Raw genomic sequence first — 230,686 nt, forward strand, 5'->3', positions numbered from 1 at the left:
ACGATGAGGTAGATAGGTCACGGGTGGAAGCATGGCGACATGTGGAGCTGAGTGATACTAATCGGTCGAGGCCTTGTTCTAGCAGATGCATTGTTGATGACTTCAGTTTTGAGGGCGTGAGCCCGATCGTCTGGTGACGATAGCCAAGTGGTCACACCCGTTCCCATGCCGAACACGGAAGTTAAGCACTTGAACGCCGAAAGTAGTTGGGGGCTTCCCCCTGTGAGGATAGGACGTTGCCAGGCACTTGACCGATCTGCAGATTGCAGGTCGGTTTTTTGTGTGTAGCCCCGAAAGAAATAGAAAAACTGACAAGTGAACGTCAATCCGTCATCAAGTCAGTTTTAAGACAAGCATCTAGATTAAAAAGAAGGTGTTGTGTCAAGAAGGCGAGACTTGATTTGACGTAATAGTGCTGCAGCACGCGCTTCAAGAGGTGCTGGTAATTGATTTAAGGAGAAATATTGTAAGTCGAGACTCTCTCCATCTGTCATTTGTAATGTACCGGATACGTCTTTTGCTTGAAAGAGATGAATCACACTGTAGGTTTGGTCACCATTTGGATAACGGAAGAAGTAATCAGGACCAGAAAAGACGTCTAGCAGTTGAACGCTTTGTGCTTGAAGTCCGGTTTCTTCCTGCAACTCACGCATCGCGACTTCTTCAAGTGTCTCACCCGGTTCCATTGAACCACCGGGGAGCCCCCAACTGTGCGTATCCGAACGATATTGAAATAGCAGTTCAAATTGTGAATTCATGACGAGTACGGTCGCGCCTACACTGATCAACGGTCGATTTCCTACGATTTTTCGTAAATCTAATAAGTATCCCATCTGTTCACTCCTTTCGTATCAGTATAGAAGAATATTCATTATGACAGTTAGTAAAAAGAAATGAGGCAAAAAGACTTGCCAATTTAAAAGACACATGTTATATTAATATCTGTCGAAACGTTATATCATCGCGGGGTGGAGCAGTCTGGTAGCTCGTTGGGCTCATAACCCAAAGGTCGTCGGTTCAAATCCGGCCCCCGCAACCAATTTTTAAATAATCAAATCCGAAACGTTTATCGTCGCGGGGTGGAGCAGTCTGGTAGCTCGTTGGGCTCATAACCCAAAGGTCGTCGGTTCAAATCCGGCCCCCGCAACCAATTTTAAACTTAACTTCAACTTTACTACGAAACGTTCAGCGTTTCGTATTTTTTTTTGCCTTTTTCGTCCGGTACAATAGAGAAGGACGATCAGTGCGTATTAAAGGAGGAGACATCGTATGATAGAACTGGAAATGAACAGCTTGGAAGAAACGACTGCCTTGGCTCTTGAACTCGGACGACGTGCTGAAGCAGGGATGGTCATTACGCTTGACGGAGATTTAGGTGCTGGGAAAACGACTTTTACGCAAAGCTTTGCGAAAGGATTAGGTGTGACGCGTCATGTCAACAGCCCTACCTTTACGATCATGAAAGTCTATACGGGACGTCTCCCTCTCTATCATATGGATGTCTATCGCCTGGAAGGTTCCGGTGATGATATCGGACTTGAAGAATATTTGAATGGTGAAGGCGTCGCCGTCGTCGAGTGGTCTGAATTGATTGCGGACAGCCTTCCACCGGAACGGTTGGCAATCACGATCACGCGAACGGGTGACGATAGCCGCCGTTTTGAGCTGACGCCGATCGGAGAACGATACATTACATTATGTGAGGGATTGAAATCATGAAAATCGTAGCTATTGATACATCGACGAAACAATTATCGGTCGCTCTTTCAAACGGAAAACAGATCGTAGCAGAAGCTTCTTACGTCACGTCTTTGAATCATGCGACAAAACTCATGCCGTTACTTGAGCGCTTGATGGCGGAAGCGAAGTGGGCACCATCCCAACTGACACGCGTCGTCGTTGCTGACGGTCCTGGTTCTTATACGGGATTACGGATTGGTGCGACAACAGCGAAGACGCTTGCCTATACACTCGGTATCGAACTGGTTGCGGTCTCGACACTTGAACTGATGGCAGCTTCGACAGGTCATACGGGACGTGTTGCAGCGATTCAAGATGCACGACGTGGATCAGGTTTTGTCGGAGTATACGACGCTGGGCAACGAATCGGTGAAGAACAACATGTCGAAATCGCCTCTTTTGTGAAGACGTTAGCGCCAGATACGCTCGTCACAGGAGACGTCGATACATTTGAAGAACTTCTTCAACCATTTGAAAAGGCGGCTCCTGCGTTTCGGACGCCGCGTGCCGGAGTGCTCGCCTTACTCGGTGCAACACGCGATTCAGTCGAAGCGCATGCGTTTGAGCCACGTTACCTGCGTCTGGCTGAAGCAGAAGCGAAATGGATCGAGGCACAGCGTCATGAGTAAGGGGATTCGTCGCATGACCGTAAACGATGCTGCAGGTGTTCACGCCGTCGAACTCGAATCGTTTGCGACACCGTGGACACTGGATGCCTTCGAAGCAGAAATGACACAAAATCCGAATGCCTATTATGTCGTTGCCGATCAAGATGGTATCGTCGGGTTTGCTGGTCTGTGGCATATTGCGGATGAAGGACATATTACAAATATTGCCGTCAAGCAGTCGCACCGCGGACAAGGACTTGGGGAAGACTTGCTAACGGCGTTGATCGCGGTCGGTCGTGCACTCGATTTACGAGCGATGACACTTGAAGTACGTGTCTCGAACACACCGGCACGAACCTTATATGAAAAACTCGGATTTCACTATGTTGGTATCCGAAAACGATATTATCAGGACAACAATGAAGATGCTGCCATCTATTGGCTGGAGCTGGAGGGAGAAGACTTATGACACAACCATTGATTCTAGCAATCGAATCGAGCTGCGACGAAACGGCGGCTGCCGTCGTTCGTGGAGGAACCAACGTCTTATCGAATGTCGTCTCGTCTCAAATTGAAAGTCATAAACGATTCGGTGGAGTCGTGCCTGAAGTGGCATCACGACATCATGTCGAACGGATCACATACGTCATCGATGATGCATTGACGGAAGCAAACGTCACGATCGACGATATCGATGCGATCGCTGTCACGGAAGGTCCCGGACTGGTCGGGGCATTACTCGTTGGTGTCAGTGCGGCAAAGACACTTGCTTTTGCGCATAATAAGCCTTTGATCGGTGTTCATCATATCGCAGGTCATATCTACGCGAATCGTCTCGTGCAAGAGCTTGAGTTCCCGCTCGTCTGTTTGATTGCATCAGGTGGGCATACGGAACTGATTTACATGCCAGAAGACGGTGTATATGAAGTCATCGGTGAAACACGTGATGATGCCGCGGGAGAAGCATATGATAAAGTCGCTCGAACATTGAAGTTACCGTATCCAGGTGGTCCACGAATCGACCAGTTGGCACAAACCGGGCAGGATACGTTCCATTTTCCACGCGTCTGGCTCGAGAAGGACTCGTATGACTTTAGCTTCAGCGGTTTAAAGTCAGCGGTCATCAATGCCGTGCATAACGCTGAGCAACGGGGAGAAGTGATCATCCCGGAAGATTTAGCTGCGAGTTTCCAAGCGAGCGTTGTCGAAGTACTCGTGACGAAGGCGATCCGTGCCGTGAAGGATAAAGGGGGACGTCAACTGCTGCTTGCTGGTGGCGTCGCCGCTAATAAAGGATTACGTAACGGTCTCGAAGCAGCGTGTGCGAAGGAAGGAATCGATCTCGTCATTCCGCCGATGCACTTGTGTGGAGACAATGCGGCGATGATCGGAGCGGCTGCGATTCATCCATATCGCGCGTTACGCTATTCGACACTTGCCATGAATGCAGAACCTGGGCTAGATTTAAAGTAAGGAATCCGAACAACTTGGGGGAAATGGAATGAAAAAAGTCATCATCGCATTGTTAGCGGTACTGGTCATCGTCGCGATCGGACTTCAGGTCCGAGAAATCGTCAACGCATACCAAGTCGCCTATAAGGAAGAACTCGTACCCGATAAGAAAGCGGTCGAGACGAACACGAAACAACGTCCACTTTACGAAATCGGACGAGCAGAAGGGGAAAAAACCCGGATTCAAAAGTTGTACGCTTTTGATCAGACAATCAATGGGAAGCTCAGTAACGTCGTCATCGTCGATCGGAAGTACGGTTTAACGAACAAGGCGAGTGATGATTATTTCATGATTGCTCCCGGAACACCAGTGACGAATCAAGAGAAGAAGTCATTCGAACCGATGATTCAAAAGATGGATGCGGAACAAGTCCAAGCAGAAGTGATCTCGAAGCACGAGGTGACAGCTGTTGAAAACAATAAAAAACGAACTGTGACGTTATTTAAGGTCTTTTATAAAGATACGGATCAAAACGAATACCTCTTCTTCATCGAAAAAGAGGGCGGGCTGAAACTCGATCTATTCAAGAAGGGCTACTCACGTCTTTCCAATTACTAATCCATTAAAACAGCGGATTCCTAAAAAGGAGTCCGCTGTTGTTCGTTCATTGCCATTCAGTGATACCGGTCAAGTCATCATAGATGCGATCCGGATCAAGATTTAATTCTTCGACCGGAAGTCCGTTTCGATTGATCCATGCCGTTTTGAAGCCGAAACTCTTTGCCCCGGTGATGTCCCAACCGTTCGAGGACATGAAGAGGATCTCCTCGCGTTTTAAACCGAGTGTGTTCAACGCATGCATATAAGAAGCAGGTGCTGGTTTATAGTGTTTGATGTCATCAACACTGACGAGATGTTCGAACCGATCGGCTAAACCTGACTGTTCGATCAACGGATCGAGCATATCATGGGAACCATTCGAGAAGACGACCAAACGCTTATGCGCCATCGTCTCGAGAACAGAGCTAACTTCTGGGTACACATCAAGTGTCAGGTACGTCTCCATTAAAGTCGTGATTTGTTCCTCGGTCACATGGAGCTTCAGTTCGAGTAACGTATAACGGAGGGCATCTTGTGTCACTTGGCTGAACGGCACATATTGTCCGTTTAATTGTCGAAGGAAAGAGTACTCCAGTTGTTTCTCTCGCCAGCGTTTACTGATCGCTTCTCCGTGTCCCGGATACAGCTCCTCTGCTTGCTCTTTGACGGAATGGACATCGAATAATGTACCGTAGACGTCAAAGACGAGTGCTTGAATCGTCATAAAAACATTCATCTCACTTTCATAGAGTCTGTTTTAAGAATTCCCTTACATGACGGATTCAAACGATACTTATGAATGGACCTGCTGCAAAAAGCGATGAAACGTCTGTGCGAACGCGCGACAAGCGGCTTGTTTCTCCGGTGTGTTCGGATCAAACTCAATCTTCAAGCCATTCGTGACGATGGTCGCCCCAGCTTCTTTTAATGCGTCTTCAATCAAATCAACGGCTGCGCAGTACTTCGGATAATCAAGATCCCCCGAACCAAAAGCAGCAGCCGGCATCCCGTCTAAAAATTGTTCCCGTAGCTCCTCGACGAAATCTTCTGCTTCATACGGTAAATCACCGTCTCCCCATGTATATGAGCCGAGTAGTAGACCATCAAAACGTGATAGATCCTCCCCGACGAATTGATCCAGTTCTGTGATCGTCACGTTGACATCGTGTTGCTCGAGCTCACGTTGAATGATCGAGACGATATCTTCCGTATTACCGGACATGCTGACGAATCCAATTGCAATCTGCATGCATGTTCCTCCTTTCGCTGTACTTCCTTACTTTAATTGATAATGATTATCAATGTCAAAAGATCATATGAAAAAACACCTTCCGAAGAAGATGCTTTTTCATACATTAGTCTTGTAGTTCGGCCCATTCTTCAATGGAACGAATGACCGGTTCGAGTTGACGCCCTTTGTCGGTCAAACTGTATTGAATCTTAATCGGACGATCGGGAATGACAGTCCGGATGACGATGCCTTCCGCTTCGAGCTCCTTCATACGTTCCGTGAGCATGCGACCTGATAATTCGGGGATGGCATCTTGAATCTCATTGAAACGACATGTCTTCGTCAACAAGTGACGTAAAATCAGACCTGTCCATTTCTTACCTAAGATTTCAAAGGCATGTTCGACTTTGGGACAAAGAGCCGTTTGGATTGCGACTTCTTCCATCAGCACTCATCCTTTCTATAGTTGTAGTATACCCGCTTCTGCTAAAAAAATCGAATCATTTTACTTAATGTAACAAAAAGAACTAAAACAAATCTATTTACTTTTAGTAAGTGATAAGATATAGTCTGTTTATCGAGTTACTTAAAGTAACTTAAAAACATTAGGTAAAAGGAGAAGAGAGAAATGATGGATACAGGACTTTTAATCATTCGTTTAATCATCGGTTTAACATTTGCTGCACACGGTACACAAAAATTATTTGGTTGGTTTGGTGGACACGGCATCGCTGGAACAGGCGGTTGGTTCGAATCAATCGGCATGAAGCCAGGGAAGGCACTCGCGATTACAGCGGGTCTTGCTGAATTAATCGGTGGATTATTGTTTGCAAGCGGGGTATTCCTCTGGATCGCTGCAATCCTCATCATCGGTTCGATGCTTGTCGCGATCGTTAAAGTACACGGTGCGAATGGTTACTGGGTGACGCAGAACGGGTACGAATACAACATGGCATTGATCGTTATCGCCCTTGGAGTGGCGATGATCGGTGCTGGAGACTATTCACTCGCTGCACTCATCGGGTGAGGAAAAAGGTGGGTCATTCATGAAGTTCGAGGCATCAACGCTTAGCGCAAAAGACAATTATAAATTACTGATCGGAAGCATCATTCCGCGTCCGATTGCCTTCGTGACGACGCTAGGGGAAGACGGGACGGTCAACGCCGCCCCCTTTTCCTTCTTTACGGTCGCATCAAGTAGTCCGCCACAACTGGTGATTGCCGTACAACGGACGGATCAGGGACAAAAGGATACGGCACGTAATATCCTAGCAAAACAAAGCTATGTCATCCATATCGTCAGCGAAGAAATCGTCGACGCTGTCAATGAGACGGCTGCGCCACTCGCTTACGGTGAAAGTGAACTCGAACGGACGGATTTAACGCTCGTCGATAGCGACGCAATCGACGTGCCCGGAATCGCGGAAGCGAAAATCCGGTTCGAGATGCGCTTAACGCAACATGTCGAGCTAGAAGGTGCCGATCTTTTGATCGGGGAAGTACTGCGCTATCACGTCGCGGATGAACTCGTCGAGTCGTTCCGGATCGATGCGGCAGGATTGAAGGCTATCGCTCGCTTAGCGGGAAATGATTATGCGACGATCGGGAAAACGTTTACGATTGCTCGACCGACAAAATGATAGAAGTGTGAATGCTTGATTCAGTGTACGATCCATGTTGACGACGAACGTTTCGATTTAAATAAAAAGGAGTGGAGAGACCGGTCTAGCTACCGGAATCTCCACTCCTTTTTTCATATCGCGTATCTAGTTCATCGATCGGACTTCAAGGTTGTGGATCGATTTCGTTTGAAGAACCTTCGAGTCCGTGACGTTTACTATACTGATAACCATCGAGCAAATAAAAAATGATTGCCAGCGCCCAAACCCCGACACAACTGATCAAAAAGGCAGTCAAGGGAGTGACGCTACCATAATAGGATATGATCAATGGATCATTGAGTTCGACGAACAGTTGTGTCGTTAGAAGCGTACAACATAGTCCAGAGAGTAGACTGACGAGAAGACCGCTCCATGTCTGGATGACAAGTCCGATCATGCAAGAAATCAGAAGGAACAAAGGAAGAGCAGCATTAAAGGCATCCGGGCGGATGAAGGCGGACACGTAGTCCGCATACATCGGAACGAAATAAAGAATACCGGATAACAGTCCTTGAATCAGGTTGATGAAAAAGCTTTTCGTTCGCATCAGTGTTGGTTCTCCCATCGTTCCATCAATTCAAGTAGATCGACATCGATCTGGTCTCGTTCCGCAGATAACGCTGTCGCTTTTGGAATATCATTAAAAACTTCCGGTTCGCAAAGCAACTGTTCGATTTCCGCTGAACGCTGTTCGAGCCGTTCAATATCTTGTTCGAGTTGTTCGATTTGCTGACGGCGTTTTTTTTCTTCTTTCTGTGCTTCTTTGTCGATCGTCTTCGATGCCGTGACTTTTGCCGCTTTTGCCTCTTCGGCTTCAAGGCGAGCGATTTCTTCTTGTTCAGCCTTCTTCTCTGTGTAGTACGAATAATCGCCGAGGTATTCTGTCACACCAGCTTCACTCATCTCGATGACGCGTGTCGCGATCCGATCGATGAAGTACCGGTCATGGGAAACGAAGAGTAGCGTACCTTCATAGTCGACGAGAGCGTTCTCAAGGACCATCTTCGAATCCAGATCCAAGTGGTTCGTTGGCTCGTCAAGGATGAGGACGTTCGTCTTCCGGAGTTTCAGTTTTGCGAGCGCGAGACGTCCGCGTTCGCCACCGGACAATTCATGGACAATCTTGAAGACATCGTCGCCGCTGAACAGGAATTGTCCGAGCACAGAACGGACTTCTTGTTCGCGCATCAGTGGCCATTCGTTCCAAATCTCATCGATGACACGATTCCGGTCATTGAGTTCTGCTTGCTCTTGATCGTAATACCCGATCGAGACGCCGGTGCCAAAACGGAAATCACCGAAGAGAGGACGTAAACGACCGACGAGGACTTTTAAGAGCGTCGACTTCCCGATTCCGTTCGGTCCGACGAGTGCCAGTGATTCGCCGCGTTGCAAGCGAAACGTGATGTCTTTTGAGACAGCTTCTTCGTAACCGATTGCCAATTGATTGACTTGAAGAACGTCATTCCCGCTCTGTTTTTCGATTGGGAAGGAGAGGACCGTACTGCGTTCATCTCCATCTGGTCGGTCGAGCCGGTCCACCTTCTCGAGCCGTTTTCGAACGCTTTGAGCACGCTTTGTCGTTGTCGCCCGAGCGATGTTTCGTTGAATGAAATCCTGCATCTTCGCGATTTCTTCTTGCTGCTGTTCGAACTGTTTCATTTCTTGATCGTACAATGCCGCTTTTTGCTCGAGGTACTTCGTATAGTTCCCCGTGAACTTACGACAGACATTACGAGAGAGCTCATAGACGACATTGACGACTTGATCGAGGAAGTACCGATCGTGCGAGACGATCAGAACGGCACCACGATAACCACCGAGGTAACTTTCAAGCCAAGCGAGCGTATCGATATCCAGATGGTTCGTCGGTTCATCGAGAATGAGAAGCTCTGGTGCTTGCAGGAGCATCTTCGCTAAGGCGAGCCGTGTCCGTTGACCTCCGGACAATGTCTGGATCCGGCGTGAGTAATCGTCTGGATAAAAGCGCATGCCGTGCAGGACGGAGCGAATATTCGCTTCGAACTGATAACCACCTGCTTCTGAGAAGTCATGTTGTGCTTGATCGTACGTCTTCAGAAGTCGATCGTAAGCGACCGGGTCGTTCAAGATGTGCTCCATGCCCATCTCGATTTCCATCCGGCGCAGTGTCCGTTCTTGTTCTTGCAGATGTTCAAAGACGGTCAGCATCTCGTTCCAGATCGTCTCATTCGATTCGAGACCACTGTCTTGCGCGAGATAGCCGATTTTGACATCTTTACCTTTCATGATATCGCCCGAGTCATGACTGAGTTCACCAGCGATGATTTTGAGCAAGGTTGATTTACCGGCACCATTTCGACCGACGAGCGCAATTCGGTCGCGCTCTTGTACTTCCAATTTGATATTTTCTAAAATCGGCTCGACGCCGAATGATTTCGAGAGTTGGTTGACTTGTAAGAGTATCATTTCCATCCATCCTTCCACCCTTTAGTCTATCACGAACAAAAGCGCGAGGTCCTGCGGAATATATTATTTGTGACTCTATGTGAAGTGGTTTACAATCAAGGAGAGTAGAAAGCTTTTTGCAAAGATTTGGGTGCCACGATGGATGTGGCCGAAGGGGGAACTGCAGGATGAATGGATCAGACACAAAAATTCCACAAGCGACAGCAAAACGGTTGCCGCTATATTATCGCTTCATCCAAAGTTTATACAATTCAGGCAAGCTCCGCGTCTCTTCTGCTGAGTTAAGCGAGGCGGTGAAGGTTGATTCAGCAACGATTCGTCGCGATTTTTCCTACTTTGGGGCACTAGGGAAGAAGGGGTATGGATATAACGTTCAACATCTCTTAACGTTTTTCCGCAAAACCTTGAATCAAGATGAGGTGACGAATGTTGCCTTAATCGGGGTCGGTCATCTCGGAACAGCGTTTGCAAATTATAACTTTTTAAAGAATAATAGTACTCGGATAGTCGTTGCGTTTGATGCGGACGAAGAGAAGGTCGGAACAACGACGCATGACGTTCCAATCTATCATGTTTCGGACATGAAAGAACAAATCGAAGCGAATCAGGTCGATGTCGCCATCTTGACGGTTCCATCCCAGTTCGCACAGTCAGTAGCGGATGAGTTAGTCGAGTATGGTGTGACAGGCATTCTGAACTTTACGCCTGCACGGTTGAACGTGCCAGCGAGCGTTCGGGTTCATCACATCGATTTATCGATCGAGTTGCAGTCGTTAGTTTATTTCATGAAGCATTATTCGCAATCAGCTGAAGGAGTGAAATTATAATGGAAAACCTTATCCCGCTCACGTTAGGTATCGGACCTGCGAGTATCGGATTAATTGCTGTCGTCGCGTTGATCATCTTCGGACCGAAGAAGTTGCCGGAATTCGGTCGTGCTGCCGGTCAAACATTGAAAGAGTTCAAGAATGCCACGAACGGCATCATGGACGACGATAAAAAGGACGAACCGAAAGAGAAGTGATTGAATCATGACGGTTGATCAAGAACAAAGCATGACGTCGCACCTAGACGAACTGCGTAAGCGGATTGTCTGGTCGCTCCTCATCGTCGTCGTCCTGTTCGCTGTCGCATTTCCGCTCGTTCGACCGCTCGTCCGTTTTCTGCAAGCGGACTTAAAAGAGCTCGGTATCGGATTAAATGCCTTCAACGTCGCCGATCCTTTAATGTTGTATTTGAATCTTGCGTTCATCATCGCGCTGATTTTAGCGTCACCGTTCTGGATGTATCAACTGTGGGCATTTGTCCGACCAGGGCTTTATGAAAAGGAACAAAAAGCAACACTGACGTATATTCCAGTCATCTTCTTTCTATTTTTGGCTGGTGTAGCCTTCTCGTATTTCTGGTTGCTTCCCTTCTTGCTCGAAGTCTCAACGGATCTCGGGAAAGAATTGGGGATCGAGCAAGTCATCGGGGTCGAAAACTACTTCAGTTTCTTGATCCGGTTGACGATGCCGTTTGGTCTTCTCTTCCAATTGCCGGTCGTGACGATGTTCCTGACACGTCTTGGTCTTGTGACGCCATATTTCATGCGAAAGAATCGAAAATATGCGTATTTCGCGCTGTTCGTCGTTGCGGCATTGATCGCACCGCCGGACGTGACGTCACACTTGATGATCTCAGTGCCGTTGTTCGTTCTCTATGAAATCAGTATCTTGATTTCCGCGCGGACGTATAAAAAGGTCTTGATCCTCGAGCAACAGGCAGAGCTTGAACGACAGGCGGATTTGATGCGTGAATTGAATAAATGAATCGTGAATTCCTTCCAGCCATTTCGGGAGGAATTCTTTTTTATGAAAGCGTTATGTTTATATTGATAAAGCAGTTAGCGATGCGTATACTGAAGATAATTCATGGGGGCTTAGCTCAGCTGGGAGAGCGTTTGGCTGGCAGCCAAAAGGTCGTCGGTTCGATCCCGATAGTCTCCACCAAGTTCATACGTTCAACTCCTCGAGTGCTCGAGGAGTTTTTTTATGTTCCCAGTTAAATTCCTTCCAAATATAAAATGTCACCAAAAAGAAAAAAATTAAAAAAATAGACAAATATAAATTGTTTATTTCCATTAACTTCATTAAACTAAAAATACAGAATTTTCGTTAAACTGTTTTATTAGTATTACTACTATGGTTTTACAGAAAAGGGGAAACGAACGCATGAAGAAGAAGATTGCACTTATGGCAGCCGTCTTAATGACGTCTTCCAATCTAGTCAGTGCGCAAGGTGCACTGTCCTCGCAAGACAAAGCGACGGGTCAAAAACCGCAGGCGCTCTCACTGAAGAAATCGGGACAAGAAAAGAACTACAAACAATCGGATAAAGTCCGAGTCGTCATCGAGATGGAACAAAAACCGGCGATTCAAATCGCCCAATCTCAAAACAAGCGGTATAGCACATTGAGCAATGCCGAAAAGGAATCGATCAAGGATCGACTCGTCAGCGTCCAAAAATCAGTCAAGTCAGCTATCGCTAAAAAGGCGATTCCTGTTACATATAAAGAAAGCTTCACAACCGTCATCAATGGATTCAGTGGTGAAGTGAAGTTCGGTGACATCGAAGATATCAAACAACTCGAAGGAGTCAAAAGTGTACATATCGCGCACGAATATGCGCGCCCAACCGTCGATAAAGGTGCCAAGCCAGACATGCTGTACAGCAAGGACATGGTCAATGCGAAGGAAACGTGGCAGGACTATGGCTTTAAAGGGGAAGGAACCGTCGTCGCGGTCATCGATACGGGGATTGATCCATCGCACAAAGACATGGTCTTGAGTCCAGAGACAAAGGTGGATTTAACCTCTTCGAAGGTCGAGAGTGCGAAAGAAACAAAAGGTTTAAAAGGAAAGTATTTCACGGAAAAAGTACCGTACGGCTATAACTATGCCGATCACGACAGCGAAATCCGTGACTTAGGTGCGGGGGCATCGATGCACGGGATGCACGTCGCAGGTACGGTCGGAGCAAACGGCGATGAAGCAAACGGTGGTATCAAAGGGGTCGCGCCGGAAACACAGCTCCTCGCGATGAAAGTCTTCGGAAACGATCCAGGAATGCCATCGACATTCAGCGATATCTACATTAAAGCGATCGATGATGCGATTGCACTCGGAGCCGATGTCATCAACATGAGTCTCGGTTCGACGGCATCGTTCGTCAATTCAGATGCTCCAGAACAACGCGCAATCGTCAACGCGATGAACAACGGTATCTTGTGTGCGATCTCTGCTGGTAACTCGGCGTTTGCAGGTCATGGTGCGGGTAATCCATATACAGCAAACCCGGATATCGGTGTCGTTGGTGCACCAGGATTGACGAGCCAGGCGCTCCAAGTCGCGTCACTCGAAAATACGAAATTGACGCTTGAAGGCATGGCGCTGACGATCGACGGTCAGGATGCCGGTTATTTGGCATACCAAAAACAAGATTCGCCGAATCCGATTGCCGTCTTCGATAAAGAGAAGAAGGATGTCGTGTATGTCGGTGACGGTCAAGCTTCGAACTATGAAGGTAAAGACGTCAAAGGGAAAGTCGTCTTCGTCGTGCGTAACGGTGGTTTCAACTACGGTATGATCCAAGCAGAAGCTGAGAAGCAAGGGGCAGCAGGTGTCATCGTCCGCGGTCGAGTCGATCACGGGGATTACGTCAGCATGGCGCTCAACAATCCGACGATTCCACTCGTCACGCTTAGCATCGCGGACGGGAATGATCTCGAAGCAAAAGCAAAAGAAGGCAAGGCAATCGCAGTGACATTTGACGGAAAAGCGGTCTCAACCGATAACCCGGTCGCAGGACAAATGTCTGACTTCACGTCATGGGGTGTCACGCCAAGCCTTGACTTCAAGCCAGAAATCACGGCACCAGGTGGGAAAATCTATTCGACGCTTAATGATAACGAGTATGGCGTCATGAGCGGTACATCGATGGCAGCACCACACGTCGCTGGTGGAACAGCACTCGTCATGCAACGGATTGCGAAGGACTTCAAAGTCACTGGTGCAACACGCGTTAAACTCGCCAAAAACATCTTGATGAATACATCGCGTCCGCAACTCGATCAAGGAAAATACAACGCAGAACTGAAAACAGGCAACTTCTACTCCCCACGTCGTGAGGGAGCTGGACTGATGGATCTTCGTGCTGCGATGAAGACACCAGTCGTCATCACAGAGACAAAGTCAGGTGAAGGCAAGGCATCCTTGAAGGAAGTCGGCGAGAAGTTCACATTCACGCTTGATTTAAAAAACTACAGCAATGAAAAAGTGACGTATAAGCTAGCGGGAACGGTTCAATCAGATCTCGGTGCACAAGGATCGAACTTCCTTGAAGCAAATGGAATCTTCAAAAAAGGAACGATTGGTACGGTAGATGCCAACATAGGCACATACCCGATCTCATTTGCAGTCGGCTCGAAGAAAGCGAGTTCAGTCTCGATTAATCCGAAGAGCTCAACGAAAGTCAGCGTGTCAGTCGATTTGAAGAACACGACTGACTGGGCGAACGAGCTTCCGCTTGAACAAGTCTTTAAAAACGGCTACTTCGTCGAAGGATTCGTCCGTCTGGTCGATACGAAGAGCAAAAATCCAGAACTGACAGTTCCTTATGTTGGATTCAAAGGAAAATGGGATCAAGCTCCGATTTTAGATGCACCATTGTACGATAAAAACAACACGTTCTACGGATTGACAGGTCTAGCGACTGAAGTGAAGGACGATTTCGAATTCCTTGGTACGAATGCCGCTGGAAAAGTTGTCGCGAACAAAGTCTCGTTCTCACCGAACAACGACGGTAGCGCAGATGAAGCTTTCCCGATCATCTCATTCCTTCGAAATGCGAAAAAAGTCGAGTATTCGATTCTTGACCGGAATAAAACAACACTTCAGAAGCTTGATATGCAAACGGACGTCGTCAAGAACTACTATGATAGCGGTTCAGAGAACGGCTACACACCAGTCACAAGCGCTGCTTGGGACGGAACGATCAACGGGAAACCGGTCAAAGATGGTCTTTACTACTACAAAGTCAAATCGGTGATCGATTATCCGAACGCAAAATGGCAGACGAATCTCTTCCCAGTCTATGTCGATACGAAAAAGCCAGCAGCGACTGTGAAATGGAATGCTGCGAAATCAACACTTTCATGGACAGCAGGCGACCAAGGAACAGGAGTTGCGTCATACAATATCCTCGTCAATGGCAAGAGTGTCTTAAAGCAACCACTTGCCGCAACAGAAAAAGCGTACACGTTGACGGATCTGCCGGAGCGCGCGAAGATTGCCTTCGTCGTCAAAGACTATGCTGGAAACAGTGTGAAAAAAGACGTCAACACGACAGGCGTTGATAAAGCCGTACCAAATGTTCAAATCGATACACCGGTCGCTCTTGGTCTTGCAACATCAAAAGTCATCAACATCGCGGGTCATGTCTCTGATGAGTCAGGTATCAAATCGTTCAAGATCAACGGAAAAACTGTTAAACTGCGTTTCGATGCAGCCCAACAAAACTATGCGTTCAGCCATGACGTGACGTACACGACGGATGGCGTCAAGTCATTCAAGGTCGAAGCGTACGATGGAAAAGGGAATCGTGTGGCGTTCAACCGTCAAGTCATCATCGACACAGAATTACCAACGATTCGTGTCACAGCACCAAAAACCGTCTCAAGTAAAACAAAAACAGCTGAGATGAAGATCGTACTTCGCGATAACTACAGCGAATTACGCTTCGACTTCAATGGTAGCGCGGAATACCGCCGGACGTTCAAAGAACCGTACGTCATGAAAGCCTTCAAAAAGACGATCACGAAAAAAGTGACGCTCAAAAAAGGAAAAAACACGTACAACTTGAAACTGAAGGATCTGGGTGGACACGTCGTTACGAAAACAGTCGTCATCACGAAAAAATAAGGTAACATTGAACAAGCCAGGCGGACATCCGTCTGGCTTTTCGTTGTGTATCGAAGCGCCATGAAGGGTTTATGAGACGAGTGGAGCGGGAAATTTAAGAGCAGAAACAATTAGAGGGGGAACAACCATGAATCCGTTTACGACATTAATCGCCTTCATCGTGGGGTGTCTCGTCTTATATCTCGGTATCCGTGACAAAAACGGCTGGCTGATCGGTGTCGCATTGATACCGCTCGCGATCGTTGCCTATAGTGTCATCTATCTGATCATCCAGGTTAGTGCATAGTCTCTAATGAAAGATGTCTTGTCCGAAGCGACAAGACATCTTTTTTTCAAAAAATCATACTAGATATGAAACCGATGCAGTAAAATGTAAGTATATGACAGTATAGAGAGGTGGGAGATCATGGAACACGTACATACACAAACGAAAGCATTAGCGACGTTATACGAAGAGATGCACCAAAAGACACAGACCGGCATGTGGGTCATGCTTGCGGCATTCTTAGCGCTCAGTAACACACTCGAGAAACCAATCTACGCGATGATCGTCCCGTTATTGTATTTTGGCTACGACATGTTCGTACAACGCAAGCGGTTCGCGCTTGTTGCGGAATATACATCAGAGACTTCTGCAAGACGGCTTTATCACGTGCATGTGTTGATAGGGATCTTACAATACGGAGCACTCGCTGGTCTGATCGTTTGGGCAGTCGATCGCCCGAATACATCTTTCTTGATCGGTCTCGTCATCGTCGTCATCCCGTTCTACTGGATCTGCCGAAAAACGTTAGAGTTCGTCTCACGAAAGATCGATCCAACATATGTGACGGAAAAAGAAATTCATCAAGCTCGCTAAAGGAGAAGGTACTATGCAAACGGCTCGTGAAGAACGCCTACAAAAACTTGCCCTCGCGTATCGGGATGTCGAATGGCTCGGCACACGCTGGTATTGGAACGTGTTTCTATTCATAACAGTCGGTGTTTTGATTGAGTGGACGGATCTCCCGATTTTGATTTTGACGATTCCAGCCGTTTTTCTCGGATCCGATTTTCGCTACCAACTAAAAAAACGAAAAATTTTAGACGGCTATCTCTCAAACGCACAGGTTCGTCGGCAATTTTTACTTCGTACCGGCAGTCACGTCCTGCTGTATGCCGTATTGACGATCGTCATCATTCAGACGATCGATAGACCATTTTGGCAGATGTTTGTTGCGATATTTGCGATTTTAACACCACTCTATTTCATCAGTGAATGGATCATCCGACGTGATGGAAAGCGTGATCCAGATTATATCAGTGACGTTGAAGTTGCCCGCTTCGTCAGACAGAAAGGAACATCACAATGGAACACCTATTCGAGCGACAAGCACGTCTGAACCTATTGGTACGTCCTGTGCGTTCCGTCGCCTATTTCTTTTTGGTCCCTGGATTGATTTTTGCGGTACCTGCTTGGTTTATGCCGACAATTACATCCGTCTTTCTTCAGATCATGCTCTTTTGTCTTTGCGCGACAGCAGTCTCTCGAGAAATTGTCCGTCTACGGCTCATGAAGTCATATTTAACACCAACTATGTATCAACAAACCGTTCAAAAGGTCGCTCGTCTGACAATCATCGGGTATGTCGTGGCATGGCTGATCGCCGTCGTCATGCTGTCGATTCCAAGTGCTCCTGGTTATTTATTCGTCGTCTTCCTCTTTTGGATTGGTGGGTTTAGTCTTGGTATCACTCGACTGAATCGGTTAGCCAAACAAATCGATCCAGCCTACGTCTCGATGGGGGAAATCGAACGTGCGTGGTGGAAACGGTAAAGCAAAAAATCCGCATCAATCAGCGAAAGTGAACTGCTCCCTGTCAAGTAGACAGGACAAATAATAAAAATCCTTTAAACGGCTTGCGCTCTGTATTCTAATGGAGCCAAGCCGTTTAATCGTTGTTGATCTCGTTCATCTCTTCGATGATTTTCATGTTCTCCGTCTCACGAGTCTGTGGTATACCAATCCGGCGTAACCACTTGTAGTAGGCAGCGCGCGAGACTCCAGCGAGGTGACACAGGGCGATGATCGGGTAACCAAATTGCTCTACCGATGATTGAATGGCTTCATATTTATCTTGAAGACGAATTTGACTTAACGTGACCTCCTCTCGATCTCCTCTAACTTTTTTAAGAAATCGTTCTCCATGCGTAGACGCTCATTTTCTTTCTCGAGTCGTTTCAGATCCAACGCCAAACGGTCTGTATCCGTCAATTCTTCTACTGGCTTCTGACGTCCGCGACGGTCCATCAGTGCGTCGATTCCGTCCTTCTCGAACTTTCTTACCCAGCTATAAATTTGTTGGTACGAGACCCGATGGGTCTTCATGATGCTTTGATAGTCTTTTCTGTTCTGTATACAGTCCATGACTGCCTGGACACGCTCTTCGAATGTAGTGGTTCTACCTTTAGTCATAGTGGATCGCTCCTTCAATGGTTTCCCTTGAGTACTATGACTAGTATACCCCTCTATCCACTTCGCAAGTAGGCTTCTATCCGAGATATCAAACCGTGCCGTAGCGCTAATAAGCGATTCCTTTTGGTCGAGTACTGCACGTATAGCCTTCATCTTCAGTTCTTCCGGATAACGCGTCCACTCTGTTCGATTACGAAGTGCCATGGAGCCGCCCGTACGATATTTTGTCCTTCATCTATTTAAGGTGGTGACTGAAAGCTCGAAGAGCGAGGCAATCGATTTGATCGAGTCGATTCGGTCTTCACACATCTTAATAATTCGTAGTTTTTCATCTGACGAAAACTTAGATTTAGTCATAGAAAAAGCTCCCTTCAAAAAGTAGACAGTTTTTGTTATTTCAACTGTCTACTTTTTGGGGAGCATATCAGATTTTTGATTATTTCTTCAACAAGAGATAGATAAAATAAGGTGCTCCGATCAAGGCGACGACGATCCCAGCTGGCACGCCGTCCGGTCCCGCAATGTTGCGTCCGATCGTATCAGCGAACGCAAGCAACCATCCGCCGAGCAAGAGGGCAATCGGCAAGAAGAACTGATGCCGTGGTCCAACGAGCGCGCGGGCGATATGTGGCGCCATCAGACCGATGAAGGAAATCCCACCCGTGACGGAGACGGCAGCAGCGGCGAGTGCGACGGCTGTCAACAAGAGTTGGATCCGTTCTTTTTCAAGCGCGATGCCAACACCGATTGCGACCGGTTCATTCAAGGCAAGGAGATTGAGTTTATTCGCCTTATAGAACGTCAGCGGAATCAAGACGAGTAACCACGGTAAGAGTGAGTAGACGAAGATCCAGTCCGTCCCCCAGATGTTACCAGCGAGCCACTTAGCGATGAAGTCGACCTTTTCACGACGCGTCGACGAAATCAGGATGACCATGATTCCGGAGAGCGCCATCGAGAAGCCAACACCAGTCAAAATCAAGCGAATCGGTTGCAGTCCTTGCACACGGTCGTATGAGAATAGATAAATCGCCGTCGCGGTCACGAGCGCACCGAGGAAGGCGGCAATCGGTAACAAGTAAATGAACGATCCGACATCGACCGGGAAATACAGGAAAAACAAGGCGACGGCGACACCAGCTCCGGTATTGATGCCGATGATACCAGGATCAGCGAGTTCATTGCGCGTGATCCCTTGGAGGATCGAACCGGATAAAGCGAGTGCCATTCCTGCCATGACGGTGATGAGCAGTCGTGGTAAGCGGAGCGAATAGAGGACGAACTCCTCTTTGAATGAGCCGTTTCCAAGTAACGTCGGCAACAAACGATCATAGGATAGGGAAGCAGGTCCGAGACCGATGCTGACGACGAGTGTTGCGATCAATAGTGCCAGTAACGTCCAAAACGTCAGTTGCTGGCGGCGACGTAAACGAGATTCCATCATGAGAAAGCACGCCCTCCTTTCCGAACGATCAAGAGGAAGAATGGTAGCCCGAGCATTGAGACGATCGCGATGACCGGCGTCTCATACGGTGCGTATAGTGTCCGACCGATCGTATCGGCAAGTAACATGAACGTCGCACCAAAGATCGCGGTCATCGGCAGAATGAACCGATAGTCCGTTCCGACGATCGCGCGGACGATATGTGGAATCATCAGCCCGATGAACGCCATGTTACCGACGAGTGCAACAGCAGCACCTGCAAGCAGAATGACGACGACATAAAGTACTGCTTTGATCCGCTGGATGTTTTGCCCGAGTCCGAGCGCGACTTCTTCCGATAGACTGAGAATCGTCAATTGTCGGGAGAAGATGAAGGCAATCACAATCCCGATCGCGATGACCGGAGTGATGACTTGCAGTTGTCCCCATGTCGACCCGACGAGTCCACCGGACGTCCATTGTGAGACATCTTGAGCGATCTTGAAGTAGATGCCGATGCCTTCCGCAATCGCATACAGAAAGGCTGAGATCGCGGAACCGGCAAGGACAATCCGGAGTGGCGAAAAACCACCTTTTTTCGAAGCACCGATTCCAAAGACAAGTGCTGCCCCAAGTGCTGCACCGACGAAACACGCAATCATGATACCGAAGTACTCAATTTTCGGAAACAGGACGATGACGAGTGCAAGTGCTGCGTTCGCACCCGCCGTCAGACCGAGCAGACCAGGATCGGCGAGGGGATTGCGTGTCATCGCCTGCATGATGGCACCAGAGACACCGAGTGCTGCTCCGACGAGGATTGCTGCTAATTCCCGTGGCAGGCGGATTTCCTGGACAATTTTTGCTTTTTCATTCAACGGTCCGAACGTCAAGGCGTTCCAGACTTCGCGGATCGTCGTATCGGCAGCGCCGAACGTCATCGCGATCCAGAACATCCCGAAAAAGAGGACAAGACCGAGTGTGATTTTTATGCCGAACGGAATTCGACCAGCTGACATGAATGTCGCCTCCATTTCTGATTCAGGGAGTGAGCCGCAAAAAAAGGAAGGGATCCCGCAGGTTCCCTCCCTTATTTATTATGCACCAAGGAAACTTTTCTTGAAGAACTCGAGTTGACGTTCGAGTGTGAGAGGATCATTGAAGTAGAATTCCTTCGAATCGACTTCGAAGACATGATCGTTTTTGACGGCTGGAATGTTTTTAAACGTATCCGTTTTCGTGAATGAGTTGTCCGCTTCTGCGCTCTTGCTGAAGACGAGGTAGTCGCCTGCATATTCAGGGAGGACTTCTGGTGACAACGCATAGTAACCATCTTTTAATGCCATCTTCGTGACTTTATCCGGCATTTTTAATTTCATTTCTTGATAGAGAATCTCTGTTCCACGACCCCAGTTGTTGCCGAAGACGTAGAGTTGTTTATCGAAACTTTCGATGACAGAAACAGTAGCATCTTCACCGATTTTTGCTTTGATGTCTTTACCGGCAGCAGCGGCACGTGTTTTGAAGTCTTTGACCCAATCGCGCGCTTCCTGTTCTTTGTTGAGCAATTTACCGATTTCGATATGTTGCGTCAAGTAGTCGACTTTTCCGTATGTGTACGTGACCGTCGGAGCGATTTTTTTGATTTTGTCGAGGTTTTTCGTTGTCGAGTAGCCGATGATCAAGTCAGGATCGAGTTCGATGATTTTTTCAACGTTCTCTTCCGAAACTTCCGTGACATCCTTTAGTTTATCGAACTTCGGATTCGCTTTTGACCACGAATCAACACCAACGACAGGAACGCCGAGTGCCATGACGTTGCCGGCAAAACCAGCGAGGACCACGACTCGTTTTGGATGAGCTGGAACTTTAATGTTTCCATTTTCTGATTTATATGTGATCGTTTCGTTTTTCGAACCAGATGCTGCGTCGTCTTTTTTCTCTGTATTGCCACACGCTGCGATGACGAGCGTGAGAATGAGTAGAACCGGTACAAGTAGTTTCTTCATGATTTAATCTCCCTTGATTAAGTTGTAGGTGATACACATCGGCTTGTTCGTCCGCGGATCGCGTCCGATTTCAGCATCGATATGAAATACTTCTTGTAAGACATCTTTTGCGATGACTTCCTCACACGTTCCGGCTTTGACGACTTCGCCGTTTTTCATGGCGATGATATAGTCGGCGAAGCGTGCCGCTTGATTTAAGTCATGCAGGACCATGACAATCGTCCGTCCTTCGGTCCGGTTGAGATATTCGAGCAGTTCGAGCACCTCGAGTTGGTGGGCGAGATCAAGATAAGTCGTCGGTTCATCGAGAAAGATGATATCCGTCTCTTGAGCGAGTGCCATCGCAATCCAGACCCGTTGACGTTGACCACCGGACAGCGCATCGACTGGACGATGTTTGAACGCCATCGTATCCGTTGCTTCGAGTGCCCAATCGATGATTTCATAATCGTGTTTCGTCAAGCGTCCGAATCCTTTTTGATAAGGAAAACGACCGTATGAGACGAGCTCTGCGACCGTTAGACCACTTGCACTTTCCGGAGTTTGTGGCAGGATAGCCATCTTCCGAGCAAGCAGCTTCGTGCTTTCCTTCGCGATATCAAGACCGTCGAGCAACGCCCGCCCCGATTGATGGGGAATGATCCGTGTCATCGCTTTCAGCAAAGTTGATTTGCCGCATCCGTTCGCGCCAATGATCGTTGTGATTTGGCGATCGGGAATTTGGACGGACAAGTCTTTGACGATGGGACGATCACCGTAGCCGATATTGATTTCTTCTGTTGCTAGACGTACCATACGCGACGACTCCTTCGTTGTTCTCTCCATTTTTCAATGATAATGATTATCACTATCGTCTCATTAACCATACCAGTCTCATAAAAACGCTGTCAACATTTTTTCTTGTGTTCAAGAGATGTTCACGTTATCATGAGAGAGTGAGAATGATAATCAATAACAATCAAGGATGAGGAGTGAGTGAGATGAGGGAACAGGAGTTGTTCGACGTAACGATCATCGGTGGAGGACCAGCAGGGTTATATTCGACGTTCTATAGTGGTCTTCGAGGTATGAAGACGAAATTGATCGAGTATCAAGCAGAACTCGGAGGAAAACTGCACGTCTATCCGGAAAAGATGATCTGGGACGTCGGTGGACAGCCGCCGATCACTGGTGAAAAACTCATGGCTCAACTCGTCGAACAAGGACTGACATTTCAACCGACTGTTCAATTGAATGAAAAGATCATCTCGATCGCAAAAGACGTCTTCGGTAACTTCGTCTTAGAAGCGGAATCGGGGCAGATTCATTATTCGAAGACGGTCATCGTCGCGGTAGGCGGCGGCATCCTCAATCCACAAAAATTAAAAGTCGAAGGTGCGGAACGCTTTGAAGTGTCGAACTTGAACTATACGGTCAAATCGATTGAACGCTTTAAAGGAAAGACCGTCATCGTCTCAGGTGGTGGAAACTCTGCGATCGACTGGGCGAACGAGCTCGAACCGGTCGCAAAAAAAGTCTACGTCACGTATCGCCGGGATTGTTTCTCGGGGCACGAGGCGCAAGTCGACCAGCTCGTCAAAAGTTCTGCTGTCTGTCTCCTTAATACGACGATTCACAAGCTGATCGCAAGTCCTGATCATCAACGGATCGCATCGGTCGAATTGATCGACTGTCAAACAGAGGAAATCGTTGAGATTCCAATTGATGAAGTCATCATCAATCACGGCTACGAGCAGGACGCGGCACTGCTTGACGCCTGTGATCTCGATATCGCACGGGTCGATGACTTCTATATCGCGGGGAACGCGGCGAGCGAGTCGAGTGTACCGGGACTATATGCTGCCGGAGATATTCTTTCACACGACGGGAAGGTCCATTTGATCTCAGGTGCCTTTCAAGATGCGGCGAATGCCGTCAACCGGGCAAAACGCTTCATTGAGCCGGAAGCGCCAAAAGTGGCGATGGTCTCGTCACATAACGAAGTCTTTAAAAAACGCAATCGTGCGTTGATTGAGGAACGCGTCAATCAACAATCTTGAATAATGTTTAAACGTCCAAAATGCTTGGAAACAAGCGGATTTTGGACGTTTTTTTGTATGAATTTCATTTTTGTGCTATAACAGAACGATTTGACAACGTACTGTATTTAGGACAAAATTCTACTTATGTTCCACTACATGTAGGATACAAGTAAGACGGATGTAATAAGGAGGAAGGGTATGACAACTACGAAACGTAAGCCAATTGGCCTTGCCTGGCAAATTTTAATCGGCTTGATTCTCGGGATCACAGTCGGTGGTGTATTTTATGGGAATCCCCATGTCGCGGAGTGGCTTAAGCCAATCGGTGACATCTTTATCCGGATGATGAAAATGATCGTCGTTCCGATCGTCTTTACGACGATCGTTCTCGGTGTCTCATCAGTCGGTAGTCCGAAAAGTCTCGGACGTCTCGGCGTCAAGACACTCGGTTACTTCACGATCGTAACGATGATCGCGATTTTCACGGGGCTGTTCGCAGCCAATCTCGTTGAACCGGGTGCTGGTATTAACATGTCGACACTTGATAAAACGGACATCTCGACGTATGTCGAAACGGAAGAGACGACACAAGATGCAGGACTCGTCGACAAAATCGTCAACATCGTCCCGACGAACATCTTGGACGCGATGGTCCGCGGTGATATGCTTGCCATCATTTTCTTCTCGGTCTTATTCGGACTCGGTGTCGGTTTTGCAGGAGAGAAGGGCCAACCGGTCGTTCGTTTCTTTGAAGGCGTCGCAGCAGCGATGTTCAATCTCGTTAACATCGTCATGAAATTCGCGCCGATCGGTGTCTTCGCCTTGATCGGTGTCACGGTCTCGACGTTCGGGATTGAATCGCTCGGTTCATTGTTTAAACTGATTGCGACGTTATACGTCACAGCGCTTCTCTTCATGGTGATCGTCTTCGGTGCGATCATGAAATGGGTCGGGATTCGCGTTTCTGATTTCACGCGTATCTTCAAAGACGAGTTATTGCTGACGTATTCGACGGCATCGTCTGAAACGGTACTGCCACGGATCATGGAAAAACTCGAGAAGATGGGTGTTCCGAAATCAATTGTTAGCTTCGTCGTACCGACGGGTTATTCGTTTAACCTTGATGGATCTGCGCTGTATCAAGCGCTCGCAGCCTTGTTCATCGCACAAATGTACGGGATTGATCTCTCGATCGGAACACAGTTGACGCTTGTCTTCGTCTTAATGCTGACATCAAAAGGGATGGCTGCCGTTCCTGGCGTCTCATTCGTCGTGTTGCTCGCAACACTCGGTACGGTCGGTATCCCGGCAGAAGGACTTGCCTTCATCGCGGGGATTGACCGAATCATGGATATGATGCGCTCGGTCGTCAACGTCACAGGAAACACGCTCGCTTCACTCGTCATCGCGAAGTGGGAAGGTGTCCTTGACGAAGACCAACTCGAGACGTTCATGTCGACAGAAAATAAGAAAGACGACATCCGCAGTGCGTGATTGTCGTAAGTATGGGGAAGGACTGAATCGTCAGTCCTTCTTTTTTTCGTCCAAGAAAATAGATTAAAGTCGATTATTTTTAAAGAAAATACCTTATTTTCGATTATAGTTAAAATTTCGTTGAATATTATTAATTTTAAAGTTAATATTATTGATATAATCATAAGGGAGAGGCGATGAGATGGAATCAGTAGGAATCGTCATTGGTATTGTCGCAGTCTGTATCGTACAATTTTATTTAGCGAGGCGCGGAAGACTCTTTAGTCTTATCATTCCAGTGATCATCATTGGTCTCGGAATTTACGTCTATTTCGGAACAGGTCCACACTCATCGGATCGAGAATCGGTGATTCGGATAGGAACGTTTGCCTGTTTATCACTCATAATTTCAATGGGTGAGGTGGGTGTCGACTCGCGCCGTAAGCAACTGAAGCGTGAAAAAGATCGAATGGAGATTCAAGATTTGTAAGAGAAGTGAGGGAACACGATGGAACGACAAGACGTGCCCGCTTGGGTACTGGCACTCGAACAGGAGCATCTCGAGTTCATCCGAAAGTTCGTCTTGAGCTCCGGTTCGTTGAAGGATATGGCAGCTGCCTATCAAGTATCCTATCCGACTGTCCGGGCGAAGTTGAACCAGTTGATTGAGCGGATTGATTCGGTGCAACAGGAAGATGTCGAATTCATCAATATGATCAAGAACCTGGTCTTAGATGAACGGTTGAGTCTTGATGTGGCGAAAACGATCATCGATTCTTACCGCAAGGGTCAAGCGAAAGAATAAGCCAAAAAACGAGATTCCCGCCGGACGGAAATCTCGTTTTTTTTATTGTTTATCGTTCTTTTTATCCTGTTCCTTCTTGATCATCTTCTTTGCTGCTGAGCGGAAGCGGAAGATCAGGTAAAGACGATAGAAGTCGATTGCAGCGAACAAGGTCAGGAGGATCGTCCAGAAGTTGAAGACCGTTCCTGCCTCGACTGAGTTGTTGTAGGCAAGAAACATGAAAAGAACACCAAAGATGGCATAGAACAATGCCATGAAGTTCGAGCTTTGACGCATGAAAACACGACCTTTCGTAAATTAAGACATCGCGTAGATGGCAAGTACGACGATTCCGTTGTTAAAGACATGAATGGCGATCGGAGCAAGAATCCGGCGCGTCTTGACGAAGACGAGCGAGAAGACGAAACTCATCGCGACATAGATTAAAAATTTGTTGTCTTGGTGAATCAGTCCGAACAAGGCACCCGTCAAGATGAAGCTGAAGAAGAAACCGAGCTTCGAGGAGAGATTGCCGAACAGGATATGCCGGAACAAGAACTCTTCCATGATCGGTCCGAGCAGGACGACCATGACTTGCAGGAGTGGGATGACTTGGATCGCTTGGATGATCTGATCCGTATTTTGCGATTTCGCGACATTCTCGATCCCGCCTGCCATCCAGGCATCGATCAAGTTGACGCTGATCAAGAGCGCATACAGGAGCACGATCCCGATTCCGATCCATTTCAACGTATCCATCGGATCGGTTTGACGTCCCTCTGCCTTCCACTTCTGCCAATCGGGACGCAGGCAGTAGTAGGAGACGATGACGGCGACCGTGAAGCCAATCGCAAGCCACCAACCGGCGACGTCAGCAATGACGTTTTTCGGAAGGAAATACTGGAACGAACCCGGAACCAATTGGACGATCAGATAGATGATGATCGGGATGACGTGACGCTTTTGCCACTTCTCCGCCATCAGGAAAGGCAGACTGATTGGATTTTTCATCGTACAGGACACAACTCCTTTGTAATGAAGGTACTGTCCCGATTGTAACAAACAAACGGTCTTGGCGCACGATTGACGATGATTCAAAGGTGTCGATTTCGGGAAAACGGATAAAGGTTCAGGCTTGAATTCAGGAGAGAAAGCGTATAAGATAAAAATATGTTAGCACTCAACTAAAGTGAGTGCTAAAAAACAGTCATTTTCAAGGAGGATGTTTCGCATGTTAAAACCACTTGGTGATCGCATCGTGATCGAAGTCGTTAAAAAAGAAGAAACAACACTCGGAGGAATCGTTCTTCCTGGGTCAGCGAAAGAAAAACCACAAGAGGGTAAAGTCGTCGCTGTCGGTACAGGCCGTGTGACAGAGCAAGGTGTACGTGTACCACTTGAAGTGAGTGTCGGAGATCACGTCATCTATGCACAATATGCCGGTTCGGAAGTCAAAGTCGACGGCAATGAATACTTAATTTTACGCGAAAGCGATATTTTGGCAGTAGCCGAGTAATCTGTTCAATCATTTATAAGGGGGATTTCAGTCATGGCAAAAGACATTTTATTCAGTGAAGAAGCACGTCGGGCAATGCTCCGCGGGGTCGACGCATTAGCGGATGCAGTCAAAGTGACGATCGGACCAAAAGGACGTAACGTCGTTCTCGAGCGTAAGTTCGGTTCACCACTCATCACGAATGATGGTGTGACGATCGCAAAAGAAATCGAACTCGAAGATCACTTCGAGAACATGGGTGCAAAACTCGTCGCAGAAGTTGCCTCGAAAACGAATGAGATCGCAGGGGATGGTACGACAACAGCGACAGTCCTCGCACAAGCGATGATTCGGGAAGGTCTTAAAAACGTCACAGCGGGCGCAAACCCGATGGTCATCCGTAAAGGAATCGAAAAAGCAGTCCGTCGTGCCGTCGAAGAATTGCACACGATCGCTAAACCAATCGAAGGTAAAGAAGCAATCGCCCAAGTCGCAGCGATCTCAGCAGCAGACGAAGAAGTCGGTCAATTAATCGCAGAAGCAATGGAACGTGTCGGTCAAGATGGTGTCATCACGATCGAAGAATCACGCGGCTTCACGACAGAACTCGACGTCGTCGAAGGGATGCAGTTCGACCGTGGTTACGCGTCACCATACATGATCACGGATTCAGACAAGATGGAAGCGGTTCTTGAGAACCCATACATCCTCGTCACGGACAAAAAGATCTCGAACATCCAAGAGATTCTTCCAGTCCTCGAGCAAGTCGTTCAACAAAACAAACCCCTCCTCATCATTGCAGAAGACGTCGAAGGTGAAGCACTCGCGACACTCGTCGTCAACAAACTCCGTGGTACGTTCAACGCGGTAGCAGTCAAAGCACCAGGCTTCGGTGACCGCCGGAAAGCAATGCTTGAGGACATCTCGATCGTCACAGGCGCAGAATTGATCACAGAAGATCTCGGTCTTGATCTCAAGGAAACACAAATCACGCAACTCGGTCGTGCGTCGAAAGTCGTCGTCTCAAAAGACAACACGACGATCGTCGAAGGGCACGGACACGGCGATTCAATCGAAGCACGTGTCGGGACAATCCGTGCACAAATCGAAGAAACGACAAGCGACTTCGATCGTGAGAAATTACAAGAGCGTCTGGCGAAACTCGCAGGCGGCGTAGCCGTCGTTAAAGTCGGGGCAGCAACGGAGACAGAACTCAAAGAACGTAAGCTCCGGATCGAAGATGCACTCAACGCGACACGTGCAGCGGTTGAAGAAGGTATCGTAGCAGGTGGGGGAACAGCCCTCATTCACGTCACGAAAGCCGTTGAATCGATTCTGTCGGTCTCAACAGGCGACGAAGCAACAGGAGTAAACATTGTTCTTCGCGCACTCGAAGCACCACTTCGCCAAATCGCGGAAAACGCGGGTCAAGAAGGCTCAGTCATCGTCGAGCGTCTCAAGCATGAAGCGCCAGGAATGGGCTACAATGCGGCAACAGACGAGTATGTCGACATGATCGAGACAGGAATCGTCGACCCAGCGAAAGTGACGCGTTCAGCACTTCAAAACGCAGCATCCGTTTCAGCGATGTTCTTGACGACGGAAGCCGTCATTGCTGATAAACCAGAACCAGCCGGATCTGCTCCTGCAATGCCTGATATGGGCGGCATGGGTGGAATGGGCGGAATGATGTAATTCATGCTTCTAAAACCCATTAAAATAGGGGTTTCTGGACCTTAATATACTCTGAAAATACCTGAAGGGTAACAAAAGGGTAACATTTTCTTGAATAAGGGTCTGAATTAGAGGTTTTCCATGAGTTCTTTGAACTTTTGGGAAGCCTCTTTTTTCATTTCTTTTGCTTTCGTTTCCCAGTTTTAGGGTCTTTGCCTATATCTACAATGTAAGCCCAACTTGCTCCACATTTACATTTAGTACCCGTATATTTACAACGTGGCCGATATATATGACTCATATGTTATTCTCTCCTTACTTTTCTTCTAAACGTATTCTGTAGACCGCCTGCCTACAGGCATCATTACAATGCTCTCTTCGGCCAGATCGTACAAATGGTAACCGGCAGTCCTTATTTTTACAAATATAGACATTCTTAGAGTTGTTAATTGTTTGCCATAGGTCCCATAGGTCATAGTAAATTGCAGCAAGCAAATATCTAGAATATCTTTTTTCTTTAATCATGAATCTACTTAGGAATCTCAAGACGCCGTGTTTATGAGCTAATGCAATTAAGTGAAGAAGCAGGGGGAATAAGATGTTTTAAAATCGGAGCATCAAAGCGAGTAGATAAAGAAGACTTTGTTAAATGGATTGAAAGGAAGAAAGATGAATAGTGGTTATAAACTTGGTTAAAAGGAGATACTAGATTGATTAAATTTATTTCATCAAATGGGAAAGCTGCTCTAGCGTATGCAAGTAAATTGAATTGGTCAGTCTTTCCGCTTCATACACTAAACAAAAATCATTGTTTCTGTCAAAATCCTAATTGTCAAAGTCCTGGTAAGCACCCTCGTACAAAAAATGGATTAAAAGCAGCAACAACTAATCTCAATATTGGTTAAGACAGTATGTAGAAGGTGTAGCCGAATCCACTCAAACCCCTCCGCATCCAACTCTTCTAAATTGAATGCTTTTTTAAGTAACTTAGGAAAACAAAATAATTTAGAAAGTTACGTTCTTCCGTTTTTCCTATCGAATTGCACAAAATGTTACCTATTGTCTAATAATATGACGGGGGGATGGATGGGGCAAATAACATTAGAGGCAATAATAAAAGTGGTGGAAGAGGCAGAGGAAGAATGCGAAATAAAAATAGGAATTAAAGACTATTCCAATCGAGAGGAATAGTCTTTTTTTAAAATAAATTTATTTTATTATTATTTTCCTTGTATAATTTTTCGTAGGTAGTGTTATTTAAGAATTTAACTAATCATCAATTAAAATGAAGTATAAATATATGATATTAGATGTGCTAAAATAGGAATAAAGATTGGAAATTTGGAGGAATTTAAAAATGGCTGTTAAAGCAGATATAGATTTTCAAAAAGACTTATTCGATGCGGCAACTAGAATGCGAGGGAGTATTACTCCATCGGATTACAAGCATTACGTATTACCTTTAATCTTTTTGCGTTATGTATCATTACGTTTTGATAAAAGAAGAGCGCAAGTTGAAGAAATGGTTAATGACACTGAAAGTATTTGGTATTCCGATGATCATGAAGTAAGAGAAAATATCCTAAATGATCCTGACCAATATAAATCTGAAAATGTATTTATGATTCCAGAAGAAGCACGTTGGGCTTATATCGTTGAGAAAGCCAATGATAGCAATATAAAAGGTATATTAGACAATGCTATGAAATTGATTGAACAAGAAAACCCGGAACTTGAGGGGATTTTGCCGCGTATCTTCCAAGGTTCTAATTTACCTGCAGAAAATGTGGCAGGATTAATTGAAATTTTTTCTCGAGATATTTTTAGTGCTCGTCATGAAGATAGTGTGGACGTTTTAGGACGTACGTATGAATACTTTATCGGAAACTTCGCTTCAAGTGAAGGAAACAGAGGAGGGGAATTCTTCACACCTTCTTCGATTGTTAAACTTTTAGTTGCTATGATGGAGCCGATTGAGGGGACAGTGTTTGACCCTGCTTGTGGTTCCGGTGGTATGTTTATTCAATCAGAAGCGTATTCGAAAAGAGGAAATTCATTATCCTTTTATGGTCAAGAAAATGTTGAAACAACTTTGCGATTAGGAAAAATGAATGTCTTATTGCATGGGATGAATGCAGAAATTCGTCTTGGTAATTCCTTATTAAACGATCAGTATCCAGACTTAAAGGCTGACTATGTAATTGCTAATCCTCCTTTTAACGTTGATTCATGGGGAGCAGAAAGAATATCAAAGGATGACCCTCGTTTAATTGGCCCTGTTACAAACGCTAATGCTAATTATATGTGGATGCAACACTTCCTTTATCACTTAAAAGATGGAGGAACAGCAGGATATGTAATGGCTAATGGTGCCATGACTACGAATACAACTGGTGAAAAAGAAGTCCGTCAAAAGTTAGTTGATGATCATTATATTGATTGTATTGTCCAATTACCTGAAAAACTATTCTTTACCACAGGAATTCCATGCTGCTTATTTTTCTTAAGTAAAAGTAGAAAAGGAACAACCAAATTTAGGAAACGTGAAAATGAAATACTCTTCATCGATGCTAGAAAAAGAGGTTCTTTGGTGAGTAGAAGTCAAAAAGCATTTTCACAGGAAGAAATTAATCAAATCGCTAACATTTATCATGAATACAGAAGGCTAGACGGTAACCCAATAGAAGAAGTAGGATTCGCAAAAGTGGTTTCTACTGAAGAGGTGAAAAATAAAAACTATAAGTTAACACCGGGTATTTATGTAGGAACTGCACAATTAGATGAAGAAGATATAAGTTATGAAGAAAAGATGGAGGAAATTACCAGTAAACTTAGAGATCAGTTTGCAGAGAGCATCCGTCTTCAAGAAAGGATATTACGAGACTTGGAGGACTTGATATGAGTAGATGGATAGAAGGTACAATATCTGAGTTAATTCAAATCAATCCTACAGTTAGTTTAAAAAAAGGAAAGTCTTATCCTTTTGTAAGTATGGATGTTATTGAACCATTCTATAAACCTGTAGAAGCACATGAGTCAAGAGAGTTCACATCTGGTGGTGCTCGATTTCAAAATCAAGATACTCTTTTTGCAAGAATTACACCTTGTTTAGAAAATGGCAAAACAGCACAAGTAAAGAACTTAGATGGAAACATTGGATTTGGTTCAACTGAATTTATTGTTTTAAGAGGAAAAGAGGGCATTTCAGATAGTGATTTTATCTACTATTTATTTATAGAAAATAACATGCGAGAGAAAGCCAAACAATTAATGGTTGGTACTTCTGGTAGACAAAGAGTAGATAAGCAACAATTTGAAGAGATAAAAATTAAAATACCGGAATTATCTACTCAAAGGAAAATTGCTCAAATACTCGGAGATATTGATAAGAAAATAGAAATAAATCGTAAAATAAATGAAACGCTTGAAAAAATTGCTATAGCCCATTATAGGCATTGGTTTGTTGAATTAGGTCCATTTCGAAGAGAAACATTTGTAGAGTCTGAATCTGGTTCAATTCCTAATGGTTGGAGTATTAAGAGAGTTGATGAACTTGGTAGTGTAATTACAGGGAAAACACCTTCTACAAAAAAAACTGAATATTATCATGGTGAAACACCCTTCATCAAGATCCCGGACATGCACAATAATACATTTATTGTTAAAACTGAAACAACGTTATCAGATGAAGGTGTGAGTATTCAGAAAAACAAACTGTTACCTCCACTATCTGTTTGTGTCAGTTGTATAGCAACTCCCGGTTTGGTTGTACTAACAAATGAGTATTCTCAGACTAATCAACAAATTAATAGCATCATCTGTAACGAAGAAATAAGTCCTTACTTCACTTACTTATTTATGACTGAGTACTCAGAAAGTATTATCACATTGGGAAGTGGAGGAACAGCAACACTAAATCTAAATAAAGGTGATTTTTCAGCAATAAAGTTACTTGTTCCGGATAATAAAACGATGAAAGAATTCCACGAAGTTGTTAAAGATATTTTTGACAATATAAGAATTAATTCTATTATGAATTATCAACTTGCAAATGTTCGTGATTATATTCTTCCTCGACTTTTATCGGGTGAAATTGAAGTTTCCAAAGCAGCAGAAAGAGTAAGGGAGGTTTTTTCTAATGAGCAGCCGGAGCCGTCTGTATGAATCTGATTTTGAGGAGACTACGATAGAGAGGTTAAAACAACTTGGATATGATTATTTACCTGCTTATGAATGGACTTCCCGTCCTTCGTTAGCAGATGTTGTTATAGAGGCACGCTTGGAGAAATATCTTTATGAGACTTATCCTACTTTTCCAAAAGAATATATGCCTGCCTTAATGTCTCAGATTATTAATATAGACGGTGTTACTGTTGAACAGCGTAATGAACGATTTCATGAAGTATTAACAAAAGGGTTAGACTTCAAAATTGAACACGAAAATGAGGAAGATCGGTATTATCATATTTCTCCGATAAACTGGGAACAGCCGCTACAAAATGATTTCGTGGTAATGAATCAGTTGGCTATTGAAGGGAGAATGTCTAGACGTCCTGATATTATTGTTTACATTAACGGATTGCCATTAATTCTTTTTGAACTAAAAAGTCCATATATAGAAAATACCAGTGTTCAAGACGCTTATACTCAAGTAAGGAATTACACTTACGACATAGCACAATTGTTCACGTATAATGCTTTTTCGATTATATCGGATGGAACGACAACGTTACATGGCATGCCATTTGCACCAATCGAATTTTTTGCTGCTTGGAAGTCAATTGACGGTGTTAGGATAGATAATAATATAGCAAATACAATGAAAACACTTATAGAGGGTTTATTTCCAAAAGACCGTTTACTGAACTATATCCGCCAATTTATTGTATTTATGGACAATGGAAAAACAAAAACAAAAATTGGGGCGAAGTACCACCAGTTTTTTGGTGTTAACTTTGCAATACAAGAATCGATTCGGGCGACAAGACCAAACGGAGATAGAAAAATCGGTGTCATTTGGCATACACAGGGATCAGGAAAGTCTATATCCATGTTATTCTTTGCTGGTATCTTAATCCGTCATAGTGATTTAAAAAACCCAACTGTAGTGATACAAGTCGATCGCGCTGATTTAGATAATCAATTACATGATACTTTTGTAGAAGGAAAGTCACTTGTTGGACATGTAAAACAAGCGGACTCCGCTTCTGATTTAAGAGAACTCTTAAAAAATGAATCTGGTCAGATTGTTTTTACAACGATTGAAAAATTCAGATTAAAAGAGGCAGAAGGGGTTCACCCTGTTCTTTCAGAACGAGAAAATATAATAGTAATTGCTGATGAAGCACATAGAACACAATATAATGACGCTGGATATGCAGGACATATAAAAACAGCCTTACCGAATGCGAGTCATATCGGATTTACTGGAACTCCTGTAGATTTTGCAGGTAGAAGTACTAATGAAGTGTTTGGTAATACTATTCATACTTATGACATGCTACAAGCAGTTGAGGATAATGCAACTGTCCCTATATTTTATGAGTCTCGTTTAATCCGGTTGGGTATTACAAATGAAGAAATAGATAATCAAATTGAAGAATTAGATACAGAGGCAAGTACTAACGAATTCGAGAAACATCGTCGTGCATGGGCTGCTCTTGCAAAATTAGCAGGAACAAAAGAACGAGTTGAAGAATTAGCCAAAACAATTGTTAACCATTTTGCCGAAAAACAAAACGTAACCCCTGAAGCAAAAGGAATGATTGTTTGTATGAGCCGTGAAAATTGTGTGGCTTTATATAAAGAAATGAGAAAACTGCCGGATTGTCCACCAGTTGAAATTATTATGACTGGTGATGTTTCAAAAGACCCAGAAGAATGGCGTCAAAAGCAATTGGAAAGTGATTATGCTCATATTAAATCAAAAGAAGAGCAAGAGGCTGTAAAGGCTAAGTTAAGAGACCCTAAAGACCTGCTCAAACTAGTTATTGTACGTGACATGTGGCTTACAGGTTTTGACGCAAAACCATTAACATACCTGTATGTCGATAAACCTATGAAAGGGCATAACCTTATGCAAGCCATTGCAAGGGTAAACCGAATATTTCCGGGTAAACAAGGTGGCACCATTATTGATTTTATTGGAATTGCTACTCAGTTAAGGGAAGCAACTAAAAAGTATACTGACAGCGGTGGTAAAGGAGAATTAACTTTTGATATTGAGCAAGCAGAAGCCTTATTTTGGAGTTTTTTACATGAAGTTAAGGCTTTAGTTCCAAATGAACTTTCACCTAGCAATCTTTCACTTAATGAATGGCGAGCATTACCTAAGGTTGAAAGAGAAGATTTTATTGCTGAATTAGTTAATCATTTCCTAGGCACAAATGAGCAATCATTCTTAGAGGCTCAAGCAAGACTTTCCCAGTCACATAAACTTGTTTCTCATCTTACTTCTGTAACTGCAATTTCAGGGGAAGTATTGTTATATGACATTGTCAAAACTCAATTGCGTAAACTATCTAACCCTATTGGGGGAGATGGTCAAACTAATCAAGAATATGAAAAAAAATTAGCGCAAATTGTAAATGAAAGTGTCAGTTCCTATGATGCTTTAGATTTATTTGAAATTGCAGGAATTGAAAAACCAAACTTGTCTGTCCTTGACGATGCATTTTTAGCAGGATTGGTTGAAAAACCTCATGTTGATCTACGCTTAAAATTGTTGAAACAACTTTTAGAAGATGAAATAAAGATTAAGTTTAAGAAGAAAAATCCAAAAAGTAAGCAAATGAGCGAAATGTTAAAGAAAACGATTGAAGAATATCATAATCGAGTTATTTCGGCAGCAGACGTTATTCGCTTTATGGTAGAAATGAGAAACAACTTAGACGAAGAGACAAAAAGAAGAATGGATTTAGGACTTACTGAAGAAGAAGTGGCGTTTTATGAAATTATCGCAAATATGGAAAACGCCACATTCGAAAATCAGTTTATGGCAGATTTAGTCCATCAAGTTGTTAAAAATATGAAAAGAGAGTTTCAAGTTGATTGGACCAATCCGCATCGCCAAGATATCTTATCAAAAGTTAATCTCGCAGTAAAGGCAACTTTAATGAAAAATAAAATTAAGCCAGAACAATTAAAGTTCTTAACCAATGCTTTTATAGAAGAAGCCAAAGAACAATTTAAAGATTGGCCGATTGATGCTTAGTAAAAAATTCAAAACTAATAAAAAGATAGATATTTCAAAGAGAGTAGGATAAAATCCTGTTCTCATTTTTTTATTTTTCAAAGCGGAATATACGTTCGTTTTTAAGTTTATAAGTATAACTTAATCATAAGATAATGGAAGAGATACTCTTGAAAAAGCAGCATTTCATATTTAAAGGAACGGAATCTAAATTTGTAGAATTTCATAACTTATAAAGATGTATATATCAAGCGTACAATTGATGAAATTGGAGTAACAAAAGGGTAACGCAACCCTGTGTTACTCCATTAACTTGAGTTGAAGATGTTGCATTAAAGGTCATAAAAAAAACGCATAATAACGCGGGTTAGTTAGCATGTGTTAACTTACGTTAAACATGTTACAAATTAGTGGAAATATGGGCGGTATGATGTAAGATATTTCATCTTTAAGTACTGAATACTAATAAATAGGGTTCGGTACTTTTTTATAATTCATACTTTCGAAATGAATTGAATAATTATTTTTATATTTGTAATATTATACTTAATGTTTAAACGATACATAGAATTAACTAGAAGTGAATGAGGGGAGATTTAACATTTGATCGTCGACTTACGTTAGAGATTAAAGAGAGATAGGGGTTATCAAATGAATGAAATTTTAAAAGGTATAATAACGTCCGGGACGCTCATTATCGCTATTGGAGCACAAAATGCATTCGTTTTAAAACAAGGTTTATTAAAAAATAATATTTTCTGGGTAGCCTTGGTGTGTTTCTTATGTGATGTGATACTGATGTGCACGGGTGTATTAGGGGTCGGTACTGTTATTAAAAATAATACGTTTGCGAATGTTGGTCTTGCGATTGTCGGAGGACTATTTCTGCTATTATATGGATTCAAATCTTTTCGAAGTGCGTTTTCATCGTCAAGTGCAATCGATATTTCAACCGATGTTAAAATCATTCCCATTCACAAAACAATTTTAGTTACATTAGCAATTACACTTTTAAATCCACATGTATACCTAGATACGGTCGTCATCATCGGTGGTATAGCTGGGACTTTGACATTTGATCAAAAAGTCAATTTCTTGATCGGAGCTTTGATCGCCTCTTTTGTCTGGTTTTTTGGTTTAGGATACGGGGCGAGATGGTTAATGCCTGTATTTAAAAAACCGATGGCTTGGAAAGTATTAGATTTTGGAATCGGTTGTTTGATGTTTTGGCTCTCGTATCAATTGATTCAGTTTGCACTAGAAGCAATTTAAAAAGACTTGAAAATTAATAATGAAACACAAATAGACCAACAAGCTTGACTCCTCACGAGACGTGAAAAAAGTCAGGCTTGTTGGCTTTTTAGAAAACTAGACACGATGCGATTAATTCAGTTCATTCTCCTCAATAATTTTATCCGATAGCTTTAATTGTTCGCTCACCTCTTTCACCTGATTGCGACAGAACTTCATCTCGGTTTTTTTCTCAGTCGGCACGTCATAGCAGGTACCTTCACCGGATGCTTTCGTCAAATCCGCTTCATAGTAATAGTCCTTGTAGCGGAACGAACCGTCCCGGAAACCAGTCAGATTCGGTTTGTCGTCGACGAGGGATTGTCCCATCATATAGGACGTTTTGAGATTCAACAGATCAATGATTGTTGGCGCGATATCGATTTGTCCGCCATTTTCTTTCATGACCCGACCGGTTTGCTGGTCGGGTTTTTTGATGAATAGTGGGATGCGGCGCTCGAGTTCGAAAGCTGCAACCGGAGACGAAACATCCGCTTTTTTGCGCATCTCACTGCCTTCATTGACGAGTCCGCTATCGTGATCGCCATAAAAGATGACGAGGGACTGGTCCCAAAGATCGCGTTGTTTCAACTCATCGATCATCTTTCCAACACCAGTATCGACGTAATGGACGGTCTGGTAATACCGTTTCAACATCGAATCCTTATATCCGGACAAATCAAGCGTCTGATCTTCCTGATCGATCTCATACGGCGTATGACTCGTCAACGCGACTAAAAACGAGAAGAACGGTTCTTGCAGCGTCTCCATGTGATCAATCGATTCGAGGAAGAACTGCTGATCGTTCAGCGCCATTCCGATTTTCTTCTCTTTTGAATAATCCTTTTGGCTGAAGAAGTGCTCAAAGCCGATGTTCTTGTAGACATCGTCACGGTTCCAGAAGCCTTTTTCGTAGGCATGCATCGCTGCTGTATCGTATCCGTTCTTCTCAAGTAACGCAGGAAGCGCCTCGAATTCATTCGATGGATATTGCGTATAAACAGAGCCTGATTTTAATGGATAAAGTGACGTGTTCGTGATGAACTCAGCGTCCGAAGTTCGTCCTTCATGCGTCTGGTGATAGAGCGACGAGAAGTAGAGCGATTCCTTCTTCAATTGATTTAGGTTCGGCGTCACTTCTTCACCGTTGATGGATTGGTCGATGACTGAAGCCTGGAACGACTCGAGCTGCACCAGAATGATATTCGGTGTCTGCTTCGGACCCGTCGGATTCGTCTGTTCCTTTTGATTGATGCGCTGTTGTTCCTGTGCCGTCAGTCCGTCACTTGGTCGTCCAGTCACGCCTTTGAACACATCCCACCCGTGATAGCCCCAAAAGCCAAACAGGTAGTAGTCACGCATATCGGAGATCGTTGCCGTCGGTTGACGATCTTCCGTTAGCGTCCGGTACGTCAGCAGTGAAGCAGACAAGATGATGCCACTGACTGCAAGGATTCCCGCCGTCCGGCGGCGTGCTTTTGCTGTCGTCACTTCCGGTCGTTTGCGGAAAATAAAGAGCAGTAGGATGAAAATCAAACTATCAGCGAACAAAAGGAAATCTTGCGGTACGATCAAGGCGGTGAAGCCACTACTGACATCACTCATCTGCGTCATCTGTGAAAGGAGCGAGACAGAGAGGAAGTCTTCGAAGTAACGGTAGTACCACATGTCGGAAGCCAGCAGAAAACTGTGTGCGAGAAGTAGACCAAGCCAGATCCAGCGGCGTTTATTCCACGGAATCAATAACGTCCAGCTCGACAGAATCAGCATTCCGGCAAGGTTCATCAGTGTTAAATGAAGCGAAAGATCGGTCTTTGTAAAGTAACTAAACAGCATGAACTTCAGCATGCCGAGTAACAGATAGAGGGTGTAGCGAATTGCCATGGTCAGTACTCCTTACGTGTGTCGTCATACAGTCTTTACCCTGAATCGAAACGTGTCGAACGCTTAAGTGTTTTCTTCAAAAAGCATTAGAAAAATCACTGTATATGGAATAAAATAGAAGTAACCACTTATTTTTGAAAGGATGTTTTACATAGATGAACTGGAAACAATGGATGGGAAGTGCCGCGCTGATTTACGGTACATGGATGACGCTAACTGTCACTGCGGATGCTGCACCGTATGACGTCAAAACGAAAGATCAAGCAATCGTTGGATTTTACGATTTAGAGACAAAAGAGACGACACCTTATCCGAAAGACGTCTCACCATACATGGTGCTGCGAGCGACGTCAGCTGATAAAACGTTATTCTTGTATGAAGATTATTATGGAGACGAAACCGAGCATCCTTATTATTTGATTGATGCGAAGACGGGAGCTTCGGAACTGCTGACGCTTCCAGAAGGTAAGGAGTATCTACGTGTCTTAAATCACGATATGGTGATAGGGTATACCTCGTCTGATAAATTATCACTCTTTATTCGCGAAGGGGATCAATTCGTTACGCGTGATACGTTAGAAGTGACTGCTCGAAATCAGTTGCAGTGGATTGGACCGAATCGCTTCTCGATCCAACGAGAAGACAGTGCCGGTTGGTATGATGTAAATCCGGACGGTACATTCTCGAAAGTCCGTTCCGTTGATGTGAAGCGGTTCTCGCCTTTAACCAATGACTGGATCTTAGATGATGAACAGGACATGTTGCGTCACGTCGTCACCAATCAACAAATCACCTTACCGAAAGTCTCACGAGGATATTACGTTGAGGGAGCTTACGAAACGAAAGACGGATTGTACGTTCAACTGGTCGATTCCAGTTCGTCAAGCGAGTCATCGTTATTCTACTTAGATACAGCAAGTGGACAATTGACGACACTCGTTGACGATTCAAAGCAATTAGCGAATGAATTATTAGCCGATGGACAGGCTATCTACCGCAGTAAGGATCAAGCGACGATGTTATCGTTTGCGTCCTATTTACGCCAACCAATCGCAATCGACGACTTGACGAAGGATGATACGACATTGCTTGAAGGAACGGTTCTAGCTCCGAGCGTTGAGCTGACGCGTGTAGATGGAACGACAGGTATTGTTGAGCCCAGTAAACTATCGTTCAATGGGAATGTCGAACTGAAAAATGAGCTATTCACGATCACGACGACTCCGAAACGCTTGCCGTATAGTGAGTACCGGACGACATACACGACTGAAACTGGTAAGGTCTTGGAGGACCGGACACGTTATCAATACCAGCGTTACTTAAAAGCTCAGGGTTCAGCGATTCCGACCATCAAGGAAGGTACAACATCTTATAGCTTTAACATCGATCAAGCTGATGTTCCGGTGACGGTCTATGGAAAAGATGGCGTCCTCATCGGAAGAGCTGCCTCCGATGAGACAGGACGTGTCCAAATCAACGTGTCGACGAAAAATCTTGTCGGTCAGGTGACGCGTTGGACGTTCGGAAATACACGAGACTTCAATCAAGAAGCATCCGTGAACCGGACCGTCGCAGGTTATGAAGTGCCACGCATTACCCAGTCGAAAAACGATAATTTTAAATTCATTACATACCGCTTAGAAAGTGCCAAAGAAGGCGGTATCTATAAAATCTATGCAGGGAAACGACAAATTCAATCTGTTCCAGCAACGAAAAAGACAGAGATCACAATTCCATATACGAATGACTTAGCGTCATATCGTATTACACGAAGTGGTGAGTATCCTACGAAATCACTCTCTTTGAAAGATAGCGTGATGATTTACAGTAATCTATCCGCACCCCTAACGGATGAACACACGACGATCGAAGGAATTCTTGATGGAGATGCCGATTACGGAAAGCTGTATATTGATGGGAAATATACGGCATATATCGATCGTAAGAAAACGCAGAGTTTTGCGATTAAGACAAAACCATTGAAGGTTGGACAAGTCGTGACGTTCGTTGCCCGTAAAGGAACACAACTTCAAGTCTCCGGGCAGAAAGTCGTGGCAGCAGCCAATCCAACACTCAAGTCGTATACGACGTCACTCAGTCCGACGAGTACATCATGGAAAGTCAAAGCGACGAAAGGAAAGACGATCGTCGTCACAATCAATAAGAAGCGGTACACGAAACTCGCAACCGGTAAGACACAAACGATGACGTTCCCGAAGCAAAAACGAGGCACTCGGGTCACGGTACACGCGGAGTCGATCAAGCTGCGTAAGAGTAAGACCTTTAGTTTAACCGTTAAATAAGTGAACTGACAGGAATCCTTCAAGGCAGAAAATGTCTTACGGGATTCCTGTTTTGTTTTAAAATGGTCTTTGGTTCAAACGTTTGGTTGAAGAATTGGACAGAATTTCCTCTTGAATTCAAACAATTGACGTTAATTTGCGCAGAAAGCGGGAATAGAAAGCGTGTACGTCCATCGTCCGTCACTGTCTTTTAAAAAAGGAGCGAAGTCATGTCAAACGTGAAACTAGCGGTCATCTATTACAGCGCAACCGGAACGAACCATCAACTTGCCTCATGGGCAAAAGAAGCGGGAGAAGCAGCAGGGGCGGAAGTCCGTCTTGCGAAAATCAAGGAGACAGCCCCAGCAGAAGCAATCGCTTCGAACCCATTGTGGCAAAAGCATGCGGAAGCCACACGTGATATCGAAGAAGCGACACCGGGTCTACTCGACTGGGCAGATGCGATTATCTTTAGCGTCCCGACACGTTACGGTCATGTCCCAGGACAATTCCAACAGTTCCTCGACACGACAGGCGGACTGTGGGCACAAGGCAAACTCGTCAATAAAGTCGTCAGTGCGATGTCGTCGGCACAGAATCCGCATGGCGGTCAGGAAGCGACTGTTCTCGCAGTTTATACGACGATGTTCCACTGGGGTGCAATCGTTGCGGCACCGGGTTATTCAGATCCTGTCTTGTTCGCAGCGGGCGGAAATCCATATGGTACATCGGTCACTGTCGACCAAGACGGCAACATGGTTGAATCAGTCGAACCAGCCGTGCGCCATCAAGCGAAACGGACGGTTGAAGTGGCAAGCCGTCTTAACTCATAACATTACCTAATTCAAAAAGCGCCGGAATGCTGATTCGCATTCTGGCGCTTTTTCGTATGCATCATGTGTTTTGTGTCAACGGAAGTTCGACTGTGAACGTCGAGCCTTGTCCTTCGATCGACTCGACATGGATTTCTCCATCATGTCCACGCGCAATCTCGCGACAGATCGAGAGCCCAAGACCAGTACCGCCGATTTGACGGGTGTCCGAATTGTCAACACGATAGAATTTTTGGAACAGGTTACTCATCGCAGAAGCTGGGATCCCGATACCCTCATCTTGAATCGCGACCGTGACACGTGACGCGTGTCGCGTCAGTTGAATATCGATCGTTCCACCAGCTGGTGAGTATTTGATCGCATTGTTGATCAGGTTACTGAATAATTGGCGAATCTTCTTCGCATCTCCTTCAACGATCAGCGGTTCGACGTTTCGGAATATTTGAATCGCGTGGGAAGAAGACGACAAGCTATGCAACTGTTTCAAATCACGAATCATCGCGACGATATCAAACGGCGCCATCTCATATTCTTGTCGGTTTGCTTCCATCCGTTGCAGGTCGAGGAAGTCATTGATCAACAGCGAGAGGCGTTCTGTTTCCGAATGGACCGCTTCGAGATACTTCTTCTGTCGCTTCGGTGGCAGGTCCCGCTGAATCATCAGCTCAGTAAAGCCATAAATCGACGAGAGTGGTGTCCGTAGTTCGTGTGAGATCGTCGAGACGAGTTCATTTTTGATCCGGTCAATCTCGACTTCATTCGTCACGTCACGTAAGACGAGTAGAATCCCGCGGAATTGTCCGCCATAATGGATGCTTTCGGAATACGTCTTGATGAAGCGTCGCTCTTGATCGATCGAGAAGGTGGTTCCTTCACCGATTTCTCGTTTAACGAACGTCTTTTTCAAGTAACGTTCGAATTCCGGCAGTTGGTCCACGCGATGTTTAAGTTGAACGACAGACGGAGTGATGTTCATCAGTCCGTTTTCATCGATGCTTTCATCAATCGGATGATCGAACAGGTCGAGCAATGGTCGGTTGATTAACTGAATGTCGCCGTCGGGCTCGATATACACGATCGATTCACGGATCGAGTTCAACAGTCGCGCTGTTTTTTCCCGTTCGCGTTCAATCTCGTCGAACGTCCGCATCCGTAGGAGTGACAACGCTAGCTGACGCGCGAAGGCAGCGAGTTCTTCCTGCTCGTAACGATCAAACCGATCCTGATTACGGGACAAGAAGATATAGGCGATGATCTCATTTTGACTCGGATCAAGAACCGGTGTGACAGCGCGCGCGACTTCATCTTCGAACTGCGTATGCGGTCGTTTATCTTGTCGCGACTCACGCAATAACGGCTCAATCGTTGGCATCCAATCCTCGACTGTGAGCGGTGTCTGTGGATAAAAGACGATATCGATGACTTTCGTACCATCTTTGAAAATCAAGGCACCTTGCGTCGCATTCGTGATTTCAACCATCTTTTGAATGACGGCAGGATAGGCACTGATGCTATCACGCGACGCTAGTGTCTCCGTCAATTGATTACGTAGCCGTAAATGGGACTCGTTCCGTTGCGTCAGTTTCAACGCATCTTCGAGAGTGACGTTCGTCGACATCAATTGGTGTTTGTTTTCAATCAAGGCTGTCGCCATCTGATGGAACGATTTACTCAATTCACCGATCTCGTCAGCACGGTTCAGCGGAATCAACGGTAACGTATGCTCACCACTTGCAAGGAGCTTGCTCTCCTTGCTAAGAAGATGGATCTGTCGCGTCGTCCGTTCGATGAACGGGCGGACGATCAGCAAGATGACGAGGAACAACACGATCAGGTTGACGAGCCAAATCCACTCAGCGTACTTCGTCTGCATGACAAGCTGTTCTTTTGCACCGAGTTCTTTCGCGCGGAGACTACTCCGGTAGTTCGTGAACGTACTCTCCATCGTGTTGACACTTTTACGCATCGTTTCACTGTTCGAGGCATTCATCTTGAACTTCCGATTCGGGTCCTGAGGTACTTGTGGCATCATCGCTTTTAGACTCGGCATCTGCAGGAAACGCTCGTCAATCGTGCCCGATTGCTTTGCTTGGACGTATTTAATCAAGCTCGGCATGACGAAATTGGTATAAGAATTATAGAGCGATCGGATATCAGACGCATAGATTTGATCCGCCTTGTAGAGACGATTCTTTTCAAACCAAGCCGTCTGTTGTTCGAGTGATGCCTTCTTTTCATCAATCACGTCGAGCACGGCGTCATCTCCGAAGACGATATAGCCCCGCATCTCGTATTGAAGGGACTGCCAATCGTCCCACAGTTTCGTCGCTCGATCTTCACGCATGCTGATCGCATCGAGCTCTTGTTTCGCATCCATGACTTGATGGTTCGTATAAAAATAAGCAGCCAGGGAAGAGATCAATAGTGTAATAAGAATGAGATAAAATGACGACATGATCTGTCGACTGATCTTTTGATTGAACCATTTTCGCATATGGATTATGGATGCTCCTTTGTACATGTGAGTCGAGGGTCGATTAGATGTATTACATTGGAATATTTGTTACCGTAATCGTACATTTTTTAGACGGATAAATATAGTCATAATACTTAAAATATCTTCAAAGTAAGAGATTCACGTTCACAAGAAAATAAAGAACGACAAAAAAGCAGGACGAGAGCCTAGTCTCATCCTGCTTCGATACCTATTAATGATGTTCAACGACAATCTTTCCAATCGTTTTTCCACTTTCGACGAGACGGTGTGCTTCTTTTAGATTGTCGGCGTTCATGCCGATCAATGTCTGCTTGACCGTCGTCTCGAGCGTATGCTCTTCGATCCATGCTGCGACTTGCGTCAGAATCTCATGTTGACGAATCATATCATCTGTCATAAACAGTGGACGGGTGAACATGAATTCCCAGACGAACGTCGCACTCTTTTGTTGGAGCGCACTTAAATCGAGTTTTTGATCAGTCTCGACGATGCTACAGATTTTCCCTTGCGGTGCGATCACATCGACCATCGTCTCGAAATGTTGGTCCGTCGCATTGAGACAGAAGATATAGTCAACGTATTTGTAGCCGAGGGCTTCCAGCTGAGGACGGAATGCGTCGTGGTGATTGATCGTATGATGTGCACCGTGTTCCTTCGCCCAATCAATCGTCTCGTCACGCGACGCCGTTCCGATGACGGTCAGCCCAGCGTGATTCGCGAGTTGTGTCGCGATTGAACCGACACCACCAGCAGCTCCGATGATGAGGATCGTCTTCTCGAGATTCGACTTAGCATCAAACGTCAATCCAAGACGATCGGTCAATGCTTCGTAAGCTGTCAGCGTCGTCAACGGGAGAGCAGCCGCTTCACTGAACGTCAACCGTTCCGGCTTTTTGGCGACGATTCGTTCATCGACGAGTTGGAAGTCGCTGTTTGACCCTGGGCGCTGAATCGCACCGGCGTAATAGACTTCATCACCGACTTGGAAGAGGGAGGCATCATCGCCAACTTCAACGACGACTCCGGCTGCATCATAGCCGATCACTTTCGGAGCGTCTTCATCTTTTCCGTGAGCGCGGACTTTCGTATCGACCGGATTAACGGAGACAGCTTTGATCTCAACTAGTAGATCGTGCCCCGTTGCTTCCGGGCGTGGTAGTTCTAAATCAATCAGACTTTCGTGTTCCGTCAGTGGTAAGTGTCGGTGAAAACCGACAGCGGACATATTCGACATCGACAATCATCCTTTCCAGATATGAATCGTTTCTCTCCATCTGTTCCACGCGCGTTCCGTCTTAAAACCAGTTGCGAAACTTTGAAAACGGATTCCCCTTCTGTCGTCAACGGAAGAACCTTGGATAGCTATGGTAGCATATGAGAGTAGCTATCCATTTTCGAGAAGGAGCGATTTTATATGTATGACGTCATCTCTCTACCGGCAGGACCGACTCAGGTTACCATTGAACGTTTCCTCGTCCATGCGCATCCGCACCCCCGTCCGTATCGACCCGCACGTTTGATTGCCTTACGTCAAAGTGGTGGTGTCATGCATCGACTGTATCGTACGGAGCGGGAAATCGTGCTCTTTCCGCACGAGGCGCTCGCCCCGCAAGTCGAGCGTCTCTCGTGCTCGCAACAGGAGCGTGTTCTAGCGTATATCGAGGAACGGCGCGCGAGCTTCGGTTTTGATGAAGGGGAGGAATACAAATTTTACTTACTCGAAGTGGCATACGAACTCCGTCATCTGCCACGAACGGATCGACCGATTCGCGCACATACGTACTATCAACTGGATGAACTGTTGTCGGGTCGACCGCTCGTCTTGCGAGCAAAACAGACGGAGGAGATGAAATGAAACGTATTCAACAGATTGGAATTCCAGTGAAGGATATTAAGCGTAGTACAGCATTTTATCGGGATGTTTTGCAATTATTGGTCTTATTTGAACTTGAGACGATGGTTTTCTTTCAGTGTGGCGATATTCGATTGATGTTGACTTTACCAGAGACAGAGGCATTCGATCATCCGAGTTCCGTCTTGTATTTTGAAGTCGATTCGCTGCCAGCAGAATATAAGCGGATGCAAAAGCAAGGTGTTGTTTTTCTCGGGGAACCCCACATGATTACGCGTTCCGAGACAGAAGAGACATGGATGGCGTTCTTTAAAGATTCGGAACAGAATACGATGGCGTTGACGGCACAAGTCGCCGTGATCATCTAAACGAAATAGCCTGCTTCTGATCACATGGTTCGTGAAAAGAAGCAGGCTATTTTTAAAGTGCTGGCGTTGGCGTCGGTGTGACACCGGTCTTCGCGTAAGTTTGATCGATTGCAGTCCGAATTTCCTTGACTGAGCTACCTTTTTGATAAGCGACGATCGACTGTGCCGCGATATCGAGACACGTACCACACGTAATGCCGTGCGTCGTCCAGGTCGTTGACGTAGCGTTCTGTTCTTCGATGAAGCAGTCATAGTTGCTCGTATGACCCGCAGATTCACCACAACCGCAATAACATGGCATCTTCTTCAATAAATCGGGATGTTTAGCGACGGAGCGATAGATTGTTTGAATCGATTGATCCTGCTCATCGAGAAAAGCAGGTAACGTGTCTGGTCCCGCGGTCTTCTCGAGTTGATCATCGGCACCGTGACTGGCATGGTCAGCGTGATCTTCGTGATTCGTGTGTTCTGTTTTTGGAGTATCCGTCTGTTCAGCCGTCCCGCATGCAGCGAGCAACAGGCTGAGACTAAGTGGAAGTCCAAAACGATACAGTCGTCTTTGCATAGTCGGCCTCTCTTTCATTGTCTTACCTTCATTATAAGGAAAGTAAAACGATGAAAGCATGACGATTTATTGACGCTTATTTCGTGAGTGCTTGTGTGATCGTCTTGATGTTCGCTTGCATCATACTGTAGTACGTGTCGCCGTCTTTACCCGGTGCTCCGAGCGAGTCGGTGAAAAGTGTGCCAGCGATCGGAACGCCGGTCTCACGAGAGACAGTCTCCATACTCCGCCGGTCGACGCTTGTTTCGACGAATAGGACAGGGATGTCTTGCTCCTTGATCGTATCGACGATCCGGCGAACTTGTGCCGGCGTTCCTTGATTATCCGAGTTGATCTCCCAAATATAATCCGCTTTGACGTCATAGGCAGTTCCGAAGTATTTGAAGGCACCTTCACTCGTGACGAGGTGACGTTCTGCTTTCGGAATGTCGGCAAACTGCTTTTTCGCTTCCTGATCAAGCGTCTGCAGTTGTTTGATGTAAGCCTCGGCATTTTTCTCGTAGTCCGCTTTGTGCTTCGGATCTTCCTTGATCAATGCCTGCTTGACGTTTTCGACGTATTGAATGCCGTTACTCACATCGAGCCACGCGTGCGGATCGGTTTCTGATTCCTTGCCTTTCGTCGTCAGGTACTTTGGTTCGACGCCTTGACTTAAACGATAGACTGGCGCGTCAGACGCATCTTTACTGGTCGTTGCCCGAAGTTTGTCGAACCACGCACCGCCGGCTTCAAGATTCAGACCGTTATAGAAAACGACATCCGCATCCGCCATCGCTTGTACGTCTGCCGGAAGGGGATCATACTCGTGCGGATTTGCCCCGATCTTGACCATGCTGTGAACATCGACGTGTTCACGACCAACTTCGCGGGCGAGATCAGCGAGGATTGAATACGTCGCAACGACCTTCAGCTTTCCGTTATCTTCTGCTGGTGTCGAACAAGCAGCAAGCAAGACTGTGCTGAGGAGGACGAACAGGAAAAATTTTAATTTCATACAGTAGACTCCTTTCGTTTCCGGTGACGCATCAGACCGTGACGTGGTGAAAAGATGAAGACGAGTGCGAACAGCGTCGTCGCGACGAGGACGATCGATGCACCAGAGGATAAATTGTAGGTGAAGCTGAAATACAGTCCGACGATGGCGGACAGCGTACCGAAGCCTGCTGCTAGGAACAGCATCCGCGAGAGACGGTTCGTCAGTAAATACGCTGTCGCAGCTGGTGTGATCAGCATCGCAACGACGAGGATGATGCCGACCGTCTGAAGGGAAGCGACGGTGACGAGTGTCAGCAATGTCATCAATCCATAGTGAATCCAGCGTGTCGATAGTCCATAGGCTTGCGCCATTGTCGGGTCAAAGGAACTGATCAGCAACTCTTTGTAGAACAAGAAGATTCCCCCGAGGACGACCAATCCGATGATGACGGTCATCCACATATCGCTCGGACGGACCGCGAGGACGTTGCCGAACAAAATGTGATAGAGATCGCTACTGCTGCGCAAGAACGAAATCAAGATGATCCCGAGGGCGAAGGCGGACGTGAAGAGGATGCCGATCGCTGTGTCGTTCTTGATGCGACTGTTTTGGCTGACGAAGCCGATTCCAAGTGCCGTCACGAGACCTGTGACGATGGCACCGATCAAGAAGTTGATCCCGAGTAGATAAGAAATCGCGACACCAGGTAAAACGGCGTGCGAGATCGCATCACCCATTAACGACATCCCGCGTAAGATGATGAAACAGCCGATCACACCGCAGATGATGCCGACCATGACGGCGGTGATCATCGCTTTTTGTAAGAAATCATACTGAAATAATGCCTCGATGAACGTCATCCTTGTCCCTCCTTACGTCGTTCGAATAGCGGTAAGCCATACGCTGGTTCGAGCCACTCCGGCGTCAAGATATCAGACGGAGGACCGACAGCGATTAGTCGTTTGTTCAACAGCATCAACGTGTCGAAGTAGTCCTCTGCTTTATGCAGATCATGGTGGACGACGACAATCGTCCGCCCTTCGGCTCGGAGTGTCCGTAAGAGTTCGATGATCATCTGCTCACTGGCGACATCGATACCGACGAACGGTTCGTCCAGTAACAGTAGTTCTGCTTCTTGAGCAAGGGCACGCGCCAGAAAGACCCGTTGTTGTTGTCCGCCTGACAGTTCACCGATTTGCCGTTTGGCATGATCGGCCATATCGACGCGCTCAAGGCAATGTATCGCGAACTGCTTTTGTTCCTTTGATGGACGTCTGAACAGATCGAGCTTCGGATAACACCCCATCAGTACGACATCTTGGACACGCACAGGAAAATCCCAATCGATCGCGCTACGCTGAGGTACATAGGCGACACGAGACCGGACAGCTTCGAGTGGTTGATCGAGTACGCGTAACTGCTCGATCCGAGCGGGAATCAGACCGAGGATGGCTTTTAAGAAAGTGGATTTACCGGCACCATTCGGTCCGATGATACCAATCAGCGAAGCGACCGGAAGACGGACGGATACATCGGCGAGTGCATGTGTATCAAAATAGGAGACCGTGAGACGGTTAACATCAAGGGCGTACATGAATGCTCACTCCTTTGGTTTTGTGGTATAGAGAAGGAAAGTTTCCTTATGGCAAAAAACAGCTTAAAATTTTTTGATCATTCATTACTAGAGAAAGATTCGGTCTACTAATAATGTTTCCTTAAGGCAAACTTTAAAGCCGTGAGAAACAGTTGTCAACTGTTTTTCGATATCGATCGCGAATCAACTCGTGCTAAGATGAAAAGGCAGAATCGTATGGGGGTGAGGAGATTGCGTCAGACAGCAGAACAACAATGGAAGTGGCTATTGCTCGATGCGCTTGCGAAGGAAAAGCGAGAGCAAGCACAGCAAGTCATCGAAGAAGTCTATCCGTATGACATCGCGCAAGTATATGAAGAATTAGGAGAAGACGATCAGGCACGACTCCTCGATTATCTCGATCACGAACGATTGGCAGATGTGCTTGAGGAGCTCGAAGGAGAGCAACGTCTTGCCGTCTTGCGTCGTTTAGACGTCGAGCGCGCCGGGCATGTCCTCGATTTAATGGAAAACGATGATGTCGCGGATTTACTGGAGGAACTGGGACCAGAAGAAACTGACCGTTTGCTTGGTAGCATGCGGACAGACGAGGCACTGATCGTCCGCAATCTCTTGACGTATCCACCGGAGACGGCAGGGCGTTTGATGACGAACCGGTTCATCTGGGTGGGAGAGGATTTCACGGTCGGTGAGACGGTCGAGAAGATGCGTGACTACATCGAATACTCGGAGACGATCAATTACGTGTACGTCGTCAATCAACTCAGTGAACTCGTCGGTGTCATCTCATACCGGGACGTCATCTTAGCTGAAAATACGGAACGAATCAGCGATGTCATGGAGACGAAGGTGATTCGGGTCGCAGCAGAGACCGATCAGGAAGAGGTCGCGCAATTGTTCGAACGCTACGATCTCGTTTCGCTACCGGTCGTCGAAGGCGATGTTCTCGTCGGATTGATTACGGTCGATGATGCACTCGATGTCTTACGGGAAGAAGCGAATGAAGACATCGAGAAACTCTCAGCATCCGGTAAATCAATTGATTTCGAGACGAAGCCGTGGATTGCTGCAACCCGGCGCTTGCCATGGCTCGTCTTGTTACTGTTCATCGGGCTCGTCTCCGGATCGATCATCAGTCAGTTCGAAGAGACGCTTTCAAAAGTTGTCGCGCTTGCCTTTTTCATGCCAATGATTGCTGGGATGACCGGAAATACCGGTACCCAATCGCTCGCGGTCGTCGTCCGTGGATTGATCACGCGTGAAGTCGATAAGCGGGTCGCGACGCGATTAATCCTACGAGAACTTTGGGTTGGTTTGATCATTGGTGTCATTTGTGGCGTCTTGATTGCTATCATTGCGTACGTCTGGCAAGGAAGTGCCGTCTTAGGTCTTGTCGTCGGCAGCTCACTCGTCATCACGCTGATTTTTGGAACACTGGCTGGAACGATCATTCCGCTCATCTTACATCGCTTAAAGATCGACCCGGCGATTGCGTCCGGACCGCTGATCACGACGTTGAACGATATCTTGTCGCTCCTCGTCTACTTCGGGATCGCGACCGCGTTCATCAGTCGCTTGATGTAAAAAAACCGAACCGATTCGCCTTCTCTTCAAGAGAAAGGGAATTGGTTCGGTTTTTTCATGCATTCTCATGCGTCGTGCGAATCCAGACCGCCAGTGGACCGACGTCGTCAAAGCCTGCTTCGAGCGCCGTGATCAGGTGATCACCGTATTCGTATCCGACGAGCGGTTGACCGGGGAAGTGTGCGGAGCACAAGCGTGCGATATCATCCCATAAGCGTTCATCAAGATAGTCGGAACTAACGTACATCAATCCGGTCGTCGTTTGGTTCGAGTAGGCGATGCAACTTGCCTGTTGTGCTTCGCAATAGAAAAAGCGGACGTCCGGATGTTGCCATAACGATTCCGGTAACTCCGGTGTCGCTTGGATTGCTTGGAAGCGAGTAAACTGCGTGGCATCCGTGACGACAGACCAATCGATGGGAAGAGCGCGACGATCGAGTATGGCGGAACGGGTCATCCATTCCGCTGTGAACAGGTGACTGAGACCAGCGCTTGAGAAATCATAGCTCGCCGTACAGTCCTTGATGCTGTACACGTCGGTTGCATTAATTCGCTGATGAGGAAGGCGAACCATCAGTTCCGGATAATAACTTGGAACGTTTCCTTTAGCGAGCCAGGTCGATTCGGTTTCTGTCACCTGGCATCCGACTTGTTCACAAACAAGGCGACACCAATCGAAATTGTTTTGGATGGCAGATTGACGCATGCTTGATTCCCCCTTAATCCTCTTCCGGTTGTTTAATCAAAACGTATGACAAGGTAGCAATTAACGTCAAGAACAACCCGCAGCCGATCGTGATATACGCCATCGTGAAGACCTTACCGAGCGTCGTCGTCGGGATGAATGTCGGATGCCCGACCGTACTCAGTGTCGTGATGCAAAAGTAAAGCGCATCGATGACCGAAAGGTTTTCTTCCGTACTATAGAAGATCGTCCCAGAGACGATTGTCAACAAACAAAGAATCAGTAGTCCGCGGAAGTAAGACAAGTGAAAGGCGCGGCGCAATCCCTTGAATAGGCGTGAAAAAATCGTCAGTACAGATATCATCGAATCTCTCCTTTAAGATCGGTGCGTCAAGTCCATCGTATCATGAATAAGATAATCATTCTTTCCGGCATGTTTGACACCATCTATCACCTGATCAACCTGTAAGTTCAAGCGAAGAGGCATTTTTCTTGGATGGAGGAAGAACATCCTATAAGTAAGTGAACGTGAATAAGCTGAGCAGTTAGTGTTGCGGATGTGATGGATTGCGTAAAAATATATCAATCGACATATAGAACATGATGAAGGTCGGAATCAGATAGACGATCGTAAAAAGAAATAAGGACGGCATACGTTCCGCCCTTCGAGATAATTTTTAGGTAGATAGTCTCAGTATAGTAGGCGAAGATTGCTTAGGCGGATTGAAATTTTTAAAAAAGGAGAATCATTCGAGATTTAATGTCAGTCGTCGTATTTTAGCGACACCTTGGAGTCCTGACGGATCATGATGCGTCTTATGGGCGACGAAATGTTCATCGGCTTCCGTCGTCCGGATTCGTAACGGACGTTCGTCACGGTGGACGACCTCGAAGATCACCTCAGCCAGAGCTTCTGCCGATTGGCGGTCGGTATGTCGCGTTCGGTACGTCTGCAAATAAGCGGTGATGATCGGTTTGAAGTCGTCTTCGTGTAAGCCACCCGTCCGTTCGAGTTGATCGAGAACATTTGCGGTAAAGTTCGTCTCGACGGCGGCCGGTTCAATCAGGGTGACGTCGATGTTGAAGTACGGTTTATAGTAGGTCGCAAGACTTTCGAACAGCCCTTCAATCGCAAACTTACTGGCACAATACAATTCATTCATCGGTTGACCGACGAGACCACTGACGCTTGAAGTAGCGATCAAGTGACTACCTTCCGGTGCTTGTTTGAGTAAGGGGAGGCAGGCTTCAATCGTTCGGATGACACCGAAGACGTTCGTTTCGAAGAGTTGCTTGATTTCATAACTTGTCGCTTGACCGAGTGCGCGCAGTAAACCGTGACCGGCGTTGCAGAGTACAACGTCCAGGTGATCGACCTCTTGTTCGATTTGCCGGATGGCTGCCTTCACGCTTGTTTCATCTGTGACATCGAGCGACAAGAAGGTGAGCGTCGGTAACGACACAGTCATCTCACCCGGACTCCGAACACCAGCGTAGACAGACCAGCCGGCTTCCGCAAACCGCTGCGCCGTCGCCAGACCGATACCGGAAGAAGCGCCCGTGATCAATATCGTTTGCATATCAATTCCTCCGTTCTGAAAGTAGTTGTCTTCTATTATTTACCCGAATTATCGTCGAATTATTTGCATTAAAATTGCATGTATTAATGAAAAAACTTAATATAAAGAAAAAAGGAGGTAGGAATCGATGGGGCAAATCGAACGGCTGCAACAGATGCGGGAATGGATCAAGACGAGTCCTGAAATTTCGCTAGATCAACTGATGCAGGAGTATCAGATTTCACGAGATACCGCACGTCGTGACGTCATCGTCCTCGAACAAGAAGGGGAGATCATTCGCGTTAAGAATGGATTAGTCCGTGCTGGTGGAACGCTTGCATATGAACAGCGGACAGAGAAACCGGAAAAACGGCGGATCGGACAGCGCGCGGCGCGTCACATCCAAGCGAATGATCGCTTATTGCTCGACGCTGCAACGACGGTATCTGAGATGGCACGGGCACTTCCGCCTTATCCACTACACGTCATCACGAACTCCCTTGACATTGCAGACTATGTCGGAGCTCGCACGGATATTGAGCTGTACGTTACGGGAGGACGTTTTGACCGGCATGCACGGAGCTTGAGTGGAATCAAGACGGCAGACGACATCCTGAATTATCAAGTCGATTGTGTTTTTCTTGGAGCATGTGGGTTGACAGAAGAAGGACTTTTTGCGGAACAACTCGAAGAAGCGGTCGTAAAGAAAGCGATGATTCGAAGTGCGACTCGTGTCATCGTCCTCGCAGACCATACGAAGTTCAATAAACGCTTTTTGCATAAGGTCTGCGACTGGGGACAAATCGATATGCTCGTCACCGATCAAGTACCAGACGCAACGTGGCAAGAACGACTAGATCATTATCATGTCGATCTCGAAGTGACAGAGGAGGAAACAACATGAACTCGATTCAAACGACGCTCGTCGGATTTGGTTTTTCAGCGGTGACGTTTCACGTTCCGTTCTTACAGGCATTACCGGCATTTGAAGTGACGCAAGTCGTCTCGAGTCGACCGGAGCAGGTGGCACAACATTTCAGTGAGGCGACAGTCGTCGCGACACTCGCTGAAGCTTTGCAAGATGAGAGTACGGAACTTGTCGTCATCACGACACCAACGGCACTGCATTTCGAAATGGCAAAACAAGCGATCGAAGCAAAAAAGCACGTCTTACTCGAAAAGCCGGCCGTCGTGACGATCGAAGAAGCACTGGCGCTGCAAACGTTAGCAAAACAACACGGGGTTCAAATCGCCGTCTATCAAAACCGTCGCTTTGACGGGGACTTCCTGACACTTGAACAATTGATGGAGATGAACGAAATTGGGGACTGGCAAGTCATTGAGTCACGCTTTGATCGCTATCGCCCGGTTGTTCGGGAGCGCTGGCGGGAACAAGCGGGTGATGGTGCCGGCATCCTGTTTGATCTCGGCTCACACTTACTCGATCAAGCACTTGCCTTGTTTGGAGAACCGGATGCTCTGACGGGCGATGTTTACCTGCAACGTGACGGTGCTGTTGTCGATGACGGTTTCCATGTCACGCTACATTACGGTACGCGGCGTGTCATTCTTCGCTCGGCATCCTTCATCCAAGGACCGACACCGCGTTTTGAGTTCCATGCGACACGCGGCAGTTATATCAAATACGGAATGGATCCACAAGAAGGACGGCTTGCGAAAGGTCATGCTGTCGATGGACAGCTCGGCGAAGATGAAGTAGACTCCTATGGCTATCTCCAGATCGCCGATCAGCCAGTTGAGCGCCTCGCGACACTTCCAGGCAGTTATGCGACGTTTTACGAACAGTTGGCGGAAGGACTTCGCGGTGGACGGGTACCTGTCGATTTACGCGACGCTGAAAAAACAATGCGCTTGATTGAAGCAGTGCGCATCAGCAGTGATGAAGGGCGACTCCTCTTACGAAAGGAATGGGATGCATGGAAGAATTGAAAGTGCTGCTTGCGGAAGAGGAAGAACTCGTCCTGACGTCACTGACGAATACGGAAGCGATCGGGATGGGACATGAGTTGATCGGACGGGCGATGAAGAAAAACTTGTCGATTGCCGTTGAAATCAAACGGAATGGGCAGCGTTTATATTACGCGGCGCTCGATGGTACGGCACCGGATCAAGAAGAGTGGATTCGCCGGAAATCGAACGTCGTCTTGCGACATGGCTATAGCTCGCTGTACATGCGTCGGTATAATGAGAGCAAACATCGCTCGTATCATACGATGTATGCTGTTTCTCCAGCCGATTATGTCGATGCCGGTGGGTCGTTCCCGATCCGGATCGAAGGAGTCGGTGTCGTTGGTACGATCACCGTTTCCGGTCTATCGCAGGAAGCAGACCATCGTCTTGCGACGGAAGCGTTGCGCTTACTTAAGAGACAACAGCTGGAGCAATAAGGTATTTATAAAACACAAGTGTTGATTCTCGTGCAAGACTTCGCTTTCCACGGGCGGAAGGCGAGCCTCCTCGCCGCATTCGCGCCTACGGGGTCTCACCCATTCCGCTTTTCCCGCAGGAGTCTTCGTCTTGCACGTTCATCAACGGATCGTTCGACACGAAAAAACCGAAATGCTGAAGTGAATATACTTCAGCATTTCGGTTTTTTATGTTCTATTTTGATAGATCATGAGAAACAGCAGGACTCACGTTGTTCACGCGACTCCTACAGGAAAAAGCGCAAGATCTTGCGCTGTCAGAGACAAACAAGACCCGTGTCGGCTGTCTGTGACAGTCGAGACTGGCTTGTGTCTCGCCTGAGGAAAGCGCGTGAACAAATCGTGAGGGCAATCGTCATGATGCCATCGAATCAGATGAAGCCGACACGTCTTTGCGTGTGTTCCCGCGATAGACGAAGTAAAGCGCAGCAAGCATCGCAAGCAAACCAAGCAGACGTTTTCCGTCGAGCGGGACGACGACGCCACCGAACGCACCGATGTGGTCGATGACCATACCTGCTGCGAGTTGACCGATGACGGTCGCGATACTAGCTGCCGTGACACCAATCTGCGGAACGGCAAGAATCGTCAGGAATAGATAACTGACGCCGAACAGGACAGCACTTAGTTGCCAACGAGGTGCTTCAAGCAAAAGCAAGACGTTTCCTTGTCCGAAGAAGAGGATGGCTAAAGCGAGAATCAGCATCCCCGTGAAGAAGGTCAGAAACGTACTTTCAAGGGCACCAGCCTTTTGACTGAAGGCACCGTTGATGGACGACTGTGCGCTCAGCATGACGCCACCGAGTAATGTAAAACCAAGTAATAAAATATTCACGAGCGAACCTCCTTAAAAGATAAGAAATAGGGCGACGAGCATCAGAGCAGAAGCCATTAGCTTGTCGCGATTGATCGGACGTTTCGGACTACCAAGCCAACCGTTATGTTCGATGACCATACTAGCGACCATTTGACCGAGAATGACACTGATCATGGCGAGACCGACACCGACGAGCGGGATGCTGATGATCAGGATCGTCAAGTAGATGCTACCGAGTAGACCACCGAGCAAGGTCCATTTCGGTGCGCGGAATGTATAGCCGAGTGAACCCCTTCCGAAGAAGAGGACGATCAATCCGATGATGATCGTACCGGCGAAGAAATTATAAAAGCTACTTTCGAGTTTTCCGACGAAGTTCCCGAGCTCACCATAGATTGCTCCTTCGACACTTAAAGCGATACCCGCAAGTAACGCGAGTGCGTAATACACGATTTTCAACAGAATTCATCCTTTCACGAATCTAAATATCGAGAAATGTCGATATGTAAGGCGAGGAGAACGGATCAAAGTTCTCCTTTGAGGTACGCTGCAAGCTCCTGGATTTTTTCTTCATTTCGCCGGTAATACGTCCATTTGCCGTGACGTTCGGATTCGAGCAATCCGACTTTTTGCAACATCGTAAGATATTGGGAGACGGTCGATTGAGATAAGTTCGCCTTCTCTTGGATATCTCCGACGCAAATGCCTCCCTTGTCCGACAAATTCGTCGCGAGATGGGCCGTCGGCTTATTGAAATGAGTCTCGGGATCCTTGAGCCAGCGTAAGATATCAAGACGTACCTCGTTCGATAATGCCTTGAATAGATCCACTTGATTTGTCATACGCTTAAACTAATCGATGATTCTCGATATGTCAATTCAAGACACTTATGGTTGAACGAATGCATGCTTGAGAAGGCGATGTGTCACTTTAGTTGCTGTATACGGCTCAAAACCGAATCGTTCATAAAAGGTACTGGCATCGTCCGTATAGAGCCAGAGCTCGGAATACGTCAAAAGTGCTTCCGGGATGATTTTCTCAAGTAGTTGCGTACCAACACCGTGGTGTCGTATTTCTGGTAAGACATAGACATGACGAATCCGACCGACGTCGTTCGTGCCGGTTTGTTTCATATACCCCCCGCACGCGATGACGTGTCCGGAAAGAGATAAAGCGACGAACAATGCCTCACCATCCTCTTGGAACGTTTCATTTCGCCGTTCGCGTAGCATCCGTTCGATGAAGGGATAGCCTTCCTGTGTACTCTTTGATAAGATTGGTAACCAGTTGAAGGCATCAAAATCGTTGACCCGTTCGATTGTCATCTCCATCTGTCATTCCTCCTTCTTCTCTCTTGGATATTCCTTTTTCGGGAGCGGGAAAAACACGAATCGAGAATCAATTCGAGCTTTTTTTTAATAGAGACTGGATTTTTAAAAGCTGTTTTGCGTATAATGAGAAGTAATGGATTGAACGCAAATGAAAGGAAGTGGCCGTCACAATGAGCCTCAGCCGTTTAAGTAAAGAAGAGATTACTGATCTTTCGCTGATCGAATTCGTCAATGAAATGTTGCAAGAAGCTGGCGAACAGCCAATCACGTTCGATGACATCACGTCAGAAATCGAAAAGTACCATACGTTTACAGATGAAGAAGACAAGTTCGAGAAACTTGCTCAACTCTATACAGACATGAACATCGACGGAAACTTCGTCAACGTCGGAGCGAACCGTTGGTCACTCCGCGCTTGGTATCCGTTTGATAAGTCGGATGAGGATCTCGTCATCGAAGCGCGTCAACGTGGAGAACTCGATGAGTTTGAAGAAGAGTTCAACTATGATGCAGAAGAAGATGAGTTCGAGACGATCGAAGACGATCTCGATACATTCGCGAAGACAGCGGACTATGATTCAGCTGACGACAGCGAAGACGATGATACGTTCAAAAAAGTCGCAGCCATCGATGATCTCGATGACGATCTCGACGAAGAAGACTTAGAAGACTTCGAAGAAGAAGAGGAAGTCTAAGCACGATCAACTACAACTGTACAGCTGCTATTTCCCTATAGAAATGGCAGTTTTTTCGTTGACGGCTGACGAACGAGCGCGAAATTTTTTCTCTGAAAAATTAGGCTTGACGAAGTTTTCCGAATGACGTAAGTTAGTCATGGGCTTCTTTAAGCAACGTGCTTATTTCAGCAAAAGTGTCTCCTAATTATGGGGGCACTTTTGCTTTTTTGTTTTTACCACCTCTGTTTTGTTGAGATGTGAATTAGAGAAGGGAGCAATATTTAACATGACAAAGTATATTTTCGTAACAGGTGGCGTCGTATCGTCACTCGGTAAAGGGATCACCGCTGCATCGCTCGCTCGTCTCTTGAAAAACCGTGGTCTTAACGTCACGATCCAAAAATTTGACCCATACATCAACATCGACCCGGGTACAATGAGCCCTTACCAACACGGGGAAGTTTTCGTCACAGATGATGGCGCAGAGACGGACCTTGACCTTGGTCACTACGAGCGCTTCATCGACATCAACTTGAGCCAGAACGCGAACGTCACGTCTGGACGTATCTATTCGACGATCCTCAAGAAGGAACGCCGTGGCGACTACAACGGTGGAACGGTTCAAGTCATTCCGCACATCACGAACGAAATCAAAGACCGTGTCTTCCGTGCTGGAAAAGAAACGGGCGCAGACGTCGTCATCACGGAGATTGGTGGAACAGTAGGGGATATTGAGTCGCTTCCGTTCATCGAAGCTATTCGCCAAGTGAAAAACGATATCGGAAAAGAAAACGTCATGTACGTCCACTGTACGCTTGTTCCGTATCTTGCAGCAGCAGGTGAGCTCAAGACGAAACCGACACAACACAGTGTCAAAGAACTCCGTAGCTATGGTATCCAGCCAGACATCATCGTCTTACGTGCAGAGCACCCAGTCCCACAAGAGATGAAAGATAAAATCGCTCTCTTCTGTGACACACGTCCGGAAGCAGTCATCGAAGCACAAGATGCATCGACGCTCTACGAAGTACCGCTCAACTTGCAACGTCAAGGCATGGACCAACTCGTCTGTGACTACTTCAAGTTCGACACACCAGTTGCTGACATGACGGCTTGGAAACAACTCGTCCACACAGTGACGCACCTCGAGAAGACGACGAAGATTGCACTCGTCGGGAAATACGTCGAATTGCGTGATGCGTACATCTCAGTTGCAGAAGCACTGAAACACGCTGGATTCGCCTTCAACAGTGATATCGAAATCGACTGGATCAACGCAGAAGACGTGACGCGCGAAAACGTCAACGAATTGCTCGGTTCAGCAGACGGAATCCTCGTTCCGGGTGGATTTGGAGAACGCGGAATCGAAGGGAAAATCGAAGCGACACGTTTTGCACGTGAAAACAACGTACCGTTCTTCGGTATCTGTCTCGGTATGCAACTCGCGACAGTTGAATTCGCACGTAACGTCCTCAATCTTGAAGGCGCACACTCAGCGGAAATCGACCCAGCGACACCATACCCGATCATTGACTTGTTGCCGGAACAAAAAGACATCGAGGATCTCGGTGGTACACTCCGTCTCGGACTTTACCCATGTAAACTCGAAGATGGAACGAAAGCACGTGCCGCGTATTCAAGCGAGCTCGTCTACGAACGTCACCGTCACCGTTATGAGTTCGGTAACGAATTCCGTGAGCAGTTCGAAGCAAACGGCATGGTCTTCTCAGGTACGAGCCCAGACGGTCGTCTCGTTGAGATCATCGAGATTCCAGAACACAAATGGTTCGTCGCGTGTCAGTTCCACCCAGAATTGATCTCACGTCCAGAACGTCCACAAGCACTCTTCCATGACTTCATCCAAGCTTCACTTGGTGAATGAAAGGAAAGATAATCAAAGACGCGGTAACCTTCAGCATCATTGAAGGTCACCGCGTCTTTTTTTGATTGATTAAATTAAGAACTACATATTATAGAAGAAAAACGTCAATTCCACTCTTCTGTCATCTCTTGTAGTTGCGTCAAGATATGTGTCAAGAGGAACGCGCAAAGGGCAAGACTCGGCAGTCCGTGACGTGAACCGTCCTCTGCCGGAAGCAATCCTTTATTAAACTTCAATGCGAGCGGTGCAATCGAACGCTCGAGCGTTTCTGTCACGTCACTGAGTGTGACGATCGCATAAGGCGTATGCCATGCGTCATAGCGGGCAAGAGAAGCGAGAAGGTCGGAGCGTTCCGTATCTGGCGTAAAGATTAAGACGCGATCGACAGCGTGCAGTGTCTTTCGATCCTTGATTTTCGTAACCCGTTTCATCTGATCCGGACCTTCTGAGAGCATTGGATAGAGTCCTTCACATTCACCGTAAGCGTCGACATAGACCGTACCTTCCCCGACGAGCGCCTGTGCGAGCAGACGGACGACATCGAATAGTTCGTCTTCCTGTTTTGCGAGTGTTTGCAATTTTCCGTTGAATTGTGTAGCTAAGATTTTCATCAATTTTCTTCATCCTTTCTATGTTTCTCTCAAGGACAGTATAAAGTAAGTTTTGCTTTAGTGTAGAATGGAAATAACTAGAGGGGGAGTGGCAGAGATGAAAGGCAGATTGTTGATCGTCGAGGATGAGCCGGGAATCCGGAATTTGCTTGCACAGTTGTTCCGGGCAGAAGGGTATGAAACGGACGTCGCCGTCGATGGAGAGGAAGCGATCGTCTACTTACAAGGAGCGGCATATGATTTGCTGTTGATGGATGTCAACATGCCGGGGCGGACCGGGATCGAGGTTTTACGTCATCAGGACCGGATCGGACGACGTGTCCGGACGATTTTAATGACGGCACTCGGTGAAAAAGAAGCGATGGAAGAAGCGAAACGATTAGGGGTCGTCGCCTTCTTCGGGAAGCCATTTGACATCTTCGAATTAAAAAAAGAAGTGACTGTGCAAATTTCTCACGATGTAAGCGGTTAATCCTTCACGTCGCCGTCACAAACCAAAAAACCAAGCGAAATGCTGTACGTTCCGATGAATCAGTATGTTATAATCAGTCTGAAATTGCACGAGTTCGTGTAAGCAGCGATCAAAACAGAGGAGGATGTCATTATGCCATTAGTATCTATGACAGACATGTTAAACAAAGCTCTCGAAGGTAAGTATGCAGTAGGTCAATTCAACATCAACAACCTCGAGTGGACACAAGCGATTCTCGGTGCGGCTCAAGAAGAGCAGTCACCAGTTATCCTTGGAGTATCTGAAGGTGCAGCACGCCACATGGGCGGATTCTACACTGTCGTGAAAATGGTTGAAGGTCTCGTACACGACATGAAAATAACAGTTCCAGTCGCAATCCACCTCGACCACGGTTCGAGCGTTGAAAAATGTAAAGAAGCGATCGACGCTGGATTTACATCTGTCATGATCGATGATTCGCACAGCCCGATCGACACAAACATCGAAACAACAAAAGCAGTCGTTGAATACGCTCACGCTAAAGGCGTTTCAGTAGAAGCGGAAGTTGGTACAGTTGGTGGACAAGAAGACGACGTCATCGGTGATGTCATGTACGCGAAACTTGACGAGTGTGTACGCATCGTCAAAGAAACAGGAATCGACACGCTTGCGCCTGCACTCGGTTCTGTTCACGGACCATACAAAGGTGAACCAAACCTCGGATTCAAAGAGATGGAAGAAATCCGTGACGCTACAAACCTCCCACTCGTTCTTCACGGTGGAACTGGAATTCCGACACACGATATCGAAAAAGCGATCTCACTCGGAACTTCAAAAATCAACGTTAACACAGAGAACCAAATCTCATTCGCGAAAGTCGTTCGTGAAGTGTTAGCTGAGAAACCAGAAGCATATGACCCACGCGTATTCATCGCACCAGGTCGTGAAGCAATCAAACAAACTGTCATCGGTAAGATGCGTGAGTTCGGTTCAAGCAACAAAGCTTAATCGACTCCTCTTTAAAGTGCGGTAGACTTCGGTCTACCGTGCTTTTTTCATATCATATGAACGTGTATTCGATGGAAAATAGTAGGACTTCTCGTGAAAAAAACCTATAATAGAGTCGTAAGCGATTTCAAGGGATGAAAGGGGAACGAGAAAGATGAGATTTTTCATTGACACAGCAAACGTAGAGGACATCAAGAAAGCACATAAAATGGGGATTTTAGATGGTGTCACGACGAATCCATCGCTCGTCGCTAAGGAGGGCGTCGATTTCCATACAAGACTTCGTGAAATCTGTGAAATCGTCGGAGATGTCTCTGTCAGCGCTGAAGTCATCGCGCTTGATGCAGAAGGAATGATTCGCGAAGGGAAGGAACTTGCCCAGATCGCACCGAACATTACGGTTAAGGTTCCGATGACTCCGGCCGGACTCGAAGCGGTCGCAGCACTTTCAAAAGAGAAGATCACGACGAACGTCACATTGATCTTCAATCCGAACCAAGCATTACTCGCAGCCCGTGCTGGTGCGACATACGTATCACCATTCCTCGGTCGTCTAGATGACATCGGTCAAGATGGAATGGGGCTCGTCGAGACGATTGCTCAAATTTTCGTCGTACATGATATTCCGACACAAATCATTGCGGCATCGGTCCGGAATCCGGTTCACGTGACGAATGCTGCTCTTGCGGGCGCAGACATCGCGACGATTCCATTCTCGGTCATCGAGTCACTCACACACCACCCACTCACGACGCAAGGAATTGAAAAGTTCCTCGCGGACTGGGAAAAAACGCAGCAATAATCGTAGCGAAGAGAAAGGTTGATGGAACGTGGACATTTTGCATATCGTAGGGCAACAACGCCTAGAAGGAACCGTATCAATCAGTGGTTCGAAGCAAAGCGCCATTCCGTGTCTTGCTGCAGCTCTACTGACGGATCAGACGGTCGTTCTAGAAGGCGTGCCAGAAATTGGCGACGTCGCGACAATGATCGAGATTTTAGAGACGCTCGGCACGGTCGTGACACGTCAAGGCGATATGGTGACGATTGATCCAAGTCGGGTTGAATCGATGCCGTTAACTGGTGCGGAGACGCGCAAGTTACGCGGATCGATCTACCTCATGAGCGTTCTGGCGGCCAGATTCAAACAAGGAGTCGTCGGTCTGCCGGGGGGTTATGACATCGGACCACGACCGATTGATTTACACATCAAAGCACTGGAGCGTCTCGGTGTTTCCGTACGTAACGAGCAGGGCGTCCATTACATGCGCGTCGACCGTCTCGTCGGAAACCGAATCTATCTCGATCTTCCGTCATTCGGAGCGACGATCAGTGCTTTACTCGTCGCTGTCTTCGCTGAAGGAACGACTGTCATCGAAAACGCTGCCTATGATCCAGAAGTCATCGACGTCAGTACGATGCTGACGAACATGGGAGCAAATGTCAAAGGGGCAGGAACGGATGAGATTCGAATCAAAGGTGTCTCACGCCTGAGTGGTTGCCGGCATACCTTGATTCCAGACCGGATGGAAGCAGGAACGTTTTTGACGATGGGCGCGGCACTTGGGCGCGTCACCGTCGATAACGTCATTCCGCTCCATCTCGAGAGCGTTATCCAAAAACTCGAGCGGTATGGTGCGTTGATCGAAGTAACAGATGATTCCGTCACGGCGACATTTCATGAGGCGAAGCCGGTCGATATTCGTGTCTTCCACTACGGTGGATTCCCAAGCGATCTACAACCTGTCATCTCGGCAGCGTTGTTGCAAGCGAAAGGAGCGAGTATCGTTGTCGATAAGTTGTACCCGCAACGTTTCCGACATGTACAGGAGTTGCGGCGCTTAAACGCCCGAATCACGCATGAAGACGCTTCGATCATCATTCGTGGTGGCGAATCCTTACTCGGTACGGAAATCGAGGCACCAGATCCACGCGGTGGCGCAGCACTTGTCTTGGCGGGACTTCTCGCTTCAGGGGAGACGACATTGCACCACGCGGAAGTGCTTGACCAGAGTTACGAACGATTTGATCAGAAGTTGAAGGAACTAGGCGCCCTCGTATGGCGTGAAACGATTTGACCGATTTGTAACAAGGGAGAGGGGACATACACATGGAGAGAAGTCTATCAATGGAACTTGTACGCGTCACGGAGGCGGCAGCACTTGCCTCTGCACGCTGGATGGGAAAAGGATTGAAGAATGAAGCGGATGATGCGGCAACAAGCGCGATGCGTGATGTCTTCGATACGATTCCGATGAAAGGAACCGTCGTCATCGGGGAAGGCGAGATGGATGAAGCACCGATGCTTTACATTGGAGAAAAGCTAGGAAATGGGTATGGACCACGACTTGACGTCGCTGTCGATCCGCTCGAAGGAACGAATATCGTCGCAAAAGGAACATGGGGCGCACTTGCTGTCCTCGCTGTTGCAGATGCGGGAGATTTACTCCATGCACCGGACATGTACATGGATAAGATTGCAGTTGGTCCGGAAGCAGCAGGACACATCAGTCTGGATGCGACGATTGAAGAAAACATCGCAGCAGTCGCAAAAGCGAAGAACAAGGAAATCGAAGACGTCGTCGTCTCGATCCTTGATCGCGAACGTCATGAAGAAATCATTCAACGGATTCGGGCAACAGGGGCACGGATTCGCTTGATTGGTGACGGTGACGTTGCTGGTGCGATCAATACGGCGTTCCCGCATACAGGGATTGATATCTTGCTTGGTTCAGGTGGCGCACCGGAAGGCGTTCTTGCTGCCGTTGCCTTAAAGTGTCTCGGTGGAGAGCTCCAAGGGCGCTTGTTACCAGCAGACGATGCCGAGATTGAACGTTGTAAGAAGATGGGCATCGAAGATCCATCGAAGATTCTCATGATGGACGATCTCGTCGCAGGAGACGACTGTATCTTTGCTGCGACAGGGGTCACGGACAGTGAGTTGATGAAAGGTGTCCAGTTCACGGCACAAGGCGGTCAGACACACTCTGTCGTCATGCGTGCGAAATCAGGAACGGTTCGTTTCGTTGAAGGCATTCACTCGTTTAAGAAAAAACCGAAGCTTGTCATTAAGTAAAAGAGAAGGACTCATACGTGAGGACTTGATCGATAAAAAAGAGTTGGTGTTTCGGATAATTTCCGAAACACCAACTCTTTTTGCTATGTTTCTAGGAATCAAGACGTTCATCCTCAACTCCTAGAGGAAAAGGAAACGTGCTAACGTTTTCCGCTTCGTTAAATCGTATGGGAAGATTGCAGTGCCTCCAAATCGCTCGACATGAAATTTCGTTTTGAAGAGCATTGTCTCACGTTTGACGAGCAGGACGTGATTTCATTATCGTACAGATAAGCGAATTCACGACTAAGACCTCTTGAAGCACCTGTGATGAAGACATGCATCCTATTTCCTTCTTATGAATTGAATAAGATGAAAAAAAGCGATTGAGCCAATGCTCAACCGCTTTGAGATGATGAATTAAAGGTAAGATCCTGCGCCGACAAGGCGTGAACCCCAGTACCCTGATTTGAAGCTTGAGTATTTAACGCCACCTGTTTCTGAGTTAACCATGCTTGACTTGCTTGTTGCGATCCCGACGTGTTGAATGCCGCTACCGTGTGAGAAGAAGACAAGATCTCCTGGTTGTACGCTTGAAACGCGGACTTTCTTAGAAGAAGAATATTGTGAAGAAGACGTACGTGGCAATGTTTTACCAGCCGCTTTCTTGTAAACGTAGCTTGTGAAACCAGAGCAGTCGAATCCACGAGTCGTTGTTCCGCCCCATACGTATGGTGTACCTTTATGTTTTGCTGCTTCGTTCAGGATTTTCGTCCGTTTAGAAGATGTGCTTGTTGATTTTTTAGCGCTTGAAGATGATTTGTATGTCTTTGTGTATTGTGAGAAGACATAACGTGTTTTACCGCCGTATGAGATTTTTGTCCAGCTGCCTGATTTGCCTTTGTATGTAAAGACTTGACCAGCGTTGACTTTCCCGACGATGCTTGCTTTCGTAGAAGGAGCTGTCCGAACACGAAGACCGTTGTCCGTGATCTTGACTTTCGTGACTGTTGCTGCTTCAACTTTACCTGTACCCACTGATGTAAAACCTGAAACCACTAAGGCTGCTGTCGCGATCGATGCTAGAAAACGTTTCATGTTAAGAATTCCTCCGTTTTAATGTAGTGTGTTGCGTCCGTAAGTTATATGATGAAATCATTAAGTGTGTAATTAAGCAGTGAACCTTACAACTGTGTAAGAATTTTGTCTGCAGGAATATCTTAGCATGTGCGCCCTTAAAAACGTTTTTTCAGTTAGAAGACAAAATAGATGCTTTTGTAACATAACTGAAATAATATCCTTGAATATTACAAAGTAAGAAACGCAAAGGATTGTGGACGACGAATTTAAAAAAATATGATACCTTTAGTTCACGAAAGAAATTACATACCTCCTGATGTATGTATGGAAGTATGCTGAATGCAGTTGAATTTATAAAGAATAGGTGAAGAACATGCCAACAACTGATAAAAAAGATAAACCTGAACGTTCCTATACTTTGGCTCAATTGAGTCAGCTGACATTAAAAGAATTATATGAAATCGCAAAGACGAAGAATGTCCCGCAATATCGAGAAGCCCGTAAGCGTGAGTTGATGTTCAAGATTCTAAAAGCACAGGCGGAATCAACAGGTCTTTATTTCCTCGAAGGGGTACTTGAAGTCATCCCTGGTAATCCACAAATGCAAAACGATGGTGGCTTCGGCTTCCTTCGCCCTATCAATTATTCCCAATCCTCTGAAGATATCTATATCGCCGCTTCTCAAATCCGACGCTTCAATCTACGTAATGGTGATGTCGTCACAGGTAAAGTACGCCCACCGAAGGAAAACGAACGTTTCCAAGGGTTACTTAGTGTGGAAGCCGTCAACGGCGAAGCACCGGATACAGCGCGTAACCGTTTATTCTTCCCGGCGCTGACACCGATCTATCCGGATCGTTTAATGCGTCTTGAGACAGAGCCGCGTCATTTATCGGTTCGTGTCATGGATATGATTGCACCGGTTGGGTTTGGACAACGCGGTTTGATCGTCGCACCACCAAAAGCAGGGAAGACGTCACTCCTCAAAGAAATCGCGAACTCGATTCAAGAGAATCATCCGGATGTCGAGCTGATCATTCTATTGATCGATGAGCGACCAGAGGAAGTAACTGACATCGAGCGTTCGGTTCCGGGAGCAGATGTCGTCAGTTCAACGTTCGACGAAACACCTGACAACCATGTCCGGATTTCTGAACTTGTCCTTGAACGGGCGATGCGACTTGTCGAACATAAAAAAGATGTCGTCATCTTGATGGATTCGATCACGCGTTTGACTCGTGCGTATAACTTAACAGTGCCGCAAAGCGGACGGACGCTTTCAGGGGGGATTGACCCAGCAGCGTTCCACAAACCAAAACGGTTCTTTGGTGCGGCGCGAAACATCGAACATGGTGGCAGTTTGACGATTCTTGCGACGGCACTCGTCGAGACGGGATCCCGCATGGATGATGTCATCTATGAGGAATTCAAAGGAACAGGAAACATGGAGCTACATCTCGATCGTAAGCTGTCGGAACGCCGAATCTTCCCGGCAATCGACATTCGCAAATCAGGTACGCGGAAGGAAGAACTCTTGCTTCCAAAAGAGCAACTCGATGCGCTCTGGACGATTCGTCGGACGATGAACGAGTCGAACGAGTTCGTCGATACGTTCCTGCGTAAGATTCGCGACACGAAAAATAATGAAGAATTTTTTGCTGAACTTGAGAAAGAAAAGAAGAAGACGGTCCGACGTGCACCTGCTAAACCGCGTACCGTCAAGAAGGAAACGACGACGGAAAAATAACTATTGCGACGCGTAAAAAAATCGTTTAGTATAGGAAGGTAACTTACTCTGGCTCAGCAAATGGACCAGGGCGGAAGGAGAGAAATCAACCATGAAACAAGGAATTCACCCTAACTACAACAAAGTAGTATTTATGGATTCAACGACTGAGTACAAATTCTTAAGCGGTTCTACTCGTTCTTCGAACGAAACGATCACTTGGGAAGATGGTAACGAGTACCCACTCATCCGTGTGGATGTGTCTTCAGACTCGCACCCATTCTACACAGGTCGTCAAAAGTTCAACGCGGCAGATGGTCGTGTCGATCGCTTCAACAAAAAATACGGCCGCAAGTAATTACTTGCCGGTTCTTAAAAAACAGCCTGCCTCCATTACGGAAGCAGGCTGTTTTTGTATAGACTGAATTGCGAACGGTACGTAAGGTACGTCTTTAAGACGAACGAGAAAGCGATCCCGCCGACGATCCCGATCAAGTACGGCATGGCATCTGGATGTGCCAAGATGTAGTCGACGACTTTATGGAACGAGATATGACGACCAACAAAGTAGCCGGCGCCCAAGAACACACTGACCCAAATCAAAGCACCTGTATACGCGTAACTCGCAAAAATGCGAAACGGCATTTTTGAAACACCTGCAAAAAAGGCAGAGAGTTGGCGAAGACCAGGTATGTAGTAACCGATGATCAAGACCGATTTGCCGTAACGACGAAATCCGGCTTCAGCGGAGAGAATGTGTTTTTCTGAGATGCGCATCTTTGGTCCGACGCGATGCAACAGGGGCATGCCGAGTTTTAAGCCCAGCACGTAGCTAATCGTCATTCCAATGCAACTGCCAGCGTAAGCGGCAAGAATCGTACCGAACAGCGGTAGATTGCCTTGATGCATCCAAAAACCGGACAGGACGAGCAAGGTCTCATCAGGAACCGGCAATCCCACGATACCACCTGCGAGAAGGACGGAAAGACCAAGGGCGCCATATTGGTGCAGAATGTCATGTAAGAGATGATGAATCGGGGACACCTTCTTTCGCGAGAATCTTCTTCTTTAGTGTACAGGAAATGGATGAAGGTTGGAATGAAAGGACAAAAATTCTAGGTAAAGAAAAAATGAATTTTGATTTCCGGAAGTCAACCCTTTTTCTCAATACCGTTTCGAGCTATACTCGTTAAAGTGACTATTTTTAGAGGACGGTGTCGGACGATGATGCATGTAATAAATCAGTACGGCTGGATCGAAGTAATTTGTGGTAGTATGTTTTCCGGGAAATCGGAAGAGTTGATTCGTCGTGTCAGACGGGCACAGTACGGCAAACTGCCCGTTCAAGTATTCAAGCCGGCAATCGACGACCGGTACCATGAAGAGCATGTCGTCTCTCACATCGGAAATTCCGTCGTGGCGATTCCAATGGCGACGAGTCGTGATCTCTATGCAGCAGTAGCGGAAGAAACACAAATTGTCGGAATTGATGAAGTTCAATTCTTTGATGATGAGATCGTTCAAGTCATCGAAGCACTTGCGCAAGACGGAAAACGCGTCATTTGTGCAGGACTCGATCAGGATTTCCGGGCAGAGCCATTTGGTAAGATGCCGGAATTACTGGCGCGCGCAGAATTTGTGACGAAACTTCAGGCGATCTGTCTCTCATGTGGCGATCCGGCTTCCCGGACACAACGTTTGATTGATGGAAAACCAGCGAACTATGATGATCCGATCATTTTAGTCGGCGCTTCAGAATCGTATGAGCCACGGTGCCGCCACTGCCATGAAGTGCCAGGAAAGCCGAAGCCGCTCCAAACGATGCAACACCAAAAAGGATAAACAAAAAAGACGAACCGATGATGGTCGTCCTTTGATGTAACAGCTGTTCGCTTCTAAGTGAAGACGAATAGCTGTTTTTTTTTATCCCGTTTCCTGTGAGAAACGACTCGAGCGTTCGATGAAACGAATCGTCTCACGCACGATCAAATCCTGATCATGATCGAGGGTCGCGACGTGGTACGAGTTAAGGAGACAGTAGATTCGTTTATCATTCGTCCCGATGTGCTGGTGCAGATAATCCGAGCTCGACGGCGGAACGACGTGATCGGTCGCCGAGTAGAGAATCAATGTCGGCAGGAGAATGGATCCGAGGCGTCCTTTTGTCTCATCCATTAGACGGACGAGTTCGAACGCACAACGGCTCGGAACGAGGTCATAAATGATTTCGAAGGCTGCTCGCTTAATGTCCGGTGCCCCTTCCGGTAAATACTGTGGACCGTCCTCGAACGAAAGTGCTTCATAGGATGGAACGGAGAGTGCGGCATTGATCGTAATGATGCCGGCAAACGGAATGCCGTCAGCAGCGAGCGACAACGCAAGCGTCGCACCCATCGATTGACCGATGACGAAGACTTGATCGCATGTTTCTTGTAAACGTTCATAGCCGTCTTGCAGGCTTTGCTTCCAACATCGAGCAGTCGATTGTTCAAACTCGCGGACGTTCGTTCCATGTCCACGTAAGCGCGGGGCATAGACGGTAAAACCTTCGGCAGCAAATGCCTCACCGACGTCCCGGACACTCTGCGGAGTGGCGTTAAAACCATGACAGATTAGAATGCCGATCGGTCCACCTTGAAGATAAAATGCTTCAGCACCAGTCAATACAGGATAGTTCATCATTACTATTTTTCCTCCATTCATGAAAAAAACTCGTCGACGTCACTGCTTGGACGCCCACGAGTTTTTCACCGTATCATCCAAAGCCGCGCTTTGCTGGTCGGAGCACCTTACAGATTGCAGGTTGCCGTGAAGTCATAGAGCCAGGTCTCTCGTTCACTCTTGATAAATATCATATTGGAATTGTCGGATTAATCATTGAAACGATGGTAGCACGACCGAAAATGACTTGTCAAATCGTTCTTGACGAATCATGATCCGTTCAGTAAGCTAACTCATAACTTGTTCATCCATCGATATGCGCCAAATGGATTATTTTTGAAAAGTTGGTTGACTTTTAAAGGTTCGACCCGTAATGTAAAAATTAGTTTTACGACATAAGCAACAACACAACAACACACATACGAATTTCATACCGCAATACTTATCCAGAGAGGTGGAGGGACTGGCCCTACGAAACCTCGGCAACAGACTCATTATGAGCACTGTGCCAATTCCATCAGACAGATGTCTGAGAGATGAGTGGAGTGGATTCTGCCACTGTGCGGATCCAGGTCTCTTCTTGTTTCTCAAGAAGGGACCTTTTTTGTTGAATGAAGGGGGAAAACGGAATGATTGCATTTCATCAAGTCAAAAAAACGTACGTCACGAAAGATCAGACGATTGCAGCGCTCGACGGTGTCGACCTGACGATCGAAAAAGGTGAAATCTTTGGGGTCATCGGTTTTAGCGGTGCCGGAAAAAGTTCACTGCTCCGCTGCGTCAATCTGTTAGAACGACCGACGTCAGGAACGGTGACGGTCGATGGGGAAGATTTAACGCAACTGTCTCCGAAAAAGTTACGCCAAGCAAAACAACGGATCGGGATGATCTTTCAGCACTTCAATCTGTTGAATGCGAACACGGTCTTTACGAATGTCGCGAAACCACTCGTTCTCGCAGGCGTCAAGAAAGACGAAATTCGCCGCCGGGTGACGGAGTTACTCGAATTCGTCGATCTCGCGGACAAAGCAGATCATTATCCGGATCAATTATCGGGTGGGCAGAAACAGCGCGTTGGTATCGCCCGGGCACTCGCGACGCAACCTTCCGTCCTTTTATGTGACGAAGCGACGTCAGCACTTGATCCCCAAACGACACATCATATTCTTCAGTTATTAAAACGGATCAATGCCGAGTACGGGATCACGATTCTCTTGATCACCCACGAGATGGGCGTCATCCGGGAGATTTGCGACCGGGTCGCCGTCATTGAAGCTGGAAAGTTGATCGAGTCAGGAACGGTCTTTGATGTCTTTTCAAACCCGCAGACTGAGACAGCGAAAAATTTCGTTCGCTCCGTCATGCATGACGAGATTCCAGCGTCGATTCGTCAGTTGATCGAGTCCCGGAATGCGAATCCAATCTATAAGATTCACTTCCTTGGACATCACACCGGACAACCACTCTTATCGCAAGTCGCAAAACGCTTCGACGTCGATGTCAACATCCTGCACGGTAGCATCACGGAGTTGCAGGAGACGCCGTTCGGCACACTACTCGTCGAGTTGATCGGTGAGACGACAGAAGTGAAACGAGCGTTACACTACATCGATCAGGCGCAGGTAACCGTTGAGGAGGTGCTCGCTGATGCTAGTTAACTACAGTGATATCTGGACAGCATTCTTGCAGACGATGACGATGGTATCCGTTTCGCTCTTGTTCTCGACCTTGATCGGCTTACCACTCGGTATCCTGCTTGTCGTCACGCGAAAAGGAGCGTTACTTGAAAATGTTCCGTTGTTCACGTTCTTCAACAGTATCGTCAATATTTTCCGCTCGATTCCGTTCATCATCTTACTTGTTGCGATCATCCCGTTGACGCGCTTGATCGTTCAGACATCGATCGGAACAGAAGCCGCAATCGTTCCGCTCGTCTTTTACGCTGCACCGTACATGGCGCGGCTGATCGAGAGTTCCTTACTTGAAGTCGACAAAGGTGTCCTTGAGGCAGCAGAAGCGATGGGGGCGACGCCATTCCAAACGATTTTCCGCTTCCTTCTGCCGGAAGCACTCGGTTCACTAATCCTTAACTTAACGATTGCAACAGTCGGCTTGATCGGGGCGTCGGCGATGGCAGGTGCCATCGGTGGTGGTGGACTGGGTGACTTAGCAATTACGTACGGTTATCAACGGTTTGATACGAAAGTCATGATCATCACGGTCGGGATTCTCGTTATCTTAGTCCAAGGCTTACAGACGACAGGCAACATCGTCGCACGAAAAATCAGAAGACATTAATCAAGGGAGCGATTCAGCCATGAAAAAAGCAGTAGCAATTGGAGCAACACTCACGACGATTTTATTTGCCGGGTGCGCAGCATCAGGAGAAGACGAAAAGACGATCAAGCTCGGTGTCAGCGGTTCAGACACACAAGTTTGGGATTATGTCGCGAAAAAAGCAGAGAAGGAAGGCATCAAAATCGAACTCGTCAAGTTCTCCGATTATGTCCAGCCGAACATGGCACTGGCTGAGGGTGAGATCGACGCCAATGCCTTCCAGACGATTTCCTACTTCAACGCTTTCAAGAAAGAACATAACTTGAAGCTATCGCCGATTGCGACGACTGTCATCGCACCGATGGGGATCTACTCGGATAAATACAAGGATGTCAAAGACATTCCAACTGGCGGAAAAATCGCTGTTCCGAACGAAGCGACGAACATGGGACGCGCCCTCTTGTTACTGCAAGAAGCCGGTCTGATCAAGTTACCGGACGACTTTGATGGTAACGGTTCAGTCGATAAGATCGTCGAGAATCCGAAGAAGCTGAAAATCGTTCCGATCGTCGCCGGGCAAACGCCACGCGTCTTACCGGACGTCGCGGCATCGATCATCAACAATGGCATTGCCGTTGACGCCGGCTTCAACCCGATCAAGGACTCAATCGTCCATGAGAACGAGACCGCCAAACCATACATCAACATCATCGCAACACGGACGGAAGACAAGAACAAAAAAGAACTGAAAAAAATCGCGTCGCTGTATCAACAAAAAGATGTCGCGGCCTTCATCAAAAAAGAATACAAAGGCAGTACGATCCCGACGTTCGTTCCACTAAGCGACATCGGCGAATAATTTCAAAAGGAGAGTGGATAGCATGACGACACCAGTACGCACGACATGGGTAGAGACGATTGAACAGGACATCGAACAAAAACGAGAATCGTATCTTGAGACAAGTCACCGAATTCATGCGACGCCGGAAATCGGTAACGAGGAATTCTTTGCTTCGCGACTACATGCAGAGCGTCTAACGGCGGAAGGTTTTACGGTAGAACTCGGTGTCGCGGGGCACGATACCGCGTTCTTCGCGAAGAAGTCGAGCGACCGACCAGGCGCGACGATTGCCTTTCTTGCTGAGTATGATGCGTTGCCAGGCATCGGTCACGCGTGCGGACATAACATCATCGGCACGACGAGTGTTGCGGCAGCAATCGCGCTCAGCAAAGTGCTTGATGAAGTCGGCGGGAGTGTCGTCGTGCTTGGAACGCCAGCCGAAGAAGGTGGGCCGAACGGAAGTGCGAAAGGCAGTTTCGTCAAACACCAGTTGCTTGAAGGAATCGATGCGGCCTTAATGGTCCATCCGTCGGGACAAACGCGGATCACGGGTTCTTCGCTTGCGGTCGATCCGCTCGATTTCGCTTTTACGGGTCGTCCCGCGCACGCAGCGGCGACACCGGAAGAAGGCATCAACGCTCTCGACGCTGTCATTCAGCTCTTCAATGGGATCAACGCCTTACGTCAGCAGTTACCGGACGATGTTCGGATCCACGGGATCATCACGCATGGTGGCGATGCGCCGAACATCATTCCGGAATACGCAAAAGCACGTTTCTTCATCCGGGCGACGACCCGGGAACGGCTGAATGCCGTCACCGAGAAAGTCAAAGCGGTCGCGCAAGGTGCGGCACTTGCGACCGGGGCGACGCTTGACGTCATCGCTTTCCAAAATGAAGTCGACAATCTCGTCTTCAACCGGACGTTTGATCGTCTCTTCCAAGAAGAAGCAGAGGCGCTTGGGCAAATCGTGCACCTCGACGAACGACCGGGGCTTGGATCGACGGACGCGGGTAACATCAGTCAAGTCATCCCGACAATCCATCCGTATATCAAGATTGGTCCGGACGATCTCGTCGCCCATACAGAAGCATTCAAAGAAGCAGCCCGTTCGGAAGCGGGGGATGAAGCGTTGATCGCAGGCGCTAAAATCCTCGCACGGACAGCACTTCGCGTCCTCGCTGATGAACGGACACGCGGAGCGATTGCCCAAGAATTCCACGACCGGAAGAACGGGTATTTGTAACCGGAACACAATGACTGGACGCACTGATATCAGGTGCTCCAGTCGTTTTTAGTATCCAGTCGATCACGAATTGGGGAGGGGTAACAAAAGTGGGACGAAATCATAAAAGAGCCAAGACCGAAACATTTGCGCTTTGTTTTCTTGAAAAAGATATGCTAGGCTAAAGTTGTATAACTCAATAATCCAGTTCTTCGGGGTAGGGTGAAAATCCCAACCGGCGGTGATGCGATCGATCGATCGACGAGCCCGCGACCCGTGATGTACGCATCATGGCTGACTTGGTGAGATTCCAGGGCCGACGGTAAAGTCCGGATGGGAGAAGAACGAAACGACGCGATTCAAGCTGTTTTCTGAAAAAATGTTTTCAGGAGATGGTCTCTTTCTGCATGCAAAAAAGCAGAAGGCGAACCGTGTATTTCGTGAACCCTTCTATACAGACGCCCCTTTTTCAAGGGGCGTCTTTTTTATTTGAAAGGAGCGAACGCGATGTCACAGATGATGAGTTATGCTATGCAATTAGCACATATGTTAAACGGACAAACAAGTCCGAATCCAAGTGTCGGCTGTGTCATCGTCAAACAAGGACGCATCATCGGTTTTGGTGCGCACCGGTTTGCCGGTGGTCCGCACGCGGAAGTCGAAGCCTTGCGAATGGCAGGAGAGGCCGCCCGTGGTGCTGATCTCTACGTGACGCTCGAGCCATGCAACCATCATGGTAAGACACCACCATGTACGGAAGCGATTCTACAAGCCGGGATCAAACGGGTTTTCGTCGCAACGGAAGACAAACATGCGATTGTCGCTGGTTCAGGGATCAAACGGCTTCAAGACGCGGGAATCGAAGTCGAAGTCGGCTTGTTACGGCATGAAGCGGAAGTCCTCTACGAGACATTTTGGAAAACGATCGAACGGAAACGTCCGACCGTGACCGTCAAAATCGCTCAGACGATGAACGGGATCGCGGCAACGGGGGAACAGCGCTGGATCACGTCAGAAGAAGCACGCGCGAATGGTCGCGCCCTGCGTGGTCGCCATGATGCGATCCTCGTCGGAAGTGAAACGGTGCTCGTCGATGATCCAGCACTGACTTTACGCGCAGTGTCAGGCATCGAGCCGATTCGAGTAATCGTCGATCGCCGTGGTCGGGTGCCAGAGACCGCGCAAGTCTTTTGCGATGGAAAAAATCCAACGTACTGGCTGACGAGTGTTCCTCGGATAAGTCATGATCAAGTGACGGTGCTCGTCGGTGAATATGAGACGCCGGAAGCGATTCTTAAACGCTTATACGAACAAGACATCTGCAGCGTTTTGATTGAAGGTGGACCGACGATTCAATCCGCATTCTTTGAAGCAGATCTCGTCGATCGGATTGAAGTCTACCAAGCCCCGTCGATTTTTGAAGGGACTGCCTGGAACGGACGACATGATATCGAAGAACGTTTTCAAATCGATCAGATTGAAATGGTCGGACCGGATCTCCATCTGACGTACATCCGAAAGGAGGAGACGATATGTTCACCGGATTGATTGAAGAAGTCGGGACCTTAAAACGAAAGATTCCGCGACCGAATGGATTAGCACTTGAAATCGAAGCGCACCGGGTGCTCGAAGGAACAAAGATTGGTGACAGCATCGCCGTCGACGGGATTTGTTTGACGGTCACGTCAATGAGCCCAACCGGTTTTACGGCGGATGCTGTCCATGACACGATCCGTTCGACAGCACTCGGCACGTACCGGGTCGGAAACCCGCTGCAACTAGAACGGGCGATGCCGGCAGACGGTCGGTTCGGCGGACATTTCGTCAGTGGGCACATCGACGGGACGGCACGACTAATCAGTCGGCGACCGGACGGAGAAGCGATGGTGTACACGTTTGATGTCGAATCGTGGCAAAAGTATTGCATTCCAAAAGGATCAATCGCGATCAACGGCACGAGCCTGACCTTGCAACGCGTCACGCCGGAAACGATCTCGATTTCATTGATTCCGCACTCCCGTCAAGTGACGACGTTTGATCGATTGGCAAGTGGTGCAGTCGTCAATATCGAGTGTGACATGATGGCGAAACATCTCTATCATTTCACGCAGCATGAGAAGCAGACGGACTGGGCAGCATTCTTAGGAGGCGACATGTAATGAACGGATTCGACTTGATTGAAGACGCAATAGAAGATTTGAAAAACGGACGACCGATCATCGTCTGTGATGACGAGGATCGTGAGAATGAAGGCGATCTCGTCATGCTCGCAGAACACGCGACAGCAGAAAACATCAACTTCATGATCACGTATGGAAAAGGGCTCGTCTGTGTTCCGGTTAGTCCACATGTGGCAGAACGATTACATCTTTCGCCGATGACGGACAATAATACGGACCCGCACGGTACGGCGTTCACGCTCAGCATCGATCATGAAGAAGCGAAGACCGGCATCAGTGCCGAAGAGCGTTCACTGACGATCCAGCGGATGCGGACGGATGGACCGGAGCGCTTCAAACGACCGGGTCACATCTTCCCGTTGATCGCAAAAGAGGGCGGTGTTCGGGAACGACGCGGACATACGGAAGCAGGTCTTGACCTTGCCCGTCTTGCCGGTAGCGATGAGATTGCCGTCATTTGTGAAATCATCAAGGAAGATGGCACGATGGCACGGGTGGATGATTTGCTTCTCTATAAGGAAGAACACGACTTAAAACTGATCACGATCGAGGCACTCGTCGCGTATCTCGAGCGTCCATTGACGCGGGAAGCGGAAGTGTTGCTTCCGACGACATTCGGAGCTTTCCGGATGGTCGGCTATACGACGCAAGATAAGAAAGAACATGTCGCCGTCTTATCCGGTGAAGCGCACGATGGGATGCTCGTCCGTCTGCACTCGGAATGTCTGACGGGCGACGTCTTTGGTTCGAAACGTTGCGATTGTGGTCCACAACTCGATGCGGCACTTGAGCGGATCGAACGAGAGGGTGGAGCCGTCTTGTATCTACGTCAGGAAGGACGCGGCATCGGTCTGATGGCGAAGTTGAAAGCGTACGAGTTGCAGGAACAAGGACTCGATACAGTCGAAGCGAACCATGCACTCGGTTATCCGACGGACATGCGTGATTATACGGTCGCGGCCAACATGTTGCGTGATCTTGGCGTGACGAAGATTCGCTTGATGACGAACAATCCAGACAAACAACGGGTGCTCGAGCAAGAGGGGATTGAAGTCATCGAACGTGTTCCCCATCAAGTACCCGTTGAACCGGAAAATCAGCGTTATCTGAAAACAAAACAAACGAAACTCGGGCACTGGCTCGATATCCAAGGAGGACACACATCATGATTTACGAAGGTTTCTTAACAGGAGAAGGACTACGCGTCGCAATCGTCGCAGCACGTTTTAATGAATTGATCACATCAAAACTCGTCGGAGGAGCAAACGACGCGTTCCGTCGTCACGGTGTTGCGGCGGATGCTGTGGATACAGCATGGGTTCCTGGAGCATTTGAAATTCCACTCGTTGCGGAAAAGTTAGCGAAAAGCGGTAAGTATGATGCGGTCATCACACTCGGAGCCGTCATCCGCGGAGCAACATCACATTATGACTATGTCTGTAACGAAGTCGCGAAAGGTGTCGCGAGTGCGTCGCGTGATACAGGCGTACCCATCATCTTCGGTGTCCTGACGACGGATTCGATCGAGCAAGCGGTCGAACGTGCCGGTACGAAAGCTGGAAATAAAGGATACGAAGCTGCCGTTTCCGCGATTGAGATGGCGAATCTTTTACGCACGATCTAACGAAATAAGGATAGGGTGACGGAAGTTTCCGTCATCCTATTTTTTTGTGGACATTTTGCAGGTGATAAATCAAATTTCAAAAAAAGAATAGTAGATTTGAAATATGAGGATTTGTTTTGAAGAAGAACGGTAATGATGTAATAAAGAAACTTTGAAACATTTCCCAATGTTTTTCGTAAATCAGGGTAACGCTTATAAAGGAGGAAATGAATATGAAGAAAACAAGGTGGGTAGCAGCTGGGATCGTCGCAGCATCGATTGGATTAGCTGGATGTCAAGATGGGCAGACAGATTCGGGTAGTGGCAGTGGGTCTGGTTCGACGAAGTCGGGGGAACTCTCGAATACGGAATTACTGAATAAAGCGACAGCCGCTCAAAAAGATATTAAATCGTTCCACATGGAAGGGACAGTCAATTCAAAAGCAGGTGAGATGGCAGTAGATCAGAAGGTATCAGCTGATATCATCCAGAAGCCGCTTACGATGCACCAGACGATGACGATGAAAAATCCACAAAACGGTAAGGACATGTCGATCGAGAGCTATATCGTCGACGATAAGATGTATCTATCGCAAAACGGACAATGGCTCGTTCAAGATGTCTCGGAGCTAGGTGATATGGTCGAGGCGATGGAGTCATCGGCATCGACGGATCAAAATCTCAAGCTACTGAAAAAGTACAAAGACAACTGGACCGCCAAAAAAGAGGGTGACGTTTATCAAATCGACGTCAAACTAAAAGGGGACGACCTCAAAGCGTTCATGAAGGATTCGCTCGAGCAGACAGGACAGATGGCACAGATGAAAGATGCGATGGACAGCATCGATTACAAGAAAATGAATTACACGATGACGTATGATGCGAAAACATTCTATCCGAAATCACTCGATATGGACATGGTGTTTGCGATTGAAAAAGATACCGAGTTCAATATGAAGAACGAGTCGACGTTCTCAAAATTCAATGAGATCAGCGAAATCAAATTACCTGCGGAAGCAAAAGATGCACAACCGCTCACAGGTGCAGCACAATAAACATCGAAGTCCCCTCTCTTCCATGAAGATGAGGGGACTTTTTGACGAAGAACTTCTTTTAGTGCTTCCGTCTGTTTTTGACTGACGGAAATCTGTTCGTGCATATCGCGGAATGCTTGAGCGTCATCCTAGTATTGAATCGAGATAGCTTTGAATAAATCTTGTCATTGACGACTTTCGTATCGATGAAGGACAGCACCTCACCGGACGCGGCATTCAAATGTTCGATCGTAGTGAACAGGAGGATGTGTGCTGTGTTAACGGTATCCGTGATCGTTGCTCCGTTATTCTTAGCCTATTGATTATTAAATGTCACGATTTCGTCAGTTGTTCCGAGACGGTGAAGTATGAATCACAACTAGTTGCATATTATTGAAATGAAGAAGTATCAAAATAGTTTCATAAAAAATAGTTTGACAATTATCAGTAAATTCTGAAAAAATGGTAAAGAACTACATATTTCATAAAGGGAGGTAACACGAATGGGAAATTCATTTAGTGACTGGATCAGTATGGTGTCCAATCTTGTTTGGGGACCACCGTTACTTATTCTGTTGGTCGGTACGGGGATTTATTTGACGATTCGCTTAGGATTCATTCAAATTACCAAACTACCGTATGCGCTGAAGCTCGCGTTTTCAAAGCATCAGGACGATAAGTCGGAAGGCGACATCAGTCACTTTCAAGCATTGATGACGGCACTGGCTGCGACCGTCGGTACGGGGAATATCGTTGGTGTCGCAACCGCCGTCGTCCTCGGCGGACCGGGTGCGATCGTTTGGATGTGGTTGTCCGGTCTATTCGGGATGGCGACGAAGTATGCGGAAGCAATCCTTGCCGTCAAGTACCGTGTCGTTGATGAAAATGGACAGATGGCAGGGGGGCCAATGTATTATCTCGAGCGTGGGCTGAAGCAGAAATGGCTGGGTGTCTTGTTTGCCGCATTCGCTTCAATCGCTGCGTTCGGGATCGGGAACGGGGTCCAGACGAACTCGGTCGCCCTCGCGATGAAATCAACGTTCGATGTGCCACTTTATGTGACGGGGATCGTATTGATGGTACTGACAGGCGTCGTCATTCTTGGTGGGGTCAAATCAATCGGAAAAGTTGTTAGTTTGTTTGTTCCGTTTATGATTTTCTTCTATGTTGGAAGTGGATTACTGATTCTCGTCATGAACTATGACTTGATTCCAGGTGCGATTTCGACGATCTTCAGTAGCACGTTCTCAAGCGAAGCAATTACGGGTGGCGCGATCGGGGCGGCGATTCGTTATGGTGTCGCGCGTGGTGTCTTCTCAAATGAAGCGGGTCTTGGTTCAGCACCGATTGCAGCCGCTGCAGCGAAAACGGACTTCCCAGGACGTCAAGCGCTCGTTTCGATGACGCAGGTGTTTTTAGATACATTGGTCGTCTGTTCGATCACAGGTTTGACGCTCGTCATGGGAGGACAACTTGATACGAAGTTACAAGGCGTTGAATTGACGACAGCAAGCTTCGAGGTCTTCCTCGGTCCTGCCGGAAAATACATCGTCACGATTGGACTCGTCATGTTTGCTTATTCGACTGTTCTTGGCTGGTCGTATTATGGCGAAAAATCAATCTATTATCTATTCGGTCAAAAATCGATTCTCCCATACCGTATCCTGTTCGTCTTAGTCGCCGGAGCGGGTGCGATGACGACGAACTTGAACATGGTCTGGGCGATTTCCGATGTCTTCAATGGATTGATGGCGATTCCGAACTTAATCGGTTTGATTGGATTGTCCGGCGTCGTCATTGCTGAGACACGACTGTTCCGCGAACAGTTGAGACGAGAAGAAGCGAATCGGAAAGTTTCGTAGAACATGTGAAAATGAAAGACTCGAAAGGAACTAGTGTTTAAGAATCATTTTTGAAAACGAATGATTCTGCCATCCTCGCTTTCCACAGGCGGGAGGTAAGCCACGGCAATCTGCATTCCATGCGGTTCGCCGGGTCTTTCCTTTCCCTGACGAAAGCGTGTACCCTGCTTTCTTTTCCTGTAGGAGTCGAGGAATAGGCATTCACATTCTCTATCTATTCAACGAAAGAGAAGATTGGTTTCTAGGGTATCCCTTGGAAACCAACCTTCTCTTTTTTGCGTGTGCTCCGTCTCATTCAATCACTTTTTACGATAAAGCATCAGTGATTCATAAGGGCGTAATGTCAACGTATGCCCCTCTGTCTGCATCTGCTGATAATTATGAAACAACACCGTATAGTCCGATCCGTCACGAGGTAACGTGAACGTCGTCTCTGTTCCGTAGAAGTTCGAAACGACAAGCAACTCTTCCTCGCTTGTGGCACGTTCGTACGCCCAGAGTGATGAATCGTCCGGTGTCAACAGCCGGTATGAACCGTCCGTGAGCACGTCATACCGTTTGCGGAGTTGAATCAGCCGTTTGTAATGATGATAGACCGAATCAGGGTCTGCGACAGCAGCCTCGACATTGATCTGATCATACGTCGGCGAGACCGGAATCCATGGCTCACTTGTACTAAAACCACCGTTGACGGCGTCCGACCAAGGCATCGGTGTCCGCGCGTTATCGCGCGATTTTTGACGGATCGCAGCGAGAATTACTTCTTCCGATACGCCGTTGGTCCGTGCTTCTTGATAGGCATTCAATGTCTCGACATCACGGTAGTCGGACAGATTCGTGAAGTCCGGATTCGGCATTCCGATCTCTTCTCCTTGGTAAATATACGGTGTACCTTGCAAGCCATGAAGCGTTGTCGCGAGCATCTTTGCACTCTCGACACGATACGCGACGTCGTCACCAAATCGGCTGACGACGCGGGGTTGGTCATGGTTACACCAAAAAATCGCGTTCCATGCTTGTCCGTTCATGCCAGTTTGCCAGTCGGAGAAAATTTGTTTCAACTGCTTGAAGTCAAACGGTGCAGCCGTCCATTTCTCACCGTTCGGGTAATCGACCTTCAAGTGATGGAAGTTGAACGTCATCTTCAGTTCTTGATTTTCGAGCGAAGAATATTGAAGACAATGTTCAAGCGATGTCGACGACATCTCACCGACCGTCAAGAGATCGTGTCCGGCAAAAACGGCTGCGTTCATCTCTTGCAAGTAGTCATGAACGTTTGGTCCGTCCGTATAGTACGCACGTCCGTCTCCCTCGGGATCATTGGGAAGCCCTGGCGTCTTCGAGATCAAGTTGATGACGTCGAGTCGGAAGCCGCTGACCCCTTTATCGCGCCAAAAGCGCATCATCGCGTAAACGTCTTCCCGGAGTCGGGGATTTTCCCAGTTCAGGTCCGCTTGCGTCTTGTCGAACAGGTGCAAGTAATACTTACCTGCTACCTCGTCGAATGACCAAGCAGGACCGCCGAACTTCGATACCCAGTCGTTCGGTGTCTCGCGCCAAATGAAGTAGTCATGATAGGGACTGTCCGGATGACGTCCTTCTTCGAACCAAGCGTGTGACGTCGAGCAGTGATTGACGACGATATCCATCATGACTGACAGACCACGTCGTTTTGTTTCTGCGAGTAACGTCTCGAAATCATCCATCGTTCCATACGAGGGATCGATCGCATAATAGTCACTGACATCATATCCATTATCGTTTTGCGGTGAGGCATAGACCGGCGTCAACCACAGGTAATCGACACCAAGATCCGCCAGATAATCGAGTTTGGCCGTGACCCCGCGCAACGTACCGGTCGCTTTGCCCTCCGGACTATAAAAACTCTTCGGATAGATTTGATAAACGGCGGATTTGCGCCAATCGGTTGTCGTGATCATCAGATACACACCTTTCTGAAATTACGCCGCTTTGTTCAGTGCGGCTTTTTTTGCGCGTTTCGTTGAGACATAGTGGAACAGGAACGTACAGGCGATAGGAACGATAATTGCGATTACCATGCCGACAATGAACGACAGGATCGACCCGGGTACGATCGAGATGAAAGCAGGTAAGCCACCGACACCGATTGCAGGAGCAAGGACACCGCTGACGGCGATGAAGGCAGACGCGATTGCTGATCCGACGAGTGCCGCATAAAACGGATATTTGAATCGAAGATTAACCCCGAACATCGCTGGTTCCGTGATTCCAAAGTAAGCGGATAGGGCCGACGTCGACGCCATGTTCTTATCGTTGACGTTTTTCGCGAGGAAAAGCATCGCAAGCGTTGCTGAACCTTGGGCGATGTTCGAAATCGCGATCATCGGCCAGATGAACGTCGTGCCGCTCTGTCCGATCAACTGTAAGTCGACGGCGATGAACATGTGATGCATGCCGGTGATGACGAGCGGTGCGTAGAGTGCACCGAATAATAAGGCACCGAGTAACGGAACAGCTTCGAACGTATTGACGACACCAATCGTGATCCAGTCACCGACTTGACGTGTGACCGGTCCGATGACGGCAAGGGCAAGGAAGCCCGTTAATGTGATCGTCGTAATCGGTACGACGAGTAATTGGATGGCGTTCGGTACGCGTTTTTTGAGCCAGCGTTCAATCGTACTAAGGACATAAGCGGCTGCGAGCACCGGGAGAATTTGTCCTTGATAGCCGACTTTTTCGATTTCAAACAGACCGAGGATGTTGAACGTCGGAATTTCACCTTTTAAAGCGCTCTGTCCGTAATTCCAAGCGTTTAAGAGATCAGGGTGAACAAGCATCAGACCCATGACGATTCCGAGGATCTCACTTCCACCGAAGCGTTTCGTTGCCGACCAGCCGACGAGTGCCGGGAGGAAGACGAAAGCGGTATTTGCCATCATATTGATCAGGTCCCATAATCCTTGTAGATTCGGATAACGATCAATCATCGTCTTGCCACCGAATTCGATACCAAACAGGTTATTGATCCCCATTAAGAGACCAGCGACGATGATCGCCGGGATGATGGGCATGAAGACGTCGGAAAAGACTTTGATCAACTTTTGGAACGGGTTCATTTTCGCCGCTCCTGACGATTTAACATCTGCAATCGTTGTCGCCTGCAAACCAGTCAGTTGAATGAATTCAGCATAGACCCGGTCGACATCACCAGCACCAATGACGATTTGATAGACGCCTGCGTTCAAGAACGCGCCTTTGACGAGCGGAACTTCAAGTAAGGCTTCTTGGTCGACAAGCTCTTGATTTTTAAGCGTTAAGCGAAGGCGGGTGACACAGTGAGCTGCCTGCTCGACGTTCTCCTTGCCTCCGATCTTCTCAATGATTTGCTCTGCAATCTGACGATAGTTTGGTTTCATCTCGATGCTCCTTTTTGGAAGTGACGTACTCGACCACTTTTGAAATGAAAACGTTTTCTTATATGCGCACACTTATCTTAACTTATCTATATAAGTTGGTCAAGAACTTATATAGATAAGTTAAGATGTTTAAAAAAGAGAGAACCCGTCATGTACGGATTCCCTCATGGATCATCATCTATTCAACGCCGTGCGATATCGGTAAATTGAAATTTATCGAGGCGGTGACGTGATTCCGTTCGCTCGAAATGTTGGCCTTCATAGAAGTACGTATCGTTCGTGACGACGATGACGTGTGTCATGTCGTGAAGATCAAGTCGTTCTTGGTCTTCCCGTGTCGCAGGGCGCGCTTCAATCTTTCGTTTCGCATAGCTGATCTGCCGTCCGAGTGTCTCTTCGATGTAATGATAGATGGATCCTTTAGCAATGTCAGCGGTTAGGTCGGGCACAAGTGCGGTTACGAAATGATTAATGTCACGGATGACGCGTTCGCCATCAATCTGACGAATCCGCTCAATACGGGTCACGTCTGTTCCTTGTGCCACATGCAATAACGAAGCGAGCTCAGGAGAGGCGGGGAGCACTTCGCATGATAGCACATCCGTCTCGACAGCATGTCGACCCATCCGGCGATGCGCCTCCGAAAAGCTGACGATTCCGTTGAATTGGAACTCGATCGCTTCTTGCGACAGAACGAAGACACCCTTTCCTTGGTGTTTGCGGACGAAGCCTTTCTCTTGCAGCGCATCGATCGCTTTTCGGACCGTTCCACGACTCGCCTCGAATTCATGCATCAATTCTGTCTCAGAAGGTAATTTCATGTCAGCTGGAAGCGTTCCTTCTTGAATCCGTTGTGCGAGTTGATGATAAATGGTTAAGTATTTCGGCATACAATCCGTCCTTTGCACTCAAATAGTACTTTTAGTGTAGCATGGAACGAATACAGGCATCAAAATAGCTCCACCTATGGTCCGGGTACAACCGGAAAACAGATGGAGCGCAAAAGTGTGAAGGGTATTTAACGAAGGGATGTCGAATACGTCGTACCCTTTTTGAGGACCGCTTGTTTTTCATCGAGTACGTCACTCGTCAAGAGTTCGATTGATGTGACCGGGCGTTCCAAGATGAATCCGAAATTACCACTATGCGTTTCGGATGGAGCATATGTCTTTGCCAGGGATTCGAGATAGACATCGTCTTCAAGTGTCTTTTCCGCTTCGTCATTCAGTTTGAAATGCGCAACGGGATTAAAGGTGACGGGTGCGTCACTCGTGTTTGTGATCGTAACACGTGTCTTAATCAGATCAAAGGACTCATCGTGCGTATAACCATGGAAGAAATCGATCATGCCGTAGCTTGGACGTGCGTGAAAGACTTTGATTTCTTCGATCGTCATCTTGATCGGACCAATCTTCCGTGTTTCGTTCACTCGTTTGAATTGTTTAAGCGTCAGGTCGCCCTTATCATCCGTGACGGTCTGATCGATTTTTGTCAAATCGCGATCATCTGGAATTTGCGGGTTTGGAACGTAGGCGCTTGTTTTTTCAAGCGATACCGGCTGCTCCTGTTTCGCAGACGCTGGTTCTTTTGGTGTGTCTTGTGATGCTGAAGTGCCACAACCAGCGAGCACCGTCCCGAGCATCAAAGTAGCAAGTATCTGTCTCATGAACATTCTCCTTATTTCTTCGATTTCAAGAGATCGAAGATGATTTTCGCGTGATCCGTGTTGTCGACTTGTCCCGCGAATCGGTCTTTAGCAGGACCGAACGCATAGACCGGTACGTCTTCACCTGTATGTCCACCTGTAGTCCAGCCTGTATGCGAGCGTTCGTTGAAGATTTCTTCAATCGCATTATCGATCTCGAGAAATTTCTTCGATTCAGCAGCGCGAGAGACGCTGTCGATTTCTTGATCCGTCAAGGCGAGTTTGTCTTGGTCGATGTACTTCATTAACGTTTTCCGTACGTCCGCGCCTTCGACGATTTGCTGCGCCATGAAGTCAGGTGTCTTCTTCGCTGCTTTGATTGGCTCAGCGAACCAGTTGTAAATGCCATCCGCACCAATCGAGTAACCGCCAGTCGAGTGGTCGGCTGTTGCGACGACGAGGGTATGCTTATCCTTCTTCGCGAAAGCGATCGCGGCTTTAAAAGCACGTTCGAAATCTTCCATCTCACTCATCGCACCGACGATATCATTGTCGTGTCCTGCCCAGTCAATTTGACTGCCTTCGACCATCAAGAAGAAGCCTTTTTTATTCGAATCAAGTCGCTTGATTGCGGCGTTCGTCATTTGAGCAAGTGACGGGACTGAGTTTTCGCGATCGATTCGTTTAGGTAATCCACCGTCTGCGAACAATCCGAGCACTTGTTTATTTTTATCCGCTTGCAATTGATCCAGATCCGTGACGTAACTGTAACCGTCTTTCTTGAATGCTTTCGTCAAATCGACGTCTGGACGGACGAAGTTCGACTTACCGCCACCGAGCATGACATCAATCTTATGTTTGCCGTTCACGCGTTCTTTGAAATAGTCGTCAGCGATCGCGTTCATGTTTTTACGGCTTTCGTCATGAGCACCGAATGAGGCAGGTGTTGCATGCGTGATTTCCGATGTCGCGACGAGTCCCGTTGACTTGCCACGTTCTTTGGCTGCTTCAAGGACGGTCTTGACTTCCGATTTATCATTATCGACCGCAATCGCTGCATTGTACGTCTTCACACCAGAGGACATCGCTGTCGCGGCAGAGGCGGAATCGGTGATATTCTCCTTCGCATCTTCCGGATACGTCATCTGTTGACCGACGAGATAGGGATCAAAGGCTGTTTTTTCAGCCGTCGTCGTCGAAGGATCGTTCTTTAAGTAACGGTGTGCAGACGTGTATGAGACACCCATGCCGTCACCAATCAGGAAGATGACGTTCCGGATTTCGGGTGAGTGAGTATGTTTGGCTTTCGCTTCGGCTTCCGGCATCGAAATCATCGTACTCAGGGAAAGGGTCGATAAGGCAAAAATCGGGATCAGACGTTTTAGTTTCATAGGGATTCCTCCTCAAAAGGTAATGGGTTATGGCGCTACGACCTACAAACACAACTTTACGCAGAAAATATGAAATCCATATGGACCGTCTGTAAAGGTTTGTGAAGAAACGATGACAAACGAATAGCCCTTCTGAAAAACCATCTCAGAAGGGCTACTTGTGTATAGATTAGCGACTCCATCCGATCATCCGACGGTAGGAACTGAACGTCGGCCATGCGAGAATGACGATCGCGAGCCAGTACAGGAACTGGTTCTCGGACGAAATCAGACCAATGATTCCTGCGAGCAGGATCGTCGTGTAGATCGAGAACGTGATGATCAGTACTGGATGTAGTTTCGGGAAAATAGTGAACCGACCGAGTCGTTCGTTCGCTCCGCGGATATATAGGCGGCTACCAAAGAAGAGTAAGGCAATCGTCAAAGCGAAACAGAACAAGACGGGATACGTTAGATTCAGATCGACATTACTTTCAAAAAAGAGTGCGAAGGGTGTCGTGATCGTCATCAGGAAATTTGTTGGCTTGTCTAACTCCTCGTAGGTCACACCAAAACCGAGCAGGGCGACGGCGTAGATGCTGAAATACGTGAAGTAGTTCAAGAACAAGAAGAACGTACCAAGCAACAGTTGTCCGATGATATCACCAGCAATTGTTCCGGCGAATAAGAAGATCGTCAAAATCGTCACATCAAATAGAAGGAAAAGACCAAAATCTTGGAAGAGTGACGACCACGTGACGTAATCAAACGGATTGATACCGCCGAACGCCTGTAGCAACAACCAGCTGACGAAGAAGCCGATGATCGGAAACACGATCAGTGTTACGACGCCAATCGACCATTTGATCCAGAACAACCAGACCTTCGGAAACGGTAACGCGTGCAAAATCAGGCTGCGACCACTCCCGCGCTCGGAACCGAGCATCAGGATCGCGAAGACAGCAATGAGAATCGCTGCGAATCCGGCGAAAAAGGGACTGACGAGTACGGTGTTGAGTAGAGCAGGTTGCTGAGAGGCCTCGTAATTCTCGAACTCATTGATGACGGTATAACTGCCGAACCCATAGCTGAAGATCGCAAGCAGAATGAAACAAGCGAGCGGCCAGATGCCTTGTTTGATATGATAACGGATCAATTGCTTAACCATGTCGTTTCCCTCCAAATGTCCCTAAGAAGTAATCTTCCATCTGCACTGGCAAAGCATCTTTTAACAAGGGGTTCGTCGTTTCAAGATACTGCGCGCCTGCATCGGATAAGACGAGCAATGTCACGACCCGACCTGTTTGGGATAAGACGTGAAGATCAGCGTGTGACAATTCCGGAACGTCCTCATAGACGACTTGCCATTTCTGCATGCTGGCTTTGGCGTCGTCGAGTGCCTTTGGTTCGCGGACGAGATGTTTTTCAATCGTCATGACACGGTCAGCGAGTGAATCGAGCTCTTCGAGTTGGTGTGAGGCAATCAAGACGGCAGTTTGGCGCTCCGCAAGCAATGAGACGAGCTGTTTCAGATAATCTCGTTTGTTGATTCGATCGAGTCCGTCTGTTGGTTCATCCAGTAAGAGGACCGGAGCATTCGTCGCGAACGCAAGTTGAAGAAGGAATAACTGAGCTTGTCCTTTGGATAATGACGTCACGCGACGTCCGCGATCGAGGTTTGACGAACGACAATAGTTTTCGATGTATGTTTTCTCGAAGTTCGGATAGAACGCATTGTAGAAGTTGATCAGTTCGCCGAGTGTCATTTGGCGATAGACGGAAACAGAATCCGGAACGAGGAAAAGGTGCTCGCGTGTCTTCGGAACGTGGTGGATCGACTCGCCATTCCATTCAACTTTTCCGCGCGTTGGCTCAAGAGCACCGACAAGCGTTTTCAGTAATGTCGTTTTTCCGGCACCATTACGCCCGATCAACGCAGTAATCGTTCCTGCTGGTAGAGTAAAGGATGCATTTTCATAAATCATGGTACGGTCAATTTGTTTCGTTAGATGAGAAACGGTCAACATGAGGAATCCTCCCTAATGTGTAAGATGAGTTGATAGAGTTCTTCGTTTGAAATGGAGAGTTCGTCGGCGACGGAACAAAGACGAATGAGTGGATCTTGAATGGCGGCTTTCTTGACTTCATGAAGTGGAATATCTGAGATGAAGGATCCTTTGCCGCGCATCGTGACGATGAAGTTGCGGCTCTCGAGTTCCTGATAGGCGCGGGAGACAGTGTTCGGATTGACAAGGAGTGTACCAGCAAGTTCACGGACGGATGGCATCTGTTCGCCAGAGCGGAGTAGACCACGGGCAATCGAGCGGATGATTTGAGCAACCAGTTGCTCATAGATCGGTAACGGACTTTTCGGATCGACGGTGAACATTTCTTCGCCTCCTTAAGTGTACTAATTCAATTAATACACCAATTATAGGAATTCAAAACCTGTCTGTCAATGCCTCTTTTCAAGAAGACGATGACGCCATCGATCGCAATATTTGCTATACTGACGACAGAAGAATCGCAGGAAGGATGACCCGAGATGTTGGATCGATTGAGTGCCTTAGAGGACCGTTATGAAAAACTGAATGATATGTTGGCTGATCCAGCCATCATTAATGATACGAATCAATTGCGCGAGGTCTCAAAAGAGCAGTCGCAACTTGCACCGACCGTCGAAACCTATCGCGTCTATCGCGAGAAGATGGAAGCCTATCAAGAGGCACGCCAAATGTTGACGGATCCGGAGATGCGCGACCTTGCGAAGGAAGAAGTCGCGATGCTTGAGCCGGAGATCAAAGAGCTCGAAGCGAAACTGAAAGCCTTACTGCTACCGAAGGACCCGAATGACGACAAGAACGTCATCGTCGAGATTCGCGGCGCAGCGGGGGGAGACGAGGCAGCGTTATTTGCTGGTGATCTCTTTAAGATGTACTCGAAGTTCGCTGAGAAACAGAACTGGAAGATCGAAATCATCGACGCGAGCTATACGGAGCTTGGCGGTTATAAGGAAATTATCTTCATCGTTAAAGGAACGGGTGCCTACTCGAAACTGAAATATGAGAATGGGGCACACCGTGTCCAACGCGTTCCGTCAACGGAATCCGGTGGACGGATCCACACATCGACGGCAACGGTCGCCGTGTTGCCAGAAGCAGAAGACGTTGAAGTCGAAATCCACGATAAGGATGTCCGGGTTGATACGTTCACATCGAGTGGACCGGGCGGACAGTCCGTCAATACGACACAGTCGGCTGTCCGTGTGACGCACGTGCCGACCGGAATCGTCGCCAGCTGTCAGGATGAGAAGTCGCAGATCAAGAACAAGGAAAAAGCGATGAAGGTTCTGCGCGCGCGTGTCTACGATAAGATTCAACGCGAGCAACAGGCGGAGTATGATGAAAAACGGAAGTCGGCTGTCGGTACAGGTGACCGTTCAGAACGGATCCGGACGTATAATTTCGCGCAAAACCGAGTGACGGATCACCGGATCGGTTTGACGATCCAGAAGCTCGACCGGATCCTCCAAGGAGAGATGGATGAGGTCATCGATACGCTCGTCATGGAGTATCAAGCACGGGCATCGGAGGCGGCAAACTGATGCGGATCGCAAAACGTCTAAATGAAGCAAAAACGATGATGGAACAAGCAGGACGCGAGGGTTCGAGTGCCGAATGGTTACTCATGCACGTCTTAGATGTCGACCGGACAGGACTTCTCGTTCGCTTGTCCGATGAATTGACGCCGGAGCAGGATTTACGATTCAGTGAATACTTGCTCGCCCATGTTCACGGCGTACCCGTGCAACATTTAATCGGCTATCAGCCGTTTTACGGACGGGACTTCAGCGTCACACCGGATGTCTTGATTCCACGACCGGAAACGGAAGAGCTGATCGTCTTCGTGACGGAGCGCCTCGAACGTGAGTCGTTCACCGCGGGACAGATCGTCGACATCGGAACTGGTAGTGGGGCGATCGGAATCACACTCGCGCTCGAACTCGAGCAACCGGTCACGACCGTCGATATTTCACCAGCCGCGATCGCGGTCGCGAAGCGAAATCAAGCGACGCTTGGTGGAGACGTGACGTTCCTCGAAGGAGATTTACTGGCACCACTCGCGGACGATTCCGTGCGGGTGCTCGTCTCGAACCCGCCTTATATCGAGGAAGAAGAATTACTCAGTGAGGTCGTATTCGACCATGAACCGCATCTCGCCCTGTTCGGCGGAAAAGACGGTCTCGTCTTTTACCGACGACTCGTCGAGGAGAGCGGACGGGTCCTACGCGACGATTTCCGACTGATTGCGTTTGAAATTGGACACAATCAAGGACCGGAAGTGCAAATGATGTTAAAAGAACGTTATCCAAATGCGGAAACGGGTATTTTAAAAGATATAAACGGTAAAGACCGTATCGTGTATGCGGAACGAAAGGATTGTACAGCGTGAAGACGGAAATGATTGACTTACAGACGATGGATGAAGCAGTTCGGTTATTGCAGGAAGGAGAGGTCGTGGCGATGCCGACCGAGACTGTTTATGGTCTCGCGGGGGACGCGACGAACGAAGCGGCTGTTCGGCGAATTTTCGCCGCGAAGGGTCGACCTTCCGACAATCCACTGATTGTCCATGTCGCATCCGTAGAACAGGCACATCAGTTCGTCACGCACATTCCAGATGTTGCAACACGTTTGATGGAGGCGTTTTGGCCAGGAGCCTTGACGATCATCCTCGAATCGAACGGCACCGCATCCACACTCGTCACAGCAGGACTAGATACGATCGGATTACGGATGCCAGACCATCCGCTTGCGCTTCAATTGATTGAAGCGACAGGGCTGGGTCTCGCAGCACCGAGTGCCAACCGTTCCGGAAAACCTTCACCGACGTCATCTGCGCACGTCGCACATGACCTCTCGGGACGCATTGCTGCGATCGTCGATGGAGGGGAGACGGGCATCGGGGTCGAATCGACTGTCATCGATTGTACGATGACGCCACCGGCGATTTTACGACCGGGCGGCGTGACACGCGAACAAATCGAGGCAATCATCGGTCCTGTCACACTCGATCCTGCCTTATCGATGAAAGATGTTACACCGAAGGCACCCGGAATGAAATATACCCATTATGCGCCGGAAGCGACATTGTCCGTCGTCGAGGGGGATCTTTCATTCTTACAGCAACTCATCGATGATGCACGACAAACCGGACACAAGACGGGCGTTCTCCTGTTCGACGGGGAGGATGTCGACGCAGATGTTCGCTGCTCCCTTGGTAATTCGATGGAGACAGCGGCACAACGTCTTTACGATTGTTTACGGCGATTTGATCAGACGACGGTGGATCAGATTTTTGTACGAGACCTATCAGAAGAAGGGGTGGGGCTTGCGGTCCGCAACCGCCTCCATAAAGCAGCAGGTGGTCGGGTCATTCGCCCTTGAAGAAGGAGGATACGGAGATGAGCACACGTCGCGTTTTATTCATCTGTACAGGAAATACATGCCGTAGCCCGATGGCGATGGCGTTACTACGCTCGAAAGTCGCTGATCAGGAATTTGACGTCCGTTCAGCAGGACTACGTTCGATGCAAGGATTCGATGCGTCCGAGAACGCACTGCAAGTGTTACGCGAACGCGGCATCGAACTCGAGCACTATACGCAAGTCTTTGATGATGTACTCGGACGCTGGTCTGACATCATCTTGACGATGACGCGTCAGCACAAGCAGGAAGTCGGTGAACGCTATCCGGAACTGAAGGAACGGACGTTCACCTTGTACGAATATGTGACAGGGCTTGAACGGGATATCAACGATCCGTACGGCGGATCGATGAACGTCTATCGCCAAGTACGTAATGAACTCGAACCCCTCGTCAATCGTCTTGTGTTAAAATTAACGCAGAACGGAAACGGAAGAAAAACTCCGGACACACGGAAGCTTCCGAAAAAACAACCTAAACAAACGGGGGAATAGTAAAGATGAAAGTAGCAATCGGCGCGGATCATGGCGGTTTTAAGTTAAAGGCAGAAATCAACGATCTCCTACAAGAGCTCGGCATCGACTATACGGACTTCGGTACGCATTCGTCCGACTCGATCGATTATCCGGATGTCGCGATTCCAGTCGCGGAGGCAGTCGCGAACGGAGAGTTTGACCGTGGCATCTTGATTTGTGGAACAGGCATCGGGATCGGTATCGCAGCGAACAAGGTCAAGGGCATCCGAGCAGCGCTCGTCCATGATACGTTCAGCGCGAAAGCGACGAGGCAGCACAACGATTCGAACATATTGACGATGGGCGAACGCGTCATCGGTCCAGGACTGGCTCGTGAGATCGCACAGCTTTGGCTTGAGACGGAATTCGAAGGCGGCCGTCATGAGAACCGCGTTTGCAAAATCTCGGATTATGAGGTGAAGTAATGGACGTGACACGCATCCAGCACGATTTAGAAGAAACACTGAACGCTCTGGATGAACGATTTTCCTTAAAAGGAAAATTGCTCGTGATCGGCTGTTCGACGAGTGAAGTGATTGGCAAACAAATCGGCAAGGCAGGTTCACCGGAAGTAGCGGACGCCTTGTTCGATGTCTTCGATGCCTTTCGTCGGTCGCACCAAGTCGATCTCGCCTTCCAAGGTTGTGAGCATATCAACCGAGCGCTGACACTTGAGCGGCAAACGGCTGAACGTCTCGGACTCGATCCGGTGACGGTCGTGCCCGTTCCGGAAGCGGGTGGATCGATGGCGAGTGCTGCGTACCAGCGCTTCTCGGCACCTGTCGTCGTCGAAGCGATTCAGGCTGATGCCGGAATCGATATCGGTGACACGTTCATCGGGATGCACTTGAAAGCTGTTGCGATTCCAGTGCGCTTGCCGCATAAGGAAATTGGTGAGGCACACGTGACGGCAGCCGTGACACGACCAAAATTAATCGGTGGAGCACGTGCTAAATACGAATGATTGATGCAAGGGGTTGCGCACCCCTTGCTTTTTTGATGTTGTTTTTAGGGATGCCGGGAAGGAAACATTCGTGTTAAGATAGGTCTATCGAAATGAAATGGGGGAATTCAGATGGAACAAACACCGCTTACGTATCTGAAACAACAAGATGAGGCACTCTTTTCGGCAATGCGCCAGGAACTAGGTCGTCAACGCGATAACATCGAATTGATCGCATCCGAGAACTTCGTCTCGCAAGCTGTCATGGAAGCACAAGGCAGCGTCTTGACGAACAAGTACGCAGAAGGTTATCCAGGTCGTCGTTATTATGGTGGCTGTGAGTATGTCGATCTCGCTGAGAATTTAGCACGCGACCGCGCGAAGGAAATCTTCGGAGCGGAGCATGCGAACGTGCAACCACACTCAGGTGCACAAGCGAACATGGCGGTCTACTTCACGATTCTTGAACAGGGCGATACGGTCCTCGGGATGAACCTATCGCACGGTGGCCATCTGACGCACGGTAGCCCCGTCAATTTCTCCGGTGTCCAGTACAACTTCGTGGAATACGGTGTCGATCAAGAGACAGAGATGATTGATTACGACGTCGTCGCACAATTAGCTGAAGAGCATAAACCAAAATTGATCGTAGCGGGCGCATCGGCGTATCCGCGCGTCATCGACTTCAAACGTTTCCGTGAAATCGCAGATAGCGTCGGTGCTTACTTGATGGTCGACATGGCACACATCGCTGGACTCGTCGCAGCAGGTCAACATCCAAACCCAGTCGAGCATGCACACTTCGTCACGACGACGACGCATAAGACGTTGCGTGGTCCACGTGGTGGGATGATCCTCTGTAAAGAAGAGCATGCGAAAGCGATCGATAAAGCCATCTTCCCAGGGATCCAAGGTGGTCCACTCATGCACGTCATCGCCGCGAAAGCTGTTGCATTTGGTGAAGCCCTTGCACCAGAGTTCAAGGACTACATCGGCCAAGTCGTCACGAATGCCAAAGTCCTCGGTGAGGAATTGACGAATCGTGGACTCCGGATCGTTTCAGGCGGAACGGACAATCACTTGCTCCTCGTTGACTTGCAACCACTCGGGATCACGGGGAAACTCGCCGAGCATGCGCTTGACGAAGCTGGCATTACGGTCAACAAGAACACGATTCCGTTCGACCCAGCGAGCCCGTTCGTCACGAGCGGTATCCGGATCGGAACGGCAGCGATGACATCTCGCGGATTCAAGGAAGCTGAGATGAAAGAAATCGCCGAGTTGATCGAACTCGTCTTGAACCACCCGGAAGAAGCAGACGTTCTCGCACAAGCACGTGAGCGTGTCGTTGCGTTGACAGGTCGTTTCCCACTCTACCCAGAGCGCGGATGACTGTCATCCCCTTCGTCCTTTTCATTTTGAGAAGGGGGAAGGGGATTTTTGTTTGTCTAACAAAGGAGGCGTACGATGTATATTCTAGTCGTTGAAGATGACCCTCATATCCAAGCCCTTGTCGTGTCGACGTTACAAGCCGACGGACACGCCATCCGAGCGACAGCAGACGGAAACGAAGCGCTCGCTTGGATCGAGAAGATGACGTTCGAAGCAGCCGTACTTGATGTCCTGCTCCCCGGACAGACCGGTCTCGTTCTGTGCGAACGATTACGGCAAAACGGGGACATCCCGATTTTGATGCTGACGGCGCTCGGTGAACTGACGGATAAACGGGACGGTTTCGCAGCAGGTGCCGATGATTACATCACGAAACCGTTTGATCCGGAAGAATTAGTATTTCGCCTCCACGCTGTAGCTCGGCGCTATCAAAAAGCGGCGCAACCTGTTCTGCATCTCGGGGATGTCACGATCGATAAACGCAGTCAGCTCGTGACGATTCAGTCGACCGAGTGGACACTCCCACGCCGTGAATTCGAATTGTTGCATCAGTTGGCGAGTTTCCCGGGACGGGTCTTCAGCCGCGAGGAGTTGATCGAACACGTTTGGGGACTCGATTTCATGGGGGATGACCGGACGATTGACGTCCACATCAAACGACTCCGTGGACGCCTGAAGGAGACGAATCAGGTGAAGATCGAGACGGTCCGCGGTCTCGGTTACCGATTGGAGGTCGACGCATGAGATCGCTCTATACGAAAATCGTCGGACTCGTCTGCGTCGTCTTACTCGTGTCGGCACTACTGGCGCTCTTGATTAGTAATATTGCCTATTATTCCTTTTGGCAGGATAGCTACAGCCAAAAAGTCGAGGAAGCGGTCGAGACAGCGATTGATTATTATGAAAAGCACGGGGACGGAAAGACGGAGTCGTTTTACCGGATGTTACAAGCGACCGGCTTTCAACTGTATGTGCGCTCGGACGACGGAATCGAGCGGTATGGAAACACGTTTCGTGATGAAGCCATCTCGAATCAAGTCGTCGAGCAAGTGAAGAAGGGACAATCGTACTACGGAATGCGTGAATATCCGTTCCATCTCTTCTTGCTCGGTCTGTTCGATAACGAAGTCATCAATACGTACGGCACGTCGGTCAAGACGGCGCAAGGCACGGACGCGATCTTAGTCCGACCGGACTTGAGTCGTCAGATTCGTGAGTTGCATCTGTTCGTCGGTCTGTTCCTTGGACTGCTTGTCGTGATCAGTTTCCTTTTGCTTGTCTTTTCCATCCGCTATCTCGTTCGTCCGATCCAGCGCCTGACAAAAGCGACGGAACAGATGGCAGACGGTGACTACGGAATCCGCGTCGGAACGAAGGCACGCGATGAAATTGGTGAGCTGTCGCGGCGGTTTGACGAAATGGCGACGGCAGTCGAAGCGTCTGATACGGAACGGCGCCGATTCGTTGCGAACGTCTCGCATGAATTCCAGTCGCCGCTGACGACGATTGCTGGTTACGCGGGACAACTCGATGTGACGGGAGAAGACGTCAGAAAACGGACGGTCATCCGTCAAGAGGCGGAGCGAATGTCGGAGCTGACGCGTCAACTGTTGATCTTAGCGAAGCTCGATGAAGGACGACGCTTCAAACGACAAGCACTTAATCTGCGGACGAATCTTGAGGCGACACTCACGACACTTGCCTTCCAGCTGGATGAACAAGGAATCGCTGTCGCGCTCGATGTTCCGATGGCGATGCAGATACAAGCGGATGTCAGTGCGTTGGAACATGTCTTTCAGAACGTCATCCGAAACGCTGTCTCGGTCTCGAAAGACGGAGCGACGATCCAGATTCAAGCAGAGGAACAAGCGGATCAGATCATCATCCGAATCAAGGATGAAGGACCAGGTATGACGGATGAACAGATGAAACATGCCTTCGAACGCTTTTATCAAGGCGATGCGTCCCGGACGTCGCGCGGAACGGGACTTGGGCTTGCGATCGTCAAAGAGACGATGCGTCAACTCGGCGGGGATGCGAGCTTGTCGTCCGATTCATCGGGTTTAACCGTAATGTTAACTTTTTTACGCGCGTGACACCTGCGTTCATGTTCCGTTCATATTGCGGCTGTATCATCAATCCTGTAGCGAACATACAGGAGGGATCACACAATGAAATTAGGATGGAAAGAACTCGTCCGGATGAAAGGGCGATTCAGTTGGATGACGATCGTGACGATGTTGATCGTCTTATTGATCTTGATGATCACCGGCCTTGCAGATGGACTAGCTTATGACAATGGGGCAGCCGTCCGTAATCTGCCGGTCGAACAGTTTGCGCTAAGTAAAGATGCAGAAGGGCAGCTGACCCGTTCATTCTTACAGGCGGATGAGACACCAAAGGGCGCGGAAGCACTCGGTGTCCAGAACATGGTGCTTGAGAAGAAGAATAAAACGAAGGACGACGTGACGGTCTTTGCGTTACCACAGACTACGAAATATGGTCCCAAACAGCTGCAATCGTTGCAAAAAGGGGAGGTACTTGTCGATGCTGCGTATGCAAAGCAACGCGGAACGCACGTCGGCGATACGATCACGGATTTTCGAACGAAGGAGACGTTCCAGATTGCCGGTACAGTGACGGACGGTCGTTATAGTCATGCACCCGTTCTCTGGATGACGGATGAATCGTGGCAAGCGTGGCAATCGAAAATGGGCACGTCATACGTATCAGCGTACATCGGTCAGTCGTTGCAAACCGATCACTCGGTCTTTTTAAAACAAGAGATTGTTCAAAACGTACCGGGTTACTCGGCAGAACAAAACTCCTTTCAGATGATGCGGGTCGCGCTCGTCGTCATCGGAGCATTGATTCTGACAGCCTTCTTCTATATCTTGACGATGCAGAAGATGAAGCAGTTTGGTGTCTTAAAGGCCATCGGCATCCGGACAAGGACGATGGGAGCGAGTCTGCTCGTTCAAGTCGTCATACTGACGAGTCTTGCCTTTGGTGTCAGTATCGCCATCACCTATCTGACGAGTCGTTTCCTGCCGGCGGATCTCCCGTTCCGTTTTGAATGGTCGACGAGTCTGATGTACGGCGGCATTCTACTCGGCACGGCGATCCTCGGTGCGCTTGTTCCGTTACGGATGGTCAAGAAACTCGAGGCGGCAGATGCGATGGGAGGAATGAACGGATGATTCGATTAGAACAGATTGAGCAAAGTTATGGTGAGATGACGGTGCTGCAGGACATCAACTTACAGGCAGAAGCGGGTGAGTTGATTGCCCTCGTCGGACCGAGCGGTAGTGGAAAAAGTACATTGCTCCAGTTGCTTGGATTGTTACAGACACCAACGAATGGTGCCGTCTATTTCGATGATACGTGCGTCAGTGAAGCGTCGGACGAAGAACGTCGCCGCTTACGACTCGAGAAGGTCGGATTCATCTTCCAAGAATCGCATCTCGTGCCGTTCTTGACGGCAGGTGAGCAACTGGAGCTGGTCGCGCAGGAAGCGGGGCGAACCGTTGACGTGACATCGGCTCTCGCCGTGTTCGGACTTGAGCACCGGAAAGATCATTTACCGCATGCCTTATCAGGTGGGGAACGTCAACGTGTGGCGATTGCGCGGGCCTTCGTCAATGAACCGCGACTCGTCTTGGCAGATGAACCGACGGCGAGTCTGGATTATCCGAATGGACGTCGGGTGATGGAGTTGTTGCAGCAGCAAGCACACGGTGCGAACAAAACCGTCATCGTCATCACTCATGACGAACGGATGTTAGATGTCTGTGACCGGATTTGGCGGATCGAAGATGGACGGATCACGGAAGCAACCGCATCCCGGTCTTATTCCCATAGTTAAACGATGACCACTTGTGTTCGTGCCACTGTGCGAATACAAGTGGTTTTTTGTGATTCGTCAAGAAGATAGGGGAAACGGACCATTTGCGGAATCGTTATCTTTGTTATACTTAACCATAGTAAAAAAAGATAAGGGTGGAAATAAATGTGAATTTAACAACCTTGATTCAAAGCGAATTACAAGCCATTCAGACCGAACGATTGACGGAATGGTTTACACATAAAAGCCACGAACGCCGGGAATATCAACGGATGCTCGAAGATTTCAAAGCAATCGTCATCATGCAACAGGCCGGATTTTATGAACAAGCGGATGCTCGTTTTGAACAGTGGAAGACGTTACCGATGCCGGCAGAGGTTTATCGTTACCGCCTAGCGATCGCAGGAAAAGCAGGCGGGAAACGTCTTGCCCAGAAACGATTGGCATCGTTTCCTATGACCGTTCAGAATCATCCACAACTGAAAAACTGGAAGCGACTCGGAAAACTAAACCCGTGGTGGCTCGGTGGAGCTGTAGCTGTCGTTTGTCTCGGTCTAATCTGGACACAGTTGGATAGCGAACCCGCAACACCGGTCGCGACGAAACAGACAGAGGTCGAGCAACAACTCGCAGCGCTACAAACAGAAGTCGAACAGTTAAAAGAAAAAAACGAACAATTGGCAAGGGAGCAAGAGAGGGCGAAAGCGATCAAGCCAGAGAAGAAGGAAACAAAAACGGAAACACAGGAGCCGAAAGTGTCTGCGAAAGAAGCGCTCGAGCAAGGGGTCGCTGCCGTTCAGGCGAAGGACTACAAACGAGCAGACAGTGTCTTGAACGGATCCGTCTTGACGAACAAAGAGACAGCAGGCATGGCACGCTTTTATAAGTTGATTGCGGCCGGAAAGTTGAAGAACACGACACAAGCAGATTACATCGCCTATCGGGAAGATTTTCCGAAGTCCGGTTACATAAGTGATGTCCTCTGGATGCAAGCCGTTTATGAACAAAAATATAAAAAAGGCGACTACCGAGCGACCTTACAAGAACTCGCGAAACAACCGGAAAATGAATGGTCTTATGCGGCAAAAGCGATTCTATCGGGTAAGAGTACGCTCGGGAACTGACGAAAAAACAGTTCCCAAGCAGTACGCTTATAGAGTACAATGCGAAAAGAGAATGGAGAGGAGATGCAAACAATGAGTAAAGTACATGTATTTGATCACCCATTGATTCAGCACAAGATGACGATCATGCGTAAAGTCGAAACAGGAACGAAACAATTCCGGGAACTTGTCGACGAGGTGGCTTCATTGATGGCATATGAAATCACACGTGACCTTCCACTCACAGATGTCGCGATCGAGACACCGGTCACGAAGACGACGCAGAAGATGATCGAAGGCAAGAAACTCGGGATCGTCCCGATTCTCCGCGCCGGTCTCGGTATGGTCGACGGCATGCTCCGCATGATGCCGAACGTCAAAGTCGGTCACATCGGTTTGTACCGTGATCCGGAGACACTCGAGCCAACGGAATACTACCTCAAGCTCCCAACAGACGTCGCAGAACGTGATTTCGTCGTCGTTGACCCGATGCTTGCGACAGGTGGTTCGGCGGCAGACGCCATCTCCTCCTTAAAGAAACAAGGGGCGAAGAGCATCAAGCTCGCATGTCTCTGTGCAGCACCTGAAGGCGTTAAACGCGTTCAAGAAGAACACCCAGACGTCGACATCTATCTCGCGGCACTCGACGAGAAGTTGAACGACCACGGATACATCGTCCCAGGGCTCGGTGATGCAGGAGACCGTCTCTTCGGAACGAAGTAAAAAGACAGCAAGATATACGAAAAGACCGCAGACGATGATCTGCGGTCTTTTCGTTGCTATTTCGTAAACTGCGCAAGATTGCTGAAATATGCTTTAATGAAAAAAGGAAAAAAGGAGGAAGTCACCATGCCGATTACAGTCATGCCGATTTTCGGGACACGACCGGAAGCCATCAAGATGGCACCGCTCGTCAACGCCCTGAAGCAACACCCTGCTTTTGATGTTCATGTTACGATCACTGCCCAACACCGCGAGATGCTCGATCAAGTGCTCGATCTGTTTGAGATCGAACCGGATCATGATTTAAATATCATGAAACAACGTCAAACACTCATCGACATCACGACGCGGGGTCTTGAAGGACTTGATGCGATCATGAAGGACATCAAACCGGATCTCGTCCTCGTCCATGGGGATACGACGACGACGTTCGTCGGAAGCCTAGCTGCCTATTACAATCAGATCGCGGTCGGTCACGTCGAGGCGGGACTGCGGACCTATAATAAGTACTCTCCGTTCCCGGAAGAGGTCAATCGTCAGTTGACGTCGACGCTCGCGGACTTACATTTCGCTCCGACAGCGCAAGCGGCAGCGAATCTCGCATCCGAAAATCGTCACGCCGGTGTCTACATCACAGGAAACACGGCGATCGATGCTCTGCAAACGACCGTCCAATCGGATTACGTCCATCCGATGCTCGAGACGGTCGGGGACCGGAAGTTGATCTTGATGACAGCGCACCGTCGTGAGAACCAAGGCGAGAAGATGCACCAAATGTTCCGGGCGATTCGTCGCCTCGTCGATGCGTTCCCGGAGACGCACGTCGTCTATCCGGTCCACCTCAATCCAGTCGTTCAAGAAGCGGCGAAGAAGGTTTTTGAAGGGCATGATCGGATTTCGTTGATCGCTCCACTCGACGTCTTCGATTTCCATAACTTCGCGAGCCGTGCCCATTTGATCTTAACTGACTCGGGTGGCGTACAAGAAGAAGCACCATCACTCGGTGTTCCTGTTCTTGTCTTACGCGATACGACGGAACGTCCGGAAGGGATTACTGCCGGAACGTTGAAGCTTGCCGGAACGGAAGAAGAGACGATCTATCAGATGGCAACAGAACTCTTGACGAACAAAACACTTTATCAGGAGATGGCGCATGCTTCAAACCCGTATGGAGACGGTCACGCCTCAGAACGCATCGTCCAAGCGATTCTGCATCACTTCGGTCAAGGAGAAGCACCGGCACCGTTACTCACACAATGAAGTAGGACAGCACGCGTCATCACCCGACTCCTACAGGAAAAAGCGCGACAAGTCGCGCTGTCAGAGACGAACAAGACCCGAATTCACGGACCGGAAGGAACGTGAATCCTGGCTTGTGTCTCGCCTGAGGAAAGCGGGTGAAGGAAGCGTGGAGAATTCAAAGCGAGATAAAATACTAGTATATGTAGCTTCCTACATGAAGGAGCTATATTATTTTTGTCATTTCCGCTAAAATCAGCCCATTTGTTTAGAAAATGTAAAACCAGATGACCTTGAAACTGGAAAGGAAACGATGACGATTCAAGCTGTGACGTACCGCACGATTGAAAAAATGGAAATCGCTGAAATGTATTGTTACAAACAGATGTCAGAGCTGTTTTTATGTCCTGATTAGGAAGCGTTTTCAATTGTGAACAAAAAATGTTTTTTCACAAAATCGACACAAATCAATTTTAGAGGTCTTGTTTCGGTTTAACGGGCACGATATAACGTTACTGTTCAACGGTTTTGTTCACCATATGAACAATCTCTTTAACCGTTGATAGCACTACATATTTTCTTCACATCTTCGTGAAATGACTTGCATGTAAGACATCTGTGAAAACCTTATCAATCGTTGATATGTATAGGTTTTTCGGCTCTGTTTTTATTGTGAATTCATTTGACTATGAAAGCTGCTTCATTGTATTCTTGACTAGTATGAAAATCCGCAAATTGTGGGAAAGAAAAAGAACTCACAATTGGGAAAAAAGGGGGTCGTCTCTAGTGCGCCAAAGTGGGCTCGCGAAGAGTATGGTCATGGCCTCGCAAATTTCGACGGCACTGGCTGCACCGATCGTCATTGGCTTTTTGGTTGGGAACTATGGGGAACAACAACAATGGTGGGAAAAAATGGGTGCGACGTTCGCCGTGTTCATCGGGATTTTCATCGGCATTCTTTGCATGATCGCCATGATCAGGCACTTGTTAGGGGAGAAGACATGAACATCATCCTTCAAGATGCGTTGTATCGTGCGTACTTACGATGGTTTGGACTCTTTTACGGGATCCTGGCTGTCCTGCTGCTCATTGGACGCCCGAGTGAACCGGTCGTCTATGGACTGGCGCTTGGTGGAACTGGCAGCTTTCTGATCTTGACGCTTCAACGACTCAGCGTCGATCGGATGTATCGTGTAATCGAGACGGGGCGTAAGCCGATGTCTCGTGGGACCGTTTCACGCATGGCGGTCGCGGTACTTTGTGTGATGATCGGTTTGAAATATCAAACTGAATTGTCATTAACTGCGGTGGTAATAGGCCTTCTCGCCGGCCACGTCATACAATTTTGTGAGTTCTTGACTCACGAACTCAAGCGGGAAAAGAGGTGAATAGTCAAATGAACCACGAAATGCCACTTTACGAAATCCCACTCTGGGGTGACTTCGTTCTGTACGGTAGCTGGACGAACTTGATCACAGTATTGATTGCTGCTGCTCTCGTCTTCTTGATTGCCGTGGCCGGTACGCGACGTCTTGTGATGAAGCCAACCGGTGCTCAAAACGTGATGGAGATGTTCCTCGAATTCGTTCGCGGTATCATCAGCAGCACGATGGACTGGAAAACAGGGGGTCGCTTCCTTACGTTCGGAATGACATTATTCCTGTTCATCCTTGTATCCAACATCATGGGTCTCCCATTCAACGTCGTGACGGGACACTACATTTGGTTCAACTCACCAACTGCAGATCCTTACGTGACACTGGCACTTTCATCTCTCGTAGTGGTCATGAGCCATTACTACGGTGTGAAGATGCGCGGCTTCGGCGCTTATGCGAAAACATTCATGACGCCGATGTTTATCATTACCATCATCGAGGAGTTTGCAAACACGTTGACGCTCGGTCTTCGTCTTTACGGAAACATCTTCGCTGGTGAGATCATGATCGGAATCATTCTTTCGATCGGTATCGTCTCTGGTACGAACGATTTCCAATTCGCCGGACCACTAGGCGCGATCATCTCGGGTATCCCGATGTTGATCTGGCAAGGATTCTCACTCTTCATCGGTGGTATCCAAGCGTACATCTTCCTTATCCTGACGATGGTTTACATCGGACATAAGGCAGCGCACGACCATTAATTCGAAGGTAAAGCATTCGCTTTTCCGATAACAGCACGACCAAATCAATGAACACACTCTAGGGAGGCAATTTATCATGAATCTTATTGCAACAGCGATCATCATCGGACTCGGCGCACTCGGCGCAGGTATCGGTAACGGTCTTATCGTAAACGGTACAGTATTAGGTCAAGCACGTCAGCCAGAACTCAAAAACGAACTTCGTCAAACAATGTTCATCGGTATCGGTCTCGTCGAGGCACTTCCAATCATCGGTGTAGCGGTCGGTTTCCTTCTTCTCAACTCTTAATCCACGATTAACGAGAACGGACTACATAGGGCGCTATTCGTTCAACGTTTGAGTGAACCGTCACGGGAGCTTAGGCTCCCTTATGTAGATATTGAAGTTGAACCAACCACGAGGGGAGTGTAATCGAATGAATCTAACGTATCTTGCGGCAGAGGCTGGTGGCGAAGGCAACCATCTCTTATTAGCCAACATGATCGTCACGATCGTCGTTTTCCTCTTGCTCCTCATCCTCTTGAAGAAATTCGCATGGGGCCCGCTCGTCAACATGATGAAAGCGCGGGAAGAGCATGTGGCTAGCGAGATCAACTCGGCTGAAAAGAGCCGTAAAGACGCTGAAGTCTACGTAGAACAACAACGCGAAGAATTAAACAAGGCGCGTACGGAAGCACGCGATCTTTTAGAAGCATCACGCCGTCAGGCAGAAGCAGAGCAAGCACGTGCGATGGAGCAGGCACGTCTTGAATCCGAAATGAGTAAGGAAGAAGCTCGCCGTGCGATCGAACGTGAACGCGCTGAAGCACAAGCTGCTTTGAAGAACGATGTCGCTCTTCAAGCAATCGCTGCAGCACGCCACGTCATGAAAACACAGCTTGCGACGGACGAAGCCGCTCAAAAGGCACTCGTCGATCAATTCCTTGCTGATACTAAGGGCACGAACTAATGCGTGATCACGTAGCGGGACGCTACGCAAAAGCGCTCTTCGATCTTGCGCTTGAGCACCATGTGCTCGAGCAAGCAGAAGCTGATGTGCGGACGCTCGGCGAAGTGCTCCACGCAACACCAGAGCTCGCTTCGGTTTTAGATAACCCATCGATTTCTGCTGAAGAGCTCAAGCAAGTTCTTCAAACAAGCTTCACTGGCTTCAACTCGATCGTCTTGAACACGTTGCTCGTCATGGTCGAAAACGACCGGGCGGCAGAAATAGTCACGTTACCGGAACACTTCATTGCATTGTTGAATGAACACCGCAATGTCGCGACGGCAATCGTCACGAGTGCATACAAATTGTCAGGCGAGGAACTCACGAAAGTGAAAGAGACGTTTGGCCAAAAATCAGGTAAAACGCTTGAAGTCGAGAACGTCGTCGACACGAGTGTCATCGGAGGACTTCGCGTTCAAATCGGTTACACGACATATGACGGTACGATCGAAACTAAACTAACGCGCCTTGAGCGTGAGCTGTTAAAAGCGTAAGAAAATAGGGGTGAAACGCATGAGCATTAGAGCTGAAGAAATCAGCGCCCTGCTTAAAGCGCGTATCGCGCAGTACGGTTCTACGATGGAAGTGAACGAGACAGGTACGGTCATCCAAATCGGTGATGGTATCGCTCGTGCACACGGACTCGACAACGTCATGTCGGGAGAGCTCGTAGAATTCGCTAACGGCACAATGGGCTTGGCGCAAAACTTAGAAGAAGGCAACGTCGGTATCATCATCCTCGGTGACTACCTTGAAATCAAAGAAGGCGACTCTGTTCGCCGTACGGGCCGCATCATGGAAGTACCAACTGGAGACGCACTCCTCGGACGTGTCGTCAACCCACTCGGTATGCCAATCGATGGTCTTGGTCCAATCGAAACAGAACACTACAACCCGATCGAGCGTAAGGCGTCTGGCGTCATGGCGCGTAAATCGGTACACGAACCACTTCAGACAGGAATCAAGGCGATCGATGCCCTCGTTCCAATCGGTCGTGGACAGCGTGAGTTGATCATCGGTGACCGTCAGACGGGTAAGACGTCGATCGCGATCGATACGATCATCAATCAAAAAGAAGAAAACATGATCTGTATCTACGTCGCAATCGGACAAAAAGAATCAACAGTCCGTGGCGTCGTCGAGACGCTCCGTAAAAACGGTGCCCTCGATTACACGATTGTCGTTTCGGCAGCGGCTTCACAGCCGGCTCCACTTCTTTACCTCGCACCATTCGCAGGTGTCGCGATGGGTGAACACTTCATGGACCAAGGCAAACACGTTCTTGTCATCTATGATGATCTTTCAAAACAAGCAGCTGCTTACCGTGAGCTTTCACTTCTCTTGAAACGCCCACCAGGCCGCGAAGCTTACCCAGGGGATGTCTTCTACCTCCACTCACGCCTTCTTGAGCGTGCGGCGAAGTTGAACGACGAGCTTGGCGCAGGTAGCTTGACTGCCCTTCCGTTCATCGAGACGCAAGCGTCGGATATCTCAGCTTATATCCCGACGAACGTTATCTCGATCACGGATGGTCAAATTTTCCTTCAATCGGATCTCTTCTTCTCAGGTGTCCGTCCCGCGATCAACCCGGGTCTCTCGGTATCGCGTGTAGGTGGTTCGGCTCAAGTAAAAGCGATGAAGAAGGTAGCGGGTACGCTCCGTCTTGACCTCGCATCTTACCGTGAGCTTGAAGCATTCGCTCAGTTCGGATCTGACCTTGATAAAGCGACTCAATCGAAGCTTAACCGTGGTGAGCGGACAGTTGAAGTCTTGAAACAGGACTTGAACCAACCCCTTACTGTCGATAAGCAAGTCATCATCATCTATGCCTTGACTCGTGGTCACCTTGATGATGTTGCTGTAACGGATATTCGTCGTTTTGAAAAGGAACTCAACCTCTGGCTCGATCAAAACCGCAAACAACTTTGCGATGAGATCCGTAAGACAGGTAACCTTCCAGCAGACGAAGAGCTCGTAGCAGCAATCTCAGAATTTAAGAAAACGTTCCAAGCGACGGTCTAATCCGGCGGAACGCTCTTGAAACTAACAAGGTGGTGAATCGAAATGGCATCGTTGCGCGAGATACAAACGCGGATCAACTCGACGAAAAGTACGAAACAGATCACGAAAGCGATGAACATGGTTTCGGCGTCGAAACTGAACCGCGCTCAAGCACATAGCGCGAAGTTCCAACCTTACATGCTGAAAATGCAAGAGGTACTCGGAACCATTGCGAATGGCACGACAGGTGCGAGCCATCCGATGCTCGAGAAACGTCCCGTCAAAAAGACGGGCTACATCGTCATCACATCGGATCGCGGCTTAGCTGGTGCATATAACGCCAACGTGCTGCGTGAAGTCTACCGGGAAATCAAAGAAAAGCATACTACGGACAGTTACGTTCTCTTCGTGGTCGGTAAAGTCGGTGTCCAGTTCTTCCGTTCACGCGGAATCACGGTCACGGATGCGATCACAGGCTTGAACGATTCTCCTTCGTATGTCGACGTCGCTGAGATCGTGAAGCGCACAGTGAGTGCGTTCACGATCGGCGAAATCGACGAGCTCAAGCTGTGCTACAACCACTTCTTATCTGTCATCAGCCAGGAAGTGAAAGTCGAAACCCTTCTCCCACTCGGAGAAATCGAAGCTTCGTCTTCGACGACTTATGAGTACGAGCCAAGCGAGGAACAAATCCTTGCAGAACTCCTCCCGCGTTATGCGGAGAGCTTGATCTTCGGTGCGCTTCTTGACGCGAAAGTAGCAGAACATGCGTCACGTATGACAGCAATGCAAAGTGCGACAGATAACGCAGATGACTTGATCGGTCGATTGACTCTCGTCTACAACCGAGCTCGACAAGCTGCAATCACGCAAGAAATCACAGAGATCGTCAGTGGGGCTGCTGCGCAGCAGTAATCCCGACTGGCGTAACGATAGGTAGGAGGAAACACGATGAACGAACTCGGTTTAAAAGGCCGCGTCGTCGCGGTCATGGGACCTGTCATCGACGTTAAGTTCGAAGGACACTTACCGAACATCTACAACGCGCTCCGTATTCAATATACGCCGCAAACTGTAGAAGAAGTGGCTATCGACTTGACGCTTGAGGTCGCCCTGCACCTTGGTGACGACGTCGTCCGTACCATTGCGATGGACTCTACGGATGGAGTACGCCGTGGAATGGAAGTACTCGATACGAATGCTCCAATCTCGGTACCCGTCGGAGAAGCGACACTTGGTCGCGTCTTCAACGTACTCGGTAACCCAATTGATGAAAAAGAAATCGCTGCTGACGTGGAACGTCTTCCGATCCACAAAAAAGCACCGACTTTCGATAACCTTTCAACGAAAGTTGAAATCCTCGAGACTGGAATTAAAGTCGTCGACTTGCTCGCTCCTTACATCAAGGGTGGTAAGATCGGTCTCTTCGGTGGTGCCGGTGTAGGTAAGACCGTCCTCATCCAGGAATTGATCAACAACATCGCCCAAGAGCACAGCGGTATCTCGGTATTCGCAGGTGTTGGTGAGCGGACGCGTGAAGGAAATGACTTGTTCCACGAGATGACGGATTCAGGCGTTATCAAACAAACAGCGATGGTCTTCGGTCAGATGAACGAACCACCGGGTGCACGTCTTCGTGTTGCCTTGACTGGTTTGACGATGGCGGAATACTTCCGTGATGAGCAAGGACAAGACGTTCTTCTCTTCGTTGATAACATCTTCCGTTACACACAAGCGGGTTCTGAGGTATCGGCCCTTCTCGGTCGTATGCCATCTGCCGTTGGTTACCAACCGACACTCGCAACAGAGATGGGTATGCTTCAAGAGCGGATTACATCAACAAACAAAGGTTCGGTTACATCGATCCAAGCGGTTTATGTACCAGCCGATGACTATACTGACCCGGCTCCTGCGACGACGTTTGCTCACTTAGATGCAACGACGAACCTTGAGCGCCGTCTCTCTGAGATGGGGATCTATCCTGCCGTGGATCCACTTGCTTCGACATCACGTGCCCTTTCACCGGAAATCGTCGGCGAAGAGCACTACAGTGTCGCTCGTCAAGTTCAGGAAACACTTCAGCGTTATAAAGAACTTCAAGATATCATCGCGATCCTCGGTATGGACGAGTTGTCAGAAGACGACAAATTGACTGTACACCGTGCGCGTCGTATCCAGTTCTTCTTGTCGCAGAACTTCCACGTAGCTGAGCAGTTCACAGGACAAAAAGGATCGTACGTCCCAGTTAAGGATACGATCCGCGGCTTCAAAGAAATCCTCGAAGGTAAACACGATGACTTAACGGAAGAAGCATTCCGTCTCGTCGGTCCGATCGAAGATGCGATTGAAAAAGCGAAGGCGCTTGTCTAAGTGACAAAGCATAAGGGGGACTTGAGATGAACACACTTCATGTCAATATCGTCACCCCGGATGGCGAAGTGTATGATGGCGATATCCGTATGGTCGTTGCGAAGACGATTTCTGGTGAGATCGGGGTTCTCCCGCACCACGTCCCACTCGTGACACCACTCGATATCAGCATCTTGAAGTTGCGCCACGAAGATGGCGGACGCACGTTGATCGCTATCAGCGGTGGCTTTATGGAAGTGCGCCAGGATACTGTAACGGTTCTTGCGGAAACTGCGGAGCAAGCAGACAAGGTCGATTACGACCGGGCTGCAGCTGCGAAGGTTCGCGCAGAACGTCGTCTCCAGGACACGAAACTATCAGAACTCGAATTCAAACGCGCTGAACTTTCACTGAAACGAGCAGTTAACCGTCTCAGCTTGAAAGACTACGGTCGCGATTGATTCGACCAAAGACCCGAATTCCTTTGCGGAATCGGGTCTTTTTTTGTACGATACGCCAATGATTTTTCTAAAAGCAAACGTTTTCGCAAGAGGGAGGACGATACAGGTTTAAAACACCGTAAAAATGTAAAAGTACATTATATGCCTCGTCTTCACAATTTCTTCAACATTTTTTCTTTAGAAGACTAAATTTATCTTCAATAAATATATTTTATACGCTAAAATTAATTCAGCGTGTTCTTTTTTGTTTGCGCAATCATTCATTTTATGAAATCATAGTAAAGTTGGAGAAACTATGAAAAAGAGGTGCAACGAAAGTGACATCTATTGGTGTGAGTGCGTTAGTTAGTATGCTGGTCTACATCGTAGCGATTCTACTCGCTTGGTGGTCCTTATTACCAGTCAAATGGGAGAAAATCCTGCAACATCCTAAAGGACCGCATGCGGTAGCCCTGCGAACGATTCTAGCCATTGCACTTGGATCAATCGTAGCTCGCTTTTTATTGGATTATGCCGGTTTTGCACAGCGTCTTCAGTTTTTAATTGGGTGAACTTGTAACTGCATTGTAAACCCTGAAATGGTAATTTGTTTTAACATGGAACAGGACACTGCTCTTTCAATGAAGGAACACAGTCATTTAGCAATCATTTAACACTATAATCGAAACGTCGTATTGGCTTTGGAGTAAGAGATCAACAATAGGGAAGTTTCTTTTCTAACATTCGTTGAATTCCAACTATGATCCTCACCAATCACGAATTGAACATACTAGAACAGAAACGAAGCAGAGGAGTAGGGAGAATGGAAAAAATCGTTGTCCGTGGCGGACGTAAATTAGCTGGAACAGTCAAAGTAGAAGGTGCAAAGAACGCGGTCTTAAAAACACTCGTCGCGACATTGCTTGCATCAGAGGGCCAATCGGTTCTTCAAAACGTACCACGTCTAGCAGACGTCTATACAATCAATAACGTCTTACGCAACTTGAATGCGGAAGTCGAGTTCGACGCTGAAGCAAACACGGTGACAGTCAATGCCGAACCGAATCTTAAAGATGAAGCGCCACTCGAATACGTCCGTAAGATGCGGGCTTCGATCCTCGTCATGGGTCCATTACTTGCACGTCTCGGTCGCGCACGTGTCGCGATGCCAGGTGGCTGTGCGATTGGTTCACGTCCAATCGATCTTCACCTAAAAGGCTTCGAAGCGATGGGCGCGAAGACGATCATCGGAAACGGATTCGTCGAAGCACATGTCGACGGTCGTCTCAAAGGTGCGAAAATTTACCTCGACTTCCCATCAGTCGGTGCGACAGAAAACATCATGATGGCTGCGACACTCGCAGAAGGAACGACAATCATTGAAAACGTCGCAAAAGAACCAGAAATCGTTGATCTTGCGAACTTCTTGAACGCAATGGGCGCAAAAGTCCGCGGTGCAGGTACAGAAACGATCCGCATCGAAGGCGTCGAGAAATTACATGGTGCGACACACTACGTCATTCCGGACCGGATCGAAGCAGGTACGTTCATGATCGCAGCAGCAATCACAGAAGGTGACGTCGAAGTCATCGGTGCAGAGCGTGAACACCTTCGTCCACTCATCTCGAAGATGGAAGAGATGGGCGTTAAGATCACGGATACAGAAGAAGGTCTCCGTGTCGTCGGTCCAGAAAAACTCGAAGCAGTCGACGTCAAGACGATGCCACACCCAGGCTTCCCGACAGACGTTCAGGCACAAATGATGGCACTTGTTCTCAAGGCAGGCGGCACATCGGTCATCACGGAAACAGTCTTCGAGAACCGCTTCATGCACGTCGAAGAATTCCGTCGCATGAACGCGGATATCAAAATCGAAGGTCGTTCATCGATCATCAATGGCGGCGTGCAATTACAAGGCGCAGAAGTGCTTTCAACAGACCTTCGCTCAGGTGCGGCACTCGTCACAGCAGGATTGATCGCTGAAGGCGAAACGCGCGTTGGCGCACTTCACCACATCGACCGTGGATACGTCGACTTCCACTTGAAGTTACAAGCACTTGGTGCAGACGTAGAACGTGTGACAGAAGAAGCGGCAGTCGTTGAAGAAACAGCTGCAACAAAACTTTAAGCACTCATTCAAGAGCATTCTCTCGTTTCCGGGAGGATGCTTTTTTTGTTGTCTTTTCAAAAAGATGACAATGAAATCAGAAAAGCCGAAAAAGAAAGTCGTTTCACGATGGGGCATATGCTAGAATTGAAAGGTATGTATACATAAATGGGTTAGACGTCCAAACGACGTTCTATATTTTGGAAGAATAGCCAGTGGGTAAAGGAGAGCACACGAGATGTTTTCAAGAGATATCGGAATCGACTTAGGGACGGCGAATGTCGTCATTCATGTAAAAGGTAGAGGCATTGTCCTCGATGAGCCATCGGTCGTCGCGATCGATAAGGCGACAGGCAAGATTCACGCGGTAGGGACAGAAGCACACTTGATGGTGGGCCGGACACCGGGAAACATCGTGGCCATTCGACCGCTTCAAGACGGCGTCATTGCTGATTTCGAAATGACAGAAGCGATGCTACGCCATTTCATCGATAAGATTGAGGTCCGTAAGATGTTTGGTGGAGTCCGCATGTTGATTTGTACACCAGCAAGCATCACGACGGTCGAAGCAAAAGCGATTCGCCAAGCTGGTGAAAAATCAGGCGCGAAGACGGTCTTCCTTGAAGTCGAGCCGAAGGTCGCAGCAGTTGGTGCCGGTATGGACATTTGGATGCCAGCAGGGCACATGGTCATTGATATCGGTGGTGGAACGACGGATGTTGCCGTCCTTTCAATGGGTGATATCGTTTGCGGTGAAACGATCAAAGTCGCAGGCGACCGGTTTGATCACGACATCATCCGCTCGATCAAGGATACGCATAAGTTGATCATCGGGGAGCGAACAGCGCAAGCCGTCAAGACGACGGTCGCGACGGTCTCAGAAGACGGACGTCGGGAACAGATGGATATTCGTGGACGCAATCTCGTGACGGGCTTACCGCACAACATCACGGTGACATCAGAAGAGATGCATGAGGCACTTGCAGAAGCAGCAATGGAGATCGTCGAAGCAACGAAGCGTGTGCTCGAGAAGACACCACCAGAGCTTGCAGCGGACATCATCGACCGTGGCATCATCCTGACGGGTGGGGGCGCACTTCTTGACGGAATCGACCAGTTACTTGCAAAAGAACTCGGCCTACCGGTTCTGATCGCAGAAGATCCGATGTTATGTGTCGCACGCGGTACAGGGATCATGCTCGACAATCTTGGGAAGTAAGAGCGTGTCAGCGTAAAGGATATGATTTTTCGTAAAAATTCATTCCTATAACGACCGTCTTGTCCTTCTCGCTTTCCACAGGCGGGAGGTAAGCCGCGACAGCGCGCATTTCATGCGAGTTGTCGGGTCTTACCTATCCCTGACGAAAGTGCTGCTTGTACTTTCTTTTCCTGCAGGAGTCGAGAATGGACAAGTTCGTTCGATATGAATCAAACCAATAGGGAGTCCGGTTTCCGAAGTACGTATCGGAAACTGGACTCCCCTTGTTTTAAACATAATGCTTAGTCCATAATGTCATGGTACTAAATGATTATGTGCCTCCTTGTGCTTCATCCGACTCCTACAGGAAAAAGCGCAAATTTTTGCGCTGTCAGAGACAAACAAGACCTGGGTTCACTGTTATACGAACAGTGAAGACTGGCTTGTGTCTCGCTTGAGGAAAGCGGATGAAAAGTAAAGGGGCATAAAGATGACTTACTGCGTACTACGCATGAAAGCCTGGTACGCTTCAAAATCATGATAGACGATGGCACTTGGTGGCAACGAACTTGCCATCGTCTGATTGACGAGCTGATTCAGCTGCGTCCGTGTTTTGCCGTAGAACGTAATGTCTGGTGTTTCCGGAAGCTCCGTGAATTCAATAGCATACGATAAACGATATCCGTTACTCGCCGCATACAATGCATCCGTCATCGTGATGGCGCCAAGTCCGTTGCCGCCACCGTAAACGGTCCGGTAACTCATCAATGTGACTTCATCAGCGAGATCCATCGCCCATTCGCTGATGGAACGCCCACCTGCATCCTGTACGGTATGGAACCAGAACGGGAGGAACAGTTGTAGCGGTAATCCTTCAGCAGATGATTTCTCACGGAAGGCGAGTAAGATCCGTTCATAAGAGGCGATGACTCCTGGCTGGTCCGTCTCCCATTCCGGTAAGGCGTACGGTTCGAGATCGACACTGATACCGTCCGGATGACTGATCGTCTCCTGCTGATAGGTCGAGATCCAGGCTAGCGGATCCTCGACGTTCGGTCGAGCTGTCGTTCCTTCGTTTGTAATCCAGCGTGGCTGTCCGAACAGAAAGTAGACTTCGATTCCGACAGCATGCGCTTTTTCAACGAACGTTCGGTAGAGAGTACGGTCACCCTCAACAGCGACATGCAGATAGACACGTTTCATCTGTCTGTTTGCCAGCTGATTGATCTTCGTTGAAATGGTTTTGGCCTCTGGGATGGACCAGATGACCGTGTGACGAGTGACGGAAACGGCAGCTGAACTCTTGAGTGGTAGTCCGAATTGAAGCAACGACAGGCAGACTACGCCAATCAAAAAGCGTTTCATTTCAATTTCACTCCTTCGTGTGGATTACCTTACTATCGGTCGTTACGCATTGACTTATATGCATCAAAGGTCCTGTTCTACACTTTGACAGTTCAAATCCTAGACATTTCATAATGTGAAGTGTATATTAAAAGTTGTTGTTTTGAAATGAATTGTAAAATAAAAGGAAGTGATGCCACAATGCCATTGTGGAAAAGAAATTTAGTAGTCGTCTGGTTCGGTAGTTTTTTAACTTCCGCCGCCCTTAGTCTCGTTTTACCGTTTTTGCCCTTATTCATTGAAGAGCTCGGTGTCGACCGCCGACAAGATATTACGACGTGGTCCGGGATTGCCTTTGGTGCCACCTTCCTCGTCGCTGCGATCGTCTCACCGATTTGGGGACGTCTTGCCGATCGAAAAGGGCGTAAGCTCATGCTACTCCGAGCAAGTCTTGGTATGTCGATCGTCATGTTCTTAATCAGTTTCGTTCAAGACGTGTATCAACTCGTATTCTTACGTCTTGTCATGGGAGCCGTATCCGGATTCATCTCAGCCGGGATTACAATGGTTGCTTCCCAAACCCCAAAAGAGAAAAGTGGCTGGGCGCTCGGCACCCTGTCGACCGGTGGGATTGCCGGTGGATTGCTAGGACCTCTCATTGGAGGATTCCTCGCCGACGTTGTTGGGCTTCGACCCGTTTTTCTCTTTACGAGCGTTCCGCTCTTCATTACCTTCCTCGTGACCTACTTCTTCGTCAAAGAAGAATTCGTCCCACTGGAAGTCAAAAAGATGGCGTCCGCGAAGGAAATCATCCAGTCACTTCGCCATCCGGAACTCATTTTAAGCCTTTTCTTGACGACGTTCCTGATTCAGTTCGCGGCACAATCGATTAGTCCAATTCTGTCGCTGTATGTCCGGGAACTCAGTCCAGGTACCGAACGACTCGCCTTGTTATCTGGGATTGTTGCCTCGGCACCAGGGATTGCGGCACTGATCGCTGCACAACGGCTGGGTCGTCTCTCCGATAAGATTGGCGCTGAGCGTGTCTTATTCTTTGCATTACTCGTCTTTGCAGCTTTCTTGATTCCGCAAGCATTCGTCACGGATACAAGTCAATTGATCGTCTTACGGATGGGAATCGGTTTTGCGACAGCAGCACTGATGCCGTCGGTACAGGCACTGCTCCGGAAGAATACGCCAGCCAATGCATCAGGACGTATCTTTGGATATAATCAGTCCGCGCAGTTCATGGGGAACTTCCTCGGACCACTCGCAGGTGGACAGATTGCCGGTCACTTTGGTTTTGAAGCGCTGTTCCTCTTTACTGGCTTGATCGTCATCACGAATGCGGTGCTAGAGCGAACACAAACGGCTGTTTTAAAGAAAAATCCGAATAACTAATGAGAAGCTTCCATTTCCTAGACTGTGTTTGGGGAACGGAAGCTTTTTTTCATAGGATTTACCTTAAGTATCTTTAAATTATTATCTAAAGTATAACAATATTTGTCAATTTTCAATATGTAAACTATGGAAAAGTGAATTATGGAATTGAGGTAGGTCTTTCGATGCATCTCTAATGGATATTACCGTTTTGTTCAAAAAAACTCATAATTCCTCTTCGGTCGACCGATATACTGAAAGGAAAGAATTGAACATGAAGTCAATGAGGAGATGGAACGCATGCTACGAGGAATGTATACGGCGTCAAATGCGATGCAGGCATTACAACGTCAACAGGAAATGCTCAGTAACAACTTGGCGAATGCGCGGACGCCGGGCTTCCGCGCTGATCAAGCGTCACTCCGAACGTTTCCGGAGATGCTGATCCAGCAGACAGCAAACAATGAACGGACCGGGGTGCGGGGAGTCGCGACGGTCGGGAAACTCGCGACCGGTGTCTTCATGCAGGCAGCGACCCCGAACTTCACGCAAGGTTCGATCACGGAGACAGGCAATGCGACCGATCTGCAAATCAGTTCACTTGAAGGAGCGCCGCTTTTCACGATTCGTCACCGGGATCCGTTGACAGGAGAGGAAGAGACGCTTTACACGACGAACGGACAGTTTGCCGTCGGACAAGACGGGTTACTCCGGACGACAGAAAATGATCTCGTTCTTGATACGAATGGGCAACCACTCGACGTCGTCAATGAGGACTTCAAAGTCGATGCGGACGGAGCCGTCACGGATGGAAATGGTCAAGCGATCGGAAACCTTGGTCTCGTCGTAACGGATCAACCGGAGACGCTCGAACGGACCGGAAATGGTCTATTCCGGTCAACCAATCCATTGAATGCCGGAAACGTCCGAGTCGATCAAGGTGTACTCGAACTCGGAAATGTCGAGATCGAACAGACGATGGCGGAGATGAATGCTGGTCTGCGTCAGTTCGAAGCCAATCAAAAAGTCATTCAAGCGTACGACCGGACAGCAGAAAAAGCTGTTTCCGAAATCGGACGCGTTCGTTAAATAGGAGGATACGATGCAATCAATCTATACATCCGCAAGTACGATGGGACAACTGCAAAAACAGCTTGATACGACCGGGCAAAACCTTGCCAATGTTGATACGAACGGCTATAAACGGCGGGATGCTCAGTTCAATGAACTACTCGTCCGTAACATCAATAACCAAGCGACAGGCTTCACACCAGGTCCCTTGACGACGCCAGAGGGTCTTCGACTCGGCGTCGGTGGTTATGTCGCGAACGAAGCGACACGTTTTGGCGTCGGAACATTCCGGACGACGGATCGAAAACTCGATGCGGCACTCGGAAACCCGCACCATTTCTTCGGTGTCATCGATACGGATGGCGTGACGAAGTTTACGCGGGACGGAAACTTCCAGTTGTCGCCGCAAGCGAACGGACAAGTCCTGTTAACGGACGATGCCGGGCGCTCCGTCATCAACCAGGCGAATGATCCAATCGTCTTACCGGCGAACGCGACCGAGATTGAACTGAACAAGGACGGCAACATCACCGGCATCTTAAACGGGGATCGTCGTGTCCTCGCTCGAGTGGGTGTCGCGGACATCCCGAACTACGGAGAGCTGACGGAAGTCGGGGGTGGCTTGTTCACAGCAACCGGACAATACCAGAATGCGACGGGGAATCCGTTGACGGTCGGTCGGCTTGAGACATCGAACGTCGATATGGCGCTTGAGATGACGAACTTGACGCAGCTCCAGCGAGCGTATCAGTTTAACTCGAAAGCGTTGATGACGAGTGATCAGATGATGGGGATCGTCACGTCACTGAAATAAAACATCACAAAAGGGTGATGCTTCTCACAAGAGAGGTATCACCCTTTTCATTATTTTTCCTGTAACGCGAGATAGATCGCGGCCATGTCCGCGTCGCCGTAAGCGGGTTTCGCATCAGTGTAGCTAGCGTCCGTTGCTTGCGCAAGGGGCAGCTCAAGCTGTTGTCGTCTCGCTTCTGCCATGATCAGTCCGAGATCCTTTGCCATCAGACGGAGCGGGAAAGCAGACGGGAAGTCGTTCTTCCGGTACATGTCAAGTTTGCCGCCGAAGAGGGGAGTGTTCATCCCGGAAGCACTGATCATCTGGATCAGCTTCTCTTTCTCGAGCCCGGCACCTTCTCCAAGTAGTAATGTTTCCGCGACCCCTTGACCGACGACTGCGAGCAATAAATTGATGGCGAGCTTCGCCGCACTGCCTGAGCCATGTGGTCCAAAATGAATCGTTTCCTTGCCAAGTAGGTCAAAATACGGCTGACAAGTCGCGACGACGTTCGCGTCACCGCCGGCAAGCAGGACGAGCTGACCGTTTTCTGCGACCGGAACGGAGCCCGAGACAGGCGATTCCAGATACGTCCCGTCATTCTTTTCGACGAGATGAGCCATCTCCTTCGTTTCTTCTGGTGAGATTGTACTTAAGTTAACGATCGTCTTACCGGTGAGGTTCTCTTGGATACTTTCGAGAACGGACGCGACGGCAGGTCCGTCCGCTAACATGACGAAGAGAATGTCGCTCTGACGTACCACGTCCTGTACTTCTTTGACAGCTGTTGCTCCTAATTCTGTCAACGGAGCAGTCTTTTCATACGTCCGGTTATAGACGATCAGATCATGACCGCCGTCGAGTAGCCGTTTTGCCATCGGTACACCCATATGTCCTAAACCGATCCATCCGAGTTTCATGTCGATTCCTCCTTAAAATAATGCGCTTTTGACTATACCCCGCGCTTCGCCGAATCTAACGACAAAACAGACCGTCCACATGATGTGAACGGTCGTGTGATTAATCTTCATAGGTGAGGATGGTCGAAATAACGGCGATGGGGAAACGAATCGTAAAGGTCGATCCGACACCGACGACGGATTCGACATCAATCGTTCCGTTGTGGTGCTTGACGATCTCCTTACAAATCGACAGACCAAGACCGGTTCCGCCAATTTTGCGTGTCTCGGAGTTATCGACACGATAGAACTTATCGAACAATTTCGGAAGGGCGTCTTGCGGAATCCCGATGCCTTCATCTTGGATACGGATTTGAGCGAAACCAAGTTCATTTGTAATCCGTATCAAGACTGTACCACCGCTTGGCGAGTACTTGACGGCGTTGCTGAGCAGATTGTTCAGCAACTGTTTCATCTTTTCCGCATCCCCGTCGATCATGATTGGTCCACGAGCCTCGAAATCAATTATATGCGTCTCATGGGAGACATCATAAAACTCAATCAAGTCCTGGGCAAGTTCAACGACATCAAACGTCGTCATCTCATAACGGTGTTCACTCGACTCCATGCGCTGGACATCGAGGAAGTCGTTGACGAGTGTCGTCAGGCGACCGGTCTCGGAGTGGATCGTCTGGAGGTACTTCCGTTGCCGTTCCTCCTCGAACCGTTTGTTGAGCATCAGCTCCGTGAAGCCATAGATCGAAGAGAGCGGTGTCCGTAACTCATGCGAGACGGTCGAGACGAACTCTTCCTTCATCCGCTCGGCTTCCGTTTCTTTCGTCACGTCGCGGAGAACGAGCATCGTACCGACCCACATACCGTCTACCTCGATCTTCTCCGCGTAGATTTGGATGTAAGTACTATGCTTGCGGATCGAGACGATCAAGCTGTCTTTTGGTAAATCAAGTTCGACGATCTGTTCGATGTAACGTTCGAATGCTGCCGGTTCGTCAATGATGTCAGCGAGTGCCTGCATCGCTTGCTCGAAGGCAGAACGTTCTTCGTCTTCGAACGTTGTCGGGACTTCCGGAAACAACGTCATGAGAGGTTCGTTGACGAGCAACTCATCCGTCTCATGTTCGATGTAGACGACAGCTTCGCGAATCGAGTTCAACAGTTGCGTCGTCTTGTTCTTCTCGCGGATCATTTCCTCATAGATCCCCATCCGTAGGAGAGAGAGCGACAATTGATGCGAGAACGACAAGATGTCGCTCATCTGCTCCGTCGTGAAGGCATCACGATAACGAACGAGATAGATGCAGGCGATCATATGCTCTTTTGACGGATCAAGGACCGGAACCGCGACTTCATACATATAGTACGGGTACGGAAGCGGGCTTTCGTGCGCGACCTGTTTCGATGAGTGCACAGGACGCTTCAAGAGACGTGCCCGGTGCAGGAGCGACTGATCGTCAGAGGCGAGACGACCGACCATCTCTTCTGTCATTCCGTAATCGATCGTCGAGCGGACTTCCTGTTGATCGAGGAACAAGAGGGCACCGATTTCAGAATGCGTGATCGAGACGAGTTTCTCGATGATTTCCGGATAAGCCGTCAACGTCTCACGAGAAGCAAGCGTCTCAGTCAGTTCATTACGATACTTGAGGTGTTGTTCACTCCGAAGTGTGATATCAAGTGCTTCCTCGAGTTCTTCCTGCTGCGCTTGCAATTCTTCTTGCTGCGCGACGAGTTCTTCCTGTTGCGCTTGGAGTTCTTCGTTCTTCGCGAGCATGTGGACTTTATTGTCCGCGATCGAAGCCGCCATCTGATTGAACGATGCCGTTAGCGTATGCAGTTCATCCTTACGTTTCGGTAACGGAATCGCTTGGATGTCTTCCCCTGATGCAAGTAGAGCACTGTCGTGGGATAGCGTATTGATCTGTTTCGTGACGCGGCTGATGAATGGGCGAACGAGAGATAAGAGGACGAGAATCAAGACGACGAGATTCGACAGCCAGATGAACTGCGCGACACGCATCTCACTTAAAAGATCGTTTTTCGCGACCATTTCCTTCTTTTCGATCAACGTCAGATAATCTGAAAGCAACGTATCAATCCGTGTCATGTCGACGTCTGCTTCTGATAAGCTGACCGACCCGCGTAACGTCCCATTTTTGGTGAACAAGTCTTTCCCGTTGGAAAGAGCAGCGAGCGTGTCAGGAGTCACAAAGTCTTCATTGATCTTCCCGTCCTTTTTTCCTTCGACGTATTCGTTGAGAAGTGGAAGAGATGTACCGAAATAATCGTTATAAATGCGACGAGTCGCTGTCGCATATTCTTTCCCTTGCTCATAAATTGCATACTTTTCGAACCACGTCGTCAGACGATTGATTTCCTGCTGATTCGTCTTCACCTGATCAAGTGTTTCCTGTGAACCAGTCAATAAGTAAGATTTGACGTTACTTTGCGCGACGGTCCATTCGTTAGCGAGTGCATTCGCATTCGTCCGCCGTTCACGTAAATCATCAAATGTTGCATTGGCTTGATCGATCTTCTGTTCCGTATAGAAATAGACGATCGCAGACGTGATGCTAAGAGCGACGAACACCATATAGAAGGCGAACATCAATTGACGACCGATGGTACGATTAATCCATTTCACTGGGGTATCCTCCGTATTCTGTTTTACATGTATGAAAAAGATTGCTTAAATGCCGAATATATTCATCTTACGTAGTTTTAAAGGTCTCGGCAAATTTGAATCTGCAAAAACCACTAAAACAAATATATCATATATTTGTTAATTGATATTAAATGATACATTTTTTAAGAATAAGGATTAAGAAGCAATGTTTTAAGGAAAAACCATAGAAGATATTGAACTTCATCATTTTAAGTAGGGAAGTGGTTAGATGCAAAAAATGTTTGAAAACAAATGGTATCGATTCGCATGGTGGGTCATGACATTGCTCATCATCGTCTGGATTGGCGATCATGTTACGTTCTTGTTCCGACCGATCGCAATTCTGCTTCAAATGGTCGTACCACCCCTTGCAATCGCTGGGATTCTCTACTATGTCCTGTTGCCAATCGTCGAGTTGCTCGAGAAAAAGATGAAGCGGCGACCTGCTGTCTTAATCGTGCTCGTCGGTTTAATCGGTATTTTAGCGACACTCGGCTTCATCTTTGGTCCGATGTTGTCGGAGCAGATCACACAGTTCGTCAATTCGATACCGACGCTCGCGACACAGTTCCAGCGCCAATTGATTGACGTTCGAGACCAACTCGAAAACAGTGCAGCTTTTTCACGTTTCCTATCAGGACCGGATAACTTGTTCAATAAGTTCTCAGGGAATATCTCGGAATACGCATCGACGTTCCTGAAGAACATCGGTACGGGTGTCGGTGGGTTCGTTAGCGTCCTGACGACAGCGGTCGTGACGATCATCATCATTCCGATCATGTTGATCTATATGTTACTTGACGGCGATAAGCTTAAAGGTAATCTCGTTAAGCTGATGCCGTATGAGTACCATAAGGAAACGCAAAAAATCCTCGGGGACGTCCACGTGACGATCATGAGCTACATCCGCGGGCAAGTCATCGTCAGTATTGGTGTCGGGATCATCGCCTATATCGGATATCTCATCATCGGAATCGATTATGCGTTGTTACTCGCCTTGTTTGCGACACTGACGAATATCATTCCGTTTCTCGGTCCGGTTCTCGGTGTCATTCCGGCATTGATCGTTGGGTTCATCCAGGATCCGATCCTTGCGATTTATGCGATCATCGTCATGACGGTCGCGCAACAGATCGATTCGCACATCATGTCACCACTTGTACAAGGGAAGACACTCGATGTCCACCCGTTGACAATCATCATCGTCTTGCTTGTCGCGGGGAACATCGCCGGGTTCTTCGGAGTCTTGCTCGGTGTACCGTTCTACGCTGTCATGAAGGTCGTCATTCTAAACATCCGTCGTCTCTATCACCTCCGATCGCAGAAGAAGATGGTCATCACGGAGGAAGAAAAGACGTTCGATACGATCATCACGGAGCGCGATTGAGTTTTGAAATTCATGTAAAAGTGCGTCATACTGAAGAGGTAGCTAAGAGAAGGGGGCAAGAATCAGATGGATTCACGTCATACCGAAGAACAAGCTGATCTACTGGCGTTGCAAAAATTTCAACACAACTTCGAGAACAGTTTGAAGTCGAGCATCATTTATCTCTTGCGTGATGGCGCATTGACGATCGGGGAACTCGAGCAACGGATTGATCAGTCACACGGACAAATCCTCGAGCAGCTGCAGGAGCTGATTGAAGACGGACTCGTCATCCAGCAGATGTCTGAGAAAGTGCACGGACTGGCCTATTATTTGACGGCACCGGCAGAAGACCTCGTTCGACAATTCACGGAATCGATCCGGTGGAGTAAACAGCACATCCGATATTGAACAGCAGGATTCTAGACCTCCGAGCAGCTGCTCGGAGGTCTTTTTTTTACGGCGATCCTCCTATAAAAATGACATACGAGGAAAGAACCAGGTCAAAACAAGGCGATGCATTCTTCTTCAATGCTTCTGAACGAGCGAACGAACTTGAAGAGTAGTAGATAAAAGTAGAGCAGGAACCAGATCATCCGTTGGTTCCTGCTCTGCTATCATTTTTGGACGGCGCTGAACGCATCCTCTGATTCGATTCCGGCTTTACTGACTGCCGTGATGACGAAACGACCTGTTGCATCTTTTGGGAGCGGGAATGCTTTACGCTCGATTGATTCCGTTGTACCGAGTTTTTTGCGTTTTCCGTCCTTCTCTTGATAGATGTTGTATTTGACGACATCCTCATCTGTTGAGGCATACCAGTTGATGAATCCACCACTGACACGGATGTTCGTCGCTGGTTTTGGTGGTGTCTTGACGGGATCTGATGCCTTTTCGTCTAATTCCGTGAAAACGACGAGGCGGTTATCATACGTTCCTTGGTTCTGATCGTATGTCCCGATACAGGTGATTAAGTTCAAGTTCCGCGTATCGGCTGGACCGAAGATTTTTTTGAGTGGTGCTTTTAAGTGATCGTACTGGATGAGCTCTTTGACACGAAAGACGAGCTTACGCCCGGAAGCATCCGTCACTTCGACCGGATCACCCTTTTTTAGTTCATGCAGTTTATAGAAGATGGCGGGACCGGTCTTCGTATCGGTATGACCGTCAATGACGGCGTTCCCGACATCACCCGGACGCGGACCGAACTTATACCAGCCGGCTTGTTGTTCATTTTTAGGCGTTGCCATCGCGCCATCTTGATCGAGTCCGACTTGTTCGACCTTCGTCTTGATGTCATGTTTCGGAATGAAGAGTTGTTTTGGGAGCTCGACCTCTGTCGTCGAGAGATCCTTGAACTCCTTCTTAAAGATTTCTGACGGCTTGAGCGGATCTTCCTTCGTCTCGGAAGAGGCCGCGGATTCTGTTTTAACATCACCTTGCGTGATGTTCGACGTGTCCGGCTTTGATTGACCGAACAAGAGGAACAGCAATGTCCCGACCGATGCGACCATCAAAAGAATGCTCGCCGGTAATAACCAACGGTTCATGTGCGCGTAGCTCCTTTCCGAGAGAAGGGGTTCCCTCTATGTAAAAAAACAGGATAGCGGATCGCTATCCTGTTTTTGAGTATACCCATTTTGAGTATACCCAATTTCTTAGGCGTTTTGACGTTTGCGTGCGAGGACAAGACCAACTGCTCCGAGTGCAAGACCGAATACTGCGATCGCACCAGTTGTTGCAGCTGTGTTGTTGCTATCGCTCATACCACCGTTACCTGTGTTCGGCATTGATCCTGGAGTACCATCCATGAACTTCTCTGGTGATTGTTTGACGATGGCATCACCGAGGTTAGCCCCTACGCCGTACATGTAAGCGTAAGATTCCCGGAATGTGTCGACAGAACCTTTGTAGTCGCCTTCCACATACTGCATGAATGTGTCTTGAACGTACGTCTCGTGACCGGATACGGCTTCTTGTGCTGCTTTTGTTGGAAGGTTTTCTTCTGTAGCCGCACCAAGGAATGCGCCGAAGTCGTTCGAGAACATTTTGAGCATGTCTTGCGCGTCACCCATCAATTTCTTGTCGTCGTTGACGGCTGCTGTGACGAGGTTCGCTTGGGCTTCGATGTGGTTTTTCGTCCAAACTTGTTCGAATTGATCAGCACCGGCTTGACCGTAGATTGATTTGATGGCTGCTTTGAAGTCCGCTGTGTGCATGTCTTCAGCCCAGTTTGCTGCATCGTAGTCTTTTGCTTTATCCACACCAGCTGTCATGCTGAGGTTGGCAAGTGCGACGTGTTCAGCGGCAAGGCTGTTGAGTGTTGAACGAAGATCGGCTGCTTTTGAGTCAGCTTTCGTGTTGTCGAATTTCTCAGGCATCTGTGTTGTGATCGCAACAGAGAGTGCTTTTGAGATGTCATACATACGGCTGTATCCTTCGCGGAACGTGTTGTACGATCCTTCGTAGTCACCAGCTGCGTATTGCTCAAATGTTTTATAGACGTCTGCCTCGTGCGCACGGAGAACTTCTTCAGCTGCTGCTTTCGGGAGTTTACCTTCCGTTGCTGTATCGAGGAAGCTTGAGAGATCTTGTACGAACTCTTCTGTTTCTTTCTTCGAAGCGTTGATACCGTCTTGGTCATTCGCTTTTACGGCTTTGACGAGGTCAGTCGTATATTTGTTGTGAGCAACGAAGATTTTTTCGAATTGTTTCGCGCCTTCATCACCATAGACAGAAGCAATCGCTGGTGTCATGTCGAGTGCGTTTTGTTTAAGTGCTGCTTCGTAGTGCTGTGCGTCTTTTGAACCGTCATATTGTTTCTTCATGTCCATGACGGCAAGAACGAAGTGCTCAGAGAGTAATTGATCGAGTGTGGCACGAAGGTCAGCGGCTTTCGTTTTGACCGTGACGTGTTTCGGTGCATCTTGTTTCATGTCTTCTCCGCCACCGGAAGCGAATGCTGCCGTTCCTGGTAGTACGAGTGCTGCTGCCATTGCTGATGCTGCGAATTTTTTCGTGTGTTTCATCTGAAATCATTCCTCTCATTTTTTGGTTTATTTGGTAGGTGTTTCTTGCCTGTTCTGAATAGCTTACGCATCACTGGTCGATTTGGATTGCATGAAGTTTTATTTTTTTGAATAGACTGTTGAAGTGATGTTTCATGCCATCCGGTGGCCCGTTGCTGCGTCGTTCTGGAAAGCTTACGCCGAGCCGTTCATTTTGGATTTAAAAAAATCGCCAAAAACCGCAGATCGTGGGAAACTGTTTTTCTGCTTCCTTATATACACAAACTAAAATTTTTTAGAGAAATTGCCTGTCTGGTCGTGTTACACTAGTTGCGGAACACGTTTTGTAGCGAATTTGGAACTATTTAATACCAGGTACTAATATGCTATACTGTTCTCAGACTGAATCAATGAAAGGTGATCAAGATGGTACAAAACCAAACAGGCACGGATCAGCCAACGCGTGAACGCCTGAAGAAGAAGCAACAGCCTTCGAACCAGGAAACCGGCAATCCGGAGCACAAATCCGAGCGACGTCTTCGTGCGTACTCGACACGCCGAGTTCCGATCGTCGTACGTGTACTGATCGTTCTCGTTCTCATCGTCGTAGCACTGATCGTCGGTGCAATGGTGGGTTATGCGACGTTTGGTGGTGGCGAGGCAATGGATGTGTTAAAGCTCGACACATGGACCCGCATCACCGATTTTTGGATGAAATCTTAATTTTAATCAGTGATGGGAGCTGTCGAATATGTATACGATCGAACAAATCAAGGAAGTCATTCCGCACCGGTATCCATTTTTACTCGTTGACCGCATTTTAGAAGTCGAAGAGGGCAAACGTGCCGTTGGAATCAAGAATGTGACGGCGAACGAAGAATTCTTCAATGGTCATTTTCCGGAATACAATGTCATGCCTGGCGTCTTGATCGTCGAAGCACTCGCACAAGTTGGTGCCTTCGCTGTGCTGAAGATGGAAGAAAACCAAGGAAAGCTTGCCTTCTTCGCAGGGATTGAAGGATGCCGCTTCAAACGTCAAGTCGTTCCCGGGGATCAGCTCCGCCTCGAAGTCGAATTGACGAAGGTCCGTGGACCAATCGGTAAAGGTCGTGCCACAGCCACAGTCGATGGGGAAGTCGCCTGTGTTGCTGAACTGACGTTTGCAATGAAGTGAAGCCAACATGAAACGCTGGCTGATCCCTCTCGCGATTTCCTTACTTGTCATTCCGGGTTGTCAGCGCGCGGAACAAGCGAAGACCGCTTCCCCGACGGTCATCGTTGATCCCGTCAAGCGTGCTGGGCAGACCGAGAACATTTCCGCACAGGTCACGCTGACGGAAAATGACCGGATGCGTCTCATCATCCGGACAGCGAATGACATTCGGCTCGATGACCAACAGGTCGATATCCGCCTCGATGTCGCCAATCAATCAATTCCGTTTCCGTTCGTCTCCTTCCAAGCGAAGAAGATGGGGGAAATCCGGACCTATACGTCCGATACGACGATTGAAAAAGAAGTCTTCGATGACCAGCGTCTTCCGGTCCTCATCATTGATGCAGGAGCAGGGCGTGGGATCGAGATTCCGCTTGAGATCGTTAAATAAGACAGCAGGGTGAGCATTTTGCTCCAAATGCTGTCTTATTTTTGTTTTGTTTCAAGTCATCAGGGTAATCATAACCTATACAAAGGAGGAATCAATATGGATCACGCAATACAGCAACGACTGACGGATTGTATTCTCGCCTGTAATCATTGTTTTGATGCCTGCTTGAACGAGGAACATGTCGGACATATGTCAGATTGTATTCGACTCGACCGAGATTGTGCCGATATTTGTAGCTTATTACTACAAGCGATCGCTCGAAACAGCGCAAATGTCGCGGTCCTTGCGAAGGCATGCCAAGAAATCTGTGAGGCATGTGCGACTGAATGTAGCAAACATGATCATGACCATTGCCAAGCTTGTGCGAAAGCATGTACAGAATGCGCGCAAGCATGTAGTCAGCTTGTGTAAAGAGGCCGACTCAAAAAAGAATGACGCGTCTTTTCACGCCCTTTCCTCAGGAGAGACACAAGCCCGTTTTCCTGCTTCATTCAAGCAGGAAAGCGGGTCTTATTTGTCTCTGAAGCGCATAATGCGCTTTTTCCTGTAGGAGTAGCGTGTGACGCGTCATTCTTTTTTTACGTGATAAGGGTGGCGGATCATCATTCTGCCACCCTTATCTTTGTAGAGGACGACATATGAGTCAGCCCCATTTTTAATATAAAAAAATAGAATAAATTCAAGATTTTTTCTGGTTATTTTTGGCGGATTTGTTTACTATTTAGGGAGGTAATATTAAAACACGATAGGAGCATACATACCCTTATGAAAAAATTAAGCTTACTTTTGATGGCACTCGTCGTTGCGTTTGGTCTGAAGCTACCGGTCTACGCGGAAACAGTCGAGTGGGATGTCACAGGAACGGGCACGGGTCCGTATACGTTAACGTTTAAGGGCGCAGGCATCGTCGATATCACGTCGGAGACAGCACTTGTCTTTGAAGAGGGCGTGACAGGAAAAGACGTCAACATCGAAGAGACACCGGTCGTGACGTTCACGGCGGAGACGGCACCTGTCGTCAAAGTCGTCTCAGCAGATGGACAGCGGACGGTTCTTGTCCAATTCGGTAAAGTCGTTACACCAGATGAGCCGACGACAGACGAACCGACGACAGAGACACCAAAGACGGATGAGCCAGTCACAGAAGACCCAGCGACTGACGAACCAGTCAAGGAAGAACCAACACCGGAAGAGCCTGTGAAGGAAGATCCAGTCAAAGAAGAGCCGACAGCGGAAGAACCAGCGACTGAAAAACCGGAGACTGGTGATGACGCGACACCGACACCAGTCGAAACACCGACGACGGCAACGATCGAAGGAACAATCTGGTACGATGAGAACGAGGACGGGATCCGTCAAGAGAAGGAAACACGTCTCGATGATATCCTCGTCTCTTTGATGAATCGGAACGAAGATGTCATTGATGAAGCCTACACGAAGAACGGCGCATACAGCTTCAAGAATTTGAAGCCAGGAACGTATGAAGTGGAAGTCGACGGATATGATATGGGTTACTACTTCTATTCCGAGCAAAACATCGGTGACGACCGGGCGATCGATTCCGATGTTGACGAAGACATGGGAACGAAAAAAGTCCGTCTCGTCGCAGGACAAACGGAAGTGATCGACGCTGGTCTCTACGGCGACGAAGAGCTTGACGGTATGTTCGAGCATTGGTTAGCTGTCGTCAACTTCTTGGATGCGAACGGGAACCAAAAACCGGATTACGATGAAGAAACGGTTCCTGCAACGTATACGGTGACCGATGCCATCACAGGCAAAGATGTCTATCAAGAGAAGATTTCAAAAGATGACTTGATGATGATCCAACTCGATCCAGGTACGTACACAGTCAAGACGGAAGTCGCAGAAGGCTATACGATCAAAGCGATGCATCACCTGGACATGGATGCTTTGATGGAAGATATGGATGAAGAAATGTATGAAGACTATGAGTCATTCGCCCAGCAAGCAAAAGCGATGAAATTGATGGCGAGCGATGAAGAAGCCTTGACGCCAGAAGAACAAGAAATGGTCGATGAGTTGTTGAAGTACTTTGAGCGGAAATCACCGGAAGCAGGTGTGACGATTGAAGACGATAGCTTCGGTACGATCTTGCTCGCAGAAATTGCGAAAGTAGAACCGGTCGCGAAGCCGACGCCAAAACCAACACCAACGTCAACAAAAACACCAGTCAAAGCAGTCGATGCTGCGGCAAAACAGTCGACAACAACAGCAACGGAGACATTACCACAAGCTGGCGAAGATAAACCATTCCCATACGCAGCAACAGGAGCAGGTCTTGCTGTCGTAGGTCTTTGGTTACTCGTTCGTCGTGGAGCTTAATCATTACGAAGGGATCTTCTACAAGGAGGTCTTTTTTTTTGGTGTGTGTATTCTTTGACACACACGCACACATGTGTGTATAGTGGAGGTACTACTAAAAGGAAAGAGGGATGACGATGTTAACGACAAAACAGATCAGTGAATTGTTGCGCGTCTCAGAAGAAACGGTCCGTCGCTGGATTCGAACAGGTGAATTACATGCCGAACAGGACGGAAAAGGGTATCTCGTCGATGAGTTGGCACTGAAACGTCTCGTTGATCAGAAGTCACAAATTCCGGGTACGGCGATGAATAAGATTCTCCCACTCATCCAAGACATGTTCGGACCGGAAGCAGCGCAGTTCGCAAAATCGAACCTGTTCGATCCACTCCGTCAATCGATGGAACAGGCACCATCGAAACCGGAAGCGTCGACAGAGTCACTCGCGGAAGAACTCGATCGCCTGAAACGGAAAAAACGTCGTCTTGAACTCGAGCATGAACTGAAGTTACTAGAGATTGAAGAAAAAATCGCAGCGATTGAACGGAAAGTCCAGTCGTAAAGACAAAAGTGATGTCCCCGATATAGGAGACATCGCTTTTTTCGTTTCGCTACAAGAAAAACCCACTTCACGAGGCGGAAGGGGTTTTGTCGTTTGCGTGTTTCTTTTTACGTTTCCAGTACCAGTAGGCAAGTCCCAGTCCAATCGGGATTGCGACCAGGTACGGATTGGCTTCGATGAAGCCGATCATCTCAAAGAGCGCGAACCATCCACTGAGTAAACCGAGGATGAGTAAAATCGTCCGTAGTGCTTCGGGAAGCTTGCGGATCCGATACGCAATGAGACAGACGAGGCAAAAGATAATAATAGCCACGAGCATTCCTCCCATTCCCGTAATCCAGTATAGCGTATTCGGAAAGCTTTTTCGATGCACAAATCTTCTGCTCTCCCGTATAGTGGAGACAGAGAAACTATCGAAGGACGTGATGGAATGCAACTGACAGTGATTGGAACAGGATATGTCGGTCTTGTGACGGCCATTGGACTAGCTGAAAATGGACATAACGTGATATGTGTCGACTTGAACGCTGATCGGATGGCCCAACTGACACGAGGAATCCCACCGATTAAGGAAGAGGGAATCGAAGAAGCGTTAATCGCGAATCAACAACGAATGACGTTCACGACGGAATATCCAGTCGCAAAGACATATCTTGTCGCTGTCGGAACACCAGAGAAAGCGGACGGCAGTTGCGACTTATCGGCGGTAGAAGCTGTTGTCGCCCATATTGAACGAATCGCGCCAAGTGCTGCTGTCGTCATTAAATCGACAGTGCCACCTGGTACGACGATGCAACTGGCGATGCAGTATCCAACGTTACGCTTTGCAATGGTGCCTGAATTTTTACGGGAGGGTACAGCACTCGCTGATATGCGACATCCTCACCGTGTCGTCATTGGAACGAATGATGAAGACTTATCAAACGAGCTTGCGACACTATTTGCGACGACCGCTCCTCTCGTCGCAGTCGATCCGACGACGGCAGAGTTGACGAAGTATGCAGCGAATAGTTTTTTAGCAGTGAAAATCAGTTTTATCAATGAAATCGCGCGACTAGCAGATGCAGTTGGTGCTGATGTCTCTGATGTCGCAACAGGCATCGGTCTTGATCCACGGATTGGCTCCTCGTTCTTACGAGCTGGAGCTGGATATGGCGGATCTTGTTTCCCGAAAGACATCGCAGCACTCACGACGCTCGCTCGTCAGCATGATCAGCAACTTCACGTCATCGAAGCAGCTGATGAGACAAATGAAGCACAACTGGACTATGTGTTACAAAAAATCCAACCGCGGACAGGAATGCGCGTGGCGCTACTCGGTCTCGCCTTTAAACCAGGAACGGATGACTTACGTGATGCGCCGGCATTACGACTAGCGACACGTCTTGAGCAATTCGGTGTCATCGTAACCGGATATGACCCTGTTGCACGGACGCTACTCGACCAAAAGCAAACGGTCGAAGAGGCGTTACAGGACGCAGATGTTGCCGTCATCATGACGGAGTGGGAAGAACTCCGTCTTATCACACCAGAGCAGTTCATTCGTCAGATGCGTCAGCCACGTGTCGTCGATGGACGTAACTGTTGGTCGTTTATGGATCATCCGGGTGGTGTTCAATACGAAAGTATTGGACGCCCTTCTAAATCATTTTCGAACAATCGTACCATTTGACCTGTCATGATAGGTGAGCCCCACGCGGACTCACCTATTTTTTGATGAAAAGGAGCAGACGAATGGTCATTGATTATTTCGCAGTCTTACCGAGTGGTAAAAAAGGAGCGCTAGAGCCGCACTGTCTGACGCAAGGCACCTGGTATCAGCGTATCAATGAGGAGTTGTTCCGGGCGATTCATTACGGGGCGGGTATCATCCGGATACGAGACAAGGGAGCGGAGCTGCGGATTCCGATTGAGTTTGGGTTCGGTTATGTCCTCCAGTACTTGCGCCAGTTTACGGAAGCCGAGCGACAGGACGGACGAAAGCGTCATGTCTTGCAACGTCAACTTGATTGGATTGGTCGTGGATTACCGATTGAACTCAAACGACGTGGATCAAAAATCGAGATGTGGGCCGATGATGTGCATCGTCTACATCGTGAATCATTTCTTCGAGCGATCGAAAAAGCGGATCATTTCATTTCATGAAACCAAACTTTATTTTAGTAAAACGAAAACAAGACAGAAATTTAATGTAATGTAAGCGTTTTCTTTAAAGGGGTAAATCCAAAAATTAATTTCCATGCACAGCCTATATAAATATATTTTAACTTACTACTATTCCCCTATTTTTTACAAAAAATCTATTGTGGCGTCTTTTCTAGTTTTGTATATTTGACGTGTAGCATTCTTACCGATTCTCAAAAACGAAATGGTGGAGTGCACGAATCTACAATAAAAATGGCTTTTTAAAGCGGTTTTGGCAGTGTCTTTAGTTCATCCCAATCGGATACATATGAATCACGGATAGATCGTCTTGATGATAGACGAATGATCGCACGTGAAACAGAACGTACTCCTCCTAAGACGACTAAAGAATTTTTTGACTGCTCTAAAGTAAAATATTTCTATATTTTACTTATATTGTAGATTTAAAATTGGGATTTTCGCTTTTGATTTGTTAGAAAAGAGGAGGAATAGTAAACATGGGTTATTCGAAGAAAACGAACAAATTGTACGCTGCTGCAGCTGCGCTTGCAGTCACGGCGTCTGTCGTAGCTCCGGTTGCTGCTGATGCAGCATCGAAGGTCTCGGTTAAATACATCTCTCCAATCTTGATGAAACATGCAGGTGGTTCGAAATACGCAGTCAAGAAATTGACGCTTCCGACGAAAGTCAAAGTCAAACTTTCAAACGGTAAGTATGAGATGCGCTCAGTCAAGTGGAGCGGTTCTGTCAAATTCGAAAAGAAATACATCAACAAATACCAAGTTCTCTACGGTAAGGTAGCCGGTACGACAAAGAAAGCAGTTCTTAAAGTCGAACTTCAAAACTATGTCGTAGATATCATCGAACCAGTCCTCGAACCGGTTGCTGTTGGCGGAAAAGTTCAATTGCCAAGCACAATCAACGTTCAATACAAATCAGGTATCATCGTCAAGCGCCCAATTAGCAAGTTCAACCTCAAAACTCCATCGACTTCAAAAGCAGGCAAATATAAATTAGCTTACACGTACAAAGGTGCTAACTCTGTCGTAACAGGTTACATCAACTACGAAGTTAAGGCAGCAAACATCTCGAACGTCATGGGAAGCGTTGATGATCAGAAGCTTTCAGTCAAAGCAGACGTCATGTACCCAGCAGTGGGCGCGAAGGCAGAACTCTTGATCTACCCAGGCAAAAACATGTCATCTACACCAATCGTAGCAAAAGGAACGCTCTCGAAAGGGAAGTTCATGGCATCGCAAGGTGGTATTCCAGAAGGAACACACAGCTATGTCGTCAAAGTCGGCGCTGTCAAATCAGCTGCGATGGACTTCACGATTGCAAGCACAGTCCTCGCTTCAGCAAAAGCAATCGGCAAAGAGAGAGTCGAAGTTTCATTCTCGCGTGCCGTTGACTCTGTCACAGCAGACAACTTCAAAATCGCAGGTGCGACAGTTAAATCCGCGACACTTAGCCCAGACAAGAAGTCAGCCGTTCTTGAAGTGGAAGGACTCGAGTATGGTAAAGATTACTCAGTTGACGCGAAAGGGATCATGGTCGGTGGCGTCGCGAAGGATCTCGGTTCGCTCAGCTTCATGACACAAAGTGTTGAAGATATCTGGATGCTAGAAGTATCACCAAAAGCTTCGACAATCGTTGCGAACGGAGCAGATAACACGGAGGTGACATTCGCTCTTAAAAACAAAGCGACTGGTGAAGTCGATAAAAATGCAGATGATATCGTCTTGAAATTGTCGACATCATTCGGTGCTCTCGCGAAAGATCGTGTCACGATCCAGGACGGTAAAGCGACGGTTCTGTTGACGTCTGAATTCAGTAACACAGATATCGAAGCAATCATCAAAGCAGAAATCATTGAAACGGCAGCTGGTGACTACAAAAACCTAATCGGTAAGATTGCTGGAGAAACGAAAGTCAAATTCAGCACGATCGCTGTGACGCCTACTCCAATTGAGATGATCAATGTTCTTGCAGCTGAGTCGAACCAAGCAGATCGTGTGACGATTTTCCTCGATAAAGCCGTCTCACGTGAACTTCTTCTTAAATCATTTGGACTCGATAAAGTCATGCAAGGTCTTCATGAAGAAGATTACCTCGCAAACGATAACATCCAAATCGAACAATTCGAGGGAACAAAACGTGTCATCGGTGTCAAAGCAGTTCCTTCGAATCCAAAAGCATTCGAGTTGATCTTGGACAAAGAAACACCACTCCAAGATAACGCAGTCGTTAAGCTGACAGCGAAAATCACGAGCAACACGGATACAGAAGTCAAATCAAAAGCAAGCTTCAAGTTAACAGATGCTCGTCAGCCTGAAGTCACTTCTGTTAAGGCTGTAGGGTTGAATCAACTCGAAGTGAAATTCTCTGAATCTGTTGCTACGGCTGATTTCAAAATCGACGGTCAGTACGGCGGGAAGTACTTCGACGTCCTCCATTATGGATTTGATAATAAAATGGGTGTCGATCGCCGCGATACAGTCAAAATCACTTTAAAAGATAACTATCCAGGTCTTAAACAAGGTTACTTCGCAGCGGGTAAACACTCACTTCAAGTATCAAGCATTTACGACTATGCAGCGCTTTCTGATGAAACGAATATCGGTACGACTCAAAACCTTGACTTCACAGTTGCAGCAGACACGGTTAAACCGACAGCTGGTGTTGTAGTTGAGTCGCCTGAACAATTCCGTATCATGTTCAGTAAAGGTCTTAAAAAAGCGAACATCTTAGCATTGCTTGATAATGAATTGAAGTTTGAGCGTTACAACTCGAATACGAAGAAATATGAAGACTTCAGCAAATATGTCGACGTCACGTCGTATAACAAAGAGACGGGCGAAGCAGTCATCGAGTTGATGAAGGACTGGACGGAAATCTATGATACCATCAACACGAAAGAAAACTACTACAACGATAAATTCCGCATCACACTCGCGAAAGATGCGATTCAGGCTGAAGCGAATGGAGAGAAAAATGACGCACTCGTGCTTGATTTGAACTATGATGGTTCTCCTCTTAATTCACCAGATCTGAAGAGTGCTGAGATTAACACGATTGATCGCTTAGCACCAAGTAATGATTTCGTTGTTATGATGAGTGAGCCTGTTAAAATCCGCGATCTCGATGAGTACAACACGCCACTCATTAATAGTGATGGTGTAGTCTTACCTCCAAAGACAACTGTTGAATTCATTGGTAAAAACAAAGACGGAAAAATCGTTACAATCGATGGTTCGGTCCTTAATTACACGGATACAACAGACAAAAACTTCCGCGTCGCAGCAAACGAGAATCTACAAAAGCTTGTTGACATGGAAGGTTATGGTGAAGAGTGGAAAGTCGTCGTCAAATCACTTTCGGATGATGTCGGCAACACAGTTGCGACAGCGACACATGATTTCAAACTTATGAAAACACCACCAACACCAGTCTTATCGCCATTTAAAATCCTTAAGGTCACTGCTAATGAGAAAAACGAGAAAGATGTCATTCGCATCAAATTCACAGAGGGCGTTCAGTACTCTGGTATGTACGATGCGACAAGTACAGCGAATTATGTCCTAAACGGAAAAGCACTTCCGGTCGGAACAACGATTTCGCTTGCTGACTCAGATGACATCGTATCGAACGGGCTTGATATCGTGAAGATCAAAGTCCCAGCTGGTACGCTGAAAACGTTGTCGAACGTCATCGTCGTCAACAAAGATCTTCAGTCGTATGACAACTCTGTCTTGACTGGTGGTTACGAGAAAGCTGTTCTTCTCGGATTGAACTAAGGAACGTGAACCTCTTTCTACTTCGGTAGAAGGAGGTTTTTTCGAGGAATTAGCGCAATCGATTGCACTTTGAAAAATCTATTTACTTAATTTGAAAAATCAGGCTTATATTCATCGTAATAAAATGTTAAATTATGTGATGTTATTTGGAAATTCAGGTGGAAATATTAAAAAACATATAGAAATAAAGGAGATTTAACCCATGAGAAGAACGAAAAAAGTATCTGTTGGATTGTTAGCAACAGTCGTCGCAACAAGTGGGCTCACCTATGCACCAGAACGCGCACAAGCATTCACAGCAGGTGAGAAACTCGACAACCGTGTCATCTTCCAAAGCTTTAGCCTCTTCCAACCGTATGAAAGCAACATGTACCGGACGCTTGCGAAAAAAGGAGATTTACTAAACGCATGGGGCGTGACGGATGTCTGGCTTCCACCTGCCTATCGTTCATTTGACATGGCTCGTTATTTAGAAGGCTATGCGATTGCCGATCGATATGATCTCGGTGAGTTCCCGCAAGGACCGGGTGGTACGATTCCGACAAAATACGGAAAAGCCTCACAACTCGAGATGATGGTCGATATGTTGCATGACGATCACATCAAAGTCCAAATGGATCTCGTACCGAACCAAATGCTTGGTCTAAGTCAACGGGAAGCAGTTTACGTTCGTCGTGCGACGGGTTCAGGTAAACCATTCGCAAATCCATTCACAGGTGGCGAAACGACGAAGACCCTTGCGACTCCTTACCTCGCTTACACAAAAGGTGGCGGTATGGGACAAGCGAAATACGGCTACATCAAAGAATGGAACAAGTCGTATCTCAACGGAACCTCTCTTCAAGGGCAGGGGCTTGGACGGATCATGACGGATCAAGACGGGAAAGCGTATCGTTTCTTTGGTGTCGATCACGCGGACAACTACTTGCCAGAATGGTTGCTTGAAGCGGCAAAAACGGGACACATCAACACGGTCGATTCGTATCTTGCGACAGATGGCTGGTATGAAGTATCACCAGATAACTGGAAACCGATGTTGACGCAATATACAAAAGACACAGGTTATCTGCCGTTCATGCTCAAGAATGGCTTTGCATCAAAAGAAGCTTTGTTGACGTCTAGTGAAGATAAAAAAATTGCCGACTTAACAACTCAATACATGAATACAAAAGCGGAATATGGTTATGGTTCAGAAGAACGTTCGTTCCAAAACGATAACTCTGGTATCGACACAGAAGATCAGTTCCTCTTCGTCGACGAAAAGGGCATGCCGACGCAGAAAATCAATAACACGATGGCAAGAAATGGTGAATTCCTAGTCGGTGTTGACCTCGCAAACTCGAACCCGGAAGTCATCAAGGAACAGAAAAACTGGATGAAGTGGATGCTTGAAACGTATAAGTTCGACGGATTCCGAATCGATGCGGCGTCGCACTATGATAAAGCGATTCTAAAAGCAGAAGCAGAGATCTCGAAAGCGCATTTCGGAAAACAAGATTACTTGAGCTATATCGAAAGCTATAAAGTGTCTCAACGTTCGTACATGAAGGAAAACAACAACGAACAACTCATCATGGACTCTGATTTGTACTTCACATTGCGTTCAGCGCTAAAAGCTTCGCAAAAACGTCCACTTCGTGATCTTGCGAAACTCTCAGTCGTAGACCGTGAAGGGTATGGCGCGACAGATGTTCAACCAAACTGGTCGTTTGTCAATAACCACGACCAAGAGAAAAACCGCGTCAACCAAATCATGCTCGATATGTTTGGCATCAAGGCTGGTGCTCAGTACAGTAAAACGGATCAGCCGAAGTCGTTTGAGAAGCTGTACACGAAAGAAAAAGAAGCAAAAGCACTCGCAATCTACAACAAAGAGCTTGCTAGTCCGACGAAGAAATACTCAACGGAAAACATCGTTGCGCAGTATGCGTTCCTTCTTTCGAACAAAAATACAGTTCCGACGGTCTACTACGGTGATCTCTACCAGACCGATGCATCGTACATGTCAAAAACGACACCGTACTATGACGAAATCACGAATCTCTTAAAAGTACGTAAAAAATACGCGTACGGTAAACAGTTCGTGGCTTACCATACATCGAACACATCAAAAGAAGCGGGCAAAGACTTGATCTCAAGCGTCCGTTTCGGAAAAGACCGCAACACAGGTGTCGCGACCGTCATCGGGAAAAATGCAGGTCTAAATACGACGATTCCAGTCAACATGGGTAAAACACACGCAAACCAAGTCTTCGTCGATGCAAGTGGTGTCACGAACACGAAACTCGTCACAGATAAGAACGGTGTCTTGACTGTACCGGTCAAAGGAATTAAGACGGCGGAAGTCAACGGATATGTCGGCGTCTTCGTTCCGCAAGCAACAAAAGCACCAGTCGCAACGATCAAAGCCGGTGCAGTCTATCAAGGGAAAGCGTTGAACTTGAAAACGACGATCGCAAACTCAAAATCAGCAATCGCTTCGACTCGCTACCGTGTCCTCGATACGAAAAAAGCGACAGTTGATTCAAAAGGTCGCCTGACAGGTAAAGCAACAGGTAAGACGACGGTTGAAGCAACGGTTACGTTGAAAGACGGTTTTGTCTTGAAAACAGTCTTACCGATCGAAACAAAAGCGAACAGTGTCACGCTGAAAGCAACAAAAGCAACACTGAAGAAGAACCAGACGACACGTATCTCTTATACGTCAGCAACGGATAAAATCAAATCCGTTCAGTATACATCTGCGAACAAAAAAGTCGCGCAAGTCTCGTCACGCGGTAATGTCAAAGGCATTAAAGCAGGCAAGACGACGATCCGTGTCACGTACACGACAGCGGGTAACTACAAAGTCGTCAAAACATTCACAGTCACAGTCAAGTAACGTCAAACACTACTCTCGATGCGAGAGTGGTGTTTTTTTCGATTCGCGTCAATGTTTCATTATATTCCACATAATTCCATCTAATCCGGGTATTAGTAAGAAAGACCTAGAGGGAGGAACGATGATGCGAACATGGATAGCGGGAAGCCTAGCACTTGGTTTGATCTTTAGTACAGTACCGGTCAATGCGATTGAGAAAAAAGAGGCGATTCGTCCTGCGACATTGGCGAAAGCAAAAGAAATACCAGCCTTCTCGAAACAAGCGGGGAGTGCCTTAACAGGACGATTTGATTCAAAAGGATTAGCAGTCTGGTATTTTGACGCGAAGGATTTTGTCGCGAAAGGTACACACTTCGAGTTCGAGCTTGATTACAACACGTACGGGACGATGTTCGCGAGCAAAGCGGACGCTGAAGCGGGACGGGTCTACAATCGCTATTACCAAGTCACGGATGATACGCTCTACTTCCCGCTCAGTTGGAGTGGACGACAGTACTTAGTGCTCGAAGGATACCCGGGCGACCGCTACTCCGTTCCTGCCTATATCTCACGTTACGAACCCATCGAGGAATCGATGACGGCAGCCGTTCAATCGGTTAAACCGGTTAAACCGGCACTGCTCGTGCAGACGCGCCCTGGTGCGATGCGAGCGCAAGCCTTCGGCGCCTTAAAAGTAGAGTCGGTCGCGTCAGAGCTTCGAATCGAGCGACTCGTCTATGCTTCCTATGCGGAAGCGAAAGCAGCGCAACAGAAATTCGAACGCTCATCAGCTGTCGCGTTCGCGGAGTTCGATGCACCAATTCAAGCATTCGGCGTCGATGCCTATCAGAAATATCAATGGTCGCTGCAGAATACGGGGCAAAAGAAAGGTCTCAAAGGGGCGGATATCGGTTTCGTCGCCATGCAAAAACGGATCAAAGGTAAAAAGTTATCTGAAACCAAAGTCGCAGTCCTTGATTCTGGTATCAATCCGAGTTACGCCGACTTCGCAGGGAAAGTCCGCATGGATCTTGGCTATGATTTCATCAATGGCGATAAGAGCGCCTGGGATGATAACGGACATGGTTCACACGTCGCTGGGGTCATTGCGGCGGGTGGAAATAACACGTACGGGATGACCGGCATCAATCCGATGACGACGTTGATTCCGATCAAGGTCCTCGATGAGTCAGGGGCTGGTTCAGTATCAGGACTCGTCAAAGGCATTCAGCATGCGACGAAACAAGGTGCTCGGGTCATCAACATGAGTCTCGGTGGCAATTCCTCTTCGAAATCAATCGAATCGGCATTAGCGGCAGCGGTGAAAAAGAACATCTTGATCGTTGCGGCATCCGGGAACGAAGGACGTGGAACGATTGCTTATCCGGCTCGTTCGAAATATGTCTTGTCGGTCGGGGCGACAGGACGAAAAGATACGAAAGCCTCGTTCTCGAACTACGGGACGGGACTCGACCTTGTCGCACCGGGTGTCTCGATTCCAAGCTACCTCGCAGATGGGGAGTTGCTGTACGGTAGCGGAACCTCGATGGCGACGCCACACGTCGCTGGTGTCGCGAGTCTCTTGATCAGTTTGAAGCCGTCTTTGAAGGCAAGCAGTGTCGAAAGCATCCTCAAGAAATCGGCAAAAGATCTTGGGAAAAAAGGCTATGATACGAGCTATGGTGCTGGTCGGTTGAACGCCGATAGCGCCGTCAAACTGATTCCTTAAATCATTAAAGAAGTCCTGTGCTGACAGGGCTTCTTTTTTCGGTCCATTCATTGATTGATGGAGGTAAAAAGAACTAGAAAAATCAATTTTTTCCATTATAATGAAAAAGGATACATGAATGAAGGAGTGAAATCATATGAAAAAGATCATCGTCAGCGTTCTCCTCGTGAGTGCGTTTAGTACATATATATTGGATACAACGGAAGCGGCGACAACGGCTAAAAAAGTGCCAGCCATCGAAGCAAAAACGAAAAAAGGCTATATCAAAGGAAAGTTCGATGCAAGTGGGAAAGCGTTGTTCTATTTCGATACCAAAACCTATCTTGCCGGCGGAACACACTTGAAGTTCGCCTTCGATGCTTCAAAGAAAGCGACGGTCTATACGTCGCAGACCGAATACAAACAAAAAGACCCGTATGCACGATACGCGAATAGTAAAAAGACACTCTTTTTCCCACTGACGTGGAGTGGACGGCAATACATCGAAGTGACAGGAGCGAAGAATAAGGCGTTTACGATTCCTTATAAGCTTGAACGACTGGAACCAATTCGTGAATATGCGACTAAATCGGCAACAACTGGACGAGCGACGAGTCTCGTCGTCCGTCTGAATGGGGCGACGAAAGCGAGCACGTTGTCACGGACATCGCGCGCCGCTCATCATGAAACGATCGACAGTACGCTACGACTCGAGAAGTTCTCCTACAACAGCTTCATTCAAGCCGTAGCTGCGAAACGACAACTCGAACAAACGAAGGGCGTCCGGTACGTCGAACTCGATCAACCGATGAAGTTACTCAGTACCGATCCCTTCCAGTCCGTCCAGTGGGCATTAAAAAACACCGGGCAGCGTGGAGGCGTTAAAGGAGCGGACATCGGTTATCACGCGATGGTTAAGCGGATCGCCAACAAATCACGTTCAACCGTTCGCGTGGCGGTCGTCGACACGGGCATCAATCCGACCTATGCGGATTTCGCCGGACGTGTCCGGATGGATCTCGGGTACGATTTCGTTCATAAGCGTCAGCTTGCCTATGACGATCATGGGCACGGGACACACGTCGCCGGTGTCATCGCCGCAGCGTCGAACAACGGCTACGGGATGACGGGAATCAACGACCGGGCGAGCATCATTCCAATCAAAGTTATCTCGCGTAATAATTATGCGTCGAACTCGAATATCGCGAAAGGCATTCTGTTCGCCGTGAAACAAAAGGCGAAAGTCATCAACTTGAGTCTTGGTGGTGGCGGTGTTTCCCTGGCGATTGAAGATGCCTTGGCGGAAGCGCGCAAGAAAGGGATCTTCGTCGCGGCGGCGACCGGAAACGAAGGGGCGTCGAAACTGTCCTATCCGGCACGGTCAAAATATGCCTTTTCGGTCGGGGCGACGAACCGGTCGGATAAACGGGCCTCGTTCTCGAACTATGGTGAAGGGCTGGATCTCGTCGCACCGGGGCAAGACATCGCGAGTTACCTGCAAGATGGCGAATCGATCTTTTGGAGTGGTACATCGATGGCGACACCGCATGTCGCTGGCATCGCGAGTGTCCTCTATAGCTTGAAGCCGAGCATCAAAGTGACGGACGTCAAATCGATCCTCCGCAAGTCAGCAAAGGACCTCGGCAAAAAGGGCTATGACACGACGTACGGATACGGTCGCTTGAATGCCGATCGTGCCGTTCAGCTCGTGAAATAAGGAAAGTAGGCTAAAAGATGAAACATATCCTATGTGTCTTTCTCATCGGTGTCCTCTGTTTCAATGGGACACTCGAAGGACAGGCAGCGTCAAAAGAAGAACAGCAAACATTAAACGATTATCGGAAATTGAAGTTCGGACTGACGCTGACACAAATCGCAAAAGTCGTGTACGGTTCGTCGTACAAGGAGCATCTAACGCAAAAGAATGGTGCAACGGTTTTGAAGCAAAAAGCGAATTGGGCGAAGCAGGATAAAGGATACCGGTCCCGGTCGTATTCATTCATGAATCAATCGAAGACCCTTCCGAGTCGGACGACACTTGAGTTCTATACGAAGAAAAATGGAAAAACGTATTATCTTGCACAAAAAACGATTCAATTTTTAGCGGATACGAATACAGGACTTCGGGAGAGCACGCGGACACTGAAGCATGTGACGTATGTTCAGGGAGATGAGACAGAAGAAGAGCTCGACGCACTGTTGTCAGGAAAAGGGTTAGGTCAGGTTGGCATGCGTTGGTCATGGGACTTTACATCCGTCCAGACGAAACAGGAACGGAAAGCGTATAAGTATAAGGGACGGATCAAGATTTATATCTTCCAAAGCTCTAATCCAAAGAAGCAAATCGATATGACGATGAAGTTTGATGATCGGCAGAAGCAATATAAGCTCAATAACTATAGATTCATTCCGATTGAAGCTCCTAAAACAAAATAAGCAGACAATCATGTCTAACAGTCATCGTGAAGGAACAATTAGAAGGGGAAAATAGAAATGAAAGTACTAGCAAAACTGATGGTTTTCGTAATCATAGTGCTGTCGATTTTTGCTCCAACTACAGCATCGGCAGCATCCAAAGAATCACTGCAAATCAATCAAGAGTACAAAACACTCAAATTCGGCATGACGCTGACGGAAGTCGCGAAGACGATGTACGGAAAAGAGTACCGAAAGTACATCAAGAAAAAAGATGGGAGAGTCGTCTTTACGAAAAAACCGGGCATGACCGGTAACGAACAAGGTTATCGGTCCCTCGGATATGTACTGGATCGTCCCTCTAAAAACCTTCCAACAACAACACTTCTTGAATTTAGTACGAAACAGCATCAGAAGACATATTACCTGACACAAAAAGCTCTGTACTATCAAGGCGATACGGAGAATGGCTTGTACGAAAATAGCCGGACCGTTGTGAAACCGTCGGCACTCCGCCACGGAATGACAGAGAAACAGCTTAATCAACTGGTGACAGGTAAAAAGCTCGGACAGGTGTCGATGTATTTTAGTTGGAACGTTTCTTCCGTCATCAAAGAAAGTCCGATGAAAACGGGTCGCTATAAGATTTATCAATTCCATCGACCACATTCGAAAAAGATGCAGGTCGTCACCTTGTCCTATAACACGCAGAAAAAGCGATATGAGGTTGATACAAAAATCGGGTTTTCATTAAAGTATGAAAAATAACAAACGATGATAAAGATCGTCAGTAAGAGGAGAAAAATGAAGCGAGTAATCATAGTAATTATCTGTCTAGTCGTACTGATGAGTCTGCAGGTTCCTGAAGTAGCATCCGCAGCAACAAAAGCTGAGACGATCGCCACGAAACAATATCGTGCTTTAAAGCCCGGGATGACGGTGGAACAAGTCGCCAAAGTCCTCTATGGCAAGACGTATAAGAAGCAGTTGAAGATGAGAAACGGTTCACAAGTTTTACGATTGAACACAGAGATCGAGATGGAGGAATGGGATCGGAACGTCCTTCTCTATGATCTTGTGAATCGAAAAGTGGAATTCCCGTCAGCAATCGATGTCCTGATGTTTATGACGGAGACAGGTGGGACAGAGTATCGGCTGACGATGAAACAAATGGAGTTCAAGCGTGACACGGCAGCCGGATTCCGGACGAGTGATCGTAAACTGATCAAGGGTGCGAAAATCAAGGACGGGATGACGGAACAACAAGTCGATCGAGTACTGACGGGAAAAGGGCTCGGGACATTCGGAACACTCGGTCACGTCGATACGACATCCGTTCTTCGAAAAAAAGAAGTCAAAGCAGGAAAAGCGACGATCATTCATACGAAATCATACGTTTTTCCGACTGCAACAAACAAATGGCAATACATCTTTTTCATCTATGACACGAAAAAGAAAGCGTATCGTGTCGAAGATCATAGTCAGTACTAAAAAGGAGAGTAGAGTATGAACACGACCTTCATGAAAATCACAGTGGCGACAATCATCGCGGGATCAACACTCTTTAGTGGCACGGCATCGGCGGCGACGAAAGTCGAGACGACAGCGACAAATCAATACACAGCACTCAAAGCGGGTATGACGATGGAGCAAGTCGCCAAAGTCTTATACGGCAAAGATTATAAAAAGCAATTAACGACGAAAAGTGGTTCACAAGTATTGAAAATGAAGGAAGTATTTCAAAATACGTCAGGGAAAAGTAAGGAAATCTACTATGAGCTTTACGATCGAAAAGTCAAGACGCCTCCGACGTTCACTGGACTTGCTTTCATGACAAAAAAGAATGACTCTGTGTATCGTCTTGTCTTTAAAGAATTAGAAATCGGTCGGGATAGTTATTCAAAATATCGCGAGAGCACACGTAAGGTGAATTCAGGAGCTAAAATTAAATTCGGTATGACGGAAAAACAACTCGACGGCATATTATCAGGGACGGGTCTTGGTGAATGGGGTGGAGTGATGGAAGCTGATACACGTAGTGTTTACAGCCAAGCTGAAATCAAAGCTGGGGAAGCAAGCGAATATAAAGGAAAAACGTATATCTTTCAAAAATCTACAAAATCGCGTGTTTACGTCGATATGACATACGATGCTAAAAAGAAAACCTACATTGTTGAAGACTATCAAACATTCTAAAAAAGGGGATAGGAACATGAAAATGACATTTACGAAAGTTGCAGTAGCAGCAGTCATCGCAGGAACAACTTTATTCGGAGGCGCAGCATCGGCTGCGACAAAAGACGAAACGAAAGCAACGGATCGTTATACAGCGTTGAAAGCTGGGATGACGATTGAACAAGCAGCAAAGGTCATCTATGGAAAAGACTATAAGAAGCAACTGACGAAAAAGAACGGATCGACGGTTTTAAAGAAAAAAGCAGATTCTACAAGTACTACGAATGGGCAGAAGGCGACATTCTATACATTTGTCAATGAGAAAACCTATATGGACTCGACAGGCTTGATGTTCATGACGAAGAAAAGAAGTTCTATCTATCGTTTGACAAGCAAAACGGTCAGTCTGTTACGTTTCGATTCAGCTACAGGGTTCAGGGAGAGTAAAATGAAGCTGATGAAGGGGAAAAAAATTAAAAACGGCATGACAGAAAAGCAATTAGATAGTATTTTGTCTGGAAAAGGATTAGGGGAATGGACGAGTTTAACGACTGTTGATTGGACACCCGTTCAAACGAAACAAGAACTTGATTTAGGATTAGGTGTTAAAGGATATACAAAATGGTATGTTTTCCCGACGTCAACGAGTCAACGGAAATATGTCATCATGGACTATGATTTCAAGAAAAAAACCTATAAAGTGGCTAGTCAAACATCTCTTTAAGTGATAAAGGAGCTTATCTAGACGATGAGCTCTCTTTTCATCTTTTCCCGTTTTTGACAAATTACTCAAAAAAATCGTTATAATGAGTTGTAAGTTTGTATAATAAATCCGATAGTTGCACGAAGCAAAGTAAAGAAGGGAATGGAAACAGTTGGAGCGAGTAAAGAAAAAACGTAAGGTGAAAAAACGATGGTCCCCACTGAAAATTATGTTGTTGATTGCACTGGTCCTTATCGTCGGTATCGGCGGATTCATCGGCTATACATATTATCAAGTCGACCAGACGGTCAAGAAAATCCAATCACCCGTCAAGAATACGGGAGATAAAGTCGTCGAGGAGCAAAAACCGGTCTCGGTTCTGTTGCTCGGTGTCGACCAACGACCTGGCGAGCGGGGACGCAGTGACTCAATCATGGTCATGACATTGAACCCGACACGCAACGAAAGCCGTTTGATTAGTATTCCCCGGGACACGAAAGTCGATATCGTCGGTCATGGAACGAATGATAAGATCAACCACGCCTATTCATTCGGTGGACCGGAGATGGCCATCAAGACGGTCGAGAAGTTCCTCGATATCCCAATCAATTACTATGCGGAAATCAATATGGAAGGATTCACGTCTTTGGTTGATGCAGTCGGTGGTGTGACAGTTTACAATGATTTAGATTTTACAAGTCGAAATAAGCATTTTGAGTTAGGAAAAATTAATTTAAATGGTGAAGATGCTTTGAAATACACAAGAATGCGTTATGAAGATCCACGAGGAGACTTTGGTCGTCAGATGCGTCAGCGTCAAGTAATTGAACAAGTTGCAAGTAAGTTATCAGAAGACGTATCTATTAGCAACTTTAACGCGATCATGGATGTCGTCGGGAAGAATGCCCAAACGAATATCTCGTTCAAACCGATGCGGACCCTTGCCTTCGATTACATGGATGCGTTCCGGAACCAAAAGAACTTAAAACTTGAAGGAACGGGCGGAAAAGAAGGTGACGGGATCTACTACTGGCACCCGACAGACGATTCACTGAAAGAAACACAAACCGCGTTACGTTATTCACTCGATATGGAATGAAACAAAAATGCACCGGATCCTGACGGATTCGATGCATTTTTGTTTAAAATGATTGTTCTGTAAGACGGACACGACTGATTGTACCTTCTTTTTCGAATCGTTGCAGACGATAAGAATTACTCGTGATAAGACCTGTTGTCTCTGTCTCAAGTTGCAAGGGTGCGAGAGTGGCCAGCTGATCATTTGTGATTGATGTATCTGTCCAATCGATTGCAACAACCTGATTTTGTTCGAGGATGAAAAAATGTGTGTCATAGAAAAGGTAGGAATGTACATCATCCCGATATGTACGGTTCGGCGGACCGAATAAGCTAGTGAGATCTTCACTCGATTTCCCCATCAAGTCTGTGACCTCTCCATCAACGAATTGAGTATTTAAGTTATCTGTTACCCATGAGAGCAAAGCTTCATCCGTGATCGGATCACCCGTTAACTCCGTTGTCGTTTCTGCTGTTTTGACATAACCGGACAGTTGATCGGTGACGTTGACTTGCGTTTTACCCTCTAATTTTTTCACGATGGGATATTGATCTCCAAAATCCGCTTCATACAAGACTGTCGTCATACTCTCATCTGTATAAACATTACTGTTTCGTTGGTTGATATAGAGCGTTGTCGCTTCTTCATTTGGAGTTGCTTTTTCTTTTTTCTTCTGCGTTGCCTCGGATTTATTGACGGTAACAGGTTTTTCGATAGTAGATTCAGGAACGGATTTCGATGCGACGAAGTAGTTTGAATACACATACGTACCGGCTGCGCCTAGTAAGAAACAAAGAAGTAGTAAAACGAGCCATCCCCAAGGGAATTTCTTTTTTGAATGAGCCGTACTGGATTCATCACGCTTTCGTCGAGAGGACGTTTCCCGGTAACTTCTTGATAGTACAGGTAGTGTGTCCTCTTCTTCGACCAGTAACGGACCATCTTCTTCAAGAAGTGGTCGAGAGACAAGTAGCGCTAAAAAGTCAGCGAGTTCATCATGATGCTTTCCTTGCAAAAAAGCATTCCATTCCCCTAATGTGACAGTATCTTCCTTGAATGGAACCAAAGGGGGATTACCTGTCAATCGGATCAGTGTATCTGTTAACGATTCAGTTGAAGAAAGACTGGATTGAATCCGCTGATGCAAGCGGGAAATGTCTTCTTGTGAATGAGATGTATAGTACTGGAGTACTTGTAGTGAACGATGCATAAAAGAGATTCCTCCTGTGTATGGATACGGAAATGAATGAGAATAATGACAATCCACTTTTCATTATACGCAAACTTATAAAAAAACATATGGAATTTCTTAAAAAAAAAATCAACCAATTCCCATTTATTTGTTATACTATTTTTTAGTTGATGAAAAATGCCAGTGAATTAAAAGAATAAAGGAGAATTATCAAGCCATGAATGAAACGATTAGTTTACAAGAGTTGTTTTTGGTTTTACGAAAATCGTTTTGGCGCATCCTTGCGCTAACGATCGTTGCTGCGCTCATCTCGTTTGCAGTCAGTACTTTTTTAATCAATCCCACGTATCAAGCAGATACGCAAATCCTCGTCACACCGAAAAAACAGGAAAATGAAGTCATCGATGCGTCCCAAGTCCAGTCGTCTGTCACATTAGTCAATACATATCGGGTCATCATTAAAAGTCCCGCTATCTTAGAAAAGGTTCAAAAAGAAGTCTCAAACGCTCCAACTAATTTAACGACATTGAATAATATGATTACGGTCGAAAGTGAACAAAACTCTCAAGTCATCAACGTTTCTGTTCAAAGCACAGATGCGGCGTTAGCGTCGAACATTGCGAACTCAATCGCGAACGTGTTTAGTGAGGACATCCCAGAATTAATGAACGTCGACAACGTCAAGGTTCTTTCGGTTTCAGGCATCCCTACGACACCGGTCAGCCCGAATATTCTTTTGAATACAGCGATTGCTGCTGTCGTCGGATTTTTACTTGGAGTAGGTCTTGCGTTCCTACGTGAAGTACTCGATCGTCGCATCCGGACCGAAGAGCAGGTGCAACAAATTCTTGATCTTCCGGTTCTAGGAAGTATCCCGGATATCGACAGTAAAATTTTCAAGTCTTCGACAAAAAAGGCAAGTAAGCGAGAGGTGGTCAAACAATATGGCTAAGAAAAACAACAAGATGAACAAAGATGCACGAAAGCTGATCACCGTTACACAGCCGAAGTCACCTGTAGCCGAACAATACCGGACAATCCGGACGAACATCGAGTTCATGGCCGTCGACCAGGAAATTCAAGCGATTCTTGTCACATCTGCGACGCAAAGTGAAGGGAAGTCAACGACTGCTTCGAACTTAGCGGTCGCTTATGCCCAGCAAGGTAAAAAAGTTCTGATCATCGATACCGATATGCGACGTCCGACCGTTCATTACACTTTCAAGGTGGCGAACGGATTAGGACTTTCCAGTCTATTGACGCGACAGGCAGAAAAAGACAAGGCAATCCTACCGACGAAAATCGAAAACCTGTCCATTTTGACAGCAGGACCGATTCCGCCAAACCCAGCTGAATTATTATCGTCACGAGCGATGGAACATCTCGTTTCACAGCTTCGGGAAGAGTTCGAAGTCATCATCTTCGATGCACCACCATTATTACAGGTTGCCGATAGCCGGATCACATCGAAGCTGACGGATGGCGTCGTCCTGGTCGTCGGATGTACGACGTCGGATCGCCAACGTGTCCTGAAAGCAAAAGAACAACTGGAACTGGCCGAAGCGAAAATTCTTGGCGTCGTGTTGAACCGTCGCGAACTGACGGATGACTCGGCATATCAATACTATTATTCCTATGAGTGAGGGAACTGATCATGATTGACGTACACTGTCATATACTACCTCTTGTCGACGATGGTCCTGCCAGCATCGAACACGCACTTCAACTCGCAGAACAAGCAGTCGAAGAGGGCATCACGCGTATCATTGCGACACCACATCTCTATCATCCTCAATTTGAGACAGAAGAGGTCGATGTCAAATTAACAGTCAACGAGTTCAATGTGTTACTAAATCAGCGGAATATCCCATTGTCGCTTTACCCGGGGCATGAGATACGTTTAATCGGTGAATTGATGGAAGAACTCGAAGCAGGAAAAGCACTGTCACTTTCGGAGTCACGCTATCTGCTGATTGAGTTTCCGTCGACAGGAATTCCATCATATGCCCGGCAAGTATTCGCAGAATTAATTTCAGATGGTTTTGTGCCGATCGTTGCGCACCCGGAGAAAAACAAAGCAATCATTCAAAACCCATCTTTATTATTTGAACTTGTTTCTAACGGCGCAATCAGCCAAGTGACATGTGCGAGCTTAGTCGGAAAGTATGGGAAAGACGTCCAACGTTTTGCTGTTGCGCTGCTCGAAAACGGACTCGCTCATCTTGTTGCTTCAGATGCCCATCATATTGAGAAGCGCCCGTTTTACTGGAAACAATGTCAAACATATCTCGAGAAGATGCTGGATGAGTGGCTATTTGAGGAAATCTATGAAAACAATGAAGCGGTATTCCTGAATCAGATGGTTACCATCAATCCACCCAGTCCAATCGAAAAAAATTGGAAGGGACAGTGGAAGTGAAACTAAGAGTGATGAAGAACAGAGAAGAGAGTGAAATAACACTCTCTTTTTCTATGTTAACGTTTACATTATGAATAAATGGAAAAGTTTATGGAAATTTTCAATAGGTATATGGTATCTTAAATTACATAAAGATTGGAATACTAATAATAAATTGGTATCGAATTATTCGATAGATGGGAGTTTTTTTCATGATTAAAGTAAAAAAGGCAGTTATTCCAGCGGCAGGACTAGGAACGCGATTTTTACCTGCAACGAAAGCAATGCCAAAAGAGATGTTACCAATCGTTGATAAACCGACGATTCAATATATTATCGAAGAAGCAATTGAATCCGGTATTGAAGATATCTTGATTATTACAGGTAAAGGAAAACGAGCAATTGAAGATCATTTTGATTCTGTTCCTGAGCTTGAGGCGAATCTAATTTCTAAGAATAAATCAGAATTATTATATCTGGTCGAAGCAACGACGAACATCAATATCCATTTCATTCGACAATCCAAGCCAAAAGGTCTCGGAGACGCAATCCTTCAAGCGAAAGCATTCATCGGTAACGAACCGTTCGTTGTCATGCTTGGTGATGATATCGTCCAAGCCGATATTCCATGTACACGTCAATTAATTGAACAATATGAAATCACGAATAGTTCAATCATCGGAGTACAGCCTGTCGCGGATGAGGATACGCAACGTTACGGTATTGTCGATCCGAGCACGAGTATCACAAATAAACTACATAAGGTGAAGTCGTTTGTTGAAAAACCTGCACCAGGTACAGCGCCATCTAATCTAGCAATTCTCGGACGTTACTTGTTGACTCCTGAAATCTTTAAGTACTTAGAAACGCAGGAAGAAGGTTCGGGTGGGGAGATTCAATTGACGGATGCGATCACGCGTTTGAATGAAATGCAACGAGTATTTGCTTATGAATTCGATGGAAAACGCTATGATGTAGGAGAAAAATTAGGATTTATACGTACTACTCTAGAATTTGCTTTAGCCAGAAAAGATTTAGGAGAAGATGTTAAGTTGATTATGGAAGAATTATTACAAAAACAAATTGTAGAAGCCAAGTAATAGGAGGGTTCGTAATTGAATCAAGTTGATGAGACTAGCGTAACTTTGATTACTGATATAGAAAATGAGCAACATATCAGAAATGACTTATCCCATAATAAAGATAACTTACGATATTTAATATCTAAAAGAATATTTGATATTATGTTTTCTATTTTTGCAATAGTGTTATTAGGAATCGCTATCGTTATAATATATTTATTACTAAAATCAAGTGATCCAAAAGGAAAAGTGTTTTTTTCTCAAAAAAGGTTCGGTCTTAACAGCAAAAGATTTAAAATGTTTAAGTTTCGTTCTATGATTTCTGATGCTGAACTTAAATTAAAAAGCAACACAGAATTATATGAAAAATATCTTATGAATAACTATAAACTGGATCCACAAGAAGACCCTAGAATGACAAAAATGGGCAGGTTCTTACGTAAATATAGTATTGATGAAATTCCACAGTTTTTTAATGTACTTAAGGGAGAAATGTCAATTGTAGGACCAAGACCAATTGTCGATGAAGAATTATTTAAAGAATATGGGAAAGATAGTTCATTATTTTTGTCTGTAAAACCTGGTATCACTGGTTATTGGCAGGCTAACGGAAGAAGCAACGTTGGTTATCCAGAAAGAAAAGCAATGGAATTGTTTTATATTAGAAATAAATCTATGAAAATGGATATCTTAATTATTTTCAAAACAATAAAGAGTATTTTGTTAAAAGAAGGAGCATATTAAAAATGTGTAAAGAAGCACAACCAAAAAAATATGACTATCTAGTAGTAGGTGCAGGAATATTTGGATCAATTTTTGCATATGAAGCTAAAAAAAGAGGAAAAAAAAGCCTCGTAATTGATAAGCGAAATCATGTTGCAGGAAACATGTATACAGAAAATATTGAAGGAATAAATGTACATAGATATGGCGCTCATATTTTTCACACAAATTCTAAAGATGTATGGGATTATATCAATCAATTTGCTGAATTTAACAGATACACAAATGCGCCGGTAGCGATTTATAAAAATGAACTGTATAATTTACCATTCAATATGAACACATTCAATAAGATGTGGGGCGTAACAACCCCAGCGCAAGCAAAAGAAAAAATCGAACAAGAAAGAAAAAAATCAAACATTGAAAAACCAAATAATTTAGAAGAACAAGCTATTTCTTTGGTAGGGAAAGACATCTATGAGAAATTGATCAAAGGATATACTGAGAAACAGTGGGGTAGAGACGCAAAAGACTTACCATCATTTATTATTAATCGATTACCTGTGAGATTTACCTACGATAACAACTACTTCAATGATAAATACCAAGGTATTCCTATTGGCGGTTATACACAAATTATAGAGAAAATGTTACTAGATGTTGAAGTAGAATTAAATGTCGACTATTTTGATCATCGTGAACATTACGATAATATCGCAGAAAAAATTGTATTCACTGGAATGATTGATGAGTATTACGAATACAAATATGGTGTTTTAGATTATCGTAGTTTGAAATTTGAACATGAAGAATTAAATGTTTCGAACTATCAAGGAAATGCTGTCGTTAACTATACAGAACGAGAAATTCCATATACAAGAATTATTGAACATAAACACTTTGAGTACGGTGAACAAGAACATACTGTAATCACAAAAGAATATCCAGCATCATGGGCTAAAGGTGACGAGCCATATTATCCTATCAATAATAATAAAAACAATGAGCTATATCGAAAATATAAAGAGCTTGCTGATCAAGAAGAGACCGTTATTTTTGGTGGTAGACTAGCAGAATATAAATATTATGACATGCATCAAGTGATTGCAGCAGCACTTACTAAAGTAAACAAGGAGTTTAAGAACTAAAATTATGAAAACAGAAATTTATGTAGCAACTCATAAAGAATATAAAATGCCGAATAGTAGCATATATATTCCGATTCATGTAGGGAAAAAAAATAGTCAAAAAGATTTTGGATATATTGGTGATGATATTGGTGAAAATATTTCCGAGAAAAACAGTACATATTGCGAGCTTACTGCATTGTACTGGCTTTGGAAAAATAGTAATGCAGATGTGGTAGGCTTAGTGCATTATAGAAGACTTTTCACAGACAAAAAAGATAATATTTTGAATGAATTAGAAATTAAAACTATTTTGAATAAATTCGATATGATTGTTGCGAAAAAAAGAAACTATTATATAGAAACAGTGGAAAGTCATTATTCAAATGCACATTTTAAAAATGATTTAATTTTACTGAGAGGAACTTTAGAAGAAAAAGATCAAGTTTACTTTGATAAACTTATGAAAGAAAGAAAGTTACATCTATACAATATGTTTATTTGTAAAAAAGATTTATTAAATGAATATTGCGAATGGCTATTTCCTATTTTAGAAAAACTAGAGGTAAGAATAGATACAACAGCTTATGACTCGTATCAAAAAAGAGTAATCGGTTTTTTAGCAGAAAGATTATTAAATATATGGCTTATGAAAAAATCTGAATCAATTGATATTATTGAAAATAAAGTAACTAATCTTGAAAAAGAAAATAAAATCAAAAAAGGGTTTAACTTAGTTTTAAGAAAGTACAAAACTACTAAAGTCAAATAAAAGGAATTTTTAAATGTTGAAAAAAGTAAAAATAATTGACCTAGTATTAATCTTTTTTACAATTGTAATGTTTGCATATGTGACATTAAAAACAAGTTATTTATTCCATACATTGTTTTTATTTGTGTACGTGTTTTACTTGCTTTGGTTGTTTAGTAACTATAAAAAATTTTTTTTGATATTTATTTTTATGATTTTGTATATGACATCAAATATATTTGGTGTATATGTAATTGAAATTAATAAAAATATGTATTTAAGTGAACTTGCTAAGTTCTCTTCAAACAATAATTCAATATTCTTACTTATTATTTATCATGTTATATTTTCTGAAGTTTTAAGATTTTTATATTTAAAATACGAATTTAAACACACCAAGATAGATTTAAAAAATAAAATTAATTCGATGAAACTTATAAGAATAGTTTCAATATTTGTTTTTATAGTTGTAATGATTTTATACATTAACGTAGTTCAAAGACCATATTTTTTATTAGGGTTAGATAGATTTTTTTATGAAGAATATTATTTGAATAGTTATATAGTAAAAATAAATAACCTCATTTTTTATTTTCTTCCTGTAATAACTTGTTTAATTCTTTATAAAAGAAATAAATATGATTTATGGATTGGATATAGTACTATTGGAATTTTTTCTCTGTACTTAATTTGGATTGGTCATAAATTTTCTATGTTATTGATTATAGGGTATTTTGTACTTCTAGGATTAAATTTTTTAATTAATGATAAAGCCATAAATAAATACTTAGGACGATTTTTTTTAGTCATAACAAGTTTGCTAATACTAGTAATGGTTCAAAGCAACGTAGTATACGATAGAAATAAAGAAGAAAATTTAGATTATTTAAATGCTCGTTTAGCGCAACAAGGACAACTTTGGTGGGCTCTTTATGGAAAAGAGAATCAACAAAAAACACTAACTAAAGATTTGAGTGACGAGACAAGAACGTTTTACAGAATAGAAGATAATGAAAATGATTTAATAAATTCTGGGATGTACAAAATAATGAGAGAAGTAACGCCCGAAAATATTTTTTTGCAAAAAGTTTTCATTAAAAAAAGTAGGTACGCTTATTCAACTCCAGCATCTCTATACTTTTACTTTGGGGCTATTGGAGCTTTAATATTTTCAGCTCTATCAGCATTAGTTTATTTCGTCATAGTAAAAACTTTAATGAATGCTGTTTTAAATCGTCAATTATTTACAATGATAGTAAGCGGAAGAATGTTATTTATAAGTCATTTTGTTTTAATGCAATCTGATTTCAACAAATTATTTTCAATAGAAGTACTTTTTATAATATTTTTCTTTTCTATAAAGTATTTAATAAATCTAAGAAAAAAAATGATCTGGGGTATTGTGAATGTCTAAGGCTTCAAAGAGAAAAGTATATATGTGTTCGACACCTTATCATTTATTATACGCTCTTGTAAAAGAAATTAATGAGGAAGATGAAGTATGTATTTATTTGTCATCATATGACCATAAAATTATGGATTACTATGAGAATGTTTTGACTAATTCATCGTTTAAAAAAATCACTTTTTTTACAAGACGAAGAAAAAAAATAGAGGATTATCTATTTTTAGGATTCATAAAAGATAGGTTTGAATACAAAAAGTTATTCCGTAAGAATTCAATAGATGAATTAGTTATATTTCCTTGGAATATAAATACTTTATACATTCATGTTAACTATTTTTTTAAAAAGAATAGCAATATAAGTTTTATTGAGGATGGAATTACAGCTCATCAAATACAACCTAAAAATTTCTATTTTTCTATTTTGAAAAAGTATATTTATCGAATCTCTGATTATAAAAATTATAAAAAAGTTAATAAATTAGTTGTTAATGATATTACTAAATATGATGAAAAAACATTTGGACTTTGTAAAATATATGAGGAGTCTTTCGAAGATATTTTTAATTCAATTTCGAATGAAGACAAAAGAATGATTTTAAGCTTTTTTAGTAAAGAAATTACTTATGAAAAAGATATAAAAAAAGAATTTATTAAGAAAAGTATAATTATACTAACACAGCCACTTTCTGAAGATGGATACGAGAAAGAAGATAGTAAAAAAGAAATGTATGATCAAATCGCTAATGAATATATTGAAATGGATTATTTAGTATATTTCAAAAAACATCCTAGAGATTTAAGTGAATATGATATTGAAAAGGATGAAAGAGTAATTACACTAAATAAATTTCTTCCATCTGAACTATTAGCTGTAAGCGGTATAGAATTTGACATTGCATTAGGTATATGCACAAGCGCAATCGATAACATAAATGCAAATAGAAAAATAAATTTAAAACCGAATTATTTTTATGGTCGGTAAAGAGGAGTATTTTTATGAAGAATACAATAAATTTAAATAACTTGACAATTGGAATCAAACATGCTCCAGTAGTAATCGCTGAAATTGGTATCAATCACGAAGGCGACTTAAATGTAGCTAAACAAATGGTAGATGCAGCATACAAAGCAGGTGCTGAAATCGTAAAACACCAAACTCATGTTGTAGAAGATGAGATGAGTGCAGCTGCTAAAAACGTGATTCCAGGCAACACAGATGTATCCATTTATGAAGTAATGGAACGTTGCGCATTAAATGAAGAAGATGAAACAGAACTTAAACGCTATGTAGAAGAAAAAGGAATGATTTTTATCAGTACACCGTTCTCTCGTGCGGCAGCTGATCGTTTAGAACGTATGAATGTACAAGCTTATAAAATTGGCTCAGGTGAGTGTAATAACTATCCGTTAATTGAACATGTGGCTTCATTCGGTAAACCGATGATTGTCTCAACAGGAATGAATGATATTGAAAGTATCGAAAAAACAGTAGCCATTTTAGAAAAATACAACGTCGAATATGCATTATTACACTGTACGAATGTATATCCTACACCACCGCATTTAGTTCGATTAGGTGGAATGCAGGAACTTCAAGAGAAATTCCCGAATGCAGTCATCGGTCTTTCAGATCACACTGTCAATAACAATGCGTGTTTAGCAGCAGTAGCACTGGGTGCTTCGATTTTAGAACGACACTTTACAGATTCGATGGATCGTCCTGGTCCTGATATCGTTTGTTCAATGGATCCAAAAAGCTTGACCGAATTAATTGAAGGAAGCCGTGAAATCTTCCAAATGCGTGGTGGGAAAAAAGAAGCAGCAGCTGAAGAGCAAGTAACAATCGACTTTGCTTTTTCCACGGTTGTGGCTATCTCTGATATTGAAGAAGGAGAGGCTTTCACAAAAGATAATATTTGGGTAAAACGTCCTGGAACAGGTGAAATTAAAGCGGAACACTATAATGATATCCTTGGAAAAATAGCAACTCGTAAAATTTCGAAAGAGGATCATATTAACTGGAATGATTTAAAATAATGAATTCCAAAAAGCTTTTAGCGTCTGGAGCTATATATACGGTTAGCAATATTTTTGTCAAAGGTATTAATTTTTTGACAATACCTATTTTTGCAGCGATTATGACTCAAGAAGCATTTGGAGGATTTTCTCTTTATGCTTCTTGGGTTGCAATTTTTTCAATAGTTATAGGACTTCAGACAAATAGTGTATTAAATATAGGAAAGCGCGATTATCCGAATGAGTATAAGCATTATTTAAATACAGCCCTATCCATTTCCACTATTTTTTTCATTATAGTTTTTTGGTTGATTTTTATTTTTAAAAATTATTTAGCAAATATATTGAATTTTTCTCCTAATATAATCTTAGTGTTATTTATTCAAAGTTATTTGTCATATATCTTTGTTTTTATCAATTCTTATTTTGTATTTGAAGAGAAACCAAAATCTTATTCTATAGTCGCATTTGTATACACACTTTTTAATGTGTTGCTTTCGTTAATTTTAGTATTGAATTTCGAAAATGATCAAATTATTGCTAGAATTTATGGAATGTTTATCCCTTCTGCTATACTGACAGTGATGTTTTACTTCACTATATATAGTAAAACAAGAGTTTTGTTAGAAAGAAAATTTGCAGCAGAAATTTTTATTTTGTCATTTCCAATTATTTTGCATGGATTGGGCAATCAAATTTTGATGCAATTAGATCGAATTATGATTTCAGATTTTTTAGGTCTAAAGGCGAATGCACTTTACAGTTTTGGTTACAACGTAGCATTAATATTGAATGTAGTCTGGTCTAGTTTAAATAGCGCTTGGGTACCATGGTATTTCGAACAAGATCGTTTAGGAAATTTTGAAAAAATAAAAGAATTTGCTAAGAACTATACCTATATATTTACGTTCATTACTATAGTGTTTTTATTTGTCTCACCTGAAATAGTTCAATTAATGGGGAATGAAGTATACGAGAAAAGTAAAAACTTTGTACCTTGGATAATAGCTTCTTATTTTTTGGTATTTCTCTACAGCTTTCCAGTTAACGTCGAATTTTTAAAGAAAAATACTAAATTAATTCCTATTGGAACTTTATTAGCAGGAGTGAGTAATTATTTTTTAAATTTATTCATGATTCCTGTTTACGGTATTATGGGAGCAGCACTTGCCACCTTGTTCTCATACATTCTTTTATTTGTATTTCACTATGTATTAGTAAAGATTATTTACAAATATAATGATATACATATTGGGATTTTAGGAGGAAGCTTTATATTTATCATTTTCAATACGATTTTGTGCGTTTATTTAATCGAAAATATTTTAATGAGATATATTCTACTTTTACTATATTTTCTAGTAGCAGCAATTTGGTATAAAAAAATTAAAACTAAGGGGATATTTAATTGAAAAAGATAGTCTTTTTAACAGGTACACGAGCAGATTATGGAAAACTAAAATCCCTTATGAAAAAAATAAAACAGCATAACGGCTATGAGCTTAGTATTTTCGTGACAGGAATGCACATGCTCTCAAAATATGGATCAACTCATATAGAAATCGAAAAAGATGGCTTTTCAGAAGGTATCTATAAATTCATTAATCAACATGAGGGTGTTGGGATGGATACTGTTTTAAGCAATACAATCATGGGTTTCGGTAATTATATAAAGGAAGTAAAACCGGATTTAATCATCATTCACGGGGATCGCGTAGAAGCATTAGCTGGTGCAACGGTTGGTGCATTGAATAATGTAAAAGTACTGCATATTGAAGGTGGGGAAGTGTCAGGAACGATTGATGAGTCTATTCGTCATGCAGTCACTAAATTTTCTCATCTTCACCTTGTGTCTAATGAACAGGCTAAAAATCGAGTAATTCAATTAGGAGAACCAGAGGAATCTATTCATATTTTTGGTTCTCCGGATTTAGATGTTATGTTCTCAAATAGTCTACCTGAATTGAAAGACGTAAAAAATCATTATGACATACCTTTTGAAGAATATGCTGTCGTGATGTACCATTCCGTCACAACTGAAGTTGATTTGCTGAGTAATAAGGTCAAAGAGTTTGTAGACGCACTAGTCGAATCTAATAAGAACTATATTGTTATCTATCCAAACAATGATGAAGGTAGTTCGATTATTTTAAATGAGTATGCTCGATTAAATTGTAATGATCAGTTTAAGATATTCCCTTCTATACGTTTTGAGTCATTTTTGACATTGTTAAAAAATGCAGAGTTCATTATCGGAAATTCTAGTGCAGGAATTCGTGAAGCGAGCGCATATGGAGTTCCATCTATTGACGTAGGAACTCGTCAAAGTGGTAGATACGAAAATATCAATACTATAATTTCTACGCATGAAGAAAAAGATATGTTACTCAATTCAATTAATAAAACATCGATAATTGAAAGATTGCCGATTTCACATTATGGAAGTGGAAATAGTGCAGATATATTTATTGAAATTTTAGAGAACGGCCATATTTGGGAATCAGAACAACAGAAAAAATTTGTCACGATAGACCTATAAAAGGAGGGATTTAAATGTATCAAGGAAAACGGATTTTAGCTGTTATTCCTGCTAGAGGTGGCAGTAAAGGAATTCCTAAAAAAAATCTAAAAATTGTTCAAGGGAAAAAACTTATTGAATATACATTAGACGCTGCTATCGCTTCAAAGTATGTTGATCATATTTTTGTATCTACTGATGATAGAGAAATCGCTGAAGTTGCCGCCTCTAATGGAATCAATGTTCCTGAGCTAAGACCTGCGCACCTAGCAACCGATAAATCTAAAACGATTGATACAATAATTCATACACTTGAATATCTTTATACCAATAAAAATGAGCAATTTGATTACGTTATCCTTCTGCAACCTACACAGCCATTAAGAACAAATCGGCATATTGATGAATCTATTGAATTGATTATAGATAAAAATTGGGATTCTTTAATAGGAGTATCTCCAGTGAAAGACCACCCTTCACTTATTAGAAGTATTTCTAATGAAATCGTCGAACCTTTAATCCAGCAAACGAGCACTATAAGAAGGCAGGATTTTAAAGCATATTTTAAAGTGAACGGTGCTATTTATATTAATAAGATTGATGATGATTTCAATTCTAATACGAGTCTTAATGATAATAAATATGCCTACATAATGAGTGATTATGAGGATATCGATATTGATGAGGTAAAAGACTTAGAACTATTTGATTTCACATTAACAAATAGTAAAAAAAATTAAAAAAGGGAGGTTTTTTTTTGATTTTAGTTGTGGGTGGAGCAGGTTACATCGGAAGTCATGTTGTGAAAAAACTTTTGGATAACGGAAAAAATGTAGTTGTTTTAGATAATTTAACAACTGGACATCGGAAATCAATTGATGCTAGAGCAGATTTTTTAGAAGGTGATATTGGTTCTAAAAAGAGTTTAGATGAATTATTCTTAAAATACGACATTGAATCTGTCATGCACTTTGCTGCAAGTAGTCTAGTAGGAGAATCGGTAAAAAATCCTGCTAAATATTATGAGAACAATGTTTCCAATACTCTAACTCTATTGACTAAAATGATGGAGTATAATGTAAAGAATTTTATTTTTTCATCGACAGCCGCTACTTATGGATTAACAGAAGATGAACTGATTACAGAGGAAACAACATTAAATCCAATCAATCCTTATGGGCGTTCAAAATTAATGATAGAACAAATCGTTCAAGATTTTCATGTGGCCTATCAATTAAATTATGTGATATTGAGATATTTCAATGCTGCAGGTGCTGATCCTTCTGGAATAATTGGTGAAAATCATGATCCAGAAACCCACTTAATTCCACTGGTGCTGAAAAATCTATTAGGTGAAAGAGAGAGTATTACAATATTTGGAGAAGATTATGATACTTTCGACGGTACTTGTATCAGAGATTATATTCACGTTAATGATTTAGCTGAAGCACATATCTTATCTTTAGAAGCACTTTTAGCAAACCGTTTTAAATCAAAAGTGTATAATTTAGGAAATGGAAACGGATATTCAGTCAAAGAAATTGTAGATATGTGTGAAAGAGTTTCTTCTAGGAAAGCTAATGTATTGATAGGGGATAGAAGAAGCGGTGATCCTTCTAAATTAGTTGCCGATGCTACCATAATCAAAAAAGAACTGAACTGGAAACCTGTGTTTAATTTAGAAAAGATAATTGAACATGCTTGGAATTATCATTCTCAAAATCAAGAAATGATAAAACAGTAAGGTAAATATTAAGCAGTTGCTTAGGGCAGAATAGGAGTGCAAACTTGTGCGACGTAAACGTACATAGTTTTGCACTCCTTTTGTGAAAGAATATCAGCACTCTTAAATTCATCCTAGAATTTAAGTTGTAAACAAGAACATTGAAGAGAAGAAATACTAATAAAACTCGAAATCGATTATATACACTTTTGAAGCAATCATAAATCGTATTTCATTGATAAGATTGCGAAAGAGTTATCTGAACTAGCGTACTACTAAAAAATATGATGATGAATCTTTAGAAAGTAGTACTTCATAATGGAGCATGATGTATGTCATCTGTCGGGATGAAATAATGGAGAACTTTTTAAAGGAATATTCGTTAATGGAAAAAAATCTACGAGTCAACAAAAAGTAAACGAGATATTATGTACATATGGATTTGAAAGGTCCGTTGTCGACATCGAATTCTACTTAATATCGACAAAGAGAAAAAATACTTTTAAAAAAATTACAAAAAGGTAGTTTGATATTTTATTCTATTTCAATAGCGTAAGCACTGCTTCACTCTGTTTCATGGATTGGCTTAGCATCGCTTGTGCGCTTTGAAGAAGAACCTGATTTTGTGATAATGACATGGCTTCCTTTGGAATGTCGGCATCCCCGATTCGCGATTCAGACATCGTTAAGTTAAGGTGATAATTCTCAGAATAACGTAACGCATGTTCTAGCCTGTTCGTGTAAGCACCATATATCGTACGACGGCGAGACATCAACTCCCTTGCCTGATCAATCTGCTCTAATGTCTTCATTGCAGAGGCGTGGTCTTCTACTTGGATTTCGTTCAGACCAATTGCATCGGAGCGACAATCATATAAATCAACACGTAGTAACTGACCCGCATTTGGTCCGATTAGTAAATCGATCGGTTCGAGTGCTTTTTCAATCAGTTCTGCATCTTTAACGATAGCATCTGTCAGACCAGGTGAAATGTTTTCAGCGACGTCTGCAGCTGTTTGTGGTTTGTAGATTTGATTGACGAATGAGTAGGCATCATCTGCTTGAAACTGATTTTCTGCAGAGGGATCTCCGCCATAAAAATCAACTCCGAATAAGTACGATTGAATATTATTTGAAGCGAGTGTTTGGGTAACGGTATCTCGTGTCGCACGACTCGAAGCTTCATCGTATGTATCTGTCAGAATGACGAAGATTTTTTTACTGTTCGAGCGGTATCCCAAATCTTTTGCTTTCTCACCAGTTGGTGCGAAATCGACTAATTGATCATACACATTGATTGATCCCCCACGACTTTGATGATGCGTCTCGATGTATGAAGTGACTTGTTTTGAATCGTGATTAAGAGAAGAGTAGGTTCCTGGTTTGCTCATATTGACACTAACAGTTCCGATGTTGACGTTTCCGTACTGTGATAAATTTTCTGCGAACGAAGAAATACCAGCATTGACGAGTGAAATTTCTTCTGCCATCGTTCCAGAGTCATCGATGAAGAACACGATATCAATCGCTGTTGATTGACTCTCTCCAGGAGTGAATTCTGTAGGAGGACTCAGAACTTTTTTTGTGTTGAACTCGGTATTATTTGCGATGTCGTCGATCGATGACTTGATGGCATCGAGTTCTTTTTGAATCATTCGTCGATCATCTGCAGTCAAGGTACCCGTTGCTGCTTGTAACGTCAATTCACGCATACGAGCTAAATTGGGATCAATGATTAATCCCATACCTGATTCAGCGGTATCTAGTAAGGAAAGTCCGTCTTTAATATTTCGCTTGACGGTTTCAAGACCACGGATTTGAGCTTTCATCATTTCAGAGATTGCTTTTCCTGCAGCATTGTCTGGTGCTCGATTTAATTTAAGACCAGACGAGAGACGTTCCATAGAACTTCGAATCCTAGCATCCGATTGCGTCATATTATTATAAATATTAAGTGAGTTAGTTACGTTCAAAGTAAGGGTACAAACGTGTACCTCCACATCCTTTCGTTTAAATGGTTCATTCTACATATAAATAATAACATTATTGGTTAATAATGTTTTCAATAATATGGAATGATTGTTCAATGAATGATAAAAAATTGATGATGGCTACAAAGAAACAGAGACTTACACGGATTTTGTGCCTAGAAAAACGATGATATTACATGACAGAGGCATTAAATATCTAGTAGGTACACTAAATTGATTATCCTAGAATCATTGATTTCTTCGTTCACATTGAACGAAGATTTTTTTATGGGAGTCTATCAAAATAATCAAATAAAAAAATGAGATTCATTTGTTTTGAAATAAAAGGCAATCACATTTTTCTATGATACATTGATTTTTGGAATTATTTATTTGTAAATGGAGGAATTTAGTTGAAATCTCATCGTTCAGGTTGGGTTCTGGCAGTAGGTATTGCTTTGTTGACAAGTGATTGCTCAAACTGACGCTGATCAATCAGGGGACTTTACGCTCGTGATTGATAAACAAAAAGCGGGAACTACTTTGAATCTTTCTGCTACTGATGAAGCAGGAAATACAAGTGAAGTCATGAAAATTAAAGTTCTTGACTGTACAGCTCCTGTGATTACTAAAGTCAATGAAGTGTCGGATCAGTCAACGACTGTTTCTGGAACAACAGAAGCCGGTGCTACACTAATCGTTAAAAAGAACAGCAGTGAACTAGTTCGAGGAAAAGCTGATGATAAAGGAACCTTTAGCCTGAACATCTCAAAGCAAGCTGCTAAAGAAAAACTCACCATTACGGCAGTCGACGCCGCGAACAATAGTAGTGAAGAAAATTCATAACAGTGAGTGATAAAACAGCACCAACGGCACCACAAGTCAACGAAGTGTCGGATCGTGCGACGACGATCAGCGGAAAAGCTGAAGCGAAATCGACAGTCATCGTAACGATTGGAAATGCAGAAAAATGGCGAACGACTACTCGGGTAGATGGAACATTCAGTATTACGAATGAGCGAATGAACGCAGGAACAGAACTTGAAGTAGTGGCTGTCGATGAAGCGAAAAATAGTAGTCCAGTCACAAAAGTCACCGTGAAGGACCGGACTGCACCAACTCAGCCGAAAGTGAATGAAGTCTCAGACCGTTCGATGACGGTCACCGGAACGACCGAGAAAAATGCTAAAGTCATCCTTCAAAAAAATAAGGAAGAACTATCACGGACGACAGCGGATGGGACAGGTCAGTGCACATTGACGGTATCGAAGCAAGCGGTCAGAACAGAATTAGTAATCATTGCGCAAGATGATGCTGGAAATGCAAGTACACCACTTAGTGTCTTCGTAGTCGATAAAACTGCCCCTGCACAACCGACTGTTGAAACGGTAACGGATCTCCTCGATACCGTTAAAGGAAAAGCGGAAGTGGATAGTACAGTTACCATCAAGGCAGGATCAACGGTCTTGGGAGAAATGACCGTGAAAGAGGACGGTCTTTATGCGATCATCATCGGAAAGCAAAAAGCAGGAACCGTATTAACTGTCACGAGTACGGATAAAGCAGGCAACGTGAGTCAAGCGGTCGAGATGAAAGTACTCGACCGGACGGCTCCAGCCATCCCAGTCGTCACGGAAGTAACAGATCAATCGACTTCTATCAAAGGGACGGCAGAAGTAGATTCTACAAATACAGTCAAAGTCGGTACGGCAGAACTGACAAAAGGCGTAGTAGGGAAAGACGGAACATTTAACCTTGCTATCGCGAAACAGAAGCCTGGAACAGTTCTTGCGCTCATCAGTACGGATGGTGCGGGGAACGCTAGTAAATCAATTGAAGTGAAAGTACTCGATCGAACGGCACCTGTCGCTCCTACACTATCTGAAGTAACAGATCAAACGGTCATGATTTCAGGGAATGCAGAGGTCGATGCTGTGATTTCTATCAAAGTAGGAAATACTGAAATTGGGAAAACGACCGTAGATAAATCTGGCATGTTCCAAGTGACGATTCCGAAACAAACGGCAGGTACGACATTGACGGTGACAGCGACAGACGCTGCAGGAAATATAAGTCCAATCGTCACGTCGCTTGTAGCTGATAAAACGGCACCTTCTCTTCAAGTGAGTCAAATCACCAATCAATCGGTTCGTATCACCGGTACTACAGAAGCCAAAGCCAAGGTGCAGATGGTCTATGCTACGAAAGTCATAGAAAGAACTGCTGATACGAATGGCGAATTTAGTTTTACGATAACGGCACCGAAAACAAATGAAGAGTTCAGCTTTACGGCATCGGATAGCCCAGGAAATAAAAGTGATGTCCTGAAAATGAAAGTGACTGATGCGACGCTACCTGTTCTTAAAGGAGCGATGGATGTCACGATTGAGGCAGGAACGACTTTTGATACAAAACGCAATGTCGTAGCAACGGATGAGACGGACGGGGACCTATCGAAGTCCATTTTGATTGCCGGAACAATCGACAGCAAGAAACCGGGTCTTTACAGTCTGACGTACAGCGTAAAAGACCGAGCTGGAAATGAAGCGAAGATGATTCGCCGCGTTACGGTCAAAGATACGATCAAACCTGTCCTTTCGGGTGTGACGAATCAATCGATCAATCTAAACAGTACGTTTGATCCGAAAAAAGGGATTACGGCAAAAGATAACATCGACGGAGACGTGACGAAGAGCATTCAAGTGTCAGGCAGTGTCAATTTGAAGAAGGTCGGGACGTACACGTTGACGTACAACGTCGCAGACCGTTCGGGCAATACAACGACGCTGGTTCGTAAAATCACCGTCAAAGATAATGTCAAACCAATTATTACAGGAGCGAAGTCCAAAACGATCAAGTACAAGTCATCGTTCAATTCCAAAGCGGGAGTTTCGGCGAAAGATAACGTGGATGGAACATTAACGAAATCCATCAAAGTAACAGGAAGTGTCAATACAAAACGAAAAGGAGTATATCCACTTTCTTATTCCGTAAAAGATAAGGCAGGAAATAGCACTAGCGTGAAAATCAAGATCACAGTGAAATAAACGAAGGACGGTTTAGATATAACATCTAAATCGTCTTTTTTTGTTTAAAATAAAGTAAATTTTTCTATTTAATGGTATTTTATAAAAGGTTGGAAAAATGAGGAGGGTGCGATATGAGATGGCATCAATGGGTAACTGGCATCGTATTAGCGACAAGTGGTTTAATCTGGTCGGATACGATTCAGGCAGAAGAGAATAAGCAGGATACGAATCGTGTCATCGTGCAAGTGAAGGGTCAAAATCTTAAAGAAACATCAAAAGAAGTCCTTTTGAAAAAAACGCATAAATCATCACTATACCGTGTGAATGTACCGAAAGGACAATCCATTGAAAGCTATATAAAAGAACTGAAATCGCAAGAAGAAGTCATGTCGGTGGAGCCGGATCATCGTATCTCAAGGTTTTATACACCGAATGATCCGGATTTGGATCTTCAAGAGCATCATGAGAATATCCAGACCAAAAAGGCATGGGATAAAACGAAAGGTAGCGGGAATATCGTCGTAGCCATCATCGATGATGGAATAGATCCTTATCACGAGGACTTGGAAGAAAATATTGTCGATCCGTATGACATCGTAGACGACACAGACGAATGGATGCCAGTAGGAGAACATGGGACGCATGTTGCTGGCATCATTGCGGCGGAAATCAATAATACGGTAGGTGGGGCTGGTGTCGCACCTAAAACGAAAATCATGCCGATTAACGTATTTCAGGATGAAGATGCTTATGCATCGGATACCATTGAAGCCATTTATCGCGCTGTCGATCACGGGGCAGATATAATCAACCTGAGTTTAGGAAACTATTACTATAGTGCAATCTATCAAGAAGCAATTGATTACGCACATGAGGCGGGTGTCGTCGTTGTTGCGGCAGCTGGAAACGAATCCACCGACGAACCGGCATATCCGGCATCGTATGATCATGTTGTGTCTGTCGCTTCGACGACACCTTGGGACGATACATCGTATTTTTCAAATTATGGACCGACGATTGATGTGTCTGCTCCTGGCAGTTATATCTATTCTACCTTGCCAGAAGATGATTATGGTGAGATGAGCGGAACATCGATGGCATCTCCTGTCGTTGCGGGTGTCGCTGCATTGATCAAAGCCAATGAACCGAATCTAACAGGTGATCAAATCGTCACACGATTATTTGAAACGGCAGATGATTTAGGCACGAAAGGAAAAGATGAGGATTATGGTTATGGGCGAGTGAATGCACTATCAGCAGTCAGTTACTCTCGGTACAGTTCGCTCCTCGTCGATCCGTTTTCTGATCAAGCGACGCAAGTTACTGGTCAACTACCATATGACGTAACGGGTGGAACGATTTCTGTTTACAACGCTTCAAATCGAGTCATTGGACAAATTAAACAAAGTCAAAAGGGTAAATTCGCGATTCCGGTTCCGAAGCAAGTCGGTGGATCTACTTTGTCTATCTCAGTAGAAGACGATCAGAAGTACAGAAGTCCTGTCACGACGATTAAAGTTTTAGATAAAACAGCTCCAGCTGTACCAAAAGTCAATGCTTTTTCAGATGCAATGACGACATTGACAGGAACAGCAGAAAACAAAAGTACGGTCATAGTCATGAATGGAACGAAAAAAATCGGACAAGCTACGACAAGTTCAGGAAAATTCACTGTTAAGCTGTCGAAGCAAAAAGCAGGAACGATGCTGACGATCTACGTACTAGACGCAGCAAAAAATAAGAGTAAGTCGGTCTCCGTTAAAGTTTCGGATAAAACAGCACCACCGATGCCGACGTCGAGTGCCGTAACAACGAAGAGTACGAGTCTGACTGGAAAGACAGAACCGAAAGCGACGGTCTATCTGTATAAAGGAAAAACCAAACTGGCTACGAAAGTAGCAGATGCAAAAGGAGCATATACATTTACGTTCAAGGCACAGTCTAGTGGAACCAAGCTATCGTTGTACGCTATCGATGCAGCAAAAAATAAGAGTAAAACCAAGATGATTACAGTGAGTGTTTACAAAAAGAGTAATGCGACCTACTTGAAAGATCATTATGCTGCTTCTAAAAAAGGTACGATATATAAAGCGGAAGCAAAATTGTATGACAAAATGAAAATTACAGGTAAAAAAGCGATTTACGGTGTAGATAGCACTGGTTGTTGTGTATTTGGTAAGGTCAAAGGACAATTTATATACGGTACGATTGGTTATGATGACAATTACCCGAATCATGTGGGTGACATCATGACGATGCCTTCATTCGATGGACGAAAAATCAAATGGACTGAAGTCACAAGTGCTTTAGGAAAGCCAGCAGTACATCGAAAAACAGGAAAAAATGAATGGGATAAAATGCTTTATACAGTGAGCGATAAGACTGTAATGAACTATAGAAGAGCAGGTACAGTTGAGTATAAGCCGACTAAAAAGACAACTTTTTGGGCAGATTATGATTATGACGGATACGTGCGAGCGTTCGGGCTGAGATACTTTTAAAAATAGACAGGGTAGGTGCGAAGTCGCATCTACCCTGTCTATTTTTTATGAAGTTTTACTGGGCAGGTATTTAAAAGACAACTATTGCATAGATTACTCAGATTGTTTCCTTGTGTCTCTTGTGTCTTTAGAAATTATTAAATAATCTAGCAAACCCTCTTCTTTTAACGGTCGACTAAAAATAATAGCCTTGGAAATAATCATAGCCTTCTCGAGTGAACCGGTCTGCTTGTTCGACTGCCACACCCTCGATCAAGACTTCCATCTCCAGGTTATGCCCGAGTTGAATTATCGATTGCACGATAGCTTGTTGATTCTTGCCGGTAAATAACGGAACTGATGAACGAACAATCAATCTTCAACAACTGAATTGGTAATGAACTAAGCTGTTTAAAAACGAATACCCGGTACCAAAGTCGTCGAGGAAAAAACGAATACTAAGTGCTTGCAATCGTGCTGATTTTTCATAGGTCGCTGTCTCATACGATATAGCGGCGGACTCATTGATTTCAAATTCTAGGTGTGCAGGATCCATTCCTGTCTCCGCGCGAATCGTTTCGACGCGACGTAAGAACTTTTGACTCAATAAAGATGTAAACTGCACATCCTTCTTTTATCATATACATTTTTTTAAGTAACATCTTCCTGTTGAGGGTAAATCAAAACGAACTGATCATAAATGAAGACCAATGAGGATTTTATGGTCGAGTAGCTTCGTATACTGGAGCGTATGAAAGAATTCATTGCCGAAGTCACACGGTAAGAGTTGGATATGAATCATGTGGTAGCTGTAAGACAAGTTCGGGTGTGCCTTTAGTATGTTCAGAATCGTCTGTTCTTGGGATGCCGGGCTGATGTCGTAGATGTGGAAAGAGATGATGTTATGACAGATGCGAAACGGGGCGATCGTGAGGATGAACGGTTTATGGTGGGCGAAACGATGTTCTGTTGAAACAGTCGAACCGGTGATGACGAGCTCGTTGGGAGTGATCCGTAATTTCGGGTGCCAAAAGTCTTTAAATTCAATCGCGATGACGTCACGTAAATCTTCTTCCAAGACATGAGTGGTGACGAGAATATCCGAGGGGTTACCGAGATAATCGTTATCCGTGTTCATAAGTAGGCTCCTTTGGGTGGAATCAATGATGGGTGAATCGGGGTAAGTACATATACGTGGTCTCTTCTATCCGAAACGGAAAGGGATTCAATGATATTGTAACTTTTTTCCTTATTTTTTTGTTCGCTCATTAAGTGTTTAGGGAAAGCGATTCTTGATATTTCATCGAAAATCAATCGTGTACTCCATCGGGCTGTCAGGTCAGTCCACTATAAAAGGAGGAACTAGCTATGACCCACTATGACTATCTCGATCAGTATTTATTGAGCGACTGCTCGCGGTCAGCTCATACGATCAAGGCGTACCGAAGTGATCTCCGGCAGATGCGCCTGCATCACGTCGACTGGTCAGTCGCGTCCTTACAACGTTACTTTCAGTGGATGAAAGCTCATTATAAGCCGTCGACGATTTTGCGACGTTATCATGTCTTACATCGACTCGGAAATGTCCTCGTCGAACGGCGACGCCTTAAAAAGAATCCGATGGGCGAGATCCGTCCGATCGTCCATCAACGTCTCCAAGATGAGACCTATCATGATAGTGAAGAGTTGATCCCTGTGATTCGACAGATCCAAGATCCAACCTATCGCCTCTTTTTCGAGGTGCTCAGCCAAACGGGCCTCCGCTTCATGGAGGCCCGTTTGTTGACGGTACAGGATTTTGATTTAGTAAAAGGTGAATTGTATGTTCGTTACGGCAAAGGCGGGCGGACACGAACCGTTCCGATCGGGGAAGCACTCCGCGATAAGATCAGTCTATTTTTAGCGGAGCGCACGACCGGCTACTTATTTCAGTCCGTTACTGGGCGGATGGTTAACGAACATGCAGCCAGAAAGTCACTTCGCGAGGTAGGATTCACGTATCTAGGGCGTCACGTTCGTCCGCATATGCTCCGGATCGCCTATGCGACCTATCTCTATCAACAAGCCGGTTTGAAGCTGCTTGATATAAAACGTCTGCTTGGTCACGCCAGTATCTCGACGACAGAAGGATATATCCGCAGTCAGACGAATCATGTCCGGGATGTTCTTAATCGTCTGTCCGCTTGAGTCGATTGACCGATGTATGGGCAATATCCTGCAACGGTAGGACGTAGTGTTGCGTCGTCCGGACATCGCTGTGACCGAGCAGGCGCATGATTGTCAGAATGTCCGTCTGATGCACGTGATAAAGTGTCGTCGCAAACGTCACCCGGATGTCGTGTGGGCGAATGATTCGTCCGAGACATACTTGACTTGCTTCTCTTAAGACACTGCGAAACTTTGCCGGATTGACGGGGCGTCCGCTGTCTTCGCAAAACAGTGGGATGGCGTCAGGACGGATCGTTTCGATGTAACGCGTCAGTACATCGCGCAATGCATGATGCAGCGGAACCTGACGTGATTGATCGCCTTTACCACTCCGGACGAGTAACTGATCGCGCGCAAAGTCAACATCTGCGAGGTGCAAGTCACGGGCTTCTGAAAACCGCAGTCCCGTGTGCAAGAGAAGAAAACTAAAGGCATAGACAGTCTCGTCGCAAATCGTCTCAAGGACACGATGGACGTCGTCGTACGTGAAGGCAAGTCGTCGGTAGGGTGCGGGAACCGGTTTTTTGACACGAGCCAACGGATTCGCCCCGAGCGAACCTTCAACGACCAGTTGATCGAACAGGATTGAGAGAGCATGCAGTCGACGGGCGGCAGTCGCTGGGGCGTAAGTGTCGCGTAGGAACTTACCATAGCGTTGCAGCGACGGAACATCGATTCGTTCGACATGACGACAGAGATGCCGTACGTCCGAGCGATAGGCTTTTTTCGTCAAGGGACGATAGTCCGCCTGTTCGATGATCGCGAGTAAGCGTTCTTGGTAATAGATCATCATCTGAGAAGGAACTGGACTTTCTGCCGGAGTTCCGACTTCAATGAACGGAGTCGCGCTGGTGAGTAACCGAGCGTCTCTTCCGTGCCGTGCATCAAGGCTTCGAGAAACGTGTACTCCTTATTCGACAGATCTCGTTTGAGTTCACTGAGGAGATAATGAAAGGACACGTTTGGTGCCCGAGGGAGTTCCGGCATCGTCTCGACTGCGACTTCAGTCGCAAGCGTCCGGTTACGGGTCGCTAAGTAGTCGAGCATCGCGCCCTTTGCCCGAATCCGGGCGAAGGTGACGGTCATGACCTTTCCTTCTTCAATTGATTTCCAAAGTCGGAGTAGGGCAGCTTGCCGGCATTCATCATGTTCGTTCGGATGGATCGAGAGACGGGACAGGAGAGAGTTGACGAGGGGAATCCAGTTGCGTAGTAAGTCGTTCATGGGTATCCGTTTCTTCAGATATGCATATCTATTATGTATTCCGCGGTAGTTTTAGTATAAGTAAAGTTATCCTGAAAGCGATCGCGCTAGAATGCGGGTTTATCTGAAGAGAACTGGTAGATTGACGAGGAATTGCATCACCTACGCTACTTAAAAGTTGAAGAAACCGTTGGCATGATTGAAGAAATGGAGCGTTGCGTCCGGCGGATAACTCTACTTATCCGCTGGGGTGTTCGGAATAATTCAGCATCAAATTTCAGAAAATAAATTTCAAAATTAGATTGATGTTATTTGAAACATAGTGATGAAATAGAAATGGATAAATGTTACAGTTGTCGTAATCCGTGACAAAGGAGGAATTGTCAAATGAAATGGATGAAAGGGCTCGTCGTACTCGTCATGATGCTGGTGTTGCTCGTCCCGACTTCGATTGATGCCAAAACCATGTCAAACGCCAAGTACTTGAAGAAACAGTTCGCAGCAGCAGAGAAAGGAACATTGCTGGATGCGAAAGCAAAACTGTATGATCGCTTCATCATCAAAGGAAAAGACGCCAGTTATGGGGTCGACGAAACGGACTGCTGTGTGTTCGGCAAGTTGAAAGGAAAGAATCTGTACTCGGAGTTTCGTTTCAGCGCGAAGTATCCGGAGGATGTCGGTGTCTTGATGACGTTACCGAAGCTCGACGATCGGAAGATCAAGTTAAGTGAGGTCAAGAAAGCACTCGGTAAACCGGATGAGCATGAGAAGCTGAAAAAAGGCGAAGTGCCGGCGAAGATGATTTTCCTGATCAAAAAAGAAAAGTATCTCAACTTCAAGCAAGAAGGTACCTACTATTATAACGTCAGCAAAAAAGCGCTGCTTTGGTTTGATTATGATACAAAAGGATATGTCCGCGCGATTGGTGTTTCTGCGACGGATCGATGATATTTATATTAGACATACGAGAGGGTTCCGGTATTGTGCCGGGATCCTCTTTTCGTTTTTATATAGTCATCGTTTATCAGTAGGATTGGTTGTGAATAGGGTCGCAAAAAACATTTCAAAATATTATACAAGAATAAATAAATTATAAGAATTAATAATAGTGATAGAAAAATGGAAAACGGAAGTTTTTTCTAATTTAGACTTTATTATTTGAAAAGTTATGATAGGATTTTTTTTATGGAGACGAATTGTAATATTTAGTGTAAAAAAGAATGAAAAATTAGGAGGAAATGTAAATGAAAAAAAGTACTTACGTTAACAGCAATATCAACACTCTCTTGTAGGCTTGCTTTTGCACCATAAGCAGATGCGTATAGAGCTACCAAAACTTTGAATAATGTCACGGCAAAAGCGGACTTACCTTATTTCTCTGATTTTAATAATTGCGGAAATTATAAAGCGTACAGCTCTACGACACGGAAGGACTTTAAAAAGTTACAACATCACGTCAGGTTTAATGCAACGGGAGGCAGTGTTTCTTTCGGTGGTGTCGGTGTTAGCGGTAGTGGAACGAGTCCAGGATATTCAAAGTCAACAAAAAGTAAAACATATTATAGTTCAGGAAATGTATGCGGTAGTGGATTTATCATGTACTTAGGAATGTCAACGACTACACATGTGGAGTAGAGCAACCGAACGTATACAGCTACTGCAAAAATTTAATCATTCACACATAATCTAATCATTCCTTTTACACCAACCTTACGCATTATGAACAGGAAATCGATATCATATGAAAAAATTAACCTTTCTTTGTATCAGTTTTTTATTCATATTAGCTGGTTGTAGTCAAGGTGAAGCGTTCCTCATGACGGTAAAGATGATTATGTCGTTTTGAATCTGTATAGCAGTTTGGCCATGGAGTATGAACTCAAGGTGGATGTAGAGGAAATCAAAAATCATCTAAAGAAGAGGGAATGCAATCTTGGCTACTGTGAGAAAGCGGGAAACTATTCATTCGAAACGAGTGTCTATTTAAAAAATATTTTAAATATTTTAGAGGGTGACGAAATTGCTAGGAGGTTTCGATAAATCGATGATATCAATAAAGGTAAATGACATAAGTTTCAGCTATGGAAGTCAAAGGATTCTAGATGACTTCTCGTTAGAAATACAAAAGCCAGGCATTTATTCACTTTTTGGTAAAAGTGGTTGTGGTAAGACGACTTTAATTAATATCTTGTCGTTGATACAGGCTCCTACGCATGGAGAAGTAGTATTGTTCGACCAAACGCTAGATTTTTCAAACAAAGAAAAGATTGATGAGGCACGTAAACAAATCGCTTATTTCTTTCAAGATTTAAATCTCATTGAAGCATTAACCGTACGTGAAAACCTTGAAATCATATCGTTAATTAATCATCAAAACATTGATGAAGAAAGATTGAAGCGATACAGTGAAAAGATCGGGATGTCGAAGAAGCTGGACGTTCCTGTCAACCATCTTTCAGGAGGAGAACGGCAACGGGCTGCTTTCTTAAAAGTCATGATTTTTGAATACAAATTGATTTTGTTAGATGAACCAACGAATAATTTAGATAAGGAAAACATTGAAATGATCATGGATTTACTAAAAGAAATTAAATCCGATAAAATCATCTTAATCGTTACGCATTCTAATTATGTGGTTAGTCAATCAGATCAAACGTTTAATTTCACTGAATTGAATAGAGGAATTGCCGTATGAAAATGACCGTTTTTCATTATATTAAGAAGAAGTATATGAAACAGCTAAAAAAATTAACTACTTTAAATTTTCTGCTCATCATTTTACTGTTGTTTTCTGTCTTTACAATCTTTATCTCAACAGAAAATATTCGAAATAACATTTTAAATAATGAGCGACTTTCAATGGTACTTATCAACGGGTACACTAAAAACGGTGAGTTCACATATGACACAGAAAAGATAAAGAAGATGGATCATGTTAAAGATTTATCGTACGAATACGAGATCCCATTATCGTATTCAGATGGTGATGGGAACCAGGATTTCATGAACTGTCTGACGCTAAATCCTACGACGCGAGATGCCATCAATTATCATAAATCGGTTAAAGGGAACGAAATCATACTACCTGATTCATTTAAAGGAAGTAAGTTGAAGTTCACTGATATGAAGAACAAGCCGTTGCCCTTAAAACAATCCTACTATACAGGATCAGGTATTTTCTTTTTAAAGGATAAATGCTATTTAGCGCCTCAAACCAGCGCAAAATTGGCAGAGGAAATAAGTAAATCAGATAATTATTCTAGTGCTAAGTCGTTGTTAGTCAATATTACGAAAACAGAGTATATCTATGATTTCGTACAAGATTTTAATAACATGTTTGATGAAGAAAAAGCATATGTATACTATCAAGCAGAAGGATTAGAAAAACTTGTAACAGGTTCTAAAATGTCGATGTATCTGTTGATACTCTTCCAAGTAGTGTTACTTGCTATCGTCTTTATCTTCTATAGAAATAGTTTAAATGCGCTGATCAAAACACTAAATAGAGACTTGTTGTCGTTGTATATCAACGGGTTATCGAGTAAAGAAATTTCTCGACAATTTTATTCAACCATCGAATCCATGAATAAAAAAATATATCTGTATTCCTATGCTCTGATTGCATTATTTGCAGTAGGAATGTGGAAATACATGGGAATGCAGCCGCTTCTGATAATGGTCGCTGGATTAGTCGTTCTATTGTCACTCTTGATTGTGTTGAACAAACGATTCGTGAAGCTATTGATTACTCGGAAAATGAAGAAAGAGTTGTCTAACGACAACATCGTGTCCCAGTTGAGAAACTAACGTTGTTCTACATGCCGTAAGAGATAGAGTAGTTTAACATTTTACGTTGTAATGGAATCAGAAGCTTTTTTGATACCCTTTGGTCATTTAACGATCAAGGGGTATTTTTTTATGCTGATACAGTCATTTAGGATGGATGTCATCAAAATTCGATTCTGTAGCTAAAGTTCTTTTGTCATAATCTGATAAGAATAAATCTCGAATCGCTTCAAATGACAGATTCATTGTCTGTAATATTGTTTGTTGTTTTTGCATTTGTTCTCTCGGTGTGATTGCAAACGATTTCATGATACGCTAGGGGACAGAAAAACCTGTCCAGAAAGAAGGAATTCCCATGCATATTCTTGTCATCGATGATGAGGCGAGCATCCGGCATCTCGTCAAACTGCAACTCGAGCTCGATGGTCAGACGGTCGAGACGGCAGTCGACGGAGCAGCAGCACTCGCCTTGCAGGCAACACAACCCTTTGATTTGATCGTCCTCGATTTGATGCTACCGGATACGACCGGTTTCGATTTGATTCCTAAGCTGCGAAAGACGACGCCTGACTTACCAATCTTGATGCTGACCGCGCGTGATCAGATGAACGATAAAATCATCGGGCTGCAGCTCGGAGCGGATGACTATATGACTAAACCGTTCAATGGAACGGAGCTCGTCTTGCGTGTCAAAAACTTATTGAAACGCACGAAGGCGGTCGCGCCACCCGTACCTGTCGTGACCGATCCATTCTTATCGGTTGATCCCGAAGAACGAGTCATTAGGCTCGACGGTCACCCGTTACCACTGACGTACCGGGAGTATGCGTTGCTCGCACTCTTCCTGACGCATCCGAAACGGGTCTTCGAGCGAGATGAACTGCTCGAACAGGTCTGGGGTTTTGACTTCTCCGGTCAGACTCGTGCTGTCGATATCATGGTCCAACGCTTGCGGAAGAAACTCGGAGCGCAAGGCGAACGGATCAAGACGATTTACGGTGTCGGCTACAAGTGGATCGACGCATGAAGCTACGCCAAGTCATTACGGAAAACTTCGTCTTGCTCCTCGTTCCGGCACTGCTAGTACTCTTCTTGATTCTCTATGCCTTCATCCAATCGAATCTCTATGAGAACGCCGTCGATTCTGTCCAAAAACTGAGTCGGGAAGCGGAGCTCTACACAACGAACTACCTCGCAAGTGAAGAGACAGACTCGCTCGCTGATACAGCAGTCCCGATCGCTTCTTACTTAGCAGACCGGTTCGACGCGCGTGTCCAGCTGTTTGGACCAAACGCGGAACTACTCGCCGATTCCGAGCGCGATCAATTACCGCTTCTCGCAGGAGATATCGATCAAGCTTTAAAAGGAAAATCGAGTTATCTGTTCCTGAAGGAGACCGATGTCCCGGTACTGTTCTTCTCAAGCCCGCTGTACGGCAAGACGGACGTCATCGGCTCGGTCCGTTTTCTCGTCGACCTCCGGACGGAAGCCGAACTGCTGCGGCAATTCACCTATGTCTTCACCGGCGTGTTTCTGATCTTGATCGTGATCGCCGTCTGGACGGCGCGTCGGATGGCGAAGACATTAATCGGACCGATCGATGATTTACGGAGCGTTTCGCACGCCTTGACGAAAGGACACTATGCGCATGCGCTACCGGCCTATCCATACGAGGAACTGAACAGACTAGCGGCAGACTTCTCGACGCTTGCTGACGCGATTCAGCACAACATCGGGCAGCTCGAACAACAACGAAGCGACCAACAAACGTTCATCGATCACATCACCCATGAACTCCGAACACCGATGACGGCGATCATGGGCTATGTCGAGTTGATTCCGAAGCTGCCGCCAGACGAAGCGGCACACTGTTACCACTACATCGAGGTCGAGAGCCAGCGCTTATTGCGACTCGTCTCGCATAATCTCGAACAGGCGAAACAACAACGGAACGAACGCCACGTGACGTCGACGATGTTCGCGCTCGATGCCCTGCTCGAAGATACCTTATTCATCATGCAGTTGCGACTTGATGGCCAAGGGATTCAAGTCAAACAGGATGTTCCGCCTATTTACGTGCTCGGGCAACCCGACCAGACGAAACAAGTCTTATTGAACCTTCTCGAGAATGCCGTCAAGTACAGTGACGCGATGACGATGACGTTTTCGACCGTCAGTACGGATACGACCCTCCGACTCCTCATGACGGATGACGGAATCGGCGTTGATCCAGCAGTGCTTGCCGAATGGAAGAAGGAGCAGCATAGTCTGACGACGGCGAGCGGGAACGGACTCGGTCTACCGCTTTGTCGGCGTTTGATGCAGGAACAAGGCGGCGATTTTGCACTGGAAAGTGATATGAGTGGTACACGTATCACATTGACCTTCCGATTAGCGAATCAGACTTAATGTAATCGCTTACAAATGATACATTTACGAAACATTTCGACCGTATTTACGAAACAATTGCCCCGTAATCTAAGAATCAAGCAAGGAGAGGAATCATGAAAGCATCGACCATCGCCTATCTCTTCCTGATGGGCATCTTGTTTGCCCTCGGTCTTCTTTTGCTTCAGCAGACGGTCTTCGGACGCTTACACGTCCTCGATGGACCGAAACGACTGAATGCTTCCGATGACTCGCTCCCGACCGAGTTGACGTTACGTCACCGGGCATGGGGGGAGCAGACGGTAGAAGACGGAACGGAAGTCCAGCGCATCACGACGCTATTGAAGCAAATGAAGACGGTGACAAACGGGACCTGTCCGGCAGGTACAGCGACGTTTACCGGAACGCTCCGTTTCTTGAACGGAACGACATGGACGTTCTCCCTCGGGGAAGGCATGACGCTAAACGGGCAATGTGTCGCGAAACGTCCCAGTACCCAAACGACGTCACTGAAAGCACGATTCTTGAACGCCTATCACGAACCGGAACAGCTCGCGCGTCAGTTCGTCGAGGCGGAAGTCGTGACGTGGTACGCGGGAGGGCGATCTCGTCCTTTGACCGCGCGTGAGCGTGAAGACGTTAAGCGTCGCCTGACGCAGGCAGAGCCGATGACGGACTATGAAGAAGTCGGTCAAGCACTCGATGCCAGTCAGGGACAGCCGCGCATTCTTAAGCTCCAGCGCTTCAAGGATGAGCAGAACACACGTGCCAACCTGCTGAATATCACCGTGTATGAGACATTGTTCAGCGTCCAGTACATGGATGATGACAATGGGAACACGTTCTATTTAAAAGGACAACTCCTGCCAATAGGGAAGGAGGCAAAACGATGAGAAAAGGAATGCTCTTCTTGCTGAGTATCATTTGTCTCATGAGCATTTGGATCGTCCGCAACAATGAACAGACGAAGCAGGGAACGGCTGCACGGGAAACCGTTCCGCATTTGACGGCGTATGTTTCCGCGAAAGAGGATATCGGTCGCGCCTTGCTGTCGTCATATTGTGAACAGGCGGGTTGTACGTATGAGTTCGTCCGCCTGTCGACGGAAGAACTCGTACGACGTGTGACGAAGGAAGCGGATCACCCGCGTGCCGACGTCATCATCGGCGGGACGTGGGACGCCCACCAGACGCTCAAACAACGCGGGTTGTCGACACCGTTCCCAAGCGACATGGATCAAGCGGAACTACAGGATCCGGACCGCTACTGGATCGGCTATGAAGTCGAACGCCTCGCAATCGTCATCAATACGGACGTTTGGAACGAGCGGTTCGGGGCAGCACCGTATCCGAAGACACTCGCTGACTTGACGGCAAAGCGGTATCAGGACGAGTTGATTTTGCCGGATCCGAATCATTCTGGTACCGGTGCGACGATCCTGCAAGCGGTCTTTGACGGATACGGAACGAAGGCGGAAGAGGTCTTACGCCAGCTAATCGAGCGAACACGACTATTCACGGCGAACGGCTTTGCACCGACGTCGTATGTCGCGAGCGGGGAAGCGATGCTTGGGGTCAATTTCATCGGGGATCAACAATCGCTACGCGAAAAGTATTATCCGGTCAAAAGCATCCCACTCGATACGTACTCGATCAACGCGATTTCAAAGGTGAAAGGACGAACGCAACAGAAACAGGCGAATGCCTTCATGCGTTTCGTACTCTCAGCGGACGGTCAGGCTATCTTGCGGAAAGTCTCATTTGGTACGCCGACCTATGCGATCGCGAAGACACAACCGATCCAGCAAAACGTCGGGCAGGATATCGTCGCCGATTACCGGGACTATCTCCGTCGATTCAATCAGCTCCAGGACAAATGATGCGAAGACTCTGATTCAGATGGGGGAAATGGAAGATGGGCTTCTTCAGCATCAAAAAATTGCCGAATGCCGGCATACCAATCGAAGTACAACGGAAACAATGGTTACAGCAATTCTTAAAGGCCTTCTTAGTCGTCTTCTTCTCATATATGGCGATGTATCTCATCCGAAACAACTTCAAGGCGGCGCAACCGCTCTTGAAGGACGAGCTCGGTTTCACGACGACGGAACTCGGTTATATCGGTTTTGCCTTCTCGATTACATACGGGATCGGGAAAACGTTACTCGGCTACTTCGTCGACGGGAAAAACACGAAACGCGTCATCTCGTTCTTATTGATTCTCTCGTCCTTGATCGTCACCGCGATGGGACTCTTGATGAGTGCCGGCGGAAGTCCGGTCGGTCTCTTGATGGTCCTTTGGGGACTCAGCGGGTTCTTCCAATCGGTCGGAGGACCGTCGTCGTACTCGACGATCGCCCGCTGGACACCGTTTGAAAAACGCGGACGCTACCTCGGCTTCTGGAACGTCTCGCACAACATCGGTGGAGCGATTGCCGGTGGTCTCGCGCTTTGGGGAGCGAACGTCTTCTTCAACGGAAGTGTCGTTGGGATGTTCATCTTCCCAGCTGCGATCGCGCTCGCTATCGGGATCGTCGGTTTGTTCATCGGGAAGGATGATCCGGAGGAACTCGGGTGGAATCGGAGTGAAGAAATCTTCGAGGAACCGATCGAACCGGAAAACATTGCTGCTGAAAGTATGACGAAATGGCAAATCTTCAAAACGTACGTCATCTCGAACCCCTGGATCTGGACGCTCTGTATCGCGAACGTCTTCGTTTACATCGTCCGGATCGGGATTGATAACTGGGCGCCGCTCTATGTCACGGAACACTTACACTTCAGTACGGAGAGTGCTGTCAATACGATCTTCTTCTTTGAGATCGGCGCATTATGCGGCAGTATGATTTGGGGTTACGTGTCCGATTTACTGAAAGGACGCCGGGCGCTCGTCGCAGCGATCTGTCTCTTACTGACGGCCGTCGCGGTCCTCGGTTATCGTTACGGGACGAGTGAACTTATGATTTACGCGTCACTATTTGCACTCGGTGCGCTCATCTACGGACCACAGCTCTTGATCGGTGTCTCGGTCATCAGCTTCGCACCAAAACAAGCGACGACGGTCACGAACGGGATGGTCGGTACGTTCGGTTACTTGTTCGGTGATTCAATCGCAAAAGTCGGTCTAGCGAAAATCGCTGATCCGGAAACGAACGGTTTAACGATCGGATCGGTCACGCTGCACGGCTGGAGTGATACATTTGTCATCTTCAATGCGGCGTTACTGTTCGGTTTGATCGCCCTCGCGATCGTCGCCGTCGTCGAGGAGAAAAAGATTCGTCGCCTCGGACTGCTGGAGCGTCAAGCGGATAAATTGAGTTCGTAACAGACACGAGCACCCTCGCCTAATGTAGGAAAGGGTGTTCTTTTAATGAGATAAATAGGCAAGTAAAAGCCCTTCTTCAAGTTTAACGTGACGAATTAAGCGGTAACGGGCGTGCCGGAAAGAGAAGTAGAAGGAAAGATCAACGGTCAGGAGTTGGTTTGCGTAATGCAGATAGGATGGACGAATGAGGTAGGTTTCATCAAAGGATTCGGTATCTTGAGGACAGACATCAAAGACTTCGAACGTGATGGTACGTTTATCGTAGGATCGCATTTGGAGCGTCAACTCGACTGGTAAGTCGCGTTCTAAATTATAACGGGTTAACGGTACAACGGCTTGAAGGTAAATATGTGTCGGTCGAATCGTGACACAGATAGCTGTCATTTCTGGAATTTCTTTTGCTAGTTCGCTTGCAAAGTCATACTCATCCATACTTGCTGCAAGCGTAAAACGACGAAAGGTTTCGATGATATGGCGGCTCAGTTTCATAAAATGGACTCCTCTCTTAGGATTATCAACCTAATTATCCTCTTTTATTTTTTATTAAAGTAAATTAATTCCTCTTAATTAGAGCTTCTTTTTAAAACAATATGATTCATGCATGTTTTTGCGTCGTTCAGGGAACGATTAACCATGTCGATCTGTCGTATTTTTCGAAAGGAGTTTTTTGATGCCTTACTTATCTGGATTTCCATCATCTTATTGGAAACAAAGTGCCCCTGCTACTTCTTATCCCGCTTTGAATCAAGATGCGAAGCATGATGTCGTCATCATCGGGGCTGGTATTGCTGGGCTCGTCACGGCTATGCAACTGACTGAACGAGGATATGATGTAGCCGTGATCGAAGCGGGTGACGTCGCTGCTGGCACGACGGGTTATACGACGGCGAAAGTTTCCTCGCAGCACGGTTTAATTTACGACACTTTAATCAAAACGGTCGGTGAAGAATCGGCGCGACTGTATTATGAAGCAAATGAAGAAGCCATCACGTTTTTACGTCATCAGGTGGAACGACTCGACATTGGGTGTGAACTTGAAACGCAGGACGCGTATCTCTACGCTGCGACATCAAAAGAGCAAGCGATGGAACGAGAAGTAAAAGCCTATGAACGATTGGGATTGAACGGTGGAGAAGCGACGCAAGAGGTTCGGGATAAGTTGCCGTACGATGTCAAAAGTGCTGTCGTCTTGCGCGATCAAGCGCAGTTCCACCCAGTCAAATATCTTCAAGGACTCGCCCGACAAATCGTCCACCAAGGGGGTGCCTTATACGAACGGACACGTGCCGTATCGCTCGAATCGAATCGGACGCCAACTGTCATCCTAGAGAACGGTCACCGAATCGAGGCGAAGAAGGTCGTCATCGCGACCCATTTTCCGTTTCATGACTTCAAAGGCTTGTACTTCTCAAAACTTGAAGTCCATCGCTCGTATATCGTATCGGGTCAGGTCGATGAGACGTTTCCGGACGGGATGTTCATGAGTGCCGATCAACCGAGTCGTTCTCTGCGTCACGCACGGACAGAAGACGGTCGTCTGCTTGGTCTCTTCGGCGGTGAGAATCATCTATCTGGTCACGAGACAGAGACGATGCAGCGGTATCAGCATCTTGCGGATTTTGCAAAGCGTGAATTCCACGTCGAGTCGTTCGGACAATTTTGGTCAGCGCAAGACTTGATCACGCTCGACAAGATCCCCTACATCGGACAGATGACGCCAAATGATCCGAACGTATTCGTTGCGACCGGTTTTGCGAAGTGGGGGATGACGAATGGTATCGCGGCCGGACTGTTGCTCAGCGACTTATTGACGGGAACACCCAACCGTTTTCGGCATCTGTTTGACCCGACCCGTTCGAAGCTAAAGACGAAGGATGCAACGCAGTTCGTCAAGAACAATGCGGACGTCGCGATCGAACTGGTCAAAGGAAAGCTGACGAAAGCGCGTCGCAGTGCCGACGAGTTACAACCGGACGAAGGTGGACTCGTCACGCATCACGGGAAAACGGTCGGTGGTTACCGGGATCCGGAAGGAAAGCTTCATCTCGTCTCGACGACCTGTACCCACATGGGGTGTGATACGAAATGGAATGAGGCGGAACGGTCGTGGGATTGTCCGTGTCATGGTTCACGATTCGGTCCGACAGGAGAGGTGCTAGAAGGACCAGCCGTCAACCCACTCAAATCGATCGAGTAAGCAGAGACGCTTGTCTCTGCTTTTTTAATTTTAAAAATAAACCGTGGACGATTTATGATATGTGGTATAATTACCTGGTAACAAAAATATTTTAGCGCTAAACAATTAGAGTACCGCTTTTGAATCGTGTTGTAGAGGCACCGTCACGACCACCGCTCACTGGCTTCATACTTTAGTTTCACTATTTTACTTAGCGTCGTGAACGCTGAAACAACCCGAGGAGGAAGCACCATTATGAGTAAAGAAAAGATTGCCCAGCTGCGCAAACATGTATCGCCGTTTGAGAAGGCGGACATCAAAGCCAGCGTCCGGCAGATGATCAACACGATTCTGCCATTTCTCGTCCTATGGTTTCTGGCATATGAGGCCCTGAAGCTATCTGTGTTTCTCGCGATCCCGTTGGCAATCCTCGCTGCAGGATTCGTCGTCCGGATGTTCATCATCTTCCATGATTGTACCCATGGTTCATTCTTCAAAAATAAGAAGGCGAACGCCATCGTCGGAACGATCACTGGGATTTTGACGTTATTCCCGTATGAGAAATGGAAACGGGAGCACTCGATCCACCACGCATCAAGTGGGAATCTCGATAAGCGCGGTGTCGGTGACATCTGGGTCATGACGATTGAGGAGTATATCGAAGCATCACGTTTCACACGTCTCAAGTATCGTCTGTACCGGAATCCATTTGTCATGTTTGGTGTTGGACCACTCTTGTTGATTCTTGTCTCGAGCCGCTTCAACCGGAAGGATGCTCGGAAAAAAGAACGCATCAACACACATGTCATCAATGCGTCGCTCGTCGTCTTGTACGGTATCCTGATCTACTTCATCGGCTGGCAAGCCTTCCTGATCATCCAAGGCACGACGATGTTCACAGCAGGTGTCCTCGGAATCTGGTTATTCTACGTCCAGCATACGTTCGAAGACTCATACTTTGAGGATGAGAGCGAATGGGATTACGTCAAGGCAGCAATCGAAGGCAGTTCGTATTACGAGCTACCGAAGGTCTTACAATGGGTGACCGGAAACATCGGCTTCCACCACGTCCACCATCTCAGTCCACGTGTCCCGAATTATCATCTCGAAAAAGCACATGTCTCGACGCCACCGCTTCAGAAGGCGACGAAAATCGGTCTCTTCTCGAGTTTGAAATCGCTTCGGTATAAGCTATACGATGCGAAGAACAGAACGTTCGTAACGTTCCAAGATATTAAACACCTCTTACGCGAGCCGAAGACGTCATCGTTGTAAGCTTTTTACCTCATCCATATGGATGGGGTGTTTTTGTTGTATAAGTTGTAAAAGAGGGAAAGCACAGTAAATGAGAGCAGTGTATGTCCGTCTTTTGGCGTATGTTCACGATAAGCATCCATGGTAGGATGTACAAAGAGAAAGGAGCGTGCATGATGCGCCGTATACCCATTGCTGCTTATGTAGGAGGAGCCATCTTACTTTCCTTATTCGTTTTCAGTTCGATGACCTATCAGCAACAATCCCTGATTCCATTTTTGACGCAACATATGCCGCTCGACTGGGTCTATGCGTTTTCGTTCGTGTCGTTCCATTATGAAGTTCCGATCAGCGTCGCGTCACTCGGACCTGCAGCCTTCCTTGAATTCTTCATTCGGAAAGGCATGCATGCCAGTCTGTTCTTCGTCCTCGGGGTCAGTCTCGTTCATTTTTTGCGCGGTCGAGGGTACGCAGCGTTACCAGCTGCTTTCTTTGCCTTCACGACAGCGATGACGATCGGTGTGTTGGATGAGTTTCATCAATTGTTGACGGGCGGACGTACACCACTCGTTGGAGACGTACTGATCGATGGTAGTGGTGCACTCGTCGGCATCGTCTTATACACTGTCATCCGTCTCTATTTGAAAGCCGATCGGATCGTTCGCGAACAAGAACAACAGCACGCATGAAAATACCCCATCGTCCCAATCCTAGGATTGGGACGATGGGGTATTTTAGCGATTAGAACCGTTGTACCCACTCGATTTTGTACTGAGTGCGTCCGTATTCTCTTCTTAACATGTTGTCGGCTTTTTTTCGTGCTGTCGTATGATCGCCTGCTCGAACATTCAATCGATCCGTGCCGATGATCTCGTCTCCGCGTAATACGTGATACTGGACGGTGTAGTCTTTTTTCGTTAAATTAAATAATCCCAAATCCTTCACTCCCATATTCTTCTTCTTTTTAGTTATTATATGGGCTTCCAGATTTTTCTGCAATATAAAGGAGTGACTATTGTCCCGCCTTTTAATAAAAAGTTAGTGGTTCAAATGGCAGGTTGCTTTATTGTTCGAATTGCGTATAAACGCTAAAAAATTAACAAAAAACGCTCTGAAATAGAATTTTAGAAATTTTATTACATATATAATGAATATTCAGGAAAAAAGTTACGTTATCAAAATGTGGTTGAAAATATATTTTTTCTGCATATTCTTTTGGTGTGTCAGGAAAGGATTCCCTTGGAACTTTGATGGAATAACCGTTAAGATAAGAAGGGATGAGAAAGACGATGAACTAAGCGATAGATGAAGGAGATGACGTATGGAGCAGGAGACGAATGAACGAATCGATCCCGCACAACGGATCAGGAAAGCAGTGACACGAAAAGAGACCGCTTATTTTAGTTTGTTATTAGGTGTCGCCATTTTGACAGTGGGTGGCATCATCGGCTTAGTATTTGAAACAGGTGAGAGTGGTATTTATGCTATGTTCGCGCTAATGATTTTGTTGTTATTACTTTGGTTACGTCAATGGCGACGAGTATCGCGGATTCGAAGTGAAGGGGTTCGTTTGAGTGCGGAGCAGTTCCCAAAATTATTCGAGCAAATCAGCATACATACAGAACAATTGCAGCTATGGCGGATGCCAGAGATCTACTTTCAGAACGATGTGAAACGACCGCATGTCATCGGATTATTTCAAAAGTATTTGATCGTTCTTCCGACGTCATATTTGGAATTGCCAGAGGTACAGCGATTCCAGTTACTGCTTGAACTTGCACGCATTAAACGAAATCATCAAGAAAAGCAGGTGTTGCTTTGGATCGGGAGCTGGGTTCCATTTTTACGTCCGGCTTACATGCGGGCATGCGAACGGACTCGTTATCAGATGGTTCTACCGCTTGTATCCAACGAGTGTGCTCGGCAAGCGATCTTTGAGGATATTCTCGGGCCAACACTTCTTGCGACGACGGATATCGTTTCCTATACAGCGGAGAAGCGTCAGCAACGGACGTTTTCTGTCTTATTGTATGAGAAGCTACAGACCAATCTCTCCATGCTGGAACGGCTTCGCTTGACGGGTGAACCGCTCCATCAACCCCGTCCTTTCCTACGTTATAGTCAAGGAATCATCATCACGCTTAGTGTTCTGACGGTCATGTTCTTCGTCAGTGCAGGGGCAGGGATCTTGCTGAACGAAGCGGGAACGCAAACGGCAGCTAGTAACGACACGGCGACGGCAAAAACGAACGATCAGGATTTAAATGAGACGGAATTGATGGCAGCGATTCAAAAAGGAAAGCTCGAAGATATCCATCGCTTGATTCCGGAAAGTGATATGAAAGCAGTCGATGCCGATGGGGATACGGCGTTGCATTACCTCGGATATCGTAAATCCAGCACGGGACTCGAATCGGTCTTTAAGGAATTACTTGCAGCAGGCAGTGATGTCGATGCTGTCAATGAGTTCGGCGAGCGACCGTTCATTACAGCAGTCTTCAGTAACAACGATGAACTCGTCGACCTATACTTGAAGCGAGGCGAAAAGGTCAATCAACAAGATGCCGACAAGTTCACGCCTCTTCATCATGCTGTTGAAGGGGAAGGCAAAGAGACAGTCAAACTCTTACTTGAGCATGGTGCTGATCCGACGATTAAAAACGCAGATGGCTTCACGCCACTTATGTTGGCACAAGAGTATGAACTCGATGAAATCATTGAGCTGTTGAAGCAAAACTCAGCGCAGACACTATAACATAACAACCGCAGGCGTTCTCGAACGAATCGAGAAGACCTGCGGTTGTTTTTTGTTCGTATTAGTTTGGAAGTTTTGATGTATCGACGATGCGACCTTCAATCTTGTAGTCGACTTGACCGAGTGATTTCGTGAAATCACGTAGGTTTTCCCAGTCAGAGAGACCGAGGTCCGTGACGCGACCAGCTTTGTAAGCCGTCTCGAATGGTGTGAGACCATCGCCACCTTTAGCTGTGAAGGCATTCGTTGCGATGACATATGTCTTCGCTGGATCGATGACTTCGAATGTACCGTTATTGTTCACTTCCATCTTCGTGACGCGTTCACCGGCCGCTTTTGTGCTATCGTATTCGAATTTCATACCAGAGACATGGAGGAAACCACCGTTTTCTTTTGGCGCAACCCCAACACTGATTTCAAGAAGAGTCTTGATTTCTTCACCGGTCATCTTCGCTGTCGCGAGCGTGTTACCGAATGGAAGCGTCGTTAAGACTTCACCGACAGTAAGTGGTCCGGCATCAATGGCAGCACGGATCCCTCCACCGTTTTGCATCGCGATGACTGTATCCTTATTGTATTCTTTCGCTTTTTTGAGCATACCATCCGTGATCAAGTTTCCGAGAGCCGTTTCACTGTTGCGGACACTGATTTCGCCGCGTGGGTTTGGAAGGGCATTAACGATATTCGCACCGACTTCTTCGTTTTTCAACTCAGCGATTTGATCCGCATATGGCTTAAGGATTTCAGCCGCACGCACATCTTCTTTTGCTGTAGAAACATCAATCAATGAACCGTTATACTCAGTCAATTTCCCTTTGTAGTCGAACGTCAAGTCAAGATTTCCGAGGAAATCACCGTATTGGTAGGCTTGAGCGATGATTGTCGGTTCTGTTTTGCCTGGAACGACCGTCTTATCAACGACGACCGGTTTTTCAAGTTTCGTGTGCGAGTGACCGCCGACGATGACATCAATCCCGTCAACATTCCGTGCGAGCAATTTATCGTTATCGATTGCTTCGTTGTCATCAAAACCGATGTGTGTCAATGCTACGATTTTATTGACGCCACGATCTTCAAGCTTTTTGACAGCAGCTTTAGCGCTAGCAATATAGTTTGCAAACGCAACCGTACCTGGGCTTGCGATATCTTTCGTCTCTTCTGTCGTCAGACCGAAGAAACCGATTTTTTGACCTTTGTATTCCTTGATGATGCCTTGATAGATCTTGCCGCGCTCCGGCCCTGCAGTGATTGTTTTCTTTTGTAGACCATTGAACGACTTATTTTTGCTGAAATCGACGTTCGCCGTGATGAACGGGAATTTCGCCTTAGTGACGAAGTTCTTCAAGGCGATGTTATTGTCAGTATCCCCAAGATCGAACTCATGGTTACCGAACGTCATCATGTCGTATTTCATATAGTTCATCAGTTCAAGATCCGCTTGACCGAGGAACTTGTTGAAGTAGAGTGTCCCAGAGAAGACATCACCTGCATCTAATAGAAGCGATGGTTTACCTTCTGCACGGTAAGCTGCGCGAAGTTCTTTGATGACTGTCGCACGTTTTGGTGTCTTATCGAGGTTCGCGTGCGTATCGTTCGTATGCATCAAACCGATCGAGAAGTCATCCGTGTTGACGTCGAGAACTGTGATTTTTGCTTTTAATGTAATTGTCTTTCCGAGGCGTGTATAACTTGCGACCGCATATTTCACACCCGCTTCGCTCGTATCGACCTTCGACCAACGGACTGGTTTGTCTTGAATACGACCTGTAGCATAAAGAATACCTAATGTTTTTGGCAATTCTGGTTTTTGATCGACATAGATTGTTTGAGCTTCCACTTTTTCAATGATCTTTACAGCATAGTTCTGAATGTAGATTTTAATCTCAATCGGATTCTTTTTCTTACCGTATGTGCCTTTGACCGTTTGGTAACGGTTGAACGCATGGCGATCGTACGATTTCCATGTGATCTTCTCACCTTTATATGTAGCAGGGAGTTTGACCGGAGCACCTTTCGTGAAGACGAGTGACTTGAGTTTGACCGTTTTGACTTTGACATGCGTTGCAGCCGAAACTGTCGTTTGGGCAACCGGCACGATTGCCGATGTCGTCAGGGCGACAGCCACAGCTGCCGCGTAAAGCGGTTTTGATTTGTACATACGTAAAAATCCTCCTTCAAGAGTGGGGTATGAATGCAAGGTCGTGATGCGATCGTTGACCTCTTCTTCTACTATAAAGGGTTTGGAAAGCTTCGTGGGATGAACCTTTTGTAAATAACGTAAATTCTTAGGTCCGACAACATGACAACCCACGGGAGTCGTTCGTTTGATAGGATTCAAATCCGAACGTTCGCTTTCTCTCTTAAATGATAACGCTTTCATTATATCTTGTCTTGGATAAAAATGAAACGAAAGAATATGAACAATCGTTAAACATTTCCATTAAATGTCGATTTTTTAGTGGTCGAAAATTGCTAAATATTGTATGATGTCAATATACAAGCAGTTCGGATGAAAAGGGGCAACGCTGGATGAATGATACGATTCGAGGAGGCGTTCTTGTCGGCATTATTTGTGTGATTACGGTCCTCCTCGTATGGGGGCTTGCTTCGCCACCGACGACGATCGAATTTCCGCATTTTAATCACGCATGAAGGAAGCAAACTAGGAGATGACCGGTGGTTACCCGCCGGTTTTTTCGTGTCTGAAAAACTACAGTTTGGTGTCGGTTCGTCCAATACATTGACACGCTTTTTCCCGATGGCTAGAATTGATTAAGTGTATATAGGAAGTATTGCTTCTATCATGCACGAGTAAACGAAGAAGGAGGCGATTCAGAATCGACCGGGCAAGGTCCCGTTCACGCGGAGGGAGCGTTCGTTTGAGCAATCGCGGACGGCATCCGTCTTTTTTGAGTGGAATCAACGAATATGAAAATAAAATACATGTATCATGAATCGGAAGGAACTTACACTTATGCTGAAAGAAATGAGAAGTATCATCCGGGAACAGGTCGATAATTTCCCCCTGATTCGCCGGTTGGCGCGATATGAAATCAAATCAGCGCATGCAGAGCAGCGCCTTGGCCTTTTATGGGAGCTCCTCAATCCGGGTCTCCAAATCTTCATCTACTGGTTCGTCTTCGGGGTCGGTCTGCGCGGAAATAAAGACGTCGATGGAAACATTCCATTCATCGTCTGGCTCCTTTGCGGGATCGTCGTCTGGTTCTTCATCAATGATGCGTTGCTTCGGGGATCGAATTCGATCAACAGCCGTCTCGCGATGGTAACGAAGATGCGTTTCCCGATGAGTGCGATTCCATCGTATGTCATCTTGTCACGGATGTATCAACATTTTGCGATGCTTGCCATCGTCATCGTCGTCATCATTGCAAACGGCATCCCGATCACATGGAAACTGCTTCAATTGCCGTATTATATGATTGCCACATACATTTTCGTCTATGCCTTTTCGCTTTGTTTTTCGACTCTCGTCACACTCGTCAAGGACATCCAGCTCTTCTTGCAATCAATGATGCGGATGCTCTTTTATATGACACCGATCCTTTGGAACATCGAGCGGTTCCCGGACGTCTTGCATGGTGTCCTACGCTTGAATCCAGTCTACTATCTCGTCGAGGGATACCGGGCGAGCTTGCTCGGCGGACATTGGGTCTGGCAAGAATGGCCAACGGGTCTGTACTTCTGGAGTGTCACGCTCCTCTTATTCTCAGCCGGAACGTTCTTGCACATCAAGTTCCGTAAATCATTCACTGAGCTCGTTTAAGGGAAGGAAATCGCCATGTCTATGATTAAACTCGACCATGTCACGAAACGCTTCGACATGGTCACGACTACGAAAGAAAAATTCAAGCTCTTGTTCAAAAATCAAAGCAAGAGCGTTAAAACATTTACAGCTTTACGTGATATCTCACTTGAGATCGGAAAAGGAGAAGTCGTCGGTCTCGTCGGGATCAACGGTTCGGGTAAATCGACGCTCTCGAATCTGATTTCAGGAATCATCTACGCGAACGAAGGAAACGTCGCGATCAACGGAGAAGTCGCGATCATCGCCGTGTCCCAAGGATTGAAGAACGTGCTGACAGGACGCGAGAACATTCGCTTGAAATGTCTCCTGCTTGGGATGGACGATGCGGAAATCGACCGTCGGATGCCTGGAATCATCGATTTCGCGGATATCGGTGACTTCATTGATCAGCCAATCAAGAAATACTCGAGTGGGATGAAGTCACGACTTGGCTTCGCAATCGCCGTCAATGTCGATGCCGACATCTTGATCGTCGATGAAGCATTATCGGTCGGTGACCAAACCTTCTATAACCGTTGTATCGATAAGATGAACGAATTCAAGGACGAAGGCAAGACGATCATCTTCGTCAGTCACTCGCTCTCGCAAATCAAGAGTTTCTGTGAGCGTGTCGTCTGGCTCGAATACGGTCAAGTTCGACTCGACGGGACGACGAAGGATGTCTTACCGGAATATAAGAAGTTCCTCGCAGAATATAAGAAATGGTCAAAAGAGGAACAACATCAGTACCGTCGCGATCGCTTGAAGGAACAAGCAGCGAATGCGCGGTCCGGAAAAGAAAACGTCGATGCTGACGTCAACGTAAAACATCCTGGCTGGATTTTATCAGGTCTCGGATTACTCGCGATTGCGGCAGGTAGTTTGATGGTCATTGACGAGACACCGTCTTTGACGAATCTTAGCGACGCAATCATGAAGTTCTTCTAACGTTTTACCAGATGCCTCTGCGCATCTGGTTTTTTTGTGCCTAAAGAGTAGGAATCCTGAAACGTAATGGAGAAAACTAGTAAATGAGAGAAGAAATATCGGAAGAGTATGCGAATTCATCGAAAAAACGGAGTCGAGGACTCCGTTTTCATCAGGTTTGTGAGCGATCCATATACGTTTTGACGCGTGGCGCTTCATATGTGGCGAAGCGTTCCAAGAGACAATCCGGATCCGATTCGACGATCAGCATCGCTCGGTGTTCGGGAATCAAGAATCCTTGACATTCCATCGTGTCGAACAGGGTAATCAAGGGGTCATAATACCCGTCAATGTTGAGTACACCACACGGTTTTTCATGCAGACCGAGTTGAGCCCATGTGAAGACTTCGAAAAACTCTTCCATCGTTCCGGGTCCGCCAGGAAGAATAATGAAGCCATCAGCAAGCTCTGACATCTTTGCTTTCCGCTCGTGCATTGAGTAGACGAGATGCAATTCAGTCAGTCCCGGGTGTGCTAACTCCTTCTCTTGTAGAAAGTGGGGGAGGACACCGATCGCTTGACCTTGAGCCGCAAGCGTAGCGTCCGCGATAGCTCCCATCGTTCCAACGCGGGAACCGCCGTATACGAGTCCGATGTCGCGTGCGGCGAGCGCTTGACCAAGCGTACCTGCTACCTCGCGAAAGACAGGATGCGCGCCATCTTTAGAACCACAAAATACTGCAAGTCTATTCATGAACAGAACCTCCTTTGTTATTGTCACCATAGCACATTCGGTGAGCGGACGGCAGAGGAGACCAGGAAGGAGATCGGTATGCGACCACGTACGATTGTTTGGCTCGTCCTAATTATCGCAGCAATCAATTTGGGACTTGGGATATGGATGCCGGATACGTCGACTCGGACAACAATTAGTTCGATACTACTAGGTGTGATTCTCATACTCGGTATATTTTATGTCATCGCGTTACGACAATCATCAAAATAAAGAGAGCTGGTTCGACTCGTATGAGTTGGACTAGCTCTCTTTATGTCTGTTACGAAATTTTATAATAGTTAAATATTCAGAAAAATCTATTTTCATACACAAGTTCTACATATTGATGGATGATTTGTAAGAAAAACGTATTTTTCGGGACATATGACCCGAGCCAAAAGTAATGGAAAGTGAAAATAATGTGTAAAATACCATAATTATTCGTATTCGAATATTCAGAGAGGGTCTAAGGTTATATGATGTTGTTACGAAGCCATACGAAAAATAATAGGAGGTTATTTAAATGAACTTGAAAAAGAAATTAGGTTTAGCGATTGCAGCTTTATCATTGTCTGTTACTGTTGGTGCTGGCGTTGCTAGTCAGCTTGAAACTAATGTAGCGATTAAAGGATTGCCACTCGAGTACTCAGAAAGAACAGACCTAGCGATTAAAGGATTGCCACTCGAGTACTCAGAAAGAACAGACCTAGCGATTAAAGGACTGCCACTCGAGTATTCAGAAAGAACAGACTTAGCGATCAAAGGATTACCACTTGAGTATGCTCCAGCTTTCGATGTAGCGATCAAAGGATTGCCTTTAGAGTATTCACAAAAAACAGATGTGGCTATTGATGGAATTCCACTTGAGTACGCAGTAAAACGAGCTTAATTGAAATTCGTACATTGATACAGCTATTTGGCTAGATATTCTTCTTTCATCGTTTTAATAATTTTTTGATACTCTTTCATTCCTAATAATTCAAACAAAAAATATGATTTATCAAAAGTTCTAATAATTTCTTGTGATGGAGCACCTAATTTATCTAAACAAGCAGCTCTTTGAGAGTACAATTGTCCGAGTAACGACATATCTTTAAATTTTAAGCTTGTTTCAATTGCTTCATCAATTATAGTAAGTGCTCGATTATGTTTTTGAAATTCTAAAAGAATCTTTGAAAAATTATACGAAATTCTAATTCGATCGACGATTAAATCATCATTGTCAAAGTTGAGATTTAATATTTCTTCATAAACATTGATACTGTATTGAAAACTTCTATTTTCAGAATACAGATTCGCAATCGCAGATTTAATTCGAATTAGCATATTTGGTGAATAATATGAAGTGGAGTATTCATTAGATAGATTTTGGAGCTCTACTATACATGTACGGTAATCGATTTTTCCTAGTCGATACGAGCAAATGAAGAAATAATATTTATATAATAATGAATGTTCAAATGAAGTATTAGCGTTAGATAGTGCGACTTTACTTTGTTTATAAATGCCTTCAAAGTCCTGATTTCTAAATTTATAAAGTAATTCTTCGTCAATCGTTCGTAAATTCGTTTGTTGATTTGTAGGGTCTAAGAACGCTGACAATGGAACTTGTAATCGCTTTGATAAAGCGTACAATAATTCGACTGTCGGCGAATGCGTACCACTCTCGATCTTACTGATCTCTGCTTGACTGCAAATTCCGTTTGATAAATCTTTTTGTGTCAGATTATGTTTCTTTCGCAGTCGGCGTAATGCTAAGCCGATTTGCGGTGACATGAATTGATCCATCGGCTCCTCGTCCTTTCGTGAAGATTGAACTGGTACAGGGTACCAATTTCTATTATAGAAGCGAACTGAACGGGATACCACTGATTTACTAGATTTCGTATCAATGTTTCAACGACCATCTCACTTGATTCAGAAAGGGGTACAACCATGACACTCATCCTAAAAGAAACGCGACGTAACATGACTTCATGCGCTTGGTGTCTTAATCCTGCTACCGTCTCCGTCGCCCCCCTCGCTCATCGGGAAATGGACCGGACTAATACGAAACCAAAAGCAAATGTTAAATCGGCTTAATACACACAAAAAGGACTTCATTCGGATCGTAGAGAATGAAGCCCTTTTTTCAATCACTTGACGAGAAAGGAGAGAGGACATGATCGGATTATCACTTTTATCGGAACAAGACGGCTGGTTACAACGTTCCTTGCCATCTACCGCGATGCAGACTTTTTGTGAGAGACATCGTATTTCAATCGATGCCTTTGATTATGATACGCATACGTTTCATGATTTACTCGATTACATGGATTTTCAGGAATATGAGCACTACGTCTTCGTCCTCCAAGGAGAAGGGGAGCGTACGTTGCGTCTCGTTGCCTATTTGCAACACGAGATGCTACACGTCCAATTTCATTTGATCCGGCAGAACGGGGAGGTTCTGTTCGGTCAACCGGATTTCCTGAACGGTCTCTTCTTACCGCAGGAAGAGATACCGGTTTCGGCATCCGTTCCGGCTGTTCATCATGCTCTCCTTTCGTTGATGACGGGTGTCTATCCCGCATCCGTGCCGCACCATCCACAACCGCTGCGTCATGTCTACATCGAGGACAGCTCATTGTTGGACCGGATTCCAGTAGACAGTTTTCAAATGATGACGATCAATAGTGTCATCTATTTTGACCATCCGATGCGGCACGATCTGCCGATCATCGAACTGATGAGCCGGACCCCGATTTTGTTGACGTTTTCAGATCGTTTATCTCCGTCACTTGCATCACAGCTGACAGTCTTATCTCGCGACGCACTTGCCGAGCGGTTACAAGACTGGCAGCAAACGGGGCGCATTCAAAACGAACAATCGATGGGGATTCTCGATTATGCGACAGTAAGCGGATTACGCGTCTCGCATCGCCTGTTCTTTTTTGCGGATGGGATTTACGCTGATCGACAAAAAACGATTCAGTTGAGTGCGGATATTTCAATCGATATTGAATGTCTTCGAGAACAGCAACCTCAACCGGAGGCGCTCGCGTCGCAAACGGAACTGGAGTTATTTCCGTTGTTGTATCAACTGGCAGGATCGTTTCAAGGGACGAGCCGTTTCATCACACCGTACTCTGATCTCGAACTACCTCGGACATCCGGACGAATCGGACCGTTGACGTTGATCGGCATTCAAAATGAGGAAGGGTGTTTTGCGTTCGACCGAACGACGTTACGCCTGTTCGAGACGAACGAAGCATTCCTCTGGATTTTAGAAGCGGATCAAAAGGAACAATTCGACGTGTTGCCAGAGCGACTCGGCGCAGACTATGCGGAAGCGATTCAGCATTACAAGGAGTTGATGTATCATGGGTGAGGTCTTATTTGGTCCGTTCTTGCGCAAGGGTAGCTACTCCCGCGTCCAAGTGCTCGATCATGTACAGGGAGATGAACGATTTGGTCGATTGTACCAAGAAGCACAACAGTTAAATGAAGTCGATGAGTTGATGCTCTATCGACGTTATCTACAAAAAGGAGAGCGGATCCTATTTTACGGAACGTTTGATCCATCCCTTTTTAATCTTTTGTCGGACGAGGGGTATGACCTTTATCTGATTGAACCGGAAGCTTCGCGGACGAAGCAAATCGCAAAGGAGTATCAGCATAAGATTTACGGCTGGAGTCATGACGTGACGGACGTCGTCGGACCTGAGTATTTTGACCGGATCATCTTACCGGGAACGACGATTTTACGTTATACGCGTGGGGAACTGCTGTTGTTCTTCCGCAACATCCGTCAACTGCTACGACAGGGAGGACGCTTGCTCGTGTCCTTGTATCACATCGATCACCTGAAATCAATTGTCCATCCGATTGCGACACGACGCTTTCAAAAGACATTACTTTTCTATGGCTATCACATCGATGGGGAGCGTCTTTTGTTCAACGCTTATCTCAAATCCGGACAAGAGGAAAAAGTCAGTTATGCGGTCGAATATCTATACGAACCAAAAACGCTGTTTGAATTTGCGACGTTATCGCGTTATCATGGACAATTTCTATATGAAGGAAAGACAATGATGGTATTGGAGTTCGAAAAACAATAAGTACAAAATATAATGTAATAATAAAATGAAAAATATATGTAATATATTGGTTTGAATAGGTCTAAAGACTGGGTAATGAGATACAGTAGTTTCCTTTGCACGATTCAAAGTACATCATAAGAAAGAGGAGCCGGATGTATCATGGAAAATCAGAGCGGAAGTACCTTTCAACAAAGTTGTCTATCGTTCATTGAGACCTTGTTTCCAGACGAACCTTTTCATTTCTTAGAAGAATCGAAAGCGACGGACGCCTTTGGTTATCCCGGTCGTCAATTGTTTTTCGCTTCACCTGCCCGTACTTTGAAATTCACTGTACTCGAGCAGGCGCATAAGCATTACACACGTGTATTCGTATCCGAGAAAACAAGCGAAAATACGTTTTTTCGTCAGTTATTAGAAGCAACATATGACGACAATCAATTATACATCGATCATATCGTCCAAACAGAATAACAAAAGAGATCAAAATCAGCTGATTTTGATCTCTTTTGTTACGCTTCGATAGAAGAAAGACCCCGCTTTAATGCTTGATCAATGGACGTTGCCATCTCATCTCGGACAGACGATGAGACGAGTCGACCATCAAAATAGATTTCCTTCGATAGACTGAGATGAACCAGTAAATCTTCAAGAATGAGCTTTAGATCAAGCGGTTGCGATGGTTCAAGCGCTTGGTGCATGAATTCACTCAATGAAGGATGCTGAACATACTTCGGATCGATGAGATCAATGATCGTCGTGTCTAAAGCAAGAGCCAATCGTTCCAAAACTTGAGCAGAGGGAATGCGCTGACCACGTTCGTAAGCGGAAATGTCCGTTGCTGATTCACCACAACGTTCACCTAAAAATTTTTGAGTATACTTGTGTTGTTTGCGCAATTGCATGATTTTTTTACCTAGTGCACGATTCATGGCACTCCACTCCTATTCTTCAGCTCATTCTTTATAGTACTAATTAACCACTTTCAGTATAAAAGAAACCTGATAAATGTAAAATATCGTTTTTCAAGGAAACTAAAAAAATGAAATGGGTTAAAATAGAAATTGATTTTTGGAGAAAATCGCCTATCGTTTCTGTCCATGCTATTCTAAAGTGATATCAAATAAGGGAGTGTCTTCATGAAAAAAATCACCTGGTCCGGCTATGTCGTCTTTGCCGTCCTATTGATCCTCTTCATCTCAAGTTCGATGCCTTATCAGGCACAATCGATCAAACCTGGTCTATCTCGCTATATCCCATTAGGATTCGTCGATCATCTGCGATTCATCTCCTTCTCGTATCATGGAGAAGTCAGTGTAGCGGCGCTCGGACGCAGTGGATTCATTGAATTTTTCATTCGTAAAGCAGCGCACGTCTCGACGTTTCTCGTATTAGGTATCGGTTTGATTGATTTGACGCGTCGTCGTTTGACACCGGGTCTTGCCGTCTTGTTCGCTTACTCATTAGCAATCACCATCGCTGTGTTTGATGAGTTTCATCAAATTTTAACGGGTGACCGGACTGGTCTCGTCCAAGATGTGTTACTCGACGGAACCGGAGCATTGATCGGAATCGGATGCTATCTGCTCGTTCGTAGGAAAAAAGTACAGCGCCAAGCAGGAAGTCTTTCTTTCTGGCACGAAAAGAAAAGGCATCACTCTTAACGAAGGAGATGGCCCTATGAAGACTGCCCATTTGTTGATGACAAGCGTCGGTCGCCGGACGAAACTGGTCGAGTACTTCGTTCGTGAGATGTCGGACGGTCACGTCAGTACTGCGGATTGTAATCCACTCGCACCGGGTCTTTATATGACGGAACGTCATCATCTTGTCCCGCGCATCGACGCACCGGGGTATATCGATCACCTACTAGAGTTGTGTCAGCGGGAAGGCGTAACGGCGCTGTTGTCATTGATCGATCCCGAACTGGAGTTGCTCGCAGCGGCAACGGAACGATTTGAAGCGATCGGTGTCACGGTTCTTGTCTCCCCAATGGATGCGTGCCAGTTATGCTTTGATAAATACGCTATGTATACGTATTGTGTTACGGAAGGGATTGCCCATGCACGGACATATGCGACGCTCGACGCATTCAAAAATGCGCTTGCGCAAGGGGAAATCGCATTTCCAGTCTTCGTAAAACCACGTAACGGCAGTGCTAGTCTTCATGTCCAGGTTGTCTCCTCCCTTCAGGTCGTCGAAGGATTGTTCGCTGTCCATCCGAATTTATTGATTCAGGAATACTTAAGAGGACAAGAGCTTGGCGTTGATGTGTATGTCGATTGGCTGACGCATGAAGTGACGGATATCTTCATTAAGGAGAAACTCGTCATGCGCGCAGGAGAAACGGATAAGAGTCGCTCCGTCAAACGCGACGACGTCTTTGAATTGATTGAGCAGATCTTAGCGGGAACTCGTCTCGTCGGGCCACTAGATTTTGATCTGTTTGATGTGGACGGAACGCTCTATTTATCAGAAATCAATCCACGATTTGGTGGGGGGTATCTTCATGCCTATGAGTGTGGTGTCAATTTTCCGAAAGCGATCCGAAACAATCTCCACGGGCAACGCAATCCTCGACGAATCGGGGCGTATACGGAAGACATCTATTTGTTGAAGCACGATACGGTGACACTATTGCCGGCATCTCTACTTGAGCAGATCGAAAAATCATGATACGCACGAAAAAGGAGTGATCCGGTAACGTACCGGGTCACTCCTTTTTATGGAAGAGAAGGATTAGGAAAGAGAAACGCGTGCACGCTTGAGGCATTGCACGGCGGAGGTCCAGTTGCCGAAGAGGGCGTTGATCGTCGAGGTGCTCGGAACCGAGCGACCTTCTGCCCATTTCCGATAATGGATGATGCTGAGAGAAGGTAATTCTTCTTGTGCCTGTCGCAGTGCTTCAAGGACGTCTTCTTCGACCCATTTCCGGCGAGGTGGAGCGATGTCAAGGCAAGCGAGAGCATCTGCCCACGAACCATATTTACGGGCAATCGTCGCGACTGTCGGATGTCCATTTTCCTGTGCCCAAATCGCATACGTCTGTGTTGTCAAACGCGGAAGGACATCGGAAGCTTCAAGTAAAGCAGTGATGATTCGTTCTTCCGTCATCGAGATGGAGCGTGTCATCTCGATCTGTGCTTCTTCAAGCGCACGTGACCAAGAGCCGAAACGTAAGTTGATCAGCGTCAAGGATGGACCGTGTTTGGCCTTTGCCCACTCCCGGTAGCTATTACTATGGAAAGGATGTAAACGTGTCGATGCTTCCTTGATGAAAGCAAGAATCTCTTCATCTGAAAAATATGGACGGATCGATGAGAGACCAGCGGCTTGGAGTGCTTCACGCCAAGAGCCGAATACATTGATGATCGTCGTGATCGATGGAATGTCTTTTCCGACCGACCAGCGCGCATATGTCTTTGCGTCGAGAGAGGGATATTCGATACTAGCTTCGATCAGGCTATCGATGACTTGTTGTTCTGTCCATTTCTTCATGATGTCATACCCCTTTCGTGTAAGTGCGTCTAGGTGTGGGTACTGTCGTGAGGTGGAGGTCGACGAAGCGACGCATAAGCGAGAAGGCTGAGCCAAATGAAATAAAATCCACTCGGTCTGACGAGAACACTTTCCGTGAATTGGAGTAACCCGAGCCAGCTGGCTAGCAAGAGCGCGAGGAAAGCGAGATCCGTCGTCTGAATGCGAAACAGTCGATAAAACAGATACAGAAAGACTGCACCATACAGCAGACAACCAATGAGACCGAATTCGTAGAGAAACGTGATCGGTGTACTATGAAATGTATAAAGAATCCGTTCACCGAGTTGTTCCTGCAGTCCACGCGGGGCACTTCCAATCCCGTGACCGAACCAGAGTGCGTCAGCGGAAGCGTGCCACCCTGCTTGCCAAAGCGTAAATCGTCCGTTAAGACTAAGCAAACGGGGAAGCAGACCTTGAAATGCGAAGACGGCACATAAGATCAGGCTTCCTGTCACATAACAGGCAGCGACCTGCATCCGGCGTCTCGTTCCCGGAACCATTCGAATACTCGTCAAGAGTGCCAAGAGGACGAAGGAGTAGATTCCTGTCTGCGAACCGCTCCTTAGCAAGGCAATGACGATCAGCAGTAAGAAAACAGCGTGCAGAAGACTTTGCCAACGTGGAAACTGTCGCAGTAGATAGAACCAAGCAAGCAGTCCTCCCGGAACGAGCCACGCTGCGAACGTATTCGGATTGTTCGTCAGTCCAGCGAGGCGAAGGAATGAACCTTGCTCTCCGACATACAGCTGAGGAAACGACAAAGGACCGATCCGAAGCCATTGTAGGTTTTCGACCGGAACATACGTTGTGCCAAACGAGACGATAAGTGCGTAGGAAGCGAGAAAGACAGCTTGTCCGTAAAGGAAGTAATACAGAAGACGATGCCATTGGTCGATCGATGCACGGGAGAGCGAAGAGACGATGCCGACGAAAAGCCAAGTCGAAATGAGGTAAAGCGAAACAAGGACACGATCCGTATTCGCGTTAAAAAAGAAAAATACGATATGAAATGTCAGATAAATCAGAAAAATAAATCCGATTTGATGTCCAGTTGCGCGATTGACGCGATAGAACGGTCGTAAAATGAACCAACAGACGCTGAACAGAACGATGTAGGCAGGAAGCAACCAAAGTGACCACTGTTTCGGTAACACTTCGTCCGTAAAGGATAGAGGACGAATCCAAGCATCGAGCATGATCCAAATGACTAGGATGGATAAGGCAAACGATATGGGTATATTGGCTGATTTTAACATGATTTCTAAAGACTATCCACCCTTCATATAGGACTTATTACCGATTCGAATACTTTTTAATCGTCAAATTTGTATTTACCCTCATCTTTTAAAAAATCATGCAGACCAATGAAAAAATATTAAAAAAAACGCAATCATTTTTTCGTGAATCGCGTTTTTTTTGTGACATGAATTCCTGCTGTGAACTTGCGTCACGCAAGCGAGATAGCTACCGAAAAAAATATAATCATTTTCACCAAGCTCTAATTGTTTTGGAATTCGATTGGAAATAAGGTGTAGACATAACCAATGTCCATCCATTCGGTCAAGCTAGAAAGAGGTGAACAACAGTGAGCTCGATGCATCAAAGAAAAACCTTTGGAGATCATCTGACGACACTCCGACGCGGCTGGTGGCTACTGGCACTCTTCACGATGCTCTTCGCAGGTGCCGGATATGCACTCAGCACGTATGTCATTCCGAAGACATATGAAGCGACGGCCTACATCCTCGTCGTTCCTCAAGCAAACGCAGAGGCGACATCGACGCCGACACTCGTCAGTACCTATCAAGATATCTTGCGAAGCCCAGAGGTCGTCGATCAGGTCGCCCAAAAGATGAACGTCACCGACAAGCGATTATTCGATTTGACGGATCGTCTGACGGTCTCGAGCAATCTCGATTCGCAAGTCATCGCCTTATCCATCACGGATCGTTCAGCGGAGCAGGCAGCCATTCAGGCAAATACGATGACGGAAGTCTTCCAGGATTATCTCCCGCAACTGATTAACACGAGTAAGACGGAAGTCTTCTCCAGTGCACGAATTCCAACGAAGCCCGTATCTCCGAACATTTTGATGAATACGGGAATCGGTGGTGTCCTTGGTTTAATGCTCGGACTCCTGATCGTCTATTCGCGCTCGTTAAGCAAAAAAGAAGTGACACGTGAAGCGACCGACAGTTATCCGAAAGTCATTCCCCGGACGCACTCATGAGAGAGGAGAGGAGACACCATCATGCAGCATTCCCCGCTTACCCCGTATCGTCGGCAGTTGAAGATTGGACTCCTTCGCCTGATCGACGCCGGAGTCATCGCACTCGCAACCGTAGTAACGTTCTACTTCTTTAATCCGCTCCATCTCACCGTCAATTTCGAGTTACAGGATGCGCTCGAAATCGCACTCATCCAGTGGATTGCCCTCACCTTCGTCGCTCATTGGATGCGTTTCTATCAAATCATCTGGCGCTACGCGAGTTTACGTGATCTCGCCGTTCTCCTCGTCGTCGTCCTTGCCAGCAGTTTCGTTTTACTTGGTCTTGAATATGCGTTGTTCGACTTTGCGGTCGAACGGGCGATCTTCTTGCAGACAGGACTTGTCTTGAACGGTATCTTATTCGTCCGGTTGTTGATTCGTGGCCGTAGTCTCAGACTCGTTCCGGAGCATAAGACGCTCGGCAAACGGACGCTAATCATCGGTGCCGGAGCTTCCGGACAGATGATCACGAAAGAACTGAAACAAAAGAAATCGCATATCTTAAACGTCGTCGGATTACTCGATGACTCGCTTGAACTACGCGGGATGCGAATTCACGGTGTTCCTGTCATCGGAGCGATCGAGCAACTTGAATGCATCATCGAGGAACAAAAGATTGAAGCGGTCGTCCTCGCGATCCCGTCCTTACCGTATCCGCGACGAATCGAACTGTTGAATCGAATTAAACAGACGCAAGTCGAGGCGCATACGTTACCGATGCTCGTCGAACTCGCTTCCGGTAAGGTCTCGATTCAACAAATCCGTGAAGTCTCAATCGCTGATTTACTCGGACGGGAACCAGTCGAGCTTGATATCACGGAAATCGAACGAAGCGTGCATGGAGCGACGGTCCTCGTCACCGGTGCCGGTGGATCAATCGGTTCCGAGATTTGCCGGCAACTGATTCGTTTTCGTCCTGAACGACTTGTTCTTCTTGGACACGGTGAAAACAGTATCTACCTGATTCGCCGGGAACTCGAGTGTCTCAGCCAGGACATCCAGTTCGAATCCGTCATCGCCGATGTACAGGACAGTGACCGGATGCTTGAAGTCATGCGACGCTTCGAACCGGACCTTGTCTATCATGCGGCAGCCCATAAGCACGTCCCACTGATGGAGGATAATCCGAGCGAAGCCGTCAAGAATAATATCTACGGAACACGTAACGTCGCCCGAGCAGCAGAAGCGGCTGGAGTCAAACGCTTCGTCATGATCTCGACCGATAAGGCAGTCAACCCGACGAGCGTGATGGGCGCGACGAAACGAATCGCTGAGATGGTCATCCAACAGATGGCAAGAAATAGCGAAACGACGTTCGCCGTCGTCCGGTTCGGCAACGTCCTCGGAAGCCGCGGTTCCGTCATCCCACTTTTCAAGGAACAAATCGCGAAAGGTGGACCGATCACGATCACCGATCCCCGGATGACACGTTACTTCATGACGATTCCGGAAGCGAGTCGTCTCGTCATTCAAGCGAGTGTCCTCGCAAAAGGTGGCGAAGTGTTCGTCCTCGATATGGGTGAACCGGTCCACATCACGACACTTGCGAAAAACTTGATTCACTTGAGTGGATTTACGGAAGAACAGATCCCGATCGTCTACAGCGGGATTCGAAAAGGGGAGAAACTCTACGAGGAACTGCTCGCTCGTGATGAGGTGCATGACGAACTCGTCTTCGATAAGATCCTCGTCGGAAAGACACGCCCCTTCGGCTCCGTCGATCCGTACTTGCGTGAGATCGCCCAAGCGCTTGATCGGGACGATACACTTCGCCAGTATTTATTAGAAGCGACGAACGAGACCGATGCCGATCCAGTCGCACCAACGATGCGGATCGCTCGTAAATAGAGAGGGGGGGAGAACGATGAAAACGGTTCGGCTGTCTCGCTTCAATCTCATCTTCATTGCAGATACAGCATATTCGTTACATCAATGGATGATTTTGACGCTCCTGATCAAATGGAGTACGCCGCTCAATATCGGCTACTTCAATTACGCCCTTGCCATCACCGCACCAATCGTCATGTTCTGTTGGCTGAATGCCAGTACGATCCTGACGGCAGAACGGGCTGGACTGACGAACTTCTGGCTCTTCATCAAGACCCGTTTTTCGCTCCTCTCGGCAGGTGTGTTCGTCCTCCTTGGTGTCTATTATTTCTTCGGTGAAGCGAACATCTTACTGCTGACGTTACTCGTCTATCTCAATAAATACATGGAGTCGTTCGCTGATCTCGGATACGGCTTCTTACAGGGACACACTGCCTTCAAGGAAGTCGCCATTTCGAAGATTTGCCGCAGTCTCTTGAACGTCTCAGGCGCAGCACTCGTCCTCTTTACGACCCATTCGATCCAGGGATTCGTCATCGCCTTGATCACTGGGAACTTGATCATGTTACTCGTCTACGATCTCCCGACGATTCGCCGGGTCGGTCGTGGTTTTGACAATCAAGCGCTCGACTTACGATATCGATCTGGTAAGGAGCTGTTCCTTAAAGCAATGCCACTCGGGTTCGTCGCTCTCCTGATCGCCTTGAACGCAAACATCCCACGATTATTCGTTGGACATGCGATTGGAACGGAAGAGCTCGGATATTATGCAAGCATTGCCTATCTACTCGTACTCGGTAGTCTGTTCATCCACTCTTTGATTGCTGTCTTATTGCCGAACTTCTCGTCAGAGACTGGTGAACGCCAAAGTTTACCGGAACTGCGCAAGCTGACACGGTCGATGTTACTGATGACGAACATTGTCGGGATCCTCCTGATTCTTGGAGCAATCTTCTTCGGAAAGTGGGGTTTGACGATTTTCTACAATGCGTCGTTCGTCAAATATCATCTGATTTTCGTCTTGATGATGATCGCGTCGTTGTTCTTCTATAATTCGACCGTCATTCAGGCACTACTGACCGGCTTCCAGCAGTTTCGAATCCAGACATTCTCGATCTTCGGCAGTGTCGTCGTCAATCTCGTCGCTTGTAGCCTCTTGATTCCGTTGTACGGACTATACGGGGCGACGATTGCATACACACTTTGCGCAGTCACTCAGATCGTCCTACTGTTACCCGCGCTCTATCGCTCCTTGTATCCACGAAACGTCGCCCTCGTCGTCGAACAAAGCAGTTAAGGAGGGAAGAAGATGCGACCAATTCTCTTACTCATCGTCATTGAAGCGCTCGTTTGTCAATTCGCCCGGTCGCTCTTCCCGGACACGTACGTGACCGCCTTGCTGCTCATCAACTCGGTGTTGTTTCTCTATTATCTACTCCGCCAAGCCGAGACGACGCCGCTCTATCTCGTCTTCATCACCGCTTTCTTCGTCCGATTGGTTTTGATGTTCATCGATCTCGAACTGTTCCGCTTACCACCGCACAGTGGGGACGATACGGAAGCCTTTCATCTCGAAGGTGTCCAAATCTTCACCGACCCGTCGACCTTCAATGATGTCGTCCGCGGCACCTATTCCAAGTTTCTCGGAATCTTCTATCTGATGTTCGGACCGGAACGAATCCTAGCTCAGTTCTTCAACGTCATCCTCGGCGTCGTCGCCGTCGTCATTCTAGCAAAGACGTTACAGCGGTTACGTTTACCGGAACGATACGTCTTCGGTGCAACACTCATCTTCGCGTTCTTCCCGCAAGGATTGTTGCTCTCACCGATTCTCTTACGGGATCAGATCGTCGCTCTTGGTATCGTCTATACGCTTTATTACATGGTCCGCTGGACGGAAGAGAAGTCCAGCAGACATATGGTTCTCGCGTATCTCGGCTACTTCGTCAGTACGATGTTCCACTCCGGTCTTGCCGTTGGAATCGTCGTCTTACTCGTCTACTTCTCGTTTTATAGCCATGAGACACGACGCATGGACTTTGAACCGACGAAGGTACAGCGACTGATCTTCCAAGTGCTCGTCGTCGGTTTTATCGTCTACAGCTTCCAGGACGTCTTGTTCGCGAAGTTCACCCACGTCTCGGAAAACGGACAGTTGTTCAGCGGGATGAGCTACGATCGCGGCGGCTCCGCTTACTTGAATGGATTGACGGTGACAGGTCCAGGCGACATGATTCTCTACTCACCGATCCGGATGATCTACTTCCTGTTCTCACCATTCCCGTGGCAGTGGTCGAGTGTCATGAACATCCTGATTTTCTTCCTCGACGCCGTCTTCTATTTCATCGGTTGTTTTGCCATCGTTCGGTCGTTCAAACTGATCCGTCAGCATCCGTTCGGCAGCGTCCTCTTCTTCTTTTTCCTTCTTTTTGCACTCAACGCGTTGATCTTCGGTCTTGGAACCGGCAACGTCGGAACGGCCATCCGACACCGGTATAAGTTGTTCCCGATGTTACTCATCGTCTACACAACCGTTCACTACATGCGCCTGCAAGCGCGCCACTACTTCGAGGAGGTCGAACACCGTGCCGAATAAAACGATCTTAATCACTGGTATCGCTGGCTTCATTGGGTTCCACGCCGCACGCCGTTTCATCCGGGAGGGTTACCGGGTCATCGGACTCGATGAAGTGAACGATTATTATGACCCGACGTTAAAGGAAGCCCGACTTGCTGAACTCGGAACGAACTACACGTTTTACCGAGTCTCGCTCGAAGAGACGGAAGCCGTCGCGCGAATCTTTGAACAAGAATCAATTGATCTCGTTCTCCACCTGGCAGCGCAGGCAGGCGTACGCTATAGCATCGACCGACCCGATGTCTACATGACATCAAACATCGTCGGTTTTCTCTCGATTTTAGAAGCCTGTCGCCATCATCCAGTCGAGCAGTTGATCTACGCTTCATCGAGTTCCGTCTATGGATCGAATACGAAGATGCCGTTCGCGACGACGGACGCCGTCGACCATCCGCTAAGTCTTTATGCCGCTTCAAAGAAAGCGAACGAACTGATGGCGCACACGTATAGCAGCCTTTACGGCATCAAGACGACAGGGCTTCGCTTCTTTAGCGTCTACGGTCCATGGGGGCGCCCGGATATGGCATTGTTCAAGTTCACAGAGGCAATTGCGAAGGGCGAACCAATCGATCTCTACAACTACGGCGAGATGGGACGAGACTTCACCTACGTCGACGATATCATCGAAAGCATCTATCGTCTGTTCCAGACTGAACCGGAAGTCGACGCGACGTTTGACGCGTCAAATCCCTTACCGGATCGTAGCAACGTCCCGTATCGCGTCTACAACATCGGTAGTCATAGCCCGATTCGCTTAAATGAATTCGTCGCCTTGATTGAACGACGCCTCGGTAAGACGGCGATCAAGAACGGGATGCCGTTACAGCCGGGTGACGTCCCGGAAAGTTTCGCCGATGTCTCCTCACTATTTGAGACAATCGGCTACCGACCACAGACGACGATCGAAGCTGGTGTCCATGCATTCATCGACTGGTACGAGAGCCATTACTTGATGAAGGAGGAAATCCAAGATGGCGCTTAAAGAGAATATCTACTATCGCTCTCCAATTTTCATCCAAAATTGGCTGACCTCGTTATACGGTCGGAAGTTGATGCAAGAACGCTACGGTCGCTTCTATGAGCAAAAGATGAAGGAGCTCCGGATGAAGGACCGGACGCGGGATTACCAAGCGGAACAGCTCGAACGTCTGAATGCCTTTCTTGCGTTTGTTGTGGCGCATACACCATATTACAGACAACTCTTTCACGAACATGATATCCAGTTACCGTTTACGTCACTCGAGCAACTGAAGACGATTCCGATCCTTGAAAAAGAGACGCTTCGCCGAAACAATGATGCGTTCATGTCCCGTGTCGATGCGCCGGTCCGCGGACGGACGGGAGGGACGAGCGGAAAGTCACTCCAGGTCGCCTTCATGCGAGAGGATGTCCAGGAACGGATGGCACACCTTGATTACTTCAAGGAACTTCACGGCTTTCACGCTGGGATGCGCCGGGCAAGCTTCACCGGTCGGACGCTGACAGCCGTCGATCAAACGAAACCGATCTTCTGGCGGATGAACCGGCCACTCAATCAATTGTTACTCTCGATTTTTCATATGAAAGAAGAAAACTTCCCAGCCTATATTGAAGAGCTGAATCGTTTTCAACCACGCGCACTCGACGGAACACCGACGGCGATGGTCGAAATCGCCCGTTATATGCTGAAGCACCACATTCAACTGGATATCTCGCTGATCGCCATCTTCCCGACATCCGAAACGGTGACGGAGGAGATGCGCTCCATCCTCGAGGAAGCATTCGGTGTCCCGGTCTTTGATCAATACGGTTCCTCGGAAGGGGCACCGATCATCTCAGAGTGTCGCCATCATAAACTGCATCTGCACCACGAAACTGGCATCATCGAACCGTATGGAGAGGACGGAGAAGTCGTCGTCACCTGTTTTACGACACGCGGCACACCGCTGATTCGTTACCGGATCGGTGACCGGATGACACTCAGTGACGAGACATGCAATTGCGGTTTGAATGGTCCCGTCATCGCCTCGATCGATGGTCGGGGAACGAGCTACATCGTCAGCGAGAAGCGTGGCAAAGTCTTCGAAGGAGACATCACGACGATTGCCCGGGAGCTACCGAACTCAGTTCTACGACTCCAAGTCGAACAGCATGCGCTCAATCACGTGACACTCCGCTATATTCCGGATGCGAAACGTTTCCAACCGAAGCACGAACAGATTCTCTTGAACGAGATGCGCAAGTTACTCGGCTCCGACATGAAAATCGTCCTTGAACCAGTCGAACACGTCAAACAAGAACCGAACGGAAAAACGTTGATCGTCAAACAGTCGATGAAATAGGAGGAACCCAACATGAACAAGGCAGTCAAACACATCGTAGATACGACAGCAGCCCATACTGGTGCACTTCCCATTGCCAACCGTTCGATTGCCGTCGTCGGACTCGGCTACGTCGGACTTCCCGTTGCCGTTGCGTTCGGTGAAAAGACGGGCGTGATCGGCTTTGACATCAAGGAACAACGAATCCAAGAACTTCAAGAAGGCATCGACGCGACACTCGAACTGAGTCCCTTCACGTTGAAGAACGCAACCGTCGATTATGTCTCAGATCCATCGGCACTGCAGGCGAGCGACTTCATCATCATCGCCGTTCCGACCCCGATCAATGCACAGAACCAGCCGGACCTGACACCACTCTTACGGGCGTCGCACCTCGTGGGTCGCCAGCTCAATAAAGGCGACATCGTCGTCTACGAGTCGACCGTCTACCCTGGAGCTACGGAAGAAGATTGTATCCCGGTTCTTGAAGAAGCGTCCGGCTTATGCGCTGGTGTCGACTTCTTCGTCGGCTACTCACCGGAGCGAATCAACCCGGGTGACCATGAGCATACGTTCAAGACGATCAAAAAAATCGTCTCCGCCCAAGATGAACAGACACTCGATATCGTCGCGGAAGTTTATGAAGCCGTCGTCGAAGCCGGTGTCCACCGTGCCTCATCGATCAAGGTCGCGGAAGCAGCAAAAATCATTGAAAACACACAACGCGACCTCAACATCGCCTTGATGAACGAACTCGCAATCATCTTCGACCGGATGAACATCGATACGCTCGAAGTCCTCGAAGCAGCCGGTACGAAATGGAACTTCCTCCCGTTCCGTCCGGGTCTCGTCGGCGGTCACTGTATCGGTGTCGATCCGTTCTATCTGACGATGAAGGCGGAGTCACTTGGCTACCATCCGGAAGTCATCCTTGCCGGTCGCCGGATCAACGATACGATGGGGCGTTTTATCGCCACAGCGCTCGTTAAGAACTTGATCAAACAGAACATGCCGGTGCTCGGTGCCCGGGTCACCATTCTTGGATTATCGTTCAAAGAAAACGTCAGCGACATCCGCAACTCGAAAGTTGCGAACCTCGTTCATGAAATCGAAGAGTTCGGAATCGACGTCCAAGTGACGGACCGACTCGTCGAAAAGAGTGAGGCAAAACGTGAGTACGGGATCGACTTACTCGAGATGAGTGAACTCAAACCAGCCGACGTCGTCATCTTTGCCGTCTCACACGAAGAATACGTTGAAGGTGGTTGGAATCTGGCACAACACTTACTGAAGGTCGGTCGCGGCATCGTCGTCGACATCAAAGGCATGTTGCCACGAGCAGAACAACCGGAGGGGGTCCACGTATGGCGCCTCTAAAAATCCTTCAAGTCTGTGCTCTCGATACGACGGCAGAGACGATGTTGCAGCCGCTCTTACTCGCTTTGCAAAATGCGGGGCACGACGTCGGCATCGCCTGTGCCGACACGGGTGCCTCGGTGAAACTGGCAGCAAAGGGATTCCGGATGCATGACATTCCGATCGAGCGGCGAATCGACTGGACGAGTAACTGGCGGACGATCCGTGAAATCACGCGAATCTTGAAAGAGGATGGTTACGACGCCGTCCATGTCCACACACCAGTCGCCGCTGCCCTTGGACGGGTCGCCGCCAAACGTGCCGGGACGAAGCATATCGTCTATACGGCACACGGTTTTTACTTCCACGAGAAGATGGGACGGATGACGTATCAGCTAACGTATTCAGTCGAAAAGTGGTTGGCACGTCTCGCGACCGATTATCTGCTCCTTCAAAGCGAGGAAGATTATCAACTCGCCCAGCGCAAACGCTTTAAAGCGAATACCCGGCTGATGCATCTCGGAAATGGAATCGACTTGACCCGCTTCTACCCACGACCACGTGAAGCCGGAGCGCCGTTTACGTTCTTATTCATCGGTCGGATCGTCGAAGAGAAAGGAATTCTCGAACTGCTCGATGCATTCGAGGATGTCGTCTATCGTCACCCGGAAGCCCGTCTCGTCATTGCCGGTGAGATGATGGCAAGCGAGCGCGATCAGACGACGAAACACTTATTCTTACGGCGGATCCGCGAGATTCCAAACGTCGACTACCTTGGATTCGTCGAAGACGTACCGGGTTTGTTCCAACAAGTCGATGGCTTCGTCTTACCGTCGCATCGTGAAGGCGTACCACGATCAATCATCGAAGCGATGGCGAGCGCAAAACCGGTCATCGCGACAAACATCCGCGGCTGTCGTGAGGAAGTCGTCGAGGGGAAGACAGGCTATCTCATCGAAGTCCGCGATATCACGAAGCTTGCCAAACGGATGAACACACTCGTCGAACATCCTGACCGTGCCAACGAGATGGGACGGAACGGATTTGACCGTGCCATGAAACATTTCAACGAAGCCGACGTCATCAAACGACAACTTGATCTCTTTTCAGCTATGTAAAAGGAGGACGTCATCATGAAACGCACATTCGACTTCACGGTTAGTCTTATCGCTATCTTGATCCTGATTCCCGTCTACGCCCTCGTCGCCTTAGTCATCTATACGAAGCTCGGTCGTCCGATTTTCTTCAATCAAGTCCGCCCAGGTTATAAGGGGGAGTTGTTCAAAATCTACAAATTCCGCACGATGACGAACGAAATGGATACTGAGGGAAAACTTCTCCCGGATGCAGACCGGATTCCCGCATCACTCGAGTGGATTCGTCGCTTAAGCCTTGATGAGATTCCGCAGTTCTTTAACATTCTTCGCGGACAGATGAGCTTCGTCGGGCCGCGTCCATTACTCGTCAGTTACTTGAACCACTATACGAAGGAGCAGATGACACGGCATGATGTCCTTCCTGGTCTGACGGGCTGGGCGCAGATTCATGGACGGAACGCGACGACGTGGCAACAACGACTCGAGCAAGATCAATGGTACGCAGCGAATCAGACATTCCGACTCGATCTCTATATCTTGTTCAAGACGTTCAAAATGGTCATCTCGTCAGAAGGGAACTCGACGGCTCATCAGACTGGGATGGGTGAGTTCAAGGGTCTCGACGGAGGTGTTCCCCATGATGTCGTTAAGCGATGAACGGTTAATCCGGGATCCGCGCGAATGGGATGCACTCGTTGCGACCTATCAGCTCGATTGTTATTACGAACATGCTTACTTCGAACTCGCGAAGGAACACGACGAGATTCCTGAGTTATTTTATTATCCGACGGAGTTTGGGACGTTGATCTATCCGTACTTGCGGCGACGGATTCCAGGCACACTCTTTGAAGATATCACGACACCTTACGGCTACGGTGGTCCTTCCTTCAAAGGCATCTGGTCACTCGATCAGATTCGCGAAGTGCGCGAGCGATTCGAACGCTATTGCAATGAGACGGGAATCGTCACAGAGACGGTTCGCTTCCATCCACTCTTGCACAATCAAGAACTGGGTCAATACTGGTGCCACCAAACGGAGATCCTGCAGCCGACCGTGACACTGGAACTAACGGACCTGTTCGAGATGATCGAAAGCGACTTTTCGCAAATGACGCGACGCAACATCCGGAAGGCGCGTCGCGAAGGCGTCACGATTCGTCTGGGACGCCCGGAAGAATACCGGGACTTCGCGCGTCTCTATCAGATGACGATGGACAAACATCAAGCCGATGCCCGGTATTACTTTAATCAGACCTACTTCGATCACTTCGCGGACGGACGGATTAACAACGTGCTGTTGCTTGCTGAACATGACGGACGGATCATCGCCGGATGTATCGTCTTGACCGGTCGCCAGTTCGCGCATTATCATCTCGGTGCTTCCGATCCCGCGTCGTTAGCACTTCGACCCAACCACCTATTATTCGCGGAGATGATTCGTTGGGCAAAACAAGCCGGTTTTCAAGCGCTTCATCTCGGTGGAGGCACGACACGATCGAATACGGATAGCTTGCTTGCCTACAAACGATCCTTTAGTGCGAATCAAACGTTTTTTGGACTCGGTACGTCGATTCTGGATGCCACGATCTATGAGCGTCTAACGCGACAATTCGAACGACAACATCCGGAAACTCAAATGGGTCACTGGTTCCCGCTCTACCGAACACCGATTCGTCATCTGTCATCTCGAAGGGAGGAAACATCATGAAACACATCCCACTCTCCATCCCGCATTTAAGTGGTCAAGAAGCCCGTTATGTCACCGAGGCACTCGAGACGAACTGGGTCGCCCCTCTTGGACCAAATGTCGATGCCTTTGAACGAGATATGCAAGCGTACACGGGTGCTGTTGCAACGCTTGCGACGAGTAGTGGGACAGCAGCGATTCATCTGGCGCTCGCGACACTTGGTGTCACGACGGGGGATGATGTCTTCTGTCAGTCCTTGACGTTCATTGCTTCGACGAATCCGATTCGGTATGTCGGAGCGCGACCTGTATTGATCGACTCGGAAGAAGAGACCTGGAACATGTCGCCCGTCGCACTCCGTCGGGCCTTGATCCAGGCGGCAACACGTGGTCGACTTCCGAAGGCTGTCATCGTCGTTCATCTGTACGGTGTCGCCGCGCAAATCGAGGAGATTGCTGCGATCTGTGAAGAGTACGATGTTCCGTTGATCGAGGATGCTGCAGAATCACTCGGGACTCGTGTAAACGGGCGGATGACCGGAACGTTCGGAACATTCGGTATCTATTCGTTCAATGGCAACAAAATCATCACGACGTCAGGCGGCGGGATGCTCGTCGCAAATGATCCGGCTCTGATCGAACGTGCCTTTTATCTCGGAACACAGGCGCGACAGCAGGTCTTGCATTATGAGCATACGGAAGTCGGCTACAATTACCGAATGAGTAATGTCGCTGCTGGGATCGGACGGGGACAGCTTGAGGTTCTCGATCAACGCGTCGATGCACGGCGGAAAATTTTTGATCGCTACGACCGTGCCTTTGCCCCGGACGGTGTCAGCTCGCAAGTCGAGCAGCCTGGAACATTCGCCAACCGCTGGCTCAGTGCCTTTCTTTTACCGGGTGGTCAAGCGCAACGCGATGCGATGATTCAGACACTGCAACAAGCGAATGCCGAGTCTCGCCCGGTCTGGAAACCGATGCACTTACAACCCGTCTATCGCGACGTACCATTCGTCACAGCAGAAGGGGTTGACGTCAGCCGTCGCTTGTTTGAAGACGGTATCTGTCTTCCGTCTGCTTCACAAATGACGTTCACTGAACAAGCCGTCGTCATCCGAAACGTTCGTCATGCTTTACAGACGACCGTACGCCGGAACGTCCAGTCATGAATATATGGGAAGGGGACATCGTCATGCGCGATATGGAGGAAGCGATCCACGCACTCCGTCTCGCTGCGAACGGGAAGAATGAATTGACGGCCAATACCTATTTCCGCTGGCAACTCCACACCACTCATCCAAGCGTCGCGGAAATCCTGATGCTGTTTGGATCGTGGCAAATCGCCTTGGAACGAGCTGGCATCGGACATGCCCGCTTGACGTTCACGAAGTCGGAAATCATTGATGCTTTGCGTCAGGCACGGGAGGAACTCGATCCTTTCACGAGCGCGACGTACCGCGAATGGGCTCAGCAAAAGCAAGCACCTAGCCTGACGGATATCGTCCATCAATTCAACTCGTGGCAGCAGGCATTGTCAGAAGCGGATATCTTAAAGGAACGCGTCCAGGAAATGGAACAACGGATCATCGAGTCATTACTGGAAGCGCATGGAGTCTTGCCGGTCTTGACGAGTCAGACCTACACGAAGTGGGCGGCTGGTCAAAATCGTCCGACTGTCGCAACGATTGCCCGCCGGTACGGCTCTTGGTCAAACGCACTTGAAATCATTGGAATCGGATTCCCGCGTAAACGCTGGCGGGAAGAAGAAGTGCTCGACGTACTTGCTGAAGCCGCACAAGAGACGGAGCATCTGACGATCGCAAGTTATCAACGGTTCAGTATCGGACGTGATGCGCCAAGCATCGGAGTCATCACTGCCTTGTTCGGTAGCTGGCGCAATGCTTTACTGGTACTCGAAGCACAACGACCGTCCTGAATTGAAATTGAAGAAAAGGAGAATGGGTGATGAAGAAATGGAAATGGATCGTACTGACACTTACGGGGATTTGCCTGCTCCTTCTCTTTAGTTCAGGCGGATATGTGTATCATAAAGCGAGTCAGACGCTCAAAGAAGTTCAGGTACCAGTCAAAGCAAGCGTTGAGACGGAAAAAGCCGTTGAGCAGAAAAAAGGATTCTCGTTTCTCTTACTCGGCGTCGATCAACGAAAAAATGAGACAGGACGGAGTGATACGATCATCGTCGTGACGATTGATCCGAAAACGAATACCAGTCAGATGATCAGCATCCCGCGCGACTTAAAGACAGACATCATCGGCAATGGTTCGAATGATAAAATCAACCATGCCTATGCCTTCGGTGGTCCACAGATGGCGCTTGATACGGTCAGTCATCTGTTAAAAATCCAGATCGACTATTTCGCTGAGATCAATCTAGCGGGCTTTACGGATCTCGTCAATGCGGTGGATGGGGTCAGAGTCAAGAACGATATCAATTTTTCGTACTATGAGATGCAGTTCCCAAAAGGAGAACTATTACTGAACGGGAAGGAAGCACTCGCCTATGCCCGTATGCGGCACGATGATCCACGTGGGGACTTCGGACGACAAATCCGCCAACGGCAAGTCGTTCAGGCAGTTGCCGATAAAATGACAGAAGACTTCTCGATTCGTCGTTTCAACGCTATCCTCGATGCCCTCGGGAAAAACGTCAAGACGAACGTACCATTTTCCGTTGCCCGGACGGTCGCGACGGACTACCGGGATGCCTTACGTAACGTCAAGACCTTGTCGCTTGACGGATCAGGAGGCATCGAATCGGACGGCATCTATTACTGGCATCCGACGGATAAGTCGTTAAAAGAAGTTCAAGCTCAACTGCAGGAAGCGCTCAAATGATTGGAATGGAGAGGAAATTGCGATATCAGGACTGATTGATAACGAAACGAACGCTACTCTCATCCGCGCTTTCCTCAGGCGGGAAATCAGCCGCGGCAACCAACATTTCATGCTGTTTGCCAGGTCTGATTCATCCCTGACGAAAGTACCAATGGCACTTTCTTTTCCTGTAGGAGTCGCGGATGAACGATAGCGTTCTCCATCAATCAAAAAAGATGTCCATCTCCGATTCATAACCGGAAATAGACATCTTTTTTGATGAATCGATTAGCATGTCACGACGAGCGGATCGTCCGAAGCATCGAGAATTTCATCATCGTATAGAGGAAATAGACAACAGTCAGAACGGCAGCCATACTCCATAACCATTGATATGCGGAACTAAAGTAGCCGAATCGAAGACCGATCAATGCCGGTACGATCAACGTCAACCAGCTTAATACGAGGGCAACGCGGGCAGTAATCGCATCAATCGGGCGATTCATTCCCATCCCGAGGAAAAACAGGCTCCAGAGCAATACCCAGAACAACCATGTCACCCCACCGATGATGTCTGCTGTCGTGAAGCTGACAAATGCATAAAATAAAGCGGCGATCGCAACGAACAAGGAAAACCAACCGACACCGCTTCCGTCGAGGTTAAATAAGAACGTGATCCCGACATACACATACGTAAAGGCAAACAAATAAATACTCGCGTACCCGAACGTCAACGCTGGATCACCTGCAGCACCGATGACAAGATACGTTGCGATGAACGTTTGCAGTAGACCCGTGATAAGACTGAAGACACCAGCGCTACGGAGATCGACTTTTCCGAACAAGGTCAAACTATTTAAAAAGAGCGCAACGCCCCCAAATAATAAACTGACATTTCCCACGTAAAAACTCTCCTTCATTAAGACGTCAGACGTCTGATTCTAATTTCAACTCTAAGATGAATTCGTTTTCAGCGCAAGTATAATTTGAAGGAAAAAGAAAACAGTCTGGCTCCCGAAACGGAAAACCAGACTGTTGATGAGTCGATTATTGATTTAAGACGGAGCGAAGTGTCGTCTCGGTTTGGGACAACGTTCCTTTCAGTGTGACGAGACCATATCGTGTCGATCCTTTTTTGATGAAGAAGACGCGTGTGTAGCCAGATTCCGGTGTGTAACCAGTCTTGCTCGCATAAACACGTGTATCTCCTGGAAGCGACGTATTCGTATGATACCACGTCAATGTCCGTGCATACGGTCCTTTAACGGTCGTCTGATACGACTTGCGTCCACTGATCGTCATGAGCGTGCTGTACTTCGCATATGTATTCGCGAGTTTTTGCATATCAGCAGCTGTCGTGTAATGACTTGGATGATAGAAACCGTGTGGGTTCATGAAATGACTCGCACTCATTCCGATTGAACGGGCGCGGTTATTCATGTACGAGACGAACTTCGATTCAGAACCTGCTGTCCGGACAGCGATCGCTTTTGCTGCATCATTACCAGAGCGGATCAGCATCCCGTTCAAGAGTTGACGCATCGTGACTTTATCGCCAGCACGGAAGCCAGCGACACTGCTACCTGCAGGAACGGATAACATCGAAGACGTCAGGGTGAACGTTTGATCAAGCGTGCCTTTACGTGCTGCTTCGTCATACGCAACGATTCCCGTCAACAGTTTCGTCGTACTCGCTGGATAACGGCGGACGAAGCTTTCTTTAGTCAATTGATAACTTGACGATCCAAGCTTGAAATACCGCATCGATGCAACCGGATAACTGCCACTCGATGGTTTAGGGCTGCTCGTCGTCACTTTTCGGGCAACTTGGCTAGAGACGTAATAATAATTGACTTTCCCTTTGACCTTATACCAACCGTTCGAGTACGAGACTGCATTGAACTTCGAGTTGTAGGATGCGAGTCGTTTGATGTTCTTTGATGAGGCCGTGCTTGGTGATGTCCGGACGTTCGCTCCAGCTTTCGAGTAGACGACGATTTTGTACGTCTTTACGGAGCTACTCGACACTTTTTTAGCGACTTGGTTCGATAGATAACGATATGTACCTCCGTCCTTGATCTTATACCAGCCATTCGTATACGAAACGGCTGTGAATTTTGCCTTGTACGCGGCACGTCGGACGATCGTCGCAGACGAGGCTGTACTCGGCTTCGAGCGGATGTTCGCTCCAATCGTCGAAGTGACGACGACTTGGTAACTAGCTGCCTGAGCCGGAATGGCGGGAAGACACAAAGCGAACAATAATAAGAGCGTAAGACTAGTACGGAGCAAGCGCTTCATAAAAACTCATTCCCTCCTTGTTCAAATATGGTTTTATCATAAAACAAAAAAAGGAAATTCACTTCTTTTCAAAAAAAGGAATTTGATGCCTGTAAAGGGCTGTTTCTCATCTTTTCGTGTCAATTAACGTATCATAGGGAATGTAAGCAACAGTGGAAAAGGAGGAGTTCATATGAAATTAGCCGTCATTGGTCTAGGTGATATCGCTCAAAAAGCCTATTTACCGGTCTATGCTGAACGATCTGATATCGAGGTGTATCTGATCTCGCGAGATGAAGAGAAAGCAAAACGATTGCGAGCAGACTATCGCTTTGCAGGAACATACGCGACGTTTGCTGACGCCGTAAAGGAGGGGATCGATGCGGTCATGATCCATTCAGCGACTGTCGTCCATGCCGAGCAGGCACGGCAAGCGCTTGAAGCAGGAATCGCCGTCTATGTTGATAAACCGGTCTCGATGGAGATCGAAGAGATTCGCGAATTGACTCGTTTATCAGAAGAGAAGCAGTTACCGTTCATCACGGGATTCAATCGTCGCTTTGCGTCAGCACACCAGCGCTTACTTGAAGTGAACGATCCGAATCTCGTCCTCATGCAAAAGAATCGGACGTCGTTCATCGAAGACGCCAAGCCATTTCTGTTCGATGATTTCATCCATGTCGCGGACACGCTTCGCTTTTTGACGGGACGTGGTGAGATTGAAGACTTACACGTCAAGAGTAAGCAAGACGAAAGCGGGCTACATCACGTGACGATTCAATTCGTCTCAAACGGTATCACGGCAATCGGTGTCATGAACCGCAATAACGGCATCACGGAAGAACGCGTCGAAGTGATGGGACCGGAAGAAAAACGAATCGCAACGGACGTGACGACACTCGATCAATTGACGAAACAAGGCACGCTTCGGTATCCGCTCGATAACTGGGAAGCGACGCTAAAGCGCCGTGGATTCGTCGATATGCTGGATGCGTTCCTTCGGACGGTCAAAGGGGAACCGTCCGAGTCAGTCGTAGCTTCTGATAGCCTGGCGACACATGAATTATGTCAGCAGGTGTATGAGAACGTTCAAGCAACACGTTAAATTAAAATCATAAAAAAACGCCGCTTCACTCGGGAATCGTCTCAAGTAAAGCGGCGTTTTACTGGTTATTTATCTGACAGTTGTTTAAGTTGATAGATTCGCTTACCGCCTGGTCCTTCGAACGTCACGCGGAGCGTCGAACGGACGAAACGGTAGCTGACTTGTCCTCCGGATAAACTGACACGAGCGGAGAAATCGGGTTCGAAACGGACGATCTCTTCATCGTTTCGGAGCGCGTCCGGGAGACCGAACTGATCAAAGCGAAGCGTCGCGATGAACGTATCTTGCTCGTCAAAAGAGACATGGATGCGTCCGGTTCCGTCGAACGGCTCATCTTCAAGTGTGCTTCGTTCGACTTCGTATGTTCCTTCAAACTGTTTGACTTGTTGCAACGTCTCTCTTGCACTGAGGGCAATGGATTCTGCTCGTTTTCGGACAGGATGATCCGTTGCGAGTTGAAGACGTTCGATCGCCTCCGCCGTTTTTAAGACATCACGCAGTTGATAACCGGCAAGCTGTCGCTCAAGCTGAACCATCAGCCGAGCAGCCGGTTCGTCAATGTCTTGTTTCGATTGTTCGACGGCGCGGGTGTAGGTTTGCTGCTCGAGCTGTTCTTGAATCCTAGATGTTTCTGGCGAACACGCCATCAGAAGACAAAGAGGCAGACAAAGGAGCACTCGTTTCATGAAGTCACCTCCGTTCGATTGACATCAATGATTTGAAGATGATCCGTATGCACTTTCAGACGATAATGGACGCGATACGTCACAGGCTCTGAACCGTTTGCTGTCGCAATTTGGTACGTTTCTTGTGTACGTAAATGATACGTAACTCCCTTTGACGTGAATTTTTGGAATGTCACGGCGAGAACACTTGGAGCGACAGGGGCATCAACGGCATTCGTTATACGATGGAGATGCTTAAACTCTGATTCAAAGACGTTCAAAGTCGTGAACTGGATCGCAGAAAACGTCTCGATGGAATCGTATTTCTTCGAGAATGTCGCAAGCTCCGGAATCGTCCGAGTATATTGACGGACGAAGCGAAGGACATCATAGGACGTTGGAGGACGGTCTTTCGAGTACGTTTGATTGTACGCTGTTTGTTCATCGGACCATTCCGAAAGCGCGAGTGCTTCGACACTAGGTGTCGGACCCGCTTCAGGGGAAACGGGATCTTGTAGCGAATACCACAGGAAACCGGCTCCTCCGACGAGAAAGAGCAAAAGGCAGGTACTGATGAGCCAAGTCCGTGAAGTGGACGAAGTGGGTGGTTCGGCGAGTTGTTCTTTCTTGATAACAGGATGTTGGCAATGCGAACAAGTCGTATCGTGTTGACGAAGTGGTGTTCCACATAACGAACAGCGTTCCATGGGATAAGACCTCCTGTGTATGTAAAATGAAATGTCAGATAAGGGAATGGTAATTTGAAATTAGTATCATCGTAACATTAATTGGAAACGCAATCAAAACTTGATATGAGATTTTTGAAGGGAGAGCTTACAGATGGAACGTCACTTGATTTTAATGGATGCGTTCAAAGGTAGTATTTCTTCGAAGGAGGCAGCAGAAGCCGTCACGTCTGGAATACTGGCACATGATCCAACCGTGATCATCGATTCCTCACCTGTCGCGGACGGTGGGGAAGGAACGCTTGAAGTCTATCTCGCGCTTGGATATGAGGAAAAGACGACCATGACGATTGATCTAGCAGGTCGTCCGTGTGAAGTGCAGTATGCCGTAAAAGATTCAGACGCCGTCATCGAAGTCGCGCGTATTTGTGGACTGCCGATGCGACAAAGCGGAGATAATCCTGTTCGAGTGAATACGCGTGGCGTCGGGCGTTTGATGGAACAGTTACGCAATCAAGGAATAACACGTATCCGACTGGCGTTAGGGGGGACAGGTACGACGGATGGGGGACTTGGTTTACTCGCGGAAGTCGGTTGTCGTCTTCAAGATGCCTCGGGTAAGCCGATTTTGTTTTGTACAAATCCGTTACTTGAGACGCAAGCCATTCATTGTTCAACGTATCCGGTTCAGCTGGAAGCCCTCGTAGATGTGACAGCTCCCTATCATGGTCTAGATGGTCCGGCTTATCTGTTTGGTCCACAAAAAGGACTGCTTCCGGATGACATCATAAAACTCGATCAACAACTCGAACAGATTGGAAAGTTACTTGGATTAGAGGGCGTCAAAGGAGCAGGGGCAGCCGGCGGACTCGGTGGAGCCGTGTATGCGCTTGGTGGACGAATCGTTCCGGGCGCATCGACGATCTTGCAACACCTTCGTGTAGCAGAGCGGATGCAACAAGCGGATTATGTCTGGACAGGGGAAGGACGGGTCGACCGTCAAAGCCAAATCGGTAAATTGCCAGGTGAGGTCACGCGGATGGCGAGAACAGCTGGCGTTCCTTGTCTGATCCTTGCAGGAATCGTCGAAGAAAACATCCCGCAGGCACTTGGTTGTCGATCGATTCATGTCCATCAGAAGATCACCCTCGACCCGGAACAGACGAAAACGCGCCTACAGGAGCAAACACGTAAGTGGCTCGAGGAACTTTCGCTGAAACAGGGATGAAGTCGGAAAAGTTTGGGTAAATAACTGTATATTGCCATACTTTTAGAGAAAGTAGGTCATCCTATGATCAATCAATCGATCCAATTATCGTTTCGCCAAGTCCGAGCGCTTGTCGAACATACTTTGCTGTTATTCAAAGAGCTCGATCAACAATTAGCGAACCGTGGATACGAACCAGTCCTACCGGATGTCGTCCAAACGGAACATGGTTTGAGCATCCATCAGACGAAAGAGAGTGCTGAGTCACTCGTTCCACATTTCCTAACGCGGACGTATGTCCGACAACAGGAAAAAACGAACCAACATGGATTACTGATCTCTGTTCAATATACGCATCCTCTCCATGAACGATTCGATCCCGTCGTCCTCGTCGGCGATGTGACGTTCAAGCAGGCGAAGCATGCCCACAAAATCTTGAGTGAGAAACCGTGGCTCCTGAAGTATGCTGCCTTTGAATCGACGATTGCGCAAGAGTTCGTTGCCGATGGTACACGATACACGACGCAACCGATTGAAGAAATCGAAGAGCTGATCGTCTGGGGGCATCCGTTCACAGAAATGCGCGATATCGATGATGTCAAACGATTGGCGGAAGAAATGATCAGTCGTCATCTTGAGCCGGGGACAACATAAAAACAAGCTTTCGTCCTTCGTACGAGAAGGACGGAAGCTTGTTTGTTAGACTTGAACGAGCAATCGTTCGATCGCTGCCGTCAAATCCGTCGGGTTCGTTTTTGGAGAGAACCGCGTCACTTCTCCATCACGAGTCACGAGGAATTTCGTGAAATTCCACTCGATGTCTGTTGTACCGTCCGTCGTCGGTGCTTGTGCTTTCAGTTCTTCGAATAACGGATGTGCTTGCTCACCGTTGACATCGATTTTTGAGAAAACGGGGAACGTCACGCCGTAGTTGACTTGGCAGAACGACTGAATCTCCTCGTCCGTTCCGGGGTCTTGGTTCGCGAACTGATTACATGGGAAACCAAGTACGGTCAATCCTTGCGAACGATAGTCTTGATGCAATTGCTCGAGTCCTTCGAACTGTGGCGTCAAGCCGCATTTACTGGCTGTATTAACGATCAGCCATGCTTGAGCTGGGTAGTCACTTAAGGATGCCGACGTTCCGTCGACGCGTTGAAATGAATGATCTTGTAACATATCAATTCCCCCTTTTTAAGTACTTCTCTAGTGTAACAAATCCGTTTTCCTGTCGTCTGCTATCGTTACTTGCGAGATGACAGAAACATCACAATCGGGTGTCAGCGACGTTTTTTCGACGAATTTTTGTTACGATTACAAGGAATATGGAAGGAAAGGAGAGATGCCACATGAGAAAAATGTTGAAACAATCGCGGTTCGTCATGATCGCGACGCTTTGTCTCGTCCTCGTCGGAAGTTGTATTACCTTATTGACGCTTGGATTCGAACGCGATATTGTGATTCTTGTTTCTGGAGTGGTTGCCCTATGGGTGACGATGCTAGCTCCTTTGACGGTCCATGCCAAAATGAATCAGCAATCATAATTCTGATTTGCTTATGAAACCGCAGAGCGATTCGATCTAAAAAGGAGCTCCTCCATTTTAGATGAAAGAATCGATTTCTGCGGTTTTTTTTCTTCTATAGCATAAAGTTAAAAAACACTATTTTTCGAAAGTAAGTCATTAAAAAATCAGACTATTTTTTTTCATTTTTTCTATTTACAACCTTAAAAAATCGGAGTAATATCCATCTCATCAACGAACACTAACATGTTAATTCTTCGATCTCAAAGTACGCCGAATTCATGATTGAAGCGGGGGACCCAATCGTCACGACACGTGACACGGGGTGAATCCTTTCCGAACGGGAAAGGTAGGGCGAAATCCTAGGTATGCCCGAATCCGACAGCTAACCTCGCAGGCGTTTTTAGGAGGGAACGACTCTTTTTCAGTATGCCAAGTTATAAAGGCGATGCTGGGGCCGTTTTTCGCCTCACATCGTCTTTTTGTCGTGCTTAATTGTAAAAATATTGAATAATATGGGGGTAATTTCATAATGGGAGAACTATGGAGTATCGTACTGCTCGTCTTCTTCTTCGGTACGACGTTCGGAATGATTCGACTGATCGAACGTGTCCAGTGGAGAGCGGGTGACCGGAAATGACGTGGTTTTTACTAGCGACGGGTTGTCTCGTCTTTTTGTATCTCGGTTATTGTCTGATGTATCCAGAAAAATTCTAATCGCATAGGGAGAAAAGAAAAACATGTGGACTCAATTCCTGATCCAATTTTGGATCCTACTCGTCATTGCACTTTGTGCAGCGGTCTTGCTCGGTCGCTACATCGGGATGTACTTCGCACCGATCGCAGAGCGTCGGGTCGATACAATCGGTAAGGTCGAACGACGCCTTCTATCGTTACTTGGTGTCGATGAAAAGAAACAAGATCAATCCTGGGTCGGCTATTCAAAAAGTCTATTAGTCGTCAATCTACTGTTTTTCATCGGTGGGTATTTGTTGCTTCGCTTTCAAGGAAGTCTACCGCTCAATCCGAACGGCGCCGCTAATCTTGACTGGTCGACAGCGCTTCATACGACGATCAGCTTCATGACGAACACCGATCAACAGCATTATTCGGGTGAAGCGTTATCGTATCTCTCACAAACGTTCGTCCTCGGAACGATGTTATTCGTCGCACCGACGATGGCATTCACGGTCTGTATCGCTGTCATCCGTGGTCTTGCGAATAAACCGCTCGGTAACTTTTATGCCGACTTCGTTCGCTTCATCACACGTATCCTGCTTCCGATCTCATTCTTCTTCGGGATGTTGATGATTTTACTCGGCGTGCCGCAAACGTTTGGTGGCGCAATCAGCGTCACGACGCTTGAAGGGGCGAAGCAGTTGATTTACCGTGGTCCGGTCGCCGCGTTTGAAGTCATCAAACAGCTTGGTAACAACGGCGGTGGTTTCTTCGGAGCAAACGGTGCCCATCCGTTTGAAAATCCGAATCAGTTCGTCAACTTCATCCAGATGTTCTTAATGTTATTGATTCCGATGTCACTTCCTGTCGCGTATGGAAAAATCATCGGTTCTGCGAAACAAGGACGTCTTTTCCTTGGCGTCATGACGATTTTGTTCGTCATGATGACATTCGGCATGGCAGGTAGCTTATTTGCGAACCCGACCGCGCACGGTCAGGAATTACGCTTCGGTCAAGTCGGTACAGCGCTCTACAGCTCGATTACGACAGCAGCCGAGACGGGTGCCGTCAACGCGATGCATGACTCACTCCATCCGCTTGCTGGATTGATCCAGCTCGGCAACATGATGCTCAACGTCGTGTACGGCGGTGCCGGCGCTGGATTCTTGAATGTCTTGCTTTATGCTTTCGTTGCAGTCTTCCTGACAGGTCTCTTGATCGGTCGGACACCAACGTTCCTCGGTAAGAAAATCGAGACGTTCGAAGTGAAGATGATCGCTATCGCACTTCTCGTGCCACCATTCTTGATTCTCGTCGGAACGGCAATCTCCATATACGTTGCACCAGGCGTCGCTGGCATCTCGAATCCAGGCTATCACGGGCTATCACAAGTCTTGTACGAATTCACGTCGGCGACAGCCAATAATGGTTCTGGATTTGAAGGGCTCGGGGACGCGAATGTCTACTGGAACGTCTCGACGTCGTTCGCGTTATTTTTCGGACGTTACATCCCATTGATTTTAATGCTTGCGATCGTCGGTTCGCTGAAGGCGAAACCGTCCGTACCGCAAGATGCGTTTTCGTTTAATACAGATACACCACTCTTCGGAACAGTCTTCCTCGGTACGGTCGTACTCGTCGGTGCATTGACATTCTTGCCAGTGCTCGTACTTGGACCGGTCGCGGACTGGCTGACGATGTGAACAGGAGATAAAAGCATATGATGGAACATATCATGCATCCGACGCCCGAGGAACACCAACCGAATGGGCAGCCGGATCAGCAATCCAAATCAGCAATCAACGGCTCAATCGCGCGCCAGGCGACAATGGATGCCTTTAAAAAAATGAATCCCGTCAACATGATCAAACAACCAATCATGTTCGTCGTCTGGATCGGTTGTTTGCTCGCAATCGGCTATACGATCTTCATTGATGAGATGCGTGGTTTTAACTTGACGGTCAGCATCATCCTCTTCTTGACGGTCTTGTTCGCGAACTTCGCAGAATCAATCGCCGAAGGACGCGGGAAAGCACAAGCAGACTCGCTAAAAGCATCGAAAGCGGACGTCATGGCTCGTAAACGTGTCGGACAATTGATTGAGAGCGTCTCGTCCGCGACACTCCGGAAAGG

At 46.6% G+C, this 230,686-nt stretch carries 229 protein-coding genes, 3 tRNA genes, 1 rRNA gene, 1 pseudogene and 4 riboswitches (1 of these 238 cut by a window edge); of the genes and pseudogenes, 169 read left to right on the forward strand and 65 right to left on the reverse strand.

Annotation, left to right across the window (positions count from 1 at the left end; genetic code table 11):
- The first annotated feature begins 129 nt into the window (after positions 1-129).
- Positions 130-245, forward strand: a 5S ribosomal RNA gene (gene rrf, locus HZS85_RS00005).
- Positions 246-362: 117 nt separating this feature from the next.
- Here the strand turns inward: rrf and HZS85_RS00010 are convergent.
- Positions 363-833 carry an NUDIX hydrolase gene (locus HZS85_RS00010; RefSeq protein WP_214852004.1) on the reverse strand — a complete coding sequence of 157 codons (471 nt, stop codon included), beginning with the start codon at positions 831-833 and terminating at the stop codon, positions 363-365.
- A gap of 129 nt (positions 834-962) precedes the next feature.
- Here HZS85_RS00010 and HZS85_RS00015 point away from each other — a divergent pair.
- The 7 genes from HZS85_RS00015 to HZS85_RS00045 all read left to right on the forward strand — a co-directional run bounded on the left by HZS85_RS00015 (position 963) and on the right by HZS85_RS00045 (position 4,419).
- Positions 963-1,039, forward strand: a tRNA-Met gene (locus HZS85_RS00015).
- 34 nt (positions 1,040-1,073) lie between these two features.
- Positions 1,074-1,150 (forward strand) — tRNA-Met (locus tag HZS85_RS00020).
- Between the two features lie 119 nt (positions 1,151-1,269).
- The gene (gene tsaE, locus HZS85_RS00025) at positions 1,270-1,719 is read left to right on the forward strand and encodes a tRNA (adenosine(37)-N6)-threonylcarbamoyltransferase complex ATPase subunit type 1 TsaE (protein WP_023469616.1); all 450 of its coding nucleotides are present in this window, start codon (positions 1,270-1,272) and stop codon (positions 1,717-1,719) included.
- Positions 1,716-2,369: a tRNA (adenosine(37)-N6)-threonylcarbamoyltransferase complex dimerization subunit type 1 TsaB gene (gene tsaB / locus HZS85_RS00030; protein WP_214852007.1), complete on the forward strand. Its 654-nt coding sequence runs from the start codon at positions 1,716-1,718 to the stop codon at positions 2,367-2,369. The genes tsaE and tsaB overlap by 4 nt, the downstream gene beginning before the upstream one ends.
- A gap of 13 nt (positions 2,370-2,382) precedes the next feature.
- Entirely contained in the window at positions 2,383-2,817 is a 435-nt protein-coding gene (rimI, locus tag HZS85_RS00035; protein WP_035410841.1) for a ribosomal protein S18-alanine N-acetyltransferase, read from the forward strand.
- On the forward strand, positions 2,814-3,821 hold the full coding sequence (gene tsaD / locus HZS85_RS00040) for a tRNA (adenosine(37)-N6)-threonylcarbamoyltransferase complex transferase subunit TsaD (RefSeq protein ID WP_035410838.1): 1,008 nt from the start codon (positions 2,814-2,816) through the stop codon (positions 3,819-3,821). The genes rimI and tsaD overlap by 4 nt, the downstream gene beginning before the upstream one ends.
- Positions 3,822-3,849: 28 nt before the next feature.
- Positions 3,850-4,419 carry a hypothetical protein gene (locus HZS85_RS00045; protein WP_035410835.1) on the forward strand — a complete coding sequence of 190 codons (570 nt, stop codon included), beginning with the start codon at positions 3,850-3,852 and terminating at the stop codon, positions 4,417-4,419.
- Positions 4,420-4,465: 46 nt separating this feature from the next.
- Here the strand turns inward: HZS85_RS00045 and HZS85_RS00050 are convergent, their stop codons facing one another.
- The 3 genes from HZS85_RS00050 to HZS85_RS00060 form a co-directional block, all read right to left on the reverse strand.
- Positions 4,466-5,125, reverse strand: a complete 660-nt coding sequence (locus HZS85_RS00050) for a haloacid dehalogenase type II (RefSeq protein ID WP_035410831.1) — start codon at positions 5,123-5,125, stop codon at positions 4,466-4,468.
- Positions 5,126-5,194: 69 nt separating this feature from the next.
- Positions 5,195-5,650, reverse strand: coding sequence for a flavodoxin (locus HZS85_RS00055; protein WP_214852008.1), 456 nt, complete (start codon positions 5,648-5,650; stop codon positions 5,195-5,197).
- 106 nt (positions 5,651-5,756) lie between these two features.
- Positions 5,757-6,077 (reverse strand): winged helix-turn-helix transcriptional regulator, encoded by a 321-nt coding sequence (locus HZS85_RS00060; RefSeq protein WP_214852009.1) that lies wholly within the window; start codon positions 6,075-6,077, stop codon positions 5,757-5,759.
- Between the two features lie 183 nt (positions 6,078-6,260).
- Here HZS85_RS00060 and HZS85_RS00065 point away from each other — a divergent pair, with 183 nt between their 5' ends.
- Both HZS85_RS00065 and HZS85_RS00070 read left to right on the forward strand, forming a co-directional pair.
- Positions 6,261-6,659: a DoxX family protein gene (locus HZS85_RS00065; RefSeq protein WP_214852010.1), complete on the forward strand. Its 399-nt coding sequence runs from the start codon at positions 6,261-6,263 to the stop codon at positions 6,657-6,659.
- Between the two features lie 19 nt (positions 6,660-6,678).
- Positions 6,679-7,272 (forward strand): flavin reductase family protein, encoded by a 594-nt coding sequence (locus HZS85_RS00070; protein WP_214852011.1) that lies wholly within the window; start codon positions 6,679-6,681, stop codon positions 7,270-7,272.
- Between the two features lie 145 nt (positions 7,273-7,417).
- Here the strand turns inward: HZS85_RS00070 and HZS85_RS00075 are convergent, their stop codons facing one another.
- Both HZS85_RS00075 and HZS85_RS00080 read right to left on the reverse strand, forming a co-directional pair.
- A complete protein-coding gene (locus tag HZS85_RS00075) occupies positions 7,418-7,840 on the reverse strand; it encodes a hypothetical protein (RefSeq protein WP_214852012.1) in 423 nt (140 codons plus the stop codon).
- Entirely contained in the window at positions 7,840-9,741 is a 1,902-nt protein-coding gene (locus HZS85_RS00080; protein ID WP_035410903.1) for an ATP-binding cassette domain-containing protein, read from the reverse strand. The genes HZS85_RS00075 and HZS85_RS00080 overlap by 1 nt, the downstream gene beginning before the upstream one ends.
- Before the next feature lie 167 nt (positions 9,742-9,908).
- On the opposite strand from HZS85_RS00080, the gene HZS85_RS00085 reads away from it, so the two are divergent.
- The 9 genes from HZS85_RS00085 to HZS85_RS00125 all read left to right on the forward strand — a co-directional run bounded on the left by HZS85_RS00085 (position 9,909) and on the right by HZS85_RS00125 (position 17,517).
- Entirely contained in the window at positions 9,909-10,568 is a 660-nt protein-coding gene (locus tag HZS85_RS00085; protein WP_214852014.1) for a redox-sensing transcriptional repressor Rex, read from the forward strand.
- The gene (locus HZS85_RS00090) at positions 10,568-10,765 is read left to right on the forward strand and encodes a twin-arginine translocase TatA/TatE family subunit (RefSeq protein ID WP_029342825.1); all 198 of its coding nucleotides are present in this window, start codon (positions 10,568-10,570) and stop codon (positions 10,763-10,765) included. Before HZS85_RS00085 ends, HZS85_RS00090 begins: the two co-directional genes overlap by 1 nt.
- 7 nt (positions 10,766-10,772) lie before the next feature.
- Positions 10,773-11,552: a twin-arginine translocase subunit TatC gene (gene tatC / locus HZS85_RS00095; protein ID WP_035410816.1), complete on the forward strand. Its 780-nt coding sequence runs from the start codon at positions 10,773-10,775 to the stop codon at positions 11,550-11,552.
- 104 nt (positions 11,553-11,656) lie between these two features.
- Positions 11,657-11,732: transfer RNA gene (locus tag HZS85_RS00100), tRNA-Ala, on the forward strand.
- A 222-nt stretch (positions 11,733-11,954) separates the two neighbouring features.
- A complete protein-coding gene (locus HZS85_RS00105) occupies positions 11,955-15,701 on the forward strand; it encodes a S8 family serine peptidase (protein WP_214852017.1) in 3,747 nt (1,248 codons plus the stop codon).
- Between the two features lie 127 nt (positions 15,702-15,828).
- A complete protein-coding gene (locus HZS85_RS00110; protein ID WP_034801002.1) occupies positions 15,829-15,987 on the forward strand; it encodes a hypothetical protein in 159 nt (52 codons plus the stop codon).
- 120 nt (positions 15,988-16,107) lie between these two features.
- Positions 16,108-16,560: a hypothetical protein gene (locus HZS85_RS00115; RefSeq protein ID WP_214852019.1), complete on the forward strand. Its 453-nt coding sequence runs from the start codon at positions 16,108-16,110 to the stop codon at positions 16,558-16,560.
- Between the two features lie 13 nt (positions 16,561-16,573).
- Positions 16,574-17,083, forward strand: a complete 510-nt coding sequence (locus HZS85_RS00120) for a hypothetical protein (RefSeq protein ID WP_214852020.1) — start codon at positions 16,574-16,576, stop codon at positions 17,081-17,083.
- Positions 17,050-17,517: a hypothetical protein gene (locus tag HZS85_RS00125; protein WP_214852021.1), complete on the forward strand. Its 468-nt coding sequence runs from the start codon at positions 17,050-17,052 to the stop codon at positions 17,515-17,517. The genes HZS85_RS00120 and HZS85_RS00125 overlap by 34 nt, the downstream gene beginning before the upstream one ends.
- Before the next feature lie 318 nt (positions 17,518-17,835).
- Here the strand turns inward: HZS85_RS00125 and HZS85_RS16655 are convergent, their stop codons facing one another.
- The 5 genes from HZS85_RS16655 to HZS85_RS00150 all read right to left on the reverse strand — a co-directional run bounded on the left by HZS85_RS16655 (position 17,836) and on the right by HZS85_RS00150 (position 22,383).
- Entirely contained in the window at positions 17,836-18,156 is a 321-nt protein-coding gene (locus tag HZS85_RS16655) for a helix-turn-helix domain-containing protein (protein ID WP_251137774.1), read from the reverse strand.
- Positions 18,157-18,592: 436 nt separating this feature from the next.
- The gene (locus HZS85_RS00135; RefSeq protein ID WP_214853170.1) at positions 18,593-19,597 is read right to left on the reverse strand and encodes a FecCD family ABC transporter permease; all 1,005 of its coding nucleotides are present in this window, start codon (positions 19,595-19,597) and stop codon (positions 18,593-18,595) included.
- Complete coding sequence (locus HZS85_RS00140; RefSeq protein ID WP_214852022.1) at positions 19,597-20,598, reverse strand: FecCD family ABC transporter permease; 1,002 nt, start codon at positions 20,596-20,598, stop codon at positions 19,597-19,599. Before HZS85_RS00140 ends, HZS85_RS00135 begins: the two co-directional genes overlap by 1 nt.
- A 78-nt stretch (positions 20,599-20,676) precedes the next feature.
- On the reverse strand, positions 20,677-21,588 hold the full coding sequence (locus tag HZS85_RS00145) for an iron-hydroxamate ABC transporter substrate-binding protein (RefSeq protein ID WP_035410799.1): 912 nt from the start codon (positions 21,586-21,588) through the stop codon (positions 20,677-20,679).
- Positions 21,589-21,591: 3 nt separating this feature from the next.
- A complete protein-coding gene (locus tag HZS85_RS00150) occupies positions 21,592-22,383 on the reverse strand; it encodes an ABC transporter ATP-binding protein (protein WP_214852023.1) in 792 nt (263 codons plus the stop codon).
- A 185-nt stretch (positions 22,384-22,568) separates the two neighbouring features.
- On the opposite strand from HZS85_RS00150, the gene HZS85_RS00155 reads away from it, so the two are divergent.
- The 4 genes from HZS85_RS00155 (at position 22,569) to HZS85_RS00170 (ending at position 25,887) form a co-directional block, all read left to right on the forward strand.
- Positions 22,569-23,627, forward strand: a complete 1,059-nt coding sequence (locus HZS85_RS00155; protein ID WP_214852024.1) for an NAD(P)/FAD-dependent oxidoreductase — start codon at positions 22,569-22,571, stop codon at positions 23,625-23,627.
- Between the two features lie 180 nt (positions 23,628-23,807).
- Positions 23,808-25,103, forward strand: coding sequence for a cation:dicarboxylate symporter family transporter (locus HZS85_RS00160; protein ID WP_214852026.1), 1,296 nt, complete (start codon positions 23,808-23,810; stop codon positions 25,101-25,103).
- Positions 25,104-25,284: 181 nt separating this feature from the next.
- Positions 25,285-25,572, forward strand: a complete 288-nt coding sequence (locus HZS85_RS00165; RefSeq protein ID WP_214852028.1) for a hypothetical protein — start codon at positions 25,285-25,287, stop codon at positions 25,570-25,572.
- Positions 25,573-25,590: 18 nt separating this feature from the next.
- A complete protein-coding gene (locus HZS85_RS00170) occupies positions 25,591-25,887 on the forward strand; it encodes a DUF2089 family protein (protein WP_214852030.1) in 297 nt (98 codons plus the stop codon).
- A gap of 42 nt (positions 25,888-25,929) precedes the next feature.
- Here HZS85_RS00170 and HZS85_RS00175 read toward each other — a convergent pair whose 3' ends face one another.
- Together HZS85_RS00175 and HZS85_RS00180 are read right to left on the reverse strand one after the other, a co-directional pair.
- Positions 25,930-26,163 carry a DUF4305 domain-containing protein gene (locus tag HZS85_RS00175; protein ID WP_214852032.1) on the reverse strand — a complete coding sequence of 78 codons (234 nt, stop codon included), beginning with the start codon at positions 26,161-26,163 and terminating at the stop codon, positions 25,930-25,932.
- Positions 26,164-26,184: 21 nt separating this feature from the next.
- Complete coding sequence (locus HZS85_RS00180; protein WP_214852034.1) at positions 26,185-26,877, reverse strand: CPBP family intramembrane glutamic endopeptidase; 693 nt, start codon at positions 26,875-26,877, stop codon at positions 26,185-26,187.
- 220 nt (positions 26,878-27,097) lie between these two features.
- Here HZS85_RS00180 and groES point away from each other — a divergent pair, with 220 nt between their 5' ends.
- Positions 27,098-27,382 (forward strand): co-chaperone GroES, encoded by a 285-nt coding sequence (gene groES, locus HZS85_RS00185; protein ID WP_023469587.1) that lies wholly within the window; start codon positions 27,098-27,100, stop codon positions 27,380-27,382.
- 33 nt (positions 27,383-27,415) lie between these two features.
- Positions 27,416-29,056 (forward strand): chaperonin GroEL, encoded by a 1,641-nt coding sequence (gene groL / locus HZS85_RS00190; protein ID WP_023469586.1) that lies wholly within the window; start codon positions 27,416-27,418, stop codon positions 29,054-29,056.
- A gap of 154 nt (positions 29,057-29,210) precedes the next feature.
- Here the strand turns inward: groL and HZS85_RS16930 are convergent, their stop codons facing one another.
- Complete coding sequence (locus tag HZS85_RS16930; protein WP_214852036.1) at positions 29,211-29,336, reverse strand: Arm DNA-binding domain-containing protein; 126 nt, start codon at positions 29,334-29,336, stop codon at positions 29,211-29,213.
- Between the two features lie 238 nt (positions 29,337-29,574).
- Here HZS85_RS16930 and HZS85_RS00200 point away from each other — a divergent pair, with 238 nt between their 5' ends.
- The 6 genes from HZS85_RS00200 (at position 29,575) to HZS85_RS00225 (ending at position 37,499) form a co-directional block, all read left to right on the forward strand.
- Positions 29,575-29,712 carry a hypothetical protein gene (locus HZS85_RS00200; RefSeq protein ID WP_353048857.1) on the forward strand — a complete coding sequence of 46 codons (138 nt, stop codon included), beginning with the start codon at positions 29,575-29,577 and terminating at the stop codon, positions 29,710-29,712.
- A 33-nt stretch (positions 29,713-29,745) separates the two neighbouring features.
- A complete protein-coding gene (locus tag HZS85_RS16935) occupies positions 29,746-29,940 on the forward strand; it encodes a bifunctional DNA primase/polymerase (protein WP_214852040.1) in 195 nt (64 codons plus the stop codon).
- A 452-nt stretch (positions 29,941-30,392) separates the two neighbouring features.
- Positions 30,393-31,937 carry a type I restriction-modification system subunit M gene (locus HZS85_RS00210; protein ID WP_214852041.1) on the forward strand — a complete coding sequence of 515 codons (1,545 nt, stop codon included), beginning with the start codon at positions 30,393-30,395 and terminating at the stop codon, positions 31,935-31,937.
- Positions 31,934-33,199, forward strand: a complete 1,266-nt coding sequence (locus HZS85_RS00215) for a restriction endonuclease subunit S (RefSeq protein WP_214852042.1) — start codon at positions 31,934-31,936, stop codon at positions 33,197-33,199. The genes HZS85_RS00210 and HZS85_RS00215 overlap by 4 nt, the downstream gene beginning before the upstream one ends.
- Positions 33,174-36,248, forward strand: coding sequence for a type I restriction endonuclease subunit R (locus tag HZS85_RS00220; protein WP_214852043.1), 3,075 nt, complete (start codon positions 33,174-33,176; stop codon positions 36,246-36,248). Before HZS85_RS00215 ends, HZS85_RS00220 begins: the two co-directional genes overlap by 26 nt.
- Positions 36,249-36,878: 630 nt before the next feature.
- On the forward strand, positions 36,879-37,499 hold the full coding sequence (locus HZS85_RS00225) for a LysE/ArgO family amino acid transporter (RefSeq protein ID WP_214852044.1): 621 nt from the start codon (positions 36,879-36,881) through the stop codon (positions 37,497-37,499).
- Between the two features lie 111 nt (positions 37,500-37,610).
- Here the strand turns inward: HZS85_RS00225 and HZS85_RS00230 are convergent, their stop codons facing one another.
- Positions 37,611-39,401: an LTA synthase family protein gene (locus tag HZS85_RS00230; protein WP_214852045.1), complete on the reverse strand. Its 1,791-nt coding sequence runs from the start codon at positions 39,399-39,401 to the stop codon at positions 37,611-37,613.
- A 155-nt stretch (positions 39,402-39,556) separates the two neighbouring features.
- On the opposite strand from HZS85_RS00230, the gene HZS85_RS00235 reads away from it, so the two are divergent.
- Both HZS85_RS00235 and wrbA read left to right on the forward strand, forming a co-directional pair.
- Complete coding sequence (locus HZS85_RS00235; protein WP_214852047.1) at positions 39,557-41,704, forward strand: hypothetical protein; 2,148 nt, start codon at positions 39,557-39,559, stop codon at positions 41,702-41,704.
- A 209-nt stretch (positions 41,705-41,913) separates the two neighbouring features.
- Entirely contained in the window at positions 41,914-42,516 is a 603-nt protein-coding gene (wrbA, locus tag HZS85_RS00240; RefSeq protein ID WP_214852049.1) for an NAD(P)H:quinone oxidoreductase, read from the forward strand.
- Positions 42,517-42,577: 61 nt separating this feature from the next.
- On the opposite strand, the gene HZS85_RS00245 is transcribed toward wrbA, so the two are convergent.
- Positions 42,578-45,010, reverse strand: a complete 2,433-nt coding sequence (locus HZS85_RS00245) for a HAMP domain-containing sensor histidine kinase (protein ID WP_214852054.1) — start codon at positions 45,008-45,010, stop codon at positions 42,578-42,580.
- Positions 45,011-45,224: 214 nt separating this feature from the next.
- Positions 45,225-46,238 (reverse strand): zinc-binding alcohol dehydrogenase family protein, encoded by a 1,014-nt coding sequence (locus HZS85_RS00250; protein WP_214853173.1) that lies wholly within the window; start codon positions 46,236-46,238, stop codon positions 45,225-45,227.
- Between the two features lie 189 nt (positions 46,239-46,427).
- On the opposite strand from HZS85_RS00250, the gene HZS85_RS00255 reads away from it, so the two are divergent.
- Positions 46,428-46,868 carry a hypothetical protein gene (locus HZS85_RS00255; RefSeq protein ID WP_214852056.1) on the forward strand — a complete coding sequence of 147 codons (441 nt, stop codon included), beginning with the start codon at positions 46,428-46,430 and terminating at the stop codon, positions 46,866-46,868.
- Complete coding sequence (locus HZS85_RS00260) at positions 46,865-47,233, forward strand: VOC family protein (protein WP_214852057.1); 369 nt, start codon at positions 46,865-46,867, stop codon at positions 47,231-47,233. Before HZS85_RS00255 ends, HZS85_RS00260 begins: the two co-directional genes overlap by 4 nt.
- Before the next feature lie 52 nt (positions 47,234-47,285).
- On the opposite strand, the gene HZS85_RS00265 is transcribed toward HZS85_RS00260, so the two are convergent.
- From HZS85_RS00265 to HZS85_RS00280, 4 genes are all read right to left on the reverse strand, one after another.
- Positions 47,286-47,798, reverse strand: coding sequence for a PCYCGC domain-containing protein (locus HZS85_RS00265; protein ID WP_214852058.1), 513 nt, complete (start codon positions 47,796-47,798; stop codon positions 47,286-47,288).
- A 76-nt stretch (positions 47,799-47,874) separates the two neighbouring features.
- Positions 47,875-48,792 carry a metal ABC transporter substrate-binding protein gene (locus HZS85_RS00270; protein WP_214852059.1) on the reverse strand — a complete coding sequence of 306 codons (918 nt, stop codon included), beginning with the start codon at positions 48,790-48,792 and terminating at the stop codon, positions 47,875-47,877.
- On the reverse strand, positions 48,789-49,634 hold the full coding sequence (locus HZS85_RS00275; RefSeq protein ID WP_214852060.1) for a metal ABC transporter permease: 846 nt from the start codon (positions 49,632-49,634) through the stop codon (positions 48,789-48,791). Before HZS85_RS00275 ends, HZS85_RS00270 begins: the two co-directional genes overlap by 4 nt.
- Positions 49,631-50,368, reverse strand: a complete 738-nt coding sequence (locus HZS85_RS00280) for a metal ABC transporter ATP-binding protein (protein ID WP_214852061.1) — start codon at positions 50,366-50,368, stop codon at positions 49,631-49,633. The genes HZS85_RS00275 and HZS85_RS00280 overlap by 4 nt, the downstream gene beginning before the upstream one ends.
- A gap of 231 nt (positions 50,369-50,599) precedes the next feature.
- Here HZS85_RS00280 and mgtE point away from each other — a divergent pair, with 231 nt between their 5' ends.
- Positions 50,600-51,952, forward strand: a complete 1,353-nt coding sequence (gene mgtE, locus HZS85_RS00285) for a magnesium transporter (RefSeq protein WP_035410763.1) — start codon at positions 50,600-50,602, stop codon at positions 51,950-51,952.
- A 55-nt stretch (positions 51,953-52,007) separates the two neighbouring features.
- Here mgtE and HZS85_RS00290 read toward each other — a convergent pair whose 3' ends face one another.
- From HZS85_RS00290 to HZS85_RS00300, 3 genes are all read right to left on the reverse strand, one after another.
- Entirely contained in the window at positions 52,008-52,658 is a 651-nt protein-coding gene (locus HZS85_RS00290) for a hypothetical protein (RefSeq protein WP_214852063.1), read from the reverse strand.
- Positions 52,659-52,671: 13 nt separating this feature from the next.
- Entirely contained in the window at positions 52,672-53,001 is a 330-nt protein-coding gene (locus tag HZS85_RS00295; RefSeq protein ID WP_214852064.1) for a potassium channel family protein, read from the reverse strand.
- A gap of 382 nt (positions 53,002-53,383) precedes the next feature.
- On the reverse strand, positions 53,384-54,217 hold the full coding sequence (locus HZS85_RS00300; protein WP_214852065.1) for an SDR family oxidoreductase: 834 nt from the start codon (positions 54,215-54,217) through the stop codon (positions 53,384-53,386).
- Between the two features lie 127 nt (positions 54,218-54,344).
- On the opposite strand from HZS85_RS00300, the gene HZS85_RS00305 reads away from it, so the two are divergent.
- The 3 genes from HZS85_RS00305 to HZS85_RS00315 are packed head-to-tail and all read left to right on the forward strand — an operon-like array spanning position 54,345 to position 56,604.
- Positions 54,345-55,100 (forward strand): DeoR/GlpR family DNA-binding transcription regulator, encoded by a 756-nt coding sequence (locus HZS85_RS00305; protein WP_214852066.1) that lies wholly within the window; start codon positions 54,345-54,347, stop codon positions 55,098-55,100.
- Complete coding sequence (locus tag HZS85_RS00310) at positions 55,097-56,146, forward strand: Gfo/Idh/MocA family oxidoreductase (protein WP_214852067.1); 1,050 nt, start codon at positions 55,097-55,099, stop codon at positions 56,144-56,146. Before HZS85_RS00305 ends, HZS85_RS00310 begins: the two co-directional genes overlap by 4 nt.
- Positions 56,134-56,604, forward strand: a complete 471-nt coding sequence (locus tag HZS85_RS00315; protein ID WP_035410746.1) for a heme-degrading domain-containing protein — start codon at positions 56,134-56,136, stop codon at positions 56,602-56,604. Before HZS85_RS00310 ends, HZS85_RS00315 begins: the two co-directional genes overlap by 13 nt.
- A gap of 394 nt (positions 56,605-56,998) precedes the next feature.
- Here the strand turns inward: HZS85_RS00315 and HZS85_RS00320 are convergent, their stop codons facing one another.
- From HZS85_RS00320 to HZS85_RS00335, 4 genes are all read right to left on the reverse strand, one after another.
- Entirely contained in the window at positions 56,999-57,478 is a 480-nt protein-coding gene (locus HZS85_RS00320) for a DMT family transporter (RefSeq protein ID WP_035395771.1), read from the reverse strand.
- Between the two features lie 12 nt (positions 57,479-57,490).
- Positions 57,491-57,919, reverse strand: coding sequence for a DMT family transporter (locus tag HZS85_RS00325; protein WP_035410744.1), 429 nt, complete (start codon positions 57,917-57,919; stop codon positions 57,491-57,493).
- Between the two features lie 65 nt (positions 57,920-57,984).
- Positions 57,985-58,302, reverse strand: coding sequence for an ArsR/SmtB family transcription factor (locus HZS85_RS00330; protein WP_035410742.1), 318 nt, complete (start codon positions 58,300-58,302; stop codon positions 57,985-57,987).
- A gap of 45 nt (positions 58,303-58,347) precedes the next feature.
- Entirely contained in the window at positions 58,348-58,791 is a 444-nt protein-coding gene (locus tag HZS85_RS00335) for a GNAT family N-acetyltransferase (RefSeq protein WP_056064132.1), read from the reverse strand.
- Positions 58,792-58,961: 170 nt separating this feature from the next.
- Between HZS85_RS00335 and rpoE the strand changes: the two genes are divergently transcribed.
- Together rpoE and HZS85_RS00345 are read left to right on the forward strand one after the other, a co-directional pair.
- Entirely contained in the window at positions 58,962-59,486 is a 525-nt protein-coding gene (gene rpoE, locus HZS85_RS00340; protein ID WP_023469562.1) for a DNA-directed RNA polymerase subunit delta, read from the forward strand.
- Between the two features lie 268 nt (positions 59,487-59,754).
- A complete protein-coding gene (locus tag HZS85_RS00345) occupies positions 59,755-61,350 on the forward strand; it encodes a CTP synthase (protein ID WP_047394418.1) in 1,596 nt (531 codons plus the stop codon).
- Between the two features lie 104 nt (positions 61,351-61,454).
- Here HZS85_RS00345 and HZS85_RS00350 read toward each other — a convergent pair whose 3' ends face one another.
- Positions 61,455-61,961 carry a DUF2529 family protein gene (locus HZS85_RS00350; RefSeq protein WP_251137775.1) on the reverse strand — a complete coding sequence of 169 codons (507 nt, stop codon included), beginning with the start codon at positions 61,959-61,961 and terminating at the stop codon, positions 61,455-61,457.
- A 97-nt stretch (positions 61,962-62,058) separates the two neighbouring features.
- On the opposite strand from HZS85_RS00350, the gene HZS85_RS00355 reads away from it, so the two are divergent.
- From HZS85_RS00355 to glpX, 5 genes are all read left to right on the forward strand, one after another.
- Positions 62,059-62,433, forward strand: coding sequence for a response regulator (locus tag HZS85_RS00355; RefSeq protein WP_214852070.1), 375 nt, complete (start codon positions 62,059-62,061; stop codon positions 62,431-62,433).
- Positions 62,434-62,565: 132 nt separating this feature from the next.
- Complete coding sequence (fba, locus tag HZS85_RS00360; RefSeq protein WP_058704156.1) at positions 62,566-63,420, forward strand: class II fructose-1,6-bisphosphate aldolase; 855 nt, start codon at positions 62,566-62,568, stop codon at positions 63,418-63,420.
- 154 nt (positions 63,421-63,574) lie between these two features.
- A complete protein-coding gene (gene fsa / locus HZS85_RS00365) occupies positions 63,575-64,222 on the forward strand; it encodes a fructose-6-phosphate aldolase (RefSeq protein WP_023469552.1) in 648 nt (215 codons plus the stop codon).
- A gap of 28 nt (positions 64,223-64,250) precedes the next feature.
- Positions 64,251-65,498: a UDP-N-acetylglucosamine 1-carboxyvinyltransferase gene (gene murA, locus HZS85_RS00370; protein WP_214852073.1), complete on the forward strand. Its 1,248-nt coding sequence runs from the start codon at positions 64,251-64,253 to the stop codon at positions 65,496-65,498.
- Positions 65,499-65,530: 32 nt separating this feature from the next.
- Positions 65,531-66,496 (forward strand): class II fructose-bisphosphatase, encoded by a 966-nt coding sequence (gene glpX / locus HZS85_RS00375; protein ID WP_035410722.1) that lies wholly within the window; start codon positions 65,531-65,533, stop codon positions 66,494-66,496.
- Between the two features lie 399 nt (positions 66,497-66,895).
- Here the strand turns inward: glpX and HZS85_RS00380 are convergent, their stop codons facing one another.
- Positions 66,896-67,573 (reverse strand): C40 family peptidase, encoded by a 678-nt coding sequence (locus HZS85_RS00380; protein WP_214728403.1) that lies wholly within the window; start codon positions 67,571-67,573, stop codon positions 66,896-66,898.
- Between the two features lie 355 nt (positions 67,574-67,928).
- Here HZS85_RS00380 and rho point away from each other — a divergent pair, with 355 nt between their 5' ends.
- Together rho and HZS85_RS00390 are read left to right on the forward strand one after the other, a co-directional pair.
- On the forward strand, positions 67,929-69,302 hold the full coding sequence (gene rho / locus HZS85_RS00385; RefSeq protein WP_035410716.1) for a transcription termination factor Rho: 1,374 nt from the start codon (positions 67,929-67,931) through the stop codon (positions 69,300-69,302).
- Positions 69,303-69,393: 91 nt separating this feature from the next.
- On the forward strand, positions 69,394-69,639 hold the full coding sequence (locus HZS85_RS00390) for a type B 50S ribosomal protein L31 (protein WP_023469546.1): 246 nt from the start codon (positions 69,394-69,396) through the stop codon (positions 69,637-69,639).
- 35 nt (positions 69,640-69,674) lie between these two features.
- On the opposite strand, the gene HZS85_RS00395 is transcribed toward HZS85_RS00390, so the two are convergent.
- Positions 69,675-70,325 (reverse strand): DedA family protein, encoded by a 651-nt coding sequence (locus HZS85_RS00395; protein ID WP_052019115.1) that lies wholly within the window; start codon positions 70,323-70,325, stop codon positions 69,675-69,677.
- Between the two features lie 183 nt (positions 70,326-70,508).
- Here HZS85_RS00395 and HZS85_RS00400 point away from each other — a divergent pair, with 183 nt between their 5' ends.
- The gene (locus HZS85_RS00400) at positions 70,509-71,123 is read left to right on the forward strand and encodes a thymidine kinase (protein ID WP_035410895.1); all 615 of its coding nucleotides are present in this window, start codon (positions 70,509-70,511) and stop codon (positions 71,121-71,123) included.
- 81 nt (positions 71,124-71,204) lie between these two features.
- On the opposite strand, the gene HZS85_RS00405 is transcribed toward HZS85_RS00400, so the two are convergent.
- Entirely contained in the window at positions 71,205-71,963 is a 759-nt protein-coding gene (locus HZS85_RS00405; protein ID WP_251137616.1) for an alpha/beta hydrolase, read from the reverse strand.
- Positions 71,964-72,030: 67 nt separating this feature from the next.
- Positions 72,031-72,132, reverse strand: a riboswitch (SAM riboswitch).
- A 249-nt stretch (positions 72,133-72,381) separates the two neighbouring features.
- Positions 72,382-72,485, forward strand: a riboswitch (SAM riboswitch).
- 86 nt (positions 72,486-72,571) lie between these two features.
- On the opposite strand from HZS85_RS00405, the gene HZS85_RS00410 reads away from it, so the two are divergent.
- From HZS85_RS00410 to HZS85_RS00455, 10 genes are all read left to right on the forward strand, one after another.
- Complete coding sequence (locus HZS85_RS00410; RefSeq protein ID WP_214852075.1) at positions 72,572-73,600, forward strand: methionine ABC transporter ATP-binding protein; 1,029 nt, start codon at positions 72,572-72,574, stop codon at positions 73,598-73,600.
- Complete coding sequence (locus HZS85_RS00415; protein ID WP_023469541.1) at positions 73,590-74,240, forward strand: methionine ABC transporter permease; 651 nt, start codon at positions 73,590-73,592, stop codon at positions 74,238-74,240. Before HZS85_RS00410 ends, HZS85_RS00415 begins: the two co-directional genes overlap by 11 nt.
- Before the next feature lie 19 nt (positions 74,241-74,259).
- Positions 74,260-75,078, forward strand: coding sequence for a MetQ/NlpA family ABC transporter substrate-binding protein (locus tag HZS85_RS00420; RefSeq protein ID WP_029342773.1), 819 nt, complete (start codon positions 74,260-74,262; stop codon positions 75,076-75,078).
- Between the two features lie 22 nt (positions 75,079-75,100).
- Positions 75,101-76,306 carry a M20 family metallopeptidase gene (locus HZS85_RS00425; protein ID WP_214852076.1) on the forward strand — a complete coding sequence of 402 codons (1,206 nt, stop codon included), beginning with the start codon at positions 75,101-75,103 and terminating at the stop codon, positions 76,304-76,306.
- A gap of 183 nt (positions 76,307-76,489) precedes the next feature.
- A riboswitch (FMN riboswitch) is annotated at positions 76,490-76,634 on the forward strand.
- 158 nt (positions 76,635-76,792) lie between these two features.
- A complete protein-coding gene (gene ribD, locus HZS85_RS00430) occupies positions 76,793-77,833 on the forward strand; it encodes a bifunctional diaminohydroxyphosphoribosylaminopyrimidine deaminase/5-amino-6-(5-phosphoribosylamino)uracil reductase RibD (RefSeq protein ID WP_214852077.1) in 1,041 nt (346 codons plus the stop codon).
- A complete protein-coding gene (gene ribE / locus HZS85_RS00435; protein WP_214852078.1) occupies positions 77,818-78,444 on the forward strand; it encodes a riboflavin synthase in 627 nt (208 codons plus the stop codon). The genes ribD and ribE overlap by 16 nt, the downstream gene beginning before the upstream one ends.
- Entirely contained in the window at positions 78,444-79,634 is a 1,191-nt protein-coding gene (gene ribA / locus HZS85_RS00440; protein WP_214852079.1) for a GTP cyclohydrolase II, read from the forward strand. The genes ribE and ribA overlap by 1 nt, the downstream gene beginning before the upstream one ends.
- On the forward strand, positions 79,631-80,089 hold the full coding sequence (gene ribH, locus HZS85_RS00445; RefSeq protein ID WP_035395821.1) for a 6,7-dimethyl-8-ribityllumazine synthase: 459 nt from the start codon (positions 79,631-79,633) through the stop codon (positions 80,087-80,089). Before ribA ends, ribH begins: the two co-directional genes overlap by 4 nt.
- A 212-nt stretch (positions 80,090-80,301) precedes the next feature.
- Entirely contained in the window at positions 80,302-81,123 is an 822-nt protein-coding gene (locus HZS85_RS00450; RefSeq protein WP_214852084.1) for a DUF6612 family protein, read from the forward strand.
- Positions 81,124-81,605: 482 nt separating this feature from the next.
- Positions 81,606-82,964 (forward strand): alanine/glycine:cation symporter family protein, encoded by a 1,359-nt coding sequence (locus tag HZS85_RS00455; RefSeq protein WP_214852085.1) that lies wholly within the window; start codon positions 81,606-81,608, stop codon positions 82,962-82,964.
- A gap of 299 nt (positions 82,965-83,263) precedes the next feature.
- Here HZS85_RS00455 and treC read toward each other — a convergent pair whose 3' ends face one another.
- From treC to HZS85_RS00495, 8 genes are all read right to left on the reverse strand, one after another.
- Positions 83,264-84,904 carry an alpha,alpha-phosphotrehalase gene (gene treC, locus HZS85_RS00460; protein ID WP_214852086.1) on the reverse strand — a complete coding sequence of 547 codons (1,641 nt, stop codon included), beginning with the start codon at positions 84,902-84,904 and terminating at the stop codon, positions 83,264-83,266.
- 21 nt (positions 84,905-84,925) lie between these two features.
- On the reverse strand, positions 84,926-86,365 hold the full coding sequence (treP, locus tag HZS85_RS00465; protein ID WP_056064163.1) for a PTS system trehalose-specific EIIBC component: 1,440 nt from the start codon (positions 86,363-86,365) through the stop codon (positions 84,926-84,928).
- 182 nt (positions 86,366-86,547) lie between these two features.
- On the reverse strand, positions 86,548-87,255 hold the full coding sequence (gene treR, locus HZS85_RS00470; RefSeq protein ID WP_214852087.1) for a trehalose operon repressor: 708 nt from the start codon (positions 87,253-87,255) through the stop codon (positions 86,548-86,550).
- 128 nt (positions 87,256-87,383) lie between these two features.
- Positions 87,384-88,031, reverse strand: a complete 648-nt coding sequence (locus HZS85_RS00475) for a DUF4352 domain-containing protein (protein ID WP_214852088.1) — start codon at positions 88,029-88,031, stop codon at positions 87,384-87,386.
- Positions 88,032-88,042: 11 nt separating this feature from the next.
- Entirely contained in the window at positions 88,043-89,401 is a 1,359-nt protein-coding gene (locus tag HZS85_RS00480) for an alkaline phosphatase (RefSeq protein WP_214852090.1), read from the reverse strand.
- Between the two features lie 169 nt (positions 89,402-89,570).
- Positions 89,571-90,548: a hypothetical protein gene (locus HZS85_RS00485; protein WP_214852092.1), complete on the reverse strand. Its 978-nt coding sequence runs from the start codon at positions 90,546-90,548 to the stop codon at positions 89,571-89,573.
- Positions 90,541-91,407, reverse strand: a complete 867-nt coding sequence (locus HZS85_RS00490) for an ABC transporter ATP-binding protein (RefSeq protein WP_035410673.1) — start codon at positions 91,405-91,407, stop codon at positions 90,541-90,543. Before HZS85_RS00490 ends, HZS85_RS00485 begins: the two co-directional genes overlap by 8 nt.
- A complete protein-coding gene (locus HZS85_RS00495; RefSeq protein ID WP_035410669.1) occupies positions 91,401-91,769 on the reverse strand; it encodes a GntR family transcriptional regulator in 369 nt (122 codons plus the stop codon). Before HZS85_RS00495 ends, HZS85_RS00490 begins: the two co-directional genes overlap by 7 nt.
- Before the next feature lie 156 nt (positions 91,770-91,925).
- Between HZS85_RS00495 and prfA the strand changes: the two genes are divergently transcribed.
- The 27 genes from prfA (at position 91,926) to mreB (ending at position 115,870) form a co-directional block, all read left to right on the forward strand.
- A complete protein-coding gene (gene prfA / locus HZS85_RS00500) occupies positions 91,926-92,984 on the forward strand; it encodes a peptide chain release factor 1 (protein WP_056064179.1) in 1,059 nt (352 codons plus the stop codon).
- A complete protein-coding gene (gene prmC, locus HZS85_RS00505) occupies positions 92,984-93,832 on the forward strand; it encodes a peptide chain release factor N(5)-glutamine methyltransferase (protein ID WP_214852094.1) in 849 nt (282 codons plus the stop codon). Before prfA ends, prmC begins: the two co-directional genes overlap by 1 nt.
- Complete coding sequence (locus HZS85_RS00510) at positions 93,829-94,827, forward strand: L-threonylcarbamoyladenylate synthase (RefSeq protein WP_214852096.1); 999 nt, start codon at positions 93,829-93,831, stop codon at positions 94,825-94,827. The genes prmC and HZS85_RS00510 overlap by 4 nt, the downstream gene beginning before the upstream one ends.
- Positions 94,828-94,844: 17 nt before the next feature.
- Positions 94,845-95,360 (forward strand): low molecular weight protein arginine phosphatase, encoded by a 516-nt coding sequence (locus tag HZS85_RS00515; RefSeq protein WP_035410655.1) that lies wholly within the window; start codon positions 94,845-94,847, stop codon positions 95,358-95,360.
- A gap of 5 nt (positions 95,361-95,365) precedes the next feature.
- Positions 95,366-95,806, forward strand: a complete 441-nt coding sequence (rpiB, locus tag HZS85_RS00520; RefSeq protein WP_214728375.1) for a ribose 5-phosphate isomerase B — start codon at positions 95,366-95,368, stop codon at positions 95,804-95,806.
- Positions 95,806-96,345: a TIGR01440 family protein gene (locus HZS85_RS00525; protein WP_035410650.1), complete on the forward strand. Its 540-nt coding sequence runs from the start codon at positions 95,806-95,808 to the stop codon at positions 96,343-96,345. The genes rpiB and HZS85_RS00525 overlap by 1 nt, the downstream gene beginning before the upstream one ends.
- A 111-nt stretch (positions 96,346-96,456) precedes the next feature.
- Positions 96,457-97,716, forward strand: coding sequence for a serine hydroxymethyltransferase (gene glyA, locus HZS85_RS00530; protein WP_023469510.1), 1,260 nt, complete (start codon positions 96,457-96,459; stop codon positions 97,714-97,716).
- A gap of 75 nt (positions 97,717-97,791) precedes the next feature.
- A complete protein-coding gene (locus tag HZS85_RS00535; protein ID WP_214852098.1) occupies positions 97,792-98,460 on the forward strand; it encodes a response regulator transcription factor in 669 nt (222 codons plus the stop codon).
- Positions 98,457-99,812 carry a sensor histidine kinase gene (locus HZS85_RS00540; RefSeq protein ID WP_214852100.1) on the forward strand — a complete coding sequence of 452 codons (1,356 nt, stop codon included), beginning with the start codon at positions 98,457-98,459 and terminating at the stop codon, positions 99,810-99,812. Before HZS85_RS00535 ends, HZS85_RS00540 begins: the two co-directional genes overlap by 4 nt.
- A gap of 75 nt (positions 99,813-99,887) precedes the next feature.
- Positions 99,888-100,916 carry an ABC transporter permease gene (locus HZS85_RS00545; protein ID WP_214852101.1) on the forward strand — a complete coding sequence of 343 codons (1,029 nt, stop codon included), beginning with the start codon at positions 99,888-99,890 and terminating at the stop codon, positions 100,914-100,916.
- Positions 100,913-101,581 (forward strand): ABC transporter ATP-binding protein, encoded by a 669-nt coding sequence (locus HZS85_RS00550; protein WP_214852102.1) that lies wholly within the window; start codon positions 100,913-100,915, stop codon positions 101,579-101,581. Before HZS85_RS00545 ends, HZS85_RS00550 begins: the two co-directional genes overlap by 4 nt.
- Positions 101,582-101,727: 146 nt before the next feature.
- Entirely contained in the window at positions 101,728-102,684 is a 957-nt protein-coding gene (locus HZS85_RS00555) for a hypothetical protein (protein ID WP_214852104.1), read from the forward strand.
- Positions 102,685-102,756: 72 nt separating this feature from the next.
- Positions 102,757-103,386, forward strand: coding sequence for a uracil phosphoribosyltransferase (gene upp, locus HZS85_RS00560; RefSeq protein WP_023469504.1), 630 nt, complete (start codon positions 102,757-102,759; stop codon positions 103,384-103,386).
- 126 nt (positions 103,387-103,512) lie between these two features.
- The gene (gene wecB, locus HZS85_RS00565) at positions 103,513-104,646 is read left to right on the forward strand and encodes a non-hydrolyzing UDP-N-acetylglucosamine 2-epimerase (protein WP_214852105.1); all 1,134 of its coding nucleotides are present in this window, start codon (positions 103,513-103,515) and stop codon (positions 104,644-104,646) included.
- 765 nt (positions 104,647-105,411) lie between these two features.
- On the forward strand, positions 105,412-105,630 hold the full coding sequence (locus HZS85_RS00570) for an AtpZ/AtpI family protein (protein ID WP_023469502.1): 219 nt from the start codon (positions 105,412-105,414) through the stop codon (positions 105,628-105,630).
- Positions 105,627-106,013 (forward strand): ATP synthase subunit I, encoded by a 387-nt coding sequence (locus HZS85_RS00575; RefSeq protein ID WP_214852106.1) that lies wholly within the window; start codon positions 105,627-105,629, stop codon positions 106,011-106,013. The genes HZS85_RS00570 and HZS85_RS00575 overlap by 4 nt, the downstream gene beginning before the upstream one ends.
- Positions 106,014-106,021: 8 nt before the next feature.
- Positions 106,022-106,765, forward strand: coding sequence for a F0F1 ATP synthase subunit A (gene atpB / locus HZS85_RS00580; RefSeq protein ID WP_053454403.1), 744 nt, complete (start codon positions 106,022-106,024; stop codon positions 106,763-106,765).
- Between the two features lie 76 nt (positions 106,766-106,841).
- Complete coding sequence (gene atpE / locus HZS85_RS00585) at positions 106,842-107,054, forward strand: F0F1 ATP synthase subunit C (protein ID WP_023469499.1); 213 nt, start codon at positions 106,842-106,844, stop codon at positions 107,052-107,054.
- Positions 107,055-107,181: 127 nt separating this feature from the next.
- Positions 107,182-107,715 carry a F0F1 ATP synthase subunit B gene (gene atpF, locus HZS85_RS00590; protein WP_214852108.1) on the forward strand — a complete coding sequence of 178 codons (534 nt, stop codon included), beginning with the start codon at positions 107,182-107,184 and terminating at the stop codon, positions 107,713-107,715.
- The gene (locus HZS85_RS00595; RefSeq protein WP_214852111.1) at positions 107,715-108,248 is read left to right on the forward strand and encodes a F0F1 ATP synthase subunit delta; all 534 of its coding nucleotides are present in this window, start codon (positions 107,715-107,717) and stop codon (positions 108,246-108,248) included. Before atpF ends, HZS85_RS00595 begins: the two co-directional genes overlap by 1 nt.
- A gap of 19 nt (positions 108,249-108,267) precedes the next feature.
- The gene (gene atpA / locus HZS85_RS00600) at positions 108,268-109,776 is read left to right on the forward strand and encodes a F0F1 ATP synthase subunit alpha (RefSeq protein WP_035395863.1); all 1,509 of its coding nucleotides are present in this window, start codon (positions 108,268-108,270) and stop codon (positions 109,774-109,776) included.
- Between the two features lie 42 nt (positions 109,777-109,818).
- Positions 109,819-110,670 carry an ATP synthase F1 subunit gamma gene (atpG, locus tag HZS85_RS00605; RefSeq protein WP_058704130.1) on the forward strand — a complete coding sequence of 284 codons (852 nt, stop codon included), beginning with the start codon at positions 109,819-109,821 and terminating at the stop codon, positions 110,668-110,670.
- 36 nt (positions 110,671-110,706) lie between these two features.
- Entirely contained in the window at positions 110,707-112,125 is a 1,419-nt protein-coding gene (atpD, locus tag HZS85_RS00610; RefSeq protein WP_058704129.1) for a F0F1 ATP synthase subunit beta, read from the forward strand.
- 26 nt (positions 112,126-112,151) lie between these two features.
- Positions 112,152-112,565 (forward strand): F0F1 ATP synthase subunit epsilon, encoded by a 414-nt coding sequence (locus tag HZS85_RS00615; RefSeq protein WP_023469493.1) that lies wholly within the window; start codon positions 112,152-112,154, stop codon positions 112,563-112,565.
- 317 nt (positions 112,566-112,882) lie between these two features.
- A complete protein-coding gene (locus HZS85_RS00620) occupies positions 112,883-113,116 on the forward strand; it encodes a DUF1146 domain-containing protein (protein ID WP_029342736.1) in 234 nt (77 codons plus the stop codon).
- Between the two features lie 251 nt (positions 113,117-113,367).
- Complete coding sequence (gene murA, locus HZS85_RS00625) at positions 113,368-114,672, forward strand: UDP-N-acetylglucosamine 1-carboxyvinyltransferase (RefSeq protein WP_214852114.1); 1,305 nt, start codon at positions 113,368-113,370, stop codon at positions 114,670-114,672.
- A gap of 217 nt (positions 114,673-114,889) precedes the next feature.
- On the forward strand, positions 114,890-115,870 hold the full coding sequence (gene mreB, locus HZS85_RS00630; RefSeq protein ID WP_035410615.1) for a rod shape-determining protein MreB: 981 nt from the start codon (positions 114,890-114,892) through the stop codon (positions 115,868-115,870).
- 474 nt (positions 115,871-116,344) lie between these two features.
- On the opposite strand, the gene HZS85_RS00635 is transcribed toward mreB, so the two are convergent.
- Positions 116,345-117,214, reverse strand: a complete 870-nt coding sequence (locus HZS85_RS00635; RefSeq protein ID WP_214852122.1) for a hypothetical protein — start codon at positions 117,212-117,214, stop codon at positions 116,345-116,347.
- 180 nt (positions 117,215-117,394) lie between these two features.
- Here HZS85_RS00635 and HZS85_RS00640 point away from each other — a divergent pair, with 180 nt between their 5' ends.
- The 3 genes from HZS85_RS00640 (at position 117,395) to HZS85_RS00650 (ending at position 120,458) form a co-directional block, all read left to right on the forward strand.
- Positions 117,395-118,594 (forward strand): multidrug efflux MFS transporter, encoded by a 1,200-nt coding sequence (locus tag HZS85_RS00640; RefSeq protein WP_214852123.1) that lies wholly within the window; start codon positions 117,395-117,397, stop codon positions 118,592-118,594.
- Between the two features lie 279 nt (positions 118,595-118,873).
- The gene (locus tag HZS85_RS00645) at positions 118,874-119,662 is read left to right on the forward strand and encodes a flagellar hook-basal body protein (RefSeq protein WP_214852125.1); all 789 of its coding nucleotides are present in this window, start codon (positions 118,874-118,876) and stop codon (positions 119,660-119,662) included.
- 13 nt (positions 119,663-119,675) lie between these two features.
- Positions 119,676-120,458, forward strand: a complete 783-nt coding sequence (locus HZS85_RS00650; protein WP_035410604.1) for a flagellar hook-basal body protein — start codon at positions 119,676-119,678, stop codon at positions 120,456-120,458.
- A gap of 50 nt (positions 120,459-120,508) precedes the next feature.
- Here HZS85_RS00650 and HZS85_RS00655 read toward each other — a convergent pair whose 3' ends face one another.
- Positions 120,509-121,357, reverse strand: coding sequence for an NAD(P)-dependent oxidoreductase (locus HZS85_RS00655; RefSeq protein ID WP_214852127.1), 849 nt, complete (start codon positions 121,355-121,357; stop codon positions 120,509-120,511).
- 100 nt (positions 121,358-121,457) lie between these two features.
- Positions 121,458-123,998, reverse strand: coding sequence for an ATP-binding protein (locus HZS85_RS00660; protein WP_214852128.1), 2,541 nt, complete (start codon positions 123,996-123,998; stop codon positions 121,458-121,460).
- Between the two features lie 250 nt (positions 123,999-124,248).
- On the opposite strand from HZS85_RS00660, the gene HZS85_RS00665 reads away from it, so the two are divergent.
- On the forward strand, positions 124,249-125,406 hold the full coding sequence (locus HZS85_RS00665) for an AI-2E family transporter (RefSeq protein WP_214852130.1): 1,158 nt from the start codon (positions 124,249-124,251) through the stop codon (positions 125,404-125,406).
- A 66-nt stretch (positions 125,407-125,472) separates the two neighbouring features.
- Positions 125,473-125,796, forward strand: a complete 324-nt coding sequence (locus HZS85_RS00670) for a winged helix-turn-helix transcriptional regulator (RefSeq protein WP_035410591.1) — start codon at positions 125,473-125,475, stop codon at positions 125,794-125,796.
- A gap of 206 nt (positions 125,797-126,002) precedes the next feature.
- Here the strand turns inward: HZS85_RS00670 and HZS85_RS00675 are convergent, their stop codons facing one another.
- Entirely contained in the window at positions 126,003-126,935 is a 933-nt protein-coding gene (locus HZS85_RS00675) for a class F sortase (protein WP_214852131.1), read from the reverse strand.
- A gap of 108 nt (positions 126,936-127,043) precedes the next feature.
- A complete protein-coding gene (locus HZS85_RS00680) occupies positions 127,044-128,414 on the reverse strand; it encodes a copper amine oxidase (protein ID WP_214852133.1) in 1,371 nt (456 codons plus the stop codon).
- A gap of 405 nt (positions 128,415-128,819) precedes the next feature.
- Here HZS85_RS00680 and HZS85_RS00685 point away from each other — a divergent pair, with 405 nt between their 5' ends.
- From HZS85_RS00685 to HZS85_RS00710, 6 genes are all read left to right on the forward strand, one after another.
- Entirely contained in the window at positions 128,820-129,116 is a 297-nt protein-coding gene (locus HZS85_RS00685; RefSeq protein WP_214852135.1) for a DNA-directed RNA polymerase subunit beta, read from the forward strand.
- A 28-nt stretch (positions 129,117-129,144) separates the two neighbouring features.
- On the forward strand, positions 129,145-129,567 hold the full coding sequence (gene fabZ, locus HZS85_RS00690) for a 3-hydroxyacyl-ACP dehydratase FabZ (protein WP_029342716.1): 423 nt from the start codon (positions 129,145-129,147) through the stop codon (positions 129,565-129,567).
- 7 nt (positions 129,568-129,574) lie between these two features.
- A complete protein-coding gene (locus HZS85_RS00695; RefSeq protein ID WP_214852137.1) occupies positions 129,575-129,997 on the forward strand; it encodes a hypothetical protein in 423 nt (140 codons plus the stop codon).
- Positions 129,998-130,093: 96 nt separating this feature from the next.
- A complete protein-coding gene (locus tag HZS85_RS00700) occupies positions 130,094-130,408 on the forward strand; it encodes a four-helix bundle copper-binding protein (RefSeq protein ID WP_214852139.1) in 315 nt (104 codons plus the stop codon).
- A gap of 354 nt (positions 130,409-130,762) precedes the next feature.
- Complete coding sequence (locus HZS85_RS00705) at positions 130,763-132,343, forward strand: SdrD B-like domain-containing protein (RefSeq protein WP_214852141.1); 1,581 nt, start codon at positions 130,763-130,765, stop codon at positions 132,341-132,343.
- A 116-nt stretch (positions 132,344-132,459) separates the two neighbouring features.
- Positions 132,460-132,885: a helix-turn-helix domain-containing protein gene (locus HZS85_RS00710; protein WP_214852147.1), complete on the forward strand. Its 426-nt coding sequence runs from the start codon at positions 132,460-132,462 to the stop codon at positions 132,883-132,885.
- 67 nt (positions 132,886-132,952) lie between these two features.
- Here HZS85_RS00710 and HZS85_RS00715 read toward each other — a convergent pair whose 3' ends face one another.
- Positions 132,953-133,204 (reverse strand): hypothetical protein, encoded by a 252-nt coding sequence (locus HZS85_RS00715; RefSeq protein ID WP_251137776.1) that lies wholly within the window; start codon positions 133,202-133,204, stop codon positions 132,953-132,955.
- A gap of 111 nt (positions 133,205-133,315) precedes the next feature.
- Between HZS85_RS00715 and HZS85_RS00720 the strand changes: the two genes are divergently transcribed.
- The 12 genes from HZS85_RS00720 (at position 133,316) to HZS85_RS00775 (ending at position 149,787) form a co-directional block, all read left to right on the forward strand.
- Positions 133,316-134,557, forward strand: coding sequence for a UDP-glucose dehydrogenase family protein (locus tag HZS85_RS00720; protein ID WP_214852149.1), 1,242 nt, complete (start codon positions 133,316-133,318; stop codon positions 134,555-134,557).
- Between the two features lie 62 nt (positions 134,558-134,619).
- Positions 134,620-135,030, forward strand: a complete 411-nt coding sequence (locus HZS85_RS00725) for a hypothetical protein (RefSeq protein WP_056064263.1) — start codon at positions 134,620-134,622, stop codon at positions 135,028-135,030.
- A gap of 497 nt (positions 135,031-135,527) precedes the next feature.
- Positions 135,528-138,827 carry a hypothetical protein gene (locus HZS85_RS00730; protein WP_214852151.1) on the forward strand — a complete coding sequence of 1,100 codons (3,300 nt, stop codon included), beginning with the start codon at positions 135,528-135,530 and terminating at the stop codon, positions 138,825-138,827.
- Between the two features lie 202 nt (positions 138,828-139,029).
- The gene (locus HZS85_RS00735) at positions 139,030-141,708 is read left to right on the forward strand and encodes a glycoside hydrolase family 70 protein (RefSeq protein ID WP_214852153.1); all 2,679 of its coding nucleotides are present in this window, start codon (positions 139,030-139,032) and stop codon (positions 141,706-141,708) included.
- A 124-nt stretch (positions 141,709-141,832) separates the two neighbouring features.
- Entirely contained in the window at positions 141,833-143,416 is a 1,584-nt protein-coding gene (locus HZS85_RS00740; protein WP_214852155.1) for a S8 family peptidase, read from the forward strand.
- Between the two features lie 136 nt (positions 143,417-143,552).
- Positions 143,553-145,112 (forward strand): S8 family peptidase, encoded by a 1,560-nt coding sequence (locus HZS85_RS00745; protein ID WP_214852157.1) that lies wholly within the window; start codon positions 143,553-143,555, stop codon positions 145,110-145,112.
- Between the two features lie 17 nt (positions 145,113-145,129).
- Entirely contained in the window at positions 145,130-145,831 is a 702-nt protein-coding gene (locus HZS85_RS00750; protein WP_214852160.1) for a hypothetical protein, read from the forward strand.
- A gap of 57 nt (positions 145,832-145,888) precedes the next feature.
- On the forward strand, positions 145,889-146,578 hold the full coding sequence (locus HZS85_RS00755; protein ID WP_214852162.1) for a hypothetical protein: 690 nt from the start codon (positions 145,889-145,891) through the stop codon (positions 146,576-146,578).
- A gap of 36 nt (positions 146,579-146,614) precedes the next feature.
- Positions 146,615-147,301: a hypothetical protein gene (locus HZS85_RS00760; RefSeq protein WP_214852164.1), complete on the forward strand. Its 687-nt coding sequence runs from the start codon at positions 146,615-146,617 to the stop codon at positions 147,299-147,301.
- A gap of 15 nt (positions 147,302-147,316) precedes the next feature.
- Positions 147,317-148,006 carry a hypothetical protein gene (locus HZS85_RS00765; RefSeq protein WP_214852165.1) on the forward strand — a complete coding sequence of 230 codons (690 nt, stop codon included), beginning with the start codon at positions 147,317-147,319 and terminating at the stop codon, positions 148,004-148,006.
- Positions 148,007-148,022: 16 nt separating this feature from the next.
- Entirely contained in the window at positions 148,023-148,709 is a 687-nt protein-coding gene (locus HZS85_RS00770; RefSeq protein ID WP_214852166.1) for a hypothetical protein, read from the forward strand.
- Positions 148,710-148,887: 178 nt separating this feature from the next.
- Positions 148,888-149,787, forward strand: a complete 900-nt coding sequence (locus tag HZS85_RS00775; protein WP_353048852.1) for an LCP family glycopolymer transferase — start codon at positions 148,888-148,890, stop codon at positions 149,785-149,787.
- A 43-nt stretch (positions 149,788-149,830) separates the two neighbouring features.
- On the opposite strand, the gene HZS85_RS00780 is transcribed toward HZS85_RS00775, so the two are convergent.
- Positions 149,831-150,976: a hypothetical protein gene (locus HZS85_RS00780; RefSeq protein WP_214852168.1), complete on the reverse strand. Its 1,146-nt coding sequence runs from the start codon at positions 150,974-150,976 to the stop codon at positions 149,831-149,833.
- A 199-nt stretch (positions 150,977-151,175) separates the two neighbouring features.
- Between HZS85_RS00780 and HZS85_RS00785 the strand changes: the two genes are divergently transcribed.
- From HZS85_RS00785 to galE, 14 genes are all read left to right on the forward strand, one after another.
- A complete protein-coding gene (locus tag HZS85_RS00785; protein ID WP_214852169.1) occupies positions 151,176-151,910 on the forward strand; it encodes a YveK family protein in 735 nt (244 codons plus the stop codon).
- Complete coding sequence (locus HZS85_RS00790) at positions 151,903-152,601, forward strand: CpsD/CapB family tyrosine-protein kinase (RefSeq protein ID WP_214852170.1); 699 nt, start codon at positions 151,903-151,905, stop codon at positions 152,599-152,601. Before HZS85_RS00785 ends, HZS85_RS00790 begins: the two co-directional genes overlap by 8 nt.
- An 11-nt stretch (positions 152,602-152,612) precedes the next feature.
- Positions 152,613-153,377 carry a tyrosine-protein phosphatase gene (locus HZS85_RS00795; RefSeq protein ID WP_214852172.1) on the forward strand — a complete coding sequence of 255 codons (765 nt, stop codon included), beginning with the start codon at positions 152,613-152,615 and terminating at the stop codon, positions 153,375-153,377.
- A gap of 194 nt (positions 153,378-153,571) precedes the next feature.
- Positions 153,572-154,456, forward strand: a complete 885-nt coding sequence (gene galU, locus HZS85_RS00800; RefSeq protein WP_214853179.1) for a UTP--glucose-1-phosphate uridylyltransferase GalU — start codon at positions 153,572-153,574, stop codon at positions 154,454-154,456.
- Positions 154,457-154,513: 57 nt separating this feature from the next.
- Positions 154,514-155,182 (forward strand): sugar transferase, encoded by a 669-nt coding sequence (locus HZS85_RS00805; RefSeq protein WP_483297905.1) that lies wholly within the window; start codon positions 154,514-154,516, stop codon positions 155,180-155,182.
- A 2-nt stretch (positions 155,183-155,184) separates the two neighbouring features.
- Positions 155,185-156,309: a UDP-galactopyranose mutase gene (gene glf, locus HZS85_RS00810; protein WP_214852174.1), complete on the forward strand. Its 1,125-nt coding sequence runs from the start codon at positions 155,185-155,187 to the stop codon at positions 156,307-156,309.
- A 4-nt stretch (positions 156,310-156,313) separates the two neighbouring features.
- Entirely contained in the window at positions 156,314-157,060 is a 747-nt protein-coding gene (locus HZS85_RS00815; RefSeq protein ID WP_214852176.1) for a DUF4422 domain-containing protein, read from the forward strand.
- 13 nt (positions 157,061-157,073) lie between these two features.
- Positions 157,074-158,453 (forward strand): DUF6418 domain-containing protein, encoded by a 1,380-nt coding sequence (locus tag HZS85_RS00820; protein WP_214852177.1) that lies wholly within the window; start codon positions 157,074-157,076, stop codon positions 158,451-158,453.
- The gene (locus HZS85_RS00825; RefSeq protein WP_214852178.1) at positions 158,446-159,429 is read left to right on the forward strand and encodes an alpha-2,8-polysialyltransferase family protein; all 984 of its coding nucleotides are present in this window, start codon (positions 158,446-158,448) and stop codon (positions 159,427-159,429) included. Before HZS85_RS00820 ends, HZS85_RS00825 begins: the two co-directional genes overlap by 8 nt.
- A 14-nt stretch (positions 159,430-159,443) precedes the next feature.
- Positions 159,444-160,484 (forward strand): N-acetylneuraminate synthase, encoded by a 1,041-nt coding sequence (gene neuB / locus HZS85_RS00830; protein ID WP_214852179.1) that lies wholly within the window; start codon positions 159,444-159,446, stop codon positions 160,482-160,484.
- The gene (locus HZS85_RS00835; protein WP_214852183.1) at positions 160,484-161,875 is read left to right on the forward strand and encodes a lipopolysaccharide biosynthesis protein; all 1,392 of its coding nucleotides are present in this window, start codon (positions 160,484-160,486) and stop codon (positions 161,873-161,875) included. The genes neuB and HZS85_RS00835 overlap by 1 nt, the downstream gene beginning before the upstream one ends.
- Positions 161,872-163,002 carry a UDP-N-acetylglucosamine 2-epimerase gene (gene neuC / locus HZS85_RS00840; RefSeq protein ID WP_214852184.1) on the forward strand — a complete coding sequence of 377 codons (1,131 nt, stop codon included), beginning with the start codon at positions 161,872-161,874 and terminating at the stop codon, positions 163,000-163,002. The genes HZS85_RS00835 and neuC overlap by 4 nt, the downstream gene beginning before the upstream one ends.
- A gap of 14 nt (positions 163,003-163,016) precedes the next feature.
- A complete protein-coding gene (locus tag HZS85_RS00845; RefSeq protein ID WP_214852185.1) occupies positions 163,017-163,721 on the forward strand; it encodes an acylneuraminate cytidylyltransferase family protein in 705 nt (234 codons plus the stop codon).
- 17 nt (positions 163,722-163,738) lie between these two features.
- Positions 163,739-164,725 carry a UDP-glucose 4-epimerase GalE gene (gene galE / locus HZS85_RS00850; protein ID WP_214852187.1) on the forward strand — a complete coding sequence of 329 codons (987 nt, stop codon included), beginning with the start codon at positions 163,739-163,741 and terminating at the stop codon, positions 164,723-164,725.
- Positions 164,726-165,243: 518 nt separating this feature from the next.
- On the opposite strand, the gene HZS85_RS00855 is transcribed toward galE, so the two are convergent.
- The gene (locus HZS85_RS00855) at positions 165,244-166,608 is read right to left on the reverse strand and encodes a flagellin (RefSeq protein WP_251137779.1); all 1,365 of its coding nucleotides are present in this window, start codon (positions 166,606-166,608) and stop codon (positions 165,244-165,246) included.
- 534 nt (positions 166,609-167,142) lie between these two features.
- Here HZS85_RS00855 and HZS85_RS00860 point away from each other — a divergent pair.
- From HZS85_RS00860 to HZS85_RS00870, 3 genes are all read left to right on the forward strand, one after another.
- Positions 167,143-167,520 (forward strand): Ig-like domain-containing protein, encoded by a 378-nt coding sequence (locus HZS85_RS00860; RefSeq protein WP_214852191.1) that lies wholly within the window; start codon positions 167,143-167,145, stop codon positions 167,518-167,520.
- Between the two features lie 2 nt (positions 167,521-167,522).
- Positions 167,523-169,721, forward strand: coding sequence for an Ig-like domain-containing protein (locus HZS85_RS00865; RefSeq protein ID WP_214852192.1), 2,199 nt, complete (start codon positions 167,523-167,525; stop codon positions 169,719-169,721).
- Positions 169,722-169,834: 113 nt separating this feature from the next.
- Positions 169,835-172,204, forward strand: coding sequence for a S8 family peptidase (locus tag HZS85_RS00870; protein WP_214852194.1), 2,370 nt, complete (start codon positions 169,835-169,837; stop codon positions 172,202-172,204).
- Positions 172,205-172,379: 175 nt separating this feature from the next.
- On the opposite strand, the pseudogene HZS85_RS16665 reads toward HZS85_RS00870, so the two are convergent.
- Positions 172,380-172,808 (reverse strand): annotated as a pseudogene (locus HZS85_RS16665) (EAL domain-containing protein).
- Positions 172,809-172,877: 69 nt separating this feature from the next.
- Entirely contained in the window at positions 172,878-173,321 is a 444-nt protein-coding gene (locus HZS85_RS00885; RefSeq protein WP_214852197.1) for a hypothetical protein, read from the reverse strand.
- 230 nt (positions 173,322-173,551) lie between these two features.
- On the opposite strand from HZS85_RS00885, the gene HZS85_RS00890 reads away from it, so the two are divergent.
- Complete coding sequence (locus HZS85_RS00890) at positions 173,552-174,370, forward strand: tyrosine-type recombinase/integrase (protein WP_214852198.1); 819 nt, start codon at positions 173,552-173,554, stop codon at positions 174,368-174,370.
- Here the strand turns inward: HZS85_RS00890 and HZS85_RS00895 are convergent.
- Together HZS85_RS00895 and HZS85_RS00900 are read right to left on the reverse strand one after the other, a co-directional pair.
- Complete coding sequence (locus HZS85_RS00895) at positions 174,351-175,184, reverse strand: tyrosine-type recombinase/integrase (RefSeq protein WP_214852199.1); 834 nt, start codon at positions 175,182-175,184, stop codon at positions 174,351-174,353. The genes HZS85_RS00890 and HZS85_RS00895 overlap by 20 nt on opposite strands.
- Positions 175,181-175,615 carry a sigma factor gene (locus HZS85_RS00900; RefSeq protein WP_214852200.1) on the reverse strand — a complete coding sequence of 145 codons (435 nt, stop codon included), beginning with the start codon at positions 175,613-175,615 and terminating at the stop codon, positions 175,181-175,183. The genes HZS85_RS00895 and HZS85_RS00900 overlap by 4 nt, the downstream gene beginning before the upstream one ends.
- Before the next feature lie 366 nt (positions 175,616-175,981).
- Here HZS85_RS00900 and HZS85_RS00905 point away from each other — a divergent pair, with 366 nt between their 5' ends.
- From HZS85_RS00905 to uhpT, 8 genes are all read left to right on the forward strand, one after another.
- Positions 175,982-176,542 (forward strand): hypothetical protein, encoded by a 561-nt coding sequence (locus HZS85_RS00905; protein ID WP_214852201.1) that lies wholly within the window; start codon positions 175,982-175,984, stop codon positions 176,540-176,542.
- 1,096 nt (positions 176,543-177,638) lie between these two features.
- Entirely contained in the window at positions 177,639-178,289 is a 651-nt protein-coding gene (locus HZS85_RS00910; protein ID WP_214852202.1) for an ATP-binding cassette domain-containing protein, read from the forward strand.
- Positions 178,286-179,401, forward strand: a complete 1,116-nt coding sequence (locus HZS85_RS00915; RefSeq protein WP_214852203.1) for a hypothetical protein — start codon at positions 178,286-178,288, stop codon at positions 179,399-179,401. Before HZS85_RS00910 ends, HZS85_RS00915 begins: the two co-directional genes overlap by 4 nt.
- A 334-nt stretch (positions 179,402-179,735) precedes the next feature.
- Positions 179,736-180,407 carry a response regulator transcription factor gene (locus HZS85_RS00920; protein ID WP_214852205.1) on the forward strand — a complete coding sequence of 224 codons (672 nt, stop codon included), beginning with the start codon at positions 179,736-179,738 and terminating at the stop codon, positions 180,405-180,407.
- A complete protein-coding gene (locus HZS85_RS00925) occupies positions 180,404-181,789 on the forward strand; it encodes a sensor histidine kinase (RefSeq protein ID WP_214852207.1) in 1,386 nt (461 codons plus the stop codon). Before HZS85_RS00920 ends, HZS85_RS00925 begins: the two co-directional genes overlap by 4 nt.
- 95 nt (positions 181,790-181,884) lie before the next feature.
- Positions 181,885-182,661 carry a DUF3919 family protein gene (locus tag HZS85_RS00930; RefSeq protein ID WP_214852209.1) on the forward strand — a complete coding sequence of 259 codons (777 nt, stop codon included), beginning with the start codon at positions 181,885-181,887 and terminating at the stop codon, positions 182,659-182,661.
- Positions 182,658-183,647: an ABC transporter substrate-binding protein gene (locus HZS85_RS00935; RefSeq protein WP_214852215.1), complete on the forward strand. Its 990-nt coding sequence runs from the start codon at positions 182,658-182,660 to the stop codon at positions 183,645-183,647. Before HZS85_RS00930 ends, HZS85_RS00935 begins: the two co-directional genes overlap by 4 nt.
- A gap of 35 nt (positions 183,648-183,682) precedes the next feature.
- Positions 183,683-185,092: a hexose-6-phosphate:phosphate antiporter gene (uhpT, locus tag HZS85_RS00940; RefSeq protein ID WP_214852228.1), complete on the forward strand. Its 1,410-nt coding sequence runs from the start codon at positions 183,683-183,685 to the stop codon at positions 185,090-185,092.
- 42 nt (positions 185,093-185,134) lie between these two features.
- On the opposite strand, the gene HZS85_RS00945 is transcribed toward uhpT, so the two are convergent.
- Positions 185,135-185,581, reverse strand: coding sequence for a hypothetical protein (locus HZS85_RS00945; protein ID WP_214852230.1), 447 nt, complete (start codon positions 185,579-185,581; stop codon positions 185,135-185,137).
- A gap of 181 nt (positions 185,582-185,762) precedes the next feature.
- Here HZS85_RS00945 and HZS85_RS16845 point away from each other — a divergent pair, with 181 nt between their 5' ends.
- The 3 genes from HZS85_RS16845 to HZS85_RS00960 all read left to right on the forward strand — a co-directional run bounded on the left by HZS85_RS16845 (position 185,763) and on the right by HZS85_RS00960 (position 189,211).
- Positions 185,763-187,289, forward strand: coding sequence for an FAD-dependent oxidoreductase (locus tag HZS85_RS16845; RefSeq protein WP_214852232.1), 1,527 nt, complete (start codon positions 185,763-185,765; stop codon positions 187,287-187,289).
- 234 nt (positions 187,290-187,523) lie between these two features.
- On the forward strand, positions 187,524-188,543 hold the full coding sequence (gene desA / locus HZS85_RS00955; protein ID WP_214852234.1) for a Delta(5) desaturase DesA: 1,020 nt from the start codon (positions 187,524-187,526) through the stop codon (positions 188,541-188,543).
- 155 nt (positions 188,544-188,698) lie between these two features.
- Positions 188,699-189,211 carry a VanZ family protein gene (locus HZS85_RS00960; protein WP_035410449.1) on the forward strand — a complete coding sequence of 171 codons (513 nt, stop codon included), beginning with the start codon at positions 188,699-188,701 and terminating at the stop codon, positions 189,209-189,211.
- A 52-nt stretch (positions 189,212-189,263) separates the two neighbouring features.
- On the opposite strand, the gene HZS85_RS00965 is transcribed toward HZS85_RS00960, so the two are convergent.
- Positions 189,264-189,458 (reverse strand): hypothetical protein, encoded by a 195-nt coding sequence (locus HZS85_RS00965; protein WP_214852236.1) that lies wholly within the window; start codon positions 189,456-189,458, stop codon positions 189,264-189,266.
- 385 nt (positions 189,459-189,843) lie between these two features.
- On the opposite strand from HZS85_RS00965, the gene HZS85_RS00970 reads away from it, so the two are divergent.
- Entirely contained in the window at positions 189,844-191,277 is a 1,434-nt protein-coding gene (locus HZS85_RS00970; protein ID WP_214852238.1) for an ankyrin repeat domain-containing protein, read from the forward strand.
- A gap of 61 nt (positions 191,278-191,338) precedes the next feature.
- Here HZS85_RS00970 and HZS85_RS00975 read toward each other — a convergent pair whose 3' ends face one another.
- Positions 191,339-193,435 (reverse strand): 5'-nucleotidase C-terminal domain-containing protein, encoded by a 2,097-nt coding sequence (locus HZS85_RS00975; protein WP_214852240.1) that lies wholly within the window; start codon positions 193,433-193,435, stop codon positions 191,339-191,341.
- Positions 193,436-193,806: 371 nt separating this feature from the next.
- Between HZS85_RS00975 and HZS85_RS16850 the strand changes: the two genes are divergently transcribed.
- The 3 genes from HZS85_RS16850 to HZS85_RS00985 all read left to right on the forward strand — a co-directional run bounded on the left by HZS85_RS16850 (position 193,807) and on the right by HZS85_RS00985 (position 196,030).
- Entirely contained in the window at positions 193,807-193,929 is a 123-nt protein-coding gene (locus HZS85_RS16850; protein ID WP_255359374.1) for a hypothetical protein, read from the forward strand.
- Positions 193,930-194,251: 322 nt separating this feature from the next.
- Positions 194,252-195,061, forward strand: a complete 810-nt coding sequence (locus HZS85_RS00980) for an ABC transporter permease (protein ID WP_214730036.1) — start codon at positions 194,252-194,254, stop codon at positions 195,059-195,061.
- A 15-nt stretch (positions 195,062-195,076) separates the two neighbouring features.
- Positions 195,077-196,030 carry an ABC transporter ATP-binding protein gene (locus HZS85_RS00985; protein WP_214852242.1) on the forward strand — a complete coding sequence of 318 codons (954 nt, stop codon included), beginning with the start codon at positions 195,077-195,079 and terminating at the stop codon, positions 196,028-196,030.
- 151 nt (positions 196,031-196,181) lie between these two features.
- Here the strand turns inward: HZS85_RS00985 and HZS85_RS00990 are convergent, their stop codons facing one another.
- The gene (locus HZS85_RS00990) at positions 196,182-196,763 is read right to left on the reverse strand and encodes an LOG family protein (protein WP_214852244.1); all 582 of its coding nucleotides are present in this window, start codon (positions 196,761-196,763) and stop codon (positions 196,182-196,184) included.
- Between the two features lie 78 nt (positions 196,764-196,841).
- Here HZS85_RS00990 and HZS85_RS00995 point away from each other — a divergent pair, with 78 nt between their 5' ends.
- The gene (locus HZS85_RS00995; RefSeq protein WP_200934380.1) at positions 196,842-197,015 is read left to right on the forward strand and encodes a hypothetical protein; all 174 of its coding nucleotides are present in this window, start codon (positions 196,842-196,844) and stop codon (positions 197,013-197,015) included.
- 292 nt (positions 197,016-197,307) lie between these two features.
- On the forward strand, positions 197,308-197,673 hold the full coding sequence (locus HZS85_RS01000; protein WP_214852246.1) for a hypothetical protein: 366 nt from the start codon (positions 197,308-197,310) through the stop codon (positions 197,671-197,673).
- A 23-nt stretch (positions 197,674-197,696) separates the two neighbouring features.
- Here the strand turns inward: HZS85_RS01000 and HZS85_RS01005 are convergent, their stop codons facing one another.
- Positions 197,697-198,572, reverse strand: a complete 876-nt coding sequence (locus HZS85_RS01005) for a helix-turn-helix domain-containing protein (protein ID WP_214852253.1) — start codon at positions 198,570-198,572, stop codon at positions 197,697-197,699.
- A gap of 147 nt (positions 198,573-198,719) precedes the next feature.
- On the opposite strand from HZS85_RS01005, the gene HZS85_RS01010 reads away from it, so the two are divergent.
- From HZS85_RS01010 to HZS85_RS01025, 4 genes are all read left to right on the forward strand, one after another.
- On the forward strand, positions 198,720-198,866 hold the full coding sequence (locus HZS85_RS01010; RefSeq protein WP_214729303.1) for a hypothetical protein: 147 nt from the start codon (positions 198,720-198,722) through the stop codon (positions 198,864-198,866).
- A 79-nt stretch (positions 198,867-198,945) separates the two neighbouring features.
- Positions 198,946-200,151: a hypothetical protein gene (locus HZS85_RS01015; protein ID WP_214852255.1), complete on the forward strand. Its 1,206-nt coding sequence runs from the start codon at positions 198,946-198,948 to the stop codon at positions 200,149-200,151.
- Positions 200,144-200,881, forward strand: coding sequence for a class I SAM-dependent methyltransferase (locus HZS85_RS01020; RefSeq protein ID WP_251137780.1), 738 nt, complete (start codon positions 200,144-200,146; stop codon positions 200,879-200,881). Before HZS85_RS01015 ends, HZS85_RS01020 begins: the two co-directional genes overlap by 8 nt.
- Before the next feature lie 141 nt (positions 200,882-201,022).
- Positions 201,023-201,334, forward strand: a complete 312-nt coding sequence (locus HZS85_RS01025; protein WP_214852257.1) for a hypothetical protein — start codon at positions 201,023-201,025, stop codon at positions 201,332-201,334.
- Between the two features lie 38 nt (positions 201,335-201,372).
- Here HZS85_RS01025 and HZS85_RS01030 read toward each other — a convergent pair whose 3' ends face one another.
- Positions 201,373-201,792, reverse strand: coding sequence for a helix-turn-helix domain-containing protein (locus tag HZS85_RS01030; protein ID WP_214852259.1), 420 nt, complete (start codon positions 201,790-201,792; stop codon positions 201,373-201,375).
- 207 nt (positions 201,793-201,999) lie between these two features.
- Here HZS85_RS01030 and HZS85_RS01035 point away from each other — a divergent pair, with 207 nt between their 5' ends.
- Entirely contained in the window at positions 202,000-202,524 is a 525-nt protein-coding gene (locus HZS85_RS01035) for a VanZ family protein (RefSeq protein WP_214852261.1), read from the forward strand.
- A gap of 16 nt (positions 202,525-202,540) precedes the next feature.
- A complete protein-coding gene (locus HZS85_RS01040) occupies positions 202,541-203,536 on the forward strand; it encodes an ATP-grasp domain-containing protein (protein ID WP_214852263.1) in 996 nt (331 codons plus the stop codon).
- 63 nt (positions 203,537-203,599) lie between these two features.
- Here the strand turns inward: HZS85_RS01040 and HZS85_RS01045 are convergent, their stop codons facing one another.
- Both HZS85_RS01045 and HZS85_RS01050 read right to left on the reverse strand, forming a co-directional pair.
- On the reverse strand, positions 203,600-204,358 hold the full coding sequence (locus HZS85_RS01045) for a homing endonuclease associated repeat-containing protein (RefSeq protein ID WP_214852265.1): 759 nt from the start codon (positions 204,356-204,358) through the stop codon (positions 203,600-203,602).
- 29 nt (positions 204,359-204,387) lie between these two features.
- The gene (locus HZS85_RS01050) at positions 204,388-205,656 is read right to left on the reverse strand and encodes an O-antigen ligase family protein (protein WP_214852266.1); all 1,269 of its coding nucleotides are present in this window, start codon (positions 205,654-205,656) and stop codon (positions 204,388-204,390) included.
- Between the two features lie 338 nt (positions 205,657-205,994).
- On the opposite strand from HZS85_RS01050, the gene HZS85_RS01055 reads away from it, so the two are divergent.
- From HZS85_RS01055 to HZS85_RS01115, 13 genes are read left to right on the forward strand one after another with little or no spacing between them, the layout of a single operon-like run.
- A complete protein-coding gene (locus HZS85_RS01055; RefSeq protein WP_231496901.1) occupies positions 205,995-206,630 on the forward strand; it encodes a YveK family protein in 636 nt (211 codons plus the stop codon).
- 21 nt (positions 206,631-206,651) lie between these two features.
- The gene (locus tag HZS85_RS01060; RefSeq protein WP_214852272.1) at positions 206,652-208,517 is read left to right on the forward strand and encodes a polysaccharide biosynthesis protein; all 1,866 of its coding nucleotides are present in this window, start codon (positions 206,652-206,654) and stop codon (positions 208,515-208,517) included.
- Between the two features lie 16 nt (positions 208,518-208,533).
- Positions 208,534-209,793 carry an oligosaccharide flippase family protein gene (locus tag HZS85_RS01065; protein ID WP_214852280.1) on the forward strand — a complete coding sequence of 420 codons (1,260 nt, stop codon included), beginning with the start codon at positions 208,534-208,536 and terminating at the stop codon, positions 209,791-209,793.
- Between the two features lie 12 nt (positions 209,794-209,805).
- On the forward strand, positions 209,806-211,092 hold the full coding sequence (locus HZS85_RS01070; protein ID WP_214852282.1) for a glycosyltransferase family 39 protein: 1,287 nt from the start codon (positions 209,806-209,808) through the stop codon (positions 211,090-211,092).
- The gene (locus tag HZS85_RS01075) at positions 211,082-212,116 is read left to right on the forward strand and encodes an NAD-dependent epimerase (RefSeq protein WP_214852284.1); all 1,035 of its coding nucleotides are present in this window, start codon (positions 211,082-211,084) and stop codon (positions 212,114-212,116) included. Before HZS85_RS01070 ends, HZS85_RS01075 begins: the two co-directional genes overlap by 11 nt.
- Entirely contained in the window at positions 212,106-213,455 is a 1,350-nt protein-coding gene (locus HZS85_RS01080; protein ID WP_214852286.1) for a phenylacetate--CoA ligase family protein, read from the forward strand. Before HZS85_RS01075 ends, HZS85_RS01080 begins: the two co-directional genes overlap by 11 nt.
- 12 nt (positions 213,456-213,467) lie before the next feature.
- The gene (locus HZS85_RS01085) at positions 213,468-214,811 is read left to right on the forward strand and encodes a nucleotide sugar dehydrogenase (RefSeq protein WP_035410385.1); all 1,344 of its coding nucleotides are present in this window, start codon (positions 213,468-213,470) and stop codon (positions 214,809-214,811) included.
- Positions 214,799-215,908 (forward strand): glycosyltransferase family 4 protein, encoded by a 1,110-nt coding sequence (locus HZS85_RS01090; protein ID WP_214852288.1) that lies wholly within the window; start codon positions 214,799-214,801, stop codon positions 215,906-215,908. Before HZS85_RS01085 ends, HZS85_RS01090 begins: the two co-directional genes overlap by 13 nt.
- A 15-nt stretch (positions 215,909-215,923) precedes the next feature.
- Positions 215,924-216,544, forward strand: a complete 621-nt coding sequence (locus tag HZS85_RS01095) for a sugar transferase (protein ID WP_035410380.1) — start codon at positions 215,924-215,926, stop codon at positions 216,542-216,544.
- Positions 216,525-217,595: a lipid II:glycine glycyltransferase FemX gene (locus HZS85_RS01100; RefSeq protein WP_214852290.1), complete on the forward strand. Its 1,071-nt coding sequence runs from the start codon at positions 216,525-216,527 to the stop codon at positions 217,593-217,595. Before HZS85_RS01095 ends, HZS85_RS01100 begins: the two co-directional genes overlap by 20 nt.
- Complete coding sequence (locus HZS85_RS01105; protein ID WP_251137781.1) at positions 217,592-218,743, forward strand: aminotransferase class I/II-fold pyridoxal phosphate-dependent enzyme; 1,152 nt, start codon at positions 217,592-217,594, stop codon at positions 218,741-218,743. Before HZS85_RS01100 ends, HZS85_RS01105 begins: the two co-directional genes overlap by 4 nt.
- A 23-nt stretch (positions 218,744-218,766) precedes the next feature.
- Positions 218,767-219,510 carry a hypothetical protein gene (locus HZS85_RS01110; protein ID WP_214852292.1) on the forward strand — a complete coding sequence of 248 codons (744 nt, stop codon included), beginning with the start codon at positions 218,767-218,769 and terminating at the stop codon, positions 219,508-219,510.
- Positions 219,511-219,539: 29 nt separating this feature from the next.
- Positions 219,540-220,430, forward strand: a complete 891-nt coding sequence (locus tag HZS85_RS01115) for an LCP family glycopolymer transferase (RefSeq protein ID WP_214852294.1) — start codon at positions 219,540-219,542, stop codon at positions 220,428-220,430.
- Positions 220,431-220,705: 275 nt separating this feature from the next.
- Here HZS85_RS01115 and HZS85_RS01120 read toward each other — a convergent pair whose 3' ends face one another.
- Together HZS85_RS01120 and HZS85_RS01125 are read right to left on the reverse strand one after the other, a co-directional pair.
- Entirely contained in the window at positions 220,706-221,311 is a 606-nt protein-coding gene (locus HZS85_RS01120) for an AmiS/UreI family transporter (RefSeq protein WP_214852296.1), read from the reverse strand.
- 145 nt (positions 221,312-221,456) lie between these two features.
- Complete coding sequence (locus HZS85_RS01125; RefSeq protein ID WP_214852298.1) at positions 221,457-222,710, reverse strand: SH3 domain-containing protein; 1,254 nt, start codon at positions 222,708-222,710, stop codon at positions 221,457-221,459.
- 172 nt (positions 222,711-222,882) lie between these two features.
- On the opposite strand from HZS85_RS01125, the gene HZS85_RS01130 reads away from it, so the two are divergent.
- The gene (locus HZS85_RS01130; RefSeq protein ID WP_214852300.1) at positions 222,883-223,794 is read left to right on the forward strand and encodes a Gfo/Idh/MocA family protein; all 912 of its coding nucleotides are present in this window, start codon (positions 222,883-222,885) and stop codon (positions 223,792-223,794) included.
- Positions 223,795-223,859: 65 nt separating this feature from the next.
- Here HZS85_RS01130 and HZS85_RS01135 read toward each other — a convergent pair whose 3' ends face one another.
- Together HZS85_RS01135 and HZS85_RS01140 are read right to left on the reverse strand one after the other, a co-directional pair.
- On the reverse strand, positions 223,860-224,480 hold the full coding sequence (locus HZS85_RS01135) for a hypothetical protein (RefSeq protein WP_214852302.1): 621 nt from the start codon (positions 224,478-224,480) through the stop codon (positions 223,860-223,862).
- Positions 224,477-225,166 carry a hypothetical protein gene (locus tag HZS85_RS01140; protein WP_035410353.1) on the reverse strand — a complete coding sequence of 230 codons (690 nt, stop codon included), beginning with the start codon at positions 225,164-225,166 and terminating at the stop codon, positions 224,477-224,479. Before HZS85_RS01140 ends, HZS85_RS01135 begins: the two co-directional genes overlap by 4 nt.
- Positions 225,167-225,299: 133 nt before the next feature.
- Here HZS85_RS01140 and HZS85_RS01145 point away from each other — a divergent pair, with 133 nt between their 5' ends.
- Positions 225,300-226,373, forward strand: a complete 1,074-nt coding sequence (locus HZS85_RS01145; RefSeq protein WP_214852304.1) for a glycerate kinase — start codon at positions 225,300-225,302, stop codon at positions 226,371-226,373.
- Between the two features lie 63 nt (positions 226,374-226,436).
- Positions 226,437-227,006, forward strand: coding sequence for a hypothetical protein (locus HZS85_RS01150; protein WP_214852305.1), 570 nt, complete (start codon positions 226,437-226,439; stop codon positions 227,004-227,006).
- A gap of 45 nt (positions 227,007-227,051) precedes the next feature.
- Here the strand turns inward: HZS85_RS01150 and HZS85_RS01155 are convergent, their stop codons facing one another.
- A complete protein-coding gene (locus tag HZS85_RS01155; protein WP_035410348.1) occupies positions 227,052-227,531 on the reverse strand; it encodes a glutathione peroxidase in 480 nt (159 codons plus the stop codon).
- Between the two features lie 170 nt (positions 227,532-227,701).
- On the opposite strand from HZS85_RS01155, the gene HZS85_RS01160 reads away from it, so the two are divergent.
- The 3 genes from HZS85_RS01160 to kdpB form a co-directional block, all read left to right on the forward strand.
- Positions 227,702-227,896, forward strand: a complete 195-nt coding sequence (locus HZS85_RS01160; RefSeq protein WP_023469379.1) for a hypothetical protein — start codon at positions 227,702-227,704, stop codon at positions 227,894-227,896.
- A 240-nt stretch (positions 227,897-228,136) separates the two neighbouring features.
- A riboswitch (cyclic di-AMP (ydaO/yuaA leader) is annotated at positions 228,137-228,290 on the forward strand.
- A 325-nt stretch (positions 228,291-228,615) separates the two neighbouring features.
- On the forward strand, positions 228,616-230,256 hold the full coding sequence (gene kdpA, locus HZS85_RS01170) for a potassium-transporting ATPase subunit KdpA (RefSeq protein ID WP_214852312.1): 1,641 nt from the start codon (positions 228,616-228,618) through the stop codon (positions 230,254-230,256).
- Positions 230,257-230,276: 20 nt separating this feature from the next.
- Positions 230,277-230,686: the 5' portion of a potassium-transporting ATPase subunit KdpB gene (gene kdpB / locus HZS85_RS01175; RefSeq protein ID WP_285801390.1), read on the forward strand. 1,657 nt of this gene lie beyond the right edge of the window; the window shows 410 of its 2,067 coding nt (coding positions 1-410); the start codon lies at positions 230,277-230,279; its stop codon lies beyond the right edge, outside the window.

Source organism: Exiguobacterium sp. s130 (genome assembly GCF_018619055.1).
Taxonomy (GTDB): domain Bacteria; phylum Bacillota; class Bacilli; order Exiguobacteriales; family Exiguobacteriaceae; genus Exiguobacterium_A.

Bases quoted from the DNA above. Each gene is read 5' to 3' on its own strand.
- glpX (WP_035410722.1), top strand. From the start codon at position 65,531: ATGGAGAGAAGTCTATCAATGGAACTTGTACGCGTCACGGAGGCGGCA.
- HZS85_RS00270 (WP_214852059.1), bottom strand. From the start codon at position 48,792: ATGAAATTAAAATTTTTCCTGTTCGTCCTCCTCAGCACAGTCTTGCTT.
- HZS85_RS00420 (WP_029342773.1), top strand. From the start codon at position 74,260: ATGAAAAAAGCAGTAGCAATTGGAGCAACACTCACGACGATTTTATTT.
- HZS85_RS00665 (WP_214852130.1), top strand. From the start codon at position 124,249: ATGCAAAAAATGTTTGAAAACAAATGGTATCGATTCGCATGGTGGGTC.
- HZS85_RS00890 (WP_214852198.1), top strand. From the start codon at position 173,552: ATGACCCACTATGACTATCTCGATCAGTATTTATTGAGCGACTGCTCG.
- HZS85_RS00750 (WP_214852160.1), top strand. From the start codon at position 145,130: ATGAAACATATCCTATGTGTCTTTCTCATCGGTGTCCTCTGTTTCAAT.
- HZS85_RS01090 (WP_214852288.1), top strand. From the start codon at position 214,799: ATGGCGCCTCTAAAAATCCTTCAAGTCTGTGCTCTCGATACGACGGCA.
- HZS85_RS00410 (WP_214852075.1), top strand. From the start codon at position 72,572: ATGATTGCATTTCATCAAGTCAAAAAAACGTACGTCACGAAAGATCAG.
- atpG (WP_058704130.1), top strand. From the start codon at position 109,819: ATGGCATCGTTGCGCGAGATACAAACGCGGATCAACTCGACGAAAAGT.
- HZS85_RS00855 (WP_251137779.1), bottom strand. From the start codon at position 166,608: ATGGAACGTCTCTCGTCTGGTCTTAAATTAAATCGAGCACCAGACAAT.
- HZS85_RS00770 (WP_214852166.1), top strand. From the start codon at position 148,023: ATGAAAATGACATTTACGAAAGTTGCAGTAGCAGCAGTCATCGCAGGA.
- HZS85_RS01080 (WP_214852286.1), top strand. From the start codon at position 212,106: ATGGCGCTTAAAGAGAATATCTACTATCGCTCTCCAATTTTCATCCAA.
- HZS85_RS00330 (WP_035410742.1), bottom strand. From the start codon at position 58,302: ATGACAAATCAAGTGGATCTATTCAAGGCATTATCGAACGAGGTACGT.
- HZS85_RS00245 (WP_214852054.1), bottom strand. From the start codon at position 45,010: ATGCGAAAATGGTTCAATCAAAAGATCAGTCGACAGATCATGTCGTCA.
- HZS85_RS00695 (WP_214852137.1), top strand. From the start codon at position 129,575: ATGAAACGCTGGCTGATCCCTCTCGCGATTTCCTTACTTGTCATTCCG.
- HZS85_RS00705 (WP_214852141.1), top strand. From the start codon at position 130,763: ATGAAAAAATTAAGCTTACTTTTGATGGCACTCGTCGTTGCGTTTGGT.
- HZS85_RS00350 (WP_251137775.1), bottom strand. From the start codon at position 61,961: ATGAAAATCTTAGCTACACAATTCAACGGAAAATTGCAAACACTCGCA.
- HZS85_RS01110 (WP_214852292.1), top strand. From the start codon at position 218,767: ATGCGCGATATGGAGGAAGCGATCCACGCACTCCGTCTCGCTGCGAAC.
- HZS85_RS00760 (WP_214852164.1), top strand. From the start codon at position 146,615: ATGAAGCGAGTAATCATAGTAATTATCTGTCTAGTCGTACTGATGAGT.
- HZS85_RS00745 (WP_214852157.1), top strand. From the start codon at position 143,553: ATGAAAAAGATCATCGTCAGCGTTCTCCTCGTGAGTGCGTTTAGTACA.
- HZS85_RS01100 (WP_214852290.1), top strand. From the start codon at position 216,525: ATGATGTCGTTAAGCGATGAACGGTTAATCCGGGATCCGCGCGAATGG.
- HZS85_RS01015 (WP_214852255.1), top strand. From the start codon at position 198,946: ATGATCGGATTATCACTTTTATCGGAACAAGACGGCTGGTTACAACGT.
- HZS85_RS01055 (WP_231496901.1), top strand. From the start codon at position 205,995: ATGCATCAAAGAAAAACCTTTGGAGATCATCTGACGACACTCCGACGC.
- HZS85_RS00450 (WP_214852084.1), top strand. From the start codon at position 80,302: ATGAAGAAAACAAGGTGGGTAGCAGCTGGGATCGTCGCAGCATCGATT.
- HZS85_RS00615 (WP_023469493.1), top strand. From the start codon at position 112,152: ATGAACACACTTCATGTCAATATCGTCACCCCGGATGGCGAAGTGTAT.
- ribE (WP_214852078.1), top strand. From the start codon at position 77,818: ATGTTCACCGGATTGATTGAAGAAGTCGGGACCTTAAAACGAAAGATT.
- HZS85_RS00280 (WP_214852061.1), bottom strand. From the start codon at position 50,368: ATGTACGCCCTTGATGTTAACCGTCTCACGGTCTCCTATTTTGATACA.
- kdpA (WP_214852312.1), top strand. From the start codon at position 228,616: ATGTGGACTCAATTCCTGATCCAATTTTGGATCCTACTCGTCATTGCA.
- HZS85_RS00930 (WP_214852209.1), top strand. From the start codon at position 181,885: ATGAAAGCATCGACCATCGCCTATCTCTTCCTGATGGGCATCTTGTTT.
- HZS85_RS00635 (WP_214852122.1), bottom strand. From the start codon at position 117,214: ATGAAACGCTTTTTGATTGGCGTAGTCTGCCTGTCGTTGCTTCAATTC.
- HZS85_RS00160 (WP_214852026.1), top strand. From the start codon at position 23,808: ATGACAACTACGAAACGTAAGCCAATTGGCCTTGCCTGGCAAATTTTA.
- HZS85_RS00230 (WP_214852045.1), bottom strand. From the start codon at position 39,401: ATGGCAATTCGCTACACCCTCTATCTGTTACTCGGCATGCTGAAGTTC.
- HZS85_RS00870 (WP_214852194.1), top strand. From the start codon at position 169,835: ATGAGATGGCATCAATGGGTAACTGGCATCGTATTAGCGACAAGTGGT.
- HZS85_RS00545 (WP_214852101.1), top strand. From the start codon at position 99,888: ATGAAATTAGGATGGAAAGAACTCGTCCGGATGAAAGGGCGATTCAGT.
- HZS85_RS00225 (WP_214852044.1), top strand. From the start codon at position 36,879: ATGAATGAAATTTTAAAAGGTATAATAACGTCCGGGACGCTCATTATC.
- desA (WP_214852234.1), top strand. From the start codon at position 187,524: ATGAGTAAAGAAAAGATTGCCCAGCTGCGCAAACATGTATCGCCGTTT.
- HZS85_RS00315 (WP_035410746.1), top strand. From the start codon at position 56,134: ATGGAAGAATTGAAAGTGCTGCTTGCGGAAGAGGAAGAACTCGTCCTG.
- HZS85_RS00235 (WP_214852047.1), top strand. From the start codon at position 39,557: ATGAACTGGAAACAATGGATGGGAAGTGCCGCGCTGATTTACGGTACA.
- uhpT (WP_214852228.1), top strand. From the start codon at position 183,683: ATGGGCTTCTTCAGCATCAAAAAATTGCCGAATGCCGGCATACCAATC.
- HZS85_RS00515 (WP_035410655.1), top strand. From the start codon at position 94,845: ATGAGCACACGTCGCGTTTTATTCATCTGTACAGGAAATACATGCCGT.
- prmC (WP_214852094.1), top strand. From the start codon at position 92,984: ATGCGGATCGCAAAACGTCTAAATGAAGCAAAAACGATGATGGAACAA.
- HZS85_RS01095 (WP_035410380.1), top strand. From the start codon at position 215,924: ATGAAACGCACATTCGACTTCACGGTTAGTCTTATCGCTATCTTGATC.
- HZS85_RS00175 (WP_214852032.1), bottom strand. From the start codon at position 26,163: ATGCGTCAAAGCTCGAACTTCATGGCATTGTTCTATGCCATCTTTGGT.
- HZS85_RS00710 (WP_214852147.1), top strand. From the start codon at position 132,460: ATGTTAACGACAAAACAGATCAGTGAATTGTTGCGCGTCTCAGAAGAA.
- HZS85_RS00905 (WP_214852201.1), top strand. From the start codon at position 175,982: ATGAAATGGATGAAAGGGCTCGTCGTACTCGTCATGATGCTGGTGTTG.
- HZS85_RS00685 (WP_214852135.1), top strand. From the start codon at position 128,820: ATGGTACAAAACCAAACAGGCACGGATCAGCCAACGCGTGAACGCCTG.
- HZS85_RS01035 (WP_214852261.1), top strand. From the start codon at position 202,000: ATGAAAAAAATCACCTGGTCCGGCTATGTCGTCTTTGCCGTCCTATTG.
- atpD (WP_058704129.1), top strand. From the start codon at position 110,707: ATGAACGAACTCGGTTTAAAAGGCCGCGTCGTCGCGGTCATGGGACCT.
- HZS85_RS00455 (WP_214852085.1), top strand. From the start codon at position 81,606: ATGGGAAATTCATTTAGTGACTGGATCAGTATGGTGTCCAATCTTGTT.
- HZS85_RS00275 (WP_214852060.1), bottom strand. From the start codon at position 49,634: ATGACGTTCATCGAGGCATTATTTCAGTATGATTTCTTACAAAAAGCG.
- HZS85_RS01140 (WP_035410353.1), bottom strand. From the start codon at position 225,166: ATGGAACGCTGTTCGTTATGTGGAACACCACTTCGTCAACACGATACG.
- groL (WP_023469586.1), top strand. From the start codon at position 27,416: ATGGCAAAAGACATTTTATTCAGTGAAGAAGCACGTCGGGCAATGCTC.
- HZS85_RS00785 (WP_214852169.1), top strand. From the start codon at position 151,176: ATGAATGAAACGATTAGTTTACAAGAGTTGTTTTTGGTTTTACGAAAA.
- HZS85_RS16655 (WP_251137774.1), bottom strand. From the start codon at position 18,156: ATGACTAAAGGTAGAACCACTACATTCGAAGAGCGTGTCCAGGCAGTC.
- HZS85_RS00105 (WP_214852017.1), top strand. From the start codon at position 11,955: ATGAAGAAGAAGATTGCACTTATGGCAGCCGTCTTAATGACGTCTTCC.
- HZS85_RS00265 (WP_214852058.1), bottom strand. From the start codon at position 47,798: ATGCAAAGACGACTGTATCGTTTTGGACTTCCACTTAGTCTCAGCCTG.
- HZS85_RS00790 (WP_214852170.1), top strand. From the start codon at position 151,903: ATGGCTAAGAAAAACAACAAGATGAACAAAGATGCACGAAAGCTGATC.
- HZS85_RS01005 (WP_214852253.1), bottom strand. From the start codon at position 198,572: ATGGATCAATTCATGTCACCGCAAATCGGCTTAGCATTACGCCGACTG.
- ribA (WP_214852079.1), top strand. From the start codon at position 78,444: ATGAACGGATTCGACTTGATTGAAGACGCAATAGAAGATTTGAAAAAC.
- HZS85_RS00125 (WP_214852021.1), top strand. From the start codon at position 17,050: ATGGAACACCTATTCGAGCGACAAGCACGTCTGAACCTATTGGTACGT.
- HZS85_RS00550 (WP_214852102.1), top strand. From the start codon at position 100,913: ATGATTCGATTAGAACAGATTGAGCAAAGTTATGGTGAGATGACGGTG.
- HZS85_RS01060 (WP_214852272.1), top strand. From the start codon at position 206,652: ATGCAGCATTCCCCGCTTACCCCGTATCGTCGGCAGTTGAAGATTGGA.
- HZS85_RS00975 (WP_214852240.1), bottom strand. From the start codon at position 193,435: ATGTACAAATCAAAACCGCTTTACGCGGCAGCTGTGGCTGTCGCCCTG.
- HZS85_RS00260 (WP_214852057.1), top strand. From the start codon at position 46,865: ATGAAACGTATTCAACAGATTGGAATTCCAGTGAAGGATATTAAGCGT.
- atpE (WP_023469499.1), top strand. From the start codon at position 106,842: ATGAATCTTATTGCAACAGCGATCATCATCGGACTCGGCGCACTCGGC.
- HZS85_RS00335 (WP_056064132.1), bottom strand. From the start codon at position 58,791: ATGGAGATGACAATCGAACGGGTCAACGATTTTGATGCCTTCAACTGG.
- HZS85_RS00075 (WP_214852012.1), bottom strand. From the start codon at position 7,840: ATGCGAACGAAAAGCTTTTTCATCAACCTGATTCAAGGACTGTTATCC.
- HZS85_RS01125 (WP_214852298.1), bottom strand. From the start codon at position 222,710: ATGAAGCGCTTGCTCCGTACTAGTCTTACGCTCTTATTATTGTTCGCT.
- HZS85_RS00220 (WP_214852043.1), top strand. From the start codon at position 33,174: ATGAGCAGCCGGAGCCGTCTGTATGAATCTGATTTTGAGGAGACTACG.
- HZS85_RS00380 (WP_214728403.1), bottom strand. From the start codon at position 67,573: ATGAAACGTTTTCTAGCATCGATCGCGACAGCAGCCTTAGTGGTTTCA.
- fabZ (WP_029342716.1), top strand. From the start codon at position 129,145: ATGTATACGATCGAACAAATCAAGGAAGTCATTCCGCACCGGTATCCA.
- tsaB (WP_214852007.1), top strand. From the start codon at position 1,716: ATGAAAATCGTAGCTATTGATACATCGACGAAACAATTATCGGTCGCT.
- HZS85_RS01065 (WP_214852280.1), top strand. From the start codon at position 208,534: ATGAAAACGGTTCGGCTGTCTCGCTTCAATCTCATCTTCATTGCAGAT.
- treP (WP_056064163.1), bottom strand. From the start codon at position 86,365: ATGAAACCAAACTATCGTCAGATTGCAGAGCAAATCATTGAGAAGATC.
- HZS85_RS00540 (WP_214852100.1), top strand. From the start codon at position 98,457: ATGAGATCGCTCTATACGAAAATCGTCGGACTCGTCTGCGTCGTCTTA.
- atpB (WP_053454403.1), top strand. From the start codon at position 106,022: ATGAACCACGAAATGCCACTTTACGAAATCCCACTCTGGGGTGACTTC.
- HZS85_RS00170 (WP_214852030.1), top strand. From the start codon at position 25,591: ATGGAACGACAAGACGTGCCCGCTTGGGTACTGGCACTCGAACAGGAG.
- HZS85_RS00495 (WP_035410669.1), bottom strand. From the start codon at position 91,769: ATGTTCACCGTCGATCCGAAAAGTCCGTTACCGATCTATGAGCAACTG.
- HZS85_RS00295 (WP_214852064.1), bottom strand. From the start codon at position 53,001: ATGATATCTGTACTGACGATTTTTTCACGCCTATTCAAGGGATTGCGC.
- HZS85_RS01115 (WP_214852294.1), top strand. From the start codon at position 219,540: ATGAAGAAATGGAAATGGATCGTACTGACACTTACGGGGATTTGCCTG.
- wrbA (WP_214852049.1), top strand. From the start codon at position 41,914: ATGTCAAACGTGAAACTAGCGGTCATCTATTACAGCGCAACCGGAACG.
- HZS85_RS00885 (WP_214852197.1), bottom strand. From the start codon at position 173,321: ATGAACACGGATAACGATTATCTCGGTAACCCCTCGGATATTCTCGTC.
- HZS85_RS00985 (WP_214852242.1), top strand. From the start codon at position 195,077: ATGTCTATGATTAAACTCGACCATGTCACGAAACGCTTCGACATGGTC.
- murA (WP_214852114.1), top strand. From the start codon at position 113,368: ATGGAAAAAATCGTTGTCCGTGGCGGACGTAAATTAGCTGGAACAGTC.
- HZS85_RS01000 (WP_214852246.1), top strand. From the start codon at position 197,308: ATGAACTTGAAAAAGAAATTAGGTTTAGCGATTGCAGCTTTATCATTG.
- ribH (WP_035395821.1), top strand. From the start codon at position 79,631: ATGATTTACGAAGGTTTCTTAACAGGAGAAGGACTACGCGTCGCAATC.
- HZS85_RS00305 (WP_214852066.1), top strand. From the start codon at position 54,345: ATGGGGCAAATCGAACGGCTGCAACAGATGCGGGAATGGATCAAGACG.
- HZS85_RS00110 (WP_034801002.1), top strand. From the start codon at position 15,829: ATGAATCCGTTTACGACATTAATCGCCTTCATCGTGGGGTGTCTCGTC.
- HZS85_RS00900 (WP_214852200.1), bottom strand. From the start codon at position 175,615: ATGAACGACTTACTACGCAACTGGATTCCCCTCGTCAACTCTCTCCTG.
- HZS85_RS01085 (WP_035410385.1), top strand. From the start codon at position 213,468: ATGAACAAGGCAGTCAAACACATCGTAGATACGACAGCAGCCCATACT.
- HZS85_RS16845 (WP_214852232.1), top strand. From the start codon at position 185,763: ATGCCTTACTTATCTGGATTTCCATCATCTTATTGGAAACAAAGTGCC.
- HZS85_RS01145 (WP_214852304.1), top strand. From the start codon at position 225,300: ATGGAACGTCACTTGATTTTAATGGATGCGTTCAAAGGTAGTATTTCT.
- HZS85_RS00645 (WP_214852125.1), top strand. From the start codon at position 118,874: ATGCTACGAGGAATGTATACGGCGTCAAATGCGATGCAGGCATTACAA.
- HZS85_RS00060 (WP_214852009.1), bottom strand. From the start codon at position 6,077: ATGGAAGAAGTCGCAATCCAAACGGCTCTTTGTCCCAAAGTCGAACAT.
- rpoE (WP_023469562.1), top strand. From the start codon at position 58,962: ATGAGCCTCAGCCGTTTAAGTAAAGAAGAGATTACTGATCTTTCGCTG.
- treC (WP_214852086.1), bottom strand. From the start codon at position 84,904: ATGATCACGACAACCGATTGGCGCAAATCCGCCGTTTATCAAATCTAT.
- HZS85_RS00400 (WP_035410895.1), top strand. From the start codon at position 70,509: ATGCATGTAATAAATCAGTACGGCTGGATCGAAGTAATTTGTGGTAGT.
- HZS85_RS01070 (WP_214852282.1), top strand. From the start codon at position 209,806: ATGCGACCAATTCTCTTACTCATCGTCATTGAAGCGCTCGTTTGTCAA.
- HZS85_RS00915 (WP_214852203.1), top strand. From the start codon at position 178,286: ATGAAAATGACCGTTTTTCATTATATTAAGAAGAAGTATATGAAACAG.
- groES (WP_023469587.1), top strand. From the start codon at position 27,098: ATGTTAAAACCACTTGGTGATCGCATCGTGATCGAAGTCGTTAAAAAA.
- HZS85_RS00070 (WP_214852011.1), top strand. From the start codon at position 6,679: ATGAAGTTCGAGGCATCAACGCTTAGCGCAAAAGACAATTATAAATTA.
- HZS85_RS00715 (WP_251137776.1), bottom strand. From the start codon at position 133,204: ATGCTCGTGGCTATTATTATCTTTTGCCTCGTCTGTCTCATTGCGTAT.
- HZS85_RS00355 (WP_214852070.1), top strand. From the start codon at position 62,059: ATGAAAGGCAGATTGTTGATCGTCGAGGATGAGCCGGGAATCCGGAAT.
- HZS85_RS00165 (WP_214852028.1), top strand. From the start codon at position 25,285: ATGGAATCAGTAGGAATCGTCATTGGTATTGTCGCAGTCTGTATCGTA.
- wecB (WP_214852105.1), top strand. From the start codon at position 103,513: ATGCCGATTACAGTCATGCCGATTTTCGGGACACGACCGGAAGCCATC.
- HZS85_RS00680 (WP_214852133.1), bottom strand. From the start codon at position 128,414: ATGAAACACACGAAAAAATTCGCAGCATCAGCAATGGCAGCAGCACTC.
- HZS85_RS00390 (WP_023469546.1), top strand. From the start codon at position 69,394: ATGAAACAAGGAATTCACCCTAACTACAACAAAGTAGTATTTATGGAT.
- atpA (WP_035395863.1), top strand. From the start codon at position 108,268: ATGAGCATTAGAGCTGAAGAAATCAGCGCCCTGCTTAAAGCGCGTATC.
- HZS85_RS00120 (WP_214852020.1), top strand. From the start codon at position 16,574: ATGCAAACGGCTCGTGAAGAACGCCTACAAAAACTTGCCCTCGCGTAT.
- HZS85_RS00010 (WP_214852004.1), bottom strand. From the start codon at position 833: ATGGGATACTTATTAGATTTACGAAAAATCGTAGGAAATCGACCGTTG.
- HZS85_RS00065 (WP_214852010.1), top strand. From the start codon at position 6,261: ATGATGGATACAGGACTTTTAATCATTCGTTTAATCATCGGTTTAACA.
- rimI (WP_035410841.1), top strand. From the start codon at position 2,383: ATGACCGTAAACGATGCTGCAGGTGTTCACGCCGTCGAACTCGAATCG.
- HZS85_RS00490 (WP_035410673.1), bottom strand. From the start codon at position 91,407: ATGTTGACCGTTTCTCATCTAACGAAACAAATTGACCGTACCATGATT.
- HZS85_RS00525 (WP_035410650.1), top strand. From the start codon at position 95,806: ATGGACGTGACACGCATCCAGCACGATTTAGAAGAAACACTGAACGCT.
- glf (WP_214852174.1), top strand. From the start codon at position 155,185: ATGTGTAAAGAAGCACAACCAAAAAAATATGACTATCTAGTAGTAGGT.
- HZS85_RS01135 (WP_214852302.1), bottom strand. From the start codon at position 224,480: ATGAAACGAGTGCTCCTTTGTCTGCCTCTTTGTCTTCTGATGGCGTGT.
- HZS85_RS00080 (WP_035410903.1), bottom strand. From the start codon at position 9,741: ATGATACTCTTACAAGTCAACCAACTCTCGAAATCATTCGGCGTCGAG.
- HZS85_RS00735 (WP_214852153.1), top strand. From the start codon at position 139,030: ATGAGAAGAACGAAAAAAGTATCTGTTGGATTGTTAGCAACAGTCGTC.
- HZS85_RS01105 (WP_251137781.1), top strand. From the start codon at position 217,592: ATGAAACACATCCCACTCTCCATCCCGCATTTAAGTGGTCAAGAAGCC.
- HZS85_RS00050 (WP_035410831.1), bottom strand. From the start codon at position 5,125: ATGACGATTCAAGCACTCGTCTTTGACGTCTACGGTACATTATTCGAT.
- HZS85_RS00145 (WP_035410799.1), bottom strand. From the start codon at position 21,588: ATGAAGAAACTACTTGTACCGGTTCTACTCATTCTCACGCTCGTCATC.
- HZS85_RS01045 (WP_214852265.1), bottom strand. From the start codon at position 204,358: ATGAAGAAATGGACAGAACAACAAGTCATCGATAGCCTGATCGAAGCT.
- tatC (WP_035410816.1), top strand. From the start codon at position 10,773: ATGACGGTTGATCAAGAACAAAGCATGACGTCGCACCTAGACGAACTG.
- HZS85_RS01040 (WP_214852263.1), top strand. From the start codon at position 202,541: ATGAAGACTGCCCATTTGTTGATGACAAGCGTCGGTCGCCGGACGAAA.
- HZS85_RS00405 (WP_251137616.1), bottom strand. From the start codon at position 71,963: ATGATGAACTATCCTGTATTGACTGGTGCTGAAGCATTTTATCTTCAA.
- HZS85_RS00045 (WP_035410835.1), top strand. From the start codon at position 3,850: ATGAAAAAAGTCATCATCGCATTGTTAGCGGTACTGGTCATCGTCGCG.
- HZS85_RS00650 (WP_035410604.1), top strand. From the start codon at position 119,676: ATGCAATCAATCTATACATCCGCAAGTACGATGGGACAACTGCAAAAA.
- HZS85_RS01150 (WP_214852305.1), top strand. From the start codon at position 226,437: ATGATCAATCAATCGATCCAATTATCGTTTCGCCAAGTCCGAGCGCTT.
- HZS85_RS00475 (WP_214852088.1), bottom strand. From the start codon at position 88,031: ATGAGACAGATACTTGCTACTTTGATGCTCGGGACGGTGCTCGCTGGT.
- HZS85_RS00995 (WP_200934380.1), top strand. From the start codon at position 196,842: ATGCGACCACGTACGATTGTTTGGCTCGTCCTAATTATCGCAGCAATC.
- HZS85_RS00925 (WP_214852207.1), top strand. From the start codon at position 180,404: ATGAAGCTACGCCAAGTCATTACGGAAAACTTCGTCTTGCTCCTCGTT.
- HZS85_RS00290 (WP_214852063.1), bottom strand. From the start codon at position 52,658: ATGCGTCAATCTGCCATCCAAAACAATTTCGATTGGTGTCGCCTTGTT.
- HZS85_RS01160 (WP_023469379.1), top strand. From the start codon at position 227,702: ATGAGAAAAATGTTGAAACAATCGCGGTTCGTCATGATCGCGACGCTT.
- HZS85_RS00670 (WP_035410591.1), top strand. From the start codon at position 125,473: ATGGATTCACGTCATACCGAAGAACAAGCTGATCTACTGGCGTTGCAA.
- HZS85_RS00990 (WP_214852244.1), bottom strand. From the start codon at position 196,763: ATGAATAGACTTGCAGTATTTTGTGGTTCTAAAGATGGCGCGCATCCT.
- HZS85_RS00090 (WP_029342825.1), top strand. From the start codon at position 10,568: ATGGAAAACCTTATCCCGCTCACGTTAGGTATCGGACCTGCGAGTATC.
- HZS85_RS00140 (WP_214852022.1), bottom strand. From the start codon at position 20,598: ATGTCAGCTGGTCGAATTCCGTTCGGCATAAAAATCACACTCGGTCTT.
- HZS85_RS00835 (WP_214852183.1), top strand. From the start codon at position 160,484: ATGAATTCCAAAAAGCTTTTAGCGTCTGGAGCTATATATACGGTTAGC.
- HZS85_RS00415 (WP_023469541.1), top strand. From the start codon at position 73,590: ATGCTAGTTAACTACAGTGATATCTGGACAGCATTCTTGCAGACGATG.
- fba (WP_058704156.1), top strand. From the start codon at position 62,566: ATGCCATTAGTATCTATGACAGACATGTTAAACAAAGCTCTCGAAGGT.
- HZS85_RS00825 (WP_214852178.1), top strand. From the start codon at position 158,446: ATGTCTAAGGCTTCAAAGAGAAAAGTATATATGTGTTCGACACCTTAT.
- HZS85_RS00135 (WP_214853170.1), bottom strand. From the start codon at position 19,597: ATGGAATCTCGTTTACGTCGCCGCCAGCAACTGACGTTTTGGACGTTA.
- HZS85_RS00935 (WP_214852215.1), top strand. From the start codon at position 182,658: ATGAGAAAAGGAATGCTCTTCTTGCTGAGTATCATTTGTCTCATGAGC.
- HZS85_RS00740 (WP_214852155.1), top strand. From the start codon at position 141,833: ATGCGAACATGGATAGCGGGAAGCCTAGCACTTGGTTTGATCTTTAGT.
- HZS85_RS00725 (WP_056064263.1), top strand. From the start codon at position 134,620: ATGGTCATTGATTATTTCGCAGTCTTACCGAGTGGTAAAAAAGGAGCG.
- HZS85_RS00815 (WP_214852176.1), top strand. From the start codon at position 156,314: ATGAAAACAGAAATTTATGTAGCAACTCATAAAGAATATAAAATGCCG.
- HZS85_RS00765 (WP_214852165.1), top strand. From the start codon at position 147,317: ATGAACACGACCTTCATGAAAATCACAGTGGCGACAATCATCGCGGGA.
- HZS85_RS00215 (WP_214852042.1), top strand. From the start codon at position 31,934: ATGAGTAGATGGATAGAAGGTACAATATCTGAGTTAATTCAAATCAAT.
- tsaE (WP_023469616.1), top strand. From the start codon at position 1,270: ATGATAGAACTGGAAATGAACAGCTTGGAAGAAACGACTGCCTTGGCT.
- HZS85_RS00960 (WP_035410449.1), top strand. From the start codon at position 188,699: ATGCGCCGTATACCCATTGCTGCTTATGTAGGAGGAGCCATCTTACTT.
- HZS85_RS16930 (WP_214852036.1), bottom strand. From the start codon at position 29,336: ATGAGTCATATATATCGGCCACGTTGTAAATATACGGGTACTAAATGT.
- HZS85_RS00345 (WP_047394418.1), top strand. From the start codon at position 59,755: ATGACAAAGTATATTTTCGTAACAGGTGGCGTCGTATCGTCACTCGGT.
- fsa (WP_023469552.1), top strand. From the start codon at position 63,575: ATGAGATTTTTCATTGACACAGCAAACGTAGAGGACATCAAGAAAGCA.
- HZS85_RS00675 (WP_214852131.1), bottom strand. From the start codon at position 126,935: ATGAACCGTTGGTTATTACCGGCGAGCATTCTTTTGATGGTCGCATCG.
- HZS85_RS00150 (WP_214852023.1), bottom strand. From the start codon at position 22,383: ATGGTACGTCTAGCAACAGAAGAAATCAATATCGGCTACGGTGATCGT.
- HZS85_RS00310 (WP_214852067.1), top strand. From the start codon at position 55,097: ATGAACTCGATTCAAACGACGCTCGTCGGATTTGGTTTTTCAGCGGTG.
- HZS85_RS00180 (WP_214852034.1), bottom strand. From the start codon at position 26,877: ATGAAAAATCCAATCAGTCTGCCTTTCCTGATGGCGGAGAAGTGGCAA.
- HZS85_RS00795 (WP_214852172.1), top strand. From the start codon at position 152,613: ATGATTGACGTACACTGTCATATACTACCTCTTGTCGACGATGGTCCT.
- neuB (WP_214852179.1), top strand. From the start codon at position 159,444: ATGAAGAATACAATAAATTTAAATAACTTGACAATTGGAATCAAACAT.
- HZS85_RS00480 (WP_214852090.1), bottom strand. From the start codon at position 89,401: ATGAAACTAAAACGTCTGATCCCGATTTTTGCCTTATCGACCCTTTCC.
- upp (WP_023469504.1), top strand. From the start codon at position 102,757: ATGAGTAAAGTACATGTATTTGATCACCCATTGATTCAGCACAAGATG.
- HZS85_RS00485 (WP_214852092.1), bottom strand. From the start codon at position 90,548: ATGGTTAAGCAATTGATCCGTTATCATATCAAACAAGGCATCTGGCCG.
- HZS85_RS01025 (WP_214852257.1), top strand. From the start codon at position 201,023: ATGGAAAATCAGAGCGGAAGTACCTTTCAACAAAGTTGTCTATCGTTC.
- prfA (WP_056064179.1), top strand. From the start codon at position 91,926: ATGTTGGATCGATTGAGTGCCTTAGAGGACCGTTATGAAAAACTGAAT.
- HZS85_RS01010 (WP_214729303.1), top strand. From the start codon at position 198,720: ATGACACTCATCCTAAAAGAAACGCGACGTAACATGACTTCATGCGCT.
- HZS85_RS01020 (WP_251137780.1), top strand. From the start codon at position 200,144: ATGGGTGAGGTCTTATTTGGTCCGTTCTTGCGCAAGGGTAGCTACTCC.
- atpF (WP_214852108.1), top strand. From the start codon at position 107,182: ATGAATCTAACGTATCTTGCGGCAGAGGCTGGTGGCGAAGGCAACCAT.
- HZS85_RS00720 (WP_214852149.1), top strand. From the start codon at position 133,316: ATGCAACTGACAGTGATTGGAACAGGATATGTCGGTCTTGTGACGGCC.
- mreB (WP_035410615.1), top strand. From the start codon at position 114,890: ATGTTTTCAAGAGATATCGGAATCGACTTAGGGACGGCGAATGTCGTC.
- HZS85_RS01155 (WP_035410348.1), bottom strand. From the start codon at position 227,531: ATGTTACAAGATCATTCATTTCAACGCGTCGACGGAACGTCGGCATCC.
- HZS85_RS00910 (WP_214852202.1), top strand. From the start codon at position 177,639: ATGATATCAATAAAGGTAAATGACATAAGTTTCAGCTATGGAAGTCAA.
- HZS85_RS00780 (WP_214852168.1), bottom strand. From the start codon at position 150,976: ATGCATCGTTCACTACAAGTACTCCAGTACTATACATCTCATTCACAA.
- HZS85_RS01050 (WP_214852266.1), bottom strand. From the start codon at position 205,656: ATGTTAAAATCAGCCAATATACCCATATCGTTTGCCTTATCCATCCTA.
- HZS85_RS00255 (WP_214852056.1), top strand. From the start codon at position 46,428: ATGTATGACGTCATCTCTCTACCGGCAGGACCGACTCAGGTTACCATT.
- treR (WP_214852087.1), bottom strand. From the start codon at position 87,255: ATGCCGAAATACTTAACCATTTATCATCAACTCGCACAACGGATTCAA.
- HZS85_RS00640 (WP_214852123.1), top strand. From the start codon at position 117,395: ATGCCATTGTGGAAAAGAAATTTAGTAGTCGTCTGGTTCGGTAGTTTT.
- HZS85_RS00250 (WP_214853173.1), bottom strand. From the start codon at position 46,238: ATGTCCGCTGTCGGTTTTCACCGACACTTACCACTGACGGAACACGAA.
- HZS85_RS00730 (WP_214852151.1), top strand. From the start codon at position 135,528: ATGGGTTATTCGAAGAAAACGAACAAATTGTACGCTGCTGCAGCTGCG.
- HZS85_RS00085 (WP_214852014.1), top strand. From the start codon at position 9,909: ATGAATGGATCAGACACAAAAATTCCACAAGCGACAGCAAAACGGTTG.
- HZS85_RS00945 (WP_214852230.1), bottom strand. From the start codon at position 185,581: ATGAAACTGAGCCGCCATATCATCGAAACCTTTCGTCGTTTTACGCTT.
- HZS85_RS00700 (WP_214852139.1), top strand. From the start codon at position 130,094: ATGGATCACGCAATACAGCAACGACTGACGGATTGTATTCTCGCCTGT.
- ribD (WP_214852077.1), top strand. From the start codon at position 76,793: ATGTCACAGATGATGAGTTATGCTATGCAATTAGCACATATGTTAAAC.
- HZS85_RS00655 (WP_214852127.1), bottom strand. From the start codon at position 121,357: ATGAAACTCGGATGGATCGGTTTAGGACATATGGGTGTACCGATGGCA.
- HZS85_RS01130 (WP_214852300.1), top strand. From the start codon at position 222,883: ATGAAATTAGCCGTCATTGGTCTAGGTGATATCGCTCAAAAAGCCTAT.
- HZS85_RS00300 (WP_214852065.1), bottom strand. From the start codon at position 54,217: ATGCAAACGATATTGATCACGGGCGCTTCTTCCGGTATCGGTCTGGCG.
- HZS85_RS00055 (WP_214852008.1), bottom strand. From the start codon at position 5,650: ATGCAGATTGCAATTGGATTCGTCAGCATGTCCGGTAATACGGAAGAT.
- rpiB (WP_214728375.1), top strand. From the start codon at position 95,366: ATGAAAGTAGCAATCGGCGCGGATCATGGCGGTTTTAAGTTAAAGGCA.
- HZS85_RS00535 (WP_214852098.1), top strand. From the start codon at position 97,792: ATGTATATTCTAGTCGTTGAAGATGACCCTCATATCCAAGCCCTTGTC.
- glyA (WP_023469510.1), top strand. From the start codon at position 96,457: ATGGAACAAACACCGCTTACGTATCTGAAACAACAAGATGAGGCACTC.
- HZS85_RS00115 (WP_214852019.1), top strand. From the start codon at position 16,108: ATGGAACACGTACATACACAAACGAAAGCATTAGCGACGTTATACGAA.
- tsaD (WP_035410838.1), top strand. From the start codon at position 2,814: ATGACACAACCATTGATTCTAGCAATCGAATCGAGCTGCGACGAAACG.
- HZS85_RS00970 (WP_214852238.1), top strand. From the start codon at position 189,844: ATGGAGCAGGAGACGAATGAACGAATCGATCCCGCACAACGGATCAGG.
- HZS85_RS00895 (WP_214852199.1), bottom strand. From the start codon at position 175,184: ATGATGATCTATTACCAAGAACGCTTACTCGCGATCATCGAACAGGCG.
- HZS85_RS16850 (WP_255359374.1), top strand. From the start codon at position 193,807: ATGAATGATACGATTCGAGGAGGCGTTCTTGTCGGCATTATTTGTGTG.
- HZS85_RS01030 (WP_214852259.1), bottom strand. From the start codon at position 201,792: ATGAATCGTGCACTAGGTAAAAAAATCATGCAATTGCGCAAACAACAC.
- HZS85_RS00595 (WP_214852111.1), top strand. From the start codon at position 107,715: ATGCGTGATCACGTAGCGGGACGCTACGCAAAAGCGCTCTTCGATCTT.
- HZS85_RS00820 (WP_214852177.1), top strand. From the start codon at position 157,074: ATGTTGAAAAAAGTAAAAATAATTGACCTAGTATTAATCTTTTTTACA.
- rho (WP_035410716.1), top strand. From the start codon at position 67,929: ATGCCAACAACTGATAAAAAAGATAAACCTGAACGTTCCTATACTTTG.
- HZS85_RS00155 (WP_214852024.1), top strand. From the start codon at position 22,569: ATGAGGGAACAGGAGTTGTTCGACGTAACGATCATCGGTGGAGGACCA.
- HZS85_RS00980 (WP_214730036.1), top strand. From the start codon at position 194,252: ATGCTGAAAGAAATGAGAAGTATCATCCGGGAACAGGTCGATAATTTC.
- HZS85_RS00425 (WP_214852076.1), top strand. From the start codon at position 75,101: ATGACGACACCAGTACGCACGACATGGGTAGAGACGATTGAACAGGAC.
- HZS85_RS00575 (WP_214852106.1), top strand. From the start codon at position 105,627: ATGAACATCATCCTTCAAGATGCGTTGTATCGTGCGTACTTACGATGG.
- HZS85_RS00920 (WP_214852205.1), top strand. From the start codon at position 179,736: ATGCATATTCTTGTCATCGATGATGAGGCGAGCATCCGGCATCTCGTC.
- HZS85_RS00755 (WP_214852162.1), top strand. From the start codon at position 145,889: ATGAAAGTACTAGCAAAACTGATGGTTTTCGTAATCATAGTGCTGTCG.
- HZS85_RS00210 (WP_214852041.1), top strand. From the start codon at position 30,393: ATGGCTGTTAAAGCAGATATAGATTTTCAAAAAGACTTATTCGATGCG.
- HZS85_RS00845 (WP_214852185.1), top strand. From the start codon at position 163,017: ATGTATCAAGGAAAACGGATTTTAGCTGTTATTCCTGCTAGAGGTGGC.